This is a genomic window from Embleya sp. NPDC008237 (genome assembly GCF_042956465.1).
In the GTDB taxonomy this organism is placed as follows: domain Bacteria; phylum Actinomycetota; class Actinomycetes; order Streptomycetales; family Streptomycetaceae; genus Embleya.
Map to the genome: position 1 here is coordinate 1 of NZ_JBIBGL010000004.1, position 228,101 is coordinate 228,101.

Sequence of the window (228,101 nt, forward strand, 5' to 3'; positions counted from 1 at the left end):
CCGTCCACCGCGACTCGAACCGCCGGCACCGCGGAACAACGCGGGGGTGAACCGGTGGGCAAGCCCCCGCGCAACCGGTCCTGCCTCGGTCGTCGGCGCGCACCTGAAGGAATAGCCGGGCATGGTCTTCCTGCCGGTCGTCTTCGGGACGATGTCCCAGGGGAACGCCCTCGCCGTGTCGGCCACCCCGTCGGCCCCCGGCCCCGCTCACGGCGGTCGGCGGAGCGCGGCCCGCGGTCGCGCCCGCCGGTCGCCGGTCGCCGGTCGCCGGTCGCCGGTCGCCGGTGAGCGTCGACGTCGAACTCGACGGAACCGTCGCCCCGGACCGCCGCCGATCACCGCCGCCGACTGGGCCTCCGCCGACCGACTGGCGGCATCGCGCCCGGACCTGTCCCTCCTCGCCGTCGCCCCGGACGCGCACGACGACGAACACGTCGACGGCTTCGCCTTCGTCGACGTGGAACGCGACGAATGGCCGCCGCGCGACGGCCCATTCGGCTACATCACCACCGTCGGCACACGACGGCAGGCACGCGGACGGGGACTTGCCCGCACCCTGCTCACCCACGTCCTGCGGGCGATGCGAGCCGACGGCCTGCGCCACGCCGTACTCGAAGTCGACGCCGACAGCCCCACCGGCGCCCTCGGCCTCCACCGGAGCTTCGGCTTCACCGTCACCGACCGCTCCATGAGTTTCGTCAAACACCTCTGATCCCTCCCGGGAAAGGGCCCTTCGGTCCCCACCCGGCCAGGGCCGGGCGCCGTCCGCGCCGCCGCCGACAACGCCTCACCGGGCGACCGGCGCCACACCGCGGCACGGCGCCCGTCCAGCCGACCACGCCAACCGGACGGCACAAGGGCCGTACTCGCCGATCGGCCGCGCCACCCGCACCGGCGTCACGGGCAGGAGATGCGCACCTCGTCCCCCTTCGCGTCCGCCGCGGCGCTCGGCGCGCCCTCCAACGTGGCGCTCGCGACTTCGTAGCTGCCGTCCTGCCATTCACTGGAGGCCTTGCTCATCGCCTCGGCGTTGGCTTGGTACAGGTCCCGCCATTCCCGCAGCGGGCGCGCCTCGTTCGGGTCGGTCGGCAAGGCGACGCCCTTGATGCGCGTCGTCAACGCGGCAAGTTCCGTACTCGCCTGGGACAGGCTCAGACCGACCGCGTTCAGGTCCTGATCGGCGACGGCCTGGTTGAGTTCGGTGACCCGTCGCGTGATGTCGTCGATCTTGTCGCCACAGATCCTGTTCACCGTCTCGACGTACGCCGCACCCGTCTGCGCCGGCCTGCCGTCGTCCCTGGGACCCGAATCCCCGCCGGCACGCGGGTGGTCGGCCCCTCCCCCGCTCCCGCCGTCGCCCGTCACGTCGAGCGGGCCGATGCCCAGCGCGACCAGCACGCTGAGCACGGTCGCGACCGTACCCACCAGTGTGAGGACCAGCATGAGCCTGCCGTGTCCCTCCTCGCGTCTGCGCTCACCACCGGGCGGCGGCATCTGCTGCGGATACGACTGATAGGGCTGTTCCTGTCGATAACGCATTCTGTCTCCGGATCCCCGCGTTTCCCAAAGCTTCGATGCCCGGCGCACGCGCACCGGGCGGACTTCAGGCCGTGCCGGATCCCGCCCAGTCGTCCGCAGGACCCCCCTCGCGGAAACCGCCGACTGGACCGGGCCCCCCGCCCCGACCGCTGTGTGACTTGTGTGGGGTATTCGCGTCGACCCGGGCCGAAGCCGCATCGACGTCGATGTCCGGATGGACGGCACCGCACCGGCGGCGGTTCCCGGAGCGGGCCCTCGGAGATCACGACGAGGGATGACCATCGGCGAAAGCCCCGCCGCAGACGCCCGAACCAAGACATGGCGCCCATATCCCCTGCTCACACGCCCCGGCCGAGCAACGCCCACCCCGATCGCCGGCCAAGACCGCCACCCACGTCCACGTCCCCGCCGGGGACCCGCATGCACGTGACCGCCGGGCCCTTCGCCCCGATCTCCTGGGGATCGAGCATGTCCAAGGCCCGGAAGCTTGAAGTACGGTCGCGGGCCCGGCCGACGCGACACCAGACGGTGCCATTCACGCAACGGCTCCGGCTGCCACCGGCACCGAGCAGGCAGGACGCGCGGCGGTGCCTGCGGCGGCCCGCCAATCGATCAGAAGCCTGTCCACATCGATGGTCAACGGATCGATCACGCACTCGTTGTTGCCGGACCGACCCGGAAAGCCACCCGCCCGCGGACGCTCGAATTGCCAACGAGCTCAGGCATCGACCCTGGACACGACCGCGTCGCCGGCTCGCGCCGCTTCGTCGTAGAAGTCCCTCAGCCGGTCCAGCCCGGCCACGATGCGATCGGCATCGCGCGGCTCCCAGGTACAGCTCCCCTTGCCGACGAAGGCCGCGACGGGTGTCGGCCTTTCTTCCTGCCTTCCTGGGAGTGGTGATCACGAGTCGGGAGGCGATGTCGCGCAGGCTCATCTCCTGGTTGCGCAGGCGCACGGCCATGGACACCATGTGGTCGTCGGCGACCCCGGCCCCGCCGATGGTCTTGCCGCGTTTGCGGGCGGATTCGTGCCCTTCGAGGGTGCGGTCGCGGATGTACTCGCGCTCCATCCCCGACAGCGCCGCCAACACCGTGAACACCACGCCGGACGGGTCGTGCGAGCCCTGGAGTTCACCGGTCAGGAACTCCAGCCCGATGTCGCTCGCCTTCAAGTCCTCGGCCAGGGCCGCGAGATCGAGGCCGCGGCCGAGCCGTTGGTGCTCGTGGACCACCAGGATGACGCAGGCCCCGGAGGCCCGCACCTGGCGGGCGAGGCCGACGGCCTTCTCCAACTCCGGCCGTCTGGTGGCGCGGGTGCAGATCTTCTCCGAGAACACCAGGGAGACGCCCACCTCGGCGAGCGCGTCGAGCTGGGAGTCCAGCGACTGGCGCGCGGTGGACGCTCGCGCGTACCCCAGGCGGATGTGTCCGATCGGTTCGGTGTCCGCGCCCGCCGGACGGGGCAGTTCGGTCCAGGCGGACCCGGGCCGGCGCACGGCGAGCCGGCAGGCGCTGCGCAGGTGGACATCGGGCAGTCATGCGCTTCCACGCGCTTGAAGTCGTCGCTCACACCCCGAACCGTTTCATGGGTGCGTTTCGGACGTCGCCTCGTTTGCAACGACTCATGAAACGAAGGACGTGCAGGTCGAGCACGAGCCGTCGGCGTGTTTCACAGGCGGCCGCCTGTGAAACAGCACCGTCAGCGGCGTGCGCGCCGGTGTTGCCGCAGTTCGGGGACGTCTGACGCCGGGTTGAGGCCCGTACCAGGAACGCGGCAACGCGCGTTGAGCTGGGCTCGGGAACGTGACGGGCGCACCGCCGATCGGTCGGCGGCACGCCCGTGCGTGCGTGCGTGGGACTGTGGCGCGGCTACGACGACGCCGCCCGCGGTTGCGGGCGTGTGGTCGCCGTGCCCGCCGCGGGGCAGCGGGTCAGGCCGCCTTGGCCGGGCGGTAGTCGAGGACGATCGCGCCCGAGCTGAAGGACTGGGTGCCCGCGAGCGTCCAGGTCTTCGGGGCGAGGCCGTCCACGAACAGGCGCTTGCCGGTGCCGACGGTCACCGGGTGGAGGAACAACTTGAGTTCGTCGACCATGTCGTGCTCGATCAGCGTGTTGACGAGCGTGGCGCTGCCGTAGACCAGGAGGTCGCCGCCCGGCTCGGCCTTGAGCTTGGCGACCTCTTCGACGACGTCGCCGTCGAGGATCGCGGCGTTCCAGGTCGCCGTCTGCAGCGTGGTGGTGGCGACGTACTTGGGGATGTGGTTCATCCGCGCGGTGAACTCGTCCGACTCGTCGCGCGGGGCCCACGCCTTCGCGAAGCTCTCGTACGTCGCGCGCCCCAGCAGCAGGGCGCGGCTCGCGCGCAGTTGGCCGTTCTGGTACTTGGCGTGCTCGTCGTTCCAGAACGGGCCGGTCCAGGCGGGGTCCTCGACCACGCCGTCCATCGTGATGTACATGACCGCAACGACCTTGCTCATGCGGAAGTCTCCGTTTCGCAGCATGGGGGATCCGCTCCGAGGCCCCGGGGCCTTCGGACGCGACCCCTTCAGCGTGCAAGATCAGCGCGCGGCGCAGCAAGACACGACCGAGCCACGCTAGGTTGAGCACGATTAAACGATCAAGGGGTGGGCATGCTGGAACGGCTGGAGCTCGAAGCGTTTCTCACACTCGCCGAGGAGCTGCACTTCGGGCGCACCGCGGAACGCCTGCACGTCACGACCGGCCGGATCAGCCAGACCATCCGCAAGCTCGAACGCCGCGTCGGCGGCCCGCTGTTCGAACGCAACAGCCGCAAGGTGACGCTGACCGCGCTTGGTGAGCAGCTGCGCGACGACCTGCGCCCCGCGTACGACCGGATCGCCGCCGGGCTCGCACAGGCGGTCACCACGACCCGCGGCGTGCGCATCAAGGGTGTGGTACGCGTCGGCTTCTCCGGGGCGTGGTGCGGCAACCTGCTCGTCAAGGCCGCCGACCTGTTCCGCGTGCGCCATCCGGACAGCGTGGTGGAGATCCAGGAGATCCAGCTCCTCGACCCGCTCGGCCGCATGCGGGCCGGCGAAGTGGACCTGCAGCTCACCGAGTTCCCCATCGACGAGCCCGACATCGTGCAGGGTCCGCTGATGTTCGCCGAGCCGCGCGGACTGCTGGTGCCCGCAGGCCACCCCTTCGCCGGCAAGGACTCCGTCTCGATGGAAGACCTCGCCGACACGACGCTGGTCACGATCGCCTCGGAACACATCCCCGAATACTGGATGGACTACTACTTCCCCCGAAGAACCCCGTCCGGCCGGCCGATCCCGCAGGGGCCGGCCACCCGCTTCTGGCCCGAGGTCCTGGTCCACGTCAGCATGGGCGTCGGCGTCAGCACGGTGGCGATGCGCGCCCAGGACTTCCACTCCCGCCCGGGCCTGGCCTTCGTCCCGCTGCACGACGCCCCACCGATCGACTACGGCTTCCTGTGGCCCCGCACCGGCCTGAACCCGGTCGCCTCGACCTACCTCGACATCGTCCACGAGCTCGCCACGCCCATCCGCTGACAGCTCCGTCGGCGGGCTCCGGGCCGACGGCAACCCCGAATTCGGCCTCGACACCCCGGAACACCGGGCACGTACGCGAGTGTCGGCTTTCCCTTTCCCAACGAATCTATCCGCCGGGTCGTCTCTGAACAGGGCGAATGCGATTGGTTGAGAAACGACAGGGGCGGGGTGGATTCGCCGTAGCTGAACCAGCGTCAGGCCGAATACTGGTCATCGGCGCAGGCATCGGCAGCCTCGCGGCGCCACGGGTCCTGGGTGCGAACGGGCACGACGTCACGGTGTACGAACGCGCGTCCGCACTGCGCACCTTCGGCTCCGCGCTCACCCTGGCCCGGCCGGCGTCGACGCCTCGTCCACACAGCGCCCGGCACCCCACCGCTCGAACCCATGCCCCCACCCTCCATCCCCACCCTCATTCCCTCACCCTCGCCAGCGCCCCGCCCCACCACCCACGACACCGCAACTCGCGCCGCAGGGGTCGTCGTGGCCACGCATGGGTGTCCCACAGGGATGGTGATCGTTAAGGACGCGTCAGGGTGAACCGAGGCACACGCGTGCCGGCGAGGTTGGGGTGGTGCATGGCGACCTTGTGTCGGCCGGCCGTGTCGGTTCCGGAGTACGTGATCACCATGGAGGAGACACTCGAACTCGCCCGCTCGCTCCATGCCGGGCATCCCCAACTGGGCCTGGCGTTGCGTCTGATCGCGAACACCGGAGTACGGACCCGGCATCTCGTGCAGCCGATCGGTGACACGCTCGCGCATCCGGGGTTCGAGGAACGCAACAGGCGGTACGCGGCCGAGGCGAAGGCCCGAGTCCCGCTGGTCGTGCGACGGGCGCTGGAGGACGGCGAGCTGCGGGCCGCGGATATCGACGTGATCATCTATGTGTCCTGCACCGGGTTCATGATGCCTTCGCTCACCGCCTGGCTGATCAACACGATGGGATTCGGCTCCGATACACGACAGTTGCCGATCGCCCAGCTGGGTTGCGCGGCCGGTGGGGCGGCGATCAACCGGGCGCACGACTTCTGCACGGCCTACCCGGGGGCGAACGCGCTGATCGTGTCGTGCGAGTTCTGCTCACTGTGCTACCAGCCCACCGACATCGGCATCGGATCACTGCTGTCCAACGGCCTGTTCGGCGACGGCGTCGCCGCCGCGGTCGTCCGCGGGACGGGTGGCCACGGCATCCGTCTGGAGCGCAACGGCTCGTACCTCGTCCCGGGGACGGAGGACTGGATCGCCTACGACGTACGGGCCACCGGCTTCCACTTCCTGCTGGACAAGCGTGTGCCCGGCACGATGGAACCCCTCGCGCCCGCGCTGCGCGGCCTCGCCGACAGGCACGGCTGGGACGTCTCGGACCTCGACTTCTACGTCGTGCATGCCGGCGGACCGCGAATCCTCGACGACCTGAGCATGTTCCTCCAGGTCAAGCCGGAGGCGTTCGACCACAGCCGGGCCACGCTCACCGAATACGGGAACATCGCGAGCGCCGTCGTACTGGACGCGCTGCGCCGGCTGTTCGACGCCGGTGGCGCCGCCGACCGGGGACGCGGCCTGCTGGCCGGGTTCGGCCCGGGCATCACCGCCGAGATGGCACTGGGCCGATGGAACCGTACGCCCTGACCCGCACGGAAGGAACCCCGATGACCGGACACCCCCACACCACCGCCCCCGCAGCGACCGGCGGCCTGATCGTGCCCCCTGGCGAGGGCCGCACCCTACGTGCCGCGGCCCAGCACGTGACCTTCAAGGTGACCGGCGCGCAGTCGCGCCTGGCATCGAGCTTCGAGGTGCTCGTGCCACCGGGCTTCGACGTCGGCGCGCACGTGCACGCGCGCAGCGAGGAACTCTTCTACGTCCTCGAAGGCGAGGTCGACATCTTCGCGTTCGAACCACGCGTGCGCACCCCGCACGGCTGGCGCGGATGGCGGTCGCCCGAGGGTGAGCGGGTGACCCGCGCCACGCCCGGCACGGTCGTCGCGGTCCCGCCCGGCTGTCCCCACGCCTTCGCCAATCCCACCGACGTCCCGGCCCGAATGTTCTTCCAGTCGTCCCCGCCCCCGGACCACGAGCGCTACTTCGAGGAACTCCTGGAAATCCTGTCCTCCGACGGGCCCGTGGATCACGACGCCATCGCCGCACTGCGCGGCCGCTACGACATCGAACAACTCACACCGCTGCGCCACGACCAGCCGGCGAGGAGCGAATGATGCCGGACGCAAACGCCCCCCTGTACGAAGTGGCGGACCTTGCCGCGCTCGACTTCGACCCCTTTCTCCGCGAGGCGCTGCAGGGCGAACCGGTCATGCGGATCCGGCTGCCGCACGGAGCGCCCGGCGAGTGCTGGCTGGTGACCGGGCACGACGCCGTACGGTTCGTCACCTCCGATCCCCGGTTCAGTCGCGACATCGTCGGCCGTCCGCTGCCCACCATGAACCGATACCTGGTTCCGCTCGACCGCGCCGTCAGCTTCGTCGACCCGCCCGACCACACACGCGTGCGTTCCGTGGTCTCCTCGACGTTCAACCGCCTCGGCATGGCAGCCCTGCGTCCCCGCGTCCAGGCCGTACTCGACGAACTCCTCGACGCCATGGTCGCGGTCGGACCGCCCGCCGACCTGGTCCGACACGTGACCTCCCCCTTCCCCATGCACGTCATCGGAGGCCTGTTGGGTGTGCCTCGGGCCGACCGGCCGCGCCTGTGCTCGTGGGCGGACGACATCCTGACCCGGGCAAAGGACGAGGCGGGAGTCGAGCGCGCCCGGCAGGCCAAGGAGGAGGCCCGCGACTTCTTCCGCGAACTGGCCCGCGAACGCGGCCTCCGACCGCGGGACGACCTCATCAGCGACCTGGCGGCCGCCGTCGCGAGCGGCAGGATCGAGGAGGAGGAACTCCTGGCCCTGGCGGTGCTGATGGGCATCAACGGCTGGCACGCGGTCCGCAACCACACCTCCAACATGGTCCACGTCCTGCTCACCGACGACACCCTGCTGAACCGGCTGCGGTCCGATCCCCGCGCGGTACCGGCGGCCGTGGAGGAACTGCTGCGCTGGATCCCGCACAAGCACGGTGTGGGACAGGCCCGCATCGCCACCGAGGACGTCGAGGTGGCAGGCGTCCTGATCCGCCGCGGCGAGGCCGCCTACGTTTCCTACGTGGCGGCGAACTGGGACGAACGGCACTACCCCGAGCCGTCCAGGATCGACATCGACCGCCAGGGACCACCCCATCTGGCCTTCGGCCACGGCCCCCACCACTGCCTGGCGCCCCTGTTGGCCCGCATGGAAGCCGAACTGCTGCTGACCGCCCTCCTCACACGCTTCCCCGGCCTGCGGTCGGCCGTCGATCCCGACGACGTGGCCTGGCAGAAGGACGTACTCATCCGAGGCCCCGTGGCACTACCGATCACCTGGTAACGCAACCGGCGGACCGGCCGACCCGGCAAACCCGGCAAACCCGCAACAGGCAGACACCACCGGTCCCCAGCACGCGAAACCCGAACCTCGGCGAGCAACCCGGGCGGGACGAAGGCGGAATGGGTGCGGGACCGGCTTGACGGGCTGCGCTGCGACGAGGACTTCGCCGGCCGGTACCCGCGCGACGGCCGTCCCGTTCCTTCGCCCTCCCGGTGCCGGCAAGCGACAGAAGCGGTCCGCCGCCACATCGATTTCGAATACGCCCTGGCCATGGAGCCGAACGACCCCGGCTCCGGACCCGGGCCCGCCGCGCTCGCGAGGGCGGCGGGCCCGGTCGGGGTCACGAGTCGAGAGTCTCGACCTTGGCGTCGGCCGCGTTGGTCTGCACCGATTCGACGCCCTTGAGACAGGCGGCCTTGCTCTCGTAGGCCTCGCCGGTGGCGATGATCTCGCCGTTGCCCGCCTTGAGTCGGAACCTGAACTTGCCGTTCTTGTCGGTGTACACCTCGAACTTGCCTGCCATGGAGTTCACCCAACCTCTCGATTCGTGCGGGTGCCGGACCGATGGGTCCCGGGTACCCGCGGATGTGATTCATGGGTGCGAGGCCGCCGCGCCGACCGCGATCGTGGGGCGAAATACCGGTCCACGCCGCCGTCGGGGGCAGCCTCGCGGAGTCGGCGTCGAAGCCGGATCCGGATCCGCCCGCCGGTTACGGCGTGCCGAGGGGGCCGGTGCCCGGGGTGCCCGGGGTGCCCGGCGCCGGGTTGCCGTAGTAGTCGCCGGTACGGGTGCGGTGGTCGTGGTTGTCGAGGTGCTTGTCCTTGTCGAACTCGGGCGCGTTCTTGATCTCTTCCTTGGTGCGCGAGACGTGCACGACCTTGTTCTCGAGGTCGATGCTGGCGATCGTGCCCGCCGGGAGCAGTACGTGCTTGCCGAAGATCCACACACCGGTGTCCACCACCAGGTAGGACGCGTCGACGTCGTCGTTGTGCTTGTCGACCTTGCCGATATGACCGTCGGTGGCTTCGACCTTGTAGCCGACCAGGCTCGTACCCACGATGTAGCCGGACTCGGGACGGTGACCCCACACGTTGTCGCCGGTGCTCACAGGAACCTCCTCGGATATCGACGACTATCGACGGCCCCGCGGCCGGCGGCGAACTGCCGCCCTGCGCCCGGGATTCGTCGTTGCCATGGTTCTGCGCACGCCTGCCCCACCACTCCCCCTCCACACCCGTGGTCCGAGGAAACGACGGTATTCGGCGGCTTGGTCGCCTCCGCTTTCCTGGTCTGGTAGAAGCGTTGGCTGGACCACATTGCCGCCGGCAAGGACAACAGGGCCCGGGAACTCACCTCGCCTGCCCTCCGAACCCACCCGGGCCGACACCGGTCGGGCATCGTCGGGGGACGTCGACGGCGCCGCGTGAACGCCCCCCGGCTCGTCAGGGCTTGGACTGGATCCCCATGGCTGAGGCGACAGCACCCTGGAACGGCAGTTGCGCCACGATCGGATGGTCCCGTGCGATTGGACCGACCCTCGAACTGCCGCCGGGAGCACCGAGGTCGGAGAAGACCTCGGCATTCACGGTGTTGAAGTCGCGCCATTCGTGCGGGGTGTCGTCTTCGAAGAAGATCGCTTCGACGGGGCACACCGGCTCGCAGGCGCCGCAGTCGATGCACTCGTCCGGGTGGATGTAGAGCATGCGCTCCCCCTCGTAGATGCACTCGACGGGGCACGCCTCGATGCATGCCTTGTCCTTGACGTCCACACAGGGCGCAGCGATCACAAACGTCATCGAATGCCGTCCTCTCCGGGGTGTTCCTGCTTGCCGTTCCGACGCGGCCGACCGTAGAGCCTCAAGTAATGTTGAGGTCAAGAGGAGGCTGCGCATGACGAGTTACCGTTCAGGTGAGGTTCGAGCAGGCCCGGACGACTGGCTGAGCATCGGCGAGGTGAGCGCCCGGACCGGGGCAGCCGTCTCAGCGCTGCGGTTCTACGAGGAGTTCGGCCTGATCGCGTCCGAACGCGACGATCGCAACCAACGCCGCTATCCGCGGCACATGCTTCGCCGAGTCGCATTGATCTCGGTGGCGAAACGCATCGGCATCCCGTTGCTCGACCTCCGAGAGGCGTTCGCCGACGTGCCGCTCGACCGTCCGCCCAGTCACCAGGAGTGGCAGCGCGCCTCGCGCGGCTGGAGGCGTCGGCTGGAGGAGCGTCGGCAGACCATCGAACGACTCGAGGCCGAGCTCACCGGGTGTATCGGCTGCGGATGTCTCTCGATGAAGGCATGCGCTCTGCTGAACCCCGGCGACGCGCTCGCCGGGGATGGTGTCGGGCCCCGACGACTGTGAGAGACGAACTTCCGTAACAGAGGCGGCCGTTGCCACCCCGGACGGGGTCGGGCGCCGACACGCGGTACGCCTCGGGCAATCGAGATCCCGACCCGATCGGTACACCTGGACGAAGAAGCGGCCGCCATCCGCCGAGTGGGAGCTCAGCCGTGGTCGGCTCCCTCGCCCGCGTCCGTGAAGATCGCGGGTACTTCGTTGTCCGCGACCACTCGGCCGAGCAGGTCCGCCAGTCGGGCGCGGTCCGCCTCGTCGAGGCCGGCGCCGAGAAGGTCGATGCGTCGGCAGGTCTCGGTGTAGAACTCGTCCGCGAGGCGAGCGCCCGCCTCGGTCAAGGCGATCACGACCGCCCGGCCGTCGTCCGGGGCCGGCCGGCGCTCCACCAGCCCGAGCCGGGAGGAGCGATCGACCAGTCCGGTCAGGCTGGACTTCGCCAGCCGGAGCATGCCACCCAGTTCGCTCATCCCGTACGGCTGCGCCATCAGCACGCACAGCAATTGTCCCTGCTGCGGCGTGATGCCGTACTCCCGGCCGGCCTTCGCGTAGACGGCGTCCACCAGAAACGACGACCGCACGAGCGCGGTCACCATGCTCATCTGCCCATCCACATCCTTGGCCATGTCTCCATACTACATTCGCGCCACGAACTAAACACCCGAACCCGGGCTCGGAGCTGCTCGGATCAGGCGATCCACGACACCCACACTTGCAGTTCGTTCCACGAACTATTAGCGTTCTGTTCGCAACACGAACCAATGCCATTCGCAGCACGAACCAAGGCGGTTCGTGGCACGAATCAATATGATTCGCGGCACGAACTCAACCAACCCACAGGGAGCGTCGCATCATGAGTCGTACGGTTGCCGTCATCGGCGGAGGCTACGGAGGCGCCGCCGTCGCCAAGGCGCTGGAGTCCGAGGCCGACATCGTCCTGATCGATCCGCGGGACGCGTTCGTCAACGTGGCCGGGTCGCTGCGGGGTCTGGCCCGGCCCGACTGGGCGCCCAACATGTTCTTCCCCTTCGAGACCCTGCTCCCGCGGGGCACCGTGATACGCGACCGTGCGGTCTCGGTCGACCCCAGCGGCGTCACCCTGGCCTCGGGTGACCACGTCCCGGCGGACTACATCGTCCTGGCCACCGGCTCCGGCTACGCCTACCCGGCCCATCCCGGCTCCGACTCCATCGCCGAGGCCATCGAGGATCTGCGCCGAACGCACGAGGAAGTACGCCGGTCGGAGTCGGTGCTGATCCTCGGCGCCGGTCCGGTCGGCCTGGAACTGGCCGGGGAGATCAAGGAGGTCTGGCCGGACAAGCACGTCACGATCGTGGACCCGGCCGCGGAACTGCTGCCCGGCTTCCGGCCGGAGGTGGTCGCCGACCTGCACGCCCAACTCGACGCGCGGGGCATCGAGGTGCGGCTGAACACTCGCCTGGCGGCGCCGCCGACCACCGAGCCGGGACGGGCGGGCGGCTTCACCGTCACCACCGCCGACGGCGATGAACTCGCCGGCGACATCTGGTTCCGCGCGTACGGCACCCGCACCAACAGCGACTACCTCGCCGACGGCAAGCTCACCACACTCACCCCGCAGGGCCGGGTACCCGTGACCGAATTCCTCAACGTCGAGGGGTACGAGCACGTCTACGCGGTCGGCGACATCACCGACGTCGCGGAGGCCAAGATGGCCGGCTACGCGATGCAGCACGCCGAGGTGGTCGCCCGGAACATCGCCGCCCGACTCGACGGCAGGGAGCCGGCGGACACCTACCGGCCGCTGCCCTTCCCGATGATCCTGCTCCCGCTCGGCCCGACCGGCGGCGTCGGTCAACTGCCCTCCCCCGAAGGCCCGTTCGTCGCGCCGGCGGAGACGGTCGCCGAGTACAAGGGCGCGGACCTGTTCACCGCCCGGTTCGTCGACCGGTTCGGCCCCACAGCCGCCTGAAAGGAACAGCACCATGGAGTACACCCACCTCGGCCGCAGCGGTCTCTCCGTCTCCCGACTCGTGCTGGGCACGATGAACTTCGGGACGGTGACCTCCGAGGCCGACAGTCACACGATCATGGACCGTGCGCACGAGCACGGCATCAACTTCTTCGACACGGCCGACGTCTACGGCACCAGGCCCGGCGAGGAGTCCACCGAGGAGATCATCGGCCGGTGGTTCGCCGCGGGAGGCGGCCGGCGCGAGAAGACCGTGTTGGCCACCAAGGTCTACCTCCCGACCGGCGACGGGCCCAACGAGGGATTCCTGTCCGCGTTGCACATTCGGCGCGCCGTCGAGGCGTCGCTCAGGCGACTTCGGACCGAACACATCGACCTGTACCAGATGCACCACATCGACCGAAGCACGCCGTGGGAGGAGATCTGGGAGGCGTTCACCGTCCTGCGCCAACAGGGCAAGGTGATCTACTTCGGCTCGGCCAACTTCGCCGGCTGGCACATCGCGCAGGCGCAGGAGGCCGCGCGCTCCCGGCACTTCCTCGGGCTGATCTCCGAACAGTCGAGGTACAACCTGATGAACCGCTGGGCCGAGTTGGAGGTGCTGCCCGCGGCGCGCGCGTACGGGCTGGGCGTGATCCCGTGGGGGCCACTCAACGGCGGCGTGCTCGGCGGCGTCCTGCGCAAACAGCGCGAGAACGGCGCGGCCCGCGGCAGCTCGGGACACTCGGCCGCCGCACTGGCAGAACACCACGACACCATCGAGGCATACGAGCAGCTGAGCGCCGACATCGGCGAGGACCCCGCGCACGTCGGACTGGCCTGGCTGCTCGCCCAGGAGGGCGTGACCGGGCCGATCATCGGCCCCCGAACCGCCGAGCAACTCGACGGCTCGCTGCGTGCGCTCCGGATCAGACTCGACGACACCACCCTGGCCGCGCTGGACGAACTGTTCCCGCCGCCCGGCCCGCACGGAGCCAAGCCCGCACCCGAGGCGTACGCCTGGTGACCCGCCCTCGCCCTGGCTGCGACCGCCCACGCCGTCGGCGCCGCCCCGTAGCTCGACATCGACGACTCCCAGTCCGGTGCCCGCACCATCCCCGGGCACGACCTCGCGGACGCACGATCCATCATGTGGGACGGGAGCGCCACCGCGTCCTTCACCGCAGGCGGCCGAGGCTGACCGAGCGGTCAAGCGCCCCGAGAGGATCGTCGAACAGGACCGAGCCCGACCCCGACGAGATATGCCGCATGTCGCCGCCGTGGCGGCGGCCCCATCGGTGCTGACGCCGGGGCGTCGGTTGGCGAAGTCGGTCTGTTCGAACTATTGTCCGAATGAGAGGCAGTTTTCGGACTTGGGGGTGGACGCCGACGGAGGTGCGCGGTGGACGGTTTTGCGCACCTGCATGTCGCGTCGGGCTACTCGGCCCGGTACGGCGCCTCGCACCCCGAGGACCTGGTGACGCGGGCCGCCGAGCGTGGCATGACCACGCTGGCGCTGACGGACCGCGACACCGTCGGCGGCGCGGTGCGCTTCGCCGAGGCGTGCACGGCCCACCGCGTGCGCCCGATCTTCGGCGTCGACCTCGCCGTCGCCCCCGCCGCCCCCGCCGCGCCCGACACGCCCCGCGCGCAGCGGCGCCGAACACCGGTCCGCGGCGGAGCCCACGTCGAACAACCCCCGCTGCGCGTGACCCTCCTCGCCCGAAACCGGGAGGGCTGGGCGCGGCTGTGCCGCCTGGTCTCGGCCGCACACGCCGTCGAAGGGCCCCCGGAGGTGCCGTGGTCGGCCCTGCGCGAGCACGCGGGCCCCGGGCTGACCGTGCTGCTCGGCCCGACCTCGGAACCGGTCAGGGCGCTGTCCGACGGCCGCCCCGACACCGCCGAGCACCTGCTGACCCCGTGGCGTGAAATGTTCGGCGACGCACTGCGCCTGGAGTGTCTGTACTACGGGTCGTCCTACGCGTCGTCGGGAACCGGGCCGGGTTCGCCGCGTCTGGCCGCCCGCACCGTGCACCTGGCCGACCGGGTCAAGGTGGCGGCGGTGTTGACCAACGCCGTGCGCTACGCCGACCCCGACCAGCACAGGATCGCCGACGTCCTGGACGCGGCCCGCCTGCTGCGCCCGATCCGTTTCCATCGCCCGGACTATCTCGATCCGCGCGAGCGCTGGTTGAAGGACCCGGCGGCGATGGCCGCGACCGCGGCACGCATCGCGGACGCCGCCGGGGCCGGGCCCGACCGCGCCCGAACACTGCTCGCGCAGACCGCGGCCACCGCCGACGAGTGCCGGGTGGATCCGGTGGCGGACCTGGGTCTGGGCGGCACGTTCTTCCCCGAGCCGGCTGTGGTCGGTGCCACGGCCGAGTCGGCGGCGCGGGTGTTGCGCGAGCGTTGCCGAGCCGGGATGGTCCGCCGCGGTCTGGACCGCGACGAGGCCGCGATGGGGCGGTTGGCGCGGGAGCTGGAGGTGATCGGCCGGCTGCGGGTGGACACGTACTTCCTCACGGTCGGCCAAGTGGTCGCGGACGTGCGGGAGATGGGGGTGCGAGTGGCGGCGCGCGGGTCCGGGGCCGGGTCGATGGTGTGCCACGCGCTGGACATCGCCACCGCCAATCCGCTGGACCACGACCTGCTGTTCGAACGGTTCCTGTCCGAGCGCCGGTCGTCGCTGCCGGACGTGGACATCGACGTGGAGTCCGCCCGGCGCCTGGACGTCTACCGCAGGATCTTCGAACGGTTCGGCAGCGAGCGCGTCGCGGTGACGTCGATGCCCGAGACCTACCGGGCCCGCCACGCGCTGCGCGACGTAGGCCTCGCCCTGGGCCTGGCCGCACCCGACATCGACCGCGTCGCCAAATCCTTCCCCCACATCCGCGCCCGCGGGATCACCACCGCGCTGGCCGAGTTGCCCGAATTGCGGTCGCTGGCGGCCGAGGCGGGGCGATTTGGGCCGCTGTTCGAACTGGCCGAGAAATTGGACGCGTTGCCGCGCGGGATGGCGATGCACCCCTGCGGGGTGATCATCACCGACGCCACCCTGCTGGACCGACTGCCGGTGCAGCCCACGCCCGGCGACGCCTTCCCCATGGTCCAGGCCGCGAAGGAGGAGGTCGAAGCCCTCGGCCTGATCAAGTTGGACGTGCTGGGGGTGCGGATGCAGTCCGCGATGACGCACGCGGTCGCCGAGGTCGAGCGCACCACCGGCGAACACATCGACCTCGACGACCCGCGTCAGGTGCCGCTCGACGACTTCTTCGCGTTCAAGCTGATCCAGGCCTCCGACACCATCGGCATGTTCCAGCTCGAGAGCCCCGGACAACAGGACCTGCTCAGCCGCCTGCAACCGCGCGGCGTCCAGGACGTCATCGCCGACATCTCCCTGTTCCGACCCGGACCGGTCGCGGGCGGCATGCCCGAGCGATACATCGCCGCCCGCCACGGCGCCGCCCCCACCTACCCCCACCCCGACCTGGAACCCGTTCTCGCCGACACCTACGGCGTCACCATCTGGCACGAGCAGATCATGGGCCTGCTGTCCGTCATGACCGGTTGCGACCTGGCGCTGGCCGACGTCGCCCGCCGCGCGCTCGGCGACCGCAACCGCCTGCCCTCGCTCCGGACCTGGTTCCACGCGCACGCCGCCGCCCGCGGCTACACCCCCGAAGTACGCGAGGAGGTGTGGCGCATCGTCGAGAGCTTCGGCGCGTACGGCTTCTGCCGCGCGCACGCGGTCGCGTTCGCGGTGCCCGCGTTGCAGAGCGCGTGGCTCAAGGCCCACCACCCCGCCGCGCTGTACGCCGGGCTCCTCGAACACGATCCGGGCATGTGGCCGCGTCGGGTGATCGTCGCCGACGCCCGCCGCCACCGGGTCCCGATCCTGCCCGTCGACGTCAACCACTCCCGCCCCGGCCACACCATCGAACAGACCGACGACGGCACGTGGGGGGTGCGGTTGGCGCTGTCCGCGGTGCGCGGCATCACCGACGAGGAATGCGCCCGCATCGACGCCGGCCGCCCCTACACCTCCCTGTCCGACCTGTGGCAACGCGCCCGCCCCGCCCTGCCCACCGCCGAACACCTCGCCCGCATCGGCGCCCTCGACGGCCTCCACGACGGACGCCTCACCCGCCGGGACCTGCTCCTGCAACTGCCCGAACTCCACCGCCGCACCCGCAGAGTCGGCGACGGCCAACTGCCCCTCGCCGACAGCCGACTCGACGCCACCGCCCCCAGCGGCCTACCGGAGATGACCACCCGCGAAGCCGTCGGCGCGGAACTCCACGTCCTGGGCATCGACCTCTCCCGGCACCTGATGGAACACCACCACCGACTGCTCCGCGAGATCGGCGCCGTCGACGCCGCACACCTCGCCGAACAACCAGCCGGCCGACAGGTCCTGGTCGCCGGCGTCCGCGCCTCCACCCAGACCCCGCCCATCGCCTCCGGCAAACGCGTCATCTTCGTCACCCTCGAGGACGGCTCCGGCCTCGTAGACCTCGCCTTCTTCGAGGACTCCCACCCCGCCTGCGCGCACACCGTCTTCCACTCCGGACTGCTCCTGGTACGGGGCAAGATCCAGGTCCGCGGACGGCGGCGCACCGTCGTCGGCACCATGGCCTGGGACCTCGACGAGATCGCCACCCTGCGCCGCGACCACGGCCCCCAGGCCGCCCTCGACCTCCTCGGCGCCCCCACCGCACACCCCACCCCCGCCCAACCACGGCGCATCCTCGTCCACGGCACCGGAGCACTCCAACACCCCTACGCCGACCTCCAACCCCCCGGCCAACGCTCCGCCGACCTCACCCGCTACGGCCACCGCAGCCCCGGAAGCCCCGGCTGACGACACGGTGTGGCATTCCTCCTCGTCCCGGAACACCTCCCGACCCGACGTAGGCCCCGCACCAACGTCGAGCGGTGCCGAGCGGTGACGCATCGTCTGCCGGTCGCCGCCTCCCGTCGAAGACGGTGCGCAGGATGTCGGGGCGGAGTCCTCGACAGAGGGAGCCGGTGGCGGTGACGGCGGCGCCGACGGAGCCGACGGCCGTGCCGTGCCACAGCCATTCCATGGCGGGGACGCGGTCCGACGACCGGACGGGGGTAGCCGGGCGCCGGACCGCGCGAATGCCGGCCACACGGGGAAACAGCCGACTCCCCCATGCCACCACCTGTTCACGCCGAGTGAATGCGATGCGACCGTAGGTGCTCGACATCTTCACGTCGACGTACACGCCCGTTCACCTTCGCGAGCGTCGTCGCGTGGTGGCGATCGCGCGATCCGCCTCACCGAGAATCCGGCGCAGGAAACCGGAACCGGTACCCGCGGGCCCCGCGCCCGGCCGCGCCGTTGCTGCCGGACGGCTCCTCCCCCGCCGGATCGCAGCCGCAGAGTCAGGCATCCACGGTCGGATCGCCGGAAGGCACGACGACGAGCAGGGGTCGGGCGGACGAGGCCGGGCAGGGCGCGCAGAAGATAGCCGAGCCGAAAACGCGCGAAGCACAGGGTGGGGTCGACGAGGACGAGTCGCTCCACACGCTCCGGCGCCCACAGGGCGTAGTGCAGGACGATCCACCCACCGTAGGAGTGACCCCCCAGGGCGGACCGCGCCACGCCGAGGCCGTCGAGTACCGCATCGAGCCAACGGCACAGGTCCTGCGTCGTACGCGGGGGCCGGCCCCGTCACCCGGCTGGACTGAACGGCCACACCATCACGCAACCGCCATCGGGGGCGCCCTACCCGTTCACGCAGGTGCGCAGGAATCGCGCCTCGCTCAGGTGCGACGTGCTCGGTATCGCACCCCACATGCGAGCACACCGATCGGTGGTGGGCTGGATGCCGGACCCGGTCAGCGCCGCACGCGACTGGCGGGCGTATTGGTCGGTCACGCGATTGCGTTCGTCGTCCTCACCTCCACATCCGGCCACGCCCACGAACGCCAGCGCGATCACCAGGGCGCGAACACGCCACCCCACACGCGTGATTGCCACGGCCGCGACAGGCAACCGGCCGATATGCAGTCCCGGCAGCCCCACCACGAGCCGCCGCACACTCCGCGAAAGGCTGCGTTCCTCCTTCACGAGGGCACAACTCTCGTACGCCCGAACAACATCGAGCCTGTCCATGCCCTGACGCATGACATTTCGCCTCATACTTCCCGGAACTCATGGGCAACCGCGGAAGCGGTGGCGCCCGTCCCCTCTGAGCGCCGCCGCCCGAACGACGTTAGGGCGAGGCCGGGCATACCACCAGCGACCGGATCTCATGGAACCCATGCGTCCCAGGAATGTATCGAGGAAGATGGCGACGACCCCGAAGACGATCACCCAGGCGGGACGGACATGTTCGAGATCGACGCGCTGCGGTTGCTCGTGACCGTGGCCGAGAGCGGGTCGTTCACGAAGGCGGCAGCCCGACTCAACTACACGCAGTCCGCGGTGTCCCGCCGGATCGCCACCCTGGAACAGCGGGCCGGTGGACCACTGTTCGAACGACTCCCTCGGGGCGTCCGGCTCAACCCCGCCGGCCGTACACTGCACCGCCACGCCGTCGAGGTGCTCGACCGCCTGTCGCGGGCGGAGCGGGAACTGGCCGCGCTGCACGCCGGACACGGCGGCTTCCTGCACGTGGGCGCGTTCGCCACCGCCAACATCTCGCTCGTCCCCACCGCCCTGCGGGCACTACAGGACGCCGAGCCGAGTGTCGAGATCGTCGCCGTCGAAGGGCCGACCGACACGCTGATCGAGCGCCTCGCGGACGGGACTCTGGACCTCGCCGTCGTCAGCGACTACCCGTCCGGTCTGCCCTCGGCCGACGGCGTCACAACGACGGTGCTGTGCGAGGACGAGCTGTTCGTCGCCCTCCCGCGCGGGCACCGCCTGGCCGGAGCCGAGACGGTCGACCTGCGTGAACTGCACGACGCGGCATGGCTCCAGAACGCGTACGGGGACCGTCCCACCATGCTCGCCGACGCCTGCGGCCGGGCGGGCTTCACCCCCAGGAAGATCATCCGGGTCGCGGAGTGGGCCGGGAAGTTCGGCTACGCGGCCGCCGGGCTGGGGGTGGCACTGGTCCCCTCGCTGGCCGCCCGGGCCGTCCCCGACGAACTCGTCCTGCGCCGCCTCACCGACCCGACCCTGCGCCGGACCGTACACGTGGCGCTGCCCACCGCGCCCCTACCGACAGCACTGAAACTGCGGGACCTGCTCCGCGAAGCCGTGACCCGACCCGTTGTCGACAGCGTTCGCCGAGCGCCGAGCCCGATCCGCCCGTAAGCGACCTTGAGTGCCTTACCGGCGCCTCCGGCTGCGGCGCAGCAGCACGAAGGCGGCGGACACGGCCACAGCCGCGATCAGAGCGGTGCGGTTGGCCTTTGCCATGGTCGCGGCCGTTTCGGCCTTCTCCCGGACCGGCTCGGGAGTCTTCTCGGCGGCGACGTGTCCGACGCGGGCCACACTGCTGCGAACGTGGGTGGCGGCGTGTGCCGCCTTGTCGAGGACCGGATCGGGGGTCTTGTCCTTGACCAGTTCGGTGGCCTGTGCCGCCTTCTCCCGGAGCCGGTCGGTGACGTGTGTGGCCTTCTCGGCGGTTTGTTCCTTGATATCGACCGCCTTCGTCTTGGCCTGCGCCTCCACCGTCCGGCCGAGCTCCTCGCGGGTGTGCTCGACCTGCTCGCGCAGGCGTTCGGGTGTGGGCGCGGAGTTCTCGTCCTGGGGCTGGTGAGTCATCGGTGTGCCTTCTCCTTGATCTCGGCGACGTCGGCCTTGACGCTGTCGATGGCCCGTTCGGGTACGGGGGTGCCGGCCTTGGCGATCTGCTTCTTCCCGGCGGCGGCCATTGCCCCGGCGACGGCCGCCAAGAGGGCGGCGGTGATCAGGGCCGAAGCCCACACCGGCAGGAGCAGGGCGAGGGCTGCGATCACGGTGACGACGAGAGCCTGCGCGGCCAGGATGCCGACCAAACCGGCGCCGCCGAACAGGCCGCCGCCCACTCCGAAGCGTTTGCCCTTCTGGGTCATCTCCGCCCGGGCCAGCTGCATCTCTTCGCGGACCAACTCGGAGATTTGCTGCGACGCTCGTGAGACGAGACTGCCCACCGACTCGTCGGTGCCGCTGCGGCCCGGCTGTCCAACGGTGCTCATGGCATCCTCACCTTCTTCCTCGTGCCTGGTGGAAATCAGCGCGATGGCGACCAACGGCCTCGCCCCCGGATCACCGCGCCGGCCGGCGGCCCGGGTGAGTACCGGTCGTACCTCCAATGGGCGCCTCGCGTTACGTTTCGCGGAGTCGATGCCGTTCAAGCACGGCAGCTACCCCGCAACCCGCCGGTCACTCACCGGCCGGCCGTCTCATCGCCGAGCCACGGATGGGGGCGGGGTCCCGGTCCACGGTCGTCGGGCAGCACTCCGCCTTGGCCACGCCACCGGTGGGAAGTCGAGGCGAGTAGGTCGTTTCGGTGGGCAGCCACCGGATGGCCACCTTGTAGGGATTCGTCACCGCGGGCGTTCAGCGCTCAGCCCCACCACACCGCCCCCGGGACCCATCGGCGCGGCAGCATGCGCGGGGTGTGGCGAACGAGCCAGGCGCCGGCGAGGCCGATGACGGCACCGGCGGCAACGTCGCTGGGATAGTGGGCGCCGGATTGCACTCGTTCGACGGCGACCATGGCGGCCGGCAGCGAGCACACCGCGGCCGCGCGCGGCCATGACGGGGCGACGGCGGCGGTGAACGCGACGGCGGCGGCCGTATGCCCCGAGGGGAACGAAGAGGAATCGGGACGGTCCTCGACCTCGTCGTGGGGAATCCACTCCTTCGGAGGGCGCGGACGGTCGACCACACGCTTGCCCACGCCGTTCGCCAGCACCTGCGCCACCACCAGCGCGGACAACCCCGCCGCCGCCGAGACACGCCCTCGCGACCCGCCCACCGCCGCCATCACCACCGCGGCGGCGCACCACAACTTCGAACTCTCCGCCGCCTCCTCCACCCCGGACAGAATCCGGCCCACCTTCGCAGGCACCCGCGACGCCACCCGCCGGGTCCAGACGCGATCGGCACCACCCAACCCACACGGCATCCTCATGACCGTGCGCATGTCCCCGACACGCCGCCCTACTCCTTCTTGCGGCAGTCCTCCTTCCTCCTTGCGGCCACGCCTCGCTCCCCGCCCGCGAATGCCTCTCCTCGCCGGTCGTCCCCATCGCGAGCCGTGTGGCCGATTCTCCCGAGTCGAAGCCCTGCCTCGAAACACCTTGCCCCCGGAAGCCGGCCCGGGAGTACCGCCTCGCCGGTTCCGGGGAGTTCCGGGGAGGAAGTGCTTCCTGCGGGCCCTCGCGGGTCCGGCCCGTCGAGGATGGCGGAAACAGCCCCAAGCGGCGTGTCGCGCTCCGCCGGCCAGCTCAGGTGTGTTGGGGGCGACCGAAGAGCAGGTCGTAGCCCGGCGGGAGTTGAAGCAGGATCCGGCGGGTGAGTTCCTCGCCCGCGGCGTCGGCGGCCACGCTCAGGACGGCACTGACGTCCCAGGCCGCGGTGCGTTCGGTGGCTCCCTCGATCCAGGCCGCGGTGGCCCGTACGAAGCGCTCGGGCGGGAGTGGTTCCGCGGCCTGAAGCGGGTTGAGAAGAACCAGGGCGAAGGTTTCCGGGAGCCGGGCGGCCAACTCGGCCCGCACCCCGCCCACCAGGTGCGCGCCGAGCAACGCCAGCACGGTCCGCGCGGCTCGCTCGGCTTCGCGCGGTGTGGCGTACTCGCCGCGTTCCTGTACCCGGTCGATGAACGCATCCCATCGCATGGCCACTGTGGTCCTTCCATGTCGTGGCACGAAGAACGGGGCATGATCAAGCGGGGGACGGAACCCGAGGGGCGGTGGATACCGTCCCCCGCCGTTCGCGCGGCCGGGGAGCCGACTCCTCAGCCCTCGATCCGACGACGCTCGGATTCCCCGCCGATCGCGATCCTGCGAGGCTTCGCGCGCTCGGCGATCGGGATGCGCAGCGTCAGCACCCCGGCCTCGTAGTCGGCCGTGATGCGCTCGGTGTCCAGGGTGTCGGCCAGGACCAGTTGGCGGGAGAAGACGCCCAGGGGCCGCTCGGACAGCTCCATCTGCGCGTCGTCCGCCTTGGCCACCGGCCGGCGCTCGGCCCTGACGGTGAGCATGTTCCGCTCCACGTCGATATCGATCGCGTCCTTCGCGACGCCGGGCAGATCGAGGGCGATCACGTACTCCCCGCCCTCGCGATAGGCATCCATCGGCATCGCCGAGGGCGTGGACCAGGTACCGGACATCCCGGTCAACTGCTGGGCGAGCCGATCGAGTTCACGGAAAGGATCGGTACGCATCAACATCTCGGAACACCTCCACGGGTCCGGCGGGAACCGCCGATCCGTTTCGTACGACACCTTTGTAACACGTCATCCAAACGATGACAAGCAGGATGTCATCGAAGGGATGACGACATGCGCGCCGCCGACGAGCCGCGCCCGACGGCCGGTTGTCCGCTTCGCTCGGACACCGTGTGGGCGCCGATCGCACATCCCCATCCGGAAACGAGCCCGGCGGTCCCGAACGTCGGCCCCGGGGGTGTGCGCCCGAACGGGCCAGTCGCCCGTTGGCACGCCGGAAAGCGGGTACCGCACCGCCCATGGCTGGTATCGCGCTCGGAAGCGCCGCTTTCACGGACCACACCCGCATCGCGCGCAGGTACGCGAAGGACGGCGAGAACGTATCGCCGCCGCTGACCTGGTCGGGAGTACCGGACGGCACTGCGGAGTTGGTGCTCCTGTGCGAGGACCCGGACGCCCCCGGCGGGACGTTCGTCCACTGGCTCGTCACCGGGATCGCACCCACGGACGGCTCCGTGGACGCCGGCGAGACACCGTCCGGTGGCACACCGCACAGGAACGGCTACGGCGACGCCGGCTGGGGTGGCCCACAACCCCCGATCGGCGACCCCGAACACCGTTACTTCTTCCGGTTGTACGCCCTTCCCGAGCCGGTTTCCCTGCCCGATGATCCGTCGGCCGACGACATCCACCAGGCCGTCGACGAACGGCAACTGGCGAGCGGCACCATCGTCGGCCTGTACCAGCGCTGACCGCGCACACCACGCGGAGCGGCTCCCACCCACCCGGAGCCGGCGGCCACAGCCGCGACGAGTTGACCGGTGTACCGCTACCGGGGCTGTCGGCGTCCGCACTGGACTTCGGCCTGTCCGGGCCGGTCGGCAGCCGGAAGAAGCCGGGCGCAAGGAGCACTGACGACGCGTGCGCGGCTGCCGGCGGCCGGCGTGAGCGGCCACCTGCGCCGCACGCACCCACCGTGGCGACACCTGGCTCGGGGGCCTGCTGCGGCGACGCCGAGGCGCGATCAAAATTTTTCGAAGTCGGCGGTCTGCGGATGTCGAGAACGTGCCACCGGCTCCGTCCCAGGGACATCAGCGGCCACCACCGGCCGCACGAAGAAGGAGAAACGGACATGGGGATTCAGCGGATGGACAACGTCGGCATCGTCGTCGAGGACTTGGATGCCGCCATCGCGTTCTTCGTGGAACTCGGTATGGAACTGGAGGGCAGGGCCGAGGTCCAGGGCCTGGTCGCCGACCAGTGCACCGGACTCGACGGCGTCCACTGTGACATCGCAATGGTCCGGACCCCGGACGGTCACAGCCGGCTCGAACTCGCGAAGTACCGCAGCCCCGCGGCGATCAGCGCGGGGCCGCGCAACCAGCCGCACAACATCCTGGGCACGCACCGCGTCATGTTCGCCGTGGACGACATCGAGGACACCGTCGCCCGCCTGCGCCCGCACGGCGCCGAACTCGTCGGTGAGATCGCCCGGTTCGAGGACAGCTATCTGCTCTGCTACCTCCGCGGCCCGGAGGGCATCATCGTCGGACTGGCCCAGCAACTGCACTGAGACGGAGAAACCCGAACGAACCATCCGGCCGACCGAGATCACCGCGGTGCACGAGACGTCTTGGGTACTGGCGGGAGGATGCGCCCCCGGCCGGCGGTTCGCTCCGTGGGTGCGGCCGCCGGGTCGGTGACGGTCGTCCCGGTGGTGGCGACGCAACCCGGCACCCTCTCCCGTCCCGGCCGCGCTCTCCGGGGCGTGCCGATCTCAGGACCGCGGCGGGTAGGTCAGGTGTCCGTCCCGGACGACGGCGTGCTGGTTCAGTACGGCCGGCCTCGCCGTCGTGGGCGACATGATGTCCACCACTTGCACGCCCTCGACAAGCAGCGCATCGGTGATCAGCCTGCGATGGCAGCGCCACGGCACCGCCTCGCTGCACATGATCGCCGGCCGTTCGTGTCCGGCGAGGTCGAGTAGTTCGTTGAGCCCTTCCCTGAAGTCGTCGCCCGCCATGTAGTCGGCGTAGTCACGGAAGGCCTTGACGCGCCAGGCACCGTTCACGCTCGGGACGCCCTTGGGGGTGTTCCGCCGGCCGCCCAGCTTCGGAATCCACCGGTATCCGATATCGGGAGGAAGAGCCTTGACGATCGCCTCTCGGCTCCATTGCGGGAATCTTTTCGAGGACGGGAACGAGCGCACGTCGACCAGGCAGGTGATCTCGTAATTGCGCAACATGTCCAGCACCTCGCCGAAGTCACGCGTCGAATGCCCCACCGTGCAGATGCGGTTCCTCATCCTGCCTCCTCACACCTTTCACTCGGTTGGCCTGCCCCTTCGAGCCGTCCCCGAAGACCTTTCGGACCCTTGCCCGAAGCACGACCGCACATCCTCGGCGAACCCGCCCCCGGGCGGCCGATCGAGGCGCCGAGGGGGCGATCCTCTCCGGCCCCCACCGTCCCGGGCGGCCACCGGACCGGGACCACCTACCACGCCCTCCGGAAATCCCGGCGTCGCACCGCACACCTTGTGCGGGACTCGACGGTCCCGGCCGCGCCCCGCCCGCCCGAGCGACCCGTTGCGCCGGCGTTCGTCCGCGCCGTCGACGGTGATCGATGCACTGTGCTGTACGGTCTCGCGTCCCGGTCCTGGACACGGACGCCACTACTGCGCGCGGGCCCGGTGCGGTGGACCCCCGAATGAGCGGCCGAATGAGCGGCGCGGACGCGACACCACGTGTAGGCAGCAGAGTGGCGTGCGCGATGCCCGGCGCTTCAGGACTTCATGTACGGCCTGCCGGCGAAAACGGGCACATGATCGCGTGGCCGCCGGGGCGGTGCATTGTCCGGTCGCCGAATAGCCGACACGTGTCACCGCGATCTGCCATGATCGAATTCTTGACTTCGATTGTCGGGAGCTCGAAGATCGCCGACGCCCGGTGATATCGGCACCGTTCGATCGGAAGAACAGAAACATCGAATCGGCATTGACTATCACCGAGAGACTTGGTTCACTCTGGCTCCGGCGACAGCGGAACGCGTAACCGCTATTCGGTGCATCGAACCTTCAATGGCGAAGCCTGTCCGATGTCATGGCGAGCAGTACCGCGACGCGTCGACCGATACTCACGATCAACCCCGTGTCGGGGGTATCCCCATCCACCTCGGCCGTGACCCACACACGGGGCATCGCACCGACCCGCGGGAGGTACGTTATGTTCGCGACCAGACTTCGAGCCCTCGGCGCGCTCGGCGCGGCGGCGGCGACCACCGCTGTTCTCGCCTTCGCCGGCACCGCCTCTGCGGGCGGACCCGTGGCCACGACCTACACCTGCCTCGACACGACCATGGGCGTCTCGTATCCCGGTATCACCGGCGTCCTGACGACCTCCCCGACCCACAAACTCCGGATCCAGACCACTTGGAACGTCCCCGCCTACGTTCAGAACCAGCTCTACACCACCGCGAGGCTGGAATCGGCGGGCGGGCCCGTGGTATTCGCAGGGGGTCTGAACACCGATTCACCCGTCGAGATGGGGCCGCTGCCCAAGACCTCCGGCACGATCTCCCCCGGGGCGATCCTCAGCACCCCGTTCGCGACAGGCCCGACGCCGACGATCCCCGGGCCGACCAATTGGAGCCTGCGGGTCGACTTCTCGGCGGTCTCCGGCATACCGGGGCACTATGTCTACTGCGTTCTGACGGGCCCGATGGTCTCGCTCGCGTATTGATCCGGCCCCGACGCCCCCGCGATGGGTACACCGAGGACCTCGTGTGCGCGGTGTTGCGCCGACCGGGCCTCGCGCAGGCCGTCCCGGCCCCAACCCAGCAGGCCGGGTGCGTAGGGCGAGTTTCGGCTTCGGCGCAGCAGCAGCAGTCTCGGTCCGCGGTGCAGCAGTACGTGCACGTCGACCGGACATCCGGTTCCGGGGCGGGCGACGGGTTTCAGGTGACGACCCTTCGTGATTCGGTTCGTTGTCTCGCCCGGGACGCGATCCTTGCCGCCCCGGGTGGGTTCGCCGTGGACCGACCGGACGTCCCGTCAAGGAAACGATCCACTCTGCGAACACCCGCCTTTCGCAGGCGACTTCGTCACACACGAAGCGACGAGGGCGGACGGTGGGGGTGGCGGCGAGCGTTGCTGCCGCCACCCCCACGCGCCTTCGGGTGCGTTGGAACACCCTCGCTTGGTTCATGCCCTTCCGGGCCTCATCGCCGGCGAGGTCGCCGCGTGACGACGACCGACCCGGTGGGTCGCTCCGGCCGTCGCGCTCGGTGTTGCCGGCTCGGGGCGGACGTGTCGTTTCCTAGTACGACAGGTCCGTCTGGTCCGTGAACACCTTGCCGCGGATGTGCAGGTTTCCCTCGGAGTCGAGGACCGCGATGATCTTCTTCGCGGAACCGTGGTGGGTGGTGAAGTAGATCTTGTCCGCCTCCTGGGAGGAGGAGTAGTTCGTGTTCACCGACAGTTCGATGCTCACCGGCGAGCTGATGAGCACGTCCTTCTTGTCCGTACCGGGGTAGACCTGGTTCTCCCGCAGCTTGATCCGGGCGTGGGTGTCGCCCTCGTCCCAGTCCGATGCCTGTCCGAGATCGATGTCCGTCATGAGGCTTCCTCTCATGTCCCCGGCGGCCGTGTCCCCTCTCGCGGGCTGCGATCGTTCCACATGCGAAGCCCGACGGGACGCGCCCGCCCTCCAGTGAAGAGCCTTGCCCGGCCCGGGTGGAGCCGTTGCGTCCCGGGCCGAGCACGAACGTACCCATGCGGGTCCCCGCGCGGTACCGGACTGCACATGTTTGGCTCAATTGCTTGATATCAGCTGCTTTTTGGTCAACTCGACGTGTATTGACACGTGTCGCATACGGACGCAGGCCGTACCGCGCACCCCGCGTCGCCACGACGCCCGCCCCGGCGGCTCACGCCCACGGGCGGCGGCACCTCGCGCGGCGTTCCTCGTCGGGTCGAGCCGCGGCCGGCTCGATCGCCATGGCCCGGCAGGCACCCGTTACTCCGTTGGAGTGGTCCGCCGGGAAGCGGAAGCCCGTAGGCGGGTCGGGCCGGGTGGAGGCGGCGAAGATTGCGCGAGGAACGCGCGTGGGCGCAGACGACGGGAGGGGGCGACCGTGCCGGAAGGTGACCAGCGGCCCGGGAAGGGCGAGGTGGACCGCTCGGAAGGATTCGGGGAACGGCTGCTGGGCAAGCTGCTCGACCGGGCGCACGAGATGCCGCCGCAGTTGATCGCTCCTTTGATCGCGGAGGAGGTCGCCGGTGTCGGTGGCCGCGACGTCTCGATCCTGTTGCAGGATTACGCGCGGGAGCTGCTGGTGCCGCTGCCGGGTCGCGGACTGCTGATCGGCGATCCGGAGGAGATCGGTGACTCGCCTGCCGGTACGGCTTTCCTGCGTGCCTCGGCGCTGGAGGTCGAGCAGAGCGACGGCGTACGGATGTACCTTCCGCTCCTCGACGGCAGCGACGAGGTGGGAGTGATGGCGCTGACCCTGGACACCGTCGACGAAGACGACCGGCGGCTGCTGCGGCGGCTCGCCGGTCTGGTCGCCGACATGCTGGTCACCAAGCATGCCTACACCGATCAGTTCTTCCAGGCCCGGCGCCGCGAGGCGATGAGTGTGGCCGCGGAGATGCAGTGGTCCCTGTTGCCGCCGCTGACGATGTCCGTGCCCCAGGTCGCGGTGGGCGCGGCCGTCGAGCCCGCGTACGGAATCGCCGGCGACAGCTTCGACTACGCCCTCAACGACAACATCCTGCACGCGGCCGTGATCGACGCGATGGGCCACGGTTTGGACGCCGCCACCATGGCAACGGTCGCCATCGGCGCCTACCGGCACGCCCGACGCGCCGACATCGGGCTGGACCGGATGTACGCGTTCATGGACCGGGCCATCACCGAACAGTTCGGGATCGACCACTTCGTCACCGCGCAGATGGTGACCCTGGATGTCACCACCGGCTTGCTGCGCTGGGTCAACGCCGGTCATCCCCCTCCCCTGTTGATTCGTGGAAACCGGGTGATCGAGCATTTGGAGGGCCCGACCACCCTGCCGGTCGGCCTCGGCGGCGAGCCGCCTGCGGTCAGCGAGATCCGGCTCCGACGCGGCGATCGGGTGCTGTGCTACACCGACGGCGTGGTCGAGGAAAGGGACGCCGAGGGAGAGCCGTTCGGCGAGGAACGGCTCATCGACTGCGTCAACCGGTGCGCGGACGTCGAAGGCGGATTGCGCGCCGGCGCACTCCGGCTCTCCGCCGCCCTGAAACAACAACGCGGTGGACGCACCAGCGACGACGCGACGCTCTTCATGATCGAATGGCGCGGCGGCACGGCCGGCCATCTCGCCTTCTCCCCCGAGTGACCCGGCCGACGCCGACCAAGGTGGGCAACGAGTCGGATGCGTCTTGTGAACGGACGTCCGCGACCGACCCCGCGCGTCCTTCGGTGCGACGCCCACCCTCTCGGCCGTGCCACCGAGAAGTACCGATCCATGTGTGTTTCCCTGAGATCGTCCCTGTGACCACGAGGCCGGCGGGAACGCGACACGGCGGCGTCCGAGGGCTGCCGTGTAAAGGGCCGCGTCCCCGCCGACCCTCGTGTGACCGGCGAGCGCCCACCCCGGCACGGGTGGTGTGGGCGGGCCGGGCCGTGGAAGGCATCGAGGGTGGCCCCGCCCCGGGCCACCCCCGTGTCCGACCCCGTCCGCACCCCGGGCACCCGGCGCACACAATCCCCGGAGGCCAGCCCAGCCATGACCGGTCCTCGCACCGACACCGAGCCCGACGTCACCCACCTGCGCGCGGCCACCGACCGAGACCTCACCCGCCTCGCCACCCTGCAAGCGGGCACGTTCGCGCACGCGCGACTGCGCAACGAGATCATCGAGAACAACCTCAATCTCGTCACCCACGCCTGCAACCGCTACACCCACCGCGCCGACCTGCGCGAAGACCTGCGCCAGGTCGCCGCGATCGGCCTGATCAAGGCCGTCGACGGCTACCGCCCCGGCCACGGCGCCGGGTTCCTCGCCTACGCGATGCCCACCATCTCCGGCGAGTTGAAGCGCTACTTCCGCGACCACACCTGGGCCGTCCACGCCCGCCGCGGCGAACAGGAGTTGTACCTGCGCCTCGTGCGCGCCCGCGACGACCTCTCCATCCGACTCGGGCGCGAACCCGACCACACCGAACTCGCCGCCCACCTCGACATGGACACCACCGAGGTACGCATGGGCCTGAATCTGGGGGCGGCCCTGCGCGCCGACTCCCTGGACGCGCCCCCGCCCGGCGGCAACCCCGGCGACCGCCCGGGATCCGGATACGACCTGTGCGGGGAGTCCGACCCCGCCTTGGACCTCGTCGACAACCTCCATTCACTGCGTCCCCTGATCGCGGCGTTGGACGAACGCGACCGGCGCATCCTCAAACTCCGCTTCTGGGACGACCTCACCCAAGCCGAGATCGGCAAGGCCCTCGGCCTCTCCCAGATGCACGTATCCCGTTTGCTCACCCAGGCCTTCGCCGCCCTGCGCGCGGGCATGCTCGCCCCGACCTGAACCCCCGTGCCCGCGGCCCCCGGACAGGGCGAAGGCGCCTCCGAGGGCAAACCGGCGGCCACACCCGTCACGGCGACACCGGTACTCACCCGGTTTCCGGCACCGGATGCGGCGCTCGCCCGCGCGCGGGATTCGGTCGGGAGGCGGTAGGGAAAAAAAGAGGTCATCGTCGGATCTGCCGGTACGAGAGGTCGGATGATCATGACCGGACAAGCCCGCGCGCCCGAGTCCGCGCGACGATCGCATGGGTCGGTACAGGTTCGAGGCCTCGCAGGGGCAGCGCCTCCGGTCGGGGCGGTGTTGTGCGCTTTGAGGGGCGTCTCGTATCCGGCCCGTCCCGGGCAACTGGCCGAGCACGCCGCACACAACCGGGCCGGACGAGAGATCGTCGACGCCCTGCGGACCCTGCCGCCGCGCGCCTATGAGGGACCCAACCAGGTCTGCATGGCACTGTATGGCCGATTCTGCCAAGTCGAAGCCGTCCTGTGAACGTTTTGTCCCGATACCCGGCGCAACGGGGGAGGGCCGTTCGCGCGAACGGTTCCCGGCCGGGGCCAACCGCCCCGGAGGACCTCGCCTCCGGTTCGACCGACCTCGCCGACCGTCGACCGGAGTTCGCGCCGGAGCCGGCTTCGCCGTGCCAAAGCGGGTACACACCCTCGGTTCCCGCGAAGGAGGCACGTGTGCAGACGTTCTTGCCGGTCCCCGGCTTCGAGGCGACGGCGCGGTCACTCGACGACCGCAGGCTCGGCAAGCAGCGGGTGGAGACCTTCCAGATCCTGCGGGCGCTGGTGTGGCCGACCTATGGCTGGAAGCACCATCCGGCGGTCGCGATGTGGCGGGGATTCGTTCCGGCGCTGGTCTGCTACGGACTGTCGATGTGCGCCGAATGGACCCGTCGCGGGTTCCGGGACACGGTGTCCGCACAACTGCTCGAATTCACCGGCGGACGCGTCCCGTACCGACCCGATCTGTATCGCGACGGCCTGCTTCCGCCGTGGCTGGGCGAGGAGGCCCTCCACGCGAGCCACCGCTCCGTGCTGGTGGCCAAGGACGAGGAGTACTACCGGGGACGATACGAACCGGATCCGCCCGCCGACCTCCCGTACGTCTGGCCCCTCCCGCGTTACCCCCGGTGGCCGATGCCGGTCGGGACCGCACGCGCGCACGAGTTCACCCCCGCCCTGCACGCCCTGGGCCGGGACCGGGCAACCGCACCGGAACGGGAGGCGTTCCAGGCGATCGCCGCAGGCCACGACTTCGAGGCGGACGCCTCCGGCGCACAGGGGCGCGACCTCGCGCTACTCGCCGGCCTGTCCCGGCCCGGGCCGACGATCTGGTTCACGGGCGCGCCCCTTCCGGACGCGGACCGGGCCACGGACACCGACGCGGTCACAGCCGCGCCGGGCGCGTCCGTCCCCGATGACGACGACACCGCAGCGGGCCGAAAATCGATCGCCCGCACCCCGGATGCCGCCGCCCGCCGGGCCATGCGCGCCCAGGCACGCTCACCGGTACGCGTTCGCTTCCTACGGCCGGACCAGCCGATCGTCGACCGGTGGGGTCGACCGGGCCTGCTCGTCGTGGACCACGTCGACATTCCGGATCGGGTCGCCCGACCCGAGGGCGTACCGATCCTGCGCCTGCGGCCGACGTGATGCGGACGCCACGGACGGCGCCCACCGGCGGGCGCACGCGGGCCGAACGTTGCGTCGGCGTCCGCGGGCGCTCACCTCTACGACCCTCACCGCCGACCCACACGCCGATCACCGGAGGCGATGTCGAGGCGTGATTGGAGAACCCATTTCCCGGGTAGCGCGAGCGAACGATGGGTGCGGGCGTGTCTTGGCCGGCAGTCGACCTTCCGCGGATCGAACCCACTGCGAACGTCCACACCGCACGAAGGGGATCGGCGACACCATGACAGACGTCTCGAGCAAAGGGTCCACGGGCAACGACCCTCGCGAGGTACTGACCAACCGGCAAGGGCACCCGGTATACGACAACCAGAATCAGCGGACCGTCGGAGCGCGCGGGCCGGCGACACTGGAGAATTACCAGTTCCTGGAGAAAATCAGCCACTTCGATCGCGAGCGTATCCCCGAGCGGGTGGTGCACGCGCGGGGCACCACCGCGTACGGCTACTTCGAGGCCTACGGCGCGTGGGGTGACGAGCCGATCTCGCGTTTCACCCGCGCAAAGCTGTTCCGGGAACGGGGCAAGCGCACCGACGTGGCGGTGCGCTTCTCGACGGTCATCGGTGGGCGGGACTCCTCGGAGGCGGCGCGCGACCCGCGCGGGTTCGCGGTGAAGTTCTACACCGAGGACGGCAACTGGGACCTCGTCGGCAACAACCTCGCGGTGTTCTTCATCCGTGACGCGATCAAGTTCCCCGACGTCATTCACGCGCTCAAGCCGGACCCGGTGACTTTCCGCCAGGAACCGAACCGCATCTTCGACTTCATGTCGCAGACACCCGAGAGCATGCACATGCTCGTCAACCTCTTCAGCCCCCGCGGAATCCCGGCGGACTACCGGCACATGCAGGGGTTCGGCGTGAACACCTACAAATGGGTGAACACGGCGGGCGAAACGGTTCTGGTGAAGTACCACTGGATGCCCAAGGTCGGCGTCGGCAGCATGACCGGGGCCGACGCCGCGAACGTACAGGCCGATGAACTGGGACACGCCACCAAGGACCTTCGGGACGCGATCGAGCGCGGTGACCACCCCGAGTGGGAACTGCTCGTGCAGATGATGTCCGACGACGAGCACCCGGAGCTCGACTTCGATCCGCTCGACGACACGAAGGTCTGGCCGGAAGAGGACTTCCCGCCCCGGCCGGTCGGCCGCATGGTGCTCGATCGCAACGTGCGGAACGTCTTCGCCGAGAACGAGCAGATCTCCTTCGGCACCGGCGTCCTCGTCGACGGCCTCGACTTCTCCGACGACAAGATGTTGGTGGGACGCACCTTCTCGTACAGCGACACCCAGCGCCACCGGGTCGGCCCGAACTACCTCCAACTGCCCGTCAACCAGGCGAAGAACGCCGCGGTACGAACGAATCAGCGCGACGGGATGATGACGTACCACGTGGATGGTGGCCAGGAGAACCCACACATCAACTTCGAGCCGTCCATCCACGGTGGTCTACGCGAAGCCGAGTACCCCACGACGGACGAACAGGGGCCGACGATCACGGGGAGGGTAACGCGCCGGCGGATCCCCCGCACCAACGACTACAAGCAGGCAGGACAACGTTTCCGGATGCTGGAGCAGTGGGAGCGCGACGACCTCGTGCTCAACCTGTCCACACAGCTCGCCCAGTGTGAACGCGACGTCCAGGAGCGGATGGTCTGGCACCTTCTGCTGGTGGAGGACGAACTGGGTCGACGTGTCGGCGAGGCGTTGGGCATCGGCGCGGACGATGTCACGCACCTGGAACCGCTGGCGAGTCAAGACTTGACCGAAGAGGATCGCAACCGCCTCGAGAAGCTCGGTCGCAACGGTCCGCGCGACATCGAGGGCCTGTCGATGACACATTGCGTGCCGAACAAGCGCGCGACGGTGAATCGCTGAGCCGAACGCCTGAAACAGCGGCGTCGCAGGAGTGTCCCGGCAGCTCCGCAGCCCCTGGCACCCGGAACCGCTCGGCCGGACTACAGCACGTGGACAGGAGCATGGCACATGTCGGACGAAGCGCGCGGCGACGACGTCTACCAGCCGGACAACGCCGACATCGACAACGGACCCGACGACGAGCTCGACTTGGCGAACGCGCTCGACGAACCGGACCTCGACGACATCATGGACACGAGCTATTCGCCGCCGGAACGCCCCTTCGGGGCCGAAGAGTTCGGTACGACAGCAGAAGAGCAGTCGACGGGCGAGCCGTTGGACCGGCGTTTGGCCCGCGAACGGCCGGACGTCGAACCGGAGGCCGGTGACGGCATCGGCGACTTGCCGGACGCCGCCGGAGAGGTGCGGGACGACCAAGCTGCCGGAGAGCGCCGAACCGGGCGCCTCCTCCAGGACGACGAACCCACCGGTTCGGCTCACGACGTCGGAATCGACGGCGGCGCGGCTTCCGCCGAGGAGGCGGCCGTGCACACCCTCCCGGACGAGTGGGATGAGGAATAGAGATCGACGGAACTCGTCCATCTCCCGGGCGGCCACACGGGCGCCACCGCACGCGCTGTCCGCCGCACCCACGGCGTACGTACACGGAGTTTCGGCGAGTGGACGAACGTCGCGGCGCGGGCGCATGTCGGAATCGGGCTCGGGTGGACGGTCGGCGGTCTGCGCATCATCGTGCGCAGACCGGTCGCGCCTACCGTGACCGGTCTGCGCCGTCCAGCATGCGCAGCACCGCGCGTTCCATCGGCCCGCGGGTGGCCAGGTCACCGAAAACCGTCCCGTCGCCGAGTCGGCCGAGGGCGCCGGCAACGGTGATGCCGCGTTCGTGGCAGTCGAATACGCGGGGGTCGATGTACGAGGCGCGCGCCACGGCGGGGGTGTTGCCCAGGTAGTCGGCCACTTCGCGAATCACCCTCGTGCGTGCGCGGCGTCGTGCGGTGGGCGAGTCGGCGACCGCGCCGGAGACCGCCAAGCCCACGGCGGCGAGCACGGTGGCGTGGCGCATACCCGGGCGCCGCGCCGGCAAAGATCGGCTGCCCTCCCCCGCCGCGCTCATGCACATCCCGCGGTCACCGGCGTCAATCGGCATTTCGGATGGACCGCAGGGACGGGTGGCCGAGTGAACGAGAAGGGCCGACGCTGCCGGTGGAAGGGCTCGGTCGCAGACGGGCGAGGGCGACATCGCGCCACCCACTTCGGCCCCGCCAGACCCGCGAACGGGGTACAAAAGACGAACACGACGGCGCCGACGCTTCCCGACGGCGGAGCCGTCCCGTTCCGGTGCGGGGAGGGTGATGGAGTCAGACCACGGCATATCGGTGCCCGAGGTACCCATGGTCCCGCCGTCACCTCCGACCACGTCCAGCGGCCGGATCGCCTTGGACGGCGGCCCCGGGACCGCCGCCCGTGCGCGTCGGGCGGTGCGCGCGTTCATGGATCCGCGGGCGGGCGCGATCCGCGCATCGGCCGGCACGGTGGAATTGATCGTCAGCGAACTCGTCACCAACGCGGTACGGCACGCCCCCGGTCCGTGCGTCCTGGAAATCGAGGACGTCGACGGCGAGGTGCGCGTGACGGTCCACGACACCAGCCCCGAACATCCCGTGCGACGAGCCGGCGACGCGTACCGACCCAGTGGGCACGGCCTGGAACTCGTCCGATCCCTCAGCACCCATCTGCTCGTCGTGGACCACCATGACGGCAAAGCCGTCACCGCCCGCATCCGTTACGCCGACGGACCCCGGTGAGCGACCGGAGGAAGAAGCCGTAACCATGCGGCCGGCCGGTCGGCCGGCCGGTCGGTCGGATTCGGGCGGGACCCGACCGCTGCGGTTGTCGGAACGCTGGGGAAAGTGGTTCTCCGTGCGGATTCAAGCTCCTCATTTTGGACATTTTGCCTTGCATGATTGAGCTGCCGTTCGATGACGAGACCGATTTCCGGAACGCCGACCGCGGGTTTCTCGCGGCCCTGACACCCGGAGTCGTCAAGACCGCCGAGGGCCGGGTGGTGTGGGACAACGATGTGTTCGCGTTCCTGGACGAGGACTGTCCCGACACGGCGAACCCTTCGCTGTGGCGACAGTCCCGGCTGTGCGCGAAGCAGGGCCTGTACGAGGTGACCGAGGGCATCTATCAGGTCCGGGGCCTGGATCTGTCGAACATGACACTGGTCGAGGGCGACCGCGGGGTGATCGTCATCGACCCGTTGGTCTCCGCCGAACCCGCGGCGGCGGCGCTGGCGTTGTACCGCGAACACCGCGGCGAGCGCCCGGTGACCGCGATGATCTACACGCACTCGCATGTCGACCACTTCGGCGGGGCCACCGGAATCATCCCGCCGGACAACCCGGACGGCATCACGATCCTCGCGCCGGCCGGATTCCTCGAACACGCGGTGGCGGAGAACGTGTACGCGGGCACCGCGATGGCCCGCCGCGGCGTCTACCACACCGGTGCGGTGCTGCCGAAATCCCCGACCGGGATGATCGGCACCGGGCTCGGCCAGACCGCGTCGACGGGAACGACCGCGCTGATCCCACCCAATCGGGACATCACCCGTACCGGACAGGAAGAGACCCTCGACGGGGTACGGATCGTCTTCCAACTCACCCCGGGCACCGAAGCGCCCGCGGAGATGAACTTCCACTTCCCCCAGCGTCGCGCACTGTGCCTGGCGGAGAACGCCACCCACAACCTGCACAACGTCCTGACCCTGCGCGGCGCCGTGGTGCGCGACGCCCGGGTGTGGGCCCGCTACCTCGCCGAGGCCGTCGAACTGTTCGCCGACACCACCGACGTGGCCTTCGCCTCGCACCACTGGCCGACCTGGGGCCGCGAGCACATCGTGGCGTTCATCGAGGAACAACGGGACCTGTACGCCTACCTGCACGACCAGACCTTGCGCATGCTCAACCAGGGTCTGACCGGCATCGAGATCGCCGAACGGTTCGAGGTGCCGCCCGGGCTCGCGAGGAGGTGGCACACGCGCGGCTACTACGGCTCGGTCTCGCACAACGTCAAGGCGATCTACCAGCGGTACATGGGCTGGTTCGACGGCAACCCCGCCCACCTGTGGCAGCATCCCCCCGTCGAGGAGGCCACCCGTTACGTCGCCTGCATGGGCGGCATCGACGCGGTTCTCGGCCTGGCCGAGCACTACGCGCAGACCGACGACCTGCGGTTCGCCGCGACGCTGCTGAGTCACGCGGTATTCGCCGACCCAGACCACACCACCGCGAAGACGGCGTTGGCCGACGTACTGGAGAAGTTGGGCTTCGGCGCGGAGTGCGGCACCTGGCGCAACTTCTACCTGACCGGCGCGAGGGAACTGCGCGAGGGCGTCACCCCGACGCCCTTCGGGATCACCGCCGGCATGGTCGCAGGCCTGTCGAACGAGCAGGTCTTCGACTCCCTCGCCATCCGCGTCGACGGCCCCAAGGCGTGGGACGTTCGCCTGACCATCGACTGGGACTTCACCGACACCGGCGACCGCCACCGCACCACCCTGTCCAACGGCGCCCTCGTCCACCACGCGCGGACCGATCGCACGACCGGCTCGGCGGACGCCACCCTCACCCTGACCCGGCCGCAGTTGTTCACACTCGTGACGAGCGGCGTCGCCGAGGGAATCGCCACCGACGGCGACGCCGGAATCCTCGCGCGCCTGCTGGACGTACTGGACCAACCCGACCCCGGCTTCACCGTCGTCACACCCTGACCGCACGACGAGTCGCGACCCGGGCGACCCACTCCCCGGTCTCGGCGTAGCGGGCGTAGCAGAAAGCCGGGCGCCCACAACGGATCCGGTACGAAGGACCGGAACGTCACTGCTGAGGCGGCCCGTTCCACAACCGGACCACCGTAGCGGCCAGTTCCTTCAGAAGGCCGGCGCGCGCGGCCGCCTTCGTTGCCCGGAACTCGAACTCCGACTTCCCGTCCTTGCGTTTGATCCGCACATCGATCTTCGTCTGCAGCCACCCCACCACTCCGGCCAGAACCACCACTGCGGGCACGGCCAGGTCGGTACCGAGCCGGGTATCCGACGGCGGCTCCGCCACCACGGCCCGCACCACGTCGGCGGTCGCGGGGTCCTCTACCAGGAGGACGAGGAGCCTGCGTGCGGCCGCGTACTGGTCGACCCCGTTCAGGTCCGCGGCCTCCGTGCCGTTGTGCCCGCCGGCTTCCAGCAGGGCGGCCAACAGGGCCTCGGCCTCGTCCCTGTCCATGGGTCGGGCCTCGGGTGCCACATCGGCGGCGAGATCCTCGGTCACCTCCTGTAGGGCCAGGATCAGCGAGCGCTCATCGAGTTCGGCAATCACAGCTGCGGTCACGTGTGCCTCCAGACACCGAACAGAGCCAGTGCGGCCCAGTGATAGGGGTGGGTCTCCCAGTGGCCGCCGGGCTGCCGCATCATGGCGCGCTGGGCCTGCCACAACGCCCGCCATGGCGGCTGCCCCGGCGTGACCGGGTCGTCGCTGAGCAGAAGGCGGTAGAAGTCCGCGAAGAGTCGGCGCGAGCTCGTGTCGTCGACGTCCCACAACGTGGCGACGACCGTGCGCACTCCGGAGTGCAGGAGTGCTTGGACGACGGCCTCCAGATAGCCCGTGCTCTGTGCGTCCCAACGCGCGGTCGAACATGCCCGCAGCGTCAGCAGGTCGAGCCGCAGGCCCTCCCGCGCCAGCCGGCGGGCCGTCAGCAAGTGGTCCAGCCTGGTCTGCACGTCGACGGTGTACGGGTGCCGGGTCGGGCGCTGCCCGTCGTACGAGAAGAGTAGTCCCGAGTCCAGTGGCTCGGTCGGATCGAACCAGCCGTGCCCGGCCAGATGTGCGATCGAGGCGCCTCGGAGCCCGATGGCCACCACGTCCGGTGTCGCCCGGATTCCCGTGTCGCCGACCACAGACCGGCCGCAGCTCGTGACAAGTTCGGCGTCGTGCTCGAGCCGGCCGGGCTCGGGGTCGTCACGGTCCGCCGTCCCCGCGACGTACACCGTGGAGCTGCCCCTCGCCGGCGGTAGATCGGCGAGTCTGAGCAGTATCGTGGCGCTGGTGACCTGCACGACGGCGTGTCGCTCCGCCAGCGGTCGGTCCTCGCCGGGTAGCGGCAGCGCGTGAAGCGGCAGATTGTGCAATGTGCCGCAGGCGGCAACACACAGCAGTTGCCTGCCTGTCACATGTGGCAGGAAGGCAAGGAGACCGTCGGCCAATTCCTCGAAAAAGGCCAGACTGCGTTTCCACGGCCGACGGGCCGGCAGCGGTGCCTGCGGCGGGAACGCCTCCGGATCGCCGTCGAAGGCACGGCGCAGCCGCTCCGCTGCCTGGCGCAGTGTCTGCTCGGTCAATGGGGTCCGTACGGCGGTGAGTCGGTCCGTCGCCGGTACGTACGTGAAGATCGTGACGACATGGTGGCCGCAGAAGTACGACACGAAGGCGCACTCGGCGGCGTCCGGGTGGTTTCGGAGATATCTGCGCAGCGCATGAAACCTCGCTGGAACGGGCGACTCGCGGCCGGTGCCCCCCGTCCAAGTCTTGTATTCCTCGTGCAGGTCGAAAGCCAGTTCCAGTGGGGATTCGGCAGTGCCGGGAAGGCGGAGTTCGTCTCCGTGGTCGAGAAGCAGGTCGAGGAGTGATTCGTACACACCTCGGTGCAGCGCCACCCGAGCGGGCCAATCCTGTGTGCTCCGACGTTGCGACGGCACCCGTACCAGCCGCTCGCGGGCCTCCCATAGTGCATCGAAGGCGTCCTGACGGGCCGGGGCGTGCTCGGTCCACCGCATCAGAGTGCGGGCCAGGCGCTCCGTCGCCAGAAGCCCCATCTGCACGGATGGTGACTGCTGCGAGCCCTGGGCGGTGAGTTCGCGCAGTATCGCGACTGCGTCCGCGTGCCGTCCGGCTTGCTCGTGCCGAGACGCGTGCGCCAGCCCGAACAGCAGCCGTGAGGTCCCGGAGGCGAAAAGGTCGGGGCGGGTGTCCCGAAAGGCGTCGGCGGTGGTCAGCAGTAGGTCCCCGGCCGCGCCCATGTGCTCGGCGCGGGTCACCACCAGGGACATGCCCTCCTCCATGACATACGTCACGGCGCTCATGGACTTCACCAGCGCTTGGAAGTAGGCCTTGGCGGCCTCGTTCTCGTTTCCCGCGTCGCGGGCCAGGTCTCCGATGCCGATCAGGGCGTAAACCGCGCTCAGCCCTTCGTTACCCTCGTCTTCGAGAAGTCGCAGCGCCCGCTCGTAGCAACTTCGTGCGGCCTTCGGTTCGCCCGCCCCCCCGTAGGCATGGCCGAGGTTGTTCAGCGCACCGACCAACCGACCTCCGTTCACCTCGACATGGGACAGTGCCCGGCGGGCCTCGCGCACACTTTCCCGAATCAGGCCCGCCTTCTGGTACGAGGCGGCGAGAGCGGTGCGTGCCTGGTATTCGGCCTCCGAGTCGCCGCAGGCCCGCGCCGCCTCGATCGCCTGCCCGAAGGAGAATCTGGCCTGCTCGTACGCAGCGTTGTCGTCACACAGCAGACCACGCAAAAAGTGGCGGTTGGTCTGCAGTTGCATGACCAGCGCGTCGTCCCCGGACGCGATCGCGGTCCCCGGACCGAAAGCGACCTTGTCGAGCAGCGCCAATGCTTCCTGGGCCCGCCCCGCCGACCGAAGGGCGCCGGCCAGGTGCATCCGCAGTGCCGCGATCCTCGGTACGCCACCCGGACCGGATGGCGGCATCGCGTCGGCCCGTCGCAGCACCGCGAGCGCGGCGTCCAGTGCGCCGAGTTCGCTCAACTCCCTGGACTCCCGCTCCAGTTGCTCGCGGGGGTCATCGCTTGGATCCCGGTATCCCGACGGTCGGGGTCCGTCACCCCGCCGCGCCATGGTGGTGATCCGCTCAAAGGCGTACGTCAGGGCGGCGTGCAGGCCCTCGACCGTACCTTTGTGGAATTCTGCGAGGGCGGCTTCCTCCGGGCGGCCCGCGGCCTTCAACCCGATGCACAGACGGTCCAGTTCACGCAGCAGCACATCGGGGTCGAAACGTCCGGCGGCCCTGGTCAGCAGGCCTTCCGCGTGCCGGACCGACATCGCGGACAACAGTGCCCGGGCCAAGTCGCGCTCGCCCCGGTCCTCGCCACTCTCGGACCTCGGCAGCTCATCCACGGTCGAGATCCGCCGGATCGCCGGCGCCGACCGTGCGCATGGCGAGCCGCACGTCTTCGCGGTCCGTCTCGTCGGCCGCGGTGGCATAGGCGCGCCCGAAGTGGTGCCGGCTGAGGTCCTGCGCGCCCAGGATCCAGTAGAACTGGGCCACATGGAAGTGGACGAGGTGATCTGCCGATGGATCTGTGGCCCACTCGTCGGTCAATCTGCGTGCCTCGGCGTAGTCGCCCATGTGGTAGACGGCGGAGACAAGATCGAAACGGTAGTCGTGATTGGTGGGAGATCTTTGTACTTCCAGACGAAGTTCCTCCACGGCATTCCGGTCACCGGCGAACGCCCGCCGTCCGACCTCACGCAGCCGCTGCGCCCGTGACTCCGCGTGCTGCGCTTGCATGGGATCGGTGTGCCACTCCCGGACGGTGGCCAGCAGTGTCGAATGGGGGGCCACCCTCTCCAGTTCCAGGAGGACATCGTTGAATTCGGGCGAGAAACCTTCGGCCGCGATCAGCGCAGCCGCCAGGATCTCGAGCGCGTCCGGGTCGTCGGCGGCCGCACGGCGCACTTGTCGTGCCGCCTCGAGGAAGTCCCTGCTGGTGACACCGCTGCCGGGAACCTGCACCAGGCTGCTGAGCAGTCGTGCCAACTCCTTGAGTTCTTCCGCGGACGCCAGACCCCGCTCGAACCGCTCCCGGATCGCGGCAACCCGTAGTTCCAGATATCGCACCTGCCTGGCCGTGTCTTGTCGAGCATCTTCCAGTTCGGCGATCCGCCGCTCGACCAGTTGCCGTCCCTGGGGGTCGATGCCGGACCGGCCGCGGCACGCCTCCAGTGTGCGGGCGCACTCGTCGGCACGGCCTGCCATCAGATGACTGGTGGCGAGATTCAGATACGCATACGCAAAGTCGGGTCGGCGCTCGATCAACGTGCGCCACACGCGCTCCGCGTCGTCTTTGCGTCCGAAAGCCAAGAGCGCGGCCGCGTATTGATTCACGGCCGACGAATCGCCCGGCGCGGCTGCGTCGGCCAGCTGCCGCAATGCTTCCGCCTGTTCCGCTTCGGGACGGTGGCCCTGTAACGCCGCGATCGGATCTCCGGGCAGCTTCGGCCCGTCAAGTAACAGCGACCAGTTGAGTCCGTCGTGCATGAGCCCTCCCCCGTAGGCCGAGGCCGGACTGCGCCTCGTATGACAACGCAAGCGACACCAACCGATGGCGACTTGTTCAGGTTATGCCGATACGAGAGTCGGCGAGGGCGAAATGGGAGGCATTCCGCCGGGCGGGCGGTTCCGATCCGGGCTCCCGGGTACCACGGCCGGACCCTGCCGTCCCGCAACGCCGCAGCCTGCCGGCGTACCGCCGTCGGGGCTGTGCCGAGCCGCTACTCCCTCGCCGCGCCGCTGTCCGCACGGCTGCCTCCCCCATACGCGAGCACCGCCCGGGGCGGACAGGTTCGATCAGCCGATCGGTGGGGCGAGGTAGTCCAGCGCATAACCGTTGCCGGAGCGGGTGACGCGGGCGATGCCGGGTGAGTCGAGGTGGGCGCCGGCGACGAAGTGGTGTGGTTGGGTCAGTTGTTCGAGGAGGGCCGCTCGCGCGGCGCGGGCCTGGGACTGGTTGCCGTCGAGCTCCCAGGACACGTTCGGCTGCTCGAATTGGAGCGTGGGGACGTGAACGGTGTCGCCCCAGGCGAGAAGCCGGCCGGTGCCGCTCTCGATGTGGTAGACGGTGTGACCGGGCGTGTGACCCGGTGTCGGGATCGCGGTGGTCCAGTCGTTGATCGCGACCTTCTCCGACACGGGTACGACCCGGTCGCGGATCGGCTCGAGCCGCCCCGTGAACACCGAGGCGTCGCCCGCGCCGATCCACACGCGCTCGAGTTCGGGGAACGCCTGTGAACCGTCCGGCGCGATCAGGCCGCTCACGTGGTCTTCGTGCTTGTGGGTGATCGCCACATCGGTGACCTGCGCGCGGTCGATTCCCGCTTCGTCGAGCGCTTCGTGGATCAATCCCATGGTGGGGTCGTGCCAGACGTCGGACGCGCCGGTGTCGATGAGAACCGACCGCGTGCCGTCGGTGACGAAGAAGGCGTTGACCGACAGCCGCAGGTTGTCGCCGACCAACGGAACGGCGGCCGGCAGCTCGTCGAGCGTGCACCCGTCCTCGTTGCGCAGCCGTGTCGGCGGCATGTCGATGTACCCGTCTCGCAACGAGATCACCTGCAGGTCACCGAATTCGAACGTGGCATGGTGCCGGCCACTCGAGATCAAACGCATGGAACCCCTCCGTCGTGTCGGGCGCACATCGCATGTTCTCCGATAGAAGAGCAAATCTTCTTTAGAAGAACCCTACCCTACCTACACTGTGGGCAGCGAGGTACCCGTCGATCGAGGAGCACGGTGGTCGAGCAAGACGCAAACGCGGCCGAACCGGAACACGGTGACGACCTGGCCGGCGCGTTCGGCGGCAACGTGCGGCGACGCCGCGAGGAGGCGGGCCTGACGCTGGAGCAGTTGTCCACCCGGTCGTCGGTCAGCCGGGCGATGTTGTCCAAGGTCGAACGCGGCGAGAAGAGCCCGACGATCGGCGTCGCGTCCAGGATCGCCCACGCGCTCGATGTGTCGCTCTCGGACCTGATCGGTGCGCCGGCTGCTGCCGCGTCCGGTGTGGCCGTTGTCATGCGCAAGAACGATCGCCCCGTTTTCCGTGACCCGGAAACCGGCTTCGAGCGGCACATCGTGTCGGCGGCCCCGGGCGCGGGACGAGCCGAGATGGTCGTCCACCACCTTCCCGCGCAGGTCTCCACCGGGCTGCTGCCCGCGTATCCGCCGGGTACGGAGAAACAACTCGTGGTGCTCGAAGGCGCCCTCACCGTCGCGGTCGGCGGAATCAGCGAGACCCTGAACTCGGGCGACTCCCTGTTCTTTCAAGCCGACGCGGACCACGGCTTCGCCAACCGAACGAACGCTCCCTGCGAATACATCATGATCATCTCGCGCAGAACCTGATCGGCCGCCTGTTCCCGAACCCGGGGCGGTGGGGCGGCATCACCCACGCAAGTGAACGTACGTGGTGCACCGCTCCAAATCTGCCGGCCGCCCGCCGCGTGGAGCGGCGGCAGGCAGCCGAACACGTGAGGTGGGCCGAGGGGTTCAGGGCACGAAGACCAGGCGCTCGCCGGTCTTCTCGGACCATGCCTGCGCGATCCGGGCCGGCGGCACGGCACGGGCCCGCACGTCGATGGCGCCCTCGGTCACTGCTTTCGCCAGCTCGGGCAGTTCGGCGATGAAGTCACGGGCGGAGACCGAGCCGATGCCGCTGCCCACGATCTTCAGCCGGGCCGCACGCAGCGCCGCGGAAGGGATCGGGGCGGACTCGCCCGCCATGGAGCCGATCTGGACCCAGGTCAGCGGAGCAGAGCGGTCGGCACGGGCGGTAAGCATCGCAAGCATGGCGCCGGCGGCGGGAGCCCCCCAGACGAAGTCGAGGACGACGTCGACGTCGGCTGCGGCGGCGATTTCGTCGAAGGTGAGCGCCCGGTCCGCGCCGAGGTCGGGCAGCACTCCGAGGCGGGTGGCGTCGCGGCCGACGGCGAAGACCTGGGCGGCGCCGAACCGCTTGGCGATCTGGACGGCCATGCGTCCGGCGCTGCCGGTGGCGCCGAGGATGAGAACGCGCTGCCCCTCGCGGAAGGTGATGCGGCGGCGCAGGGCGACCCAGGAGGACATGCCCGGGTTCATCGCGGCGGCGATCCGGACCGGATCCACGTCGTCGGGCAGGACGACGCTTCGGCGAGCGTCGATCACGGTGCGCTCGGCGAAGGTGCCGAGGTTCGTGTCGTCCAGGACCGCGTAACGCAGGCGGCCCGAAGAGTCGCGCACGACGCCGTCGACGCCGGGCACCAGCGGGAAGACGCCGGTGGCGGAGTAATGGGTGCCGTTCGCCTTGGCCCGGGTCAGGTGGTGCAGGCCCGCCGCGAGGACGTCCACCACCAGCTCGTGCTCGCCCCGGGCCACCGGCTCGGGGTGCTCACCGTAGACGGGCGGCGCGTCGTACGCGGTGATGACCGCAGCATGCATGAGGAACTCCCGCAGGTTGGTTTGCATTACCAATCATCGCCAGAGTTGTTGGTAATGCAAACAATGTCAAGTAGGGTGGCGCTCATGGATCCCGACGACTCCACGGACGCCTTGGTCGACGGCCTGGTCCGCAGCGCCTTCCAGGTCATGGGCGTTCTCACCCGCATCGGCGCCGAGCACGACCTGTCCCTCACCCAGCTGCGCGTACTCGGCATCGTGCGCGACCGACGCCCCCGCATGAGCGACCTCGCGGCCTTCCTGGGCCTGGACAAGTCGACCCTGTCCGGCCTCGTCGCCCGCGCCGAACGGCGCGGGTTGCTGACCCGCGGCACCGGCCCGGACGACAAGCGCGCCGTCGTCGTCGTGATCACCGACGCCGGACGCGACCTCACCCAGCGCATGTACGAGGAAGTCCTGGACGCCCTCGCACCGGCAACCGATCGACTCGATCCGAAACAGCGCGAGCAGCTCGCTCAGCTGCTCGAGCCCCTTCTCACCCCACCCCTGCCGGCAACGCCGCGTCCCGAGCGCCCGGCGCGCGGCACGCCCTGAGTCCTGGCCGTTGCCGCGCCGGCCCGACGCATCGACGCCGACGTGAGCCGGTTGATGCCAGGCACCGTGCAAGGATGATCACGTCGGTCATGCCCGCGGGCTACTCCGGGCCAACCGACCCCGCTCGCCTCCGTGTTACCCGGCCGCGGCGCCCGGACTGCAGCTGCGCACCGGGACAACCAAGGACGCCGATCGTCCCTGTCCCCGCGCCTGAGTGGGGCGGCACCGACCCGATGCAACTCCGCACGTACACACTCGAACTGACGATGTGTCAGGCTCGGTGCGGGCTGGGTAGGTCGGCTGCGGAGACGGCGCATCCGAGCGGAAGGGGACGCAGTGTCGGTCCGGGGGAACATCTCGAGTTGCTCGACCCCGGCCTGGTGAACCTGCCGCGGTGGCGCCCCGATTCCCGGGAGGCGGGCGAGTACGATCCCGACTTGGTCTGGTTGTAAGGCGGCGTGGCCCGCAAGCTCTGACGACTCCGCGGTCGGCCCCACCCCGACGAGCATTTCGTACTCGTCGGCGCCGGTCGCGGCCCGAGCCGGAACCGCGCCCGCGGACCCGGCACAGTGCGGCTGCGTCGCCATAGGCATTTACGGGTACTGCCCTTGGGGGAGCGGCCAGGCACGATCCGCTCGCCCTGTGCGTGATGCCGCAGCCGGGCATGGACACGGCGGTAGCCGTAAGTGTTGTCCGGCGTAGGCGGGTTCGGCTCGCGGCGGGCACGGGAACAGTCGTCTTGTCACTCTCCGGGAGGATCCATGGGCGTGCGCAAGGACGCGAAGGCGGTCGGAGCCGCGCACGGGCTCGGCCGATACGAGTGCCTGGCACGGCCCGGCCTCGACGGTCGAATGCTGCCCCTGGCCTTCGGCGCCCTGACCGCCGTTCCCGTCGCGACGGAACACGACGGGTCGGCCGTCGTCTGGATCTGTTCCGCCGTGGCGGCCGGCTGGATCGGCTTATACGGGTTCCTCCGGTACAAAGGTCGTGCCGGGGCGAACGTGCCCCACCTGTACTGCTTCACCCACGGCGTCGTCCACACCCACAACGGCACGTCGACCCCGTACCGCTGGACCGAGGTCGGCACCGGAAGTTCGACGACGGTGACCGAGGAGACGGCACAAACCACCACCCACATCTTCCTGACCTCGGACGACGACTACCGGTGCCTGGCCACCTTCACCGGTGAGCCCCGCCGCGCCCACCTGGCGCGCCTCATGGACCTGCACACCGCAGCCCTCGACGCCCTCGGCCGGGACGCCACTCCCCCGAAATCCGGACCGCCCTGAACACTCTTCGACCCGACACGCGCCACCGACCCGACGGGGACCGGCGAGGCGCGCCGGACGGATTGGGCGCGGAAGGTGGCTCCCGGTCGGTTCGGGAACCCGGCCGCCCGGGCTTTGCGCGGGGTGTGGCACCCGGCTCATCGTCGTCACCGTCGAACGGACGCACACAGTGCGGAAGTTCTCGCGTCGGTACAGCCACCGCCGGCCGGACACGCCTCCTCGGCGAAGGCCCGGGACCGTAGCCGTGGTGACTACGCGCAGTCCGGTGCGGGTTGTCGTGGCCTGGAGCGCGCAGACATCCGATTTCGTGCCCTTGTACCCCGGTGCACCGGCGAACGTTCGACCGGTGCGAATGAGGCTGCTCAGTCTTCGTCGTCGAGGTCCCGCACGTCGCGCCTGCGCGCCAGACCGGCCACCGCTTCCAGGAAATCGTCGTGCAGCAGGCCGTTCGTGGCCAGGATCGTCATGTCGCCGGTCAGCACCGGGTCCCCGCCGAGGTCGGTCACCCGCCCACCGGCCTCGGAGACGATGACCGGCAGGGTGGCGACGTCCTCGTAGCCCATCGGAGGACCGGCCACCACCATCGCGTCGATCCGGCCGGTCACCAGGTCGGCGACGCCGCTCGCGGCGGGGGTCAGGAAGACCCGGCGATGCAAGGCCGTCAGGAGTTCCTCCGGCCACCCCGCCGGATTGTGCATCTGTGTCCTGGCCCCACCGAACCTCGACCGCTCACCGACCCGAACGCGCCGACCCCGCGCCATGCCGGGGTCTTCGCCGAGCAGCAGCCAACAGCCCCGGCCCCGGCCGGCAACGACCAACTGCCGGCTCATCGGCCAATTGATCACAGCCACGGCCGGCCCGTACTCGTCCTCGTACGCGAGGTCGTTCGTAAACAGTGGCGCCCGCCGCGTGAACAACGAGGTCCCGTTGATCGGATCGATCACCCACCGCCGCCCGGACGAGCCGGTAGTCGCTCCGCCCTCCTCACCGTAGATGCCGTCGTCGGGCGCCCGGAGTGCCAACTCGGCCCGGATCAGGTCCTCCACGGCGATGTCCACGTCCGTGACATCGGTGCCGTCCGCCTTGCGCCGACCATGCCACTCGCCGAAGAATCCCCGGACCGACATCTGCCCGGCCCGGTCGATCACGTGCACGGCGAAGTCGAGCAGTTCGTGGTCGACAGGCGGAGCATCGGGCGAGTAGTCCATCCGACGATCCTGGCACGCGCCGCCCATCGACCGAGCTTCCACCGGCCTCGACTGCGCCCGCGCCGGGGGTGCCCAGCGGGGAGTAGAGAACGGTTGGCGCGCGGGCCTCGCCCCGCTGCCCGGACCTCGCCCGCCGCGCGCTCCCGGCGAGCACGTCCGGTGCCCGGCATCCCACCGCCGGGCGGACGGTGGCGCCGCGCGCGCGGCGGGCACGTCCTGCTCGGGAATGCGGCAGTGGTGGCTCTTCGGGCTACTTGTCGTGCTTTCGGCGCACCATCTCGGTGATCCAGGTGGGTGCGAATGGGGACGTGCAGTTCGGTGGCGTCGGGTAGTCCTTGAGAACTTCCAGACGCTCGCCGATGTCGATGGCTCGGGCGCGATGCTCGGCGTGTTCGATCCCGATGTGGCCCAGGCATTCGTTCATCGCCCATTGGAGGCGATCCGGAGCGTGCTTCATCCGTGCCTCGATGACGTCGAGCAGCGCGGCCAGGTCGAGCCCCTCGGGCTTCTTCACCACGCGCTCGGTGGTCAAGGCCCATCCGGCACTCGCCACCTCGGGGTCCGGATCGGCGAACCAGGCCGAGCGCAGTTCTTCGGAATGCGGGTTCTTCTTCACCACGTAACCGATGAGCCAGTCGCACACCTTGGGGGTTCGCGCCTGACGCAGCATGGTGTCCAGCTCGTCTGCCCCGAACGCCTTCGGGCGGCAGATCAGGATCGCCAGGAGCCTTGCCGCGGAATCGTCCGTCTCCCAGAGCCGAAGGGCGAGTTCGTGCCGAGTCTTCAACTCCTTCGCGAGCGCGCGCAGCTTGCCGAGGTTCACGCCGTGATCGTCACCGTGCCTCCGGTTGACCTCGCGCACCTTCGGCTCGTCGAGCGCGGCCAACTCGGTCATCACCTCGGCCAGTGTCGTCTCGGCCATCTCGGTCTCCTTGCTCACCACGCGCGTTCCAGCGCATGTCGACGGGCGCGGTCGACGGGCGCACCGGCCATACCGATGCAGGGGCCTGCGGGGCGCCCGGATCCGGCCGACCCCCTCCCCGTGATTCATGCTTGACTTATATAAGTGTAGACGCAAATATGGACCCCATGCACGCGTTCGAGGTCCTGAGCGACCCGGTTCGTCGACGGATCCTTGAGCTTCTCGTGGACGGGGAAGAGCCGGCGGGTCACATATCAGCCGCCATCGGCGAGGAGTTCGGCATCAGCCAACCCGCCGTCTCGCAACATCTGCGGGTGCTGCGAGAGCAGGGCTTCGCGACCGTCCGTCCCGAGGGCACTCGAAGGTTGTACGCCGTCGCCCCGGAGGGGCTCCGGCAGGTGAGCGAATGGCTGAGTCCGTTCGAGCGGTTCTGGCGCGGCCCGTTGGCCGCTCTCGGTACGGAACTCGCGCGTGGTCAACGTGCGCGCAGGTCGGCCGCCGAGCAGGCGAGTTCCGGCGAAACCGTCGGTTCCGACGGTCCCACACCGCAAGGCGAGGAGTGAGCATGGTCGACGTGCCTTCGCAGATCGACGCCGTGGCCCGCGCGCTGCACACCGGCGAGATCGATGGGGAACCAGCGCGCATCCAGACGATCGCCCAGGAGTATCCCGCCGGCATCGACGACGTGTGGGACGCCACGACGAGCCCCGAGCGCATCGCGCGCTGGTTCCTGCCCGTCTCGGGAGACCTCCGCATCGGCGGGCGGTACCGACTCACAGGCAATGCGAGCGGTGAGATCCTCTCCTGCACGCCGCCGTCCGACGGAACTGCGGGCTACCGTGTGACGTGGGAGTTCGCGGGCGGTGTCTCATGGGTCCGCGTTCGGCTCACTTCGTTGGGGCCGGAACGCACGCGGTTCGAGCTCGAGCACACTTCCCGAGTCGCCGACATGCCCGCCGAGATGTGGGACACCTTCGGGCCGGGCGCCACCGGCGTCGGATGGGATCAGGGCCTCCTGGGTCTCGCCCTGCACCTCGGCGTACAGGACGGCAGGATCGCGCCCGAAGAAGCCGAGGAATGGGCACTCTCCGACGAAGGCAAGGCATTCGCACGTGCGGCCGCCGATCGCTGGGCCGACGCCTACATCGCGGCAGGCGCCGACCGAGAAGTCGCGGCCCGCACCGCCGAGGCAACCTTCGGTTTCTACACGGGCCGACCGCCTGGCGCCTGACAGCGGCGAATCTCGACGCGTGCGTGCTCCGCCCTCCCCGCTCCCACTTCATGTCGCGCGATGTCTCCGATCCGCTGCCCCGAAACGGGCGCCGATCACACCGGGTCGACCCCGGCACAGAAACGCCGACACAAGAACGCCGACACGAGAACCCCGGCACAAGAACCCCGCCCCCGGTGCAAGAAACCCGGCACGAGAACGGAAACGGCACCCCGCCCCGCTCACTCGCACCGAGCCGGACCGGTGCCCTCCGGAACGGGTGCCGCGTGCGTCGGCTGGGTGAATCGCAGGATGTTGCCGGAGGGATCGAGGAAGGCGCAGTCGCGGGCGCCGTCGGGCTGGTTGATCGGTTCCTGCATGACTTCGACGCCCGCGGCCTCGATGCGGTGGAAGGTGGCGTCGCAATCGTCGGTCGTGAAGACGAGACGGCTCAGGAGGCCCGTGGCCACGAGCTGCTCGATCGCCTGTCGGTCGGCCGGCGGGACGCACGGGTCCGTGCCGGGAGCCTCGAGAAGGATCCGCATGTCCGGTTGTGACGGCGGGCCGACGCTCACTCGCCGCATCCCTTCGGGCCCGACGTTGTCGCGTGCCGCGAAGCCGAGTACGTCCCGGTAGAAGTGCAGCGCCTCGTCGACGTCGTGGACGACGAGGGCGCAGGACGAGAGTTCGAGTTTCGTGCCGGTCAACGCCGCTCCTTGTCGCCGGTGGGAAGGAGGACGATGTCGAGGCCGCGAAGCCGGTCCGGGTCGGTGTCGACGGCGATGCGGGTGATCTTCGCGCCGTTGATGGTGAACGTGAAGACGGCCTGCGGTCGGCCTCGGTGCCACCACACGGCCGCCGGGACGCCGTCGACCAGGGCGATGCGGGCGGCCTGAGCCCGTCCGGCGAAGAAGGCCGCCACCGCGTGGGCGCCGCGGATCTCGAGGGCCACGGCATCCGGATCGAGCAACTCCAGCAGGCCCGTGAAGTCTCCGTCCCGGGCCGCGGTGAGGAAGGCGGCGACCATTTCGCGCTTGGGGGATCTCGCGGCATCGGAGACGTCTGCTGTTCCTTGGACCCGCCGCCGGGCGCGGCTGGCGAGTTGCCGGGTCGCAGCCGGTGAACGGTCGATGATGGCGCCGATCTCGGTGAACGACACGGCGAAGACGTCGTGCAGGACGAATGCCAGCCGCTCGGCGGGAGTGAGCGTGTCCAGCACCACCGTGAGCGCGACGCCGACCGAATCCGCCATCAGTGCCTCGTCCTCGGGGGTGGCCGGAGTGTTCGGATGGGAGCTCCGGTGCGATGCGTCCGGCTCGGGCGGCAGCGCCCCGGCCGAGTCCTCGCGCCGGGCCCGGCGCGCCTCGAGCATGTTCAGGCAGACCCGGGCAACGATGGTGGTCAGCCACCCCGCCGGGTTCTCCACCTGGCCCGTATCGGCACGGCCGACGCGCAGCCAGGCCTCCTGGACCGCGTCCTCGGCCTCGGCCGGCGAGCCGAGCATCCGGTAGGCCACCGCCCGCAAGCGGTCCTGGTGCTCGGCGAACCGTGCGCTCAGCCAATCCTGCTCAGTCATCGGTCACATTCTTCCGTCGGCGCCTGTCATACCAATTGACCGGCGAACTCACGCCGATGTGACATCCGGCGGTTCGCCTGCCGGTTCAGGTAGCGCTTACACCGCGAACAGAAGGAGAAGCGCCATGACAGCGCACGAGATCCCGACCCTGCTCGGTGTCCGGGACATGGAGGCCGCCAAGCGGTTCTACACCGACGGGCTCGGCTGGAAGATCAAGAACGACCACGGCATCTCGGTGTTCTTCGAGTCCGACGGCGCCTCGCCCATCGGTCTTTACGGCCGCGAAGGTCTGGCCGAACTGGTGGGCACGAGCCCGGAAGGCAACGGCTTCAGCGGGCTGGTCCTCACCTCCGAACTCGGCAGTGAGGCGCGAGTGGACGAGATGATGGCGCAGGCCGCGAAGGCCGGCGCCACCGTCCTCAAGCCCGCCGACGCCCTGCCGTGGGGCGGCTACGGCGGCACCTTCGCCGACCTGGACGGCTACATCTGGCGCGTCGGCCACACCGCCCAGGGCAACGGCTAGACCGCTGTCCGGTGGATCCTGGTGTACCTCGGGGGACCTCGGGGGACCTCGGGGGACCTCGGGGGACCTCGGGGGACCTCGGGGGACCTCGGTGAACCTCGGTGATCGAGTCGCGTCTCCGGAGCCGTCTGCTCGGCGTGCCGGAGAAGCGGCCGCGCAGTGGTTCCATCCGGCGGTTTCTCCGGTGCGGCAAGCGGCAAGACGCACGCGGCGAGGGCCCGAAGCGCGGATGTCGGGCGGCGCGACCCCACCAGGATCCGCCGGATACGGCCCGGCCCTCCGAAAATGGCCGCGGTGCGTCCGCCGGCGACCGAGAACGCCAAACAAGGAGCGATCGTGAAGTTTCACGCCGTCGTCGAACCGCCCGAGCCCATGCGGGGGCTGGAAGTCCCGCCCGAGGTGGTGGAGGCGCTCGGCGGGGGCGCGCGGCCACCGGTGACGATCACCGTCAACGGGCATTCCTGGAAGAGTCGCGTCGCGATCATGCGCGGCCGCCACCTGCTCGGCCTCGCCAACGCCAACCGGCAGGCCGCAGGTGTCACGATCGGCGAAGAGGTCGAGGTGGAGGTGGAGTTGGACACCGAGCCGCGGGTCGTCGTCGAGCCTGCGGACTTCGCCCGCGCTCTGGACGACGACCCCCTCGCCCGCACCGCGTACGACAACCTTCCGCACGGTCGCAAACGCGAGCACGTGCGCGCCATCGAGAGCGCGAAGAAACCCGAGACACGCCGGCGACGCATCGAAAAGGCCGTCGCCCACCTACGGGGCTGAGACTCGAACGCACGACTCCGCCGGTCGAGCAACGCCGCGCGCAGGACCGAACGTTCAGGTTGCGGCCAGGCGGGTGCTGGCGTACCGGCCGGGTGGGCAGCCGTACTCCTTGGCGAACGCGAGGACGAAGGCGGAGACGCTGGCGTAGCCGACCCGGCGGGCCACCACGGAGACCGGTTCGCCGGCGAGCAGGGCGCGGGCGACGCCGAGCCGCAGCAGTGTGCGGCGGCGGGTGAAGGACATGCCGAACTCGCGTACGAAGTCCCGCTGGAGGGTCTTGGGGCTGATGTGCAGGCGCGCCGCCCACTCGTCGAGGCGGGTCGGGTCCGCGGGGTTGTGGGACATCGCACGGGCGACCGCGCGGGCGAAGCCCCGGCCGTCCGCGCACTGGTCGGCGATGTCCGCGGGAAGCGGGGCCAGGTCGCGCATGATGCCCGCGCGGGCCTCCAGCGCTCGGCGTTCGTCGTATCCGGGGGTGGCGATCTCCTGGACGAGGCGCTTCGCCTCCGGGCCGATCGTCACATGGCCGGAGCGCAACCCGGCCAGGGACTCCGGCACTTCGCGCAGGCAGATCCGGAAGACGGTCTGCCGATCGGCGGCGCGCACCTCGTGGCTCACCGCCTGCTCGACCCAGAAGCCCTCGCCGGGCGCCGTGAAGCAGGACCGGCCGCCGTGCACGGCCGAGAGCATTCCGTCGGGCGACCAGTAGAGCTGGTGGAGCAGGTCCTGTCGGACGGCGCCGAATCCCAGGGGACCGGCCGTGCGGTAGTGGAGAAGAAGGATGCCCGCGGGCTGCCCGAGCCCATATCCGAACGAGTCGCAGGCGATCGGGTCCTCGCGCACATCCTGTCCTCTGATCGACATCGGATGACCTTTCCGCACAACCAACGAGACTCAGGTGAGGCTAGCCTAAGTTCCCCGCGCCGACCGATTGGGGGCGCATGGACCTGTTCGACCCGAAGGAATCCCCATGTCCGTTCATCCGCTGATCCGCCTCGCCTGCGCCGGGGTGGCCACCGTGACCGCGACCGCCCTCCTGGCGGGCTGCGGCTCCGATTCCGACGGCGGCAAGGGCGGGAAGAGCGGCGCCACGCGGGTGATCACCGGCGACAACGGACAGATCACCGTCCCGGTCGACCCCAAGCGCGTGATCGCGACCGGCTACGCGGTACCGGTGCTGATCGAGGCGAACGCTCCCCTGGTCGGCATATCCACCTGGCCGCGCGGCCTGGGACTGATGACCGGTCCCGAGCGCGCGACCTACGACAAACTGCACAAGATCGGCGGCGCGACCACCAAGGAGACCAACTACGAGGCCATCGCCGCCGCGAAGCCCGACCTCATCATCATCGGCGTGCCCAAGCCCGTTCTCGGCGAGATGGATCTCAAGCGACTCGCATCGATCGCGCCCGTGGTCGCCATCGGCCCGAGCCTGCCGTCCGCGTGGCGCGAGTTGTCGGCCCGCCAGGCCGACGCCGCCGGTCGCGCCGGCCACACCGAGGAGACCCGCAAGGCGTACCAGAAGCGGGCCGACGAGCTGAAGGCCAAGTATGCCGGTGCCGTCGGCGGCCTCGATTTCGGCCACCTCGGCGCCTACACCGAGAACTCCCAGGGCACCTTCCAGCGCGAATTCGGCGGGTCGTGGGGCACGAACATCACGCAGGACATCGGCGTCCACTACTACGGCCAGGTCAAGAAGAAGAGCGGCGGCTCCTCCGACGTCTCGGAGACGCCCTCCATCGAAGAGTTGCCGGCGAGCCTGGGCGAGGCCGACGCGATCACCTACACCGTCCAGGACGACGGCACCCCGAGCGCGAGCGTGCAGTACGTCCTCGACTCGCCGCTGTGGAAGAACCTGCCCGCGGTCAAGGCCGGCAAGGCCTTCCCGATCCGCTACACGGCGGCGGCGACCTACGCCCAGGCGCAACGGACGCTCGACGTCGTCGACCAGGCGCTCGCCCCCCTCCTGGCCAAGTGATCGGAAACGCCGTGCACATCTCACGAGACAACCCCGGCGCCCGCGTCGCGGCCCACCACGCGGGCGGCGAAGGAATCGCCAGGATCGGCTACCCGATCCGCATCCGTACCGTCACCCTGCTGCGCAAGCGGTACGTGACCCCGTCGGTGCTGCGCCTGACGGTCGGCGGCCGGGGTCTGGACGGCTTCCACAGCCACCAGTTCGACGACCACTTCAAGATCGTCTTCCCGGACGCCGACGGCACCCTCCGCCTCCCCGTGCCCGACGACGAGCAGTCGCTGACCTGGCCGCGTCCGATGGTGACCAGCCGCAGGTACACGGCACGACGCTACGACGCCCGGGCGGGCGAACTCGACATCGACTTCGTCATCCACCCGGGTGGCGTGGCCTCGGACTGGGCGGTCGCCGCCGCACCCGGCGCGGACGTGGCCATCGCCGGGCCGCCCGGGGCGAAGGCGTTCCCGCAGACCTACGACCACTACGTCTTCGCGGTCGACACCACCGCGCTGCCGGCTGCGGCGCGGTGGCTGGAGGAGTCGCCGCAGGACGTCTCGGCGCACCTCGTCGTCGAGACGGAGCACGCCGACGAGCACCACTACCCGCTGGCCGAGCGCGCCGGCGTACGGGTGACCTGGCTGGCGCGCGGAGACGGCGCGTCCCGGCTCGCCGAGACCGTGCGCGCCCTGCCGCTTCCCGCCGACCGGAGTTTCCTGTTCGCCGCCGGCGAGACCGACGACATCAAGCCGCTTCGTGCGTGGGCCAAAGGCCGCCTCGATTCCCTGTTCACCGGCTACTGGAGGCGCGGTGTCGCCGGTCTCGAGGACTGACGCGCCCAAGGTCCTCCTGCTCGTCGGGGCGGTCGCCCTGCTCGTCCTGGTCGGCGGCCTGAGCCTCGCCCTCGGGGCGCGGGCGATTCCACCGGCCGACGTCTGGCGGGCACTGACCGATCCCTCCGGCGCCGATACCGACCTGACGATCCGTGAAATCCGGGTACCACGCACGATCCTGGGAATCTGCGTGGGCGCGGCCCTGGCGACAGCCGGTGCCCTGACCCAGACTCTGACCCGCAACCCCCTGGCCGAACCGGGCCTCCTGGGGATCACGTCGGGTGCCGGCTTCGCCGTCACCGTCGGGGCCACGACAGGGCTCGCGGGAGGTCAGGGCGCGCAGGTGGCCCTCGCCCTCACGGGCGCGCTGGTCGCCGGCATCCTGGTGTACGCGGTCGGTCGTACCGCGCCGCTGCGCCTGGTGTTGGCCGGTGTCGCGCTCGCCTCGGTGCTCTCGGGTGTGTCGATGTCCCTGCGCATCCTGGACCCGGACGCCTTCGACCACTACCGGTTCTGGAGCGTCGGTTCCCTCGCGGGCCGGGAACAGACCCACCTGCTGCTGCCGGTACTCCTGATCCTCTTCGCCCTGGTCGGCGCGTCGACGCTCACCGGCGCGCTGAACACACTCTCCCTGGGCGAGGACGTCGCCCACGGCCTCGGCGCCCACGTGGTCCGCACACGCGTGGCGGTGTTGGCCGTCGTGACCCTGCTGGCCGGCACCGCGACCGCCGTCGCGGGGCCGATCGCCTTCCTGGGCCTGATGGTTCCGCACATCGTGCGTCACGCGGCGGGCGGTTCGGTGCCGTGGCTCCTGATCTACAGCGCGCTCCTGGGGCCGATCCTGCTGCTGGCCTCCGACATCACGGGTCGACTGCTGCTGCCCACCGGCGAGGTCCCGGTGGCCGTCGTCACCGCCTTCTTCGGCGCGCCGGTGCTCATCTGGGCCGTGCGCCGCTATGAAGGGACCACCCTGTGACCGGGCCCACGGACACCCTCCCGCCGACCGACAGCCTCGGGTCGGCCTCGAAGACGGATCCGCCCTCCCGTGCGAGTGCGTTCGCCCGCGCCCGTCGCGCCCTCGGCCTGGAACCGCGTGCGGTGGTGGGCAACGCCGTGCTGCTGGTGCTGCTCCTGGTGTGTGCGGGGACGGGGCTGTGCCGGGGCGACACCTGGAGCAGCCCGCTGGAGGTTGCCGACGGTCTCGCCGGGCACGGCGATCTCTCCGTCGTCGTCCGCGAGTGGCGCCTTCCGCGCGTGGTCGCGGCGTGCCTGTTCGGTGCGCTGCTGGGCTGCGCGGGCGCGGTGTTCCAGAACCTGACCCGCAACGAACTGGGCAGCCCGGACGTGATCGGCCTCGATGTCGGTTCGTACACCGGAGCGCTGATCGTGATGGTCGTGGTCGGCGGATCGACCACGCCGACGGCCCTCGGGTCGGTCGTGGGAGGTCTGCTGACCGCCGGAGTGGTCCTCACTCTCTCCACTCGATCCGGCTTCGGCGGCCACCGGCTCATCGTCATCGGCATCGCCGTGAACGCCATGCTCACCGCGGTCAATTCGTGGATCATCCTGCGTGCCGAACTGGACGTGGCGATCGCCGCCGAGATGTGGAACGTCGGTTCACTCAACGGCGTGGGCTGGTCCGACCTGAACGTGGCTTTCGTCGCCGCCGCGATACTGGCGGTGCTGCTCGTGCCGAACGCGCGGGCGACTCAGCAGGCCGCACTCGGCGACGCGATCGCCGTGACCTCGGGCGTACGCCTGAACCGACACCGCGTGTCGGCGGTGGTGGCCGGCGCCGGCTGCACGGCCACGGTCACCGCGATCACCGGGCCGATCGCCTTCGTCGCGCTCGCCGCTCCGCACCTCGGCCGCGCGGTCACCCGGTCCCCGGGCATCCACTTCGTCCCGGCGGCGCTCACCGGGGCCGTACTGCTGACGAGCGCCGATCTGGTCGCACAGAGCCTGCTCGCCCCCGTGACGCTTCCGGTCGGCGTGGTGACCACGGCCATCGGCGGCACGTACCTCCTGCTGTTGCTCCTCAAGGAAGTCAAACGACCGTGACCGCACGCCTGACCGCGCAGGACATCACCCTCACGTACGGCGATCGCACGGTGTCGGCGAACCTCAGCCTCGACATACCGGACGGTGCCTTCACCGCGATCATCGGTGCCAACGCGTCGGGGAAGTCGACCCTGTTGCGGGCGTTCGTACGCCTGTTGCGGCCGTCCGCAGGGGCGGTGTTGCTCGACGGTCGCGACGTCCACGGGTACCGCCCCAAGGACATCGCGCAGGAAATGGCCTTCCTGCCACAGGACTTGGCGGCACCGGAAAACATCCTGGTACGTCAACTCGTGGACCGCGGGCGCTTCCCGCACCGCTCGCTGCTCTCGGTGCGCACCGCGGCCGACGTCCGGGCGGTCGACGAGGCGATGGCCGCCGCGGGAGTGTCCGACCTCGCGGATCGGCAGGTCGCCCGGCTCTCCGGCGGCCAGCGCCAGCGCGTGTGGATCGCCATGGTGCTCGCGCAACAGACCCCGTACGTGCTCCTGGACGAGCCGACGACCTTCCTCGACCTGGCCCACCAGTACCAGTTGCTCCGCCTGCTCGCCGCGCTGCGCGACGACGGGCGGACCATCGTCGCGGTGCTCCACGACATCAACCAGGCGTGCCGATTCGCGGATCACATCGTGGCGATGAAGGACGGCCGAGTCCACGCCGACGGGTCGCCCGAGGACATCGTGGACGCCACCCTGATGGAGGACGTCTTCGGCCTGCCCAGCATCGTCGTTCCCGACCCGGTGACCGGAACACCCCTGGTGGTGCCGACGGTCTGACCCACCTCCCCGACGGGGCCCGCGCGCGGCCGGCCGAGTTTTCGCTTGACCGGCAATTAAATTCAATATGTAATCAGCTCCATGGAAAGTAGGGACAGGCGCTCGTACCGCATGGGCGCCAGGGCCGCGGCTCTGGAGGTCACCCGGGCGCGCGTGATCGACGCGGCGGCCGGGCTGTGGTCGCGGCGTTGGCACGACGAGGTCACTTTGCAACACATCGCCGAGGCGGCCGGCGTCTCGGTGCAGACGATCGTCAACCACTTCGGCGGCAAGGACGGGCTCGCCGACGCCGTCGCCGACGCGGTGGCGGCACAGACCGAACTCGCTCGCCAGGCTCCGACGGGAGACGTGCCGGCCATCGTCGCCGTGCTCTTCGCGGACTACGAGCAGCAGGGCGACGCCAACGTGCTCTGGATCGCACAGATGGACCGGATCCCCTCGGCCGCCCGAGCCGCCACGCACGCCCGCGGTCTCCACCGGGCGTGGCTGGAACGGGTCTTCGCCGACCGGCTCCCCGCCGACGGCCCGGCCCGCGAGCACGCGCTGAACCTGCACTACGCCGCCACCGACGTCTATCTGTGGAAGCTGTGGCGCCGAGATCTCGGCCTGTCCCGCGAGGACGCCGAGCGGGCCATGCGCGACCTGTTGACCGCGATCGACCCCCGGAGGGAACACCATGCCCAGTAACTTCCTGTTCGCCACCTGGGCCGGCGGCGGAGCCGTGCCGCCCGTGTTGTCGGTCGCCCGCGCGCTCGCCGAACGCGGCCACCACGTAAGAGTGTTGGGCGACGCTTCCCTACGCGACGAGATCGTGGCCGCGGGTCTGGAGGCGGTCGCCTGGACCACCGCGCCGCAAGGCGACCCCGCCGACCCGGCCAAGGACGTCATCAGGGACTTCGAGGCCCGCACGCCGCTCGGCGCGGTCGCCCGGCTGCGGGACCGCATCGTCTGCGGACCGGCTGCCGACTACGCCCGCGACACCCTCGCCGAGTTGCGCGCCCGCCCGGCGCACGTGCTGGTCACGGAGCACATGTTGCTGGGCGCGGTCACCGCGGGCGAGGCGGCCGGCGTCCCCGTGGCCTCGCTGGCGACGACCATCTATCCGTTCCCCACTCCGGGGGCGCCGCCGCCCGGTCCGGGCTTCGCCCCGGCCGAGGGCGCGCCCGGCAGGCTGCGCGACCGGCTGGTGACCCGGTTGTCCGGCACACCATGGGTCAAGGGCCTGCCCGCCCTCAACGCCGCCCGCGTCGCGAACGGCCTGAGGCCGCTCGGTTCCGTCGTCGAGGCGTTCGAACGCGCCGACCGGGTGCTCGTGCTCTCGCCGCGAGCCCTCGACCACGCCGGGCGCCGGTTCCCCGACCACATACGCCACGTCGGCCCGCGTCTCGAAGACCCCGCCTGGGCCGGCGACCTGACGCTCCCGGACGGCGACGCCCCGCTGGTGCTGGTCGGCCTGAGCTCCTCCTTCATGAAGCAGCGCAACCTGCTGGAGCGCATCGCGGACGCCCTCGGCACCCTGCCGGTGCGCGGGCTGCTGACCACCGGTCCCGCCGTGGACCCGGCGAGCGTGCGCGCGCCCGCCAACGTCCGGGTCGTCGCGGCCGCGCCGCACCGCCTCGCCCTGCGCCACGCCGCCGTGACCGTCACGCACGCCGGCCACGGGACGACCGTCAAGTCGCTGGCCGCCGGGGTCCCCATGGTCTGCGTGCCGCTCGGCCGCGACCAGATCGAGGTGGCGGCGCACGTGCGACTGGCGGGCGCCGGCGTCACGGTGGGCAAGGGCAGTTCGGCGCGGACGATCGCCCGCGCTGTCGAGCGGGTGCTGAACGACCCGTCCTACCGTTCCGCTGCCCGGCGAATGGCGAGCGCGATCAGCGCCGAGACCGCCACCGACCGGGCGGTCGTCGAACTCGAAGCCTTGGCCTCGCCCAACCGCGAGACGACCGAGCCGGCAGGGCGAACCGGGTTCGCGGGCTGATCGCCGTCACCGACGCCGGCTCCCCCGGCGGTTCGGATCGAACTCGGAAGCCCGACTGGAGTTCCGGCCCGGCAGCAGGCCGAGGCCGACCCGGAGCATGCCGTGCGGCGTCGGATGTGCAGACGGCTCACGGAGGTTCGTGCGACGGAGCAGGGCTGGTGCTCGGCCCCGTACCCCGGGGGAGGAACACCGCGGCGGCGAGGCCGGCGAGCCCGAGAATCGCCAGTGCGATCATCGCGGCGCCGTAGGCGTGGGCAGAGAGGCCGGCGACGAGGATGGTGCCGGCGACCGCGGTGCCGAGCGAGGAACCGAGGTTGGACACACAGCGCGACAGGCCGGAGATCTCGCCCTGCTGGTCGTCGGGGAAGCTCGACTGCACGACGTTGACCGACGGGGTCAGTCCCAGGCCGAGTCCCAGGCCGATCAGCAGCAGTCCGGGGGCGAAGGCCCAGGCGCTCGGAGAGCCGCTCGCCAGGGCAAGCAGGACGCCGATTCCGGCGATCGTCACGACGAAGCCCGTCACGACGAGGGTGCGCTGTGCCCGTCGCTTCGCCAGCCGTGCGGCGGCCAGTGACGACACGAGCAGGCCGAGCGTCGCGGCCGTGAAGATCACGCCGGTCTGGATCGCGTCGTATCCGCGGACGACCTGGAGATAGGTCGCAACGACGAACGACGTCCCCATGAGCACGAGCCACTGGATGTTCTGCGTGACGAGACCGAGATTGGAGGTGCGGCTGCGGAACAGGTTCGTCGACAGAAGCGGCTCCTGGCCGGCCCGTTCCTTGGCACGTGCCGATCGGAAGAACCACAGCAGCACGAGTGCGCCGAGGACGATCAGGCCGATCATCAGCCAGATGTTGTTGTCGGCTGCGAGGATCCCCGTGACGACGAGGATGAGGCCGACGCCCGAGAGGACCGCCCCGGTGGTGTCGAAGGGGCGCGTGGGATCCGCCGGCAGGGGGTCCTTGATCCGGCGACTCAGGAAGAGGATCAACGCGATCACCAGGGCCTGGAACACGAAGGCGGCCCGCCAGCTGATGGCGGAGGTGATGAGTCCCCCGATCAGCGGCCCCGCGGCGGCGCCGATGCCTCCCAGCGCCATGACGGTCCCGAACGCGCGGGCGCGTGAGGTCGTTTCCGTGTAGAGGAGCGTCGTGAGGATGTAGACGGGCGGGATGAGCAGCGCCGTGCCGACACCTTCCAGGATCGAGTTGCCGAGGATGAGGACGCCCAGGCCCGGGGCGGCCGCGCTCAGCAAAGCGCCGACGCCGTAGATGGCGAGACCGGCCAGGAAGCACCGCTTGCGGCCGTAGCGGTCGGTCAGCTTGCCGCCGGGGATCATCAGCGCCGCCATGACCAGGAGGAAGATCGTGATCGCGAGCTGCACTCCCTGCACGGTCGTGTCCAGGTCCTCGCTGATGTCGTTGATCATCACATTCATGTTCGAACCGGCGAAGCTGCAGATGAACTGAGCCAGCGCGAGCGGGGCCAGAACGCCACGCATGGCACCGGCGGTGCGTCCCGAGGCATCCACTTCAGCCACCGGTACCACTCCCTTCCGCCTCGTCGAGCCTCTCGTCGAGGGCGCCGGCCGCGGCGATCGACGCGAGGTGGGTGAACGCCCGGGGGAAGTTGCCCGGTTGCTCACCCGACGGGCCGATCTGCTCGGCGAACAGGCCGACATGCTTTGCGTGGGTCGGCATCTCGTCGAAGACGTGTCCCGCCGCGATGGGGCGCGGCCCGGTCGGCTTTTCCCCGCCCCGTCTCCCGGTCCCGCGTCGGCCCGTGAGCACCCGAGTACCCACCGCCCCCGAGGCAGCACCCGGCGCCCTGCCTCAAGCCTGCGCCATACCTGGGCTCACCGCACTCCGCCGGATGGGGAGGCAGCTCGAGACGAGTCGGGCCGTCCCGGCTCGGCGTTTCGGGCGTCCGGGAAGAACACCAAGCGCAAGCCGATCAAGGCGGGCCCGGCCGCCGGCGGCCGAGGTTCGACCGTGAGCCGTCGGATGTCCCGGCAACGGGCCTGCTGCACCGGGGTGGCGGCCGGGCAGGCTAGTTTGCTCGGATGAGTCTCCTTGATGATGTGGCCGAGCGCGACGGCTGGCGATGCTGGGTGTGCGACGAACCGGTCGACCCCGACGAGTCGGTGAACGACCCGCGGGGGCCCAGTGTCGACAGCCGGACCACCGACCGGAAGGCCAAGGTCACCGAGCGGCTCGCGCACCGCGGGTGCAACACCCGTAAGGGTGCGGTCAAGGTGGTCATCGCCTGGCCGGACCACCTGTACGTGGTCGAACCCGCGCCGCTGATCACCGTTGCCGGGAGGCTGGAGCGCAAGGGCGGCCGCGAGATGGTGGGCCGTTGTCCGACCAGGAAGGACGCCCAGGCGGCGGCGGATTGGTTGGTGGACCGGTTCTCCCGGCTGGTACCGGGGCTGCCGGTGACCGCCGACATCGAGGCGGGCGGCGGTCAGTTCCTCGTCGTCCTGGCCACCGGCCGCCGCTGACCGCGTGCCGCCCCGGGGCCCGGGCGGCTTCGAGGTGGCGCGTGCGGACGAGCCTGTCGGCCCGAAGGCGTCCAGCCGGGGATCATCCGGCGGGACGCCTCCCGGCCGAGGGCGGTGTCGCCGTCAACGGCTGTTCACGGATGCCTTGTTCGAGGTGGTGACCGCATCCGGGGCGGCGGAACGTTGCGGCGCCGCGGAGGCTGCCGCGGGCTCGGACCTCGCCAGCCACAGGCCGGTGAACACGGCAGTGACCAATGTGACGGCGCCGGCGGCGAGGAAGGCGCTGTCGAGGCCGGTCTCGAAGGAGGCGCCGCCGGATTGCCGGGTGCGGACGATGGCGCCGAGCACCGCCACGCCGAGCACCGCGCCGATCTGCCGGGTGGTGCTGCTGATACCTGATGCGAGGCCGCCTTCCTGCGGGTCGACTGCCTGGATGGCGGCTCCCGTCAGGGGGGACATGGTCAGGGCGAAACCGATGCCGACGACTCCCAGTCGCCACCACACGTTCCCGTAGCCGGTGTCGGCGTGCACCATGCCGAGCGCCAGCAGTCCCAGGCCGGCCAGGGTCAGGCCGACGGTGACCACGATTCGGAAGCCGTACCGGGCGGCGAGCCGGCCCGCGTACGGGCTGACGATCACCATGGCGAGGGATACCGGCAGGGTCTGCAGGCCGGCGCGCAGGATCGAGCTGCCCTGGACGTACACGAAGAATTGGGAGAAGAGGAACGACGAACCCATGAGCGCGAACCCCACCACGACCATGGCGGTGTTGGACACGGTGAACAGGCGCTGCCGGAACAGCCGCAGCGGCAACATCGGAGCGGAACGACGGGCTTCGACGGCGACGAAGGCGGCGAGGAGGATCACCGCGACGGTGAAGCTGCCCAGGATCACCGGCGACGTCCAGCCGCGGGCACCACCCTCGATCAGCCCGTAGGTCAGCACCCCCACTCCCAGAACGGACAACACCGTCCCCGGGATGTCGATCGCGGGTGCGTTCGGATTGCGGGCCTCTTCCAGGCTGCGCAGACCGACCAGCAGCAGAACCACGCCGATGGGCAGATTGACCAGGAAGATGGCGGGCCAGCCGAAGGCCTCCGTCAGCACGCCGCCGGCCACGGGGCCTGCGGCCAGGCCGATTCCGCTGAACCCGGCCCACAGCCCGATCGCCTTCATGCGTTCCTGCGGCACGGGATAGGCGGCGGCGAGCAGGGCCAGCGAGGCAGGGCTCAGCGCCGCGGCCCCGATGCCCTGTAGCACCCGACCGGCGACCAGCCAGCCGACCGAGGGCGCGAGGCTGCACACCACCGACGCGGCGGTGAACACCGCCACGCCGGTCAGGTACACCCGCTTGCGGCCGAACCGGTCGGCGAAGACACCGCCGGACAGCAGCAGCATGGCGACCAGCAGTACGTAGGCGTCAACGATCCATTGCAGACCGGTCAGCCGAGTGTGCAGCCGGTGCTGCATGTCGGGCAGCGCCGCTCCGACAATCGTGTTGTCGAGCAGGACCATGAACTGGCCCAGGCAGGTCACCGTGAGCAGCACGGCCCGGTTCGACCGATTGCCTACGGCCACAGGCGATGCAGCCATGGGGATTCCTCTCAATCGTCGGTTGCGCCTCTCCACGGCCGACGCGGTCGACCTCCGGACGCTTTAACGCAGTCGATGGCTGCGTTAGGAGACTGTAAAGAGGGTTGCCGCACAAACGCAAGTCCTGACTGCGTTAAGGTGGGAACATGAACGAGCGACAGCGAGCCCGACGGCCCGGCGGGCGCAGCGCCCGCATCGGCGCGGAGGTACACCAGGCCGTCACCGACCTGATCAGCGAGCGCGGCTACGGCAACTTCACCGTCGGCGAGGTCGCGGCCCGCGCGGGCGTGGCCGACAGCAGCATCTACCGCCGGTGGGGAAACCTGGAAACCCTGCTCACCGACGTGGCGCTCACCCGCCTCAACGCGCGGTCGCCGATGCCCGACACCGGGAGCCTGGACGGCGACCTGCGCACCTACGCGGCCAACGTGGCCCGCGAGATCACCGGACCCGACGGCCCGGCGCTGCTGCACCTGGCCGTCGCCCTGTCAGCCAACGGCGGGCAGGGCCTGCAGGCGCGTGACGACCTGCGCGCCGAACGCACCCGGCAGTTGCAATCCATGCTCGATCGCGCCCGCGAACGCGGCGAGCCCGCACCCGACGCGTTCGCCGTGCTGGACCACATCCTGGCTCCGATGTATATCCGCGTCCTGTTCGGCGTGGGCCCGCTCACCCCGGAATACATCGACGGGCTGGTCGACCGATTGTTGTGACCTCGCCCCGGCCGGCCCCCGGGATCGGCCCTCGGACGCGGTACCGGGGCTCCGCGACGCCGGCGCTCCCGTACCTGTCGGAGCCATGCCGTCGCCGAATCCGGAGACGCCCGGGCGCGCCGCGTAGGGGGTCGGGGCCATCCCAACGCAGACAGGCCCCATCCCGCGGGGGCGACCAGGCCTCGAACCGGGGCCGGGGGCCGCACCCGACCCTGCGGTTCCGGCGGGCACATACCTGCCCTGCGAAGGGGACAGGACCCTGTCGATCATCCCGAGCAAGGCGATGCTGCCGGCGCGGGACGACGTCATCACCGATCCGACCATCCCGCGGCGGTTCGGGTGAGGCTCCTCGTCGTGAGAGCCGGCGCACGGGCGGCGGATCAGCCGATGGTTGCCGGGAGTCGGAACCGGTGTGGCAGGTCGTCGCCGAGGAACCACGTGACGGCGTGGATGCGCTCGTCGCCCACGGTGAGAACGATCAGCCCGGCCGGGTGCGCGGTCGACTCGTCGGGTTCGGTGAGATAGCAACCCAGGGCCGGTTGGGTGTTGGCGCGGGTCGGGATCAGCCGCAGGCGACGGCGTCCGCGCCAGCTGTGGAACGTGCCGAGGAAGGCTGCGATCGCCGCCGGGCCGTGGTACTCGTGTGGCGCCGGCGGCATGGCCAGCCACGCGTCGTCGGTCAACAGCGTCACGAGGCCGTCGATGTCGCCGGCCGTGAACGCGTCGGCGAAGCGTCGGGACAACTCGCGCTCGCCCGGCGCGCCCGGAAGCGCCATGCGCTCGGGGTCGACGGCGTGTCGGCGCAGTTGGGCGCGGGCACGCTGCAAGGCGCCCTTGACGGCGGTCGTGCCGGTCCCGAGCATGTTCGCGACCTCGTCGGCGGGGTAGCCCAGGACGTCACGCAGTACCAGGATGGCGGCTTGGCGTGGTGGAAGGTGCTGTAGCCCTGCGACGAAGGCCAGTTCGACCGCTTCCCTGGAGTCGTATCGGGCCTCGGGACCCGGCGCCTCGTCGGGGACGCGTTCCAGGAGCGTGTCCGGACAGGGTTGCAGCCAGGTCACGTCGCTGCGGCGGGTGGGCTCGGGCGGATCGAACGGCGGCGTCGGCTCGGGCGGTCGGCGCCGCCCGGCGTCGCGGAGGGCGTTGAGGCAGCGGTTGGTGGCGATGCGATACAGCCACGTCCGGAGCGATGCCCGGCCCGCGAAACCGTCCAGGCCGCGCCAGGCCGCGAGCAGGGTCTCCTGCAGCATGTCCTCGGCATCGGCGAGCGACCCCAGGATCCGGTAGCAGTGCACCTGGAGCTCGTGCCGATACGGCTCGGTGAGCTCGCGGAACGCCTGCTCGTCCCCGGTCCGCGCGCGGTCCAACGTGTCCTGACTCACCGCGGCATCCTCGCATGCCGGCCGAACTCACCGGGATTCGTCCGACCGGGACCGTTCCGTTCGCGGCGCCGGTGGTGTCTCGACAAGAGAACGACCGCAGACGCCCGCACCGCCTACCTGACGGCGGCGCGGGACTTCGTGGCCGGCCTCGACGACCGACGACACGAAACACCGAACACACGAGGAGAAGAACAGTGACCAACACACCCGAACCCGCGCCGACGGATGCGGCGAACCTCGACGCCCGCACGGATCTCACCGACCTCGCCGTGGTTCTCGAAGTCGTCGGCGACCTGGTCGCCGACGTCCGGGAGGACCAATGGGGCGCACCCACCCCGTGCCCGGAGTGGGACGTACGCGCGCTGGTCGATCACCTGGTCCTCGGCAGCCGGCTGTTCACCGCCGTTCTGCGCGGCGCGTCGGGCGCCGCGCCCGACGCCCTGGACCCCACGGCGGCCCGGAACACGCTCGGCGACCCACCCGCGACCGCCTATCGGGACGCCGCCGAGCACCTCCTCTCCGCATTCGGGCAGCCGGACGTGCCGACACGGCTCTTCCACGTCCCCGCCGGGGTGGTCCCCGGCATCGCCGCCGTACACCTGCGCACCGTCGAGGAACTCGTCCACGGGTGGGACCTCGCCCGGGCGACCGGGCGGCAACTCCGGTTCCCCGACGACATCGTCGAGCGGGAACTGGCGTTCACCCGCGACAGACTCGCCGACCTCCCGCCCGGCCGCGCACCGTTCGCGCCGCCACAACCGTCCCCCGACGACGCCCCACCTCTCGATCGACTCGCCGCCCTCCTGGGCCGCCCGGTCGACCCGCCCCGCTGAAGCAGGCGTTCTCGGCCCGGGCATGAGAACCCGGATCACGCCCGGGTCGGAAAGGGGCATCACCGCGTTCATGAGTTCGCTTGCCACATCACCATCGGCCTCCCGCCGTCACGGCCTTCCTTCACGAAGGCAACTCCCGGGCACTCCTTCATCGGGGCTGCTTGTTCGGCACATCCGTCGAGCAGTCACAGGTGCCGCCGGAAATGATCTCGCCCACGGGGAACTCGTCCCCGCTGCACGTCCCGTTGCCGCCCTGGTGATCGGAGCGCTGGTGCTTGCACGTGCGGCACCATTCCTTGGGCGTTTCGATGAAGAGCATCGGCAGGAGGGACATGAGCCCGATCACGGCGAAGGCGCCGACGAGGCAGAGAAGATTCGTCAGCGCGGTCATCGCCACCTCCGGACCACGCGGACACACTTCTTCGCGGCGCGAGCCCGGCAGGGGCCTGCGGGGGAGATGCGCATTCCTCGATCTCCGCTTCGGGTAACGGAGTTGCCCCGACGACAGCACTCGCGACAACTCGGCTCGTCCGCCGTGGGTGCTACCAGCCGATCGTCGGGTGGAAGCCTATGCAGTCGGGGTCTTGGAGCGGGCAGAGCGGATGCGGTACTCCCATCTGCGACGATAGCGCCATCTCGGCCTGTGAGTTCGTCCCCACGACCCCGCTCCCGCGGTGCCCGTTCGGTGCCGCGAACATGTGAACATCGTGAGTACCCAATGTTGTTGGAGTATCGCCCTACGTAATCGGGGTAGTCGTACGGATGTACCGGCTCCCCCCGTGGCCGGTACCCGCGCGGCCCGACGTCGGTTCACCCCCGCCGACCGTCGGGCCGCGTCTTCGCATCGCGTGCCGCGAGGAGGTCGCGTGCTCGGCAACGGGCTCACGGAGGCGCCTTCGTGGGGCGGCGGGCAGGTGACGGGACGCGCGAGTGCGGCCGCGCCGGACCGCGGTCGACCGCACACGACGCGACGCCGCCCCTGTCCGAACACCCGGACAGGGGCGGCGCGCCTGGTGTGTGGTCACACCGCCAGTCGGTGCACGCTCCCGTACGTCGTCCCCGCGAACAGCCAGCGGCCGTCCGTCGACACGGTCAGCGAGGACACCGACGGCTCCGGCAGGTTCCGGGTGATCGAGCCCCAGGTCCGGCCGCCGTCGGTGCTGCGCAACACCCCGAGCGCCGGGGTGAGGTAGTAGTGCGAGCCCGCGAACACCGTCGAGCCGTCCGGAGTGAACGCCAGCGAACTCAGCGAGCCGGTCAGGTCGCCGGCCACCTTCGTCAGGTGCTTGCCGTCGTCGGTGGTCACGTAGAGCGCGTCCTTGGCGGCGACGACCGCGTGGCCCGGGGTGCGCGGGTTCAGCGCGATCGCGCTCACCCAGCCGTCGAGGACCTTGTTCAGGGTGACGCCGCCGTCGGTGGTGCGGAACAGCCCGTCCGGGCCGCCGAGCCAGGCGCTGTCGGGATCGGCCCGGTCGACGGCGACGCTGGTGAAGCCCTCGAGGTCGTCGTGCCCGTTCTGGGTGAGGGACTCGCCGCCGTCGTTGCTGGTGTACACGGCCGACGGCGAGTGGGTGGCGATGTACAGCCGCTTCGGGTCGGCGGGGCTGACCGTGATGCCCAGTGCCTTGCCCGGCACGGCGGTCTGGACGATGGTCCACCGCACGCCCGCGTCGGTCGACTTCTCCAGGTAGAAGCAGGGTTGATCGAAGGTGCAGGTGTTGCGTACCCGGTACACCGTCGAGGGGTTCGACGGATCGGTGGCCAGGCCGTCGATCCGGTTGCCGAAGGTGTGCGGCGCGGTGCCGGAGAATCCCCATTCCTGGTACCCGCGCGGCAGCCGGCTCTTCAGCGGTGCGGACGACTGGTAGCTGCCGGTCATGGTGCCCGCGACGATCGCCGGGCCGGACCTGCCCTGGGCGACGGTCAGCGACAACACTTCGGAGCCGGGCACCCCGATCCGGCGGAAGGACTGGTGGTCGTCGGTGGTGTAGATGCCCGCGCCGGCCGAGATCACGTCCGTGCCGGGCCGTCCGGGGAAGGTGCCGGTGGTCTCGTACAGGTCGATGCGGGCCAGGCCCGCCTCGGCGTGCCAGGTGCGGCCGTCGTCGCGGCTGCCCCATTGCTGCATCTCGCCGGTGGACTGGTTGACCTGGATGTGCAGCCGGCCCGAACCGTCCACGATCGCGGCCAGGACGACCACGTCGGTGCCCCACGGCCCGCGCAGCGCCCGCCAGTGCGCGCCCCGGTCGGTGGAGACCTGCGCGACCTGCAGGTCACCCCTGGCGACCAGGGTGCGACCGGTGCCGGTGAACTGATCGACACCCGCGCCGGTCGAGCCGGGACGAGGCAGCTTCACCGAGGTCCGCGCGCCCTGACGGAGCACCCAGACGTCGGCGCCGGACGTGAAATACAGGTCGCCGCCGGTGAACTTCGGGTTCCGGGCGTCGGCGGGGGAACCGGGCAGCAGCCGCCAGGTGTTGCCGTGATCGGTGGTGACGTGCACACCGTCGGAGGCCGTGGCGTACAGCCGCGCGCCGGTCGGGTCGAACACGACGCCGGTGACCCGGCTCGGGGTGTCCAGCACTTGGGTGAACGTCTTGCCGGCGTCGGTGCTGCGCAGCACGTATCCGTGCCAGTTGTCCTTCTCCACGCCGCCGGCGAACACCACGTCGGGTCGGAGCGGGCTGGCCGCGATACCGCCGGCGTCCGTCGCGTTCACGGGCAGTTCGTTGCTCTGCTGCCAGGTGGTGCCCCGGTCGTCGGATCGGAAGACGACGTTGCCGATCGGGGTCTGCACGTAGGCCCGTTCGGGCCGGGCGGGGGTGAAGGCCAGTTTGCCGCCGCTGCCGTTCGGGCCGACCTGCCGCCACTCGTTGTCCCGGGTGGCCAGGGACGTCGGCGGGTCGTCGGGGGCCACTGGTTGCGCTTCGGCGGGGGCCGCGCCGAACGCGCCGAACACGGTGCCGAAGGCCACCGCGGCGATCAGGAGTAGTCGGCGCCGGGACAGCTTCGCTGAACCCGACCGTGAATGCTGTGCGTTGAACATGCCGTCTCCCATGGGGCCGGTGGTGTGCTCTTTGTAGTCGCGGCTCCCGACGGTCGGCCAGGTGTGCCCGGTGTCCGATTGCGGCCGGCGCCGGAATCGGCCATGCTCGCTCGCCATGGAAAACGACGAGCTCGTGTTCGGCGCCGTCGGGGTCGCACCCTTCGACGAGCGGGTCTACCGCACCGTTCTGGCCGGACCGCCGGTCACCGTGCGCGACTTGGCGGAGCGCACCGGCTCGGGCGCCGAGCGGCTGCATTCGGCCCTTGCCCGGCTGCGCGGCCACGGCCTGGTCAGCCGACTCTCGGGCCGCCCCACCCGGTGGGCGGCCGTCAGCCCCACCGCCGCCCTCGCCGCCCTGGTCCGCAACGCCCACGCCGACCTCGGCAGGGTCACCGAGACGGCCGCCGAACTCGAGGCCGTCTACCGCGCGCTCGGCGAGGCCGCCCGCCCCGGCGAGGGCGTCGAATTGCTGACCAGCGCCGACGAACTCGGCCGGTGGTTCGCCCGGCTCCAGCACGAGGCCACCGAGGAGATCATGAGCCTGGACCGGCCGCCGTACGTCCTCGCCCACGGCAACCCGCTCCAGCACACCCTCCTGGGCCGTGGGGTCCGGTACCGCACGATCTACGCCCCCGAGTCCTTCGAGATACCCGGCAACCTCGACGACGTGACCGGCCTGTCGCAGGCCGGCGAAGAGGCCCGGGTCCTCGCCGGCATCCCGCTGAAGATGTCCGTCGCCGATCGCCGGATCGCCCTGCTCCCCCTGCACCTCGACTCGCCCATCACCCGCAGCGTCGTCATCCGGGGCACCACCCTCGTCGACGCCCTGGTCACCCTGTTCGAACAGCTTTGGACCCAGGCCGTCCCGCTCACCGCCACCGGCCCCGAGGAGTGCGACCCACTCGACGCGGAGGACCGGCGGATCCTCAACCTGCTGCTGTCCGGGCTCAAGGACGAGACGATCGCCCGGCAGTTGGGCACCAGCACCCGGAGCCTGCGGCGACGAATGCGGGTGCTCCTCGACGAGTTGGGCGCGGAGAACCGGTTCCAGGCCGGCGTGCAGGCGGTGCGGCGCGGCTGGGTCTAGGGCGGGTCGGACGCGCCGGGAGCGGGAGCACGACGACGCATGGGTCATCTCGATCCGCGGCGACCGTGCGCACCGACCAGGCGACCGTTCACACCGACCATCCGTGCGAAATCACCGAGCAGGAAGGCCGATCGGTGAATCCGGCGTCCGAGATCGGACAGCCGGCGAGGTCGGCCGCACCACCGCGTGTCGCTGGTGGGCATCGAGTTGCTCACCATCGACGCCAGGATCGTGATCGCCAGCGTCGACACGTACCTGCGCTTCGCCGAAGCCGTGAACCGGCTCGAGCTCAGCCGAAAGGAACCTCAGGGGCTGCCGGACCTGATGCACGGCCTGACGGAGGGCGGCGCGAAACACAAGACACGCGGCGCGTTGGAAGGGGCGAAGGACACCCTGAGTGAGGCCTTCCACGGCGAGGACGAGGACGAGCCCGAAGCGGAACCGGAGGAGCGCCCTCGGCGACGCCGCTCGTCCAGGCATAGGGGGGAGGAGTGATGACGACCTTCCCGGGCTCCGCGTTCCCATCGCCCGATGCGTCGTTCGAGGGCGTCGATTCCGCGTGCTACGTGTACGGGCTCGTGCCCGCGGGCACCGCGTTGCCTCCCGACGCCGTGGGTGTGGGCCACCCCGCGAGCGCAATCACCCTGGTGGAGCACGATGCCGTCGCGGCCGTGGTCGGCGAGGTGTCCGTGGAACAGCCGTTGGGGACGCCGGAGGACCTGCGGACACATGCGCGAGTCCTGGACGGCCTGGCCGCTTCGACGACGGTGCTCCCCTTCCGGTTCGGCACCGTCCTACGGGATGTGCGCTGTGGTCGAGGAACTCCTCGTCGGACACCACAAGGAGTTCTCCGCCGGGCTCGCGGAACTCGAAGGGAAGGCGCAGTTCACTCTCCGGGCTCGATACGAGGAGGAGGCCATCCTGCGTGAACTCCTGGAGGAGCGCCCGGACATCGTCCGACTTCGCGAGGAACTGGCGGGCCTGTCCGAGGAAACCGCCTATCACCGGCGGATTCGGCTCGGCGAACTCGTCGCCGACGGCATCGCGGGCAAACGCGAAGCCGACGGCAACCTGATCCTGGAACGGTTGATACCCGTGGCCGAGGCCCTGGGTTCGGTCGAGGTGGGCGCCGGTGACATGGTGGCGGACGCGTCCTTCCTGGTCGCCCGCGAGCGGCAGCAGGATTTCGAGAAGGCGGCCGAGCATCTGGCGCGCGACCTGCACGGTCGGGTACGCCTGCGCCTACTGGGGCCGCCGGCACCGTACGACTTCGTGGCCGAGGTGATGGACAACCTCGATTGGGGACGATCGTAATGGGTTTGATCACCGGATTGCTCACCCTTCCCCTCGCGCCCGTGCACGGCGTGGTGTGGCTCGCCGAACAGATCTATGACGAGGCGTACGACGAATGGGCCAGTCCTCAGGCGATCCGTCGCCGCCTCGAGGAGGTCGACCACGACCGTTCCGAGGGTGTGATCACCGACGAACAGGCCGATGCCATGGAGCAGGAACTCGTGAGTCGGCTGTTGGAGTCGCGGCGTGCGATCGGCGGCTTGGAGGTGTGAGCCGTGCGCAGCGCGGACCGCGAACCCGGCGACGCGGAGTCCGAGCGTCGCCGACCCACGCGTGACAAGCCCGCACCGAAGCGGGCGACCTCCAGGAAACGGGTCGCCGGTGACATCCGCGTCGATCTCCGGACATCGAACTCTTGACGATCAGGATCCGGCTCATCGTCGCCTCCGTCGATCGAGCCCGGGAAATGGGCATCGACTGGTGGGAACACGACCCCACCCTGTCCTCGGGGAAGCGTGACCTCCTCGCGGAGAACGAGCGGCTCCGCAAGCGACCGGGCGACCTCGAAGCCGAACGCGTCGAGTCGGGACGCGATGCCGCCGCCACGCCCCGGGAAAATCGCGTCGCGAGCGAACGAGTCCGACGAAGGCGAACACGGCGGTTCGGTCTCACGCGAGACGCCACGCGAAACGTCACGCGGAACGTCACGCGGAACGTCACGCGGAACGTCTCGCGGCACCTCTCGCGAGACGAGGCGGCGATCATGAACAACGTTTGCGTCGACTGGGTGTACGCCATCCTTCCCGACTCGACCGCTGCCGTCTCCGCCGACGTGCCGGGAGTCGCCGGAGAGGTTCCGCACGTGGTCCGCAGTGGCAGCCTGGCCGCCATCGTGGGTTCCGTGCCCGCCGGAGAATTCTCCGAGGACAGCCTGCAGGAGCGCCTGGGCGATCTTTCCTGGCTGGAGTCGTCGGTTCGGGCGCACCACGGCGTCGTCGAGGCCGCGGCGCTCACCGGCACCGTGCTCCCGCTGCGCTTCGCCACGATCTACCGGGACGACGAGCGCGTGCGGGAGATGCTCCGCCGGCGCGAGAGCGCCTTCACCGCGGCGCTGTCCCGGTTGTCCGACCGGGCGGAATGGGGGTCAAGGCCTACGCGGATCCCGAGGTGCTCGCCGCCGTGTCCGACGAGCGATCTCCGGAGGCGGACACGGCCTTGTCCGGCGGCCGACCGCCCGAGTCGGACAGCCCCGGCACGAGCTACCTTCTGCGCAAACGCGCCCGGCAAAGACAACGCGAGAACGCGGGCGACCGGGCGGCCGCCTACGCCGACCGCATCCATGCCACCCTCACGGGGTGCGCCGTGCGCGCCGTTATGGCGGAACTGCGCGAGTACTTCGACCTCTCTCCCGAAGACCTGAACATCGACCTCGGGCCCTTGGGACCACTCCTTCCTCGCGACTGAGCGCGGAAGGGGCCGACGCTCTCCTCGACGGTGCGCAACTGCCCGAAGGCGAGGGGGGACGAGTCCGGGGGTGGAAAGTCGCGCCGACGGATGGCAAGCTTTCACGTAACGGCAACACAAAATCGATGGCCCGGAAACCGGCCGCTCCACCTGCATGAATTCGGTCACCCGGTCGCTCCCGGTGACCTCGTCCTCCCGTCCTCCTGATGTGCCGGGAACCACTGCCCGCAACGGGCCGCTCCCGGAGACTCGCCGGCTCTCGAATCCCTGTCCCGGTGGACGCCTTCACTCGTGGCGAGGCTTCCACGCCGTCGGCGTCCTGCCACGGTCGAGGTGCCGCCCACCTCCGCGATCTTCCGCCTTCGAGGCCGACCCACCGCCTCGGAGCCTGATCACCGGCCCGAACGATTTTGCGTATGGGCTACGCACGTGGCCGACCGCGGCCGAAAGTCGGACCGTCCGGAAAGGAAAGAAGACCATGAGCCAGACCCTCGCCCAGCTCAACGACATCCTGCGCCCCGTCGCACCGCCCAGAGTGCTGGAGGGCCTGTACACCGACGACCAGCACGCCCGGATCCTCGACGTCCTCAAGCAGCGCGGCCCGTGGCCGACGATCGTCGCCCAGACCTTCGACTCGATCGAGGAACTGGTGGCCACCTCCAGCGGACCGGACAACGACCAGGTCCTGGACCTCACGCTCGACGACGTCGCCGGCGCTCACTTTCGCGGCTTCTTCGCCCGGAACTCCGCCGTGCTGTATCCCGAATTGGAGGACTGCTTCTACAACTCCCGTTTCCTGGAGCTGGCACGTGACTACTGGGGTGGGCGGTTCGCCCGGCCGACGATGATGCTGTTCAACCTGTGCGGTCCGCACCGGAGCGGGCTCACCTCGCACCTGGACGCGGTCACGTTCCGCGGCATCCGCTACGAGAATTCGCCCACCTGGCTGATGAACGTCATGGGCCGCTCGGGTCTGTTCACCGATCACCTGGTGAAGATGGCCCAGGTGATCACGTGGTGGTACCTCGGCGAGAACGGCACGTTCACCTACTGGCCGGACGGGCCGCACGGCGAGCCCAAGCGCCTGGAACACCCGTTGTGGAACAAGGGCGTTCTGGTGCAGAACGAGATGATGTTCCACCGCGGCGATCCGGTGGGCCGCCTCGACGAGCGCGAAACCCCCGGCCTGAGGAACCGCTCGCTCCTGGGCTGGGACGCCTCGCGCGACGACTGGGCGATCACCACCGACAACGAGGTGATCCGCCGCTACCGGCCGAATGAGATGCGGTTGCTGGTCCACTGGAACGCCGAGGTCTACGCGGACCGGGACGAGTTGCAGAAGAGCATGGACCACAGCGACGACCTCACCCACGACATCGTCTTCGAGCGCCTGTCGGCGGACCTGCGCGCCCGGGGAGTCGAGGTCGCCGAACCCTCGGATCCCATGCACGACAAGGCCTTCATCCGCGCCCTCATCGCGACTTACGCGATCGCTCCCACCACCGACTGGGCCATACCCGGCACCGTCTGACGCCTCCCCGACCACGCGCCCGTCCCGGCCCCCGTACCCGGCCGGGGCGGGCGATCGGCGCCGGGCCACCGAGTGCCCTCTCGCCGGCCCCGGCGCGACCCACGCTTCGGCATGCGACTCCGGGTCCTCCCCTTCACCACGGTCGGAACGCGCGCACATGCCCTCGTGCCCGCAGCCCCGCTCGCATGTCGTTCGGCGAATTGCGATAGGCACGTACACGAATTCGAGCCCTCGACGGCCCGGGGAACGGTGACGGCCCTGGACAGTCGCCACCGGGGTGGGCATCATGTGCTCACTGGACACGATGTCTATTGAGAAGCCTCTTTGCCCAGCCACCGGGGTACTGCCCCGGTTCCGGCAGGCCACATCGAGACGCCACGATCCCGGAGGCCCCATGCCCACACCCACCGCAGCAGGCGCGTACCCGCGCCCCCGCGCCGCGGACCTACCCCTGCCCGGGTCCGATCGGGCCGAGATTCGGCGGCAGTTGGAACAGGCCGATCCGCGCATCGTGCTGATGTCGTTGATCCACCTCACCCGCGACGCGGGGCTCCTGGAGGAACTCGCCCCCGCCGTCGCCCCGACGACGGGCGAGGCCGACAAGGCGGACCTCGCCGCCCGGGCCCGCGACCTGCTCGCCGAGGCGCTGACCCGTCCCGCGTCGCCGGACGCCGACCAGCCCCTGCCCGACCCGCTGTTCCAGCGCATGGCCTCCGTCTGTGTCGGCGAGACGGTCGACCCGGAGTTCCTGCCGCTGCTGCGCGAGCAGGGCGGTTTCAGCGCCCGCGAGGCCGTCCCCGCCGAGGTCCGCGCGACCCCGCCGAACGGCTTCCACGTGGTGATCATCGGCGCTGGGCTCAGCGGCATGTGCGCGGCCATCAAGCTCGCCGAGGCCGGTTACGGCTACCGCGTCTACGACCGCAACGCGGACGTCGGCGGAACGTGGCTGGCCAACCGCTACCCCGGGGTCGGGGTGGACACGCCCAGCCACTTCTACTCCTTCTCCTTCGAGATCAACCCCGACTGGCCGGAGTACTACTCGAACGGCCGGGTGGTGTGGGACTACCTGCGCACCTGCGCCGACGCCCACGGCCTGCGCGAGAACACCACCTTCGACACCGAGGTCACCGGCGCCCGCTACGACGAGGCCACCCGCCGGTGGACCGTGACCAGCCGGGGACCGGACGGTGTCGAACACACCGAACAGGCCGACGCCGTCATCAGTGCCATCGGCTTCTTCCAGGCCCCGATGCACCCCACTTTCCCCGGCCTGGACAAGTTCGCCGGACCGGTCGTGCACATCGCCGCCTGGGATCCCGACGTCGACCTCACCGGCAAGCGCGTCGCCCTGATCGGCACCGGCGCCGGCGCCATGCAGGTCGGCCCCGCGATCGTCGACCAGGTCCGGGAACTGACCGTGTTCCAGCGCCAACCTTCATGGATCATGCCGCGCCGGGCCGACAGCCTCGTCGTCCCCGCCGGCGCCCGCTGGGCCATGCGGCACGTGCCCTTCCACGCCGAGTGGTTCCGCACCCTCACCTACTGGATCACCGCCGACGGCAACTACCCCCGCGTCGTCGTGGACCCCGACTGGACCATGACCGAATCGGTCTCCAAGGCCAATGAGGACGCCCGTCAGTGGCTTCTCGGCTACGCCCGCGAGGAACTCGACGGACGCCCCGACCTGCTCGAGAAGGCCGTCCCGACCTACCCGCCGTTCGGCAAGCGCATCCTGCGCGACTGCGACTGGTACCGCATGCTGCGCCGCGACCACGTCCGCCTGGAGACCGCCCCGATCACCCACGCCACCGCCGAGGGTCTGGCCACCGCCGACGGCGAGTCCGTCGAGGTCGACGTCGTCGTCCTGGCCACCGGATACCACCTCCTGCCCATGCTCGACGGCATCGACATCACCGGACGCGACGGCATCACCCTGCGCGACGTCTGGGGCGAGGAGGACCCACGGGCCCTGCGCGGGGTCACCGTGCCGGGGTTCCCGAACTTCTTCGTCATCGGCGGCCCCAACTCCGGTGCCAACCACGGCGCCGGCGTCAACATCATCACCGAGACACAGGTCAACTACATCCTCGGCTGCCTGGGACTCATGCACACCCGCGGCGCCACCGCCATCGAGCCCACCGAACACGCCCACGACACCTACAACGAGACCGTGGACCGAGCCCTGGACGGCCTGGTCTGGAGCCACCCCACCGTCCGCGGCTACTACCGCAACAGCTCCGGACGCGTGATCGTCTCCAACCCCTGGCGCCTGGTCGACTACTGGTGGATGACCCGCGCGCCGCAGGAGGACGAATACCTCCTGACCTGACCGCGCCCCGGCCCTGGCCCGACCCGGCCGACCCCGCCCCGCCCGACCCCGAGCCTGGACACCGTCCCGCTCCCGTCGCCGACTCGCGGCCGTGCGCCCCGGTGACGACGCCGGCCGTCGCCTTGCGCATCGACCGGGCCGATCACTGCTCACCAGCCGTGCCGTCGCCTGCCACAAGCGGTGGCGCGCCTCCGCTCGCTACTCCCCGAGGTGGGTCATGACTTTCGATCCGAACGAATATCCCCTGCTTCCCCCGGAGTTGGCGGCCATCATGGTCGACGTTCCGCCCATGCCGCCCGTCACCGCGGACAACGTCCGGGCGATCCGCGAACACGCGCGGGTCGCATCCGCCCGCCAACCGAGGTCCGAGGTCCATCGGGTCGAGGACCGCACCCTGCCCGGCCCGGACGGGGCGATCCCCGTGCGCGTGTACGCCCCTTCCCCCGCGCCGTCGTTGCCCGTGCTCGTGTTCGGCCACGGCGGGGGGTGGTCCATCTGCGACATCGACACCCACGACGCGCTGTGTCGGGAGATCGCCAGGCGCGCGGAGGTGCTCGTCGTCTCCGTCGACTACCGTCTGGCGCCGGAAAACCCGTACCCCGCCGGGCTGGAGGACTTCTACGCGGCCGCGTCGTGGGTCGTCGAGCACGCGGCCGACATCGGCGCCGATCCGGCACGCGTGGCCGTCGGCGGGGACAGCGCCGGCGCGAACCTGGCCACCGTCACCTGTCTGCTGGCCCGCGACCGCGGCGGACCGACGTTCCGCCACCAGATGCTTGCCTACCCCGGCCTGGACGCGGTGTCCGAGCGCGCCGGTTGGACCGAGATGGCACACGCGCCCATGGTGAGCGCGCGGACCGGACGTTCGATGTGGGCCGCCTACGCGGCCGGACACGACCCGCGCGACCCGTACCTCTCACCCCTGCACGCGAGCGACCTGTCCGGCCTGCCCCCGGCGATCATCGTCGCGCCCGGCTACGACCACGGACGCGACGACTTCGCTGCCTACGCCACCGCACTGGAAAACGCCGGCGTCGACGTGGACTTCCGCCCCTACCCCGGCATGGTGCACGGCTTCCTGTCGTACTTCGCCGCCGTCCCGGCCTGCTCCCGGGCACTCGACGAGGTGTGCGCAGCCTTGCGCAAGGGGCTCGCCGACGCTTGAGACCGGCCCGCCCGGCGCGCCGCCGAGAGCCGGCAGCGGTCCGCATACCGGCATCGCGCCGGCGTCGTCACCCACACCCGCCGTCCGGTCCCACCGCCGCGTGCGGACCGGACGGCGGGCTCCGCGGGCGCGAGCCGCGCGTTCCCCGGACCGGCCTCGGATCGTTGCCGCCTCAGCGGCTCAGCTCGGTCTCCTGCTCCAGGCGTGACAGCTTCTCGGGGTTGCGCACCGTGTAGAGGCCGGTGATGAGGCCGGCCTCGACGCGCATTGCCATGACGCCGTGGATCTCTCCGGCGCGGCGCATGACGAGTCCGGGCCGGCCGTTGATCTGGACCGGCTCGATCGATGTGCCGGCGGTGAATCTGGTCAAGCCGAAGGCCAGGTAGCGGGCCACTTCGTCGGCTCCCACGATCGGGTGCACCGCGGCGTGCCTGATTCCGCCGCCGTCGCTGAGGGCCACGACGTTCGGCGCGAGGATGTCGACGAGGCTTTGCAGGTCGCCGGTCTCGACCGCTCGTTGGAAGGCCTGGAGTGCGGCTCGGGTCTCCGCCGCGGAGACGGCGTCGCGCGGACGGCGGGCCGCGACGTGCGCCCGGGCCCGGTGGGCGATCTGGCGGACTGCGGCGGGGCTCTTGCCGACCGCCTCGGCGATTTCGTCGTAGGCGACGTCGAACACCTCCCGCAGGACGAACACCGCTCGCTCGGTCGGCGCGAGCGTCTCCATCACCAGCAGCATCGCCATGGAGAGGCTGTCGGCCAGTTCGATGTCCTCGGCCACGTCGGGCGTGGTCAGCAGCGGCTCGGGGAGCCAGGGGCCGACGTAGGTTTCCTTGCGGCGGTCGAGCGCACGCAGCCGGTCCAGCGCCAGCCGGGTCACGATCCGCACCAGGAACGCGCGCGGCTCGCGCACCACGGCCAGGTCGACCCCCGCCCACCGCAACCAGGCCTCCTGTAGAACGTCCTCCGCGTCGACGGCCGAGCCGAGCATCTCGTACGCGACGGTGAAAAGGAGGTTGCGGTGGGTTACGAACGCCTCGGTGGCCGCTGCCGAGTCCGTGCGCCCCTCGCCGACGTGGGGCGGCTCCGTCGTACCCTCCGCGCCCGCCTCCGGTTCCTCGCTCCCTGCGCTCATGCCCGACTCTCCTACCCGTTCGTTCCCATGGCCGGTACCCGTACCCGTACGCACAAGACGACGGTGCCCACCGCTCTGTGACACCCACGGCCGGTGACGTACGGCACATCACGCCGCTGTCACAGGGGTCGAATCGCCCACGTCTCGTGAACGTCAGGACGTCGCGCGAAGAGTCGGCGCGGCACGTACCACCACGAGTGAGGACCACGTCATGGCAACCACGAAGGCGCAGGCCCCGGCCGGCCCGTCGCGCCGCTGGGTCGCGCTGTTCTTCATCGGGTTGGCCCAGCTCATGCTCGTACTGGACGCCACCGTCGTGAACATCGCGCTTCCGTCCATCCAGGGAGACCTCGGGGTCTCCGATGCCGACCGGCAGTGGATCATCACCGCGTACACGCTGGCGTTCGGCAGCCTGCTGCTGCTCGGCGGCCGGATCGCCGACTACGTCGGGCGCAAGCGGACCTTCCTGATCGCGTTGCTCGGTTTCACCGCCGCGTCGGCGCTCGGCGGTGCGGCGGGAAACTTCGAGATGTTGTTGCTCGCCCGCGCGGTGCAGGGGGCGTTCGGTGCGCTGCTCCAGCCGTCCGCGTTGTCGCTGCTGACGGTGACGTTCACCCAACCGAAGGACCGCACCAAGGCGTTCGGGATCTGGGGCGGAATCAGCGCCGCAGGCGGCACGATCGGGCTGCTGGCCGGCGGGGCGCTGACCGACTACCTGGACTGGCGCTGGTGCCTGTACGTCAACATCCCGATCGCCCTGGTCGCGGCGATCGGCGGGTACATGATGCTGGCCGAGTCGCGGCGCGAGGGCAGGGCGCGCATGGACATCCCGGGCGTGCTGCTGGTGACCGGTGGGCTGGTCGCGATCGTGTACGCCACCACCCGGGCCGAGGCGGACGGTTGGGGCTCGGCGACGGTACTCGGCCTGCTGGGCGCCGGCGCGGTGCTGCTCGCGGTGTTCGTATTCGTCGAGAGCCGGGTGGCGCAGCCGCTGCTGCCGCTGCGCGTGGTCGCCGACCGCACCCGCGGCGGCGCGTACCTGGCCGTGGGTCTGGCCGTCATCGGAATGTTCGGGGCATTCCTGTTCATGACCTACTACATGCAGGTGGTCAAGGGGTACTCGCCGACCAAGACGGGGGCGGCCTTCCTGCCCATGGCCATCGCGGTCCTGGTGTCGGCGGCCGGGCTCAGCACCCGGCTGATGCCCAGGTTCGCGCCGCGGGCGCTGATCGTGCCCGGCATGCTCGTCAACGCCGTCGGCATGTTGTGGATGATCACCGTGGACCCGGACACCTCGTACGCCGGCGGCGTGCTGATCTCGCAACTCCTGCTCGGCTTCGGAGCGGGCATGGTCATGCCGGTCGCCATCAACTACGCCACCCACGGCGTCGACCACGGTGACCTGGGGGTGGCCTCGGCCACCGTCAACACCGCGCAGCAGATCGGCGGTTCGCTCGGTACCGCGCTGCTCAACACCATCGCCACGAGCGCGACCGTGGACTACCTGGCCTCGCACGACAACAGCCCGGCGACCGCGAAGCAGGCACTGGTGGAAGGCTTCGCGGAGGCGGGGGCGTGGGCCGCGGGGATCATCGTGGTGGGCGCGCTGATCGTTGCCGCACTGATGAATACGGCGCGTCCCGAGCATCTCGGCGCCGGGGCGAGCGCCGGGGCAGGCACCGAAGGCTCCGACGCAGTCGAAGGGGCCGGGAGCAGCGACAGGACAGCCGCAAGCACGGGCGACCGCGCCGCCGGCCCTCTGCCGGCACACACCTGATCCCAACGGTCCGAGGCGGTCCCCCGGCGGGCAGGATCCGTGCCCGGCCGCCGGGTGGGCCGCCCAGGAAGCGAACGCGTCCCGCTTCGGCTCGGCGCGTTTCGCGCCCGGCACCACCGTGGCGATGCCCCTCGTCTGCCGCCTGACGCGGGCATGGCCCGACAGAGGTCGTATCCCGAGCGAAGGGGGCCGGCACCGGGTGCCACCGCAGCCGCCGACCCAGCCGAAGGCTTCGGAGGCCAATCGGCATGTCACCGTGGCTCGCCGCAGCGCGCACCGAACCCGTCGCTCGGACGGTGCGACGGTTAGACTTGTTGCGCCCTCGTCCGCTTGGGCGGGGTCTCGGGGACGATGCCGGTGGTACACCATGACAGCGCACGAAAACCGTACCGAAAAGCCCCGCAACGAAAGCGCCGCAGGCCGTGTCGACGCCGACAACCGCGGTTGGTCCCCCTCCGTGAACGCCACGCGCCAAGGCGACAACGACAGCGCGCACCGATCGTTCCATCCGGACGAATTCGCCCCTCCGGCGGGACCCGGACGGATCGAGTCGAAGGAGGAGACCGAGGAGGTCCCCGGCGACACGGTGGAAAGCACGGGGCGCCGAGGCGAGGAACAGGGTCAGGGGTCCGGCGGGAAGGGCACGCACGATCGGGGCCCCAAGGGACCTTCCCGTCGTCCCAGTGGAGGCGAGGACGCCACGGCGAAAACCGGCGTCGACCCCCAGGACGCGGACTCCTCCGACCCACGCGCTCCGCGCCGCGCCTGAGGTCCCGCCACACCCCGCCGGACGCCCGCGGATGAGCCGGCCCGAGCGACTGCCGTTCCGGCCACACGCACCATTCACACTCGGCGCCCCCCGAAGGGGCCGTCGGCCGGGACTGCGGCCGACGGCCCCGGGGCGACCCACGGGGCGCGGAACGGTATTCGTCCCGCCCCCGGGGCCGCGTGGTGCTACCTGAACATGCGGTCGCTGCCGTTGGCCATGCGGTGGGTGCCGCTGTGTGCGTTCACCCAGTCACGGATCATCTTGACGGCGTTGCCGCATTGCCAGTTGTTGTCGTAGTCGCGCACTCCCGTGTAGGCCCCGTAGCCGGCGATGATGCCGTCCACGCGTGCGTCACCCAGGAGTTTGTCGACGTACCACGGATCGTTGTAGGTGGTTGTCCAGGACAGTGTGGCCGCGAGTCGTCCGGCGGCGCGGTCCCGGGCGCCCTTCTTGAGTTCGGCGCACGTGTTCCAGGTGGCCTCGGTGCAGTTGCCGAACCCGTTGGTGATGTCGCTGTCGCCGTAGTCCATCACCCGCCGGCCCGTCGGGAATCCGGAACCGGATCGGTCGAACGCGTTCACGACCTGGTCGCGGGTCCCGGTTGTGGTGATGCCCTCCAGCGGGCCGAGCCTGCCCTCCAGGCTCTTCCAACCCCTGCCCCCGACGTCCGGGGTGTTGCCGCCGTGGTACTCGTAGAAGCCGTAGAGCACCTGGATCCCGGCCCCCGTCAGGCGCTGTGCCTTGTCCCGCAGTCCGGCGACGCTGCACGTGCGGTTCGGCGCTTCCCCGCAGTAGTTCGGGTCCTTGATGTCCAGCCAGACCAGCGCCAGCCGGCGGCCCGCCCTGGCGTTGGACAGGATGCGGTCGATCATGGCGTCGAAGCTGGGGCCCAGGCGGTTCTCACCGGCCGAGGAACAGTCGTGCCAGGCACGCCACTCGTTCGGATTCCACCAGGCACAGACGTCGACCTCGATGGCGTTGGCACCGTGGTTGATCGCGGCGTCCACGCCGTCCAGCGTGTCGACCCGATGCGCGATGTCGTAGATCGCCTGCCGCTGATCGGCCGCCGCCGCGGGAGTCGAACCGAGCACGGTGGTGGCGACGAGCCCGCACAGGGCCGCCATCAGCGCCGGTAACATCCGTGGGCGCGTGACCCGCCGAAAGTGAGTGGTCAAGAAGCTACTCCTTCATATCGGTGTCCCGAAGCGCGCGACCACCGATCGCCGACGCCCGGGTCGGCATCGGCGGGCGAGTGCGCGTCGGATCGGCTGCCGCAACTTTCGGCGATGGCGCTCGCTCGGTGAGCCGACCGGGTGGCCGACCCAGCGATCGTCGCAACGCCGTGGGCAGTTGACGTGTCGGCTGCCCTCGCCGGGTTCTCGACGCGGGCATCCACACACGTCACGCCGCAGCCACGCTTCGGGTTGCATGAGGGTTGCGTACGACCGCCGTGGCGTCCCCGGACCGGCTCCGCGGCATGGATCCGCCGCGCGACGTGCCCGTCGTCCACGCGATCCGCTCACCCGACCGTCGTGCTCGGCCGCGTCACCCACACCCCCCGGCGCTCGGCGTGCATCGCCCGCTCGACCCGATCCGGTGCCGGCCCCGCCACAGCCACCGCATCGAAGACGTCGGCATGCGAACCGAACGCGTCATGCGGCGCAGGTGTGTGGCGGGGCCGGCTTCAGGCGTCTCCGAGACCGGAGTTCACCTGGTCGGTGCCCGTGCCCCGGACGCCTGCGCCGCGTCCTGTCGCGCGACGTCGGCTCGACGGACGTGCGTCGTCGTGGTGAATATCTGCGGCCGTGCGGGTGAGTTCGGCCCGTCACATCGTCGGCGGGTGTGCGGCGGCCGGTAGAACGCGGACATTGTTCCGTCGTGCCGGAGGGTGTTCGTGATGAGCCGAGGGTTGATCGTGGTGGATGTGCAGAACGACTTCTGCGAGGGGGGCAGTGTTCCCGTCCCAGGCGGTGCGCGGATCGCGGCGGCGATCGCCGATCTGGTCGAGCGGAGCGCGGGTGGCGACTACCGGTACATCGTTGCCACCCGGGACCACCACATCGACCCGGGAGGTCACTTCTCCGCGACCCCCGACTTCGAAAACAGCTTTCCCGTCCACTGCGTGGCGGGAGGCGAGGGCAGCGAATTCCACCCCGGTTTCGCCCCGACCGTCGCCGGCGGCAAGGTCGACGCCGTCTTCTTCAAGGGCGCCCACAGTGCCTCGAAGAGCGGCTTCGAGGGAGCCGACGCCGACGGCACTTCCCTGGCGGACTGGCTGCGGGATCGCGGAGTGGAGGACGTCGACGTGGTGGGCATCGCCACGGACCACTGCGTGCGGGCCACGGCGCTGGACGCCGTGAAGGCCGGCTTCCGCACACGGGTGCGCCTGGACTACGCGGTCGGGGTCGCCCCGGACACGACAGCCGCGGCCGTGGACGACTTCCACCAGGCAGGAATCGCCGTATCCGGTACGGCACCCGACCCGAGGTAGTTCCCGACACCGGTCCCGGCCCCTATGCGCCACCAGGGCCGAACAACGGGTGCGCGCCCTGTCCCGGGAAAACCGGCGACGAAGCGCACCCGTGCACGCCGAGGAACGCTTGGCCTTTTCGACCCGGCCGGAGATGCCGGTTGTCACCTTCGAGCCAGTCCCGCCGAACCGGCCCGGCGCCCTGCTCCCGGCGCTGTGGCGGGGGGGGTGGGCGGGTTTGCCTGGGTCGGGCTGTTCCCCCGCCGGGTCAGGCCTTTTGGCGGGCCGTGTCGTAGAGCTTGGCGATCAACGCGGCGACCTCGTCCTGCGAGGCTCCCTCGCCGCCCTTCGTCATTTGTGCCAGGCCGACGACGTTGGCGCCGCCGAGGGTGGAGTAGTCGGCCCAGGCGCAGACCGGGAACCGGAAATCCGCGACGCCCTTCGGGGCTCCGTCGCCCTTGCTGCGGGTGACCTGCATGTCCTGGCACTTCACCAGCGCGCCCTCGAAGCCGGCGGGCTTGACGGTCCTGGCGCTTGCGACGGGCTGTATCTCCATTCCCTGCGCCTTCCCGGTGCCCTTCAGGCCCTTGTTGCCGACGTTGGCCAGGTATGTGTCGAGTGCCTTGGCGGGGTCGGCGATCTCGCCGGAGAAGCCTCCGAAGGTCAGCCGCGTACCGCCGAACATCGCCGGGTCGTCGGGGTCGGCGGCGGGCGCGTTGTAGACGCCGGACACCGTCCGGGCGCCGCCCACCCCGAGGCTCTCGGCCTCCTGCGTGCCGGGCGTGCTGCCCGGGCTCGACTTGGTGTAGGCGTCGACCGACTCCGGGACGACGAGCTTGTAGCCCTTGGTGCCGGCGTCGACGGCACCGCTGCCCACGGGGCCGCCGCCCGAGGTACCGGTGGTCGCGTCCGCGGTGCCGCCGACGCCCGGCGCCTTCGCGTCGTCCTTCCCGTCCTCCGACCCGCCGCACGCGGCGGTCGCCACGAGGAGGGGTATGGCGGCAGCGGCGAGGCGGGCGCGAAAACGCATGAGGAATGGGTCCTTTCCGAGTTCTTTCGTAGCCGACCGGAGCGTCCGCCCATCGACGTGACGGGTCGTCAGACTGCCGTGGCGCCGGGCCCTGTGTCCTGGGGATCCCCCTCTGACCGCCGACGACGCAGTCAGCGCGTGGGGCCGGCCTCCGGCCCGCGGGGCGGGGGACGTGCATGCCGGGCACCCCAGGCTCGGCAGCGCGGGTTCGAGAGCCGGTGCGGCGGCGCCGTGCCGGTGAGGTTGGCGACCGGGGAGGGTCTCAGGTCCACGAGGGGGTGCCATACCGCGTTCGCCACATGGGCGGGAGTGCGCGGTGGGGTGGCCGCTTGCCGGGTGTCAGCCTCGGTGCCCGGTCCTGCCGTAGTCGAGGTGGGTGATCCGGAAAACGCGGGGTCGGGCCCCGATGCGCCGGACGGCTTGACCTGCCCGGGACGGTTCACCGACTGTGTGTCGTCGGTGAACCGTCCCACGACCTTTGGCCCCGACGCACCCGCGCGGCCCTGTCCGCCGGCGGGTCGGCTGCTTCGGGTCCGAGGGCGGGTCAGAGCATCGGAGTTGCATGACCTCGTCGTTCCCGCGGCTCCTGTGGGAGTACGCCTTCGCCACGCAGCCGCACCCGCCTTCGGGGCTGGTCCTCGTCGCCGGGGGCGTGGCCCTGACCTGTGTGGTGCATCGGTTGGCATGGTCCACCGTGCGCTGCTACTCGGTGATGGCACACGAGGCGGGCCACGTCCTGGCCGCGCTCCTGTGCGGGCATCGCGTCGTCGCCGTCCGCCTGGAGGTCGACAACTCGGGAACCACGTCGCATCGAGGCAAGGGCCGCCTTCGCCGACTCCTGATCGCTGCGGCGGGCTATCCGGCGCCCTCCTTGGCAGGCGTCGGTGGCGCGGCTCTTCTGCGCGCGGGGCACGTCACGGCGTCGCTGTGGGCCGTGACCGCTCTGATGCTCCTGCTGTTGACGACGGTTCGCAACGTGTTCGGCGTGGTGATCATCCTCCTCGCGTCCGGTGTCCTGGCCGCGGTGTCGTGGCGGGGCCGGGTGGAAGTACAGGCCTTCGCCGCGTACGTGGTCGTCTGGTTCCTGCTGATCGCCGCCGTGCGGCACGTTGTCGAACTGCTACGACGCCATCTGAGGGGCAACTCCTCGTCCGACGCGGCGACACTGGCGACCTCGACCGGAATACCGTGGCCTGTGTGGGTGGCGGCCTTCGGCCTGATTTCGATTGCCATGGCCTGGCTGGGCGCCGGCTGGCTGCTCGATGACGGGGACGTGTCCACGACCTGGAATCCGCCCCCGTTGCCCCGCTGGTGAACGCGGGCGGCGGCCGGCGGCCGATCCCGTCGAGCCCCCACACCCCGTCGGGATCACGCGCCGGCCGCCCCCGTTCCCGCACCATCCCGAAGTGCGCCCCTATGCGCCCCACACCCGCCGGGCGCCCACCCACGTCGACAGGATCGGGATGTCCGCGATCCGTTCGGGTGCGACGGACAGCAGGTCCTCGCCCAGGACGGTGAAGTCCGCGAGCATTCCCGGGGCGAGGCGGCCCTTCAGGTGGCCTTCGCCCGTGGCGTGAGCGGAGCCGGTCGTGTAGACGGCCAGGGCTTCGCGGGCGCCGATGCGCTGGTCCGGGCCGAGGACTTCGCCGTCGCGGGTCTGCCGGGTGACCATGGTGCGGATCGCCAGCAGCGGCGGGAGGGGGCCGGCCGGGTGGTCGGAGGAGCCGCCCACGGTGATGCCCGCGTCCAGGAAGCGGCGGTGGCCGCAGGCTGCGGCCGCGCGTTCGTCGCCGTAGTAGCCGCGCAACTTGCCGCCGTGGTCGTGGACGAACGAGCCGAACGGCACGGGGGTGATCCCGGCCGCGACGATGCGCTCCACCAGGCTGTCGTCGACGAGGCTGCAGTGCTCGATGCGGTGGTTGATCCCCGCGTACGCCGGGACTTCGGCGCGGGCGGCCTCGATGGCGTCCAGGACCTTGCCGACGGCCAGGTCCCCGTTCGCGTGCACGGCGACACGGCTGCCGGTCCGGTGGACGGCGAGGACCGTGTCGGCGAACTCCCGGTCGGTCATGAGCTGGATGCCGTTGTCGCTGCCGGTCTGGCTGGGGTACGGGACGCGGCACAGGCAGGTGCCGCCCGCGAGCGCGCCGTCGATCATCAGCTTGACGCCCACCAGCCGCAGGTGCTCGTCGCCGAAACCGGTGCGCAGTCCGGTCCGCGCCAGGTCCGCGAAGTAGCGGTGCCAGACGAGCATGCCGACGCGGGCGGTGAGCACCCCGCGGTGCGCGGCCTCCTGGTACAGCCGCAGTTCGCGCGGCGAGACCAACGCGTCGCACCAGGAGGTGATGCCCGCCGCGTGGAACTCACGGACCACTTCGGCGAACGACGGGATCAGGTCGTCGAGGGTGAATTCGCCCAGCAGTTCGGGGGCGCCGCTCGGGCGGAACCACTGGTCGAACCACGCGCCCTCGTACATCCACCCGTCGAGCCGACCGTCCGCCTCGCGGCCGAGCGTGCCACCGTCGGAATCGGGGTCGGTGTCGCGGTGGCCGGCGAGTTCCAGGGCGCGCGAGTTGGCGACGGCCATGTGGCACGAGAAGTGCACGACCAGGACCGGGTGTTCGGTGGATATCGCGTCGAGGGCCGCCCGGTCGAGGCGGCCTTGCGGGTCGGCGTTGGGGTCGTACCCCTCGGCCACCACCCAGCCTCCGGGCGGGGTCGCCCGGACGCGCTCCGCGAGCGGGTTGCCCGATCCGCCGGCGGCCCGCAGCGCCTGCGGTGTCAGCGGCACCCGCATGCGGGTGTCCGCCAACCCGGCGGGGTGGCAATGCGCGTCATTGAGGCCCGGGACCACGACGGCGTCGCCGAGGTCGACCAGCTCGGCTCCGGGCAGGCGCCGCCGCAGGTCGGCGACGTCTCCGACGGCGACGATGCGATCCCCGAAGGTGGCGATGGCTTCCGGTTCGGCGGTCGCGACACCGCCCGGGTCGGCGAGGGTGATGATGCGGCGGGACCGGAAGATCCTCGCGGTGGGTTCGTCCGGGTGGGACAGGGCGTGCGCCGGAGCGGGTGCCGTGCTGCCGTGGATGCCTCGGGTCGTCATTGTGTGTGCCATTCGTCGGTGTGTTCCGTGTGGTGTCGCCCGGTCCGGGTTCGGATCTCGGACCCGGACTCGGACTCGGTCTCGGCTGCGGTCTCGGCCTCTGATCCGATCTCGGCCTCGGCCTCGGCCTCGACCGGTGCCGGGCTCACGCGGCCGTCTTCTCCGTCGGGCGCGGCAGCGTGCCGAGCGTCGGCCGTGTGCCCGCGGCCAGGCGCCGAGCGCTTTCGACGAGGAGGCCGACGGCGAGATTGACGCCCAGGCCGATCAGCCCGGCGCTGACGTGGTTGGTGTCCACGGCGTGGCCGTTGTCGCCGAACGTCAGCCAGATGACCACCGCCTCGCCCGAGAGGATCCCGGCCGCCACCGACCACGCGCCGACGAGCGGGCGGCGGCCGGTCAGCGCGTACAGCAGTCCGGGCGCCATCTGCGCGAGGCCGGAGTACGTGAGCAGCAGCAGGTTCGTCAGCGCGTCCGGCCGCTTGATGGCCAGGACCAGCGCCACACCGACGGCGCCGACGACGGTGGTGTGGTTGACCAGGAGACCCGAGCGTTCGGTGCGGGTACGGACGATGTTCCGGGCGACCAGCGACGACATGCCGAGCACGATCGCCGCGGACGGCACCATGGCGCACGCGGCCGCCGCGGTGACCACGACGCCGACGAGCCAGTCGGGCATGGCGCCATTGGTCAGGTGCAGCAGTACGCCGCTGGGCCCGCCGGATGCCGCGCCCGCGACCACGATGCCGGTGAACCCGATCAGCATCGGGATCGCCTGGCTGGCGCTGTAGAACGGGATCCAGATGCTGTTCTGGCGCAGGGCCTTCTCGTCCTTGGCGGACAGGACCGCGGGCCAGCCGTGCGGCATGGTCATGAACATCACGCTGACCAGGCTGGTCACCATGCTGGTGAAGAACCAGGTGCGGTCGAACGGCCCGTCGTGCACGGTGAGTTTGGCCGCGTGCGCGTCGGCGAGCCGATGCGTGACCTCGCCGATGCCGCCCACGTAGTGCGCGGGAATGGCGATGGCCAGCACGATGAGTACCAGGACCATGAGCGCGTCCTTCAGGTACGCCGCACGCGCCACGCCGCCGATGCCCGACCACAGTACGAAGCCGGTGATCAGCACGGATGCGGCGATCATGCTCGCCGTCCCGGAGCCGCTGTTGCCGGTGGCCAACTCGACGACCAGGCCGAGGCCGGTGATCTGGAGTTGGAGGTAGGGCAGCAGGAAGACCACACCGAGCACGGCGGTCAGCGTGCCCAGGGCGCGGCTGCCGTAGCGGTCGGCGAAGAAATCGCCTTGGGTGAGGTAGCCGCGCTCCTTGCCGACCCGCCACACCAGCGGCGCGACGACGTACATGCCGACGTACGCGAGTGGAAGGTACGGCAGCGCGTAGACGACGCCGACGCCCGACGCGTACGCCAGGCCGGCGAGGCCGAGGAACGTGAAGGTTGTGTAGACCTCGCCCGCCTGGAGGAACCAGGTCGTCACCGCACCGAAGCGGCGCCCGCCGACCGTCCATTCCTCGAGGTTGGCGGCCGGCTTGCGGCGGCCGAGCACGCCGAGCCCGGCGATCAGCAGCATGCCCACGACGGACACGGCCAGGGTCGTGCTCATCGCTCGCCCCCGTTCCGGCGGCGCGTGCGCTGGTACTCGACGTACCCGAGCGCGGGAGTCAGGGCGATCACCCAGCCCACGCTCCAGGTCATTATCGACGGCATGCCGAGCCAGATATGCGGAGCGTTGACGAACGGTAGCCACACCGTCGCCAGCAGTGCCGTCACGGGCACCATCAGCAGAAGCACTGCGACACGCATGGGTCGCTCCCGGGGTCGTCGTATTTCGCGAACCCCTGGAGCATGAAACTTCCGGATAGGATCCCGGGAAATTTGTAGATAAGAGTCACTCGGAGGCTTGTGGTGAAGTATTCCGCCGATCTTGCGCCAACCGCCGAGCTGCCACCCACCCTTCTGGACGAGACCGACTTGGCACTGGTCAACGCCCTGCAGGCGGCACCGCGCGCATCGTGGACGCTGGTCGGCCAGGCCCTGGGCATGAGCGCCGTCACCGTCGCGCGCCGCTGGGAACGCCTGCGCTCACGCGGCCTGGCGTGGGTGACCGCCTACGGCGGGCCGTTCGTGCTGCAGGTCAACTGCTCGGCGTACGTCGAGGTCGACTGCCATCCCGCGAAGGTGCGCGCGGTCACCGAGCGCCTGCGGCTCGACCCGCGCATCACGGGCATCGAGCATGTGTCCGGCGGGACCGACCTCCTGCTGACCGTGATGGTCGCCGACCTCACCGCGCTGTCCAGACTGGCGATCGAGGTCATCGGCGCTCAGGAAGGCGTCACCGCCATCCGCAGCATGATCGCCACCCACCTGTTCACCGAAGGCAGCCGCTGGGACCTGCGCTCGCTCGACCTCCACCAGCGCAGCCTGCTTCGCCCGGGCGACGACACGCCGCCTGCGGGTATCGGGACCGTCGCCCCCGAGGACCGCCCGTTGCTCGTCGCGCTCGGCGCGGACGGGCGCCTCGGTTACGGCGAATTGGCCGAGGTCACGGGCATGAGCGAGTCGACCGTACGCCGCCGGGTGACCCGCATGCTTCGCGAGGGCAGCGTCGTGCCGCGCTGCGAAATCGCGCACAGCGTCTCGGGGTTCCCGGTGTTCGTGCACTACCTGGCGAACGTCCCCAGTGCGGATCTGGCCCGCGTGGGCGCGTCGATCGCCGCGGTGGCGGAGGTCCGGATGTGCGCCGCGATCGCGGCACGGCACAGCCTGCTGATCACCGCCTGGGTGCGCTCGATTCCCGACACCCGCCGCCTGGAGGCGCACCTCGCCGAGCGATTCCCCGAACTCACCGTCGAGGACCGATGGTTGACACTTGCCAATGCCAAACGCATGGGCCACTTGCTGGATCCCGAGGGCCGCAGCACGGGCTTCGTGCCGATGGATATCTGGGCGTGACGGCGAGCGGACGGGACGGAGGATGCGGGCCCCGCTCGCGCCCGGGCCTGGACTCCTTATCCAGATTGGACGTACAGTCCAAGCCATGGACGTGGAAGAGAACCCAGACCCTCGGGTGCGAACCTGGGCGCCCGTGTGCCGGGCCGTCGCGCTCCTGCTCGGCCCGTACGCCGAGGTCGTCCTGCACGACCCGGAGACCGACCGGGTCCTGGAGATCTGGAATCCGATGACCTCCCGCCGCGCCGGCGATCCCTCGCTGCTCGGCGAGTTGGACGCGCTCGACCCGGCGACGCGGGACGTGTACGGGCCGTACGAGAAACTGCTCGCGGACGGCCGCCGGCTTTCCTCGGTCAGCGCGGTCCTGCGGGACGAGCAGGACCGGGCGTCCGCGGTGCTGTGCATCAATCTCGACCGCACGCCGCTGGAGCGGGCCGCCGCGGTCCTGTCCGCCTTCGGCGCCCCGACCGTAGGGCGTCCCGAGCCCTTGTTCGAGCAGGACTGGTCCGAGCGCATCCGGCACATCGTCGGCGGCCACGTTCGCGAAACGGGTCGCCCCGTCGACCGGATGACCCGCCAGGACCGCCTGGTGGTCCTCGGTCGGCTGGACGAGGCCCGGGTGTTCGCGGTGCGCCGGGCCACCCCGGTCGTCGCCGAGGCGTTGCGGGTGTCCCGCTCCACCGTCTACGGCCTGCTGGCCGAGCTCCGAGCCCAGAGCACGAAGGACTGACGCACATGACCCGGCTGCCCGACTTCCGCCTGGAAACGTACTTCTCCCGCTGGGAGTTCACCGCCCGCCACCACCTGACCGCCTCCGACGCCCAGACGATGACACTCGGCGAGTTGCTCGCACTGGCCGACGACGAGGACCGCGACGCCTTCGACAACCTGTCCCTGGGCTACACGGAGACCTTCGGCGACCCGGCCCTGCGCGAGGTGATCGCCCGGACGCACGAGCACGTCGACGCGGACGACGTCATCTGCTTCGCGGGCGCCGAGGAGGCCCTCTACCTGGCGATGAACGTGCTGCTCGACGCGGGTGACCACGCCGTCGTGGTGACCCCGAACTACCAGGCCGCCGAGACCGTGCCGCTGGCGCTGTGCGAGGTCACCGGCGTGGCTCTCGACGCGGACCGGGACTGGGCTCTGGACCTGGACGAGGTGGCGGCGGCCCTCCGGCCGAACACCCGGGTCGTCTCGGTGAACTTCCCCAACAACCCCACCGGCAAGGTCGTCGACGCCGCCGACTTCGCCGCGCTGGTCCGCCTGTGCGACGAGCGCGACGTCCGCCTGTTCAGCGACGAGGTCTACCGCGGCCTCGAACGCGACCCCGCCCGGACCCTGCCGCAGGCCGCCGACCTGTCCGAGCGGGCACTGTCCTTGAACGTGACCTCGAAGTCCCTGGGGCTGCCCGGGCTGCGGATCGGCTGGATCACCTGCCGCGACCGCGCGTTGCGCTCGCGCCTGGAGCGGGCCAAGCACTACACCACCATCTGCAACTCCGCGCCCGGCGAGGTGCTGGCCCGCATCGCGCTGAAGGCCCGCGAGACGATCCTGGATCGCAACCGGGCCCTGATCGCAGCCAATCTGCCGGCTTTCGCGGCTTTCTTCGCCGAGTTCGCGGACGACTTCGAGTGGCGGGCGCCGGACGGCGGATGCGTCGCCTACCCCCGATACCTGGGCGCAGACGGGGTGGAGGAATTCTGCACCCGCCTGGTGGAGGAGGCCGGCGTCCTGCTGCTGCCCGCGAGCATCTACCGCTCCGAACTCACCGCCACCCCCACCGACCGGTTCCGCATCGGCATCGGCCGCCGCGCCCCGGAGGAAGGACTGGCTGCCTTCGCCCGGTGGATGCGAGCGCGCCGATGACCCTCCCCGTCTTCGACACGGCCGTCATCGAGAAGGCCGCCACCGGGCAGCTGGTGGACACCGCCTCGGCCGTCCCGGCCCGGCTCCCGCTCCGAACGCCGAAGCCGTTCGGGTCGGGCCGCCCGGACGCGTGCCCCGCGGGCTGTGCTCGCCGCCGGTGAGGAAGCGGGGAGCGGCGACGCCGAGGACCGCGGCACCCTCGAAGAACGCCGCCCCGGCGCGCCTCGCCGGACCCGGCCGTCCTCGCCGCCGAGGCGCGCGAGTCGCCCCCGTAACCGGTTCCGGCGCCGGCGGGACCGGGCCGGCCGACGCACACTCGGAGGATGGAGATCATGTCGGCACACGGCCACGTCACGGTCCCCGGTCTGGGGGACGTCGAGGTCACGGCCGATCTGTTCGACTGGCCCATCGACGGCGACACCCTCCCCCGCACCTGGAGCGCCATCATCGACGGCGGGCCCGTCCTGGAGACCGGCACCGAGGGTGTCCTGCACCTCGACACCGAGCCCACCGCGCTCGGGCATCGATTCGTCGTCGTCGCGAGCGGGGAGCACGTCACCCGGATCAGCGGACACCGGACATGACCGGGGCCTCCCGCGCCCGGGACCACTACGACGGGCCCGCGATCGTCGCCGCCGACGGCACGAGCATCCCCGTCGAGGCCCACCTGCGCCTGGAGACCGCCGGAAGCTGGCACGGACGCGTGTGGACCGACGATCCCACCGTCGACATGAACCGCGTCGCCTCCGCCACGACCCGCCTCCTGCGCGTCGGCCAACGCGCCGCCTCGTTCACCGTCGACCGCATCCTGGACCACCACGCCCACATCACCGGCACCGGCATCGCACCGTTTTGACCACGCAGGCTCGTTCAGGGCCTGCGGCCGTGGAAGGTGCGGCGCAGGTCGCTCACCCAGGCGTCGGGGTTCTCCCAGGGAATGAAGTGGCCGCCGTGGTCGTGGGCGTTGACATTGACGTGGTTGAACCAATCGGCCTGCGGGCCGGTCTCGAATGCCCGGACGCGCTCGTCGGCGGTGTGGATGCCGGGCGGGTTCTCGTAGGTGACGAAGGTGAGCCCGACCGGGGCCTGCACGGCCGGGGTGCGGTCGTGGGCGGGGGTCCAGGGGTAACGGTTGGCGTTGGCGTAGTAACGCATCGAGGTGGCGATGGAGTTGTTCACCCAGTAGATCGTGGCGTGGGTGAGCAGGTCGTCCCTGGTGAAGACGGACTCGACGTCGCCGCCGTTGTCGCTCCAGGCGTTCCACCGCTCCAGTAGCCAGGCGAGCAGTCCGGCGGGGGAATCGCTCAGCCCGTGGGCCAGGGTCGCGCCGTCGAGCATGTGCACGGCGAGGTGGGGCGCCCAGCGGTGGTCCAGCTCGACGATGCGGGCGCGGACGTCGGCGGGCTGGTCGTCGGTGAGGGGCCGGTTCCGGGCGAAGTCCCAGGCGCGGTGGCCGGTGAAGAAGTCGAGCGGCAGCCCGGAGCCGATGTGGATGCCGTACAGCTCGTCGGCGTACTTGTGGCCGAGCTGGCTGGAGACGATCCCCCCGATGTCGCAGCCCCCGGCGGCGTACTTGCGGTATCCCAGGGTCTCGGTCATCAGGGTGTGCCAGAGGTCGGCGACCTTCCAGAAGTTGACGTCCGCAAAGCCGGTGAGCGGGCCGGGGAAACCGAAGCCGGGCAGGGACGGCACGATGACGTCGAACGCGTCGGCGGGGTCACCGCCGAACGCGGCCGGGTCGGCGAGCGGGTCGATCACCTTCGACCAGTGCCAGAACGTCCACGGCCAACCGTGGGTGAGGATCAACGGGATCGGGCGAGGGCCGCGGCCGGGCTTGCGCATGAAGTGCACCGGGACACCGGCGACGTCCGCCCGGTAGTGCTCGTGGGCGTTGATGGCGGCCTCGGCCTTGCGCCAGTCGTAGCCGTCCCGCCAGTACGCGACCAGCTCACGGAGGTAGCTGTCCGGGACGCCGTAGGACCAGTCCTCGTTCCCCTCGTCCAGCGGCGGACGGGTCGAGGCGAGACGGGCGCGCAGGTCGTCGAGGACCTCGTCGGACACATGGATCGGGGCGGGCTCCAGGGGGAAGCCGTGCGTCGTGGTCATGGCGTGGTTCCTTACCGGGTGGCGAAGGCGATGTCGTCGCTTCTGTCGGGTGGTGGGGTGGTGGGGTGGTGGGGTGGTGGGGTGGTGGGCTTGTGGGGTTGTGGGCCGGGCCGGTTCGAGGAGTGCGGGCACCGGCGCGGCGAGTGCCTGCCGGTGCTGCGAGTGGAGCCGGCCGGCCAGGGCAACCGGGCGACCGATGCGCTCCCTTCGCCGCGATCTCGACCACCTTGGCATCGACGCGGACGCTCGACGGCTTCGGTCCGAAGATTCTCGAAAAATATCGGCGGAGGGTGTCGAGAACGGCCGGCCGGCTCCGTTCCCAGGGCAGGACGCGGCCACGGTGGCCGCACCCGCACCGAGGAGGCCGGCATGACGATCGAACGGCCGGCCCACGTCCGGCGTCGCCGCCGCCGACGACGACCTCGAGGCGATCGCGCTCGGGTCTCCCCGACCCCGTCGCCTCGACACCACCCCGGACCACCGCGCACACCCCACACGTCACACACCCGGAAGGAACCGCCGACATGGCCGTCGCCGAAGACCTCGACCGCGCCACCGACTCGCAGTGGGACTGGGTCGCCGAGCAGACCCGCGCCTACCTGGCCTCGGGCGGCACCGAGGGACACGAGAACAACGGCGTGCACGTGCTCGTGCTCGCCACGACCGGACGCAGGACCGGCCTGCCGCGCCGCAACTGCCTGATCTACGGCAGGTCGGGCGACGACTTCGTCGTCGTCGCCTCCAAAGGCGGTGCCGACGAAAACCCGGCATGGTTCGGGAATCTCCTCGCCGACCCGAGCGTCGGGGTGCAGGCCGGCATCCACCGATTCACCGCCCGGGCCCGGGTCGCGTCCCCGGCCGAGCGCGAGCACCTGTGGACCCGGATGGCGCAGATCTTCCCCCTCTACGACGACTATGCGCACAAGACCGACCGCACGATCCCGATCGTCCTGCTCACCCCCCGGTCCGAACCGCAGGCATGACGCCTCCGGCACGTGCGCACCCCCGACCCGAACGGCGGCATCGGCGACTTCGGCCCGCCCCCTCGGTGTCCGGGGCCGTCGCACCGACCCCTCGTGTCACGGGGTGTGCGGGCCGGTGGTCCTGGAGGTGGCTTCGGCGATGAGAAGGGCGACGTCGTCGTGGTCGTCGGGGTGTCGCAGGGAGTGCAGGAGCCAGTTACAGGTGTCTTCCAGTGGCTTGCGGGGTCCGTCCAGGGTGTGCAGCAGTGTGTTCAGGCGGTCGTCGATGGAGTGGTGGCGGGTTTCGACGAGGCCGTCCGTGTAGAGGACGAGCCGGTCGCCCGGATGCAGGTCGAAGGCGGTGGTGTGGAAGGTGACGCCGCCGACGCCCAGGGGCACCCCGGTGGGCAGGTCGAGCAGTTCGGGTGTGTGTCCGGTCGCGGCGAGGACGGGCGGCAGGTGTCCGGCGTTTGCTATGCGGCAGCGGTGGTCGTGGGGGTCGTAAACCACGTAGATGCAGGTCGCGATGTAGTGCTCGAGTCCCTGCGTGATCTTGTCGAGGTGGCGCAGGATCTCGTCGGGGGCGAGGTCGAGATCGGCGAAGGCGCATGTGGCGGTGCGCAGCCGGCCCATCGTGGCGGCGGCGTCGATGCCGTTGCCCATGACGTCGCCGACCACCAGGGCGGTCTTGTCGCCGGTCAGGGGGATGATGTCGTACCAGTCGCCGCCGACCTCGCTGGTTGCCTGCGCGGGTTGGTAGCGGGAGGCGACGTCCAGGCCGGTGAGCCGGGGCGGGCGGCCCGGCAGGAGGCTGCGTTGCAGGGTCTCGGCGGCGTTGCGGACGCTCTGGTGCCAGCGGGCGTTGTCGATGGCCACGGCGGCGCGGGCCGCCAGTTCCCCGGCCAGGAGCACGTCGTCCTCGTCGAACGGCAACGGGTTGCGCGCGCGCAGCAGGTCGAAGGCGCCGAGGACCTCGTTGTGGGCGATCAGGGGCACGGCCAGGTAGGAGTGCACGCCGGCGAGGGCGAACGCCGTCGCGCCGTCGGCGTCGGGGGCGATCCGCCGCAGGTCCTCGGCGCCGACATGGGCGAGGACGACGGGTTGCCCGGTGTGGACGCACCGGGTGATCAGCCGGTCCGCGCCGTAGGCGGCGAGGTCCCCGGCCTTGACGGCGGCGGTGGCGGGCGTGGGGTACGCCGCCGCCACGGCGAGCGCCCGAAACAGCTCCGGGCCCCGATCGGGCGAGGCGGTGGTGCGGCGGAAGGCCAGGACGGCGTCGAGCAGGTCGACCGCGGCCACGTCGGCCAGGCCGGGCACCGCGACGTCGGCCAGTTCCTGGGCGGTCCGGTCCACCTCCAACGTGGTGCCGACCCGGACGGAGGCATCGGCGATCACCGCCAGCCGGCGCCGGGCCCGGTCCGCCTCGGTCGTCGCCCGGTGGCGTTCGCTGACGTCGACGACCGATACGGCCACGCCGATCACCCGCCCCCTGGTGCCTTCGAGTCGGTAGTAGGACACCGACCACGCGTGATCGTGCTCCGGATCCGCCGCGGTACGGCCGACGATGTGCTGGTCGATCAAAGGCGTGCCCGTGAGCCGTACCTGGAGCAGCGCGGACTCGACGGTGTCGATGTCGAGCCCGGGCAGGATGTCACCGGGACGGCGGCCGATGTGGTCGGCCGCCGCGATGCCGTTGATGCGTTCCAGGGCCGGGTTGACCAGCAGGTATCGCAGGTCGTTGTCCAGCAGGGCGATGCCGATGGGAGCCTGCGACACCAGCCGCTCGGTCAGCGCGAGATCGGTCTCCACCCGCCGCAACATCGTCTGATCGGCGGCGATACCCAGCGCGTAGACGTCACCGACATCGTCCAGCAGCCGCATATTACGGAACTCGACCAGGCGCGTACTGCCGTCCTTGTGCCGGATGGGGAAGGCACCGGCCCAACTCGCGCCGGTGCTCATCACCTCGGCGAACAGCTTGACCACCAGGTCCGTGTGCTCCTTGTGGACCAGCACGTGGGCCGCGTACCGCCCCAGGGCCTCCTGGGCCGTATAGCCGAACACCTCCCCGGCCTGCGGGCTCCAGAACACGATCCTGCCCTGGCCGTCCAACACGATCGCGGCCACGTTGAGCAGGTCGAGCAATCCACCCGGCGGCGACGGCACCGCCCGCTCCCGCCCTTCGTCCCCCCGGGGCGGCTCGTGTGCGTCCATCCTCGAAGCTCCCTACTTCCACGGAACCCTCTCGGTCCACGCACCGGTAGGGCACCTGCCTTCCATGCTGCGCCTCCAACCCGCGCCCCACGATCGGGGCCGCGATCGCCGAGAGGAACGCAGGGGGCATCGACACCCGACCGGCCGCGCGTCACACCGGCGCACGACTCGGCCCGGTGTCGGTCGGTCGCCCCGGCCGGATCGGCGTGCGTTTGCTCCCGGCCACGCGTTCCCGGCGAAGTGCGCGGAGGTGGTCCGCCACGTCGACGCGCACCGAGTCCTCGGCCGCCGTGCCGTGGCGGCGGGTCACGGCGAGGTGTGCGGCGATCTCGGCGGCCATCTCCCCCGCGGCGGGCAGCACGGCCGCGCCGTCGACGAGGTCGGCGATCCACTCGGCCTGGGCCTCGAACAGCCGGGTCAGCGCCCGAACCGGCCGGATCACGCCCCGGACCAGGCCGGCGAAGTACAGGCCGGCGTAGGACGGCGAGACCACACGGCGGTAGAGCGCCACCTCCCCCGCGTCCGAGAACAGCGCGTCACGCGGCACGAACGGGAGCGACATCCGATAGCCCGTGCAGTACACCACCGCGTCGACGCGCACGTGCGTGCCGTCCGCGAAGTGCGCAGTGTCGGCGGTGAATCTCTCGATCATGGGCTTCACCACGATCGCGCCATGGCTCAGGCGCGGCAGCAGGTCGTCCGAGATCGTCAGGGGCCCGGCAAAGACGCGATGGTCCGGCTCGGGAAGGCCGTACGCGGCGAGCGGCCCCCGGACGATCCGCAGCGTCAGGTCGGCCAGGCCCTGCTGGACGCGCAGTGGCAACCGCGTCCACCACGCGCTTCCGGCGATCTCGTCGACCGGCACACCCATGATCGTCTTCGGCGCGACATGGATCCCGCGCCGCATCGCCAGGATCGTCAGCGCCGCCGTGTGGGACAGGTTCACCGCGATGTCGCACGCGGAGTTCCCGGCGCCCAACACCACCACGCGTCGCCCGGCGAACCTGCCCGCGTCCGCGTAGTCCACGGCATGCACGATCTCGCCGGAGAACGTCTCGCTGCCGGCGATCCCCGGCTCGGGCAGCCGGGGCGTCCAGTGGTTCCCGGCCGCCACCACGAGGTGGCGAAACCGTCGACACGCAACGACGCCGAGATGGTTCCGACTGATCACCTCCCACGCGTTCCCCTCCCTCGCGCGCTCCCCGCGCGCGCTCCCCTTCCGCCCGTCGCGGCGACCCCCGGCGGGAACCGGCACCGGGCCGGGCGCGGCGCCCGTGCGCGAGCCGCCCGCACAGGGTCGAACGGCGAGCACCTCGGTCCGCAGTTCGATGTCGCGCCGGAAATCGTGGGCTCGCGCGAAGTCGTCCAAGTACGCGGCCACCTCGGTGTGTCGCGGGAATCGCGGAAACGACCTCGGCATCGGGAATCCGGCGAAGCCGGTGGCGTCCCGCGACGTGTTCAGGTGCAGCGACCGGTATCCGGGCGTCGGCCCGGCCCGCTCCCCCGCCGGAACGTGCCACACGCCACCCACCCCCTCACCCCGATCGACGAGGGTGAACGGGATGCCGCGCCCACGCAGCGCCCGGCCGACGGCCAGGCCGCTGAACCCGGCCCCGATCACACACACGTCGCCGATGCCGGAACCCGCCCCCGCGCCGACGTCCTCCCGGCCCGCCGCGTCCTCGCCACGCCCGGCAGCGCCCCTGTGCACGGCGTCGCTCCTTCCGCTTCGCCGCGCGGATCAGGAGCGCGCCCCGGGTGTCGCCGCCCCCTGGCGGTGGCCGTTCGCACTCCGCCGGCCGTCGGCCGCGTCGCCGTCCTCGTGTGCCGAGTCGTCGAGCACGGCGGAGAGTTCGCTGAACTTCTCCCCCAGCGGCCGGATCACGTTCTTCTCCACCTCGTAATAGCTGGTGAGCTCCGCCAGCGGTACCCGGCGCAGATACCAGCGGCCGGTGAGGTTGCAACCGACCTCGGGATGGGGATCGAAACGGCCGGTCAGCCACCCCTCGGCCTCGCCGTCGAGGGTGTGTTCCAGGCGGAAGTGGTTGAACAGATTCTGCGCGGTCGTACGCACACACTCCCCCAAATCCTGCGGCCTGGGGTCGGCGACGCCGAACCAACACTCGGGGCTTTCCGCGTCTTGGACATAGGCGTCGTTGAAGCCCAGCCAGGGCCACACGAATGCGATCAAGCGGGCCCGTGCGGTGCCGAGTTCGTCGACCGGCCTGCCCTCGGGCACCCGATCCGCGTCGACGTAGAACCGCCCCAGCCAACTCGGCAGCCACAGGTAGTAGGGGTACGAGCTGTCGTCGGACAACAGGTAGCTGTTGGCATTGGAGAACAGTTCGTTTCCGGCCACCGGGCGCAGCCGCACCCCGTATTCGGGCAGCGCGAACCGCACGTTGAGGACTTCGAAGAACGACCGAATGTCCTGGAAGTATCCCGACAAGTGCCCATAGGCTGCGGTAGTTTCGGCGAGGACGTCCTTGCGAAAGATCATCGATTCCCCTCGGCCACGCAGGCCCCCGCTTTCCGGGGGACGGCAGAATTCACTCAGTGTGCTGATCCGATTACCCGAATACAAGACATTCGCCGAAGGTCGTATTCATCCGTCCAAGGTCGTATTCATCCACCCATCCCACCGAGAGCACGCCTGGTCGCGGCCCCGCGATCGTGGACCGACGCACAAGGAGGCGACGACACATGCTCGACGTGGCCGTGGTCGGAGCCGGCGTGGGTGGCTGTTACGCGGCCTATCGACTCGGCCGGGAGCGGCCCGGCGCCGCTGCCGGCCGGGTGGCACTCTTCGAGCGCACGCACCGGATCGGCGGCCGACTGTGGTCGGTGCGGATGTCCCGATCCCCGGACCTGTACGCGGAGTTGGGCGCCATGCGGCTGCATCGCGGCCTCACCGAGGTATTGGATCTCGTCGAACATCTGGGCCTGACCCCGGACTTGGCCCCGTTCGCGTTCGGCCGACCGGAGAACCCGGTGCACGTGCGCGGGGTTCGGCTGCGCGGACGCGACCTCGCCGACGGCACCGCCGTGCCCTACCGCCTCGGTGATCGCCGGCGCGGCCGGGGCCCCGACGACCTGCTCCTGGACGCGGCCGAAGCCGTGCTCCCCGGCTTCGGCGCACTGCGGCGGGACCACCACGAGGCCCGCCGGCGGGGCGCCTTCGACGAGGCCGCGCGGACCGCCGCACTGTTCGCGACCCTGCGCGACCGGGGTGCCCTCGGGTCGTCCCCGTTGCGGCAGCTCGCCTGGGCCGACGTCCTGCTGACGGTGCTCGGCCCGGAGGCGACGGCCCTCGTCCACGACGCAGGCGGCTACGACATCGGGTCCGGTTCGGACTCCGGGCCGGGGACCCGCTCCGACGTCGCCGCCGGCTCCGGCTTCCGCGCCGGCTCCGGTTCCGGTTCCGGTTCCGGTTCCGGCCGGCAGAACGCGGCCGAGCACCTCGACGTCGTCTTCCGCACCCCGCCCGCCGCCGAATACCTGACCCTGCGCAGCGGCATGCAGGGCCTCCCGCGCACCCTGTACACCCGCTTCACGGCCGCCGGCGGACACACCCACCTCGGGCACCGCCTCCTGCGCGTGGACCGCGCGCCCGCCCGGGATCGGCGCACGCGCACCGCCGGGCCGCGCTACCGGCTGACCTTCGCCCTCGACGACGATCGGGGCCGCGCCACGGGCGTCCACGTCCGGGTCCACGCACGCGCCGTGATCCTCGCCCTCCCTCAGGGCCCGCTACGTGAACTCGACGCAACCGCACTGCCGTTCACCCCCACGATGCTCCGCGACCTGGACGCGGTCGAATCGGTACCCGCGCACAAACTCTTCCTCCTGTATCCGAACGCGTGGTGGCGACGGCTGGGCATCACCGCCGGCCGAGGCACCACGGACGGCCCGCTGCGGCAGGTCTGGTACGGCGGGACCTGCCCCCGGCCCGACGACGGCGACACCGAGGGCCCCACGCTGCTCCTCGCCGCCTACCCCAACGGACACTCCGCGCACGCCTGGTGCACGGCGGACCCGGAGCCCGGCCGGCAGGCCCGCGACACCGACCCCGCGGGCGCCGACGCGGCCGTGGTCGAACGCGCCCACCGGCTGCTGGGCGACATGCACGGCCTATCCGACCTGCCCACCCCGCTGGCCTCCTGTCGGCAGGACTGGAACCGGCCACCGTACGGCGGAGCCTGGCACGTGTGGCGCCCGGGACACGACTCCCGGATCGTCGGGCCACGCATGCGCCGGCCCGTCCCCGGGGAGGCGATCCACATCGTCGGTGACTGCTGGACGACCGATCCGGGGTCGATCGAAGGCACGATCGACTGTGCCGAGACCGTACTGCGCGAGCACTTCGGCCTGGCCCCGCCGCCGTGGCGCCGGCCGCCGGAAACGTAGCCGCGGCACGCCGACCACCCGGGCGCCGTGCCGAACTTCCGCCGCCTCGGTCCCGCTACCGCCCGCGGATTCCCTCACCGTCCCGAACCACTCGCGTCACGGAGGAACTTCGTGCCCACTCCCGATCGCCCCGACCACCGCATCCCCGACGAGCGCTCGATCGCCCGGTACGTGGCGACCGTGCCCGAACTGGCCGCCCGGCTCGGGGGCGGGCCCGCCGCCTGGGACGTGCGCGAGATCGGCGACGGCAACGTCAACTACGTCTTCGCCGTGCGTGGTCCCGCCGGCGCGCTGTGCGTCAAGCAGGCGCCGCCGTACGTCCGCGCGGTCGGCGAGTCCTGGCCGCTGTCCCCCACCCGGTCCGGCTTCGAATTCCGGGCCCTCCGCGAACACGCCCGGTGCGCACCGGCGTACCTGCCCGCGCCGCTGCATTACGCCCCCGAACTGCACCTGCTGGCCGTGGAGTTCCTCGACGACCACTGCGTCGTACGTCACCTGCTCAATGCGGGCGGCAGCCGCGCCGGCTTCGGCGCCGACATGGGCGACTACCTCGCCCGCACCCTGTTCGGCACCTCCGATCTGGCCCTGCCCGCCGCCGACAAGCGGCGCCTCGTCGGCGAGTTCGAGGCGAACATCGAGATGTGCCGCATCATGGAGGAGATGATCTTCACCGAGATCTACCGGCCCTTCCACCGCAACCGGTGGACGAGTCCCGAACTCGACCCGGACGTGCGCCGGCTCCGCTCCGACACGGCGCTCGTGATCGCCGCCGCGCGACTGAAGAACCGCTACCTCACCCGCCGGGAAGCGCTTTTGCACGGCGATCTGCACACCGGATCGATCATGGTCGGCCCGGGCAGCACCCGCGTCATCGACCAGGAGTTCGCCTGCTTCGGCCCGATGGGCTTCGACATCGGCAGCCTGCTCGCGCACCTGCTCGTCAACTACCTCGCCCAGGACGGACGGCACGCCGACGGCCACGCCGAAGCAGGCACCGAGGAGACGCCACAACAACACTGGCTCCTGGAGACCGTCGCGGAACTCTGGCACACCTTCGTCCGACGCTTCCTCGAACTGTGGCGCACATCCGCGCACGGCGACGCGTATCCGGCGACCCTCTTCCCGGCCGGCGCCGACGACGAGGACGACGTGCTGTACGCGGAACGCTCCGCCTACCTCGACCGGATCTTCCGGGACACCGTGGGCTTCTGCGGCGCCGAGACGATCCGTCGCGTCGTCGGGTTCGCCCGTCCGGCCGACTTCACCGACATCGAGGACGCCGGGCGCCGCGCCGACGCGGAGCGCAGGGCCCTGCGCCTGGGTCGTGCGCTGCTCGTGGACACCGCCGCCCACACCTGCGTCGAGGACATCGTCAAAACCACCCGACGCATCCGCGACGAGACGCCACCCGACTGAGGGCAGGGGATCACACCCGGCACGCACGCGTCGGCTCGGCCCGCGCAGTCCTCGGCCGCGTACGGTTGCGAGCCCGGCCCCGGGTGGGGTCTGTGTTCGATCGCGTGCCGAACTCCCGGTCGGCGTCGCCGCCTACGGACTGCGCCAGGCGGCCACGCGACGTGCCTGACGTCCGGTCGGGCCGAACGTCGCGTGATGTCGGTCGGCGAAATCGTCAGCGGGATGCTTCGGGCGGGATGGTGGGCTCGGGTCGGGGGAGCGTTTCCGGCTGTGGTGCCGTCCAGTTCGTGAGGAGTTGGAGGGAGCGGGCGGTTTCGGAGCCGGGTTCGACGTTGTAGACGCACAGGGTCTGGTCGCTTTCGCCGGGCGCCAGGAAGGACTCGTAGGAGAAGTGCAGGTCTCCGACGAGGGGATGGTGGTAGGACTTGGCGCCGTGGGTGCGGCGCAGGACCCGGTGATCGTTCCACCAGGTGGAGAACTCGGGTGACTTCAGGGTGAGTTCGCCGACAAGGTCGGCGAGTTGGCGGTCGTGGGGGTGGCGGCCGGCTTCGAGGCGCAGCATCGCGACGGTTTCCGCGGCGATCCGCTCCCATTCGACGACGCGTTCGCGGGCCTCGGGGTCCAGGAGGTAGTAGCGGGCCATGTTGCGGCGGGGTGCGGGCAGCGCGTCGAAGTCGGTCAGGACCTGGCGGGCGAGCCGGTTGGAGGCCAGGACGTCGGTGCGGCGGCCGAGGATGAAGGCGGGCACGTGCTCCAGCGTGTGCAGCATCAGGTGCAGGCCCGGCCGGACCCGCTGCGGGCTGGTGGGGGCGCGGCGGGTGGCGGGGGGACTCGCCAGCAGGTCGGTGAGGTGCTCGCGCTCGGAGGGGTCGAGTTGCAGGGCCCGGGCGAGGGCTTCGAGGACTTCCGGGGAGGGGTTCTGTGCGCGGCCCTGCTCGAGGCGGGTGTAGTACTCGATGCTGACGCCGGCCAGGCGGGCGACCTCGTCGCGGCGCAGTCCGGGCACACGGCGAGTGCGCCCGTCGTCGGGCAGTCCGGCCCGGTCCGGGGTGAGTGCGGCGCGCCGGGAGCGCAGGAAATCGGCGATCTCGCGTGTGCGGTCCATGGTCCCCAGTGTGGGCACCCCACGGCCGGCGAGCCTGCGCGGGGGTGGCCCTGCCAGTACCTGCCTCGCGGATACCTGCCTGGTCAGGGCCTATTCCGGCGGCCCACGAGGGCGCTCCGGATGGTGTTCTGGTTGAGGCGATGGCGCCGGCCCGTCGTCCCGTACCAGTCACTTCACCCACCTTGAAAGGTGAGCGCGATGACCACGCAGACTTCCTCCAAGCCCCTGACCGGCCGCATCGCAGTCGTCACCGGCGCCTCCAGCGGCATCGGTGCCGCGTCCGCCGAGCACCTGGCCGCCCTGGGCGCCCGTGTCGCCGTCCTGGCGCGGCGTGCGGAACGGCTCGACGACCTGGTCGCCCGGATCGGGAAGAGCGGTGGCGAGGCCCTGGCGATCGTCGCCGACGTCACCGACGCGGCGGCGGTGCGGACGGCCGCCGACCGGGTGGCGGCCGAACTGGGCGACGCCGACCTGCTGTTCAACAACGCGGGCATCATGCTCCCCGCCCCCGTCGAGGAGCGGGCCACCGACCAGTGGCAGCGCCAGATCGACCTCAACATCACCGGGCTGATGAACGTCATCGGCGCGTTCACGCCCCAGTTGGTCAAGGCCGCCGGTGAGCGCGGGGTGGCCGACCTGATCAACACCTCGTCGATCGCGGCGCAGAACATCTTCCCGACCTTCGCGGTCTACTCCGGCACGAAGGCGTACGTCACGCACCTGTCCCGGCACCTGCGGGCCGAACTCGGTGCGAAGAAGGTGCGGGTGTCGGCGATCGAGCCGGGTATCGTCGGCACCGAACTGCAGAGCCACGTCACCGATGAAGGCGCGCTGGAGTGGCTGGCCGGCTCCAAGGAGACGACGGAGTGGCTCACGCCCCAGGACGTCGCCCGGACCGTCGGCTTCATCGCCACCCTGCCGCCCCGGGTCAACCTGCAGCAGGTCACACTCATGCCCACCGGTCAGCCCGCCTGACCGTGCCGTGCCACAGGCCGCCGCCCTCGCCCGAGGGCGGCGCCGCCCGGCTCGGGCCGGGGATCGCGGCCGCCACGTCGACGGCGCGGCAGCGCAGGCGGGTTCGTACGGGAGCGTTCACCGTGTCTCCGCTCGGGGCAAGCCGCGGCGTCCGTCGGCGTACCGGGCGCCGTCCGGGTCGCTCACTCTCTCGGCAGGCCCAGCCCGTACAGGTTCAGCATGCAGTCGCTCCTGTTCAGCCACGCCCTGTGGCGCAGATCGTCCAGGCGTACGTCGTGCGCGCGCAAGGTGTCCACCAGCATCCGGGCCGCGGGTTCGGCGTCCCGGCGTTGGGGGTGCGGGACGTCGAATTCCAGGAAACCGTCCTCGGGGCCGACCTGCCAGCCCAGTCCCGCGAGCGTTTGCGGGTCGAGCGTGCCGATGCTCGCCTCCATGTGCAACAGCCGAGCGTTACAGATCAACTGCACCACCCGTGGGTTGTCCTCGTCCGCGGCCGGCCGCATCACCAGGACCAGCTCGTCGTCCAGTCGGCCCATGTCCGTCACCATCTCCGCGAGCGTCTGCCTCGACCACTCGCCGAACTCCTCCCAGGTCCGAGCTTGATGACCACCGGGTATGAACGCGCCTTCCATCCCCGCGTGGCCGTTCCCGAAGGCCTGCCACACCCCCAATTCCGCGACGGAGTCGTCGCGTTCGCTCCACTTCGAGAGCTGGTACTCGTGGTTCTCGACCACTGCCGCCGGCAGCAGCTGCAACTGCACCGCGTCTTTCGTCCACTCGATCTCCAGGAGAGTGTCATCGCGGCGCCAGCGCAGGACCGGTCCGGGCCCGCGCCGGATCGGAGCGGGCCCGTTCCAGGTCTCGGCCGCCTCCCTGGCCGCCTTGAAGACCGCTCCCAGAACTGCCTCGTCCTCGGTGTTCGCCAGCTCGCACTCCAGCGAGGTGAAGCAGCCTTCGCGCGGCGACCCGTGGACATGCCCTCGGTTGGCGAAATTCCACCCGTCCGGCAGCGGCCCGTCGAACCTCAGTCCCCCGCCCTCGTCGGAACGAAGCACCCACCCCAGTCCGGCGGTCGCGCGCTCGACCGCGCTCCGGTCCCACTCGCCCATGTCCAAGGCGTGGAACCGGGAGACCAGATCCTTGATCTCGGCGTCAGTCAGTCTGATCGTCATGGACGCAGATGCTACCGACGGACACCGACGCCCATCCGGGTCCTCGCGCAGGCCTCCGCGGCGAGACTCCACCGGTCCGGCCCGTGGATGCCACGGCCGGGACCACGTACTTCGTGGAAGGTCCGGTTACAGGACGGGCGTCTCTTCGGGGGCGAACGATGCCACCGCGAACTCGACCCGCCGGTTCTCCGGGCGCTCGTCCGGTGTGGGCACCGGGAAGAGCAGATGGGCCGCGCCGCATGCGACCCGGAAGACGTTGACGGACTGCATGTCGTCGACGCTTGCCGGTACGGTCGCTCCGGCGTCCTGGACAACTTGCTGGATCTGGTCGAACAGCCATAGGAGCGCGTTGTCGCCTCGCTCGACGCTCACCTGGAGCTCGTCTGCCCGCGCCTGCTCCGATGTGGGGGCGTCGTCCACTCTGTCCGAGTGCGCGATGACCGTGACGGAGCAGAACTTGCCTTCCTCCGGAATCATTTCCGCGCGGGCGGCCTCGTTGACCACCTGCTGCCGGATGCGCTCCTGCGCTTCCTCCGAACTGTTGTCGAACGCTGCCTCGAAGTCCGTGTCGTGGTCTCCGAAGCCGGAGATGATCAGGTTGTGCAAGTCGGGGGGCGTCGTCACAGGCATGGTGCTCACTCCTCGCCCCGTCGCGACGTGAACCGATATCAGCGGCACTCCGAGGCTCAGCCTTGGGTCCCACCCCTCCTGCCACGGTAGGACCGCTGCACCTTCGTCGCACGTCGGAAGCGCGTCGATCCGGACCGCCATGCCGCACGAGGCGCGCGAGGCGGGGAAGGGGTGAGGCCGCGGCGCGCCTGGACGTTCGTCAGGCCGGCCACCTCAAATCGGTGCTCGACGTGCCGGGCAACGGTGCGGCCGTATCACCCGCCGGGGCGGTCTCCTTGTCGTCCTTCGAGTCGTCACCACATTCCTCCGTGACGACGTCGGCGGCCCGGCCCTCCGCTCGCCTGCGGAGGGCCGGGCCGTTCGGGAGTTCAGGTCGGACGAGTCGTCAACGCTTGTGCTCGTGCACCGTGTTGGTCTCCTGGATCTTCTTCCAGGACCTCGGCTCCGGCAACACGTTCGCCGTGGCATTCCGCGCCGGACCCTGCTTCGCCGGGCTGGGCGTGGCCACACCGGCCGACCCCGCCGCGGGCTTCGCCGCCGTGAACAGCCAGGTGTCGAACAGCTCGCCCAGCGGCTTGCCGGAGATCCGCTCCGCGTACGCCCGGAACTGCTCGATGGTGGCGTTGCCGTACTTGCGCTCGGTCGGCCACCCCTTCAGGATCCGGAAGAACTTCTCGTCCCCGACGGCGTTGCGCAGCGCCTGCACGGCCACCGCGCCGCGGTCGTAGACCGCACCGGCGAATTGATGGTCCGCGCCCGGGTCGCCCGGCTTGATGGTCCAGAACGCATGGTCGGCCGGGTAGAGGTTGTAGACGTAGTCGGCCAGCTCCTGGGCCGTGCCCTCGTTCTCGTGCTCGGACCACAGCCACTGCGAGTACCGGGCGAAGCCCTCGTTCAGCCAGATTTCGCTCCAGCGCTGCACGGACACGCTGTCCCCGTACCACTGGTGGGCCAACTCGTGCACCACGACGGAGGTGTTGGAGCCTCGGGCGAACTGCGCGGGGCTGTAGAAGATCTGCCCCTGGGTCTCCAGCGCGTACCCGGTGGGCACGTTGGGCACGTAGCCGCCGACCGTGCCGAACGGGTACGCGCCGAAGTAGCCGCTCAGCCAGTCGACCAGTTCGCCGGTCCGCTCCACACTGGCCTGCGCCGCGCCGGCGTTGTCGCCCAGGTCCTTGCTGTACGCGGTGATGACCGGCAGCCCGCCCGGGGTGGTGTCGGTACGGATGTCGAACCTGCCGATCGCCAGCGTGGCCAGGTAGGTGGCCTGCAGCTTGGTCTGCCGGTAGTTGTAGCGGGTCCAGCCGGCCCGCGAGCTCTGGGTCGAGGTGCCGTTGCTGATCACCTGGGTGCCGTCGGGCACCTGTACGGAGACGTCGAAGGTGGCCTTGTCGGTCGGGTGGTCGTTGCTCGGGTACCACCAGGCCGCACTTTCCGGCTCGTTGGCGGCGACGCCGCCGTCGGGGGTGCGCAGCCAGGCGGACTGGCCGCCGCGCTCGACCTCGCCGGGCTTGTCGGCGTAACGGACGACGACGGTGATCCGGCTGCCCTTGGTGATCTCCCGGGCGGGGGTGATCTCCAGCTCGTGCTCACCGGTGCCGGCGAACTCGGCGGTGCGTCCGTTGACCAGCACCTCCTTCACCTTGAGCACGAAGTCGAGGTTGAAGCGGGTGAGGTCCTGGGTGGCGGTGGCCAGGATCGTGGTGGTGCCCTCTAACTCGTCGGTGGTGGGCTGGTACTTGAGCCGGATGTCGTAGTGCGAGACGTCATAGCCGCCGTTGCCGGCGGTCGGGTAATAGGGGTCGCCGATGCCCGGCGCTCCCGGGCCGACCGGGGCGGCGGAAGCGGGGACGGACAGGAGCAGGGCGAGCGCGCCGGCAGAGACGATCAGCCTCTTGCGCACAGTGGTCCTCCACAGGGTCACTGGGACAACGGTCGGATCGATCCTTGTCCCAACGGAGCCCGTCCTACGCCCGAACGACCGGATGTTCGCAAGAAGAAGGCGAGCCGACATGGCGGTGACGGCACGGCGCGCGGCGGTCGGCCTTCGGCCGCTCAGGCCGACGGTCGCAGGTCCAGGTCCAGGTCCGGGTCGAGTTGCAGCAGGCCGGGCACCAGGTCGTCGAGCCCGACGAGGTGGCGGCGGGTGCGGGGGACCGAACGGAGTGCCGGGGTGAACGCGCCGACGCCGGTGGGCTCGGCGCGGTCGGTCACGGCCGGTTCGGGCCCGGTGACGTGATCGAGGATGTGGCGGTGGCGTTCCCGGAGTTCGGCGTCCGACCGCGCGGCCCGGAGCGGGTCCAGTACCACCTTGACTCTGTGACCGTCGCCGTCGCGCCATTCACGGATGACCCACATGGGGTTCACCTCCGAGATCATCGGCCCTGCACCGTACTGCGCGCCGGTGACACCGGGAAGATCTTTTCCGACTTCCGAGCACCGCCCCCGTCCCGTGCCGGACGCGTCACCCTCGGCGGATCGGACTCGCCCGGTCGGGCCGGGCCGAGTCGGGCCCGGCCGGGTCGGGTCGGCGTCCGAGGGCTCGGCCTCAGGACATGAAGCCCACCACCCCTCGCCCCTCGCTCGCTCGCGCCGCGTGCAGCCAGCCCGCGCACTCCTCGACCGCTTCGCGTACGTCGTCGTCCAGAGTCGCCAGTTGCGCCTCGGTCACCGCTTCGAACTGCGTGAGCGCGGTGGCGCAGTCCGCCGGGGACCAGACTCCGTGGCCCGGCAGGTCGGTGCGTGGCAGCGGGGCGGGCAGCCCGTAGCCGAACTCCGAGACCTGCACCGCGGTGATCCCGAGGGACCGGAGTGCCTCGTCCACGTGTCCCAGCCACGCGAACTTGAACGGCGAGTAGCTGTTGCCCCATTGCCTCCGCCCGTGAAAGGCGCAGATCATCCGGTAGGCGTAGCCGTACTGGAACGTGTGCGTCTCGTTGAACGGTCCGCCGTCGACCACTGCGGTCAGCGCCTCGTACCGCGTCGGCGCCCCGGCCTCGATCTCGCTCGCGAAGTAGTCGTCGTCCTGCGCCATCTCCTGCTTGAACCGCCCGCCGATGGCCCGCCGCACACGTACGTCCCGCGATCCCACCACCGCACGCGTGACCTCGGGATCGACGACAAAAATGCTCAGGGAAAGACTCATACCGCCAAACCTAACCACCCCGAACGACACGTTCGGCCCCGTCTCGTCCCGTCCCCGGACCCACCCCGTCGCCGGCCCGGCTCGGAACGGGACCGCACGGGCGAGCGCACACCACGGTGGGTGCCCGCGTCACCGCGCCGCCGCGCCACCACGACAACGCAAGGGCCGGCGGCTCCACATGCGTACCGACCGGCGCGGCCGGTCTCGCGCTGCTCGAAGCGGACGACTCCTGAGCCGAGTTCGGGCGCGGCCGGTCTCGCGCTGCTCGAAGTGGCCGATTCGGGAGCGGAGTTCGGCGCGAACGATCCCCTATCGGTCCCGGTCCGACAGCGCCTCGCGGAAGCTCGTGGTGATCCACGCCGGTACCGTGATCGCGGTGCCGACCACCACCGCGTGCGCGCCGGCCGCGATCGCCGCCGCCGCGTCGGCCGGGCGGTGGTAGCGCCCCTCGGCGATCACCGGGACCTCCACCCGTGCGGCCAACGTCTCCACCAGGGCCAGATCGGGGCCGGGCGTTCGGGCCCTGCCCCCGGTGTAGCCGGCCAGTGTCGTCGCCACAGCGTCCGCGCCGGCCGCCTCCGCGGCCGACGCCTCGTCCTCGGTGGACACGTCCGCGAGCACCAGCGCCCCGACGGCGTGCACCGCGCGCACCGCGTCGGCGAAGGTACTGCCGTCGGGCCGGGCACGGCTGGTGCCGTCGATCGCGACGATCCGCGCCCCCGCCACTGTCACCGCCACGGCATGGGCGGCGCTCGGCGTGATGTACACGTCCGCGTCGCCGTCCTTCCACAACCCGATCACCGGCACGTCCACGGCCGCACACACCGCTTCGACGTCGGGGATTCCGCCGATGCCACCGCAGCGGATCGCGGCCGCGCCGCCCTCCACGGCGGCGCGTGCGATCGCCGCCATGATCGCCGGGTCGCGCAGCGGGTCGTCCGCGCGGTGGACCTGGACCGACACGATCAGGCCGCCGCGCAACGGTTCGAGTAGGTGATGCATGGTCACATCCGTTTCGCTGCAAAGGAGTTGTCGGTTTCGTCGGGATCCACGAGAGCCGTCGACTGGCCCGAACCCGCAGAAAAGGTCGAGTCGTTCCCGTCCACGGCGATCGTCAGGTCCTCGGGCAGCAGGGCCGCACCCACCAGGGGCGCGTCCAGCCCCAGTGCCGCCGTCAGCACCGGGATCGTGCGCAAAGGCGGCAGGACCTCGGCGCGCAGCGCGTCGGCCAGCGGATCGGTGAAGCGCGGTCCGATGCCCGCCACCCCGCCGCCCACGACCAGCGCCTGGGGGTCCAGCGCGCTCACGAGTCCGGCGAGGGTGCGTCCGAGGGCCACCGCGGCCTCCTCGATCACCGCGCCGGCGCGGGACTCCCCCGCGTGCGCGCGGCGGGCGATCTCGCGCAGGTCCACACCGGGCGCGCCGTACGCCGCCTCGATCGCGGGCCCGGACGCGGCCGCCTCCAGATGCCCGGTGCGTCCGCATGCGCACGGCCGTGCCCGCACCGGCCCGGCCACGCTCAGGTGGCCCAGTTCGCCCGCGACTCCGCGTGCGCCGCGCACGATCCGGCCGCCGAGGGCGAGCGCGCCGCCCACGCCGGTACCGACCGACACGTACAACACCGCGTCGTTGCCGATCGCCGCACCGCGGCGCAGTTCGCCCAGGGCCAGCACGTTGACGTCGTTGTCCACCAGGGTCCGCAGACCGGACGCGGACTCGACCGCGTCGCCCACGGGGGTGCCCGCCCAGCCGGGGAGCAGGTCGGTCGCGAAGCACACGTTCCCGGTTCGGGTGTCCACGGCACCGGGCGCTCCGATGCCCACGCAGGCCGCGTCCGGGGCGAGTTCGCGGACCAGGTCGATCACCGCCGCCAGCACCCGATCCGCGCCCGCCGCGGCCGGGGTCGCCCGCACGCGGCGGCCGGTGACGCTCCCGTCGCGCCACACCAGCCCGACGGCAATCTTCGTTCCGCCGATGTCGACCCCGATCCGGGGCCATCCCGGGATGGTCATGCCGCGAGCAGGCCGGCCCGGACCAGGTGGGCGCGCACGTCGGCGACCTCGGCCGCGTTCAGCGGGATCTGCGGCGCGGCGGTCGCGGGGCAGTCGATCACGCCGAGCAGGTGCAGCGCGGCCTTGAACGCGCCCAGTGCCGACGATCCTCGCCCCATGCGCGCCGGCGCGCCGGCGTCGACCAGGCCGAACAGCGCGATCAGACGCTCCTGTTCGGCCTTGGCGGCATCCCACTCGCCCGCCGCGGCCAGGTCCCGCAGCCGGACGTAGCCGTGCGGGTCGACGTTGCCCAGCCCCGGGACCACGCCGTGCGCGCCCATCCGGAAGGCGGTGTCCACGGTCAGCTCCGAGCCGGTGAGCACCGCGAAGTCCGCGACGTCGGCGGTCTCCAGGAGCAATCGGCGGAATCCGCCCTCGTCGCCGCTGGAGTCCTTGACCGCCTGGATCACCCCATCGCGGGCCATGGTCGCCAGTTGCGCGACGCCGAGCTTGGTGTGCACCGATACCGGCAGGTCGTAGGCGATCACGGGCAGGTCGGTGACGGCACGCAACATGCGAAAGTGCGCGTCGATCTCGGCCGGGTGGGTGCGGGTGTAGAAGGGGGCGGTGGCCACCACTCCGTCCGCGCCGTACTTCTCGGCGGTGCGGATGTGCTCGGCCACCCGCAGTGTGGCGGTGTCGATCACGCCGGCGACCACGGGCACCCGGCCGGCGACGGCACTCACCGCGATCTCCAGGACCCGGGCCCGATGCGCATCCGGCAGGAACGCGACCTCGCTGGTGGAGCCGAGGACGAACAGGCCGTCCACGCCGGCGTCGAGCAGGTGCGCGATCAGTCGCTCCAGCGAGGGGGCGTCGACCTCCGACTCGGGGGTCAGCGGGGTGCAGACGGGGGGTACGACGCCGCGAAGTGCGGTCGGCGACGGGGTCATGCGGTTCAGAGCTCCTGGCGGTGAAGGAAAGTGGCGGAAAAGCGGAAGGGGGACGGAAAACCGAGCGGGCCGAGAGGTCGCACGGACGACGGGGGACCGCGGAAACGAACGACGATGGTTGGCGGAAGGGCGCCGCGAGGGTCACATGGGGTGGTGACAGCGGAAGAGGTGACCCGATTCCGCCTCGCGCGGCTCGGGCAACTCCTCGGCGCAGGTGTCCGTCGCCTTGTGGCACCGGGTCCGAAACGGGCATCCGCTGGGCGGATCGACGGCGGAGGGCAGGGGTCCGGTCAGGGTGATCCGCTCCGCGGAGTCGAGCAGGCTGGGCGTGGCCGAGAACAGGGCGACCGTGTAGGGGTGCCGCGGGGCGGCGGTGACCTGCGCGGTCGGGCCCTCCTCGACGACCCGGCCCAGATACATGACGGCGATCCGGTCGGCCAGGTAACGCACGGTCTGGATGTCGTGGGAGATGAACACCAGGCCCAGGCCGAGCCGGTCCTTGAGGTCGCGGAGCAGGTTGAGGATCTGCGCGCGCACGGACACGTCGAGCGCCGAGGTGGGTTCGTCGGCGACGATCACCTCGGGTTCCAGGACCAGTGCGCGGGCGATCGCCACGCGCTGGCGTTGTCCGCCGGACAACTGTCCGGGCAGTGCCTCGGCCGCGCTCGGCGGCAGGCCGACCAGGTCCATCACCTCGCGCACGCGCGCCTCGCGTCCCTCCCTGGTGCCGCGTCCGTGCACGTCGAGGGGGTCGCGCAGGACGCGGCGTACGGTCAGGCGTCGGTTCAAGGCGGTGGAGGCGTCCTGGAAGACCATGCCCAGGGCGCTGCCGAATTCTCGCTCGCGGCGCTTGGCGGGCATCTGCCACAGGTCCTGGTCGTGAAAGCGCACGACGCCCGCGGTGGGCTTTTGCAGTCCCACCAGTACCCGGGCCAGGGTGGACTTGCCGCAGCCCGATTCGCCGACGATGCCCAGCACTTCGCCGCGGCGGACGGCGATCCGCGCGCCGGTGAGGGCGTGCAGGTGTGCCCTGGCGAAGAGTCCGGCGCCGGCCACGGTGTGTGTGACGTCCACGTCGTGCACCGAGAGCACGGTGGGTCCGGCCGACCTCCCGGGTTCGGGCCCGGTAGCGGGTGTGGACGCGGTCCGGGTCCGGTTCATCGAACGCCTCCGGTCAGGGTCTGGGCCGGGTGGTGGCAGGCGGCGGCGTGCGCGCGCACGTCACCGGTCAGGGCCGGTCGGACGTCGAGGCACCGCTCGCTCGCCGCGGGACAACGTTCGGCGAACCGGCAGCCGGGGCCGAAGTCGGCCGGCGGCGGCACCACGCCCGGGATCTGGTGCAGGCGCTCCTCGCCGGCTTCCAGGGACAACACCGAGCCCAGCAGGCCGCGGGCGTAGTGGTGCCGGGGAGCGCGCAGGAGCTGCGCGGTGCGGCCGGTCTCGATCACATGGCCGCCGTACATGACCACGATCCGGTCGGCGAGCGAGGACACCAGGGCCAGGTCGTGCGAGACCAGGACCAGGGCGAAGCCCAGTTCGTCGCGCAGCCGGGTCAGCAGGTCCACGACCTGGGCCTGCACGGTCACGTCCAGCGCGGTGGTGGGTTCGTCGGCCAGGATCAGCCGGGGGCCGCGCGAGAGGGCCATCGCGATCAGCACGCGCTGGCGCTGACCGCCGGAGAGCTGGTGCGGGTGGCTGCGCAGGGTACGGGCGGCGTCCAGGCCGACCAGTTCGAGCAGTTCGGCGGGCGTGCGGGTGCCGCCGCGCCTGGTGAGCTGGCGCATTTGGGTCTCGATGAGCAGGCCGGGATTGAGCGAGCTGAGCGCGTCCTGGTAGATCATCGCGATCTCGTGTCCCAGGAGCGGGCGACGTTCGCGCGGGGTCATCGCGAGCAGATCGCGGCCGGCGAAGTGCACCTCGCCCGCGGTCTCGGCACCCTTGGGCAGCAGGCCCATCACGGCCAGGCTGGTCAGGCTCTTGCCGCAGCCGCTCTCCCCGACCAGGCCCACGGTCTCCCCCGGGCGTACGTCGAAGGAGACGTCGTCGACGATGCGTACGCCGCCGTGCCGGTCGGGAAAGCGTACGGACAGCCCGCGCACGGACAGCAGCGCCGGCGCGTCGGGGACCTCGCGGATCGGCAGCCGGTCGGCGGCCTCGGCCAGGCGTGCGTCCAGGGCGGCGTGCGCGGCCGCATCGAGCGGCGCGACGCGGGCGGCTTCGCGCTCGGCCTTGATCGGGTCCTTGGCGGTGTGTCCGGCGGGCGCGGCCCACGCGTCGGAGATGCCTTCGGCGAGTACGTTCAGCGCGAGCACGGTGAGCAGGATCATCAGGCCCGGGAAGAAGGTGGCCCACCAGCCGCCGGTGAGCACGAGGGTGCGGCCGTAGGCGATCACCGACCCCCAGGAGGGGTCGGGGTCGGGCACGCCCGCGCCGATGAAGGACAGGCTCGCCTCGAAGACGATGGCATCGGCGACCAGGACGGTGGCGAAGACCAGGATCGGCGCGGCGCAGTTGACCGCGACGTGTCGGATGAGGATGTGCGGGCGCCGGGCGCCGATCACGCGTTCGGCCGCGACGTAGTCCTCGCCGTACTGCGCGAGCACGTTGGCGCGCACGACGCGGGCCAACGAGGGGGTGTACAGGAACGCGATGGAGCAGACCAGCACGCTCAGCGAGCTGCCGAAGACGGCGACGAACACGGCGGCCAGGGCCACGTTGGGAAAGGCCATGACCACGTCGAGCACACGCATGACGCCCTCGTCGACCAGGCGCCGCGAGGTGGCGGCGAGGGCACCGAGCAGACCTCCGAGCACGAGCGCCAGGACGGTGGCGCCCAGTCCGATGGCGAGCGACCAGCGTGCGCCGACCAGGAGCCGGGAGAACACGTCGCGCCCGGCCCGGTCGGTACCGAACCAGTGTTCGCCGGAGGGGCTTTGGGCGGGTATACCGGTGGCGAGCGGGTCGTGCGGGGCGATCCACGGCCCCAGCAGCGCCGCCAGGCACAGCAGGGCGAGCGCGCTCACGCACACGCGGGCAGGCACCGACAGCCGGCTCCACCGGATGCCGGGGCGCGAGAGTCGGGCGACCAGTTCGGGGCGCATCATCTTCAGGCCTCCCTGGTGCGGGGGTTGGCGAACAGGCAGGCGAGGTCGACGACCAGGTTGACGAGCACGAACACGACGGCGATCACGAGGACGGTGCCCTGTACGACGGCCACGTCGCCGGAGGTGACGCCGTTGAGGATGAGCGTGCCCAGGCCCGGGAGGCCGAAGATGGTCTCGATCACCACCGCGCCGCCGAGCGCGTATCCGGCGCGCAGGCCGAGCACCGTCAGCGGGGTCACCAGGGCGTTGCGCAATACGTTGTGACCCACGATCACCAGGGGCGGCAGACCGTTTCCGGCAGCGGTGCGCACGTAGTCGCGGTCGAGTTCCTCGACCATCGAGGTGCGCACGATGCGGGTCAGGGAGGCGCCGACCGGCACGGCGATCGCGACGGCGGGCAGGAACAGGCTCTGCAGCCAGGCGCCCACGCCGTCGACCGGGTTGACGTAGCCGCCGGTGGGAAACCAGCCCAGGCGCAGCGCGAACTGCTGGATGAGCAGGATGCCGAGCCAGAACGAGGGCGTGGCCACGCCGGCCATCGACAACACGCGGATGACCTGATCGGGCCGGCGATCCCGGAAGATCGCCGCGGTCACGCCGAGCAGCAACGCGCCCAGTGACGCGAGCAGCATGCCCAGGAAGGTCAGTTGCAGGGTCAGTGGCAGGGCGGTGAAGATCGCGTCCGAGACCGGCTTGCTGGGCGGGGTGGTGACGCCGAGGTCGCCGTGCAGCAGGTCGCTCAGGAAGGCGAGGTAGCGCACCACGATCGGGTCATCCAGCCCGTGGTCGGCGGAGTACGCGTCGCGCGCGGCCTCGGACGCGCCTTCGCCGAGCGCGTTGTACGCGGGGTCGGTGGGCGAGAAACGCAGGACCACGAAGACGAACAACGTGATCCCCAGGAGGAGGGGTGGGAGCGTGAGCAGCCGTCTGCCGGCCATGCGCAGGATCGTGGTCATGGGGCTCTCGGAGGGCGGGAGGCGGGCCGCCCGCACGGGCGGGTGCGGGCGGGCTCCGGGTGAACGGGCGGGGGCGGCGGGCCGGGTGGCCTACGCGGGGCCGGCGTCCAGGAAGGACAGGCCGGTGGTGGGCAGCGGCCGAAAGCCGGTGAGCGCCTTGTCGTTCCAGGCGGTGGCGAGCTTGCGGTGGAAGACCGGGTAGAGCGGGACCTGTGCGGCGGCCAGGTCGATCGCCTGCCCCCACAACTCCTTGCGCTTGACCGTGTCGGCCTCGGCGGCCGCGGCGTCCAGGAGCGTCCGCGCCTGCTTGCCCTCGGGAGTCTGTGACCACATGTGGCGCTTGTCGGCCCACAGGCCCACGTACCACCAGCGCATCAGCAGGTCGACGTCGTTGCCGAACACCGACGGGTCGCCGGGGGCGGCCATCACCTGGTACTCGCCGTTGTCGACCTTGTTCTTGTACTGGCCGCCGGACTGGCCGATGTCGAGCGTGGTGCGCACGCCGATCCCGTCCCAGCTCTCCTTGATCAGCGGCGCGATGTCCTTGACCCATGCGGTGTCGGTGAGCACCAGGGTGACGTCGAGCCCGCTCACGCCCGCCTCGGCCAGCAGGCTCTTGGCCCTGGCCGGGTCGTAGCCGTAGACGGTGGCCGCGCGGCGGTAGTCGGGGTGGGTCTCCTGGAGGAAGCTGCTCGCCGGCACGGCGTTGCCGAGCAGGCCGGTGGCGATCAGCTTTTCCTTGTCCAGGCCCCAGTGCAGCGCCTGGCGCACCCGCACGTCGTCGAAGGGCTTGTGGCGCAGGTTGAACATCAGGAACAGCAGGCCGAAGCTCTGCACGGAGTCGGCCCGATGCGCCTTCTTGACCTGGGCGTAGTTGATGTACGGAACGTCCTCGACCACCTGGACCCGGTCGGAGTCGAGCGCGGTGACCCGGGCGGATGCGTCGGCGAGCAGGAGCCAGTTCATCGTCGCGGCGCGCGCCGGTTTGGGGCCGTTGTAGGCGGCGTGCTCGGCGAAGACGATCCGGTCGTCCTTGGTCGCGGACACCATCCGGTACGGACCCGATCCCACCGGCAGCGCGTCGAACTGCTGCTGACCCTTGGTCACCACGGCCTTGGGGACGATCTTGACCACGGATATCCGCTCGCCGAACAGTGCGAACGCGAAGGTGAGGCCGAACTCGACGGTGTTCGCGTCGATTGCCCGCACCTCGCGCAGGAACGGCAGGAACTGGCTGATCAGCGAGTTGTTCGCCGGATCCAGGACCCGCTGGAAACTGAAGGCGACGTCCTCGGCGGTGACCGGTGAGCCGTCGTGGAAGGTGGCGCCCTGGCGCACCTTGGCCCGCCACGTGGTGGCGTCCACCTGTTGGGGCATCGCCGCCGCCAGCGCGGCGTAGGGGCTTCGGGTGACCGGATCGAGGTCGACCAGACCCTCGAAGACGTGCAGGTTGGCCGCGACGGGAAGCGCGCCGGAGGCGGTCATCGGGTCGAAGCCGGTGCTCAGCGTGTAGGAGAGACCGGCGTTGATGGTCTTCTTGCCACTGCTCTTGCCGCCCGAGTCCCCGTTGCCGGTGTTCGTCGACGCGGGGCCGCACGCGGCGAGGGAGCCACCGATGGCGGTGGCGGCGCCGAGCGCGCCGATGAATCCGAGGAACTGTCGGCGGCCCAGCGCCTGGGCGGGCGAACGCGACTCGAACACGACGCCTCCTGTCTTGTCCGGTAATGCGAGGACTGCGAGGAAAAACCTACGGGGACAATTGCTGAACATCAGACATCGGATGTGGAACGAGGGACGTCCTACGTCTAGACTCGGGTGAGATTAGGAGGCCATCCGTGACCCGGTCAAGAGGGCGAGGCGAACCGATGCGACGACCACGCTGTGCGACGGGCGTGGACGCGTCGATGAGTAGGGTGACGTCCGGAGACATTCGGCGAGGGGGCACGCGATGACGGTGCGCGACCGGCGCAAGTACGGCGTACAGGAGCGGATCAAGGAGTTGATCCTGGAGCGCGGCCTGGGCGCGGGCGATCCGATGCCCACCGAGACCGATCTCATGGAACTCCTCGGCGTCAGCCGAAACTCCGTACGTGAGGCGCTCAAGGCGCTCCAAGCCGTGGGCATCGTGGAGATCCGGCACGGCTTCGGCACCTACGTGGGTCGTATGTCCCTCGGCGCCCTCGTCGACGAACTGTCCTTCCACGGCCGCCTCTCCCAGGCCTCGGGCGCGCGCAGCATCACCGAACTGGTCGCGGTGCGCGAGGCCCTGGAGGCGGGCCTGATCGGACAGGTCGTCGAGATCGCCGACGACGCCCACCTGGCGGATCTGCGCGCGATGGCCGATCGTATGGCCGCCGAGGCAGCCGACGGCGAGGTGTCACCGCTGACCGACCGGCAGTTCCACGAGACGCTGTATCGCCCGTTGGGCAACGACCTGATGCTGCGCCTGCTCGCCGCGTTCTGGGACGCCTACGATCGACTCGCCGCCGACCTGCCGCCGATCGGCGAGTCCGCCCGGGATGTCGCCGCCCAGCACCGCGAGGTCTACGACGCGGTCGCCGCCCGCGACGCCGAACGCGCGCGCCGCGCGATCACGGTTCACTTCACCGGCATCCGGGGCCGCACCCCGGGCCCCGTCCCGGCTCCCTGACGGCGGAGCCGCGACGACGGCCCGAGCACGGCACGCCGGGACATGGATCGCATGCGTCGGTCACCGCCATTCGTCGACGCTTGCGACGAGACCCGGCGAGGCCGAACGGCGCCATGCGCCATGCGCCATCGACGCGGACCCTCGTCGCGACGTGGCCCGGGGACGTGGAACCCCCGCGACGACTACCGCGGTTGCGCGATCCGATGGGCGAGCCACGCGAGTGCGGGCGGCATCCGGTATTCCACGGCGTGGTGTCCTCCGTCGAACAACTCGAAGCGGACGACACCCTCATCCACTCCGGCCTCGACGAGGGCATCGCGGAAGGCCTGTGCCCCCAGGTCGAGGAACCATTCGTCGCGGGTGCCCGCGTCGATCCAGATCGCCCGCTGGGATCGCAGTGCCTCGGCGTGCAGTGGCGCCATCCTGACCGGATCCCGGTCCAGCCAGCGCTGCCAGATCTCCGGCCGGAGCGCGCCCGTGCGCGGGTCGAAGGGCAACTGTGGCGTGCCGTCCGGAGCGGGCGAGAAGCAGGCCGAGACGCCGAGCAGTTCGAGCAGCCGAAGGTCCTCGTCCCTGGTGAAGGCCACTCGGGAGCGGAAGTCGTCCCACCAGCGGAAGATGTCGCCGTCGTAGGCCCGCAAGTGGCGTGCCGCCATGAGGAAATGAGGGATGTACTGGGCCTCCGACAACGAATCACCCGAGTGCGTCGCGAACGCGCCGAACAGGTCGGGACGGAGCATCGGTGTGATCATCGCGCCGAGCCCGCCGCTCGACTTGCCTGCCAGCGCCCGGTGATCGCGGTCGGCGAGCGACCGGTAGTGGGCGTCGACCCACGGCACGATCTCCTCGCAGAGATACGAGTGGTAGCGGCCGGTCCCCGGCGAGTCGACGTATTGGCTGCCGCCGTACGTGGTCCACGCGTCCACGAACACCAGAATCATCGGCGGTGCCTCGCCGCGGGCGAAGATCCCGTCGACGAGTTCGGGCACCGGCCGGCGGTAGGGGGTGTGGTTGCGCCAGACCGGGAGGGTCCCGGCGTAGCCGAGCAGCATATAGGTGACCGGATAGCGGCGCCCGGGATCGGTGTCGTAGCCGGGCGGGGTGTAGACCCACAACGGCCTCTTCGCCGCGTCTCCCAGGGGATTGTCGCGCAACAGGACGCTGTCGATGACGTGCTCGTCGATGCGGCCTGCGAGCACGGTGGGCCATGGGGCCATCGGAACCTCCTCGGAAGGGAAGCCTCGACGTTACTACGATTTCAAATTATATGAATCGGTAATACCTGCCGGTATGCTGGCGCGATGGACACGACGCACGACCAGGGCCCGTCTGCCGACTCGGTCGACCGGCACATCGCTCATTGGAAGCACGAGGTTCCCGATCTGGACCCGATGGTCGAGGGTGTCGTCACCCGGATGCAGATGCTGGTGCGCCATCTCCAGCGTCGCAAGGAAGCAGGGCTCGGCCGACGCAGGTTGAAGATGTGGGAATACGAGATCCTCTGGCGGCTGCGCTCCGCCGGCGAGCCGTACCGGATGACGCCGACACGGCTCGCCGAGGGCTTGGACATCCATCCGGCGACCCTCACGAGCCGGCTGGACCGCATGGCGAAGTCCGGCTACGTGACCCGGGAGCACACCCCGGAAGACCGCCGGAGCCTGCTCGTAACGCTGACCGAGAAGGGCCACGAGGCGTGGTCGTCCACGATCGGCGATCAGATGGCGACCGAACAGGCGCTCCTGGCCCCGCTGTGCGAAGCGGAACGGGAGCAACTCGTGGCCCTGCTGCGAAAGATCACCCTGAACGCGGAGTCGGGCGGCCCACCACTGATGCCGACTCTCGACTGAACACACCCACGGGCCCGCCCGCACCATCGTTCGTCTGCGCCGCGCCCCCGGCACTGTTTCCGCCTGCCGCGCCAAGGGGCCGCCCGTCGTCGCGGGGCCGTCGCGGGGGCGTCGGTGGCGGTATCGGTGGTGGCGCCGGTGCCGAGGGCGCGTGGGCCCGATCCCACGGGGCGCGATTCGGGGCCCTCACCGCTGGGGTGGGTGGGACACGAAGCCGCGTTCGGCCGGGGCGGGGAGGCGGAGGCGGTGGCGGGTGCTCTCGTCGAAGTCGTCGAGGAAGGCGTGGAGGAGGTCGGCGAGGTGGGTCGGGGATTCGACGGTGAACAGGACCGGTTGATAGCCGGCGACCTGGTACGGCATGCGGGCCATTTCGGTGAGATCGAACGGCCGCAGATCGGCGCGGGTGAAGCGGGCGAGTTCGCCGTAGGACGACAGCAGGGCCGCCCCGTACGCCCGGGGTTGTCCGCGGTGTTCGAGGACGACGCCGTATTCGAGGGTGAACCAGTACACGCGGCTGATCAGATCGAGCGCGTCGGCGCTGTCCACGCGGGACGCGGCCCGGCCCACCGTGCGGTACAGGTCGGCGAAGAACGGGTCGGCGAGATGGATGCCGTGCCCGAACACGTCGTGCAGGACGTCCGGCTCGGGCGTGTACAGCGGCATCGCGGGATGCCGCACGTACTGCACGGCGTGAAAGTACCCCTCGGCCATCGCCCCGAGGAAACGCTTGTTCGGCACGATCCCACCCGCCAGGGTGAACCGGAACCCGGTCAGGGCCTGGAGCCTGTCGGAGACCTCCTCGTGCTGCGGGACACCGTCGGCGGGAATCGGCGCCACCGCGCGGGCACGCAGCAGTTCCGGACAGACCCGGCCGTCCTGGGTCCGCCACAACGCGCCGTGCACGCGACGCCAGGTGGCGTGCTCGGCCTCGGTGTAGCGCACCCGGGGCGACGGTTCGCCCACCCGATGGCCTCGGGCCCGGTCGGCGATCAGATTCCTGCGACGGACGTAGTCCGGGTCCGCGAAACCGGGATGCGCCTCGGCGCGGCCCACGGTGACCCCGCCCGCGTCGAGCGGAGTCAGCCTCGTCCAATCGATCATGAACAGCATCGTGGCCCGACACGGGGCCGACCACACCTCCCCCGCACCCACACGGACGACACGCGGCGAGGGCCGACCGGGCATTCCGGACAGCCTCTCGGCGCCCACCGTCCGCGCTGCGAAACCGACCCGGCGACCCGGCGGCCCAACGAATTCACGGCTTTCACGGCGTCACGGCCCGGACCGGAGCAGGCCCCCCGCGCCTCCCTCGATGACGACCGTCGCGAGCGAACCGGCCCCTCCGACGTACGGGGGAGTCGTCGTCGGCGTTGCGGGCGCGGGGGGCGGCACCGCGATCGCCGTCACCCCGGGCTCGTGGCCCCACGACCGCTTGTTCCGTCCTGGACGGTTTTCCGGTCGACATCGGTCCGCTCGGCGTCGGCGGCGCGATGTCCGTGGACGAAGCCGGTGACCTCAGCGGTGCCCCCCACCTGGATCGACGGGCCCGACCGGCTGTTTCGTGCGGTGGCGGTGATCGTGGCGGGCGCGCCGACGGAGTCGCCCATGTCGACGGTGATGTCGGTGATGCCCCGACCGGCCAGGTGCCCGGCAAGGCAGGCCGTGCTGTTGGCGTTCGCGATGTCCTCCGCCACGCCGATCGAAGGGGCGAACATGCGGGCGGCGACGCGACCCTCGGGCGTCGGCACGGTGTACACGTAGCAGCCGAGGAAACCGAGACGGTCGCATACGGCGCGCAGTCGTTCGAAGTCCGGGGCCAGGGCGGCGAGCGCCGAGCGCGATCCCACGGGGACCAGCAACCTGGGTCGTCCCACCGAGGCGACCCGGGCATCCGGAGCGAGCGCGCCCGGGGCGAGGCCCAGGGCGGCCAGGGCGAGGCCGATTTCGCTCTCGGTGGGCTCGCGCAGTTCGACGGGACCCGGGTCGAAGGCGGCGTGAACACCCGTCTTCTCCCGTACGGACCGGCCGGTGAATACCCGGCCCCCGGCATGGAGGGTGGCCCGATACTCGTCGCGCCCGGCCCGCCCGGCCAAGAAGGCCAGCGCGGCAACCGTCCCGTGGCCGCAGGCGGGCAGTTCCCCTTCGCTGGTGAAGAAGCGAAGGGAGGCCACGGGATCGCCGGATGGGCCCTCGTGCGTGGAGACGAACACGGCATGCGAGGTCCCCGCCGAGGCGGGCACACCACGACGCTCGTCGTCGTTCGACGACGCGTCGTCCACGACCGCGGTGGGGCTGCCGCCCCTACCGTCGCGCAGACACGCGCGAACGATCGCGACCGGCAACTCGCGCCCGCTCATCCGCAATCCGAGAAACGACAACCCGACATCACGCGAAGTACGGTACCAACGCCGGGTTCTCCTCGGCCCGCCGATCCGCGTCTCCTGCCACTCGCCCACCGACCCGTCCGGATCGCCGCCGGGAGCGATTCGCTTCCCCCGACGCCCTTCCACCCCCGGGTCGGGCCCAACTCACAGCAGCCGCCCGACACACGGAGCCGCCATAGCGGTCACGGACGCCCCGTCCGGTCGCGTGCGATGACCCCCTCCGACCACGTCGGCGAAGCACCGAAGAGACGACGCGTCGGAATCGGTCTCGCCTCTCTCACCGTCCCCTGAGATGAGAACGAGAGCGAGACCGCAAGCCGCCGCCGGCACGCCGCACCCCCGGTCTCGGGTGCGGCGTTTGCGCACCGGATGTCGCACACCCTGTCCGGGCACGAGGTGAAGCCGGATCAGTGGGTGTCGAGTGGGGGGCGGCTGCGGGAGAGGAAGGCGCCGTTGTCGGACAGGAGGAACTGTCCGGTGGTGTGGGCGGAGAGATCGCAGGCGAGGAACAGGACGAGGTCGGCGAGGTCCTCCGGGGCGGACAGTTCGCCGCCCAGCGGGATCGAGGCGCGCAGTGCCCGGACGTAGTCGGCGGTGAGCGCGGCCTCCACCTCGCGGGTGAGGGTGGTTCCCGGGGCGACGGCATTGACGCGGATGCGGTGCGGCGCGAGTTCCACCGCGAGGGTCCGGGTGAGGTGGTTGACCGCTGCCTTGGCGGCCCCGTAGGGGGCCAACCGGGGTGCGGGGCGGGTGGTTTCGCCCGAGCTGACGTTGATGATCACGCCGTCGACGCGGTCGCGGATCATGGCTGCCGCCTCGGCGCGGCACGAGTACATCGCGGTGAGCAGGTTGCCGGCGACCACGTCCGACATGGCTCGGGGTGTCCACTCGACGAACGGGGCGGCGGAGTGCTCCCCCATCATGCCGACGTTGTTGACGGCGATGCGCAGTGGGCCGAGGGTTCGCGTGGCCTCGTCGACGAGGTCGTCCACCCGGTGCGGGTCGCGCATGTCGCCGATCAGCGCGAGGGCCGACTGCCCGGTGGCACGCACGAGTTCGCAGGTCGCGTGCGCGGCCTCGGGGACGATGTCGGTGACGGCGACGTCCGCCCCCGCCCGCGCGAGCGTGAGGGCGATCGCCCGTCCCAGTCCGGCGCCACCGCCCGTGACCAGGGCGGCGCGGCCGGTGAGGTTCGTCGGGTCCGTCACAGTGGGTTTCTCCGCTTCGTGTGGTGCGGGCGTTCGTGTCGTCGTCCCGGACCGGGCGGGCGTTCGTGTCGGAGTCCCGGACCGGCAGGTGCTCGGGGTGCGCGGGCAGGCCGGGGTCAGGGGGCGTCGTGGGCCGACGGGGTGGTCGTCGCGAGGACGAGGGCATCCTCGAGGGCTTCGAGTGCCATGGCGTCGAGTTCGGTGTCGGACGAGCCGCCGAGCGGGCCGCGCACGGTGAGGACGCGCGCCTGGGGCATGCCGTACAGCGAGGAGACCTGGCGGGCGATCTCGGTGAAGCCGGCGGTGGCCAGGAGCAGGGTGGGAATGCCCGCCTGTTCCAGGGCGACGGTGTCGTGGCAGCTCCACGAGGTGCACGAACCACAGTCCGCCGAGCCGGTGATGATCAGATCCGCCGATGCGCGCAGCCGCTCGATCACGTCGGGTTCGGCGGGCGCGGCCGCGCTGAACTTGGGGATCTCCAGCGAGACCACCGCGCCGGTGCGTTCGGCGAGCAGCCGGGCGACGGCTCCTTGGATGTAGCCCGCGTGGGGCTTGAGATTGTCCAGGACGGCGATGCGCGCTCCGGTCAACACCGCCAGTCCGGGCGCGAGTTGCTTGGCCGGCTCGCCGACCCGTCCGCACGGGTCGAGCAGGTGGACGGTCATGACGTTCTCCTCAACGTGTTCGGGTGGGACAACAGGCAGCAGGCAACAGGGCGGCACCGCGGCACCGGCGGCATTGCGGCCTAGTCGACGGGGACGGTGACGCTGCGCGTGAGTCCCCAACTCGGAACCACCAGAGAGTGCTTGCCCGGGCCGCCCGCGACCAGGATCCGGATGTTGTCCGCGCTGTCGGTCATCGGTTGCAGGTCGTCGTCGGCCAGCGCGCGCATCCACGGACGCCACAACGCGGCCCGGAAGTTGTCGCGGAAGTCGCCCGCCCGGCGTCGCGCCTTCTCGAACAGGTACGCCCGGACGTCCTGCCGCGCCCACCCGGCCGCGGCGATCGTGGCCGCGTGCTCCGGCCCCAGGACGATGAAGTACTCGGCGCTGGAGACGACCGCGTTGTTCGTCCCGAACGTGGCCATCACCGTCGCCATCTTGTCCAGGATCGGCCCCGGCTCACCCCGGGTCTCCATGTCGTGGATGTTGTGCGGATTCTCCATCCCGGCCACGGTGACCGCGCTGCGGCTCTCCAGCCCCAGCGAACGCGGATAGGCCGCCCAGGGGCTGGCCTCGGCGTTCTCCGCGAAGCAGAACGTGTACTTCGAGGGCTGTCCGTGCGTCGCCGCGTCCGCCAGGCCCCCGTCCCCGGTGCCCTTGGCCGTCCCACCGCCGATGTGCAGCAGCGCCAGCCGCACCGCGCGTCCCAGCGTGGCGTTCGCGCGATTGCCCGGACCCAGCGTCCCGGTACCGGAGTTGAACCCGTGGGCGGAGACCGCGTGTCCGTGCACGACGACCATCACGGACACCGGGTGGGTCGTGGAGTTCACGCCGCGGAGATTGAACTCGGGTGCGCACATCCCTCGGGTCGCGGCGACGAGCAGGGGCAACATCCCGGGCGTGCATCCGGCCATCACCGCGTTGACGGCGAGCACCCTGGGCGTGGCCTCGCCCAGACGCGGCGGCAGCACGCCGACGACCTCGTCGGGATCACCGGCGTAGCCGGCCAACATCGCGGCCACCCGTTCCTCGGTGGGGGCCACGATCGGCAGGCCGTCCCCCCACCCGCGTTCCTCCAGCCACGCGTACACGGTCTCGGGCAGATCGTCGGGGAGGGCATGCGTGTCGGTGCCCCCGGCGGGGGCGGATCCGACCGTTGCGGAGTCGACCATGAGCATTCCTTCGACTGAGGGGTCGGGGAGGCGAGTGGGTGTGAGGTTATGGCTGCACGGTCGCGATCACAAGAGGTTCCGTTCGAAATAGCAGGCTGTGGTTTCGAATATTCGAATCACAGCATCCCAGACGCCCGCCGGTCGTTCGCGGCTCGTGGGAGATGCGCAGCAGGGCCGACGAGGTCGCCACCGCTGGGCCGGGTCACCGCTCCCCGAACGGCACGGCCTCCATGGTGTCGAGCACGACATGGACTTCCGCAAGCCGGTACACGCCGCCTTCGCGCCGTGCGGTCGCCCGGACGATGCCACTGGCGACGGGTGAGGGTACGCGGTTCTCCACCGACGTCACGTGGATGTACGACGACAACGACACCTCGGTGTCCGTGTGGCCGGTCACGTGGATGTTCGTGCCGTTGTGCCGCAGCGGGTAGGGGCAGGCGAGCCGGTGCCGCCGCTGCCAGTCGAGCACGTCGGCACGGCCTCGGCTGTCCGACGCGATGAACTCCTCGAACGGGTGGTCACCGGTGTCCGTGCGCGAGGTGAACCACACGTCCTCGGTGAACATCTCCTCCCACGCGTCGAATTCCCCCTCGTCGTAGGCGAACCACCAGCGGTGCAGCAGTTCGTGGACGGCGATCGTCTCGTGCATGTCGTTCTCCTCGATGGTGGTCCGTCGGGCCGGCGGGGTTCGCGTACCCGGGTCGAATGCGGCACCGGCCAGGCCGACGGGCGAACGGCGAACGCGCCCAAGCCCTCGACCGCCGACCACAACCGGTCGTGGCCCGGAGAAACGCGGTGCCGCGTCGTACCCGAGGTGTGCGCGCGTGCGCCTACCCGGCGCAACGCAACATGCGGCGCTTCCTCGGAGCGCCCACGACCCGACCTCCGCAAATAAAATACGCGTTACACAAAAATGGCAAGAGCGGCGGCACGGCAGTCGAGCGTCAGGATTCGACCGAGTCGGCCGTACGGCGACAGGCCGTACGACGGTAGGCCGTACGACGACAGGCCGTACGACGACAGGCCGTACGACGACATACCGTCGTGGCGGCATGCCAGATCGCTGCGCCCGCACCCGAGCGCCATCCGAACGGTGCGTCCCGACCCCGGACGGACCGCTTCGGTACGTCCACCTCCCCCGGTCGTGCCACCACCCCGCACAACCGGTTCCGTGCGCCCCGGCCCGGAGTCACCAGGGCGAGGGGTTGCTGAACAGCGGCGCCGTCGGGACGGCCCGCTTTCGCGGCGGCGTCGCGGGGGCGGCCGGCTCGGCGCCCTCGCCCATCGACGCCAGTGCGGCGAGCGTGGCATCGATCACCCGGTCGTACAGCCGCTCGAACGCCCCGGGCAGTTGTTCCAGCACCGGGCCCACCCTGGCCCGATCCGCCGGATCCGCCGCCTCCAACGCGTCCCGCATCGCCGAGACCATTTCCGGAGCCGGAACGCGCCGGGCCGCCAACGTGGCCTGACCGACGATGGTCGTACTCACCAACGCGACGGCCAACGCCAAGTCCTCGTCTCCCAGTTCCAGCGGCTCCAGGATCTCGGTCAGCAGGACGAACGCCGGCAACCACGCGGGCTGCCGCGTCGACGCGATGTACGGCAGCAGCTGGGTGTAGGGCCGCAGATACTCCAGGCTCATCCACATCCAGTTCCGCAGTTCCTCCTGCCACGTCGAACCGGCGGGGCGATCGAACTCCATGTCGCTCGCCACCCGGTCCGCGACCGCGAACAGAAGGTCGTCGCGATCGGGAAAATAGCGGTACAGGGCCATCGGCGCCGACCCTGCGGCCTCCGCCACGCGCTTGACGGTCAACGGCTCACTCGGGTCCTGATACACCAGACTCACCGCGGCGTCCACGATCTGCCCACGCGAGAGCCGCGCCGGCCGACCCCGGCCCCGCGAGGGTGCGTCCGTCGACGACTGAACCATGCGTTTCCCTTTCGCCGCGCCCCGCCGGCGCCGACCGTCTGCGAAGTCCAGGGTACGCACCCGCAGGGGGCGACGACGGCGCCCGGCGTCGGCGGAACGTCACCGGCGTCCCGGGCCGCGGCGCCAAACGGCGGACCGGCCGTGAAACCGCCATCGACGGGAAAGTCCGCGCCGGTGAGGTACGACGCGGCGCGCCGCGAGGCGCGGCCCCTCATGGGCCTCGGTCGCCCGCGCGACTCCTCGGAGGGTCTTCCGGCTTGTGACGGCGGGCGGGGAGGTCGACAGTGGACGTGGGACACGGACGATGCGAAGAGGGAGGACCCGTGGTCGTCTTCGCGTACGAGGAACGCCGTGCGGTCGAGTCGTACCGCCGGCGCGTCGAGGGCCTGCACGCGCAACTGGACCGTGACGCGGGGTTCTTCGACGGAATGCCGCTCCGGGTGAGTGCGCACGAGTGGCACGCGCCGTCGGCGTGGAAGGAGTCCGAGGTCTTCTCGGTGATCGGGATCGGCCTCTCCGGCAACCTGGACCGGGTTCGGACGTCCGCCGAGACACACGCCGAATGGCTTGCCGCCGGGCACGCGTACGTGGAGGCGATCAACGCCGCGATCGTGGCGGCGATCCCCGTGCGCGCACAGGTACTCGCCGACCTCGACAAGCCGACCACGCGAGTACTGCGCCGGCGGCGCCGGGCCGCGTTGCGCACGTGGGAGCAGGCGCTGGAGACCTACCGGACGGCTGTCGCCGCGGCCGAGGCGGCGTACCGGCCCACGCGCGAGGCGGTGGCCGAAGCCGTGGGCGCCACGCGTGCCAACGACGAGCGCAGGGAGGCAGCGCGGCGTGCGGCCGACGAGGAACGGCGGCACAGGGCCCGGGCGTCGGCGGAACGACCGATGTGGGGGCTGGTCCTGGTCGGCGAGCAAGCCGACCCGCCCGTTGCCGCCGCGGGAGCGGACTCCGGCGCGGGAGCAGACTCCGGCCCCGCTGCCGGCGACGTGCTCGTGTACCGGTACGACGTCGCGCCCGACCATCCGCTCCCGGCGGTCGCCCGACCGCACGCCCGCACGCCCGACGAGCCGCTCACCGCCCACGCCCTGGAAGCCGCGCTGCGCGAACTGCGCGACGAGGGCGTGTCGGTCACCTGGGAGAGCGCCGCCCGGGCGGCGCTGGAGCAGGAATGCGACCTGGTCCTGAGCTCGTGGTGGAATTGCCTCTTCCCGCACTCGGACCTGTTCCGCCCACCCCCGAGGGGACCGGACACCACCCGCCACACCGGGACGTCGCACCACTCCGGCTACGGCGCGGGCGGCCACGGTTGCGGTGGAAGCTTCTGATCGAACGTCCCGTCGCCCGGTGCTTCCTCGGGCCTGTTCAGCGTTTGCGCGCCAGCATCCCGTAGCAGCCGATGGTGACCGGATCGGGGAGTTCGGTCCCGGGGTCCGGACGCCAATGGGAAACCGGATCGACGCCGGGATCGAGGAGTTCCCATCCGTCGGGCACGAGTGCGGCCACCTCGGCGCGGCTGCGCACCTGCATCGGGATGCCCGCGTTGCGGTACGCCGCGACCCCGCCGGTCGTCGAGACCGGGTCGAAGTCGCCGGTGAGGTGCGAGATGACCAGGTAACTGCCGGACGGGAGCCGGTCGGTCAGCCGGCGCAGGATGTCGGTGGGCTTGTCCTCGTCCGGGAGGAAGTGCAGGATCGCGATCAGCAGGAGAGCGAGCGGCCGTTCGAGATCCAGGGTCTCGGTGAGCGCGGCGTCGGCGAGGATCGCGTCGGGGTCGTGCACGTCCGCGTCGATGTAGGCGGTCGCGCCGTCCGGGTGGCTGGACAGCAGCGCACGGGCGTGGGCAAGGACGATGGGGTCGTTGTCGACGTAGACCACTCGTGAGTCGGGCGCGATCCGCTGGGCCGCGTCGTGAGTGTTGCGCCCCTCGACCGGGATGCCGGTGCCGATGTCGAGGAACTGCCGTATCCCGAGCCGGCCGAGGTGCTCGACCGCCCGCAGCAGGAACGCCCGATTGGCCTGCGCGGCCGTGCGCGCCTTGGGAACCGCCGCCAGGGTCTTTTCGGCGGCTTCCCGATCGACCGGGAAGTTGGACTTGCCGCCCAGGAAGTAGTTGTAGATGCGCGCCGAGTGCGGCCTACCGGTGTCGACCTCCGGCGGAGCCCATTCGGCGATCAATGCCTCCTGCTCCGGCGACCGCTCGAACGCGGAATCCATCTGCACCTGCCCCCGCCCTGAAACCGAAGGAGAAATCGCGCCTGCGGCACTCGTCCCACGTTCACGTTGTGTAGGCGCGATGCTATCGCCCCCCACGCTCCTGCCGGCAGCCGGCCGGGCCCGGCGCAACGGGCGAACTCCTCACCCGCACAGCCCTGATGGCGAGGCATCCCGGCGCCGGCCCTCCGTCACTGCACGACTCCCCGCATCCGATATGGGCGCTATGCGATGACTCATGTGCGGAAATCGTCGGGGACGGTCACAATCGAGCCCCTGGGCAGACGCCCGCGAGGGAAAGGTGCCAATCAGTGACAGCCTCGACGATACAGGCCAACGAGACAACCGTGCCGATGATGCCCTGCGTGGCGGTGGAGGAGACGGCCGAATTCTTCCAGGCGCTCGGTTTCAAGGTCACCTACAAACAGACCAAGCCCTACATCTATCTCTCGCTCGAATGGAGCGGCTTCGAGTTGCACTTCCGCAAGCCGCCCAAGGATCTGGACCCCGCGGAGGAGAACAGCGGAGGATGCCTGGTCTGGGTCGACGCCGTGGCGCCCTACCATGCCGCTTTCACACAGGCCATGCGCGAGACCTACGGCAAGGTACTGGCGACGGGTCGACCGCGCATCACGCGCTTCAGGGCGGGGGCGAGTCGTTTCACGCTGATCGATCCCTCCGGCAACCAGATCGCGTTCATCCAGCGCGACGAGCCGAAGGAATTGGAGTACGGCGGTTCGCAGAAACTCCAAGGGTTGGCCCGGGTTCTTGACAACGCGCGTATCTACCGCGATTTCAAGTACGACGATCGTGCGGCATTCCGGGCCGTCAAATCCGGCCTGCGCAAGCACGGCGCAACCGCACCGGCCGTCGAGCGGGCGCTGGCATTGGCGACCCTCGTCGAACTCGCGATCGGCATGGATGAACGCGAAGGCATCGAGGGATGGACCACTGAACTGAGCGCGATTCGCCTCACCGCGGACGAGCGGCAGCGAGTCGAGGGCGAGCTGCGCAACGCCGCGGATCTACGACGGTGGCTCACCGAAGACACCCGGTAACCGTGACAGCGCAGCCGTCCGGAGGGCGCGGGGCGGTGGTGTGGCGCATGTGGCGCCCTTCGGTGTGCGTGAAGGTGCGGTCAAAGGTGCGAGCGAAGATGCGCGGTGCGCGGTGCGAGGTGGAGCCGGGCGAAGAAGGATTCGGCATCACGACGGTTCGGGTCCGCTCTCACCGACGCCGCGCCGACCCGACCGCGCCGGGCCCGATGGGCCGACCGCTGGGACGGGGACGCGGTCGTGGTCGCGTTGCGGGGCGAGATCGACATCGTGTCCGCGCCCGACATCGAATTCCATCCGGATCGGCTCACCCGCGTTCGGCGAGTGTCCCTGTTGATCGACCTGACCGCGGTCACCTTCATCGGGGCCTGCGGCATCGGGCTGCTGGTGCGCGCACGCGAACGAGCCCTCGCCCGCGGTGGCACACTGTCCCTGATCTGCGTAAGTCCGTTCGTCCTCCGGCTGTTGTCCCTGCCCGGACTGTGCAGTCCACGCTTCGTAGTTCCGGCCCGACCTCCCGCCCCCGCCTCCGCCGCCTGACCACACCCGGGGGCGCGGGCAAAATGGTGTCCGTCGCCTGCGCGTACCGCCGAATCGCCTTCCCTCGCCCACGAATTGCCTCTCCCCGCCCCTTCTCGGGAAGAACCGCGGAGGTACGAGCCTGCCGGCTACGGCCGGAGGATCCGGGGTGATCAGGGCCGGGTGGTCCCCGTCCACGTCGACACACGCGGGAGTTCGGCGACACCGGCACCGTGCGGCGCGCCGAATCGGGCCGAAGCCGGGTCCACGAAGCGGCAGTCGATCGTGTGGTGCAGCCGCACCAGGCGGATGACGCGGGCCGGTTGCCCGCGCACACCGGTCAGGACGAGTGCCGCGTGCGACCGGGCACAGATGCGATGCAGGCGCAGGAACAGGTTGATGCCCGAGGTGTCGCAGAAGGCGAGCGCGCCCAGGTCCAGTCGTAGTTCACCGAGTCCGGCTCGGGCCAAGGCGGCGAGGGTCGGCTCGATGGTCGCCGTGCTGTCGATGTCCAGTTCGCCGCGCACGTTCACGGTGACCCGCTCGGCGGGTGCCATACCGGGGCGGGAGCCGGCCGGAGTCGTCGCGATGGTGATCACGAAGTGCCTCGCCTTCGAGAGTGTGCGGTCCGCCGGGGCGGCTGTGCGGCCAGTCCATCGGGATCCGTCGCCCGCGCCCAGGGCCGAGCGGCTCCCGGGCGGGGCCGAAGGTCCCGCCCGGGTCCATGAGTGATGGGCGGCTTCGCCGCGGCGACGAGTCAGGCGGCCCGTCCCGGCGGCATCGGTGCGGCCCCGGACGGACCGATGATGCTCCCCACCACCAACGCGGTGGCAGGCCCGGTCGGTGGCAGCGATCGTCGGGGACACCGACGACGCCCGGCACTGGGCGTCCATCCGGATCCTGATCGAAGTCGATGCCGTGGCGCGGCGGCACGGCGGTTTCGCGAGCGGGGGCACCAACGGCAACTGCGAGAGCATGCTCCGCGGGTTCGACCGCGACGGGTTGGTGTACGAGGCACCGGCCGGCAGCCGAACGTCGACCGTGATGGTGGCGCCGTCCTCGGAGGTACCGGTGCCCGGGTGGACGTGCGGCGGATTCGACACCGGGTCGAATCTCGTCGATGCCGTTCGCGAGGTGGCGCAAAGGCTGTACGGCGACGTCTCCGGTCTGCCGGAAAACGTGGATCGCCTGTTCGACGACGACGTTTTCGCCTCTCCGTCCGACCACGACGCGGAGTTCATGGGCCGTCTCTGCGAAGCCGTGTCGTCCGACGGAGAGGCGTGTGACGTCGAGTCGGGCTCATCCAGGCCATGCTCCACGACGACCACGTCGCCGACGCGCTCGACGCCGTGGCGCGCTGGGAGGGCGAAACGGCCATCCGCGCCGCGTCGGAGGCCGATCGCCGCATGGTCGCCTTGGCCATGCTCGCCGACCTGGTCGTCGAGGAGACCGGCCCGACCACCCATCGCGACGAGGTCCACCACCCCGACTACCCGGCCCCGAAGCAGAGTTCGCCCAGCAGAAAATGGCACGCGAGGGCGGAGCCGAACAGCGGATGTCGCCATCGCGCCACGGAGGGGCACCGAGTGTGCGACAGGGAAGCACCGACGTGCCAGGGCCGCCCGACGAGGCAGCTGTGCATCGGGGCGGCGTCAGCCCACCGCCGCCCGGGTGCTTCGACCGCTCCGCCCGGTGCCACCGGGAGCTTCGACCGCTCCGCCCGCCGCCGTCGTGGCCGGACGCCCGTCGTAAGTCTCGCCGGCGCAAAGGCCGTTGCCCAACCTCTCGCTGCGCACGGCCGCGGCCGGCCCCAGCGGCGGTACGACGACGAAGGCCCAGCACGCATACGCCCCCTCCGCCAGCACGGATCGGGTGATCCGGATGTCGCCGAGGTCGCGGCGGATGTGCCACTGCCCTCCCGCGTCCAGCGCGGTGATCTCGGCGTCGGTCAACGAGCCGTCCGCGGCGGCCGTGCCAATCGCCCGAGTGATCTTCTCGACCTCGTTCGCCTGTGCGGACCGCTGCAACCTCTTGCGGCCGGCGGGCCGCTCCACCTCGAGCCACCACACCATCGCCCCGATCGCGACGGCCACGGCGAGAACCACACCGACGGCGACGCACCCCGCCGCCCGCATCACGCGGCGGGCGGTCGGGGAGCGTCGGTCGTCCCGTTCGTCGGAACGGTTCACATCACGTCCCGGGATAGCCGATGGCGTCGAGTTTCGCGCGCATCACCGCAGCATATCCCGTGGTGCCGGCCGACTTCGGGTGGAACGATTCCCGACTGATGCACGCTTCGGGAAGCCAGTCGGTGGTGCATTGTTCGGCGTCCTTGGTGACCGGATCACCCTGGTGGAAGTCGCCGTCGCCGTTGGGGCCGATGACCACCTTGTTGATCCACTCGGGGTCGTCGCAGCCGGAATGCCCGACGAACGCGTCGACCGGATTCGCGTAGGCGATCTTCATCGGCCAATTGATCTTCAGGTCGTCGACGAGCGCCTGCTGCTTTCCGTTCGCGTAGTTGACGAGTTCGGCCAGCGCGTGCACCTCCGGCATCATGTAATAGAACGACCCCGCGCACTTCTCCGTCCGGCTCAGCAGTTCCGGATATCCCATGAGCACGATCTGGGCGTTGGGTGCCGCGGTCTTGATCTGCGTCAGGATGCCTCTGAGGCTCGGGATCATCTGATTGTCGATGATCCCTTTGTACGTCGGCATGAAGGACGAGTCCTCATTGCAGTTCTGGCCCAGCCCGGCGCAAGCCCGCATCGCCTCGGCGAAACCACCCCCGTTGTTGCCGCCGAGGGTGAGCATGACCAGGGTCGTATCCTGGGTGAGCACCCCGGATCGGATCTGGTTCATCTCCTTGAACTGCCCCTCGCCGAAAGCCTGTTTCGTCGGGTCGAAGGCCGCGTCCTCGACGTTCCCGGTCCTCGCCCCGGAACAGGCGACGAAGCCGAGTTCGGCCGTCGGGCTCCAACTGTCCGACAGGGAACCGAGCGAGGCCGTACTGCCGGGCAGCGTCACCTTTCGGCTCCAGGCGTTCTTGCTGCGCCGGCAGGCGTTCCACCCGCTCTCGCCGTGGTCGGCGTTGGACTCGGGCAGGTAGTCACCGGCACCCTCGCCGGAGGTGTACGAGTCGCCCAGCACCGCCACGATGTGCTGGGGCTTCGCGCCGAGCGGTTGGAAGGCCACCGCGTCCCAAGCGACGTCCTCGCTGCCCGAGCCGTCCTCGGTCTGGCTGCCGAGCTTCACCCGGGGCGTACCGGTCATCTCGTAGACGCCGAGGGAGACCCAGGTGTTGGCCTTGATCTTCTGATTGAGGTAGCGGGTCCGGGTGTAGGAACCCGTTCCGGTGTCCACCTCGTACTTGGCCTGCTGGGTCTGCGCGCCGTGGTTGGGGATGTGCACCATCACCCGGGTCCAGGTGTTCAGCGGTTGGCCGAGTTCCCACGTACCGGTGGTGTCGAGGCGATTCGCGTTGGCATCGCCGATCTTTCGGGTGTGGGTGAACCAGAAGTGGTTCCCGTAGCCGGCACCGATCTGATGGGTGTCGATCTTGCCCGGGTACGTACCGTTCGACTGAGCGAAGGTGAACCGGAAGGTGCCCGCCGAGGCCACCGGCCCACAGCTGCGTGTATCGGTGCCGGCCGGGCGGGTGCCGTTGGGCAGATCGTCGACGACGAGCGCCCCGGCGGGCAGTCCGCCCGTGCACCGCGGCGGGTAGGAGTTCTCGTCCGGCTGCTCGGGATAGGTGTCGTTGAACCGGTGGACGGCGTTGCCGCACACGCCGATGCTGCAGTCCTTCCAGGCGTTCGCGCTGATCGGCTGGTTCCACCAGCAGTACAGGTCGGTGCGGGTGCACGCGCCCTGGCCCGGCTGGTTGGAGTCGTTCGGGCCGATCTTGCTCGGGTCGCACTCGTTGGCACTGGTACAGAACAGGCTCTCCGGCGGCTTCATCGCCGTACGGTTCGCCGGCGTCGTCCACCACGCGGCACGGTAGCCGGGCTGCATGTCACCCGGCTTGAACAGCCCCGAGATGGGATGCGCGGCCCAGCCGAGGACCTTTTCCTGGTACGGCCAGTCCTGCGGATGCGCGGCGTGCGAGTAGTCGTCGCCGCCGGAGCTGTTCTCCAGGAAGGGGGTGCGGTTCGCCTTCCACAACGGGTTGGCCGGGTTGTTGGTGAAACCGACGCCCCACTTGCCGTGGTTCGCGCCCGCGGTGGACTCCGGGTGGAAACCGGAGTTGTACGCCCACAGCGCGAAGAACCAGCTCTCCAGATACTTGGGGTCGCCGCCGCCGATCTTGAGACCGCCGCCGCGCGTCTGGTTCCACTTCTCCACCAGGATGTTCACCCCGGCCGCGATGTTCGCGGTGTAGTCGACCGCGATCGCCTTCTGCATCTGCTCGGAATACTTGGGCTGTCCCCTGCGCATGCCGTCCGTGACCTGGGTGATGCCGTAGCCGCAGTCGGCCGTGGCCCAGTTCACCGCCCACGGGTCCGGTATCTGGCCGTTGGGGTTGTAGGCCGTGCCGTAGTAGTTGCCGATCAGCGGGTTCGCCGTGACACCCGGCACCGCGTATCGGGTGGCCTGCCACATGTTGGACTCCTGGGCCGTGATGCCGAGCATCACCTGCGCCGGGATCCGGCCGCCGCCGTCGAGCGAGTCCAGGGGGAAGAGCGTCTGCGGCTGGTAGGCCCCGATCGCGGTGCCCTTCCAGTCGGCCGGGCGCGTAACGTGCTTGTTCAGGTTCTCGCTGACCACTTGGTCCACCGCCCACTCGACCTGTCGGGGAGTGGGCTGGAACGCCTGCAACTTGGGGTCCCCGCGCGGGACCGCACAGGTCCGCTCCTCCTCCACGGGGTTGTTCGGGTCCGGAACGGTGAGCCGCGCGGCGGTCTGCGGCGCGGGCAGGGCCGGGGACTGATCATTCCCCTGGGCCGCCGCCGGCGGTGGACCCGGCGCCACGTCGACGGTGCCGCCCTGCCCCGACGTCAGGTCCTGCACGGCGACGCGTGCCGTGTGCTCACCCGGCACCTGGTCGGGCGCGACGCGCGGGTCGCCGGCACCGACCCAGCCGGCACCGGTGACGAGCGCCTTGCCGTCGATGGAGGCGAGTGCGCCCTTCGGCGCGTTCGCCGGTCGGCGAACGGACGCCGGCAGCCGCCCCGGACCGGCTTCGGTCTCGCCGGTGACGACGACCGTGCCGTCGGCGGACGCGGTGAGGTCCATCCGCGACAACGTGCCCCGTGCCACCAACTGCGGGCGGTCCGTGCCCTTGCGCACGCCCTCGGCCGCCACGCGCATCACGGTTCCCTGCGGTGCCGAGGCGGCGGGCCCGGCCTTGTCGGCGGCGGCCGCGCGGTCCAGATAGACGATCCCGCCGTCGCGGTCCGCCTTGAGTTGAAAGGGAATGCTCGTGGTGACGGCGATCGGGGTCCGCTTCCCGAGTGCCGCACCCTTGCGGCCGATCCGGATCAACCGGTTGCCGTCCGCGGCCACGACCTCGTCGCCGTACGGCACCGCCGAGGTGACCTGACCGGTCAGTTCCAACGGCGCGGTGAGCTTCGCCGTCACCGTGTCGACCGACGTGATCCGGGTTGCGTTCACGGCCATGGTTTCGTCCGTGAACTGGGACAGCACTGCCTCCTCGCCGGTGCCGCAGCCCGGCGAGAAGTAGGCGAGCGACGCCTGCACCGGCAGCTTGGTGACCTTGCCGGTGGCCAACTCGACCACGGCGGTGAACGCCCCGCGCGCCAGCAGGTTCGGCTTGTTGGTGAACGTGCGAGGCGCGTACGCGACCACCGCCCGCTTGCCGGAGCCGGTCACGCAGGCGTTGCCGATCCAGGAGTCCGTGTCGAACCCCGGTTCGGACAGGCTCGCCGCAGTACGCCAGCCGTTGCCGTTGCCCGCGTTCGCGACCAGGATGTGGAACCCCTCCGCGTCACCGAGCGTCGTCCACGCGCCGGCCTCGGTCGCTTTCGCGGGCGCGGTGGAGGTGGTCGGGTCGGCGGTGGCCGCGCCGGCGTGCCAGGCGCCGCTCGCGAGGGATGTGCACGCCAGGAGGGCGGCCGTCCCGAGTGCGGTGCGGCGATCGATTCGTTTTCGGCTTCGTCGGATCCCGGTGGGTGCGCGCATGAATTCCTCTCGCGTCCGCGCCGGGCTCACCGGCGACGTCGTCACGTGGGCCACGTCGACAGGGCGCCGATCCGAACGGCCTGCGGACGTGGGTGGATCCGTCCCGTGTCGGGGCGGCCGCTCGGAGTCGGGGCGCGCCCGAGCCGCGTCGAGACCACGCGCGAGCCGCCCCGGTCCTGCTCCGATGGCCGAGAACTCAGTCGCAGTTCGTCGCGTTGCGGATCGCGTCGACGAGCGCCGAGCCGGAACCGGCGGAGTTCTTCATGATCGCGTAGACCTTTCCGCAACCACCCCGCGCGCGATATACCGGCCCCGCGTACGAGGTGAAATTACCCACGTCCTCGGCGCACCCGTCGGCAATCCAGTTCGAACACAACTTGAGCTTCATCCACTTGGTGCTTGCGGTGTTGTTGTCGAGGATGGCGCACGTGGGTTCGTCGTTGGGAATATTTCCCGGGATACGGTAGGTGAAGAGCGTCGCCAGGCGATTGTCGGAGCTCGGGAGCCGTTCGGCGTTCTCGAGGACGTAGTTCGCACCGCAGACCACGAGCGCGGCCCGCACGGCTCCCGGATGGGCTGCGGCAAACGCCCGGGTGTCCGCGTCGGCCCGGTCGGAGAGCTTGACCGCGGGCGTGGGGGCGGCCTGGGCCTGCGGTACGGCAATACCTACCGCGGCGATGGTCGCGGTGGCGAGAAAGGATCGTGCGGCGAACTTGGCAATGGACATGCGAATATTCCCCTCTGCATGGGAGGTGCCCGATTTCGCAAAATCCCCGTAGCCCATGGCTCGAGGCCGTTTCGCGTCGCAGGCGAGCCTAAGTCGGTCAAACGAGAAGCAACAGTGTCCGATTTGAAGCGGAATGGTGAATGTACATTTTCGACACACCGAGTGACAATGGCGAACCATCTGATTGGTCGTCATGCAGCCATCAATCGGACACCGAAGAAACCCGAAGACGACCGGCCGCACACAGTCGGTCGAATATGTGACGTCGGTCACGTACGAGGCCGCGGCTTGCAGCGGCCTGACCGGGGCCGCGCGTCGGGGTGTGGGTGACGACGCACCCCCGGCGGCATGCGCGCGTAAGGTCGCGCAAAGGGCGTTGCCTTGGGGAAGGGCCGGAATCCTCGACGGGCACTGCGAGTTGCCGACCGGCCGCCGTTGCAAGCCCAGGCACATGTTTCGAGCAGGAAGGCTGTGCTGGTGGCTGCCGCGGATGCGCGGAACTACGCGCAGAGGATGGGCATCGTTCGATCCATGGTGGTTCAGGAGCTGGGCTGGGACAACGACACCGATGACGAAATCCGCGCCGACGTCGAGGACTCGATCGGCAGCGGGATGGTGGACGACGAAACCGACCGCGTCGTGGACGTCGTCCTGTTGTGGTGGCGGCTGGGGGATGGCGACCTGGCAAGCGACCTCACGGATGTGGTGGCGCCCCTGTCCGACACGGGTGTGGTCTGGGTCCTCACTCCGCGGACGGGCAAGCCCGGCCACGTCGATCCGAGCGAGATCGCCGAGGAAGCGAACGCGGCCGGCCTGGCATCCATCGCCGTCGTCAACCTCGGGGCATGGTCCGGCAACCGCCTCGTCCGGCCCGAGAATTCGCGCGAACAGCGGTAGCCACAGCCCGACATCACACCGAGGGGCCACCGCAGGACCTCGGCCGCGCCGGCCCGGAGCATATCGCCGGCATATCGAAAACCACATACGTGCCGGCAACACCACGCTGCCTTGACTGGGGGCATGTCCCGCAGCGAACCGGCAAGAACAACAGCCCGGCCTCCGACGTCCTCGTCCCCCTCGGCCGCCGGGCGCGCCCTCGGGCAGGGCGATGTGCACCGCTGTACTCGTGGTGTCGGTCGCGAACAGTCCAGTGACCCGATGCCACCGGCACTGGGAGCGCGTCGGCGCCCTGTCCGAGAAGGTTGTCGTCAGGATGGGGACCGGTGCGCCGAGCCGCGCACCGCCCAGGGGTCGAGGTCGTGGACGTGGGTCTGACCGTCGGGCCGATCGGCCCCGCCGAGCACTCGGCATTCGTGCAGGCACGGCGGTCGGTCAGCTTCCTGCAGACCCCGGCATGGGGTCGCGTCAAGACCGAGTGGCGCAGCGAGTCCCTCGGCTGGTACGACGGCCGGCAACCGGTCGGCGCCGGGCTCGTCCTGCACCGGCCGGTCCCGCGGCTCGAGCGCTTCACGCTGGCCTACCTGCCCCAGGGCCCGGCCATCGACTGGACCGGCGACATCGACGCGTGGCTCGATCCGCTGGCGGCCTACCTCAGGGCACACGGCGCGTTCGCGATCCGACTCGGCCCGCCGGTGCGCACGAACACCTGGAGCGCGGCCCGGGTCAAGGAGGGCATCGCCGACCCGGCCATCAGGCGGCTCACCGAGATGTCCGACCCGCAGTCCGACCCGGTCGGTACCCGCGTGGCCCGCCGACTCGCGGACGCAGGCTGGCTGCCGCAGAGCCCGGAGGACGGCTTCGGGGTCGGCCAACCGCAGTTCACCTATGAGATTCCACTGACCGGCAGGACCGAGGACGACCTGCTGGGGGGCATGAATCAGCTCTGGCGCCGCAACATCAAGAAGGCGGCCAAGGAGGGCGTCGAGGTCACGATCGGTGCGGACCTGAAGGCGTTCCACGACCTCTACGTCCACACCGCCGCGCGCGACCGCTTCACGCCCCGGCCGCTGCGCTACTTCGAGACCATGTTCGCGGCGATGGGCGCCGAGGACCCCGAGCGGATCCGGCTCTATCTGGCCCGCCACCGGGGCGATCCGGTCGCCGCCACCATCCTGGTCCGCGTCGGCGGCCACGCCTGGTACTGCTACGGCGCCTCCTCCACCGAAAAGCGCGAGGTGCGCGGCTCCAACGCCTGCCAGTGGGCGATGATCCGCGACGCGCTGGCGGCCGGCTGCGACGTCTACGACCTGCGCGGCATCACCCCCACCCTCGACGCGGACGATCCGCACGTCGGGTTGGTCCAGTTCAAGGTCGGCATCGGCGGGCAGGCGGTGCGGTATGTCGGCGAGTGGGACCTGCCGCTGCGACCGGTGGTCTATCGGGCCTTCGACCTCTACATGAGGCGTCGCGGCCGCTGAGCCCGAATCCCATGGTCGGCGACCGCCGGCGAACGCCGCGGCGACCTCGTCGAAGCGTGCCCTGCGGGAGGCCTGGACGAGCACCACGTCGCCGGCGGCGAGGTGGCCGCGCAGCCGGTCGACAGCCGCGTCGTCGTCGACCGGTGCCACCACCTACTCCCCCGCCGCGTCGGCGATCGACCGAGCGGCCTCGCCGACCAGGCGGGCCCGGCCACCACGTCGGCCGGGCCCGCCTGGTCGGCGTATTCGTGGCCGTCCGACGTACTCGTGGCCGTCCGACGTATTCGCCGGCCGAGGCGACGAAGAGGCCGCCCGGCGCGGCTCGCTGTGGATGACACCTCCAGTCAACTCAGCGTGGTGTTGCGGGCGCGTATGCGGCTTTCGACTTGCCGACGAGATGCCATCGACCTGTGACGTCGAGCACCTATGTGCGTGAACCGTCGAGGACCAATCGCCCGCCCACGACGATCAAGAAAACGCACCCCCCTGCAATACCGGCCGGTAACATAGCGTCGGCATATCGAAAACCACATACGCGCCGGCAACACCACGCTCTCTTGACTGAGGGCATGACGCACAGCGAACCGGCACGAACAGCCGCCCGCCGCACCCGATCGCAGGAATCCTCGTCCTCCTCGACGGTGCCGGCATCGGTGGGAATCACGATTTATGGATGCGAGCCGGACGAGGCCGTTCTGTTCCGAGAGATGACGCCTCGCCTCGGCGTGGTGCCCACCATCACGGAGGCAGCGGTATCCGAAGCCAATATCGAACTGGCCTTCGGCAATCGATGCATCAGCGTCGGTCACAAGACTCGGGTCACGGATTCCACTCTTCGTGCGCTCCGCCGAGCCGGGGTAACTTACGTCTCCACGAGAAGCATCGGATACAACCATATCGATGTGAACTACGCGGAGAGTGTCGGCATCTGCGTCGAAAACGTGACCTATTCACCCGACAGCGTGGCCGACTACACCCTCATGCTGATGCTGATGACGGTGCGGAATGCAAAAGCCATCATCCGCCGCACGGATATCCACGACTACACGTTGGACGATGTGCGCGGGAAAGAGCTACGCGACCTGACCGTCGGGGTGATCGGAACGGGACGCATCGGCTCGGCCGTCATGGACAGGCTGCGGGGTTTCGGCTGCCGAATACTGGCCCATGACAATCGTCCCGCCGCGTCCGCTGTCGATTACGTCTCCCTCGACGAATTGCTACGGCTGAGCGACATCGTAACGCTTCATACACCGCTCGACGCGAACACACACCATCTCCTGAACCGTAGACGCATCGAGCAGATGAAGCACGGTGCACTCATTGTCAATACCGGACGCGGTTCGCTTCTCGACACCGAGGCCCTGGTTTCCGCGTTGGAAAGCGGCAGGTTGGGCGGCGCGGCTTTGGATGTCCTCGAAGGAGAGGAGGGAATATTCTACGCCGACCACCGAGACAAGGCCTTCGAAAGCAAATCGTTGATGCGACTGCAAGGACTACCGAATGCAATCATCAGTCCGCACACCGCGTACTACACGGACCACGCCCTGCGTGACACCGTCGAAAATTCCATCACCAACTGCCTGGACTTCGAAAGCAGGAATCAGCATGGATAAGCTGAGGGTCGGAATCATATTCGGAGGCTGTTCCGAAGAACATCCCATCTCCATCAAATCCGCACAGCGGGTCGCCGGAAGCCTCGATACCGAAAAATACGTGCCGTTCTTCATCGGAATCACGAAGAGCGGCACGTGGAAGCTCTGCGACGGACCCGGCGAGGATTGGGAGGCAGGAAATTGCCGTCCGGTCGTGCTGTCACCGGACAGAGGCGTCCACGGATTGCTCGTCCTGGAGCAGGGCGGGCAGGGACGATACGACACCATCGGCTTGGACGTCGTGTTGCCCGTTCTGCACGGCACACTCGGCGAGGATGGTGCGATACAGGGCCTGCTGGAGCTCTCCGGAATCCCGTACGTCGGCTGCGATGTCCAAAGCTCCGCTCTGTGCATGGACAAATCCCTCGCCTACGCCGTCGCCGGAAGCGCGGGAATTGCCACGCCGAGTTTCCGGACCGTCATGGCGAACGAGAACATCGATGCCAACAGGCTCGACTACCCCGTCTTTGTGAAGCCGGCCCGTTCGGGGTCGTCCTTCGGGGTCGGCAAGGTATCTCGGAAAGAAGAACTCCCGAGTGCGTTGGAAGCCGCAAGAAGGTACGACTCGAAGGTGTTGATCGAAGAGGCCGTCGTCGGCAGCGAGGTCGGGTGCGCCATATTGGGGAACCACCCGGATGTGATCACCGGCGAGGTGGACCGAATCGCCCTCTCCCACGGTTTCTTCAAAATCCATCAGGAGCGGGATCCCGAGGGCGGTTCCGACAATTCGACACCCATCGTCCCGGCCGACATTTCGACGGAGGCGCGCTCGCTCGTCCAGGAGACGGCAAAGGCCGTATATCGAGCCTTCGGATGCAGTGGACTGGCGCGCGTGGACATGTTCCTCAAGGAAAATGGAGAGGTGGTCCTCAACGAGGTCAACACCCTGCCCGGCATGACCTCGTACAGCCGCTATCCGAGAATGATGGCGGCCGCCGGGTTGCCGCTTTCCGAAGTGATCGACCGGCTGGTGTCCTCGGCCATGGGCAGGAAAAGCCGATGAAAGACGGCTTCGTCTTCGTGGACGAGTTCGTGTCCGGAGTGCTTTGGGATGCCAAGTACGCCACCTGGGACAATTTCACCGGCAAACCGGTGGACGGCTATCTGGCAAATCGCATCGTCGGCACACGGGCATTGTGCACGGCCCTGGAAGGAGCGCGAGAAGAGGCCGCGTCCCGTGGCTTCGGCCTGCTTCTCTGGGACGGCTATCGTCCTCAACGCGCCGTGGATAGCTTTCTGCGCTGGTCCGAACAGCCGGAGGACGGCCGGACGAAGGCACGGCATTATCCGAATATCGACAGGGCCGAGATGTTCGAACAAGGATACGTGGCCGCCAAATCGGGTCACAGTCGAGGCGGCACCGTCGACCTGACGCTCTATCACTCGGCCACCGGTGAACTTGCTCCCATGGGGGGCGACCACGACCTGATGGATTCGATCTCACATCACGGGGCCGAAGGAATCACGCACGTCGAAGCGAGGAACCGCGAATACCTTCGTTCCATCATGGAGGACTGCGGTTTCAGCTCCTACGACTGCGAGTGGTGGCACTACACGCTGAAGGACGAACCTTATCCGGACACCTACTTCGATTTTCCCATAGCGTAGTCGAGCCGGGGATGAATCGAAGTCGTCGTGATGTCGCAGGCGTCCTGCCCGGCAGCCGATCGAGGTAGGCGGCGAGCGCGTCGAGGCTCCGGCAGTCCGGGGCGACCTTGCCAAGTCGCCCTCGACCACCGGAGCTTCGACGCGGGTCTCCGGCGGTCGGTGGGCACGGGAGGCACCGCAGGACGTCCCGGCCCGGCGGCCGACGACAACGGCGTGGACGCCGGGTATCCGCCGGAACGCCATGCCCCCCATGGTTCGTTCCGCCGACCGGTCAAGGCAGCGTGGTGCCGTAATGCCGGGCGCGGATGTGGTTTTCGATACGCCGACGATAAGCGCCGGCTCGTAGCATCGGCACATGCGCGTGTTGATCGTGGAGGATGAACCCTATATGGCGGAAGCCATCCGCGATGGCCTACGCCTGGAAGCGATCGCGGCCGACATCGCAGGTGACGGTGACACCGCTCTGGAACTGCTGAGCATCAACGCCTACCACATCGCCATCCTCGACCGGGACATTCCCGGACCCTCCGGTGACGAGATCGCCAAGCGCATCATCGCCTCCGGCTGCGGCATGCCGATCCTCATGCTCACCGCCGCCGACCGTCTCGACGACAAGGCCACCGGGTTCGAGCTCGGCGCGGACGACTACCTCACGAAACCGTTCGAGCTCCGAGAACTCGTGCTCAGGCTCAGGGCACTCGACCGCAGGCGTGCGCACAACAGGCCGCCCGTGCGGGAGATCGCAGGTCTGCGGCTGGATCCGTTCCGCCGAGAGGTCTACCGCGACGGGCGCTACGTCGCGCTGACCAGAAAGCAGTTCGCGGTGCTCGAAGTCCTCGTCGCCGCCGAAGGCGGTGTGGTCAGCGCCGAAGAACTCCTGGGGCAGGCATGGGACGAGAACGCAGACCCGTTCACCAACGCCGTGCGCATCACGGTCTCGGCACTGCGCAAACGGCTCGGCGAACCCTGGATCATCGCCACGGTAGCCGGCGTCGGGTACCACATCGACACCCAAGCGCTCCCCGGACCCGAGGATGGGGACCGGCGCTAGTCCGCCGGGTCGAGCGCCCGTTTCGAACTCCGCCCCGCCCCGCGTAAGCCGGGGGTGGGCGGCAGTCCGACCATGGTCCCAATTCTAATACCGGTATAGTTTGGCCGGTATAATTATTGGATGCATGAGAAGGGCGCCACATGATCGAGATCCTGAACCCCACCGAACTGGCCCGAGCAAGGGACACGGGCGCCCTGGTCGCCGGCATCCTGCAGACCCTGAAGAGCCGTAGCACGGTCGGCACGAACCTCCTGGACATCGATCGGTGGGCCGCGGCGATGATCGTCGAGGCCGGAGCGGAGTCCTGCTACGTCGACTACGCGCCGTCCTTCGGACGCGGGCCGTTCGGCCACTACATCTGCACGGCCGTCAACGACGCCGTGCTGCACGGACTGCCGTACGACTACGCCCTCGCCGACGGCGATCTGCTGACCCTCGACCTCGCCGTCTCCAAGCGCGGAGTCGCCGCGGACTCCGCCATCAGCTTCATCGTGGGCGACTCGAAGCCCCCGGAGAGCGTCGCGATGATCAGCGCAACCGAACGCGCCTTGAGCGCAGGGATAGCCGCTGCCGGACCCGGGGCCCGCATCGGCGACATCTCCCATGCCATCGGCTCGGTCCTCGGTGCGGCGGGGTACCCGATCAACACCGAGTTCGGCGGTCACGGCATCGGATCGACGATGCACCAGGACCCGCACATCTCGAACACCGGGCGGCCCGGCCGTGGGTACAAGCTGCGCCCCGGGCTTCTGCTGGCACTGGAGCCGTGGGTCATGGCGGACACCGCCGAGCTCGTCACCGATGCCGACGGCTGGACGCTCCGAAGCGCAACGGGCTGCCGCACGGCCCACAGCGAGCACACGATCGCCATCACCGACGACGGGGCCGAGATCCTCACCTTGCCGACCCGGTGAACTCGTGACATCGAAGCCACGCCGGCGTGACCGAGCGCCCAGTCGGCGGATCGAGCAGACGAGTCGGCTGCTGCCGGAACGCCGACCGGGCTTCCGGCCATCACAGCGAACCTCGCCTACGCCCGGGCGACCGCGCCCCGCGGCGCCGACCGAACCGACGCAGTCGGCGGGTGCGGCCGCTCCGCCCGGAGTTCGCGTCGTCACGATGACGGCGCGCGCACGTCGGGGACAACGCGCCTGAAACGACCGGCCGAACGCACGGCCCTCGCCATGCGACAGGTTCGGCAGGCCGGCCGGGACGCCGCTCGGCACCCCGGCCCGCCCACCTCGTCCCTCGCCCACCCCACCCCAGCCCATCTCGCCCCACCCCATTCCGCCCCACCCCATGCCGTCACGACATCCCTCTTCATGTGATGTTCAAATGTCTGATGTTTGTATAGGCTGCCTCCATGAAGCGCATCAGTACACCGCGCAGGACGGCAAGCCTGTCCGCGCAGCTCGTGGACAGCCTCCGCTCGCACATCGAGACAGGTGGGTGGCCGGTGGGAACGCGAATCCCGCCGGAGCAGGTCCTCATCGAGGAGCTCGGGGTCGGACGCAGCACGCTGCGGGAGGCACTCGGCGCGCTCGTGCACCTGGGCCTGCTGGAGGCCCGGGTCGGGGACGGCACCTACGTCCGCGCGTCGAGTGAGCTCCAGTCGGTCATGGTGCGGCGGGCGAGTTCCGCGCAGCGGGACAACGTTCTCGAACTGCGCACCGTCCTGGAGGAGTACGCCTCGGGCGCCGCCGCCCTGCGTCGCAGCGAGGACCAACTGCACCAACTGAGAGAGCTGTTGGCCGATGCCGACGCGGCCTGCGCCGGTGGGGACCTGCCCGCGGCCAGGGGTATCGACGCACTGTTCCACCGGGCCGTCGTCCGGGCGAGCGGAAACGACCTACTGATCGAGGTGTACGACTACCTCGGTACGGCTCTCACCTCCGCCCTGGGCGGCCTGCCTCCGGACTCCGACGGCGCCGAGGAGCATGCCGACCTGCACAGGCGACTCGTCGACGCGATCGAGGCCCGGGACGAGAGCGGCGCCCGCGACGCGGCGGCTGCGATCGTCCGGCTCACCCGCGACCTGGAGGCCCTGGCACCACGGGCGGCGGAGGAACAGTGAATCCGCAGACGTCTTCGATACCCCGTCGGCACCCCACCCCCGAGGTGCCGGCCGCGGACAACACCCGGCCTGCCGTGTCGATCGGCCTCGTCGTCGCGATCTGCCTCGTGGCGGTGAACCTGCGTACCGGTCTCACCGGTGTCGGTACGCTCCTGCCGGAGATCGAGCACGGCAGCGGCCTGTCGTCGAGCTGGGGCGGCCTCCTGACCACCCTCCCGCTGCTGACGTTCGCCGCGACGTCGCCTCTGGTGGCCCGGGCCTCTCACCGCTTCGGCAGCGCACGCCTGCTGGTGGCGGCCCTCGGCGCGCTGGCCGTCGGAACCGTCGTCCGGTCGATCCCCTCGGTGATCTGCCTGTTCACCGGGACGGTGATCCTTTCCGCCGCCATCGCGTTCGGCAATGTGCTGCTGCCCGCACTGATCAGGCGGAGCGTGCCCGCACACCGCATTCAGGGCATCAGCGCTCTCTACGTCACCGTCATGGGCGCCACCGCCGCGGTCTCCTCCGGGATCTCCGCGCCGCTTTCCCACACCCTTCCGGGTTCCTGGCACACCGCTCTCGCCTGGGGCCTCGCCTTCGTCATCGCGGCGTTCCTCGCCTGGCTGCCCCGGATGCGGGGCGACAGGCCTCATGCCTCCACCGGCGTGACCCGCAGTCCGGTCCCCTGGCGATCGCGACTGGCGTGGCAGGTCAGCATGTTCATGGGTTTGCAGTCCCTGGCCTTCTACACCGCCGTCGCGTGGCTGCCCAGCATTCTGATCCACCATGGCGCGACCAGCACCGCAGCCGGTTGGATGCTTTTCTACTACCAGCTGATCGCCCTGGCAGCCGGCAGTCTCCTGCCCCTGCTCACCCGGGGCCGTCACGACCAACGATGGACCGCGGCCGGGGCCTCGGTCGTCGTGGCCGGCGGCTTCGCCGTGCTGGTGTCCGCCCCCGCGTTGTCCGTGTTGGCGTGCACCCTGCTCGGACTCGGTGGCGGCGTGTGCCTCGTCCTCGCGCTGACGTTTCAGAGCCAACGCGCCGGCAGCTCCGGCGAAGCAGCCGCGCTGGCGGGCATGGCGCAGTCGATCGGCTACCTCGTGGCGGCGGCGGGCCCCCTGCTCCTCGGCATCCTGCACGACACCACGGGCAGCTGGACACTCCCGCTCGTGGTCCTGGTCGTCCTCGGTGTTGCCATGGCAGGCGCCGGATACTGCGCCGGCCAAGACCGCCAAGTGCGCTGTTCCGCCGGTCGATAGGCGCGCACCACCGGGCGGCTACCGGGGCGGACATCGGCCCCGTCGGCAGCCCGCATGTTCGGCGCTTCATGCCCCCGGTGGTCATCGCTCCTGCGGCGGGGACTCGCCACCGGCGCCGCCCATGGCCACCCGGTGGAAGGCCGCGAGCGCATCGTCGATGGGATGGGGCTGCGGCCTGCCCGAGGGGTCGAGTCGGTTCCACCTCTGCAGGTTCACCGCGACCGACATCTGTCGCCCGCCGTCGGCGTCGATCATCGACATCGTTCCACCACCCCAGACCGTACCGCCGTGGCCCCAAACGACACCGCCGCCGGGGATCCGCATCGGGTACAGACCGAGGCCGTAGTCGATCGGCTTGCCCTCCTGGGAAATGATCGGGACGGTGCTCTGCATCTGCGCCAGCGACGACCGGTCGACGATCTCGCCGGCAAACAGCATGCCGAAAAAGCGATTGAGATCCGCGACGGTCGAGATCAGCGAAGCCGAGGGGCCCACCCACGACATGTCGTAGACGCTGTAGTCGCGCGGCGGGTCGATCATGCCGAACCACGCCTCGTAGAGCAGCGAGTGCGGCCCGTGGACGTGCGGTCCGTCGGGAAAGGCGGTGTCCTGGAGCCCGGCCCGCTCGATGACGTTCCGGGTGATGCAGTCCTCGGCCGTCGTTCCGGTCACCTCTTCCAGGAGTTGCCCTAGAAGCAGGTAGTTGGTGTTGGAGTACACCCCGGGGGTGCCGCCCACTGCGCCGACGGCGGGTGCGGAGACCCCCATCCCGATCAGCTCGGTGGCGTGGAATGGCGTGAACCGGTGGTCGTCCAGGCTCTGCGGTCCGGTGTCCGCGAGGACGGGGAACGCCCTGAGGGAAGGGTAGGCGTACGGGAGGTACTCGGCGAGGCCGCTCGTGTGGTTGATCAGCATCCGTACCGTGATCGCGTCACCGCGTTCCCCGGGTACCAGCTTCGGAAGGTACCGGCCGATCGGTGCGTCGAGCCCGATCCGACCGTTCTCGACCTGTTGCAGGACCGCCGCGGCGGTGAAGGTCTTGGTGCAACTGCCCACGCGGTGCCGCATGTCGACGACAACGGGCCGGCCGGTGGCGACGTCGGCGACCCCGGCGGCACCGCGCCAGACCCGGTCACCGTCGCGTACCTCGGCGAACAGGCCCGGAACGCCGGCGCGGTGGACGTTCTCGATGGCTGCGTTCAACGCCGCGGAATCCAGTGGGTTGTTCACGTCATGCGTCCTTTCGTATCCCCCCGGGTGGGCGCCGCGTCGGTCGCCTGACCCACACCACAGGGCACGAGTGGCATGCCGACCGCCCGGCATGCTCATGTCCTCATTATGCACGCGGTGCGTGCAACACCAAGTGCATAAGCTAGGCTGAGATCCGGCGAAAGGAACGAGATGGCAGGCCGAAGGCGTTGGTCGACCGAAGAAATCCTGGACACGGCGGCGGATTTGCTGCGCACGAACGACGCGGATTCGTTCAGCGTGCGCAAGTTGGCCGCAGTCCTCGGGACCGATTCCTCCAGCCTGTACCGGCACTTCCGCAGCAAGACCGAACTGCTGCGCGCAGTCGCCGACCGGGTCCTCCTCGCCGCCATGGACGGCCACCGCCCCGAGGGCGACTGGAAGCAGCGCATCACGTCGCTGGCTCTACGCCTGAAAGACGCCTTCGGACAGCAGCCCCAGCTCGCCGCGGTCTGGGGACGCTACGCGTCGAGCGGCACCGGCTCCCGGCTGGTCATGGAAGAGGTGCTCCAGGCCCTGCGCGCGTCGGGACTGCCCGACGCGGAAATCCCGGTGCGCTACCACCGGATCGCGGTCCTCATCGCCGCGTTGATCACCGCCGAAGCCGGAATCGACACGATCACCCCCGAAGAATACGAACAGGGCGTGGAGCTGTTCCGCGTAGCGGTACTGGGCGCCGACCCCGAACGCTTCCCGGCCCTGACCCACTTCGCCCGCGACGTCCGCCCCCTCGGGGAGGACCGCCGCGCCGCATTCGAAGAAATCCTCGCCGCTCAACTCGCCCACATCGAGGCCACAATCCGCCCGAGCTAGTGCCGCGCCCGGCAACGTTTGCCCCGTCGCGGTGTTCGGTGCGGTGCATCGGCGTGCCGCCGGAACGTTCTCGTACTGGAGTACTCGGACGTTTCGGCGGGGCGGCGAGGTGCCGTGCCGGGCGCCGCGACGGGGTGAACGTTGCCGGGCGCGGCACTGGTGTCCTGAGTCGCAATTTCGCAAGCGACCGCCCCTCCTGCCCGGCCCGCCTGTGTGCGGCGCGCGTGGAGTTCGCGGTTCGGGGCACGCAAGAGACATGAGGGTGTTGACGGACCTGGGCGGGTCGAACCGCCCGCGCTCGATGGACCGGTATCTCGACGGGCTCGGCGCGTCGCGGCGACGCCGGCTGTGGCCGTCGTCGAAAGCCCTTTGGCGCCTGATGTCGATCCCCCGGTCGGCACGCGCGAGACTCGGGGGCCCAACAGCACTGTGAGCGGGAAGAGTTGCCCCGTCGTTCGAGCGCACCGGCAGCCACCGCTCACGACGACGCGCCCTTGTACCGCCCGGTCCCTGTCGCAACACGGTCGGCAAGCCGAGGCAACAGGTCGCCGCGCGACGCAACCATGATCGAATCGTAGTTCCCCGGGTCGAAACCGATCGTCAGGTCGACGAAAACACCGTCGTCCCCGAGGACTTCCGCCAGGCTCGGACGCACGGGGCCTTGCGGTGCCGCGGTCGGACGCCCGAGGCGTGCGGCACCCGGGGCGACGGCGCACACCGGCCGGGATCGCGGGAGGTCAGGAAGTGGGTTCCGGTTGCTGCGGTGGCTTCGGTGCCCGCCAGGCGGGGTTCTTTCGGATGCCGACCTGTTCCAGTTCGAGGATGTCGCCGGTTTCGCTGCGGAGTTCGACGTGGACCGGGACGCCGGTCTCGTGGTCGATGTAGTGCAGCGGTGCCGTGCCGTCCTGCAGGTGCTTGTCACCCCATTGCATCAGGGCCATGATCACCGGGAACAGGTCGCGGCTCATCTCGGTGAGCACGTATTCGTCGCGGGTGCGGCCGCCGTCCTCCCGGTAGGGGCGCTTGGCGAGCAGGCCGGCCTCGGTCAGGCGCCGCAATTGCTGGGCGGCGGCGCGGTCGGTGATGCCGATTCGGCCGGCGAAGCCGCTGAACCGGGTCGTGCCGTAGCACGCCTCGCGCAGGATCAGCAGCGCGGAGCGGGTTCCGACCACCTCCAGTGCCTTGACCAGTGAGCAGTGATCCGTCTTCCACGCGCCGAGGTCGGCAAGCGCGCCCTCCATGACAACCGGCATGGCCCCATGATATCCACTCCGACTTGATCCTTGTATAGCCAGACCCCCCTACCTATACTCCGGGATAGTTAGAGTCCTGCCTCCCACTCCCGCAACGGGTGGAAGAGCGCTGCCCTTGACCGGATATCCGGGAAGCCGGCACAGCCGGGACACCCGAGATGGCCGGGACACCGGGTCGGCCAGGACATCCGGCACGAATCGCGAGGGGATTCCCATGACCACGCAGACCGCACCACCCCCCGAGGGCGTGCGACAGGACCCCGGTAGGCCGTCGGCGATCACGTTCGTCGTGTGCTCCGCAGCGTTCATGGCGATGCTCGACGTGTTCGTGGTCAACGTCGCCTTCACCGACATCGGCAAAGAATTCGGCGCCCCGCTCGCGGACCTGAGCTGGGTCCTCAACGCCTATGCCATCGTCTACGCGGCGCTGCTGGTCCCCGCCGGGCGCCTCGCCGACCGGTACGGACGCAAACCGGCGTTCCTGGCCGGACTGGCGTTGTTCACCGCGGCGAGCGCCGCCTGCGCCTTGGCACCCGAGTTGTGGTCGCTGGTGTTCTTCCGCGGGGTGCAGGCGGTCGGCGCGGCCGTGCTCACCCCGGCCGGTCTCGGGCTGCTGCTCACCGCGTTGCCGGCGGCGCGCCGGACCGGAGCGGTCCGGATCTGGGCCACCACCAGCTCGTTCGCGGCCGCGGTCGGCCCGGTGGTCGGTGGCGGTCTGGTGGAACTGTCCTGGCGCTGGGTGTTCCTGATCAACATCCCGGTCGGCGTGGCGGCCTTCCTGGCGGCCCGCCGTGTGCTCCCCGACCTGCGGGACACCTCGGCCGTACGCATGCCGGACCCGCTCGGCACGGCGGCACTGATCGTCGCCTTCGGCGCGGTCTCACTGGCCCTGGTCAAGGGCCAGGAGTGGGCGTGGACCGGAGCGGCGACCGTCGGCACCTTCGCGCTCGCCGCCGTCGGTATCGCGGTGTTCGTCGTTCGCATCCTGCGTCACCCGGCACCGGTCGTGGATCCGGCCCTGTTCCGGACACCGGCCTTCGTCTGGGCCAACATCACGGTATTGCTGTTCTGCACCGCCTTCGGCGCGGTCTTTCCGTCCGTGGTGCTGTGGCTGCAGGGTCCCGCCGGCTACTCCACCCTGGTCGCCGGCCTGGCCATCGCACCGGGCCCGCTGATGGTGCCGCCATTCGCGGCCGTCGGCCGTCGTCTGGCCACGCGCGTTCCGGCCGGAGCCCTGGTCGCGGCGGGGAATCTGCTGTTCGCCGGCGGTGCCCTGCTGCTGGCCGCAGGTGCGTCCTCCGATACCCGGTACGCGACGCAGATCCTGCCGGGATGGCTCGTCATCGGTGTGGGCATCGGCCTGGCCCTGCCCGTCATGCTCTCCCAGGCCACCGCGCAGTTGCCCGGCGCCCAGGCCGCCACCGGCAGCGCCGTGGTCAACACCAGCCGCCAACTGGGGTACGTCCTCGGCGTCGCCCTCCTGGTCGCCGTCCTCGGGACGGCCGGTACCGCACCCGATCCGGCGCACGCCTTTCGACACGCCTGGTGGTTCATCGCCGCCACCGCCGCCGGGTCCGCCGCCACCGCCTTCGGCATCACCGGCCGCACCCGGAGCCGATCATCGTGACCACCGTGACCGCGTCCGACACCGTGCACCTGCGCTCGTGGCACGCGGACGACATCGACAGGCTCGACCGGGCCGCCGCCGGCATCTCACGACACGCGCTCGCCCTGCGGTTCGGCGTGCCGTGCACCACGATCCCCGACTGGTACCGGGCCCGGATCATCGAAGGCCTGGCGCAGCGCACGTGGAACGCGTACGTGGCCGAGACCGGAGGCCGCATCGTGGGCTGGGCCGAGTACGGACTGAACAACGATCCCCGCCACGCCGACATCGCCGCCCTGGTCTGCGACCGGTACCAGGGAATCGGCCTCGGCACGCGTTTGGTCCGGGAAGTCGCGTCGCTGGCCCGGGCGGCCGCGGTGTGCGTGTTGCACGCCCAGATCCAGGTCGGGAACCAGGCCGCGCGCAAGGCCCTGTACGCGGCGTTGCCGGACCTGCGGTACACGGAACTGCAGGACGGACAGTGGCACTTCGTCGTGCACCTGCCGGAGGACTCGAACCGGACGACACCCGGGTCGCGCACCACCGGGTCGGGCTCTTCGACGGCGTTGTGCCGCGCCGGCTGACCCGCCGGGTCGGGGCGGCCGGTTCGGGCCCACCGCCGACGCGCGGGCCCGGGTCGTCGGCTCGACCCGGGCGCCGGCGTCTTCCCGAGATCCGGTCGCTACTCGAACCGCGCGGTGTCGCCCGCTCCTCGGCGTACGATCTCGACCTCGTCGCCGGAGAAGTCGATGACCGTGGTCGGCCGGGTGCCGCAATCGCCCGAGTCCACCACGGCGTCCACCACGTGGTCGAGCCGTTCCTTGATCTCCCAGCCCTGGGTCATCGGCTCCTCCTCGCCGGGCAGGAGCAGCGTGCTGGACAGGATCGGCTCACCGAGTTCGGCGAGCAGGGCCCGGGTGACGACGTGATCCGGGATCCGGACGCCGACCGTCTTCTTCTTCTGGTGCAACAGTTGCTTCGGCACCTCGGACGTCGCGCGGAGGATGAAGGTGTAGGGTCCCGGCGTCGATGCCTTGATGGCACGGAAGACGTCGTTGTCCAGGTACACGAACCGGCCCAGTTGAGCGAAGCTCTCGCACACCAGGGTGAAGTGATGCCGGTCGTCGAGGTTGCGGATCGTCCGGATCCGGCCGATGCCGTCACGGTTGCCCAATCCGCATCCCAATGCGAAACAGGAATCCGTCGGGTACGCGACGAGCGATCCGGAGCGGATCAGGTCGACCACGCTGCCGATGGTGCGCTGCTGGGGGTTCTCGGGGTGCACATCGAAATACTTCGCCATCCGCCGACCCTATGGGGACGACCGCTCGTTCCCGGCCGACGGATGCCATCCCGACCCCTGTCGAGGGAGGCAATCCTCGTCTCGAACCATGTCACGCGCTGCCGCGGGCGCGAGCATCGCCACCTCCGAGTCGGGCGTGCGCCGCCCCGCCCCGCGCCCGTGATCGGCGAGCCGCACGGTTCCTCGGCACCGTAGTGCGACCTGCCGGCGGTCACGCGCCGGGTGGCGGAGTGAGGTCGTAGCGGGCGATGACGTCCGGCAGCCAGTCGGGGCGGCCGAACTCGAGGCCGTACCCGGCGCCGAGCGCGAAGACGGCGTCCGGGGCGGGCGGACCGTCGGCGACCAGATCGGCGAGTTCGCGGAAGAAGTGCTCGAACCCGGCCGGGCTGATGACCTCGATCATCCGGGCGGGGGTCCGGCCGGCGTTCCACATGGTGTGCAGTTCGCCGCGCGGCTTGGTGATGTAGCCGCCCGCGCCGAGGACGGCCTCGCGGTCGCCGGAACGGAAGCCGATCTCGCCCTCGGTCACGATGGAGTACTCGTCCTCGCGGGTGTGCAGGTGCGGCGGGACGAGCGCGCCGACCGGGAACGGGTGCTCGACGATCGAGACGCTGCCGTTGGTGTCCCGGCCCCACAGTTTGAAGGCCACGCCGATGCTGCCCAGGTCTGCCTCGGCGCCTTCGCCGGGTCGGACGACGGTCAGGTGCGGTGCCTGCGTGATGCCGCTCATGGTGCGGCCTCCTTCAGAGATTTACCGATACACTGGTGTTCTCTCGAATTCGAGTCTGCGCCGGTGGGCGGGGGGTGTCAACAGTTGAGTGAACAGGACCGTTCTCCGAAATTGCGGTCGTACACCATGACCCGCCGCGCCGAACAGATCGGCGAGACCCGGCAGCGGATCATCGACGCCGCCGTCCACCTGCACGGCACCGTCGGGCCCGCCGCGACCAGCATCGCCGCGATCGCCGAACGGGCGGGCGTCACCCGGCTCACCGTCTACCGGCACTTCCCCGACGACACGGCACTGTTCGCCGCCTGCTCGCAGGACTGGCTCGCGCGCCGGCCCCTGCCGCGCCCCGACCAATGGGCGCTGATCCCCGCCCCCACCGAGCGACTGCGGACGGGCCTGACGGACCTGTACCGGTTCTACCGCTCCGGCGCGCAGATGCTCGCACTGGTCCACCGCGATCTCGACGCGATACCGGCGCCGATCCGCGAGGCACGGCAGGCCGGCGAGCGGCAGCAGGTCGAGGTACTGGCGTCGGCCTTCGCCGACCGGGGCCGCCGGGAGCGGCGGCTGCGCCGGGCACTGGCGGCCCACGCGGCGGCCTTCCCGACGTGGCGGTCGTTGTGCGAGGGGCAAGGGCTCACGGACGTGGAGGCGGTCGCGGCAATGACCGCCCTGGTCAGCAGACTTCCCGGCCGCTGAGGCTCGACCACCGCACCGGCTCGGCCCGTTCCGCCCGCTTCCCGCTCCCGCATCGACCGAGCACGGGGCGTTCCCCGGTCGGAATTCCACGAGGCCCAGTCCGTGCAGCTTCGTCGCGTAGTCGCTTCCTCGCCACGGACGCTCGGGCGCCCCGCACAAGACCTCCGGCGCGAGCGACCTTCCGCGCAAGTGAGCGCGAGTGGCCTTCCGCGCAAGTGACCTTTCGGCGCCAGCGACCTTCCGGCGCGAGCAACCTTCCGCGCGTCAAGCACCGACCGGCGGCGGCGCGAGTTCGGCCACGACCTCGACGGCGATCTCGATCGCCCGGGCGGCGAGTGGCGAGTGGGTACGCCCGGCCCGCCAGTGCAGGTGGATCTCCCGTGCGGGCAGGGATGGGCGTAGCTCGTGCACGCGGAACCTGTCGTCGGTGGGGACGCCGGGACCGGTGATGGCCAGCCAGGGCAGCACCGCCGATCCCATGCCCGCTCGCACCATCGACAACAGGGCGTCGTTGACCGCGGTGCGGAACACCACCTGCGGGCGGGCGCCGCTGCGGGCGATCGCCTGTTCCATCGAGGGCTGGTCGCAGGTCAGCGGCCAGGCCACCATCGGTGCCCCGTCGAGTCGTTCCAGCGGCACCGGACCGTCGGGGAAGGCGCCGGCGCCTGCCACCAACAGGTACGGATCGTCGAGCAGCTTGAGGTGCTCGACGTCGCCGTCGTCGATGCGGCCGTCGTAGAACAGCAGGTCGAGGTCACCGATCCGCGGCTGCTCCGGCTCCTCCTCGAACAACCTGATGTCGCAGCCGGGGTGCTCGGCTCGCAGGCGGCTCACGACCGACGGCAGGATCACGGTGGACACGCTCTGGAACGTGCCGATGTCGATCCGGCCGTCTCCGGCCTTGAACCGATCCACGGCGTGGGCCAACGCCTCCGCCTTCGCCAGCAGTTCGCGGCCCTGGCCCAGGACCACGGAGCCGAGCGGGGTCAGCCGTACCGGCTTGGGACCGCCCGGCCGTTCGAACACCGGACCGCCGACGGCCCTCTCCAACGCGGCGATCCGTTGGCTCACCGTCGACTGGGTGTACCCGAGACGGACGGCCGCCCGACCGAACGAGCCCTCTTCGGCAATGGCGACCATCGCCGCCAGGTGGCGCAACTCGACGTCGATCACGCATGCCAGCGTAACGACGACCATTGGCACAGGCAATCGAATCGATCGGAATTCATCGCTTTTCACGATGGAGTCATGGGCTCTAGCGTTTCGGACATGACTTCTTCGCAAGCACACGACGAGCAACTTCTCCGGGTGAACGGCGTCGAGCTCTGCGCCCAGACCTTCGGCGACCCGGCCGCCCCCGCCCTGCTGCTCATCGGCGGCGCCGAGGCGTCGATGGACTGGTGGGACGACGAGTTCTGCGCGGGCCTCGCCGCCGGCGGGCGGCACGTCGTCCGGTACGACACCCGGGACACCGGCCGCTCCACGACCTTCCCGCCCGGCGAGCCGCCCTACGGAAGCGACGCCCTGCTCGACGACGCCGTCGGCCTGCTCGACGCGCTCGGCATCGCGGCCGCCCACATTGTCGGTGTCTCCATGGGCGGCGACATCGCCCAGCACCTGGCCGTGCACCGCCCCGAGCGGGTCGCGTCCCTGACGCTCGTCGCCACCAGCCCGGGCGGGCCCGGCGGGCCCGCCCACCCCGACCTGCCGCCGATGAGCAAGGAGTTGGCGGAGCAGTTCGCCGAGGGTGGCGACGAGGCGCCCGACTGGTCCGACCGCGAGGCGGTCATCGCGTACTACACCGCCGGCGAGCGCACCTTCGCGGGCACCATCCCCGTCGACGAGGAGCGGGTACGCCGCGTCGTCGGCCGCGCCTGGGACCGCAGCCCGGCCCTGGCGTCGGCACAGAACCACTGGCGGCTCGACGGCGGCGAGCCCGTCCGCGACCGCCTCGGCGAGATCACGGCGCCCACGCTGGTGTTGCACGGCACCGCGGACCCGCTGTTCCCGTACGGGCACGGCGAGGCACTGGCCCGGGAAATCCCGGGAGCACGGCTCGTCCCGCTCAGTGGCATGGGGCACCAGATGCCGTCGCCGGAGCTCTGGGACATCGCGATTCCGGCAATCCTCTCGATCTCCGAAGCCCGGCCGACGACGTGACGCCGCCGGCGGAACTCACGGGAATCGACCTGCCGAGCCGGAGGTACGACGACCGCACGTCGTCGCGGATGCCGATGGGGAACGACTTCACGTCGGTCCTGGTGCCGATGTGGGACGACTTCGCATCGGTCCCGGTCCCGGTCCCGGTGTGCCACGACTTCACATCCGTCCGAACGCCGCGCACGGAAGGAGACCGCCGGTGAACCGGCTACGGTCCGCACTCTGGCTGCCGCTCTTCGACGACCTCGCCGATCCGCGCGTGGTCGCGCGCCTCGCCGCCGAAGCGGAGGAAGCCGGGTGGGACGGCTGCTTCGTGTGGGATCACCTGTGCCTGCAGGCGCCGCCGGTCCGCCAGGTCGCCGACCCGTGGATCGCGCTGACGGCGATCGCGACCGCGACCGAGCGCCTGCGGCTCGGTCCGATGGTGTCGCCGCTTGCCCGTCGACGGCCGGCCAAGGTCGCGCGGGAGACGGCGACTCTGGATCGGCTCAGCAACGGCCGCCTCACCCTCGGCGTCGGCCTCGGCAGCGACCGGTTCGGCGGTGAGCTGTCCAAGACCGGCGAGCAGATCGACGACCGGCGGCGCGGGCAGATGCTCGACGAGTCTTTGGCGATCCTGGCCGCCGCCTGGTCCGGCGAGCCGGTGCGCCATCGCGGTGAGCACTACACGGTCGACGACATCACGTTCCTGCCGCGGCCGACTCAGCGGCCCGGTGTGCCGGTGTGGGCCGCCGGGTTCCCGGGCAACCTCAAGCCGATCCGCCGGGCCGCCCGGCTCGACGGCTTCTTCCCGGTCGGTCTCGAGCACCCGGATCGACTCGCCGAGGTCGTCGCCACCCTCGCCGAGCTCCGACCGGGCGCGAGCGGACCGTACGAGATCGCCGTCGGCCTGCCCTTCGACGTCGACCCACTGCCGTACGCCGCGGCCGGCGCGACCTGGTGGATGCCGGAGTTCGATCCGGGCGTACCGCTCGACACGGTGCGCGGCGTACTCCGCGACGGGCCGGCGAGTCCGGGCGGCGACTGAGGACGGGCCGGCCGCCTACCGGTCGACGCGGGCGTCCGATGGCGCCGGGCCCCGCGCCGGCCACCCGGCACTCGGGCCGGTTCGCCACCGACCTTTTCAGAGGAAAACGCGTGCGTTCTCCAGCCACGTCCGCGCGTCCGCACCGACCGCCGTGAGGTCGGTCTCGGCTCGGGATCTGCGTTGGGTGACTCGAAGGCAGAAGTCGAGGGCGCTGCCCTGTACGCGTTGTGTCGCATGCTCTGGGCCCCAGGCCCAGGTCCCGCCGTCGGGGGCGGTCAACTCGACGCGGAACGGCTCTGCGGGAAGAGGCAGTTGGGCGGCATGGAAGGACAGCTCTCGTCCGATCACTCCCAAGGAGGCCACATGCCGGAGTCGAGCCGTCGGACGACGTGCGACACCCAGGGCATCGAAAACGTCCTGCCCGTGGGCCCACACCTCCATGAGTCGAAGCGGCGCCACGAGCGTTGCGCTCACCTGCGAGCCGTACCAGGGAAACCCGTCGTCCAGAGGTGCGTTCCGCAGTGCCGCCGCCACCTCGGCCCGACCGGCCCGCCATTGTTCCAGCAGTACCGATCGCGGTTTGGCTGCTCCCGCCGCGGCATCGAGATCGGCGTATCGGCTGCCCGCGGCGTCCGCCTGCTTCAGTACGTCGTCGAACGCCTCCGGGGTCCGTATGGCGATGAGAACGTTCGCATCGGCGGAAGCAAGATGGGCGATCTGGTGCGCGATCGTCCATCCCGCCGCCGGGGTGGGCCTGGTCCAGTCGGTCTGCGCCGACACCAGGGCGTCGAGTTCATCCCCCTCGGCCACCAAGTCGGGCAGAACAACGTCGCGTTCCAGGCCGGACACGTCAAGACCGTAGTTCAGCATCCGATTTCACCTTCCGGTTCGGCTACGCGATGTGACCGCGGTTGACGGTTTGTGGCGACTGCGCCCACCAGGACGGCACCACGGCAGGGTGTTGCTCGTGCGCGTCGACCGCGGCCGAACCCTTCGCGACGAGCAGCCGCGCGTACTCGGCAAAGCGCACACCGATGTCCCCGTCACCTGGACACGAAAGCCGGTGCCGCTTCGAGAGAGCGGCACCGACTTCGTCGTCCTGGGCGCACGGTGCCCGGCGTTCGGCTGTCACGCCGGGAGGAGTAGTTGGGGTTCGGGGCGCTTTGCCGGTGCGGTGTTCGGGTTCCACAGTCTGGTGGTTCGTATGTAGCAGTGGATGACCGAGGTCATGGCCAGGATGAGCAGCGGCCCGAACACCCACGGATGTTCGGCCATCTCCACCGGCAGATAGCGGTACGACACCAGGAGCACGGCGAAGACCGCCGCGCCGTAGGTGACCAGCAGGACTCCGCGCCGGTCCCAGCCGCGGTCGAACGCGCGCATGGCCGCCTCGATCGTGAGCGCGAACACCACGCCGGCCACGAGGTCCACGCCGTAGTGGTAGCCGAATCCCAGCGTGGCCGCGAGCGTGCCGATCAGCCAGAACGTTCCGGCGAAGCGGAAGAACCACGAGCCGCTGCGGGAGTGGACGAAGAGCGTCGTGGCCCACGCCGTGTGCAGGCTGGGCATGCAGTTCCGGGGGGTGATCTCGTCGAACCGGATCGGGCGCGGGGTGCCGATCGGCGGTGCGGTGTCCGGCCACAGGTTGGCCATGGCCCAGTGCCCGCCGTCCGCGCCGTAGGCGAAGACCGGTCCGACCACCGGGAAGATCATGTAGATGCTCGGTCCGAGCAGGCCGATGACCAGGAAGGTGCGCACCAGGTGATGGCCCGGGAAGCGGCGCTGGACCGCCACGTGGCGTAGTTGGTAAAGCGCGACGATGGCCGCCGCCAGCGGGAGTTGGCCATAGATGCCGCCGAGTAGGTGGGCGCCGACCGGGCCGGTGGCCTCGACCGCTCGGCCCACCAGCCACGACGGGTCACCCAGTGCGTGATCGGCGGTCGCCACGTACTGGTCGAGCACGTTCGGGCGGGTCATCGACGTGATGTGCAGCCAGGTGTCGCCCGTCTTGTGGCCTGCCACCAGCAGCAGTCCCAGCCCGACGCCCTTCAGCAGCAGGACGCGTTCCCGGCCGGTGCGGCGCGTGACGGCGATGACGGCGCAGCCCAGGATCACCCACAACGCGCCGTTGCCGAAGTTCATCCTGGCGTCGAGCAGCCACCGCACCGGCCAGAAAACAAGGTCGATGCCGATCGCGACACCGGCCGCGATGAACCGTTGTCGCCAGGTGAGCACCACCATCGTCAACGCCAGGCCGGCATACAGCAGCGGTCCCGAACTGGGGGCGAAGATCACCTCTCGCGCCTGATTGGTGATCGGCCCGGGTTGGCCGTGGTGACGCGCGACGATCTCCAGGGTGACCAGAAACGCGAGGGCTGCCACACCTCCTGCGGCCCACAGAATCGCCCGCGACCGACGCCGCACGGCGGTCATGGTGCTGCGACTTATTCGCGAAAGGGTTCGCACTGTTATGGATATCAATTGCTTGGCCGCTTTGTTGGATTTTAGTAAATGATCACCTTTTGCGCCGGTTTGCATGGATTTCCGGTGAGGGGAGGCGCTCGGTGTGACCGTCGTGAGTCGGATGATGTTACCGGAGCGGCGCGGACGGGCTTCGCCGGTCCGTCGATCCGGGGACCACGATCCCGAGCCTCCGGCCCGGCCACCGGTCGCTGTGGCCCACCCCGGGTCCGCAGGTACCGCCGCGGCGACCCCGACAACGCCGGCCACGTGTTCCGGTGGCCCGGTCCCATAGGGCCGTTCGGCCCTTCACCGTGCGCGTGAAGGACGTGAGTGTGGGAACGAGCGGAGTTCCGGCGACCCACGAGAGGAAGACCGATGACGATGGCGATTCCCGAAGGTCCCGACCTGACGACGGTGGATGCCTGGTGGCGGGCGGCGAATTATCTCGCGGTGGGACAGATCTACCTGAGCGGCAATCCGCTCCTGACCGAACCGCTGCGCCCCGAGCACATCAAACCGCGCCTGCTCGGACACTGGGGCACCTCCCCCGGCCTGAACCTGATCTACGCGCACCTGAACCGGGTGATCCGCGAACGCGGTACGCACGCCCTGCACGTCACCGGCCCCGGACACGGCGGCCCCTCCGCCCTCGCCGCGTCGTGGCTGGACGGCACCTACAGCGAGCGCTACCCGAACGTCTCCCGTGACGCCGCGGGCATGGTCGCGCTGTTCCGCCAGTTCTCCTATCCGGGCGGCGTGCCCAGCCACATCGCGCCCGGCGTGCCGGGCTCGATCCACGAGGGCGGCGAACTCGGCTACAGCCTCTCGCACGCGTTCGGCGCCGCGTTCGACAATCCGGACCTGGTCGTCGCGTGTGTGATCGGCGACGGCGAGGCCGAGACCGGGCCGCTCGCCGCGTCCTGGCACGGCAACAAGTTCCTCAGCCCGCGCACCGACGGCGCGGTGTTGCCGATCCTGCACCTGAACGGCTGGAAGATCGCCAACCCGACGCTGCTCGCCCGGATGCCGCGCGAGGAACTCGACGCGCTGCTCACCGGGTACGGATGGCGCCCCATCCACGTCGAAGGCGACGAACCCGCGCGCGTACACGCGGCGTTCGCCGCCGCGCTGGAGGAATCGCTGGAGGAGATCGCCGAGTTCAAGGCGACCGCGCAGGGGCGCCCGAGGTGGCCGATGATCGTGCTGCGCACCCCCAAGGGCTGGACCGGCCCACGCACCGTGGACGACGTGCCCGTCGAGGGCACCTGGCGCTCGCATCAGGTCCCGCTCGCCGGCGTGCGCGAGAACCCGGAGCACTTGGCCCTGCTGGAGACGTGGATGCGCTCCTACCGCCCGGACGAACTCTTCGACCAGGGCGGCCGGCCCACCCCGATCGTGCTCGCCAACGTGCCCACCGGCGACACCCGCCTGGGAGCCGTTCCCGAGGCCAACGGGGGCACCGTACTGCGGGATCTGCCGCTGCCCGACCCGCATTCCTTCGCGGTCAAGGTCACCGAGCCCGGCGCATCCTCGTCCGAACCCACCCGCGCGCTCGGCGAATACCTGCGCGAGGTCTTCGCCCGCACCGCGTCCCGCCGCGACTTCCGGCTGTTCGGCCCCGACGAGACCGAGTCGAACCGGCTCGGCGCGGTCTACGGCGCGACCACGAAGGCATGGCAGGAGCCGATCACCGATCTGGACACCCATCTGGCACCGGACGGCCGGGTCGTGGAGATCCTCTCCGAACACACCTGCCAGGGCATGCTGGAGGGCTACCTGCTGACCGGGCGCCACGGCGTCTTCTCGTGCTACGAGGCGTTCACGCACATCGTGTCCTCGATGTTCAACCAGCACGCCAAGTGGCTGCACGCCTCGCGCGAGATCGACTGGCGGCCGCCGATCGCGTCGCTGAACTACCTGCTCACCTCCCACGTGTGGCGCCAGGACCAGAACGGCTTCTCGCACCAGGACCCCGGCTTCGTCGACCACGTGATCAACAAACGCCCCGAGGTCGTCCGCGTCTACCTGCCGCCGGACACCAACACCCTGTTGTCGGTGGGCGATCACGCACTGCGCAGTCGCGGCCTGGTGAACGTCATCGTCGCCGGCAAGACGCCCAACCCCGACTGGCTCACCATGGACGAGGCGGTCCTGCACTGCACCCGCGGCGCCGGCGTGTGGGAGTGGGCCTCCAACGACGACGGCCGCCCCCAGGTGGTGCTGGCCTGCGCCGGCGACGTCCCCACCCTGGAGACGCTCGCCGCGGTCGACCTGATCCGCCGACACCTGCCCGAGTTGCGGGTGCGCGTGGTCAACGTGGTCGACCTGATGCGGCTGCTCCCCGAGAGCGAGCACCCGCACGGCATGCCCGACACCGAGTACGACGCGCTGTTCGGCACCGACGTCCCGGTGATCTTCGCCTACCACGGCTACCCGTGGCTGATCCACCGTCTCGCCTACCGCCGGCACAACCACGACCACCTGCACGTGCGCGGATACAAGGAGTACGGCACCACGACGACCCCCTTCGACATGGTCGTGCTCAACGACATGGACCGCTACCAGCGCGTGATCGACGTGATCGACCGCGTCCCCGGTCTGGGTACGCGCGCCGCGACGGTGCGCCAGAACATGCTCGACGCCCGGACCCGGCACCGCGCCTGGATCCTCGAACACGGCGAGGACATGCCAGAAGTACGCGACTGGATCTGGTCGCCCGGCCCGCACGGCAACTGATCACGGACGACGCGGGTCACGGCCGGCGGTGCGGCAGGCGCGGACCTGCATGACGATTTCGGCCGGTCGTCGTGCGTCGTGGCCGAGCATCGTGGCCCGCGTCGACGCGGAGGTTTCGGCTCCGCGCTCGAGGTGCCCCCGGGCCGGGCGTACGCCCTCGCCGCCCGGCCGTCGTTCACGCGCTTCCTCCGCCGTCTGCGCACTTGCCAAAGCGGAACCGCGTTCCGTATCGTTCTCGGAACGGGGTTCCGTTTTGCTCGTGATGCCGAGCGCGGGCCCGATACTCGAGCCGCGCATCGTCGGCACGTTCCACCCGCAACGAGGAGACACGTCATGCAGTACCGCACCTTGGGCCGTACCGGTGTGCAGGTCAGCGCCCTCGCGCTCGGCGCGATGAACTTCGGCAGGATCGGGCGCACCACCCAGGACGAGGTCACCACCATCGTCGATGCCGCCCTCGAGGCCGGGATCAATCTGATCGACACCGCCGACGTGTACAGCGGCGGCGAGTCGGAAGAGATGGTCGGCAAGGCCATCGCAGGCCGCCGCGACGACCTCGTGCTCGCCACGAAGGCGGGCCTGCCCATGGGCGACGAGCGCAACCACCAGGGCGCCTCGCGCCGCCGACTGGTCGCCGCCCTGGACGACAGCCTGCGCCGGCTCGGTGTCGACCACATCGATCTCTACCAGATCCACCGATGGGACCCCCGTACCGGCGACGAGGAGACCCTGTCGGCCCTGACCGACCTACAGCGCGCGGGCAAGATCCGCTACTTCGGCTCCTCGACCTTCCCCGCCTACCGCATCGTGCAGGCCCAGTGGGCGGCCCGCGAGCACCACCTGAGCCGCTACGTCACCGAACAGCCCAGCTACTCGATCCTGCAGCGCGGCATCGAGACCCACGTCCTGCCGGTGACCGAACAGTACGGACTCGGTGTGCTGGTGTGGAGCCCGCTCGCCTCGGGCTGGCTGTCCGGAGCCATCCGCGAGGGCCGGGAACTCTCGGGCAACCGTGCCGCGTTCATGCCGCAGCGGTTCGACACCACCATCCCCGCCAACCGCGCCAGGCTCGACGCCGTCGAGCGACTGGCCAAGGTCGCCGACGAGGCCGGGCTCACCATGATCCAGCTCGCACTAGGGTTCGTGACCGCGCACCCGGCCGTGACCGGCGCGCTCATCGGCCCCCGCACGCCGGAACACCTGCACTCGCAACTCGCCGCCGCCGACACCGTGTTGTCCGCCGACGTACTCGACGCGATCGACGAGATCGTCGCCCCCGGCACCGACCTGGCCGCGCACGAGAAGAACGACACCCCGCCCGCGCTGCTCGACCCGTCGCTGCGACGTCGCTGACCACGCAGGCTCCGGACCCGCCCTTCGGCATCCGGAGCCTGCGTGCTGCTCGGTGTACTCGGCCTCGCTCCGGCGGTCCGTGCCGTACCGGGCCGCACGCCGGTTCTCGGTGTCACGCGCCGAATTCTCGGTGTCACGCGCCGACAGGTGGCACGCGCCGATGGTTGCCACTCGACGGGTGCGCCGTGCCGACAGCTGCCCCGGGGCCCGGCCCACTCCGGCGCACCGCGGCGAAGCGGGTTCATCCCACCGTCGCGCGGGTTTCGCGCGCGATGCAGACATCCTCCCCGGCGGTGACGACCACGGTTCGCACCCGCGCACCCGCCTCGCCGATCTCGCCGTCGGCGCGCGTCGCGGCGTTGGCCTCGGCATGCAACCGCACTCCCAGGAATCCCAGCTCGGCGACCGCCTCGGTGCGCAGCGTTTCGTCGTGTTCGCCCACCCCACCGGTGAAGGCCAGGACGTCCAGGCCACCCATCGCGGCGGCCATCGCGGCGATCCTGGTACGCACCCGGTACGCGTAGATCCCGCGCGCCAGTCGCGCGCGCGGATCCCCCGCGTCGGCGTCGGCCCGGATCGCGCGCATGTCGCCGCCGTGCCCGGCCAACGCGCTCAGCCCCGCGCCATGCTCCAACACCTGCTCCAAGTCGTCGAGTTCGACCCCGTTGCGGAGCAGCCACACGAGCATGCCGGGGTCCAGGTCACCGGCGCGGGTGGCCATCACCAGGCCCTCCGTGGGGGTGAAGCCCATCGTGGTGTCGACACAACTCCCGCCCCGGATCGCGGCCAACGAGGCCCCGGCACCGAGGTGGCAGGTCACCACGCGCGCCGATGCCGGGTCCGTACCGGTCAGTTCACAGGCCCGCGCCGACGCGTAGGCGTGGGACAGGCCGTGGAAGCCGTAGCGGCGCAGGCCCCACTCGGCGCGCCACGCCTCGGGGAGCGCGTAGGTGCTCGCCTCGGCGGGGAGGGTGTGGTGGAAGGCGGTGTCGAAGCAGGCGACCGCGGGCAGTTCGGGACACAGTTCGTGAAGCGCGTCGATGCCGGCGATCGCCCGGTCCTGGTGCAGCGGCGCGAGCGGGCGCAGCGCGGCGATGCGCGCGTACACCTGCGGATCGAGTCGGGCCGGCCCGGTGAAGTCGGCGCCGCCGTGCACGATGCGGTGCCCGACGGCCTCGACGGATCCCGCCGAGCGCACGAACTCGGCGATCGCCGCGGACGGGATCGTGTCGGTGAAGCTCACGTTCGAGGTATGGACGATCGTGTCGTCCGGGTCGACCACCGACAACTTCAGGCTGGAGGAGCCCGCGTTGACGACCAGGACGCGTCCGCCGGCGCCGGCATTCGTACTGCGGGTGGCCTCAGCGGACATCGCGCACCCCCGTCTCGGCCGAAGCGCGCAGCGGCCCGCCGGCGGCGACTCGGGCGTCGATCGCCTGCCTGCGCCGCCGCCCGTCGGGTCGCCACGACGGTGGCCGTAGGACAGGCGAGTCGCTCTCGCGTACGCGCCATTCGGGATCGGCCGGACCGGGCCCGCGCGAACGAACGCCCCGACACGGAATCCGCGGCATCGGCGCCGGGCAGGCGGTGACCACTCCCGGTGCCGCTGCGATGTCCGTCGAACACGGATACGACGCACACGTCTTCGCGCGGCGACCGGCGAAGCGCCGGTGTGCGGACGCGGGAGCCGTCCGATGATGGGCGATGAGGGACACGACGACCGCCTCCTGGTGGTGCATGCGTCGATGACGCTTCCCAGGACAGCGCACTTCACGCGTACGCACCCGGGCCGAACGGCCCTGTCGGTCCGCCGAAGGGCGCACACGGCCGGACATCGACGCACCCCGGACCCGCTGTCGGTCGGGGTGCGTCGGTGGGTGTCGGTGTGCGTCGGTGTGCGTCGGGATCCGCGCGGACCGCCCGCCGGCCTCAGGTCCGGCGCCGCTCCTTGCCCTGGTGCAACTCCGTCGCGTACACCGCCGCCTGGACACGGCGTTCCAGGCCGAGCTTGTTGAGCACCGCGGAGACGTAGTTCTTGACGGTCTTCTCCGCCAGGCCCAGGTTCTCGGCGATCTCCCGGTTCGTCTGGCCCTGGGCGATGTGCTCCAGGACCTGCTTCTCCCGCTCGCTGAGCCCGGTGGGGCCCGGTTCGGCGGCGGGTCCCTTGCGTACTCGTTCCAGAACACGCGTGGTCACCGCCGGATCCAGCAGGGACTGCCCGGCGGCGACCGCGCGTACCGCCGCGATCAGGTCCTGCCCGCGAACCTGCTTGAGCACGTAGCCCGCCGCTCCCGCCATGATCGCCGCGAACAGCGCGTCCTCGTCGTCGTACGAGGTCAGGATCAACGCGTTGATCTCCGGGAAGCGCGAGCGCACCTCGCGGCACACGTCGATGCCGCTGCCGTCCGGCAGGCGCCCGTCCAGGATCGCCACGTCGGGGCGCAGTGCGGGGATGCGCCGGGTGGCCTCGGCGGCCGAACCCGACTCGCCGACGATCTCGATGTCGGGTTCACCGCCGAGCAGGTCGGCCAGGCCCCTGCGGACCACCTCGTGGTCGTCCAGCAGGAACACGCGAATGGGCGGTGTCGACACGGCCCTCCTCCGGAGGTCAGTCGTGGCTCTATGGTCGCTGTTGTCATCGTCGGACGCCGAAGGCTCCCGTATCCGTCACCGTAGCGGGCGGCGCGGCCTCGGGGCCACGGTCGGCGGGATCACGGTCGATCGACGACGGTGCGTTCGAGGGGGAGAGGACGCGCGAGGCGTGGTTTGACACGATGGGCTCACGAAGAGTTTCGCCGGATGTACCAACCGTGGGAGGGGCTGTGGCGTCGGACGAGCGACCGGCATTGCCGCGTATGCGCTTGGACGAGTTGCTGGACGAGCTCCAGGCCCATGTGGAGGTGGTGCGCGCGACTCGGGACCGGGTGAGCGGGCTGCTGGAGGCCGTGCTCTCGGTGGGCAGCGACCTGGACCTGGAGACCGTGCTCCGGCGGATCGTGGAATCGGCGGTGACCCTGGTCGACGCCGAGTACGGCGCCCTCGGGGTGATCGGCGACGAGCGGCTCGCCCGCTTCCTCCCGGTGGGCATGGACCCGGAAACCATCCTGCGGATCGGGCCCTTCCCCACCGGGCGCGGCATCCTGGGGCTGATCATCCGGGATCCGCATCCGCTGCGCCTGCACGACCTCTCCGAACACCCGGAGTCGTTCGGATTCCCGCCCGGCCACCCGCCGATGAACACCTTCGTGGGCGTGCCGATCCGGATCCGCGACACCGTCTTCGGCAACCTCTACCTCACCGAGAAGCGCGGCGGCGCGGACTTCGACGAGGACGACGAGGCGGTCCTGCGCACCCTCGCGGCGGCGGCCGGCGTCGCCATCGACAACGCGCGCCTGTACGACGACGTCCGCCGCCGCGAACGCTGGCTCGCCGCGACCTCCGACCTGACCCGCAGCCTGCTTTCCGGCGACAGCCCCGCCGACGTGCTGCGCACGTTCACCGAGACCATCCGGGACATGACCGACGCCGACCTGGTCACCCTCGCGGTACCCGTGCCCGGCACCGACGACCTGGTCGTCGAGGCCGCCGCGGGCCCCCTCGCCGACCGCGTCCGCGGACTGGTCCTGTCCGGCGAAAGCACGCTGATGGGCAAGGTGTTCGGCTCGGGTGAGACGATCACCAGCAGCGATCTCAGCCACGACCCGGGGGCGGTGGTGGCAACCGCCGTCGGGTCCGAACTCGGCTCCGCTTTTCTGCTGCCGCTCGGCACCCCCGAGCGCATCCGCGGCGTGCTCCAGGTCGCGAACCGGACGGAGCGTCCGCAGCTGACGGAAGCGGTGCTGCGCATGGTCACCGGCTTCGCCGACCACGCCGCGCTGGCCCTGGAGATCGCGGAACGACGCCGCGACGCGGAGCTGTTGACCGTACTCCAGGACCGCGACCGGATCGCCCGGGACCTGCACGACCTGGCCATCCAACGCCTGTTCGCCACCGGCATGACACTCCAGAGCGCGACGCGCTTCATCGAGCACCCCGAGGCCCTGGAGCGGGTCGAATCGGCGGTGGACGCGCTGGACGACACGATCAAGGTCATCCGGTCGACGATCTTCTCCCTCAAGTCCCGAGGGCGCGACGCCGGCCCGGGACTGCGCTCGCGCTGTCTGCGCGAGGTGGACGCGGTCACCGAAATGCTGGGCTTCGCCCCGACGTTGCGCGTCGACGGCCTGCTGGACACGCGGGTGCCGGAGTCGATTGCGGCCCAGGTGATCGCGGTGTTGCGCGAAGCACTCGCGAACGCCGCCCGTCATGCCCACGCAAGCCGCGTGGAGGTACACGTCGAGGCGGACGACACGCACGTGCGGGTACGAGTACGCGACGACGGCGTGGGTCCGCCACCGGCCCCGACCCGCGACAGCGGACTCGGCAACATGCGGGAGCGGGCCGAAAACCTCGGCGGAGCCTGCACGTTCGGACCGTCCCCGGACGGCGGCGCCGTCCTGGAATGGCACGTCCCCCTGGACTGACCACGCGAAAGCCGCTCGGCCCGACAACTCCCGACACCGGGCAGCGGACGACGAACCACCCGACGGGCGGACCGTGACGATCCACGCCCCGCTCGGCGTCCTGCATGGTGTCCGGGACCGCTGCACCGGTGTCCCGACCGGCCCGGGCTTCCGGGTTCCGGGTTCAGCGCAGTCGCCGCAGGTACGGGTCCCGTCCGTGGCGCGGGGCCAGGCGGATACGGGCGTCGACGACGGTGACGCCGTCGGGACGGGCGACCAGCGGATTCAGGTCGGCTTCCACGAGCTGGGGCACGTCGTCCGCGAGCCTGGACAGTCGGTGCAGGATGTCCTCGACCCCGGCGGTGTCGGTGGCCGGCGCGCCCCGGTGGCCGTACAGCAGCGGTGCCCCGCGTGAATCGGCCAACAACGAGTGGGCATCCAGGTCGGTCAGCGGGGTCAGCCGCGTACCGTGGTCGGCGAGTACGTCGGTGGTCACTCCGCCGAGTCCGAACACCACCAGTGGGCCCAGCACTTCGTCCTGGGTCACCCCGGCGATCAGTTCGACACCCGGCGCGGCCATGGGCTGCACGACCACGCTCTCCATCAGGGCCCCGATCCGGTGGGCGAGATCGGTGAACGCGGCGCGCACCGCGTCGTCGCCGACCAGCCGCAACCGGACCCCGCCCACGTCGCTCTTGTGCACGATGTGCGGTCCGTACGCCTTGAGCACGACCACGCCGTCGACGCCCGACGGAGCCAGTTCACGCGCCATCGCCACCGCCTCCTCGGCGTCGAAGGCCTGCCGCCACGGACTCACCCGGATGCCGTACGTGCCCAGCATGCGCGCGCACTCGCGAGGCGGCAGCCAGCCACCGTCGGGCTCGCGCAGCAGGAACTCGGCGGCGAGCGAGCGGGCCGCGCCGCGATCGACGTCGTTCAGCGCCGGCACCGTGCCGCGGGGCCGGGTCGACCACATCGCCCGTTCGTAGGCGTGCGCGAGCGCCACGGCGGCCGTGCGTGCGTCCCCGTACACCGGCACCGTGCCGCCCACGGCGGGCAACAGGTCCACGGCGGCGGCGCGTTCGGGGGCGATCACCAGCACGGGCCGCGCACGGACGGCGGGACCCTCCAGGATGTCGCCGAGCGGATCGCCGAGCGCGGTCGGGGCCAGGGCCAGGACGACGGCGTCCACGTGGCCCGCCGCCAACACCCGGTCCACGCACCGGCGCAGCGTCTCGCCGTCCACGGTGGCGGTGGTGTCCACCGGGTTGGCGCACGCGGCGCCGGCGGGCAGGAGCGCGCCGAGCTCGGCCTCGACATCGGGGCCGAAGCGCGGCACGGCCAGGCCCGCGTCCACGCAGGCGTCCGCGGCCAGTACCCCGGCGCCGCCCGCGTTGCCGATCACCGCCACCGAGGCGCCGTCGGGCAATGGCTGGGAGTGCAGCAAGGCGGCCACCGCCACCAGGTCCCCGAGGGTCTGCACGGCGGTCACTCCCGCCTGGCGGAACAACGCCCCACGCGCCACGGTCGGGGTCACCGCGGCGGCCGTGTGCGACCCGGCGGCGCGACGGCCGGCCGCGGAACGCCCCGCGTCCACGGTCAGCACCGGCTTGGTGCGGCCCACGGCGCGCGCGATCCGGGAGAACTTGCGCGGATTGCCGAAGGACTCCAGGTGCAGGATCGCCATCGTGGTCCGGGTGTCGGCCTGCCACCACTGGAGCATGTCGTTGCCGCTGACGTCGTACTTGTCACCGAGCGACGCGAAGGTCGACACCCCGATCCCCAGCCGGTTCAGCTGCTCCGTCAACGCGATCCCCACTCCGCCGGACTGCACCGCCACCCCGGCGCTGCCGGCAGCGGGCACGACCCAGCCGAAGGTCGCGTTCAGCGCGGTGGCGGGATCGGTCTGCGCGATGCCCAGACAATTCGGGCCGACCATCCGCATGCCGTGCCGGCGGACCGAGTCGTGCACCCGCGCGGCCTGCTCCGGCGTTGCGCCCGAGGTGATCACGACCAGGGCGCGCACGCCGGCGCGTCCGCAGTCCTCGACCAGATCGGGAACCCGGTCCGCCGGCACGGCCACCACCACCAGGTCCGGCACCTCGGGAAGCAGGTCCGGCGTCGGGAACGCGGGCACCCCGTCCACCTCGGTCGCGGTGGGGTGCAACACCGCCAGGGTCCCGGTGAAGTGCGCCGCCTTCAGGTTCCGCAGCAGGGCCCGGCCGACGGAGTCCGCCCGACGGCCCGCGCCCGCCACCGCGACCGATCGCGGTGCGAACAGCGGCACCAGACTGGCCACGTCCGCGAGGGCCTCCCGCCGCGCCAGGGCGGTCAGGTATCGCTCGGTCGAGGGAATGTCGCCGTCCAGCGGGATCACGCAGTTCATCACCCCCGCCACGAGGCGGTTGCGCACCGGCAACCCCATGTCCTCCAGGACCCGCAACATCGGCCGATTCCACGGCAACGTGTCCGCGACCAGCGTGTGCACCTTGTCCGCGCGGGCCATCGTGACCACGTGCTCGATCAGCAGCGTGCCGATCCCCCTGCCGTGCCAGGCGTCGGCCACCGCCAGAGCGAGTTCGGCCTCGCCCGAGTCGGGGTCCCCGTTGTACTCGACGACCCCGACCACCTCGCCCCCGTCGTGGGTGAGCGCGATCAGCGCACCGCACCCGGCCCGGTCGGGTGTGGTCACCCGATCGGCGGTTTCCCGCACCGACGTCTGCGAAGCGCCGAAGAACCGCAGGTACAGACTTTCCGGCGACATCGTGTGGTGCATCGCCAGTACCCCATCCCGGTCCTCGGGTCCCGGCGGCCGCAGCAGAACCGTCTCGCCGTCCGCGGCCAACGCCCAGACCTCGTGCGGAGTGCCGAACTCGTTCATGGACCCGTCCCTTCGGCCGAGGCGCGTACGCGCCGCTCCCCCTCACCCTCGCGCCGATCCCCGACCCGGGGCAGGGCCGACCGGTCCCCCCGCCCGGGCCGAACGACCCTGCCCGCCCCCATCCGACAGCGGAGGCGACCGCGCCGGCCGCAGCCGGCGCGCGTTCGGGTGAATGAGTGCACCGTCCAGTTGCCTCGCGGGGGTGGCGTCGTTGGAGGTCTTGTGCGTCGCACTCGCGGCGCGGACGGGCGAAAAACGGAGAGTGCAGTGAACACGTACAAGAAGGCCACGATCATGGCGGCCGGCACCGCCGCTCTGGTGATGGCCGGCGCCGGAGCCGCCAGCGCCCAGGCCGACGCCGACGGTGCCGCCGTCGACTCCCCCGGCGTGCTCTCCGGCAACAACATCCAGATCCCGGTGCACATCCCGATCAACCTGTGCGGCAACACCGTCGACATCATCGCCGCCCTCAACCCGACGTTCGGCAACACCTGCCTGAACATCGACGGCGACGACGACCACGACGAGCACCACGAGGGCCACGAGGGCCACAAGGGCGGGGACTCCGGCGGCCACCACGGCTGATCCCCCGCCGACACCCATCTCGGACGTTCCTCCACGTCCGGCACACCGCGACCCCCGCGCTGCATCCCGCGGGGGTCGCGGCATGTCCGGCCCCACTACGACGAGCGACCCCGACATGCACACCATTCGTGGTCGCCCGCCCACACACCGTCACCGATCCTGCCGACAGGACCGCCGCATCGGAGCAAGAGATGCAAAGCGGTCGATTCGTGCTGCACTGGATTCATGGACGTGCGGCCGTCGGCGTGCCGTGGACGGACATCGCGCCCCATGCCGTCGAGCGCGCGTTCAAGCCCATCGCCGGCGCCTCGAAACCCACCCCGACCCGACTCGCGAACGCCTACCGGGTGGGCCGGCAACTCCCGGCCCCGACCGAGGCGCCCGCCGCCGACGAGGAACGACACACCACGCCGAACCGGCCGGGACGATGCGAAAGGCAGCACCATGGACACCCTCGACGAGCGAGTCGAAATCGCCCGCGCCCTGCTGTCCGCCGGGATCACCCCGGCAGACCTCGAACTCTCGCCCGACCTGGCCGCCGCGCCGGAAGGCCCCGTCCTGGCCGCCGACCTCGGGATCGTCTTCCCCGATGGGCTCGCCCCCGTGCCCCAGCCCTTCGACGTCGATCCGTCCCCCGACGCCGCGCTGCCTCGCGCCGACGTCGTCGTGATCACCTGGACCGTCGCCGAACAGGACGCCCTCGCCGACGTGTTCACCCAGGGCTTCGGTCGGCTGCGCTGGTATCGGTACACCCGCCGCTTCGAGGAGCACTACCGGCCGCTGATCAGGGGCGGAGCCCCCTCGCTCGCCGCCCGCCCACCACGCCTGGGCTCGTACTTCCCGGTCAGGCTCGGCAATCTGAACGTGCTGTGCGTGAAGTCCGAACTCCACCTCAACCAGGACGGTCGCAAGACCGGCGAAGGCACCGCCACCCTGCCCGTCCGGGACTTCTTCGAGCAGATCATCGAGGAGGTCCGGCCGCGCGTGATCGCCACCATCGGCACCTCGGGCAGCGTCTTCGGCGACTTCCCCCTGGGCGACGTGGTGGTCACGCGCGCGGCGAAGTTCCGCTGTCAAAAGGAGTTTCGCAACGAGGCGTTCAACGGCCGCACGTTCCGGTGCGACCGCGCCTTCCCGCTCGGCCGGATCGAGGACGCGCAACGGCTCATGCGCGGCTTCGCCGCCCGGCTCACCGAACCGCCGCTGGGCCCGCCCTCCACCCGTTTCCCCTTCGCCGGGCCGCTGGTGCGGCCCCCCGACAACATCCCTACGGTCCGCATCGAGCAGGACGCGCGGGACATGCCCGAATTCCACCCGATCCTGACCACCGACTACTTCGAGTACGGCACGTCCACCAACGGCCTGGAAAACGAGGGTGCGGCGGTCGAGATGGGCGACGCCGCGCTCGGCCTGGCCTGCGCCGGTCTCACCGACGCGGGCTCGGATCACGTGCCCGACTGGGTGGTCGTCCGCAACATGTCCGATCCGCAGATCAACGGCGAACTCCCCACCCGCGAATTCCGCCTCAATCCGCAGACCATGTGGGCGGTGTCCTACTACGAGGCGTACGGCTACTGGACCAGCGTCTGCGGTGCGCTCACCACATGGGGCCTGCTCGCGGGGCTCTCCGAGGCGGGCATCGACGATGCCTGACCCGCCGGCCGTCACCCGGCTCCCGATCGAGGTCGAGCTGCTGTTCGAGCTGATGCCGTGCAATGCGTTGCGCACCTCGCAGTTCGCCGGCCCCGGAGCCCATCCGTGCGCCTACTTCCGCTCGTGGGGTACCTACCACGCCTACGACTACGATGCCGACGAGCCGCCGCCGGACGCCTCGATCGTGCGGCCCTCGCACTACACCGGCCGCATGACCCCGCTGCCGGAGCCGTTGTCCGGTTGCCGCAAGGCCCCGATCCTCGCCGTCGGCATCAATCCCAACCTCCCGGGCTGGTGGCCGGACAGCCACGGCTCGCTCACTCCCGACTTCGACTCCGTGCGCCAATACGCGCACTACTTCCGCCACCGAGGGGTGTTCAAGCCCGAGTTGCCCGACGACGCGTATCGCGCCTTCGGCGGCGGACCCGACGACGATCCCCTGGCCGGGATCCCGCTCACCGTTCCCGAGAACGCCCACGGCCGCCGGGAGATCGCGGTCCGCGAGCAGCCGCAGCGCATGTATCTCGTCTACCAGGAGCTGCTGGACGCCCTCGGCGCGGAACTGGGCCTGGACCGGGGCACGCTCACCGTCGGCGAGGACCTGTCGTACGGCAACATGGTCGCCTGCGCGTCGGCCAAGTGGACCACCCGACCCGACCCGCAGAACCCCGCCCTGCCGCCGATGACCGACGAGCAGCGGGTCGGGATCGTCGGCGAGTGTTTCCGTACCCGCCGCCATCTGCTGCGGCAGATGTTCCAGTCGCTGCCGGCCGTGATCCTGGTGCTCGGGCAGAGCACCGCCAACGCCTTCACCGGCGAACTCGGCGACCGCCTGGCACCGATACCCGCCCCGGAGACCCCCATGGCGCAGCTGATGGCGAGCGAGATCCGGCTCGCCTACGGCACTCTCGACGACGGCGAGGAGCTCGACGCCCGGGTGTTGTTCGCCCCGCATCCCACCGGGCATCCCGACGACTACGCGCGGGCCCGGCCGCTGCTCGTCGAACAACTCCTGCACGAGGCCCGCTCCGGCCGGCTGGGTCAGGACGAACGTATCGGGCATCTGACGCGTCCCCGCGGCTCGTGCTCCTTCTGCCCGCTGCTGGACATCGGCCCGTGCCCCTACGCCGACGTGCTCACGCCGCTCCCCGGGGGCGGCCCCACCCTGCTCGCCGACGGATCGACGCCGGTGGCGGCGGAGAAGCGCACCCAACTGCGGCTGCTCGACGGCATCACCGAACGGGCCGCGCCCGTCGCCGAGGTCTGGGCCCACACCGACGACCGGGAGGACTGACGCCGTAGAAGTCCCACCGGCGCCGGCGCCCTCCGAAAGCGAGACCACGATGGCCGGGACAACCGACCCCGAGGGGGCAGTCGACCCGCGGTACCGCATCGCCGTCTACTTCGACGGCGACCGTGAGGCCGAGCGCATCGAGGCGATCCTCGGGGAGCGCACGCACCGCTATCGGGGGGTCGTGCTCGCCGAGACCTCCGCGGAGCGGATCGGCCGACTTCGCGCGGCCGGCTGCATCGTCGACGTCCGCGCCGATCTCACCGCCGAACACGCGGCCCGGAGCGAAGGCACCGCAACCGACGCGGTACCCGGCAGCGCCGGCCCGCAGAGCATGTTGCCGCCGCGCGGCGCCGGCGCGGCCGGCACCACCGACCGAGTCGCGCCCGACCCGGAGTTCGTGGCCGACCTCACCGAACGTGCGATGGGCGCGGGCGAACAGGCCGCCGCCGACCCGGAGACCGCGGTGCCTCTTCCCGCGCCGTCGGGCGAGCCGCAGTACAACACCTACCTGGTGCGCATACCCGGTCCGCTGGACCGGGACCGCCGTGCCGCCTTCGCCGAGATCGGGGCCCGCATCGTCGAGTTCCAACCGCCCGGCACCTACCGGCTCCGTCTCACCCGCGAGCAACGCGACCGGGTCGCCGACCTGTCGTGGGTGATCGCGGTGCGCCCCTGGGACCTCGCCGACACGGTCACGTACGCGCTCGGCGACGCGCTCGCCCTGGACGCCCGGCGGGCCGCCGGTCCACAACTGGCCGGCGACGAGGGCGCCGCCGTACCGGACCCGTACCTCGACACCTTCGACGTGCTCGTGCACGACCCCCTCGACCTCGCCACGCTCCGCCCCGCCCTCGACGCCACGCCCGGCGTCGAGGTGCTCGCCGCCGTCGATGTCATGCTGCGCTTTCGCACCGACCTGACCGGGGACCGGCGGCGCGACCTGCTCGCCGTCGTTGCCGCCCGGGAGGAAACCCGTCGGGTCGCCCCCTATCGGCCGCCTCTGCTCTATGCCGACCATGCCCGCCGGCTCGTCGGCGTGGACCGCATCGGACCCCGAGCCGACGGCGACGGGCCGGCGGCTCCGGTGCCCTGGACCGGGGCGGGCGAGATCGTCGGCGTGTTCGACAGCGGCGTCGACGGCACCCACCCCGACCTCGTCGACCGCGTCGCCGTGAGCGAATCCCTGGTCGGCGGCGACGCGTTCGACCTCTGCGGCCACGGCACCCACGTGGCCGGCATCATCGTCGGCTCCGGCGCGGCGAGCGGTGGCCGAATCACCGGTGTCGCCCCTGGTGCCCGGCTGGCCGTCTTCCGCGTCTTCGACGAGGACAACCGCCTCCACGTGGGCCCCAGCCTGGGCCCGCTGCTCGCCCGTGCCGTCGACGCGGGAGCGCACATCATCAACCTCAGCTGGGGCAACCCGCTGTCCGGCAGCTACGACCAATACTCGCTCGCCGTGGACAAGTTCGTCGCCGAGCATCCCGACGTGCTCGTGATCGTCGCGGCCGGCAACAGCGGCGTCGCCCCCAGGGGAACCCACGAGTTCAACACCTGTGGCACCCCCGCCACCGCCAAGAACGTGCTCACCGTCGGCGCGTGCGACACCGACCGCGACAACGACGGCCTCGCGGAGCTGACCTGGGATCGTTTCCGTCAGCCCCAGTTCCCGTTGCCGCCGGCCGGCGGCGAACACGTGTGCGGCAACCCCGACCTGCCTGCCGCGATCAGCAGTCGAGGCCCCAGCGACTACGGCAGCGTGGTGCCGCATCTGCTGGCCCCGGGCACCTTCGTGCTCTCGGCCCGCAGCAGCAGCGCACAGATGGACCCGCGGCTGCCCTGGCGCGAAAACCCCGACCACGACGGGCGCTACGTGTACATCGGCGGCACCAGCATGGCCGCTCCCGTCGTCGCCGGCGCCGCCGCCGTGGTCCGGCAGTACCTGCGCGAGGTGCACCTGCTCGCATCGCCCTCCGCCGCGCTCATGAAAGCCGTCCTGATCGCCGCGACCCGCCGCCTGCCTTCGCTGCGCACGCCGAACAGCGCGCAGTATCTCGGCTACCCCGACTTCGACCAGGGCTTCGGGCGGTTGGACCTGAGCATCGTCCTGCCCACCCCCGACGCGCCGGCGGATCGCCGGCTCGTGTGGGCCGACCTGCCCGACGCCGATCCCGACGCGCTCGAAGCGTTCGCCGACCCGGAGGGCACCCGGCGCGGCAGTCGCGCCTACCGCCTCACCGTGCCGGCCGGCCCGCACCCCGACGACCTGCGCGTGGTCCTGGCCTGGACCGACCGGCCGGGCAGCGCCGTGCAGAACAACCTCGACCTCGCGGTGACCACACCCGACGGCACCATGCTCGTGGGCAATCAGGAGCACACCTACAACAAGGTCCCCGGCTTCGACCGCAGCGCCGTGCTGCGACTCACCGGCCTCCCGCTCGACCGCGCCAACACGGTCGAGTCCGTCCGCATCGGCAACCCGCCGCCCGGCACCTACACGATCAAGGTGTTCGCGCAGAACACGCCCTTCCCTGCCCAGGGTTACGCGCTGTGCGTCGCCGGTCCGATCGACGAGGCGGGGCTGACGACGCCCTGAGGACGGAGTGCCTCGATCGGCGGTGGGACCCGTGCGGCCCGGCGCTCGGATACGGTCGCTCGGGCGGCCGCGCACCGCCCGAGCGGGTCGCCGCACTCCGCCGGCGGCTCGGGAGCCGGACCGCTCCCGGGTGTTTCGCCACCCGAACGTCGGGCAGTCCCATCCCGATCCCGGCCTTGCCGACCACGGCCGGGTGTCGGACCGTCTCGACCGGAGGCCTCGTGTCGCAAGGTGCGGAAACCATGCGGATCGCCGTCACCACCCCGACCGGCAACGTCGGCCGCCATGTCGTCGCCACGCTGATCCGTGCCGGGATCCGGCCGCGCCTTCTGCTGCGCGCGCCCGACCGGCTGGCTTGCGACATCCGGGAGGAGGTGGACGCGGTGCGGGTCGACCAATACGACGCCGACGCGGTGGTGGCCGCCACGGCCGGTGTCGATGCGCTGTTCTGGGTGGATCCGACCACCGGCAGCGAGGATCCGCTCGCCGACTATGCCCGCGCCACCGAGAGCGTGGTCCGCGCCGTCACCGAGAACGGGATCGGCCGGGTCGTCTTCCAAAGCAGCGTCGGCGCCGAGAAGAGGCACGGCGCCGGCGAGATCGACGGACTCGCGCACACCGAAACCGCGTTGGACGACACCGGCGTCGACGTCGTGCACCTTCGCTGCGGCTACTTCTTCACCAACCTGGAACTCCAACTCGACGCTCTGCGAGCCGGTGTCCTGGAGGTGATCCTTCCGCTCGACCAGCCCATGGCCTGGGTCGCACCTCGCGACATCGCCGAGGTGGCCGCGACCCGCCTGCTCTCACTCGCCTGGTCCGGACGCTGCGTGCAAGCGGTGCACGGACCCGCCGACCTCACCTGGCGACAAGTCGCCGAGATCCTGACCGCCGCCACCGGTCGGCGGATCGACGTGCGACGCATCGACGACGACGCCATGCGCGCCCGCCTCCGCCAGGCCGGGATGACGGACGGATTGGTCGAGGCCGTACTCGGAATGTCGACCGGTCTGCGGGAGGACTTCGTCCCCGAACAACGCCGCACCATCCACACCACCACGCCGACCACCCTCACCGCATGGGCCCACGACCACCTCCGACACCGGATCCTCGACGCCGCGGATGCCACGGACGACGCCACCGGTGAGTCGGCCGCCGCGGGGGAGCACGCGTCCGGGCGGTGACCCGGTCGTGGTCCCGCCGGCCGATGTCGGCTCGGCGGGACCAATCCATCAACAGCGCCCGTCGATCAGCAGGACCCGCCGTACCCGGCCGGGCCCGATTCGGACCGTCAGGCGGCGTGGTTGCCCCGACGCCGGCGCAGCAGGATGCCGCCACCGACCAGGACCGCGGCGACGGCGAGGAGCCCGCCCACCGCGACCGAGCCGGTCTGCGCGAGCGACTTGCCGCCACCGGTCGACGCGGGCTTCGAGGGGGTCGGGACGACCGTGTCCGAGGCGCTCGGCGACGCGGACGACGAAGGCGTCCCGGTACCGGCCGACGAGGTGACGGGCGCGGGGGTCTTCGTGCCGTCGGTCGGCGGCTTGCTGGTCGAGGGAGCCGCGGTGGTCGGCGGCGCGGTGGTCGTCGGGGGCTTGGTGGTCGGCGGCTGGGTCGTCGGCGGCTGAGTGGTCGGCGGCTTGGCCGGGCAGGCGTGCGACAGGTTGAACCAGTCCACCTTGCCGCCCTTGACCTCGGCGACCGCGGAAGTCAGCGTGGCTCCGGCCGGCGATGCCACGTACGCGTGCTTGCCGGTGGGGGGACCGAAGTTGGTGATCACCTGCAGGCCGCCCGGCTCGAACGTCACGGTCAGCTTGACGAAGACCGTTCCGTTCGTGGGGAGAACGAAGTGCCAGCCGTCCTTGTCGGTGGGGATCGTCGGGCACTCGCCCCGCTCCACCCCGTTGCCGGTGGCGGTCAGGGGAAGTTTCTGGTGCACGTTCACGGTGTACGTATCGCCGGTGGCGAAGGCCGGCGCCGCGCCGGCGGCCAGAACGAGCGGCACGGCGAACGCGGTGGCCCACCGTACGGCCTTGGAAGGCGAAGACATGGTGATACCTCTTGGGCAGAAGTGAGTTGCAGCCCAGGGATCCTTCGTGTCGCCCGGCACGAGAATCACAGCCGAGACCCCTCGACGCGCCCGCCCGAAAGACCGCTTCGTCCCCCCGGGACCGAAAAGACCCTCGATGAGGGCAGCCGAGATTCCCATCACGGAGAGTTCCGCGTCAAGACAAAATTGTCCGAATCGCAGTACATATCCGCTTCATCCGCCTTGCCGGCATATAACGATTTCCTACAACACGGTATTTTTCACTCCCGCCCGACGCCGCGATGCGCGCTCCGGTCCGATTTCGAGTCCATATGCCCTACTTCGGCTTTTTCGCGCAGCTCGATCGTGCCGAACCCACCACATCGACCGAATGTTTCCGGCCGGCGGACGGCGCGGCCCGCCTCCCTCGACACCCCTGACCGCCGCACCTTTGAGCGACGACGCCCACCGCCGCACGGGACGAGGTCGTAGCCGTACTCACGGAATGAGGTCGTAGACGTACTTGGAGGTGAAGTCGAGGCTCAGCCTCGGTGTTCCGCCCGGTGCGCCCGGGCCGAGCGGGGTCACGATCGGGTCGTCGATCCGGTGGCCCAGCAGGTCGGCCGAGGCCGTCATGGGCGGAAGGTAGTTCCGGCCGTTGTGCTGCATCCAACCTTCCCAGATCCGGTCCACGTTGCAGTGGTGGAGGTAGAAGATCGGATCGTTCGGGGACGACGCCGGGCCCATGTCGCCGCCCACCCAGCGGTGCACCTGGTTGTGCAGCCCGGTCCCGATGAAGCCTTCCAGCCGGTTGCGGAATCCGCTCGACGACGCGTCCCACGGGGCGAAGTCGTATGTGGCGAGGCTGGGATCGCCACCGAAGAGCGGCACCGTGTTGAAGGCGGCACCCACGTCACCGACGTTCGGAAGCGTGGACGACGACGCCGATCCCAGCGGAGGAAGCGCCCCCAGGCCCCGGCGCAGGCCCCGGTTCGCCTGAACGAGCTGTAGCGAGCTGTCGGTTTCGATGCGGACCCGGAAACTGTTCGGGTCGGCGGGATCGAAGACGAACGGCCCCGTGGAGATCGGATTGCCCCCGCCGCCCATCCATTCCTTCGTCCAGATCAGCCGGCCCGCCGGATCGGGCAGCGACCCGTCCAGGGACCAGTCCCAGTACGGGAGGGCGAAGCCGGAGTCGTTGACGACCCGCTGGATGTTGGCCTCCAGATAGGCCAACATGACGCGGTGCCACGGCAGGAAGACCGGTCCGCGGTGGGCCCCGTTGCGGACCATCCAGTTCCCGGTCGGCGGCACCGGAGTGGTCATGGCCCGGTGATGCCAGATCACGAACAGGTCGTACGTGTGGATCGGTGTGTCGGGGCCGGGAATCCCGAAGGCGCTCGTCCGCAGTGTCGTCGGCTCCTGCTTGAGGAGGTTGATGCCGCGGATGTACGCGTCCCGGTCGGCGAGGCTGGTGATGACGTTCTTGCGTACGATCGCCATTTCAGCCACCTCCCGGGTGATTCGACCCGTGCGCATGGCCCTCGTGGCCGTCGTGGCCGCCGTGACCTTCGCCTTCGTGTCCCCCGTGTCCCGCGTGCCCGCCGGGTCCGGTGGCCGGGTCGCCATGACCTCCCCCGGCGGGCGGGAATTCGTCCGGGAAGTACTGGATGAGCGCCTTCACGGTGTCCACGGCGGAGAGGAACTGATACGCGGGCAGGGCATGACAGTGCACCTCCCCGTTGTTCGACACCATCAGATGGGCGGCAACCGACCGATCGTCCACGGTGATCTCGTACGTGGTCTTCACGACTATCCGGTGACCGTCGAATTCCTCCTCGCGAACGCTGTCCATGGAGCCGTGCATCAGCTCGGGCACGGGCAGATCCGCGATATATCGTGCGAGAGCGGCCGGCTCGGCGGCCGCGGCCATGTCCTGGTCGTCCATGAGATTCTCTCCCGAAGCGCGGAGTTGCCTCCGGCGGAGCAACCTCATGGCTCACCGACCCGGCGGAATCCGTGGACATCGACCGCAACAACCGCCCCGCATCGGGGTCTCCCGGCAGAGCCGACAACGCACGGTCCCACGGCTCCGGGCCGAAATCCCGCAGAGCCGAAATCCCGCGGCTTCTCGTGACCGTGGGTCGCTCGATCCGGAGCGTCTGGCTATACATCCAGGAGACGCTCCCCCGGCATGCGCTGCAACTCCTGTCGCACCGGCCGCATTGGGCGTACCGCCCACGGAGGTTGGCAACGGCGAGAAGGGCACGGCGTCGGCCTGTGCCCGGCGTCAACGGGTGAACTTCGCGATGGCCGCCGGGGTTACGGGGGTGAAGAAGTTGACGAGGTTGCCGTCGGGGTCGCGGAACAGCAGCGACCGGTTGCCCCAGGGCATCGTGGTGGGCTCGTTGACGAAGTCGGTGACGAAGCCGGTCAGGTTCCGGTGAACGCGGTCCACGTCATCGACGCGGAACTCGGTGATCACGCTGTGGTTGTCCGCCGGGCGGGCAGAGCCGGGGGCGAACAGCGGGACGGTGCGGGTGCCGGCGATCGCGAGGGTGGCGTTGGGGGTCTCGAGTTCGGCGAAGTCCTCGGTGGCCCACACCGCCCGCACTCCCGTGACTCGCTCGTAGAACTCGACGAGGCGCGCGACGTCGCCGGTGATGATGCGGATCGAGACGAAGTCCATGGGTGATCTCCTTGGCTGATGGGGTCGCTGCACGTCACAGGCTAGGAGAAATAGTGGACAGAATCGGTCCTGTATTCGCAGTAGGCTGTGCACATGCCTCGACCCACCGGCCGCGTGCTGACACTCCTGGAGTTGCTGCAGTCGGGCGGCACCCGGACGGCGGCCGAACTCGCCGACCGGCTCGGCGTTGATGGGCGCACCGTGCGGCGGTATGTGGATCATCTGATCGACCTGGACGTGCCGGTGCAGTCGGTGCGCGGCCGCTACGGCGGGTACCGCCTCGCCCCCGGCTACCGTTTGCCTCCGCTCATGCTCAGCGATGACGAGGCGCTGGCCGTGCTGCTCGGCTTGGTCGCCGGTCGCCGAGCAGGATTGATGACGGCGGAGCGCACGGCGAGCGAGACGGTATCGGCCAAGATCCGGCGGGTGCTGCCCAAGCACCTCGCCCGCCGGCTCGACACACTCCTGGAATCTCTCGCCTTCACGGATCGGCCCGGTGAGTTCGCCACCCCGGACGCCGGAGTCCTGCTCACCATCGCCGATGCGGTACGCCACCGCCGACCGGTCTCGATCGTTTACACCGACCGCGACGGCCGGCGCAGCGAACGCACGCTGCACGCGTACGGGATCGTCGCCCATTCGGGCCGGTGGTACGCCACGGGCACGGACCCCGACATCGGCGAGGCCCGAACCTTCCGGCTCGATCGCATCGCGGACGCCAGGACCCTGCCCGGCTCATTCGAGGTGCCCGTGGGTCCCGACCCGGCACAGCGCGTGTTGTCGGGGTTCGCCACGGCCGAGTACCGGCATGAGGTGACCTTGCGGATCCACGGGACCGTGGAACAGATCCGCGCCCACCTTCCCGCGGGCGTCGCGAGCCTGGAGGAGCACGCGCCCACGGCGGGCGAGGACCGGGCGACCGAGCGCTGGCTGCGCGTCGAACTACGGGCGGAGCGGCTCGACTGGTTGCCCCCGGCACTCGCCTCACTCGACCGGCCGTTCGTCATCGAGCGGCCCGATGAACTGCGCGACCTCGTCATCGCGCTCGCCGATCGCCTCGCGTCCTGTGCCCGCCGAGCCTGACGGCGAGGAACCAAGGTCACGAGACGGCCAACCAGGCCGTGTCCGGCGGAACTTGGGGGCGACCGCGCGTCCGACGCCCGCCGGAGATCATCGGTCCGCGCGGGTGTCGGCAAGCCGTTGCCGCGTTGCGACACGGGCGTGCGGCCCGAGCCGATCGGCGATGGGCGTGGGTGTGGTCAGCCGCCGATGACCTGTAGCGAGATCCACAGCGCCGACACCGCCGGGAGCAGGGCGGCGGGCGTGGTGAGCAGGCCCAGTCGGGTGAATTCGCCGATGTCCACGTCGGTGTCGTGCGCGTGGAGCACGCGTCGCCACAGCAGCGTGGCCAGCGATCCGACATAGGTGAGGTTGGGGCCGATGTTCACGCCGAGGAGGACGGCGAGCACGGCACCCGGCCCCGTGGGCGCGGTGAGTGGCAGCAGAACGAGGATGGCGGGCAAATTGTTGATGAGGTTCGCCAGAACCGCCGCCAGTGCGGCCACGCCGAGCAGGGCGGGCAGGCTCGTGCCGTGGGGTATGAGGTGGCCCAGACCGGCGGCGAGGCCGTTGTCGACCACGGCGCGGACCACGATCGCCAGCGCCAGGACGAAGGCGAGGAAGGGCAGCGAGGCGGAGCGGACGATGACGCGGACGGTGGTGCGCCGTCGGGCGAGTGCGTGGGCGGCGAGCACGAGTGCCCCGGTCATCGCCGCCCAGGCGGGGTCGATTCCGACCGCGGAGGCGACGACGAACCCGATCAGAGTCGAGGCGACGGTGGCCACGGCGAACACCGGCATCTTCGAGGGCGCGCGGACGGGCCGGGCTTGGGCGCGGGCGTCCAGGTCGGCGGCGAAGAATCGGCGGAAGACGGCGTACTCGATACCGATGGCCACGAGCCAGGGCAGGGTCATCACCGCGGCGAAGCGGGTGAAACTCAGGCCGCAGGCCGTGAACGCCAGCAGATTGGTCAGGTTGGACACGGGCAGGAGCAGCGACGCCGTGTTCGACAGGTGCGCGCAGGCGTACACGTGTGGTTTCGGCCGTATACCCAGGCGGGTGGTGGTGGCGAAGACGACCGGAGTGAGAAGCACGACGGTGGCGTCCAGGCTCAGCACCGCGGTGGTCACGGACGCCAGGGCGAAGGTGCGCACCAGCAGCCGTCGCGGCCGCCCCGCGGCGGTCCGGGCCATCCATGCCCCGCAGGCGAGGAACAGACCCTCGTCGTCGCACAGTCGGGCCAGGACCAGTACACCCGCCAGGAAGCCGATCACCGGGCCCAGCCGCAGCGCTTCCTCGTGGGCGTGATCCGGCGAGATCGCCCCCGCGACGAGGACCAGGCCGGCCGCCGGGAGCGCGACGACCGCCTCCGGCCATCCGCGCGGACGGACGACCGCACAGACCAGCACCGTCACCAGCAGGCCGATCGAACCGACCTCCGCGAACGACGTGCTCAAAACCCACCCCATCGGACGACCGCACGACGGTTCGTCGAGACGGACGGCCCACCCGCGCCCCCGCGATGTCGACCTTCGCCGACGACCCTATCGAAGTCGACGCGTACAGCTGCGAGGGGCGCGGCGGTCGTGGCGGTCGCACACCGGGCGGTCGGCGTCGGGCGCGTTCGCTCGAAGCCGGGCGCGGCCGATCGGCCGCGCCCGGCTTCGGCCGTCCGGGTCAGGCCGAGCCCAGAACCTCCCGCGCGGCGCGCTCGCCCTCGGTCGCGCCGCCTTCCATGAAGCCCTGGAAGTCGTAGGACGTGTGCTCGCCGGAGATGTGCACGTTGCCCTGCCGGGTCCCCTCGTAACCGGCGTAGCGGTGCAGGTAGCCGACCGGCCAGTACGAGTAGGCGCCCCACGAGTACGGGTTGTTGGTCCACGACGACAGCTGGGCCCTACCGGTCCACTGGGCCTTCGTGCCGGGGAAGAGGTTGTCGATCTGCCCCAGGTAGGTGCGCGCCAGGTTCGCGACGTAGGCGTCCTGCTCGGCGGTATTGAACGGGCCGGCCGGGGTGAGACCGGAGGCCTTGGTGCCGCCGCCGTACTGGATCAGCACGCCCTTGGTGCCCGGCTGGCCCTTGGTGGTGTCCCAGGTCTGCTGGAACGGCAGGTCGGTGAAGGAGTCCCCGGCCGCCACGCCCGGCCAGGGTCCGAGGCCGTTGCCGCCGACGCCCAGCCAGGTGCGCTTGGTGAACTGCATGTTGAGTTTGGAGACGTGGCCCATGCGGGAGTCGCGGAGCAGGTTCGTCATCATCGGGTCGAAGCCGGCCCGGGTCAGGTCCAGGCCTTTCAGGATCGGCAGCGGCACGGCCAGGATCGTATGGTCGGCCGTCACCGTCGTCGTCGTGCCGTCGGTGTCGAAGGTGAGGGTCTGGGTGCCGTCGCTGTTCGCCCGCACGGCGACCAGCCTGTGTCCCATCCGCACCGTGCCGGACGGCAGCGCCGCCGCGATGGCGAGCGGGACCTGGTCGTTGCCGCCGACCACGTGGTAGCGCTCGTTGGAGCCGCCCCAGATGTTGAAGTGCCCCGGGTTGGACTGCCAGCCGAGCATGCAGACGGCGGCGTAGGCGGACTGGTCGACGGTCTCCGCGCCGTACTCGACGTTGTAGGCCACGTCGAGGAATTGGCCGAGCGTGGACGAGGAGCCGCCCGGGGTCCGGGAGTCGATCCAGTCCCGCAGGTTCATGTTCGAGATCGCGGTGCCGGTGGCGGTGGTCCGATTCCACGTGACGTCGCCGCATTCCTGGTAGTCCCGGCGGACGGCCTGGTACATCGCCTTGAAGTCCTCGTCGGCCTGCGCACGCGGATAGTAGGCGTTGTCGAACCACAGGGTCTCGGTGGCGCCGTTCGGCCCGGAGCCGGCGAAGTCCACGGTGGCCAGCCCGAATCGGCGGCACAGTTCGAGCATCTTCTTGTGCCCGGTGTCGATCAGCTCGCCACCGATCTCCGAGGTCTGGCCGCCGCCCCAGTAGGTCTTCTGCGAGTACATCCGGCCGCCCACCCGGGTGGGATTCGCCTCGTACACGGTGGACTTCACCCCGGCGTCGGCCAGGGTCAGCGCCGCCGTCAGCCCGGCGATGCCCGCGCCGACGATGACCACCCGGCCCGGGTTCACCGGAGGTCTCGGCGCGGTCTCGGCGGCGAACGCCGACCGGGACAACCCGGCGCCGGCCAGGCCCAGGCCGATGCCCACGACTCCGGCGCGCTTGATCAACGTACGCCGGCTCGGCCCGGTGGGGTCGGCGGTGGCCTCGTCACGGATGTCCCGGTACTCCCCGACCGGCATACGCAGGACCGCGGCGGCTCGGTGGTCGGCGGCCGTGCGCTGCAGCGCGGCCATGGCAGGGGTACGGCTCATTGTGGCGCTCCTTGGAAAGCGGTCGATTCCGTGCCGGGAGGAGAGGGGGAAGGGATATGCACACGACGAAGCCCCGGGAAGTACGCAGAGCCGGAAGGAGTACGCGGTGCCCGGGGCCTGGGGTGGGGAGGGATCCGACGGGCCGTCAGCTTCCCGCCGAATCGAGACCTCCCACAACCGACAATGAGTCAGGACATCGGCCGAGGGAGCGACACTGTGTCCGTTGCCTCGGGGGGCCGGGAAGCGGGACCGGATCGTCGGGTGGTCGATGTCGGCGCTTGCTGTCGGCGGGTCGATCGTCGTGCGGCCGGCGATCCGGTCGTCGGACCGGCCCTGTGCGGCCGCGGCGACGTCCTCGCGTTCGCTGTCGGTGAGTTCGTCCGACTCCGTGGCGGGACCCGGCTGGAGCGGCCCGGTGAGGTACCGGTCGATCGGCTGGGGGACGCGGCGTCGACGCGTGATGGTGGACGATTTCGGGCAGCGGTGTCCTGCGCGCGGCCGGCTGGTGCCCGGTCGGCGGGGAGGAGGTGGCGACGATGGCACGCCGCGCCGGGTCCGGCTCCGATGACCGCGCCGACGCGGAGGGCTTCGACGAGATCGCCGACGCGCTGTATACGCTGCCGCCGTCCGAGTTCACCGCCGCACGCGACACCCGGGCCGCCCGGGCCCGCCGAGACGGGGACCGCAGCCTCGCCACCCGGATCAAGGCCCTGCGCCGCCCCACCCTCGCCGCCTGGGCGAGCAACGCGCTGGTACGCGCTCGGCCGGACGACGTACGCGACCTGCTCGGGCTCGGCGAGGAACTGCGCCGGGCGCACCGGGACCTCGACGGGACACGGTTGCGGGCGCTGTCCGCTCGGCATCGCACGCTGACGACGGACCTTGCCCGGCAGGCCGCCGCGCTGGCGGGGAAGACCGGGCAGCCGCTGAGCGAGCAGGCCATGCAGGAGGTCCGCAGCACTCTCCAGGCCGCCTTCGCCGACCCGGAGGCCGCTGCGACATGGGCGTCCGGTCGGCTCGCCCACCCCCTCAGCCCACCCGCGTTCCCTTCCGCCGCGACCGGCACGGCGGCCCCCGCCGCCGAATCCGGCTCCGGCACACGGCGGCGGGCCGGTTCGGCTCCGAAACCGACGCCGGCCCAACCGACCCAACCGGCCCAACCGGCCGAATCAACCGACGCGGAGCAGGCGCGGGCTCGTCGTGAAGCCCGCGACCGGGCCGCCGCGGCCCGTCGGGGCGCCGAGGAAGCCGCAGCGGCCGTCGCCGCCGCGGAAGCGGCTCTCGAACAGACCCGCTCCCACTCCCACGACGCGCGGACGCGAAAGCAGCAGGCCCACGAGCACCTCGCGGAGCTGCGCCGCGAGGTCGCGGAGGCGGAACAGGCCGAACACGCCGCCGCCGAGGACGAACAACGCGCCCGCGACCGGGCCGAGGAAGCCGAACGCGGCCTGGCCGACGCCCGCCGCCACGCCCGGAAGGCCGCCGCGCACGCCGACCGCCTCGCCGACCGAGCCGACGGCGGCCGCACCGGAACCGCCGGCACCGCCGGCCGAGCGCCGACCGAAGACCGAACCCGGGGTCGTCGTTCCCGCGGCCGACGGTAGCGATCGGCCACACGGCACGGCCGCTGCTCCACCCGCTCAACCCCCACCGATCCCAACGGGCCTGCGCAGCACCGCTGTTCGCGGCGGTCCAGGTGTGTGTCCACCACGCCGGATGCCTGACCACGCCGGCCGAGTGCGCGGCCGACAGCACCGGGCCCACGGATCGGACCCGCCTGACCGATGTCCTCCTCCGCATCGAACACACCGCATCGCATCGTGCACTCCACCCGGACCCCGGGCGCCACTTCCCCACCGCACGGCCTCCGAGCACTCCCACCACGGCCGCACTGTCGCGGCTCGCCGACGAGCCGGTCCTCGCCGAGGACCGCCCCACCCCGGCCCACCGCCTCCTCCTGCATGCGGAACGCCTCGACAGCGCACTGCGCGAGCTGATCGTCTCGGCCACCTGAACGGCAGCACTTCCGGTAGGGAGGCCGGCGCGGCGCTCGCGGGCGCGGCGCCGGGTCCTCCTTCGGGTTGATCACGGGTCGGCTTGTCGGCGTAGTCGTCACCGTCCACGGACCGACGACTCGTCCCGTCCGGATCCGCGAGTCTGGGCCGCATGAACCACACGATCAACAACCCCGGCCCGCAGGCGACTTCCCCGGGCACCGCGCGACCCGTGCCGGGCTGGGCGGAGAACCTCGCGCACCTGATCCCGCTGCTTGCGCTGCCCGTGTGCCTGTGGCGTCTGCCGATCGCCTTCGGCTACCGGATGGGGATGGACGAGCCGGGCTCGCAGTGGTCGCTGTGGCTCACCATCCCCTACGTCTTCGGGCTCAGCGTGCTCACCGAGGGGGTCGCGCTGCTGTACTTCGGCCTGGTCCGCGGATGGGGCGAGGTGGTGCCCGACCGGGTTCCGGTGCTGGGCGGTAGGCGAATCCCGCCGTTCGCGGTGATCGTGCCCGCTTCGCTCGGCGCGCTCGTCTTCACCGCGCTGCTGGTCGACTGGGTGGTCACCACGTTCGGTGTCGCGGGCGCGTCGAACGTCGACTTCACCAACGGGTGGTGGGAGGGGCTCGCGACGGTGGTCAGCGGCCTGTTCGTGTTGTGGGGTCCGTTGATGTTCGTGCAGATTCGCGGCTACCACGTGCGCCGCTGCCGGCCTGCCGCGCCGGCGCGGGGCTGACGACGGCGACGCCCGGGCGCCCGCGGCCCCGTCAGGTCGCGGTCGCCGCGACGAGCGCGAGGGTGAGTTCCCGGTCTTGTTCTTCGAGATTCCAATCACCTTCCCGCACAACGCTGTTGGTGACCCAGAAGACCATGACGCGGTCGGCCGGGCGGATCAGGAAGCGGGCGTAGGACCAGTCGTTCCCGCCGTCGTGCGTGACGATCGTGCCGGGCGTGCCGGGCGTGCCGGGCGTGCCGGGCGTGCCGGGCGTGCCGGGCGTGCCGGGCGTGCCGGGCAGGATGCTCCAGCCGTAGCCGTAGAACTGTTCCCCGTCGGGGCTTTCGGGCACATGCGGAGTGAACATCTTCGCCTTGGCGGCGGCGGGCAGGATCGATTCGCCGTCGAGTGCGCGGTACCAGCGGTACATGTCGCGCGCGGTGGAGAGCAGGCCGCCGTTGCCGCGCAGGTTCCAGTACGGGCCGTCCGGTGCCCAGGGGTGGTCCGGCGGAGTGCCGTGCCCACGACCGGCGGAGTCGTACTCGACGGCCACGTCGTCGCGGCGCGTGTCGGCCAAGCGGTAGCCGGTGCGGGTCATCCCGGCCGGGGCGAACAGGTTCCGGGTGAGGAACTCGGAGTAGGTCGTCCCGGATGCCTTCTCGACGATGGCGGCCAACAGCGAGTAGCCGACGTTGGAGTACGCGAAGGTGCCGCCCGGCGCCGACTCCAACGGCGCCGCGAGCGCGCGGGCGAGCATGTCGTCGCGGCTCAGCGGTTCGTAGTCGTCGCCGAGGCCCTCGGGCAGGCCCGAGGTGTGGGTGAGCAGGTGGTGCACGGTGATGCCGCGCTTGTCGTCGGGCACCGGTCCCAGGTGGGTGCCGATCGGATCCGTCACCCGCAGCACACCGGTCGTCTCCAACTTCAGGATCGCCGCGGCGGTGAAGGACTTGGTGATCGAACCGATGTCGAAGACGGTGTCACAGCCGGCGTCGACGCCCGATTCCCGGTTCGCCCGGCCGCGGCCCTGGCAGCCGACGAGTTCGCCGTCTCGCGCGGTGGTGATCGCCCCTCCCGCGCCGGACGGCCAGTGTTCGTCCAGGTACGCGGCGACGGCGGCCGCCCGTGCGGACATCGGTGCGCCGGCCGTGACGGTGACCGGCCCCGTCGGCGTTGCGCCCACCCCGGCTGCGGCCGTTCCGGCCGGCCTGCTCGCACTCGCGGATGCCGCGGGCGGCCCGTCGTCGTCCTTGCCACCCGAGCAGCCCGCCAGCACCAGCGCCGCGGCCGAAGCCCCGGCCAGGAACGCGAACCGACGTCGACGCACACGTGAGATCCGTGCCATGGCGTTTCCCCCGAAGTCCGGACGCGGACGTCCCGCGTCGTCTCCGCAACGCTAGGAGTCCGCGCACCGAGCGTCGTCCCACGCCGGAGCCAACTTCCGTTCCCCGCCCGGGGGGAGAGAACCCCGTACGAATCCCCCGGACGAGGGGTCGAAGCCGGACCACGACATCCGACGTCGGCGGTTACCGGTTCAAGGCCGCGTCGGTCCCGCCTCGGCGGGCCTCGCGCCGGCCCGCGTAGCGTTCCTTGCGGTTGGCCGCCCTGGCCATCTGCTGCCGTTCCTTGACGCAGGCGCGTACGGTGCACCCCGAACAGCACGTGCGGCCGGACAGCAGCATGCCGGGGTCTTCCCATCGGCAGCGGGTGTCCGAGTTCTCCCCCGTGGGGTGGGGCGGCAGGTCACAGGCGCCGTAGCGGTGGTCGTGGACCGGCCGGGGGTGGTGTTCCGCGTGGCGCACCCACAGCGGCTTCGTCCTGTCCGTGCGGGACATCTCGTTCCTTTCGGAACCGCCGCCCGGGCTCCCGGACCTTCCGGGCGGGCGGCCGGATTCGCCATTTCACGGCGACGCCCTCCTTCCTTCGTTCTCGGTCCACGGCGGCCGGTCGGGGGTTTCCCCGCGCACGCACCGCGGCAACCACGGTTCCGCCGGCCCGGACGGCCGACGGCGCGCCGCCCGGGGTCCCGTGGCGAACCGCCATCGACTGTAGACCGGGCCGAGCGCGCGGCGGAATCGCTTATCGGGTGCCCGACCGCCCCGACCGCCACCGACATCCCGCAGCCGGGACCGGAAGCGGCCGGGGCCTGCCGGGCCGTTCCCGGTCGGGCCGCCGTCCCGTGTGCTCAGCCGGCCGCGACCGGCCGACGCACCTGGGCATCGACCACGTCGGCCGGCACCCCCGGCGGGCGTCGCGTGCCGGCCAGGATCGGGTCGAAGGTGGTCTCACCGCGGAGGTAGCGACGGAAGAACGCCGAGGCGTACGCGGACGTGAGGTTGCGTTGGGTGGGCTCGGTCAGCCGGACCTGGTCGAGATTGCGGCCGTCCTGGGACAGGCAGGTACCGGGCTTGCTGCCGGGTGTCGCGTCGTCTTCCGCGCTGACCTGGCCGCTGCTCGGCGACCACTGGGTGTTGAAGAAGGCGTGGTTGGCGCCGCTCACGGTGAACTTGTGGATCGGGACGGTGTTGCGCCCGCTGTTCCATTCGAAGTACCCGCCGCCCCTCACCGCGTCGCAGGTGCCCCACATCACCGCGAACGGGGTGCGGGTGACCGGCTCCTCGTCCCAGTTGGCGGTCGGCGCCAGGGCGAACACGCCCTTCACCGTCACACCCGCCGGCCAGTCGCCCCGGCGGAGGTCGGCGGCCTGCTGCATGGCCCCGCCGCCGCCCATCGAGTGGCCCACCGTACCGACGTTGGTCAGGTCCACCCGGCCGCGGAAGTCGACCCGGCTGGGCCGACCGTCGCGCGGATCGGTGAAGCGGTGCGCGAGTTCGCCGCCACCGGTCGCGGACAGCTGCTGCCACATGGCCAGATGCCGATTGAGCAGGGCGGCTCGCGCGTGGTACACCGTCGGGGCCTGTCCGAACGACGTCGCGTTGATGCCGTTGGCACCGATCGACACCACCACGAAGCCTTGCGCGGCCAAGTCCCGTGCGAGGTAGTCGTATCCGTTCTTGCTGGAGATCTGCTCGACCCCGGGCGCACACGGCCAGCCACGCAGCCTGTCGCCGGCGACGTCGGCCAGCTTCTGCTGCCGTTCGGCCTCTACGGTGTCACCGGCGGCAACGGCGGCATCCCGGGCCTTGATCGCCGCCGCGAAGGCAACGGAGGCCGGGCGATCGGCGCAGGTGTCCCACAGGCCGTGCTGGATCATCACCAGCGGGAAGCGGCCGCGCGCCAGGTCGGTCGGGTAATGCACCACCCCGGCCAGCTCGTTCGCCCCCTCGTACTGGCCGGCCTCGACCGGCGGCGGCACGAACACCCGGTCGCCGAGGTTGTACTGCACCGACGCGACCCGGTGCGAACCGGCCGGCACCCCACCCGACGCCTCCGCCGCATCGGCGGGCGCCGGCACCACGAGCAGCGCGGCAACGCCCGCTGCGGCCAGGCACGTTCGGGCCCAACCACTCCCGATCGATGCCCGCCGGAAGTCCCGAATCCTCATGCATGCCTCCATGTCTCCCGTGCACCGGCGATCTCGACAACCCCGGTGATCTCAAAGACATACGGAGCGGGGAAACGAAGGGTTGCACCGAACGTCGAACACCCCGTGGGCAGCTCTCACGGCGGACACGGGCGCCGAGGCCGGGCTCGTTCGCCCCGCCGATCGCAGCGCCGGCGATCGCCGACCCCAGGCCCCTCCCCCTTCCGTATCGGCCTCCGCCCGGGTGCGGCCACCGGCAGGGATGCCTATGGTCGATAGGAGGGACGTGGAGCCCGTGGGCGGCACGGACGGACACGACGTCGATGCGCGTGCGTGGCCGAGGTGGGTGCGGAGCGCCCCGTCCGCGCATCCCCGAGAATCCGGGCGTTCTCGATCGCCGCGGCAGGGACGACCCCGGAGGCCGGGAAACCGCACGCTGTGCTCGTGGCCCGTTCGGGCGGCGCGGCGCGGCCCGGCCCCGAGCGCAGACCCGAATATCGCGCGGCGCAGACCCGAAGACCGGGAGGCGATAGCCGATGTGCCGTTGGCTTGCTTACGTGGGAACACCCGTCCTGCTCGACACCATCCTCTACAAACCGGCGCACTCCCTGATCGATCAGAGCCTGCACTCGCGGTTGGGCGTCGAGACGACCAACGGCGACGGGTTCGGTGTCGGCTGGTACACGCCCGACGTCGACGCCCCGGCACTCGTTCGGGACATCGGGCCGGCCTGGAGCAATCGCAACCTCCGGGAGATTGCCGACCACGTCCGTTCCGGCCTGTTCTTCGCGCACATCCGCGCTTCGACGGGCACCGCGGTGCAACAGAGCAACTGTCACCCGTTCCGGCACGGGAATTGGATGTGGATGCACAACGGCGCCATCGCCGACTTCCACCGCATCAAGCGAGATCTGACCCTGGCCGTCGACCCGGGGCTCTTCCCCGACATCGAGGGTGCGACGGACTCCGAACTCATGTTCTTCCTGGCGCTGACCCTCGGCCTGGAGCAGGACCCCCCGGGCGCCGTCGCACGGATGGCCGGCCTGGTGGAGGACACCGGTCGGCGGCACGGTGTGGAGTTCCCGCTGCAGATGACGATCGCGTTGACCGACGGAGCACGATTGTGGGCATTCCGCTACTCCAGCCGGAAGGACTCCCGCTCGCTCTTCTACAGCACCAGGGTGGACACACTGCGAGCGCTCCACCCCGATGTGGCATTCCTGCGCGACGTCTCCGACGAGACCCGCCTCGTCGTGTCGGAGCCCCTCGGTGACCTTCCCGGCGCCTGGAACGAGGTCCCCGAAAGCAGCTACGGCGTCGTGCAACCCGGAGGCGACGAGATGCACCCCTTCGCCCCGCTGCCCGGGTAGCGTCCACCGCCGGGCCGGCTCATGCCTTCCGCGGAATACGTTCGGGAGGCATGCCGGGCCCGATCGTCGCTCGGATCTCGGCCGGATCGTCCACGCGACCGCAGTTCGCGCACACCGTCTGCACGCTGATCCCGCCGTCGCACGCCGAGTGGGTGTACAGGATCGGCGGCTCCCCCTCGGTCACCCACTGATCGCCCCACTCGGAGAGCGCGATCAGTGCGGGCTCGAGTGCGCGTCCCTTGTCGGTCAGCAGGTACTCGTACAGTTCGGGCTGCTCGGAGTACCTGTGGCGGCGCATGATCCCCGCCTCGACGAAGCCGTCGAGGCGAGCCTTGAGGATGTTGGTCGCAATGCCCAGGCTGCGCTGGAAGTCGCTGTAGCGGGTCGCCCCCGCGAACAGGGCGTCACGGACGATGAGCGGGCTCCAGCGTTCGCCGATCACCTCCAGGGCACGCGCAATCGAACATACCTGCGAGTCATACGTCTTCCCCAGCATGCGCCCCAGTCTACCGGGGTGCTTGCATCATGAAAGCGCGCGGGACTAGAGTGACTTGCATGATGCAAGTTGATTCGGAACGGGACTTCGTCACCACATTTTCGCGCTGAGGCGACTTTCTCGGCCGGGCGCCACAGCCCTTCCATCCGACGACACAGGAGATCCGGAATGACAACTTCGAAGCCCGGCAGCATCCTTCTCGGCACCACGCGTCCCGCGGAGCTGCGCGACTGGTACCGCAGGGCGCTCGCACCCGGATACGAGGGAGAAGGGCCCATCGACCTCGGCGGCTTCCTGTTGGTCATCGAGCAGCGCGAGGACGTCGAACCGAGGAACGGTGAACCGGGGCGAATGATCCTCAACTTCCATGTCGACGACTTCGACGCCGTCGAGGCCCAGTTGCGAGCGGCCGGGGCGGACTGGCTCGTTCCCGTCGAGGATCGCCCGTCCGGCCGCTTCGGGACCTTCGCAGACCCTGACGGGAACTACCTCCAGATCATTCAGTTCAAGCAGCACGGCTGAGCCCGGGCGTCGGGCCGGCCGTGGGCCGGACTCGGTCGGCCCACGGCATCGGCGGGTGCCCGCGTTCGGTGCCGTGACTCGTGTCCGGGGGCCCTCGGTGTGCCGACCCTCGACCCCGTGCATGAAGGCAGTGCTTCGCGGAAACGGGAGGTCGACATGTCCCGTCGATCGTTCCGGAGGGAACATCGTGAACGTCACGAAGAGGTTCGCCGTACTGGCCACCGCCGTTGCGCTCCTGGCTGCGCCCGCGGCGGCCGTTGCCCAGGCGTCGGTCGCGGCCGGGCCCGCGACCGGCTCCACCACCCGGCCTGCGGTCGGCCCGGGTTGGCACCATGTGCAGGACTTCGCGCCCGACGACCTCGGCGGCTGCCACGCGCGTGGTCAGTGGTACCTGGACAACGGCGCCAATCGGTACGAGTGCCGGCCTGCGGGCGTCTGGCAGTTGTGGGTGCTCACGGACTCCTGAGCCCATCACCGCGGGGCGAACACGCGAGCCACCTCGCGGAGACGGCCTGCGGCGAACCCCGGCTTCACCACCGCACGCCCGTGCCCGCCGGCGCAATCGCGCAGGCGGGCACGGGCGTGGGTGCGGACGCCGGGCGCCGCTCCCCCGTCGGTCACTCGGTCGAGGCAACCCGATCGACCCGGGCATCCGGCCGGGCATCCGTCCCGCCGTCGATGTCCTGCGGTTGGCCGAGTGACGACGCCCGATGCGCCTCGCCCGAGGCGGCCACGGGTTCCGCGACGATCTTCGGGCCTCGACTCGCACCCGCCCCGGTGAGGCGTGGGCCGTACGTCCGGCGTATCCCGTACGCGGCGAGCACGACCGCGAGGCTGCCCAGGCTGGTGAACAGCTGGGTGCGCTGGTCGTCGATGACCGCCATGGCCACGAGCACGGCGCCGAAGCCCGCCATGACGATCCAGGTCAGGTAGGGGAACAGCCACATCTTCAGGGTCAGTCGCTCCGGCGCCTCGCGCTCCAGTCGGCGACGCATGCGCAGTTGCGAGGCGCCGATCATGACGTACATGAAGATGGCGATCGCACCGGAGGAGTTGACCAGGTAGGTGAACACGGTGTCCGGCGACAGGTAGGCGAGCAGGACCGAGACCCAGCCGACGACCGTGCCGGCCAGGATCGCCCGGACCGGGACGTTGCGCTTGCTGGTCTTGACCGACCACTTGGGCGCGTCGCCGTGCGCGGCCAACGCGAAGAGCATCCGCGAGGACACGTACACCGAGGAGTTGAGCACGCTGAGCACCGCGGTGAGGATCACCACGTCCATCACGGTGCCGGCACCCGGCAGGCCGATGATGTCCCACGCGGCGACGTACGGGCTCGCCAGCACCTCGGCGCCGTCCCACGGGACGATCGTGACGACGAGGAAGATCGAGCCGACGTAGAACAGGATGATCCGCCAGATGATGCCGGTGGTGGCGCGCGCCACCGAGCGCTCGGGTTCCCTGCTCTCCGCGGCCGCGATCGTGACGATCTCGGCGCCGCCGAAGGCGAAGATGACCACGACGATGGCGGAGAAGATCGAGGTGAAGCCGTTCGGCGCGAAGCCCCCGTGCGAGGTGAGGTTGGAGAAGTCGAACGAACTGCCGGGCCACGCGCCGAACACGTGCAGAGAGCCGACCACCAGGAAGGCGATGATCGCGGCGACCTTGACGGAGGAGAACCAGAACTCGAACTCGCCGAAGGACTTCACCGACAGCAGGTTCGTCGCGGTCATCACCGCCATCAGGGCCATCGCCAACACCCACAGGGGCAGGTCGAGCCAGGCGTGCAGGATCGCGGCGCCCGCGACCGCCTCGACGGCCACGATGATCACGTAGTAGTACCAGTACAGCCAGCCGATCGTGAAGCCCGCCCAGGGCCCGATCGCACTGCGCGCGTAGTCGGAGAACGATCCCGAGGACGGTCTCGCGACGACCATCTCGCCGAGCATGCGCATGGTGCACAACACCAGCGCGCCGGCGAGACAGTAGGACACGATCGCCGCCGGGCCGGCCGTCTTGATGACGCTGCCGCTGCCGACGAAGAGACCGGCCCCGATCGCCCCGCCGATCGCGATCATGGCCATGTGCCGGTTGCGGAGCGAACGACTGAGTCGGGGTTGCTCGGTCGGAGATGTGTGCTGCGGCATGGGGACTCCTGCAAGGCGGGAACGGGGGAAGCAGCGGGTGGCGGAGGGGACGGCGCGGGCCGGCGGGTCGGTCCGGGAGGTCGCGGCGGGGAGGGGACCGTCTCAGGTCCAGTCGCCCTCGCGGCCCGCGCCGATCACCCAGGTCAGTGCCCGGAACCGGCGCAGCGCCTCGCGCGCGTCGGGGGCCTCCAGGCGGACGGTGCGTGCGCCGACGACGTCGATACCGGCCGTCGCGCTCGCGCGTTCGGCGAGGTACGGGCTGTCCACGTCGACCTCGACCACGTGCGGGGCGGGCATCGCGGTGGGCCGCTCCGGCGGGCCCGCCAGCGCGGCGGCGGCCTCGCGGCGGATGTCGGTCGAGGTCGCGGCGGGGGTACGGCAGATCGCCGCGTGGCGCGAGATCGCCGTCTTGACCGTGACCGTGCGGCAGCCCGGCGCGTACCGGCCCGCCTCGGCGCAGGTCGCGTCGTCGCCGGTGACCAGGACCACCGGGACGCCGGCCTCGGCGGCGACGAGCGCGTTGAAGCCTCCCTCGTCGACCGGTCGTCCGTCGATGCGCACGGCGAGGATGCTGTGCGAGAGGTAGGTGTGGGCGAGTACGCCGGCCTCGCCCGCACCGGTGTGGTAGCCGACGAACGCCAGTGCGTCCACGTCGAGTTCGAGCCCCTGGAGCATGCCGAGGGGCTTGTTGCGGCCGACGATGAGCAGCGCGCGCGGGTCGAGTTCCTCCAACAGCACGTTGTCCATGCCGCAGTGGGCGTCGTTGACGATCACCTCGTCGGCGCCGGCGTCCAGGAATCCGGCCACGGCCGCGTTCACGTCGCCGGTGAGCAGGCGTCGAAAGCGTTCGTAGCGCGGGTTGCCTGCGGTCACGTCGGCCGGCAGCACGGTGCCGGTGGCGCCCTCCATGTCGGCGGAGATCAGGACGCGGGTCACATCGCCACCTCCTCGGGATCGGGACAGTCGTCGTGGGACCGGTTCCCCGCGGAGTCCGCGGGCGTCGGGTCCACCAGGGCGTGCACGTGGGCCGCACCGCTTTCCCGGACCACTTCGCGGATGGTCTGCGCCTCGCGGACGACGGCCAGGTGCACCGTGTCGTGCACGACGCGGTAGCCGTAGACGGCCGGGCGCGGCAGCGAGTTGTAGGCGAAGTGGGACGAGAAGTAGTAGGCACCGGTGTCGTACAGCGCGACGACGTCGCCCGGTTCGAGCAGGGGCAGGGCGCGCCCGACGGCGGTCAGGTCGCCGGCGAAGCAGCACGGGCCGGCGACGTCCTGGATCTCCTCCGCTGCGTTCTTGGGCCGGCCGTGCGCGTCGAACGCGCCCACGCGCAGCGGCCACGCCTGGGGCATGAACACCGTGCGGGTGGCGACCTGCGCACCCGCGTGGGTGATCGCGATCCGTCGGCCGCCGGAGGACTTGGTGTACTCCACGCGCGAGGCGATCGTGCCGTTCTTGGCGAGCAGCGAGCGGCCGAACTCGGTGACCAGCCGGTAGCGGCCGTTGAGGAGTTCGGGCACGGTGCCGCGCAGTTCGGCGACGTAGTCGGCGAAGGTCGGGTCGTCCTCGTCGCCGGCGAAGTTCACCGGCAGGCCGCCGCCGATGTCCAGGTCGGTGATCTGTCGGCGGCCCAGGACGGTGTTGATGTGCTCGGCGAGTTCGTACGTGGCGCGCAGGCCGGCGGCGATCAGCCGCAGCGGGCAGCCCTGGGAGCCGACGTGCGCGTGCAGGCGGTTGAGCCACGGCCTGCGGGCGAAGGCCTCGACCACGGCCTCGACGGCTCCCGGGTCGCGCAGCGCGATGCCGAACTTGGACGTGGTGGTCGCGGTGCTCATCGCGCCGATCGTGCCGGCGCCGACCTGCGGGTTGACTCGGATCCCGATCGGTCCCGCGGCCGGGCGGTCGGCGACGATCGCGTCGATGCGGGCGAGTTCCTGGAAGTTGTCGACGTTGACGGCGATGCCGTGGGCGAGGGCGTGGCGAAGTTCCTCGACGGTCTTGGCCGGGCTGTCCAGGACGAGCCGGTCGGGGCTGAATCCGGCCGCCAGGGCCTGTTCGAGTTCACCGGGCGAGGCGACCTCGCAGCCCATGCCCGCGTCGGCGAGCAGGTGCAGGACCGGGACCAGGCCGCATGCCTTGGCGGCGAACGTGTGCAGTACGGGTGTCTCGCCGAAGGCCGCGGTCAGCGCGTCGACCGAGGCTCGGATGCCGTCCACGTCCAGTAGGCCCAGCAGGGGCTGCTCGGGGCCGAGCAGGCCCTGCTCCACGACGTGGGCCAGGGCCGCGTCTCGGGCCGATCGACGCCGTAGGGCCGCTGCGGAAGTCACGCGCACCACACCTCGAATCTCTCCGGTGTTCGCGGCTCGTTCGAGTCGCATGCACAGCTTGGAGCCGGGCGTGTGCGGGAGTCAGCGTGGGGCGCGACCAAAGGGGCGGGCTTCGATTGTCTGTCCCGACAGGAAAATGATCATGGAATCCGGCCGTCGGGCCGGCTCATTCGTGCACGGGCCCGGGCTCCGGCCTCGAAACCCACCCGGGCGCGCCGGGGACCCGAGGGCTCACCAGGGCGCGCCGGGGGTCGTGGCGGCCGCTCTCCGGGGACTCACCCCCGCGCCCGATGCGCCAGGCGCAGCCCGATGTCGGCGAGCAGCCGGCCCGTCGGGTCGTCCAGGTCCACGCCGAAGAGCTCCCTGGCCCGGCGCAGCCGGTAGCGCAGGGTGTTCGGGTGCACGCTCAGCCCGTGCGCGGCGGCCACGGTGTCGCCGAAGGCGCTCAGGTAGGCGCCGACCGAGGCGGAGTACTCCGATCCGTGCGCACGATCGTGCTCGACCATCGCGTGCACCGGCCCGGCCATCGGCCACAGCGGCTCGACGCGGTCCAGCAGGCGCACCAGGGCCGCTTCCGAGACCACGTCGGAGGACAGCGCCGACGCCGACGCGGGCACGCCCGTGGCCACCGCCCGCTCGCGCAGCACGCGCACCACGATCTCGGCGTCCTCGCGCGCACCGGGCAGCTCGGCCGGCCGCTGCGCCATGGGACCGACGCCGGCGAAGACCACCGTGCCGGGAACCGAGCGCGCGGTGGCGACCAGGTCGCGCGCGGGGTCGGTGTGCGTCTCGCCCGCCGGCATCAGCACGTACAGGCGTCGACCGGCCCGTGCCGTCACACACCCCGGCCGAAGCGCCGCCGCCTGCAACGCGAGCACGTCGAGCACGCGCTGCTCCGCGGGAGTGGGCGCATCGGAGGCGAACTCCGTCGCCGGGTGCTCGTACGCCTCGACCACGGTCACGGTGTGCGGCCGATCCGGGCGCACCCCCACCGTCCGGGCCGCCTGCTCCGCGCCCGCGCCGCCGGTCAGCAAGGTGTGCACCGCCGCCTCGCGACGGCGTGCCGCCTCGCGGCCGCGGGTCTCGTGGTGGACCAGGTGCGGCACGGCCGCCCGGGCGGCGGTGCGCAGGGCGGCCGTCGCGTCCGGCGCGAGCGGGTGGCCGTCGGCCGCGGCCCAGAGCGACCCGAGCACCTCGCCGCCGTCGCGCACCGCGATCGCCAGCCGTTCCGCGTAGCGGTCGTCGGCGGGCAGCCGGACCACGTCGTCGGTGCTCCACAGGGTGCGAAAGAAGCCGCTTTCGCGCAGTTCGGCGACGCGCCAGCGCGGCACCTGCTGGTTCAGGATGGTCACCCGGCGCATGGGGTCCGGCTCGTGGTCCATCCGGGAGTAGGCCAGCACCCGCGACTGCGGATCCTCGATCGTGATCGCGCCGCCCACCAGGTCGGCGACCGTGTTGGCCAGGCCCGACAGGTCGCCCGGGCGCAGGCTGTCGACCGTGGCGAGTTCGGAGGGGCTGCTCTGGGCGCAGGCGTTGCGCAGCAGGCCCAGCACGTCGGTCCACCCGCGTCCGGGATGGCGGGTGAGTACGGCGGTGTCGCCGTGCTCGGCCGCCTCGACCACGGCCGCGTCCACGGGGTCCGCGCCGCGCCGGATCACCAGCGCGCTCGCCCCCGCGCGGCGGGCCGCCCGGACGGCCTCGACCGCGCCGTGCCCGCGCGGGTCCACTCCGACCGCGAGGAGGATCATCCCGGCGAGCGTCGTGCCGTCCGCGTCCTCGTCGCCGAGGTCGTACAGGGTGACCCCGCGCACCGGCACCTCGGTCCCGCGCGGCGCGACCACGACGTCGAGGATCCCGGGATCGATCAGGTCCAGGACCCGGGAAAGCGTCGCCGCGGCGGGACGGCGGGAGGGTTCACGCTCGTTCATACGTCCATGATCGCGCGCGGCGAGGGTCGTCCCCCGCACGCGGCGACGGCCTCGCGTCGCCCGGGCGAGCACGTGCTCGCGCGGCACCGGAGGTACGCCGGCCCTTCCGATCGGTTCCGGGGTTCCGTCGAGGTTCGGGTCCTTCATCCAATTTCCCGCCCTTTGCCGAAATTTCCGCCGAGAAGATGTAAATGATCTCGTCCCGGTTCGCCGACGGCCCGTCAATTCGTTGATATCCGGGACAGGAATCCGGAAACGGACGCCCTTTCCCGGGTGATCATTTGCGTCTCCGGCATGCGGCGGACCCCGGATCCTCAAATTCAGCACAGATCCAACGGACTTGTAGCTTGGCGTAGTTAGTGTTCGCGATCCGAGCCGACACATCGGGGGAAGTGAGGGGCCAAGGCCGTGACGTCCTTCTGTACCCATGATCACGACACCGGTAATCAGGCACGTTCGACATATGAGGCCAAACTCGCGGAACTCGCCGAACTGGTTTACCGGCGCTATTCCATGCCATTGCTGTCCTTCTGTCTCAAGCTCACCGACGGGGACCGGCCCTGGGCCGAGGACGTCGTGCAGGAGACCATGCTGCGGGCGTGGCGTCATGCGGGCACGATTGCGGACAACACGTCCGATCTGATGCCGTGGCTGGCGACGGTGGCGCGCCGGATCGTCATGGACGACCGTCGTGCGCGTCGCGCCCGGCCGCAGGAGTGCAGCCCCGAACCGCTCGAGTACCTGCCGGCCGACGATCCATGGGAGCCCCTGCTCTGGAAGATGGCCGTGGCCGACGCACTGCCCTCGCTGACCGCGGCACATCGCGAAATCCTCGCCGAGACGGTGCTGCGCGATCGCGATCTCAAGCAGGCCGCCGAACTCCTGGGCATACCGGTCGGAACGGCGAAGTCCCGTACCCACTACGCGATCCGCGCCCTGCGCCAGGCCCTGGAGGAGCGCAGTGCAGGATAAGCACCCGAAATCCGGTTTCCGGTCGGTCGCGTCGAGAGCGCGGCACCGCGAGCGGATGGTCTTGGTGGGCGTTCGACGGAGAGGGTTGCCGGGCACATGAGGAACACCGATCCGCTCGACTTCATCCGAGATCATCGCGAGGCGATCCTGCGCTGGGGCGGCATCGCGGCCGCCGCCCTGGTGATCTTCCTGATCATCCGCTTCATTGCGATGCGACTCGGCGGCTGGAAAGCGGCCGGGCGTCGTTTGTGGCGGGAAGTCGCCCTGACGGCATACGCGTTCACCGCCCCGGCGCGGGCCTGGCTGCGGTACCGGCGTTCGCTGCGGGTGCTCGCGGAGCGGTTGGGCGCGAGCGCGACCTGGCGGGATGCGGAACGTGCGCTGGTGGCGGCGAAGTTCGCCGCCGCGCCCGGTCGGCCGTACGCCGCCGTCGTCGGCGACACCACGGTGACGGTGTTGTTCGCCGCCGCCGACATGCCGCCGCCCAGGGGCCTTTGGCAGGCGGTCCCGGACGATCCGTGGGCCTGGACGGCCGCCAGGGCGGAGTTGCCCTCGGTCACGCCGGACGCCGAGGGAACCAGACCGGTTGTGGTCGCCCTCGGTGAGCGCGACCTGGACTGCGTGTTCCTCGACCTCGTTGTCGGTCCGCCCATGGTGTGCGTGCAGGGCGATCCGCGTTCGGGGCCGGCCCTGTTCCAGGCCGTCGCCGCGCAGTTGGACGCCCGGTTGCCGGGCGGTCAGGTCGTGGTCGCCGACGGCGTGCACCGCGACGTGCCCGGACCGCCGGTACGGGACGCGTACCGGACCGCCGGCGCCAAACCGGCTCGGCTGGGCCTGCCCGCGTTCCTGGTGACCCCGGAACTGCCCGACCCGCTCCCGCCCGAACTCGCCGAGCCGCAGGGTGCCGCGCCCTCGTTGCGGGTGCTGCTCGGCGGACCGGGTCGGGGCCACGTACGGGCGTTGCTGACCGATGTGCACGGTCGAGTCGCGGTACCGGGCACCCCCTTGGTAGTCGCGAGCAACGCACTCGGTGCGGCGCTCGCCCGTGTGCTGCCGACGATTCCGCCGGTGCTCCCGCCCGCTCCCGCGCCGGTCTCCCGGCCGGGCACGGGTCGTGCCGAGTGGTTCGCGGAGGAGGAGCGCGCGACGGCCGCTTCGGAGCCGCGAGCGGCGCGCACCGGTACGGAGGCCGCGGAGCCGGTGGCAAACGCGGAGCCGGCCGGAACGACGGCGCCGGCCGTCTCGGCTCGTACCGCGGTCGCCCAGCCTCCCGCGCGCTCGTCGAGCGGGTCGGCCGCTGCGAACACGTCCCGACCGTCGGCACGGACGACCCCGACCGGGGCGCCTGCCGTCGAGGCGACACGCGAGCCGGCCCCTTCCGTGGATGCGAACCGGGAGCCGGTCACTGAGGCGACGCGCGAGCCGACCCCTTCCCTGGATGTGAACCGCGAGCCGGTCCCTTCCGTGGACATGCCCCGCGAACCCGTTCTCCCCGTGGATGCGAACCGCGAACCCGTCCCTCCCGTCGACACGAACCGCGAACCCGTTCCCCCCGTCGGCGAACCCGGGCTCGGGCTCCCCCCACGGACGTCGAGTGCGGCGGTGCCCTCGGAGCACGAAGGGAGTTTCGTACCCGCCGTGTCGGCACGCCGGGAGCCGACTCCGGGCCGGGAGCCGGTCGGCGGCCCGGGACCGGCTCCCGTCGCCGAACCGACCACCGCGCGGACCACCGCGCCGACCACCGCGCCCGATTCGGCGCGCGACTCGGAACCCGCGCACGACGCCCACCCCACACGCGACCCTCACCCGACCCCCGACACGCAACCCACCCAGGAACCCCACCCCACCCGCGACGCCGAACCCCCGCACGGCCCCGCCTCCGGGCCCCGCCCGCCCCGCGACCCCGAACCGTCGCCTCCCGGTTCGCCGTCGTAGCTCGCAACCCCCGGCCCTCGGCCCGCGTGTCCAGACCGCCCCCTCGAACCTTCGACCCCGTTCCCCCGCCCCCGTCGTCTCGCTGCCTCCCCTCCCCGCGAGAGAGTTGGATGCCCGTGAATCTCGCCGTCACCACCACCGATCCACAGGGCCGCCGCGCGGATCACCTGCTGGACGTCCCGGATTCGGCGACCGTCGCCGATCTCGGCTCGGTGCTCGGCGCCGCCGACCTGTTCCTGGGGACTCGACGGCTCAACCCCGATGTGCGGGTGGGCGCGAGCGGCATCCGCACCGGGGCGTTGATCGGGCTCGGCGGCCCCGTGTCGACCGAGACGGCGACGCGCGCATGGCAACCGCCCGGATCCGATCCGGTGCTCGTGACCGTGCGGCATGTGTCCGGCCCCGGAGCGGGCCGGGTATGGCGACTCGGCCCGGGTCGGCACGAGGTCGGCACGGATCGCGCGTGTGCGCTGCGGCTGGACGGTGGCCAGGCACCCCCGCAGGGAACGTGGATCACCGTCGGCACGGACGGATCCGTCACGGTCGGCCTGCCCGACGACGTGGACGAGGAGCGGTGCGGCCTGCGCAGCCTCACGCCGCCACCGCCCGTGGATCCGGTCACGGGCACGCCGCTCACCGCCGAGGAGCCGGCCGGGACGCAGGAGGGCGGCCCCGGGGGGCATTCCACCGAACCCGCGCCGCCGGGGCCGGACGGGATGCCCGTTCGGCCGCCGCTGCCGCCGGTCGGCCACCTTCCGCCGCCCGACGACGGATCGCAGCCCTGGCCGACGTACGCCGACCTGTCGCTCGGCGAGCATCTCCTGCGCCTGGGCCCGCCGGACGAGCCCGAGGCGGCGGTGCGCGCATCGGCGGACGGCTTGGGAGTCGAGTACAACCGGCCGCCGCGCATCGCGCCGCACCTGGACGCCGAGACGATCCGCATGGCGGGTCCGCCCGCCGACAACACCAAGCGCCCGTTCCCCTTCCTGATGATGATGGCCCCGCTGGTGATGGGCCTGGCCATGATGTTCCTGTTCCGAAGCCTCTTCTTCGTCGTCTTCCTGGTCTTCACGCCGATCATGGCGGTCGGCAACTGGGTTTCGAGCCGGCGCACCGGCCGCAAGCAGTACGAAGAGGCCAAGCGGGTCTACCGCATCCGCCGCTCGGCGTTGGAACTGGAGATGCGGCGCGCGACCGTGGACGAACGCGGCCTGCGCAACAGCACGTTCCCCGACCCGGCCGCGATCCTGCTCACCGCGACCGGCCCGGGCCTGGGGTTGTGGCAGCGCCGCCGGCGGGACGGCGACCACCTCACCATCCGGCTGGGCACGCTCACCCGCGCGTCGCTCAAGCAGATCGACGACCAGGCCCGGGAAACGCACTATCGGCAGGTCAACTGGCGGCTCGCCGACGTGCCGTTCGGCGTCGAACTGGCCGACTTCGGCGTGGTGGGTATCAGCGCGCCCGGTGCCACGCCGCGCCGGATCGCGAGTTGGGCGGTGATCCAGACCGCCGTGCTGCACAGCCCGCGTGATGTTCGTATCGTCGTGCTCACCGAGGACGAGCACGCCGACGCGTGGCAGTGGGTCCGCTGGTTGCCGCACCTGCGGCCGGGCCGGGCGGGCTCGGCGGTGGTGGCCCTGGGCACGGATCCGGAGAGCACCGCGCACCGGGTCAACGAGTTGATCGCCGATGTCCAGACCCGCCTCGACGCCGCGCAGTCGGCGCTGGGCCCGACCCTGCAACGCGAACCGGACGTCCTGGTGATTCTGGACGGAGCCCGTCGGCTGCGCGATGTGCCGGGCGTGATCGAGGTGTTGACGACCGGTCCGGCCGTTCGCGTGTTCAGCCTGTGCCTGGAGGAACGCGAGCACCTGCTGCCGGAGGAGTGCACGGCGGTGGTGACCGCGAACGGCGGTCGCCTCGACGTCAAGGCGCCGCACGTGCCGCAGGTCAAGGGCATCAGGGCCGATCTGGTCGATCCCGCCTGGTGCGAGGAGGTCGCCCGGGCGGTCGCCCCGCTGCGCGACGTCACCGTGGAAAGCGACTCGGGACTGCCGTCCGAGGTCGCGCTGTTGCCGCTGATCGGCCAGGAGCCGCCGGACGCGGATCTCGTGCTCCACGCATGGGAGCGCCGTCCGGCATCCACCTCCTTCGTGCTGGGCAGCGGCTACGAGGGCACCCTGCGCCTGGACCTGGTCCGCGACGGACCGCACGGCCTGATCGGCGGCACCACCGGCTCGGGCAAGTCCGAGCTGCTCCAGACGATCATCGCGTCGCTGGCCGCGGCCAACCGGCCGGACGAACTGACCTTCGTCCTGGTCGACTACAAGGGCGGCAGCGCCTTTCGCGAATGCGCCGAACTGCCGCACACCCTGGGCATGATCACCGACCTCGACGGCCACCTCGTGCAACGCGCCCTGGCCTCGCTGGACGCCGAACTGCGGCGCCGCGAGACGGTGTTGAACGAGGTCGAGGCCAAGGACCACACCGAGTACCGGATCAAGCGCGCCCGCGATCCGCGGCTGCCCGCACTGCCCCGACTGATTCTGGTGATCGACGAGTTCGCCACCCTGGTCCGCGAACTGCCGGACTTCGTCCCCGGTTTGATCAGCCTCGCGCAGCGCGGCCGATCGCTGGGTCTGCACCTGCTGCTGGCCACCCAGCGCCCCGGCGGCTCGGTCAGCAACGAGATCAAGGCCAACACCAACCTGCGCATCGCCCTGCGGGTGACCGACCGCTCGGAGAGCCAGGACATCATCAACAGCGGCGAGGCGGCCGGGATCTCGCCGCACAACCCCGGTCGGGCGCTGGTCCGCCGGGGCGAGGGGGCGCCCACGCCGTTCCAGACCGCGTTCGTCGGCGCGGAGCGCGCCGGTGCGATCCCGAGCGCGGTCGCCGAAGCGGCCGCGTCCAGGCCGGTACGCGGAGTCCGACTCGGCTGGCAGCGGCTCGGCCGCCCGCTGGACCTCTCGGAGGCCGGTCTCGAAGGTCTCGAATCGCCCGCCGATCCACACGAGGGCGGTAGTCCCCCGTTCGAGGAGCAGCCGACGGACCTGCGCGCCCTGGTGGACGTGCTGCGCACGGCGGCGGATCGACTGACCGACTTCCGGGCGTTGCCGAGCCCGTGGCTGCCGCCGATGGACGAGCGCATGCGGCTGGACGACCTGCCGCCCATTCCCGAGCCGGCACCCGGCGCCTTGCCGATGGTCCCCTACGCTCTGCTCGACCTTCCGCAGCTCCAGGCCCGGCGGCTGGCCACGATCGACTTCGCGACCTTCGGCCACCTGTACGTCATCGGCGCACCCCGCTCGGGCCGCACCCAGGTCCTGCGCACCATCGCCGGCGCCGCGGCGCTCACCATCGCCTGCTCCGACCTGCACATCTACGCCATCGACTCGGCCGGTGGCGGGCTGAGCGTGCTGGAGGCGCTCCCGCATTGCGGGGCGGTCGTCTCGCGGCACGACGCGGAGCGCATGGAACGGCTGATCACCCGCCTGATCGGCGAACTGACGGTCCGGCAGCGGCTCATCGCCCACCACGACTGCGCGGACGTCACCGAACTGCGCGGCAAACTGACCAAGGACCGCCGACCCGCCCACCTGTTGCTCATGGTGGACGGCTGGGACGCGTTGAGCAACATGCTCGACGACTACGACGGCGGGCGGCTGTACGCCGACTTCGTCCGGTTGCTTCGCGAGGGCCAGGGTGCCGGAATCCATGTGATCGCCACGTCCGAGCGGCTGCTGCTCGGCGGGCGTCTCGCGGCCCACAACGACCGGCGATTGTTGCTGCGGCAGTCCGACCCGAGCGACTACACGCTCATCGGCATGGCCCGCAACAACCTTCCGTCGTACGTCCCGCCGGGCCGCGGCTGGCTCGCCCCGGGGGCGATCGAGGCGCAGATCGCGTTGTTGCCGTCGGTCGCCGACCCCTCGAAGGCCCCTGCCGCCGGCGCCGTGGAGCCGGGCGACACCTCGATCGTCGATCAGAGCGACCAGGCCGAGGCGATGCGGGACCTGGGTCGGCGCGCGACCATTCGCGACGCCCGGGTGCCCGCCGTGCGGCGGCCGTTCCGGATCAACGAGATGCCGACGCTGATCGGCTTCCAGGAGGCGCACGCCGGGGTGCCGCAGCCACTGCGCAAGCCGTTCTGGGCACTGCTGGGCGTGGGCGGGGACGCGGTCGAGCCGCTGGGTCACGACTTCGCGGACGGCGGCGGGTCGTTCATGGTCGCGGGACCGCCGCGCAGCGGGCGCAGCACGGCGCTGGCCGCGATGTGCGTGTCGCTGCTGATGGGCGGCACCCACCTGATCGTCCTGACGCCGCGCGACTCGCAGTTGCGCAAGCTGGCCGCGCACGGGCTGGCCCGGGTGCTCGACGACCCCGATCCGTCGCCCGACACACTGGTCGAGGCGTTGGCCGAGGTGCGGGACAAGCCCGTGGTGGTCGTGGTGGACGACGCCGATCTGATGCTCGCCTGCTCGGCCGACTCGGTGCTGCGCCAGATCGCGGCGTCGGGCCGCGACCACGGGCAGGGGCTGTTGTTGGCGGGCCTGGCCGAGTCGATGAGTTCGCTGGGCTGGGTCGGCATGGCGCGCCGTTCGCGGCGCGGCCTGCTGTTGGGACCGAAGACCCTCGGCGAGGGGGATCTGATCGGCGCGAGGTTGTCGGCCGAGCAGGTGCGCACACCGCTGGGCCCGGGTCGGGGCTGGACCGCGGGCGACGCGGGGGCGGCGATCGCGGTGCAGGTGCCGCTCACCGTCCTGGACGGCTGACCGGGACGGGAGCGGCACCCGCACGGGACGGGCGGGAGCGGCGGGCTACTTGTGGTTCGCCGCCTCGTGCTTCATCTTCTCGATGGCGGTGCGGATGTTGGTCATCAGATCCGCGTCCGACTTGCCGAGCGAGTCCGCGATGTCGGTGAAGTTCTTGGCGTAGGACTTGATGTTGGCCGCCGAGGACTTCATCTGCGTGCTGAAGGTCTGGTATGCCTCCTGCAGCGCGGGGCTGGCCTTTTCGAACACCAGGCCGTCGTGGAGCAGGTTGCTGACATGGGTCTCCAATTCGCCCAGTTCCTTGGAGATGTCGGCCAGTTTGGCGCCCATTCTCGTGGCGCCGCGGGCGATTTCGTCGAAATCGACGTGGATGTCGGCCATGTGGTCCTCCGATGGGGTCGGCTGCCGGTGCGGGGGGTGGGCAGGCTGCTACTGGGCGGAGTTGACCTTGTCGGCGATGTCCTTGTCCATGTCCTGGACCGACTGCATGATCTGCCGGAACTGCGTCGCGTAACCCTTGATGCTCTCGGTGGCGGCGGTGAGCGCGGTGCTGAACTTCTCGTATTGGGCCTGCAGCGCGGGACTGGCCTGGACCAGCACGAGGTCCGTGGTGAGCAGGTTGTCGACCTCGGCCTTGGCCTCCTTCATCCGGGGCACGAGCGTGTGGTCGACGCTGTTGTCCAGCAGGTTGGACACCCGGGTGATCTCGGCGTAGGTGAGCTTGATGTTGGCGGGCATGGCAGGTCTCCTCGGGAACGGATGAGCGGGTGGGAGCGGGTGGGCGCGATGGGGGCGGGCGTCAGATGATGCGCCCCTGACCCTTGCCGAGATTGCCGCCCCGGTCCTGGTTGTGGTCCTTGCCGGCGTCGGCGTCGGCGAACGCGGGATCGGGCTTCCACTTGGCGCGCGGACCGTCGCGGATGTAGTGCTCGGTCTTCTCGCCGGCGGTGGAGATCATCGTGCCGCTGCCGTCCTTGTTGATGGTGTACTCGGACGTGCCCTTGCTGCCGTCGCCGTACGTGGTGGTGATGGTGTAGTCGCGGGCGTCGAACCTGTCCGGCTCCTTGTCCTTGTCGTCGCCGTCGGGCAGATCGACCCATTCGGGCGGGCCCTTGTACGTCACGGTCGACTCGTAGGTCAGGCCCTGCGGGTTGGTGATCTTCGAGGTCTCCTTGATGACGTTGTTGTCCTTGTCCAGTTCGACGCTGACGTCGATGCTGCCGTTCTTGTCCTGGTAGTGGTGCGAAGTCGGCGGCTTGTCCGGGGGTTTGGGCGGTTCCTCGCCGGGTTTGGGCGGCACTTCCCGGTCGCCCCTGGCCATCCAGGAGACACACCACGCGGGCGCCTCCGGGTCGTGGCACACGGAGCGGATGCTGTTCTTGTCCGGGTGGTCGCGGAAGTAGTCGGTGGCGCCGATGCCGGCCAGGTACGCGTCCCACTTGGCCTTGTCCGCAAGCCACTTGTCGTGCGTCGCCTTCGTGTTGCGCCATTGGTCGATGCCCAGGACCGTGGTCACCAGCCCGGCCGCGCCGGAGATCTGCGCGTCGGCGTCGAAGAACACGTCGGACACCGACTTGATGGTGTCGGCGAGTTGGGTGAGGCCCTCCTTGGCCTTGCCGGTGCGCGACTTCGAGTGGTGGTAGAAGTTGTTGAAGGCGTACGAGAGGCCGGCCGTGCCCAGGCACGCCTTGCGTTCTCCGGCGCCCGCCTCGCCGAGTTCCCGAAACGCCCCGCTCGTGCCCGAGTCGGCTTGCCGGGCAAGGTCTCTCAGCTTGCTCTGGATCGTGTGCAGGTTGGTGTAGTCGACCGCGAAATCGGCCATGCGGACCTCCTGTTCCTCACCCGCTTCGTGCGCCGCACCCGGAACCGGCTCCACTTCTGTACGCGTCGCGACCGTGGGAGGTTCAATTTCCGGTCGCGACCGTGGGAGGTTCGCCTGGGGTCCCTTCGAGAAGGATTGAACCCGACCCACGAACGGCGCGTACAGAAAAGGGCCGTGGGAGCACGATCGAGCGAGAGGGGCGCCGGCGATGGCTCGTCCGGGAGACTGGAGTGCGCTCGGCCTCGACGGCGACCCGACTCCCGGCGACGCCGACCGGATCTACCGGGTGATCGCCGCGGAGAAGGAATTCGTCGATCTCGCAAGGGACATCGACAACGGCCTCACCGAGATCAAGAACACGTCGAGCCAGATCTTCATCGGCAAGACGGCGGATGCCATGCGCGGCGTCATCGACGGCAACCTGCGCAACTACATCTCCACGTTCAAGAAGGCCCACGAGGACGTCCGCACCGCGCTGACCGTCTACGTCGGCGTGATGCGCACGGAACAGCGGCGCGCGGACGCCGCGTTGACCGCCGCCGCAGCGCTGTCCGAGGACGACGACGCGGGCCGGGCCACGCACAAGGCCACCGCCGAGGACGCCCGGAAGATTCTGGCGGGCGCCGCGGACACCGCGGCCCGGGCGCTGAACGCCGCGGCCGAGTCCATCGCCTCCCCCGTGGACGAGTGCGAGGAGTTCTGGAAGGCGCTCGGCTGGATCGCGATGATCCTGGTCCTGCCCGCGATGATCTTCGGCGGTGCGCTCGCGCTGCTCACCATCGCACTGGGCGTCGCGCTCCTGATCAAGACCGCGATCGACTTCGCGCACGGCAAGGCCGGTGTCACCGAGCTCATCCTGGGCGTCCTGGGGGTGATCGCCCCCACCACCAAGGGGCTGCACCTCGGCAACCTGTGGAAGGTCATCAAGGTCACCGGCAATCGCGGCATCGCGGGCAGCAAGAACCTGTTCCTGGGCGGGCCCAACTCGTTCGGCCTGTTCGGCCGAGTGGGGCTGGGCATCGACTCGGCCGTGGGCGCGGCCGGGTCGTGGATCAGGGGCGGGCTCCAGGGACTGAAGTTGGGCCCCGCCATCACTCGCGTACCCGAAATCGTGGCGTTCGGCGGCAATTTCGGACGCGGTGTGCGTGTGTTCCCGATCGCCGCGGAGCTCACCGTGATCAACCTGGCCGGCGCGAAGACGTTCTTCGGCCTGCGCAGCGTGATAACCACCGTCAATGCCTTCAAGGGGATGGCGACTTCGATCGCGAGCGGGCTGAGCGGCTTCAAGAGCCTGCGGCTGTTCCTGCCGGTGGCGGCCGACGAGATGGGGGAGGGCCTGGGGCTCGCCTTCCGGATCGGCTTCATCGACCGCGGCATGTTCAACATGTACCGCTACGGGGCGTTCATCGACGGCAAGTTCATCGGCGCGGGCGCCAAGATCTCCGGCGGCGTCAACGCGGGGTTCACCGCCTTCGCGCCGGGTGGCGACGTGGTGAAGCTGCCGCATGTGGGCGTCGGCGGGATCGGCTCGGTGCACGTCGGTCCGATCGGGCACACCTTCGACATGCCGCCGCTGTCCGGCCGATTCACCGGCGGATTGGGCAACTTGCCCATGGTGCACGTACCCGGTCTGGGCGTCGTCGGCGGTGGGTTCCACGCCGGCACCTTTCCCGGCCTGAACACCTTCACGGGCACCACGGGCAACCTGGGCGACCTGGGCGCGATCGCCCCGCTCACCGGGTTCGGAGGCAAGATCGCCGACATTCCGTCGTTCTCCTTCACCGGACTGAGCACGGCCAATCTCGGGAACCATCTCGCGGTCCCGCCCGGGATCACCGGGCTCGGCACCACCGCGCCGACCGCACTGCCGGGCGCGCTCGGGCACGTCAGCATCCCGAACCTGGGCACCGTCACCCACGCGCTGCCCAGGGTCGAACTCGGCCTGCCGGGCTCGGGCGCCCTCGTGCACGACCTGCCCACGGCCGGCTCGGTCGCCCTCCCGCATGTCGACGGCGTCGGCACCGTCGCCCTCCCCCACGTCGACGGCATCGGCACCGTCGCCCTCCCCCAGTTGGGCCACGTGGCCGTCCCCCAGACGGGCAGCGTCGCGATGCCGAACGCGACCGTGTCGGCGCTGCCGCAGGCCCACCTGCCGTCCGTGTCGACCACGCCGGTCCCCGGCGTGTCCGGTTCCCCGACCCCCGGGCTCGGCCACACCGCCGGCGCGATGCCGACGCCCGCGGTCGGCGACCTCAAACTGCCGACCGTCGGCGCGCAGTTGGCGGACCTGCCGGGCCTGACTCCGACCAACCTCGCCGGCCCGCGGACCGTGGGGGGCGCCGACGGGACCCTGGCCCACGTCCCGGAGGTCGGTTCGGTCCCCATCACCTCGCAGATCCAGGCGCCGACCGTCGGTGCGGCCGGGACGACGCACATCGGTGTCAACGGCAGCCAGGTGACACTCGGCAACCTGACGTCGGGCCACGGGCTCGGCCACGTGACACCGGTCGGCGTACCGGGCGGCGCAACGGTGGGTGGCATGCCGGAGGGCGGAGTCGTGGGCGTACCGGGCACCGGAGCCGTGGGCGGCCTACCGGGCACCGGAGCCGTGGGCGGCCTACCGGGCACCGGAGCCGTGGGCGGCCTACCGGGCACCGGAGCCGTGGGCGGCCCACCGGGCACCGGAGCCGTGGGCGGCGTCCGTACCGGCGGAGCCCACGTCGTGCCGTCGAGCCCGGCCGGCAACGACATCACCGTGTTCATGGTGAACAACGTGCGGTACGACTTCGCGCACACATTCGGCGGCATCCCGGGGCTGAACGGCGTCGAGGTTCGGGTCCTGCCGAGCGCCCGGGCCGGCCACACCGTCGACATCGACGTCCGCGCGGGCGGCCGCACCGACATCGACGCGTTCCACCTGACCGTGGGCGAGCAGCAGGTGTTGCGGATCGAACAGACCCTCCCGGGCGGTGGCGTGCACCGCTGGGACTACGAACTGAACGCCTCGAACAATCACCGGCTCCTCGACGACCAGGTCATCGACGCGGAGGTCACCGGCGCCGTTCCCGGGCAGTCCGTGGAGCTGACCGCCATCACCTCGCCGGCTCCGGCCGGCGGGCTCACCGGCTCGACCACCCTCGGCAACGGCACCGGCGTGCCGCCGGTCCACGGTACGGGCGGCACGGCCTCCCCCGGCGCGCACCTCGTCGAGATCCCGGGGTTGCCGAACACACGGCTGGAGGTTCGCCTCGTCGACGGCGGCGTCGACGGCGTCCGCGTGGTGGGAGCCGCGGACGGGCCCGGTCTGCGCACCACGCCCGGCACCGGTGCGGGCGGGAACAACATCGTGCGGGTCGAGCAGGACGTCGTGCCGAACGTGGAGACCCGCCGGTGGGACTTCGAGGTGTCCGCGGACGGCGGCCGACTCGTCGGCATCGAGCGGCGCTTCACTCTCAGCGGCGGCGCGGACGACGGCACCCTCGTCGTGGTCCGGGTCGACGTGGCGGACGAGCCCCTCGGCGTCACCCACATCAATGCCGACGGGAGCGTCCGCAATCCGGGCGGGCCGCCCGTGCGGTTCGACGCGGCGGGCATCAACATCCCCACGACCGGCGGCTTCCGGCTCCACGACCCGGCGACCGGCGCGCTGTCGCACACCGGCCTGCGGCTGTTCGGATCCGACGGCAACCCGCTGCCGCTGCACGTGCTGACCCCGAACGGCGGCGGACCCCGCACCCTGGTCGACGCCCGGGCGACCGCGACGCTCGGCGCCGTGACCACACCGGCGCACGCGGACGGCATGCTCCACGTCGTCCCGACCGGCACCGGACCGGTCGTGCGCGTCTTCGGTGCGGACGGCCGGTTCTCGCACGACTCCCTGCCCCTGACCCGCATCGACGGACTGGGCCTGCCAGGCGGCCACATCCGCTCGCCGCACGGCGACACCCCGCACGTGGCCGGCCCCGACGGCAGGCCCGTCCCGGGCACCGAGGTGATCCCGCAGCTGGGCAACGAGTTCCGCGTCGTGCACGCGGACGGGCAGTTCCACGTCGACGCCGGCGGCGCACGCGGCCACGACGTCGTCCCGCTGGCCACCGCCGACGGCGCCGGGACGGGGCTGCACGTCTTCACCCCCGTCGCCGGTGTCAACCCGCTGCCCCACCCGCGCGGCATCGACGGCACACCGTCCACGACCGCGACCGTCACCAGGGTCGACGACACCTTCCACGTCACCGGCACCGACGGCCGACCGCATGTGGTGGCCGTGCACACCCCGCAGGGCGTGTTCTCGCACACCGCGCTTCCGCTCACCGGCGGCGGCGCACCCGGCGGGTTCATCCGACTGCCCGACCACGCCGGTGGGCCGCCGCAGCTCACCCGCGGCGACGGCACGATCGTGCCGCACGGCGACGTCACTCCACAGCACGGCGGCGGATACCTGGTCGGCTACCCCGGCGGCGCGATCCGCGTCGACGACGTGGGCACGCACACGCACGACGTCGTGGAGCTGACGGCGAACGGCGCACGGCTCGGGCAATACGTGCACGCGCCGGTCGCCACCCCCAGCGCACCGGTGCCACACCCGCACACCCGGGGCGGCGTACCCGATGCCGACCGCACGATCACCCGGATCGGCGGCGAACTGCGGCTCACCGATCCCGACGGGTCGTTCGCCGTGCACGGTCTCGACGGCGAGCGCCGGTACGAGGCGATCCACCTGCCCGACGGCGGCCCGTTCGGCGGCCGGTTCGTGCAATTCGACAACCATGCCGCCACCCTGGTCGACACACACCTGGTCCCCGTCCCGGACACACACGTCGTCCGCCAGACGGAGTTGCTGGACGACGGCTTCCGAATCGTCCACGGCACCGACCACGTCGTCGTCGGCATGCGGGGCGCACACCGCTTCGACGCCGTTGCGCTGCGCGGCCCCGACGGAGCCCCCACGGGCGAGTTCGTCTTCCGCCACCCGGCCCCGACGGCCGGTGGACCCGCGCCCGGTCCGCTGCCGCTGGCCAAGAACGCGGCGGGCCACAACATCAGGGTCGAGGTGGCCGGCCGCCCGGACGGCACGCTCCGCGTCGGCGACGACACCTCGATCCGGGTCTTCTCCGGCACCGGCGCGTTCGACTTCCGGGTACTGCGGCTGACCGACGCCGCAGGCACCCACCTGCCGCAGAACATCCGCGTGCACCCCGGCGGAGCACGAACCGTGGTCGACGACGATCTGGCCGCCGTCCCCGACGTCACCGTGCACACCCGCGACGGCGGCGGCTTCCATCTGCGCGGCACCGACGGCGGGTTCCGCCTGTTCGACCGAACCGGCAGGCTCGACCTCGTCGCGGCCCCGCAGCAAGTGGCGCACGGCGAGGGCCACATCAGCGTGCTGACCGTGGCCGACGGCGCCGGCGCGCACCGGTTCGACGTGATCAAGCTGTCGGACGGGCAACTCACCGACCCGGCGCGGGTGCAGCTGCTGCGAACCACCGGGGGAGACCTCCGGGTCCTGGACGGCAATCTCGAAGCGCTCCCGAACCTGCGGGCGACCCCGCAGCCGGGCGGCGGATACCGGGTGGACGGCATCGGCGTGCACACGAACGAGTTCCGGCGTTTCGACGCGGGCGGGCGGCTGGAGTTCCAGCGGGTCGACATCGTCGGTGGCCGGGGGGCGATCGATCCGAACCGGCACTTCGAGATCACCTACCCGGCGGGCGGCGATCCCACCTGGTCGCTGGTCAAGACGGACGCCCGCGGCGTACCGGTGCCCGGACCGGCGACACGCACGTGGTTCGAGGGCGGCACGGTCGACGTGCAGGGCGCGGAGGTGGGCCGGGTCCATCTGGTCAGCCACCTCAAGGTCACCGTGTTCGAGCGCAGGCCGCTGCCCGACGGCAACATGCTCGACGCGCACCACACCCCCGCCACCCAGGGCAACTTCGGCCTGTTCAATCAGCGCGGTACGTGGGCGGAGTTCGGCCCGAACGGCGACCTGATCCAGCACGGCACCCGGCACTGGGGCGAGAGCACCCGCAGTTGGTTCGACGTCAAGAGCGTGTTCGGCTTCGACGTCCGCGTACGGCACTTCCAGATGAGCGCGGACGGCGGACACGTCCTGGCCAAGCTGGACAACGTGCCGGCCACCCAGGGCTTCGCCGACACCACGTGGGTGCGGTTCGACGCCGACTTCCGACCGATCGCGTCGGGCACCCGGCACTGGGGCCCCGGACGGGGCTGGACGGACCGGACGAACCACCCGATCACCGGCGAACCCATCACCGTCCAGGAGAAGTTCGGCCGCTTCCAGTTCGGTCTGCACGACGTCCGCCGCTTCCACCAGATCGAGCTGGGGCCCGACGGCGTCCCCAAGCGCGACTTCGTCTCCCGACACCCGGACGGCAACGTCAACGGCTTCGGAAAGACGCTGCACAACGGCGACTTCCTCCAGGTCGTCCGTTTCGCCGAGCAGCGGCCGCCGGTGTTCTTCCGCAACCTGTTCAGCGCCGAGATCCGCGCGACCGACCTGACCCGCCACCCGTGGCTGGCCAAGGACAACCGCCTGCGGGTGGCGACGTGGACCCAGGAGCCGGCGGGCGGCGGAGCGGGCGGCAGCCGCGGCGTGCAGTTCACCACCAACAACAAGACGGTGATCGACGTCGCGAGCAACGGCGACATCGTCCGCGAGACCCGCACGCTGCCGAACGGCGACACCCTCACCGTGGGCAACGTACAACTGCCCGCCGTACACGCCGGCCCGAACGTGGGAACGCCGGTGCCGCACCGGCCCGGCTACCTCCCGTGGTCCGAGGGCGTCGGCGGCCTCCGAGGGCATCGCACGCACGTGCCGACCGACTTCGTGCCCACCCCGGGCGCGGGCGAGAAGCAGATCACCTGGCAGGACCGGGTCACCACCGACCTGGAGGACGGCGACTGGTACACCCCCGGCGCCAAGGACTGGACGGTGGTGCGGACCGGCTTCGCCGACGGCACGTTCATCGACTACCGGCCCAGGCCGAACGACGGCGCCGGGGGCGCCGGGCCGAACACCCGCACCACCATCGACGCCGGCACCGGCAACTGGACCATGTACGACCACCACGGCGTCGTCCTCGGCCGCTCGGACTCCTTCCCCGATCCCAACGGGGCGGGCCGTCTCGACATAGTCGGCACCATCGGGGCCAACACGCGCGTGTTCCGGTGGCACGACGCGGCCCACCCGGAGATCGGCGGCGTGCGGATCACCTCGTTCGAGCGGCAGATCTCGGCCTGGCAGTGGGACCGCGAGTCGTTCCAGGACTTCGACGCGGACGGCCGTCTCATCCGCGACCACCGACTGCTCGGCGAGGGCCTGACCGTCGACGCGTGGCGCGGCGTGGACGCGCGGGGCAACGAGGTGTGGCACTGGAACAAGATGGACGCGAACAACAACGTGCTGACCTTCGGCACCGGCGTCAACGACCGGATCCGGCACTGGTTCGACGCGGACGGCAACGCGCTGCCCGGCTGGGAGCGGGGGGCCCGGTGGTCCGACCGGATCACCGGTCTCGACGACCGGGTCGTCCAGGAGATTCCGGCCCCCAAGACGACCAACATGGTGCGCGACTACTTCACCGACTCCCCGTTCCGGGTTCGCGACTACACCCCCACCCCCACCACCGAGTTCGACCGGCACATCTGGCAGGAGTCCGACCACGGCATCCTCGCGCAGGTCAAGGTCCGGCTCTCGGACGGCACGTTCCTGGAGACGAACGCCTTCAACAAGCACGGCCGGCGCTACGACACCGACGGCGTCACGCTCGTCAACGACCGCTCGATCCCGGGGTACATCACCGAATTCGACGCCCACGGCGTGGGCACCATCGTCGGACGCGAAACGCACTTCACCGGCTGGTTCAACGAATACCGCGGCCTGAACCGCACGTTCCGCGAGGCGAACCGCTGGAACTTCGGTCCGTCCGTGGACGGCGAGGCGGTCCCGGCACCGTTCGCGCTCCGGGCGATCCAGTCCATCGGCATCGACATGACGCACGAGTTCCTGCTCGACTTCACCGTGAACCTCGTCGTGTTGTCGATCGTCCGGGTCATGTCCGGCAGCGGTTTGAGCGCCGTGGACGTCGGGCGCGCCGCGTTCGGCGCCGCGCTCAGCTCGATGACCAAGGGCACCGTCGCGGCGGCGCACATGTCCGCCAACCGCGGTGGCTGGAAGGTGTATTGGTCGAACATCGACTACGGAATGTCGGGCAGCTGGCGTCCCAACGACGACAGTTGGAACACCGAATTCGGTGCCAACGAGCGCCCGGTGCGCTGGCGCGGCGGCACGTACGAGTTCGCCCTCGGGCTCGGCACCGGCGCGGTGGGCGGATTCGTCAGCGGCGCATCGCAGGCCGCACTCTTCGGGGTTCGCGGTGCGGACGGCGCGATCATCAAGCTCACCGGCCAAGATGCCGTGCTGTCCGGCCTCGCGTCGGTCGTCGGCGGCCTCCTCGACACCGTCTCGGTCGGCGCGCTCCGCACCCTGGTGCAGCACACGATCGGCAGCCGGTGGATCCACCGGCAAGGTCCCATGGACATCTTCGTCATCGGGGCGATCGGCAAGCTCGTGGACAAGCTCTTCTCGCTCACGGTGCTCGGTCCCGCGACCATCCGTTGGATCGGCGACCGGCCCGACGTGCACTCGGGCGACAACCTGCTGCCCGGAACAGGAACAGGTGGCGGATGAGCACACCGGAGATCCGCGTCGGCCCCAGGGGCCGCGGGACCCACCGCGACATCGGGTCCGCGCTCGCCGCCGCGCCCGCGGGCGCCGAGATCCTGATCGCTCCCGGCGAGTACGAGGAGAGCCTGCGCCTGGAGCGGCGCGTGGTCCTGCGGCCGGAGAACGGAGCCGGGACGGTGGTGATCCGCGCGCGGGCCGGAGCCGCCCTGACCGTCGCCGCCCCCGGCTGTCTGCTCCGCGGGCTCGTCCTGCGCGGCGCGGACCCGGCGGAGCCGGTCGTGCGGGTGGAGGACGCGGCCGGCCTGACGCTGGACGCGTGCGAACTGGAGCGGGGCCGGGTGGACGTAGCCGGCTCGGCGAAGGCGAGCGGCAACGCGCGCAACGCCCTGCTCACGCTCGCCGACCCGCTCGACGTCGACCTCGCCGACCCGACCTGCGGCGGTGTCCTGCTGCTCTCCCGGACCCGGTTGCGCGGCGCGCGGCATGCCGCGCTGGTCCTGGACGGCGACGCCCGGGCCCGCGCCGAGGACACGGTCGTGGAAACGATCGACGGCGTCGGCGTGTTGCTGACCGGCCACGCGGTGCTGGTCGCCGACCGGTTGCGGGTACGCGAGACCTCGGGCTCCGCGTTGCGGGTGTGCGCGGACGCGCGGCTGCTGGCCCGGGACACCACACTCGACGGCGCCGGACGCAACGGCGTGCTGGTCGAGGAACGCGGCGAGGTCCATCTCGACGACTGCCGGCTGCGCAAGGTCGGACGCAGCGGCGTCCAGGCCGAACACGAGGCGCGCGTGCACCTGACCGACTGCCGGATCACCGACGCCGGCGGCAGCGCGGTCGCCGTCGCCGGCGCGGCGCAACTCCTCGCGCACGGCTGCCGGATCGTCGCTCCTGCCGCCAACGGCATCGTCGCGCTCGGCGAGGCCGAGGTGACGGTCACCGCGTCGCTGGTGGCGGGCACCGGATTCACCGCGGTGCACCTCGGCGAGAACGCGCGGGCCCGGTTCGGTGATTGCCGGCTCGACGGCAGCGACGAGCACGGCTTCGCGGTCGTGGGGTCCGCGTACGCGGAGATCGTGGACACCACGGTCGCCGGGGCGACCATGTGCGGGGTGCATGTGGTCGACGAGGCGCGGGTCGCGATGCGCGCCACCCGGGTCGAGGGCGGCGAGACGGGGGTTCGGCTGCGCTCGTCCGCGGAATCGGAACTGCGCGAATGCGTGGTGAGCGGGCAGCGCAGGACCGGTGTCGAGGTCGGGTCCGACGCGATCGCCACGCTGTCCGCGACCCGGATCGCCGAGACGGGCAGCGCGGGTGTCAGCGTCGATTCCGGTGCCCGGCTGCGCATGGACGGCGGCGGCGTCTTCGCCGTCGGCGGCAGCGGGCTGGTGGTGGGACGGGGTGCCGAACCGACGGTGCGCGGCATCCGGGTGGACGGGACCGGGAAGAACGGCATCCTGTTCGGCGAGGGTGCACGTGGGGTGATCGAACACAGCGATCTGTCGGGGTGCGCGTACCCCGCCCTGCACATCGGCCGGGACGCCGAACCGCGGTTCGTCGGTTGCCGGGTCTTCGACTGCGCGCAGGACGTCGGCTTCGCCGAGGGCGCGCGGCCGGTGTTCGAGGAGTGCGTGTCCGTCCGGGTGGCCGCGCCGTCGCTGGCCTCGCTGTCGCAGGGGTCCAGCCGGGCGCCGCACGAGCCCGCCGCCCCGGCCGGGGCGGGCGTCGCCGCGGCGGGTGGCGCACCGCTTCCCGCCGTGCCCGCGTCGGTCGATCTGGCCGAACTGGGCGAGGCTCCGCCGCCGTCCGAGACGCTGGACGACCTGCTCGCCGAACTCGCCGAACTGGTGGGACTGGACGGCGTGAAGCGCGATGTCGGAGGCATGGTCAAGCTCATGCAGACGGTGCGTCGGCGTCAGGAGGCCGGACTGCCCG

194 protein-coding genes and 3 pseudogenes (1 of these 197 running past the window's edge) are annotated in these 228,101 nt (G+C 70.7%); 100 read left to right on the forward strand and 97 right to left on the reverse strand.

What is annotated here, in order from left to right; translation table 11 throughout:
* Positions 1 to 121: 121 nt before the first annotated feature.
* Positions 122 to 712, forward strand: coding sequence for a GNAT family N-acetyltransferase (locus tag ACFZBU_RS10445; RefSeq protein WP_391583090.1), 591 nt, complete (start codon positions 122 to 124; stop codon positions 710 to 712).
* A gap of 185 nt (positions 713 to 897) precedes the next feature.
* Here the strand turns inward: ACFZBU_RS10445 and ACFZBU_RS10450 are convergent, their stop codons facing one another.
* The 3 genes from ACFZBU_RS10450 to ACFZBU_RS10460 form a co-directional block, all read right to left on the reverse strand.
* On the reverse strand, positions 898 to 1,539 hold the full coding sequence (locus tag ACFZBU_RS10450; protein WP_391583091.1) for an iron-sulfur cluster assembly scaffold protein: 642 nt from the start codon (positions 1,537 to 1,539) through the stop codon (positions 898 to 900).
* Positions 1,540 to 1,877: 338 nt separating this feature from the next.
* A complete protein-coding gene (locus ACFZBU_RS10455) occupies positions 1,878 to 3,035 on the reverse strand; it encodes a recombinase family protein (protein ID WP_391583092.1) in 1,158 nt (385 codons plus the stop codon).
* Between the two features lie 435 nt (positions 3,036 to 3,470).
* A complete protein-coding gene (locus tag ACFZBU_RS10460; protein WP_391583093.1) occupies positions 3,471 to 4,016 on the reverse strand; it encodes a dihydrofolate reductase family protein in 546 nt (181 codons plus the stop codon).
* 153 nt (positions 4,017 to 4,169) lie between these two features.
* On the opposite strand from ACFZBU_RS10460, the gene ACFZBU_RS10465 reads away from it, so the two are divergent.
* The 4 genes from ACFZBU_RS10465 (at position 4,170) to ACFZBU_RS10480 (ending at position 8,498) form a co-directional block, all read left to right on the forward strand.
* On the forward strand, positions 4,170 to 5,075 hold the full coding sequence (locus ACFZBU_RS10465) for a LysR family transcriptional regulator (RefSeq protein ID WP_391583094.1): 906 nt from the start codon (positions 4,170 to 4,172) through the stop codon (positions 5,073 to 5,075).
* A gap of 578 nt (positions 5,076 to 5,653) precedes the next feature.
* Positions 5,654 to 6,706 (forward strand): type III polyketide synthase, encoded by a 1,053-nt coding sequence (locus ACFZBU_RS10470; protein WP_391583095.1) that lies wholly within the window; start codon positions 5,654 to 5,656, stop codon positions 6,704 to 6,706.
* A 20-nt stretch (positions 6,707 to 6,726) separates the two neighbouring features.
* Positions 6,727 to 7,293, forward strand: coding sequence for a cupin domain-containing protein (locus ACFZBU_RS10475; RefSeq protein WP_391583096.1), 567 nt, complete (start codon positions 6,727 to 6,729; stop codon positions 7,291 to 7,293).
* Complete coding sequence (locus ACFZBU_RS10480; RefSeq protein ID WP_391583097.1) at positions 7,293 to 8,498, forward strand: cytochrome P450; 1,206 nt, start codon at positions 7,293 to 7,295, stop codon at positions 8,496 to 8,498. The genes ACFZBU_RS10475 and ACFZBU_RS10480 overlap by 1 nt, the downstream gene beginning before the upstream one ends.
* Before the next feature lie 340 nt (positions 8,499 to 8,838).
* Here the strand turns inward: ACFZBU_RS10480 and ACFZBU_RS10485 are convergent, their stop codons facing one another.
* From ACFZBU_RS10485 to fdxA, 3 genes are all read right to left on the reverse strand, one after another.
* Positions 8,839 to 9,021 carry a YegP family protein gene (locus ACFZBU_RS10485; protein ID WP_391583098.1) on the reverse strand — a complete coding sequence of 61 codons (183 nt, stop codon included), beginning with the start codon at positions 9,019 to 9,021 and terminating at the stop codon, positions 8,839 to 8,841.
* A gap of 187 nt (positions 9,022 to 9,208) precedes the next feature.
* Complete coding sequence (locus ACFZBU_RS10490) at positions 9,209 to 9,607, reverse strand: PRC-barrel domain-containing protein (protein ID WP_391583099.1); 399 nt, start codon at positions 9,605 to 9,607, stop codon at positions 9,209 to 9,211.
* Between the two features lie 334 nt (positions 9,608 to 9,941).
* A complete protein-coding gene (gene fdxA / locus ACFZBU_RS10495) occupies positions 9,942 to 10,295 on the reverse strand; it encodes a ferredoxin (protein WP_391583100.1) in 354 nt (117 codons plus the stop codon).
* 94 nt (positions 10,296 to 10,389) lie between these two features.
* On the opposite strand from fdxA, the gene soxR reads away from it, so the two are divergent.
* On the forward strand, positions 10,390 to 10,854 hold the full coding sequence (gene soxR / locus ACFZBU_RS10500; RefSeq protein ID WP_391583101.1) for a redox-sensitive transcriptional activator SoxR: 465 nt from the start codon (positions 10,390 to 10,392) through the stop codon (positions 10,852 to 10,854).
* Between the two features lie 143 nt (positions 10,855 to 10,997).
* Here soxR and ACFZBU_RS10505 read toward each other — a convergent pair whose 3' ends face one another.
* Complete coding sequence (locus ACFZBU_RS10505; RefSeq protein WP_391583102.1) at positions 10,998 to 11,471, reverse strand: MarR family winged helix-turn-helix transcriptional regulator; 474 nt, start codon at positions 11,469 to 11,471, stop codon at positions 10,998 to 11,000.
* 227 nt (positions 11,472 to 11,698) lie between these two features.
* On the opposite strand from ACFZBU_RS10505, the gene ACFZBU_RS10510 reads away from it, so the two are divergent.
* From ACFZBU_RS10510 to ACFZBU_RS10520, 3 genes are all read left to right on the forward strand, one after another.
* The gene (locus ACFZBU_RS10510; protein ID WP_391583103.1) at positions 11,699 to 12,796 is read left to right on the forward strand and encodes an NAD(P)/FAD-dependent oxidoreductase; all 1,098 of its coding nucleotides are present in this window, start codon (positions 11,699 to 11,701) and stop codon (positions 12,794 to 12,796) included.
* 13 nt (positions 12,797 to 12,809) lie between these two features.
* Positions 12,810 to 13,802, forward strand: coding sequence for an aldo/keto reductase (locus tag ACFZBU_RS10515; protein WP_391583104.1), 993 nt, complete (start codon positions 12,810 to 12,812; stop codon positions 13,800 to 13,802).
* Positions 13,803 to 14,177: 375 nt separating this feature from the next.
* Entirely contained in the window at positions 14,178 to 17,639 is a 3,462-nt protein-coding gene (locus ACFZBU_RS10520; RefSeq protein ID WP_391583105.1) for a DNA polymerase III subunit alpha, read from the forward strand.
* Positions 17,640 to 18,011: 372 nt separating this feature from the next.
* Here ACFZBU_RS10520 and ACFZBU_RS10525 read toward each other — a convergent pair.
* A pseudogene (locus tag ACFZBU_RS10525) lies at positions 18,012 to 18,458 on the reverse strand (alpha/beta fold hydrolase); the annotation flags it as partial.
* A gap of 72 nt (positions 18,459 to 18,530) precedes the next feature.
* Positions 18,531 to 18,932 (reverse strand): hypothetical protein, encoded by a 402-nt coding sequence (locus tag ACFZBU_RS10530; RefSeq protein WP_391583106.1) that lies wholly within the window; start codon positions 18,930 to 18,932, stop codon positions 18,531 to 18,533.
* Between the two features lie 204 nt (positions 18,933 to 19,136).
* Here ACFZBU_RS10530 and ACFZBU_RS10535 point away from each other — a divergent pair, with 204 nt between their 5' ends.
* Entirely contained in the window at positions 19,137 to 20,069 is a 933-nt protein-coding gene (locus ACFZBU_RS10535; protein ID WP_391583107.1) for a LysR family transcriptional regulator, read from the forward strand.
* 15 nt (positions 20,070 to 20,084) lie between these two features.
* Here ACFZBU_RS10535 and ACFZBU_RS10540 read toward each other — a convergent pair whose 3' ends face one another.
* From ACFZBU_RS10540 to ACFZBU_RS10560, 5 genes are all read right to left on the reverse strand, one after another.
* On the reverse strand, positions 20,085 to 20,522 hold the full coding sequence (locus tag ACFZBU_RS10540) for a hypothetical protein (RefSeq protein ID WP_391583108.1): 438 nt from the start codon (positions 20,520 to 20,522) through the stop codon (positions 20,085 to 20,087).
* Positions 20,519 to 20,935 (reverse strand): phage holin family protein, encoded by a 417-nt coding sequence (locus tag ACFZBU_RS10545; RefSeq protein WP_391583109.1) that lies wholly within the window; start codon positions 20,933 to 20,935, stop codon positions 20,519 to 20,521. Before ACFZBU_RS10545 ends, ACFZBU_RS10540 begins: the two co-directional genes overlap by 4 nt.
* A 371-nt stretch (positions 20,936 to 21,306) precedes the next feature.
* The gene (locus ACFZBU_RS10550) at positions 21,307 to 21,813 is read right to left on the reverse strand and encodes a phosphatase PAP2 family protein (RefSeq protein WP_391583110.1); all 507 of its coding nucleotides are present in this window, start codon (positions 21,811 to 21,813) and stop codon (positions 21,307 to 21,309) included.
* A 379-nt stretch (positions 21,814 to 22,192) separates the two neighbouring features.
* Positions 22,193 to 22,588 (reverse strand): DUF2267 domain-containing protein, encoded by a 396-nt coding sequence (locus ACFZBU_RS10555; RefSeq protein WP_391583111.1) that lies wholly within the window; start codon positions 22,586 to 22,588, stop codon positions 22,193 to 22,195.
* Between the two features lie 113 nt (positions 22,589 to 22,701).
* Complete coding sequence (locus ACFZBU_RS10560; RefSeq protein ID WP_391583112.1) at positions 22,702 to 23,136, reverse strand: Hsp20/alpha crystallin family protein; 435 nt, start codon at positions 23,134 to 23,136, stop codon at positions 22,702 to 22,704.
* Between the two features lie 296 nt (positions 23,137 to 23,432).
* On the opposite strand from ACFZBU_RS10560, the gene ACFZBU_RS10565 reads away from it, so the two are divergent.
* Complete coding sequence (locus ACFZBU_RS10565) at positions 23,433 to 23,885, forward strand: YbhB/YbcL family Raf kinase inhibitor-like protein (RefSeq protein WP_391583113.1); 453 nt, start codon at positions 23,433 to 23,435, stop codon at positions 23,883 to 23,885.
* A 380-nt stretch (positions 23,886 to 24,265) separates the two neighbouring features.
* Positions 24,266 to 24,706 (forward strand): VOC family protein, encoded by a 441-nt coding sequence (locus tag ACFZBU_RS10570; protein WP_391583114.1) that lies wholly within the window; start codon positions 24,266 to 24,268, stop codon positions 24,704 to 24,706.
* Positions 24,707 to 24,910: 204 nt separating this feature from the next.
* Here ACFZBU_RS10570 and ACFZBU_RS10575 read toward each other — a convergent pair whose 3' ends face one another.
* Positions 24,911 to 25,438, reverse strand: a complete 528-nt coding sequence (locus ACFZBU_RS10575) for a DUF488 family protein (RefSeq protein ID WP_391583115.1) — start codon at positions 25,436 to 25,438, stop codon at positions 24,911 to 24,913.
* A 916-nt stretch (positions 25,439 to 26,354) separates the two neighbouring features.
* Between ACFZBU_RS10575 and ACFZBU_RS10580 the strand changes: the two genes are divergently transcribed.
* Positions 26,355 to 26,870, forward strand: a complete 516-nt coding sequence (locus tag ACFZBU_RS10580; protein WP_391583116.1) for a hypothetical protein — start codon at positions 26,355 to 26,357, stop codon at positions 26,868 to 26,870.
* 576 nt (positions 26,871 to 27,446) lie between these two features.
* Here ACFZBU_RS10580 and ACFZBU_RS10585 read toward each other — a convergent pair.
* Entirely contained in the window at positions 27,447 to 27,746 is a 300-nt protein-coding gene (locus tag ACFZBU_RS10585; RefSeq protein ID WP_331769545.1) for a DUF6342 family protein, read from the reverse strand.
* 517 nt (positions 27,747 to 28,263) lie between these two features.
* On the opposite strand from ACFZBU_RS10585, the gene ACFZBU_RS10590 reads away from it, so the two are divergent.
* The 6 genes from ACFZBU_RS10590 to ACFZBU_RS10615 all read left to right on the forward strand — a co-directional run bounded on the left by ACFZBU_RS10590 (position 28,264) and on the right by ACFZBU_RS10615 (position 34,842).
* The gene (locus ACFZBU_RS10590) at positions 28,264 to 29,508 is read left to right on the forward strand and encodes a PP2C family protein-serine/threonine phosphatase (RefSeq protein ID WP_391583117.1); all 1,245 of its coding nucleotides are present in this window, start codon (positions 28,264 to 28,266) and stop codon (positions 29,506 to 29,508) included.
* Positions 29,509 to 29,898: 390 nt separating this feature from the next.
* Positions 29,899 to 30,702, forward strand: coding sequence for a sigma-70 family RNA polymerase sigma factor (locus ACFZBU_RS10595; RefSeq protein ID WP_391583118.1), 804 nt, complete (start codon positions 29,899 to 29,901; stop codon positions 30,700 to 30,702).
* A gap of 309 nt (positions 30,703 to 31,011) precedes the next feature.
* Positions 31,012 to 31,191 carry a DUF2795 domain-containing protein gene (locus ACFZBU_RS10600; RefSeq protein WP_391583119.1) on the forward strand — a complete coding sequence of 60 codons (180 nt, stop codon included), beginning with the start codon at positions 31,012 to 31,014 and terminating at the stop codon, positions 31,189 to 31,191.
* Between the two features lie 194 nt (positions 31,192 to 31,385).
* Positions 31,386 to 32,360, forward strand: a complete 975-nt coding sequence (locus tag ACFZBU_RS10605) for an MSMEG_6728 family protein (protein WP_391583120.1) — start codon at positions 31,386 to 31,388, stop codon at positions 32,358 to 32,360.
* Positions 32,361 to 32,622: 262 nt separating this feature from the next.
* On the forward strand, positions 32,623 to 34,281 hold the full coding sequence (locus tag ACFZBU_RS10610; protein ID WP_391583121.1) for a catalase: 1,659 nt from the start codon (positions 32,623 to 32,625) through the stop codon (positions 34,279 to 34,281).
* A 108-nt stretch (positions 34,282 to 34,389) separates the two neighbouring features.
* A complete protein-coding gene (locus tag ACFZBU_RS10615) occupies positions 34,390 to 34,842 on the forward strand; it encodes a DUF5709 domain-containing protein (protein WP_391583122.1) in 453 nt (150 codons plus the stop codon).
* 190 nt (positions 34,843 to 35,032) lie between these two features.
* Here the strand turns inward: ACFZBU_RS10615 and ACFZBU_RS10620 are convergent, their stop codons facing one another.
* Positions 35,033 to 35,344, reverse strand: coding sequence for a hypothetical protein (locus ACFZBU_RS10620; protein WP_391583123.1), 312 nt, complete (start codon positions 35,342 to 35,344; stop codon positions 35,033 to 35,035).
* Positions 35,345 to 35,633: 289 nt separating this feature from the next.
* Here ACFZBU_RS10620 and ACFZBU_RS10625 point away from each other — a divergent pair, with 289 nt between their 5' ends.
* Both ACFZBU_RS10625 and ACFZBU_RS10630 read left to right on the forward strand, forming a co-directional pair.
* Positions 35,634 to 36,086 (forward strand): ATP-binding protein, encoded by a 453-nt coding sequence (locus ACFZBU_RS10625; RefSeq protein ID WP_391583124.1) that lies wholly within the window; start codon positions 35,634 to 35,636, stop codon positions 36,084 to 36,086.
* A gap of 155 nt (positions 36,087 to 36,241) precedes the next feature.
* The gene (locus ACFZBU_RS10630; RefSeq protein WP_391583125.1) at positions 36,242 to 38,056 is read left to right on the forward strand and encodes an alkyl/aryl-sulfatase; all 1,815 of its coding nucleotides are present in this window, start codon (positions 36,242 to 36,244) and stop codon (positions 38,054 to 38,056) included.
* A 106-nt stretch (positions 38,057 to 38,162) separates the two neighbouring features.
* On the opposite strand, the gene ACFZBU_RS10635 is transcribed toward ACFZBU_RS10630, so the two are convergent.
* The 4 genes from ACFZBU_RS10635 to ACFZBU_RS10650 all read right to left on the reverse strand — a co-directional run bounded on the left by ACFZBU_RS10635 (position 38,163) and on the right by ACFZBU_RS10650 (position 43,742).
* Positions 38,163 to 38,669, reverse strand: a complete 507-nt coding sequence (locus ACFZBU_RS10635) for a hypothetical protein (RefSeq protein ID WP_391583126.1) — start codon at positions 38,667 to 38,669, stop codon at positions 38,163 to 38,165.
* Positions 38,666 to 41,470 carry a CHAT domain-containing protein gene (locus ACFZBU_RS10640; protein ID WP_391583127.1) on the reverse strand — a complete coding sequence of 935 codons (2,805 nt, stop codon included), beginning with the start codon at positions 41,468 to 41,470 and terminating at the stop codon, positions 38,666 to 38,668. The genes ACFZBU_RS10635 and ACFZBU_RS10640 overlap by 4 nt, the downstream gene beginning before the upstream one ends.
* On the reverse strand, positions 41,463 to 42,614 hold the full coding sequence (locus ACFZBU_RS10645) for a hypothetical protein (RefSeq protein WP_391583128.1): 1,152 nt from the start codon (positions 42,612 to 42,614) through the stop codon (positions 41,463 to 41,465). Before ACFZBU_RS10645 ends, ACFZBU_RS10640 begins: the two co-directional genes overlap by 8 nt.
* 309 nt (positions 42,615 to 42,923) lie before the next feature.
* Entirely contained in the window at positions 42,924 to 43,742 is an 819-nt protein-coding gene (locus ACFZBU_RS10650; RefSeq protein ID WP_391583129.1) for an MBL fold metallo-hydrolase, read from the reverse strand.
* 123 nt (positions 43,743 to 43,865) lie between these two features.
* On the opposite strand from ACFZBU_RS10650, the gene ACFZBU_RS10655 reads away from it, so the two are divergent.
* Positions 43,866 to 44,474, forward strand: coding sequence for a helix-turn-helix domain-containing protein (locus ACFZBU_RS10655; protein WP_391583130.1), 609 nt, complete (start codon positions 43,866 to 43,868; stop codon positions 44,472 to 44,474).
* A gap of 144 nt (positions 44,475 to 44,618) precedes the next feature.
* On the opposite strand, the gene ACFZBU_RS10660 is transcribed toward ACFZBU_RS10655, so the two are convergent.
* Positions 44,619 to 45,545 carry a zinc-binding alcohol dehydrogenase family protein gene (locus ACFZBU_RS10660; RefSeq protein ID WP_391583728.1) on the reverse strand — a complete coding sequence of 309 codons (927 nt, stop codon included), beginning with the start codon at positions 45,543 to 45,545 and terminating at the stop codon, positions 44,619 to 44,621.
* An 84-nt stretch (positions 45,546 to 45,629) separates the two neighbouring features.
* Between ACFZBU_RS10660 and ACFZBU_RS10665 the strand changes: the two genes are divergently transcribed.
* Both ACFZBU_RS10665 and ACFZBU_RS10670 read left to right on the forward strand, forming a co-directional pair.
* The gene (locus ACFZBU_RS10665; RefSeq protein WP_391583131.1) at positions 45,630 to 46,097 is read left to right on the forward strand and encodes a MarR family winged helix-turn-helix transcriptional regulator; all 468 of its coding nucleotides are present in this window, start codon (positions 45,630 to 45,632) and stop codon (positions 46,095 to 46,097) included.
* 761 nt (positions 46,098 to 46,858) lie between these two features.
* Positions 46,859 to 47,386, forward strand: a complete 528-nt coding sequence (locus tag ACFZBU_RS10670) for a hypothetical protein (RefSeq protein WP_391583132.1) — start codon at positions 46,859 to 46,861, stop codon at positions 47,384 to 47,386.
* Positions 47,387 to 47,748: 362 nt separating this feature from the next.
* Here the strand turns inward: ACFZBU_RS10670 and ACFZBU_RS10675 are convergent, their stop codons facing one another.
* Together ACFZBU_RS10675 and ACFZBU_RS10680 are read right to left on the reverse strand one after the other, a co-directional pair.
* On the reverse strand, positions 47,749 to 48,594 hold the full coding sequence (locus tag ACFZBU_RS10675; protein ID WP_391583133.1) for an inositol monophosphatase family protein: 846 nt from the start codon (positions 48,592 to 48,594) through the stop codon (positions 47,749 to 47,751).
* A 250-nt stretch (positions 48,595 to 48,844) separates the two neighbouring features.
* On the reverse strand, positions 48,845 to 49,516 hold the full coding sequence (locus ACFZBU_RS10680) for a DNA alkylation repair protein (RefSeq protein ID WP_391583134.1): 672 nt from the start codon (positions 49,514 to 49,516) through the stop codon (positions 48,845 to 48,847).
* 167 nt (positions 49,517 to 49,683) lie between these two features.
* Between ACFZBU_RS10680 and ACFZBU_RS10685 the strand changes: the two genes are divergently transcribed.
* Positions 49,684 to 50,079, forward strand: a complete 396-nt coding sequence (locus ACFZBU_RS10685; RefSeq protein ID WP_391583135.1) for an ArsR/SmtB family transcription factor — start codon at positions 49,684 to 49,686, stop codon at positions 50,077 to 50,079.
* A gap of 32 nt (positions 50,080 to 50,111) precedes the next feature.
* On the forward strand, positions 50,112 to 50,747 hold the full coding sequence (locus tag ACFZBU_RS10690; protein WP_391583136.1) for an SRPBCC domain-containing protein: 636 nt from the start codon (positions 50,112 to 50,114) through the stop codon (positions 50,745 to 50,747).
* A gap of 221 nt (positions 50,748 to 50,968) precedes the next feature.
* On the opposite strand, the gene ACFZBU_RS10695 is transcribed toward ACFZBU_RS10690, so the two are convergent.
* Together ACFZBU_RS10695 and ACFZBU_RS10700 are read right to left on the reverse strand one after the other, a co-directional pair.
* The gene (locus ACFZBU_RS10695; protein ID WP_391583137.1) at positions 50,969 to 51,433 is read right to left on the reverse strand and encodes a VOC family protein; all 465 of its coding nucleotides are present in this window, start codon (positions 51,431 to 51,433) and stop codon (positions 50,969 to 50,971) included.
* Positions 51,430 to 52,302 (reverse strand): sigma-70 family RNA polymerase sigma factor, encoded by an 873-nt coding sequence (locus ACFZBU_RS10700; RefSeq protein WP_391583138.1) that lies wholly within the window; start codon positions 52,300 to 52,302, stop codon positions 51,430 to 51,432. The genes ACFZBU_RS10695 and ACFZBU_RS10700 overlap by 4 nt, the downstream gene beginning before the upstream one ends.
* A 124-nt stretch (positions 52,303 to 52,426) precedes the next feature.
* Here ACFZBU_RS10700 and ACFZBU_RS10705 point away from each other — a divergent pair, with 124 nt between their 5' ends.
* Both ACFZBU_RS10705 and ACFZBU_RS10710 read left to right on the forward strand, forming a co-directional pair.
* Positions 52,427 to 52,825 carry a VOC family protein gene (locus ACFZBU_RS10705; RefSeq protein ID WP_391583139.1) on the forward strand — a complete coding sequence of 133 codons (399 nt, stop codon included), beginning with the start codon at positions 52,427 to 52,429 and terminating at the stop codon, positions 52,823 to 52,825.
* 336 nt (positions 52,826 to 53,161) lie between these two features.
* The gene (locus ACFZBU_RS10710) at positions 53,162 to 53,596 is read left to right on the forward strand and encodes a YdeI/OmpD-associated family protein (RefSeq protein WP_391583140.1); all 435 of its coding nucleotides are present in this window, start codon (positions 53,162 to 53,164) and stop codon (positions 53,594 to 53,596) included.
* A gap of 54 nt (positions 53,597 to 53,650) precedes the next feature.
* Here ACFZBU_RS10710 and ACFZBU_RS10715 read toward each other — a convergent pair whose 3' ends face one another.
* Positions 53,651 to 54,460 carry a helix-turn-helix domain-containing protein gene (locus ACFZBU_RS10715; RefSeq protein WP_391583141.1) on the reverse strand — a complete coding sequence of 270 codons (810 nt, stop codon included), beginning with the start codon at positions 54,458 to 54,460 and terminating at the stop codon, positions 53,651 to 53,653.
* A 106-nt stretch (positions 54,461 to 54,566) separates the two neighbouring features.
* On the opposite strand from ACFZBU_RS10715, the gene ACFZBU_RS10720 reads away from it, so the two are divergent.
* From ACFZBU_RS10720 to ACFZBU_RS10750, 7 genes are all read left to right on the forward strand, one after another.
* On the forward strand, positions 54,567 to 55,574 hold the full coding sequence (locus ACFZBU_RS10720) for an ABC transporter substrate-binding protein (RefSeq protein ID WP_391583142.1): 1,008 nt from the start codon (positions 54,567 to 54,569) through the stop codon (positions 55,572 to 55,574).
* 11 nt (positions 55,575 to 55,585) lie between these two features.
* Positions 55,586 to 56,401 (forward strand): siderophore-interacting protein, encoded by an 816-nt coding sequence (locus tag ACFZBU_RS10725; RefSeq protein ID WP_391583143.1) that lies wholly within the window; start codon positions 55,586 to 55,588, stop codon positions 56,399 to 56,401.
* A complete protein-coding gene (locus tag ACFZBU_RS10730) occupies positions 56,379 to 57,377 on the forward strand; it encodes a FecCD family ABC transporter permease (protein ID WP_391583144.1) in 999 nt (332 codons plus the stop codon). The genes ACFZBU_RS10725 and ACFZBU_RS10730 overlap by 23 nt, the downstream gene beginning before the upstream one ends.
* A gap of 107 nt (positions 57,378 to 57,484) precedes the next feature.
* Positions 57,485 to 58,462 carry a FecCD family ABC transporter permease gene (locus ACFZBU_RS10735; RefSeq protein ID WP_391583729.1) on the forward strand — a complete coding sequence of 326 codons (978 nt, stop codon included), beginning with the start codon at positions 57,485 to 57,487 and terminating at the stop codon, positions 58,460 to 58,462.
* Positions 58,459 to 59,235 (forward strand): ABC transporter ATP-binding protein, encoded by a 777-nt coding sequence (locus ACFZBU_RS10740; RefSeq protein WP_391583145.1) that lies wholly within the window; start codon positions 58,459 to 58,461, stop codon positions 59,233 to 59,235. The genes ACFZBU_RS10735 and ACFZBU_RS10740 overlap by 4 nt, the downstream gene beginning before the upstream one ends.
* Before the next feature lie 81 nt (positions 59,236 to 59,316).
* On the forward strand, positions 59,317 to 59,922 hold the full coding sequence (locus ACFZBU_RS10745; RefSeq protein ID WP_391583146.1) for a TetR/AcrR family transcriptional regulator: 606 nt from the start codon (positions 59,317 to 59,319) through the stop codon (positions 59,920 to 59,922).
* Positions 59,912 to 61,213, forward strand: coding sequence for a glycosyltransferase (locus tag ACFZBU_RS10750; RefSeq protein ID WP_391583147.1), 1,302 nt, complete (start codon positions 59,912 to 59,914; stop codon positions 61,211 to 61,213). Before ACFZBU_RS10745 ends, ACFZBU_RS10750 begins: the two co-directional genes overlap by 11 nt.
* 127 nt (positions 61,214 to 61,340) lie before the next feature.
* Here the strand turns inward: ACFZBU_RS10750 and ACFZBU_RS10755 are convergent, their stop codons facing one another.
* Together ACFZBU_RS10755 and ACFZBU_RS10760 are read right to left on the reverse strand one after the other, a co-directional pair.
* Positions 61,341 to 62,717: an MFS transporter gene (locus tag ACFZBU_RS10755; RefSeq protein WP_391583730.1), complete on the reverse strand. Its 1,377-nt coding sequence runs from the start codon at positions 62,715 to 62,717 to the stop codon at positions 61,341 to 61,343.
* Positions 62,718 to 62,748: 31 nt separating this feature from the next.
* Positions 62,749 to 62,937 (reverse strand): annotated as a pseudogene (locus tag ACFZBU_RS10760) (hypothetical protein); the annotation flags it as partial.
* A gap of 341 nt (positions 62,938 to 63,278) precedes the next feature.
* Between ACFZBU_RS10760 and ACFZBU_RS10765 the strand changes: the two are divergent.
* Positions 63,279 to 63,719, forward strand: a complete 441-nt coding sequence (locus ACFZBU_RS10765; RefSeq protein WP_391583148.1) for a hypothetical protein — start codon at positions 63,279 to 63,281, stop codon at positions 63,717 to 63,719.
* 123 nt (positions 63,720 to 63,842) lie between these two features.
* On the opposite strand, the gene ACFZBU_RS10770 is transcribed toward ACFZBU_RS10765, so the two are convergent.
* Positions 63,843 to 65,312, reverse strand: a complete 1,470-nt coding sequence (locus ACFZBU_RS10770) for an MFS transporter (protein ID WP_391583149.1) — start codon at positions 65,310 to 65,312, stop codon at positions 63,843 to 63,845.
* A 146-nt stretch (positions 65,313 to 65,458) separates the two neighbouring features.
* On the opposite strand from ACFZBU_RS10770, the gene ACFZBU_RS10775 reads away from it, so the two are divergent.
* Positions 65,459 to 66,025: a TetR/AcrR family transcriptional regulator gene (locus ACFZBU_RS10775; protein ID WP_391583150.1), complete on the forward strand. Its 567-nt coding sequence runs from the start codon at positions 65,459 to 65,461 to the stop codon at positions 66,023 to 66,025.
* 380 nt (positions 66,026 to 66,405) lie between these two features.
* Here the strand turns inward: ACFZBU_RS10775 and ACFZBU_RS10780 are convergent, their stop codons facing one another.
* Complete coding sequence (locus tag ACFZBU_RS10780; protein WP_391583151.1) at positions 66,406 to 67,407, reverse strand: RNA polymerase subunit sigma-70; 1,002 nt, start codon at positions 67,405 to 67,407, stop codon at positions 66,406 to 66,408.
* 194 nt (positions 67,408 to 67,601) lie between these two features.
* Between ACFZBU_RS10780 and ACFZBU_RS10785 the strand changes: the two genes are divergently transcribed.
* Positions 67,602 to 68,240: a TIGR03086 family metal-binding protein gene (locus ACFZBU_RS10785; protein ID WP_391583152.1), complete on the forward strand. Its 639-nt coding sequence runs from the start codon at positions 67,602 to 67,604 to the stop codon at positions 68,238 to 68,240.
* A gap of 148 nt (positions 68,241 to 68,388) precedes the next feature.
* Here ACFZBU_RS10785 and ACFZBU_RS10790 read toward each other — a convergent pair whose 3' ends face one another.
* Both ACFZBU_RS10790 and ACFZBU_RS10795 read right to left on the reverse strand, forming a co-directional pair.
* The gene (locus ACFZBU_RS10790; protein ID WP_391583153.1) at positions 68,389 to 68,631 is read right to left on the reverse strand and encodes a hypothetical protein; all 243 of its coding nucleotides are present in this window, start codon (positions 68,629 to 68,631) and stop codon (positions 68,389 to 68,391) included.
* A gap of 630 nt (positions 68,632 to 69,261) precedes the next feature.
* Positions 69,262 to 71,286, reverse strand: coding sequence for a WD40/YVTN/BNR-like repeat-containing protein (locus ACFZBU_RS10795; RefSeq protein WP_391583154.1), 2,025 nt, complete (start codon positions 71,284 to 71,286; stop codon positions 69,262 to 69,264).
* 115 nt (positions 71,287 to 71,401) lie between these two features.
* Between ACFZBU_RS10795 and ACFZBU_RS10800 the strand changes: the two genes are divergently transcribed.
* From ACFZBU_RS10800 to ACFZBU_RS10845, 10 genes and pseudogenes are all read left to right on the forward strand, one after another.
* Positions 71,402 to 72,373, forward strand: a complete 972-nt coding sequence (locus ACFZBU_RS10800; protein ID WP_391583155.1) for a helix-turn-helix domain-containing protein — start codon at positions 71,402 to 71,404, stop codon at positions 72,371 to 72,373.
* A gap of 195 nt (positions 72,374 to 72,568) precedes the next feature.
* Positions 72,569 to 72,868 carry a hypothetical protein gene (locus ACFZBU_RS10805; RefSeq protein WP_391583156.1) on the forward strand — a complete coding sequence of 100 codons (300 nt, stop codon included), beginning with the start codon at positions 72,569 to 72,571 and terminating at the stop codon, positions 72,866 to 72,868.
* Positions 72,868 to 73,302: a GvpL/GvpF family gas vesicle protein gene (locus ACFZBU_RS10810; protein WP_391583157.1), complete on the forward strand. Its 435-nt coding sequence runs from the start codon at positions 72,868 to 72,870 to the stop codon at positions 73,300 to 73,302. Before ACFZBU_RS10805 ends, ACFZBU_RS10810 begins: the two co-directional genes overlap by 1 nt.
* Entirely contained in the window at positions 73,184 to 73,687 is a 504-nt protein-coding gene (locus tag ACFZBU_RS10815) for a GvpL/GvpF family gas vesicle protein (RefSeq protein WP_391583731.1), read from the forward strand. The genes ACFZBU_RS10810 and ACFZBU_RS10815 overlap by 119 nt, the downstream gene beginning before the upstream one ends.
* Positions 73,687 to 73,938: a gas vesicle protein GvpG gene (locus ACFZBU_RS10820; protein WP_391583158.1), complete on the forward strand. Its 252-nt coding sequence runs from the start codon at positions 73,687 to 73,689 to the stop codon at positions 73,936 to 73,938. The genes ACFZBU_RS10815 and ACFZBU_RS10820 overlap by 1 nt, the downstream gene beginning before the upstream one ends.
* A gap of 491 nt (positions 73,939 to 74,429) precedes the next feature.
* Positions 74,430 to 74,992: pseudogene (locus tag ACFZBU_RS10825) on the forward strand (GvpL/GvpF family gas vesicle protein); the annotation flags it as partial.
* 36 nt (positions 74,993 to 75,028) lie between these two features.
* The gene (gvpK, locus tag ACFZBU_RS10830; protein WP_391583732.1) at positions 75,029 to 75,130 is read left to right on the forward strand and encodes a gas vesicle protein GvpK; all 102 of its coding nucleotides are present in this window, start codon (positions 75,029 to 75,031) and stop codon (positions 75,128 to 75,130) included.
* 478 nt (positions 75,131 to 75,608) lie between these two features.
* Positions 75,609 to 76,661, forward strand: a complete 1,053-nt coding sequence (locus ACFZBU_RS10835; RefSeq protein ID WP_391583159.1) for a hypothetical protein — start codon at positions 75,609 to 75,611, stop codon at positions 76,659 to 76,661.
* A 394-nt stretch (positions 76,662 to 77,055) separates the two neighbouring features.
* Positions 77,056 to 78,990, forward strand: a complete 1,935-nt coding sequence (locus tag ACFZBU_RS10840; RefSeq protein ID WP_391583160.1) for a flavin-containing monooxygenase — start codon at positions 77,056 to 77,058, stop codon at positions 78,988 to 78,990.
* A 217-nt stretch (positions 78,991 to 79,207) separates the two neighbouring features.
* A complete protein-coding gene (locus ACFZBU_RS10845; protein ID WP_391583161.1) occupies positions 79,208 to 80,155 on the forward strand; it encodes an alpha/beta hydrolase in 948 nt (315 codons plus the stop codon).
* A gap of 172 nt (positions 80,156 to 80,327) precedes the next feature.
* On the opposite strand, the gene ACFZBU_RS10850 is transcribed toward ACFZBU_RS10845, so the two are convergent.
* Complete coding sequence (locus ACFZBU_RS10850; protein ID WP_391583162.1) at positions 80,328 to 81,287, reverse strand: RNA polymerase sigma-70 factor; 960 nt, start codon at positions 81,285 to 81,287, stop codon at positions 80,328 to 80,330.
* A gap of 211 nt (positions 81,288 to 81,498) precedes the next feature.
* Here ACFZBU_RS10850 and ACFZBU_RS10855 point away from each other — a divergent pair, with 211 nt between their 5' ends.
* On the forward strand, positions 81,499 to 83,064 hold the full coding sequence (locus ACFZBU_RS10855) for an MFS transporter (RefSeq protein WP_391583163.1): 1,566 nt from the start codon (positions 81,499 to 81,501) through the stop codon (positions 83,062 to 83,064).
* Between the two features lie 954 nt (positions 83,065 to 84,018).
* On the opposite strand, the gene ACFZBU_RS10860 is transcribed toward ACFZBU_RS10855, so the two are convergent.
* Complete coding sequence (locus tag ACFZBU_RS10860; protein ID WP_391583164.1) at positions 84,019 to 84,972, reverse strand: phospholipase; 954 nt, start codon at positions 84,970 to 84,972, stop codon at positions 84,019 to 84,021.
* A 758-nt stretch (positions 84,973 to 85,730) separates the two neighbouring features.
* Here ACFZBU_RS10860 and ACFZBU_RS10865 point away from each other — a divergent pair.
* Entirely contained in the window at positions 85,731 to 86,324 is a 594-nt protein-coding gene (locus tag ACFZBU_RS10865; protein WP_391583165.1) for an isochorismatase family protein, read from the forward strand.
* A 247-nt stretch (positions 86,325 to 86,571) separates the two neighbouring features.
* Here ACFZBU_RS10865 and ACFZBU_RS10870 read toward each other — a convergent pair whose 3' ends face one another.
* Complete coding sequence (locus ACFZBU_RS10870; protein ID WP_391583166.1) at positions 86,572 to 87,333, reverse strand: hypothetical protein; 762 nt, start codon at positions 87,331 to 87,333, stop codon at positions 86,572 to 86,574.
* Positions 87,334 to 87,895: 562 nt separating this feature from the next.
* On the opposite strand from ACFZBU_RS10870, the gene ACFZBU_RS10875 reads away from it, so the two are divergent.
* Complete coding sequence (locus tag ACFZBU_RS10875; RefSeq protein ID WP_391583167.1) at positions 87,896 to 88,648, forward strand: M50 family metallopeptidase; 753 nt, start codon at positions 87,896 to 87,898, stop codon at positions 88,646 to 88,648.
* A gap of 99 nt (positions 88,649 to 88,747) precedes the next feature.
* Here the strand turns inward: ACFZBU_RS10875 and ACFZBU_RS10880 are convergent, their stop codons facing one another.
* From ACFZBU_RS10880 to ACFZBU_RS10890, 3 genes are all read right to left on the reverse strand, one after another.
* On the reverse strand, positions 88,748 to 90,448 hold the full coding sequence (locus ACFZBU_RS10880; protein ID WP_391583168.1) for an amidohydrolase: 1,701 nt from the start codon (positions 90,446 to 90,448) through the stop codon (positions 88,748 to 88,750).
* Positions 90,449 to 90,581: 133 nt separating this feature from the next.
* Positions 90,582 to 92,054 carry a sodium:solute symporter gene (locus ACFZBU_RS10885; RefSeq protein WP_391583169.1) on the reverse strand — a complete coding sequence of 491 codons (1,473 nt, stop codon included), beginning with the start codon at positions 92,052 to 92,054 and terminating at the stop codon, positions 90,582 to 90,584.
* Positions 92,051 to 92,254 carry a hypothetical protein gene (locus ACFZBU_RS10890; protein ID WP_391583170.1) on the reverse strand — a complete coding sequence of 68 codons (204 nt, stop codon included), beginning with the start codon at positions 92,252 to 92,254 and terminating at the stop codon, positions 92,051 to 92,053. The genes ACFZBU_RS10885 and ACFZBU_RS10890 overlap by 4 nt, the downstream gene beginning before the upstream one ends.
* A gap of 102 nt (positions 92,255 to 92,356) precedes the next feature.
* Here ACFZBU_RS10890 and ACFZBU_RS10895 point away from each other — a divergent pair, with 102 nt between their 5' ends.
* The 5 genes from ACFZBU_RS10895 to ACFZBU_RS10915 all read left to right on the forward strand — a co-directional run bounded on the left by ACFZBU_RS10895 (position 92,357) and on the right by ACFZBU_RS10915 (position 96,125).
* Positions 92,357 to 93,403: an Lrp/AsnC family transcriptional regulator gene (locus ACFZBU_RS10895; protein ID WP_391583171.1), complete on the forward strand. Its 1,047-nt coding sequence runs from the start codon at positions 92,357 to 92,359 to the stop codon at positions 93,401 to 93,403.
* A gap of 85 nt (positions 93,404 to 93,488) precedes the next feature.
* A complete protein-coding gene (locus ACFZBU_RS10900) occupies positions 93,489 to 94,130 on the forward strand; it encodes a transcriptional regulator (protein ID WP_391583172.1) in 642 nt (213 codons plus the stop codon).
* 5 nt (positions 94,131 to 94,135) lie between these two features.
* Complete coding sequence (locus tag ACFZBU_RS10905) at positions 94,136 to 95,269, forward strand: aminotransferase class I/II-fold pyridoxal phosphate-dependent enzyme (RefSeq protein ID WP_391583173.1); 1,134 nt, start codon at positions 94,136 to 94,138, stop codon at positions 95,267 to 95,269.
* Between the two features lie 323 nt (positions 95,270 to 95,592).
* Positions 95,593 to 95,853, forward strand: coding sequence for a hypothetical protein (locus ACFZBU_RS10910; protein WP_391583174.1), 261 nt, complete (start codon positions 95,593 to 95,595; stop codon positions 95,851 to 95,853).
* On the forward strand, positions 95,850 to 96,125 hold the full coding sequence (locus ACFZBU_RS10915) for a DUF4873 domain-containing protein (RefSeq protein ID WP_391583175.1): 276 nt from the start codon (positions 95,850 to 95,852) through the stop codon (positions 96,123 to 96,125). Before ACFZBU_RS10910 ends, ACFZBU_RS10915 begins: the two co-directional genes overlap by 4 nt.
* Before the next feature lie 14 nt (positions 96,126 to 96,139).
* On the opposite strand, the gene ACFZBU_RS10920 is transcribed toward ACFZBU_RS10915, so the two are convergent.
* Positions 96,140 to 97,375 carry an epoxide hydrolase family protein gene (locus ACFZBU_RS10920; protein ID WP_391583176.1) on the reverse strand — a complete coding sequence of 412 codons (1,236 nt, stop codon included), beginning with the start codon at positions 97,373 to 97,375 and terminating at the stop codon, positions 96,140 to 96,142.
* 524 nt (positions 97,376 to 97,899) lie between these two features.
* Between ACFZBU_RS10920 and ACFZBU_RS10925 the strand changes: the two genes are divergently transcribed.
* Positions 97,900 to 98,358, forward strand: a complete 459-nt coding sequence (locus ACFZBU_RS10925; protein ID WP_391583177.1) for a nitroreductase family deazaflavin-dependent oxidoreductase — start codon at positions 97,900 to 97,902, stop codon at positions 98,356 to 98,358.
* A gap of 96 nt (positions 98,359 to 98,454) precedes the next feature.
* Here the strand turns inward: ACFZBU_RS10925 and ACFZBU_RS10930 are convergent, their stop codons facing one another.
* From ACFZBU_RS10930 to ACFZBU_RS10940, 3 genes are all read right to left on the reverse strand, one after another.
* Positions 98,455 to 100,551, reverse strand: coding sequence for a SpoIIE family protein phosphatase (locus ACFZBU_RS10930; protein WP_391583178.1), 2,097 nt, complete (start codon positions 100,549 to 100,551; stop codon positions 98,455 to 98,457).
* Positions 100,552 to 100,702: 151 nt separating this feature from the next.
* On the reverse strand, positions 100,703 to 102,262 hold the full coding sequence (locus tag ACFZBU_RS10935; RefSeq protein ID WP_391583179.1) for a flavin-containing monooxygenase: 1,560 nt from the start codon (positions 102,260 to 102,262) through the stop codon (positions 100,703 to 100,705).
* 30 nt (positions 102,263 to 102,292) lie between these two features.
* Positions 102,293 to 103,051 (reverse strand): hypothetical protein, encoded by a 759-nt coding sequence (locus ACFZBU_RS10940; protein WP_391583180.1) that lies wholly within the window; start codon positions 103,049 to 103,051, stop codon positions 102,293 to 102,295.
* A gap of 203 nt (positions 103,052 to 103,254) precedes the next feature.
* Between ACFZBU_RS10940 and ACFZBU_RS10945 the strand changes: the two genes are divergently transcribed.
* On the forward strand, positions 103,255 to 104,958 hold the full coding sequence (locus tag ACFZBU_RS10945) for a flavin monoamine oxidase family protein (RefSeq protein ID WP_391583181.1): 1,704 nt from the start codon (positions 103,255 to 103,257) through the stop codon (positions 104,956 to 104,958).
* Positions 104,959 to 105,069: 111 nt separating this feature from the next.
* Positions 105,070 to 106,374: an S-methyl-5-thioribose kinase gene (mtnK, locus tag ACFZBU_RS10950; protein WP_391583182.1), complete on the forward strand. Its 1,305-nt coding sequence runs from the start codon at positions 105,070 to 105,072 to the stop codon at positions 106,372 to 106,374.
* Positions 106,375 to 106,588: 214 nt separating this feature from the next.
* On the opposite strand, the gene ACFZBU_RS10955 is transcribed toward mtnK, so the two are convergent.
* On the reverse strand, positions 106,589 to 107,479 hold the full coding sequence (locus ACFZBU_RS10955; protein WP_391583183.1) for a helix-turn-helix transcriptional regulator: 891 nt from the start codon (positions 107,477 to 107,479) through the stop codon (positions 106,589 to 106,591).
* A gap of 198 nt (positions 107,480 to 107,677) precedes the next feature.
* Here ACFZBU_RS10955 and ACFZBU_RS10960 point away from each other — a divergent pair, with 198 nt between their 5' ends.
* Complete coding sequence (locus ACFZBU_RS10960) at positions 107,678 to 108,454, forward strand: SDR family oxidoreductase (protein ID WP_391583184.1); 777 nt, start codon at positions 107,678 to 107,680, stop codon at positions 108,452 to 108,454.
* A 182-nt stretch (positions 108,455 to 108,636) separates the two neighbouring features.
* On the opposite strand, the gene ACFZBU_RS10965 is transcribed toward ACFZBU_RS10960, so the two are convergent.
* The 12 genes from ACFZBU_RS10965 to ACFZBU_RS11020 all read right to left on the reverse strand — a co-directional run bounded on the left by ACFZBU_RS10965 (position 108,637) and on the right by ACFZBU_RS11020 (position 122,106).
* Positions 108,637 to 109,626, reverse strand: coding sequence for a DUF6301 family protein (locus ACFZBU_RS10965; protein ID WP_391583185.1), 990 nt, complete (start codon positions 109,624 to 109,626; stop codon positions 108,637 to 108,639).
* Positions 109,627 to 109,752: 126 nt separating this feature from the next.
* Positions 109,753 to 110,256: a hypothetical protein gene (locus ACFZBU_RS10970; protein WP_391583186.1), complete on the reverse strand. Its 504-nt coding sequence runs from the start codon at positions 110,254 to 110,256 to the stop codon at positions 109,753 to 109,755.
* Between the two features lie 385 nt (positions 110,257 to 110,641).
* Positions 110,642 to 112,159: a M1 family metallopeptidase gene (locus ACFZBU_RS10975; RefSeq protein WP_391583187.1), complete on the reverse strand. Its 1,518-nt coding sequence runs from the start codon at positions 112,157 to 112,159 to the stop codon at positions 110,642 to 110,644.
* Between the two features lie 152 nt (positions 112,160 to 112,311).
* On the reverse strand, positions 112,312 to 112,614 hold the full coding sequence (locus ACFZBU_RS10980; protein WP_391583188.1) for a hypothetical protein: 303 nt from the start codon (positions 112,612 to 112,614) through the stop codon (positions 112,312 to 112,314).
* A 190-nt stretch (positions 112,615 to 112,804) separates the two neighbouring features.
* Positions 112,805 to 113,401, reverse strand: a complete 597-nt coding sequence (locus ACFZBU_RS10985; RefSeq protein ID WP_391583189.1) for a hypothetical protein — start codon at positions 113,399 to 113,401, stop codon at positions 112,805 to 112,807.
* Between the two features lie 309 nt (positions 113,402 to 113,710).
* Positions 113,711 to 114,403: an N-acetylmannosamine-6-phosphate 2-epimerase gene (locus tag ACFZBU_RS10990; protein WP_391583190.1), complete on the reverse strand. Its 693-nt coding sequence runs from the start codon at positions 114,401 to 114,403 to the stop codon at positions 113,711 to 113,713.
* Between the two features lie 2 nt (positions 114,404 to 114,405).
* Positions 114,406 to 115,413, reverse strand: a complete 1,008-nt coding sequence (locus ACFZBU_RS10995) for an ROK family protein (protein WP_391583191.1) — start codon at positions 115,411 to 115,413, stop codon at positions 114,406 to 114,408.
* Positions 115,410 to 116,345: a dihydrodipicolinate synthase family protein gene (locus ACFZBU_RS11000; protein WP_391583192.1), complete on the reverse strand. Its 936-nt coding sequence runs from the start codon at positions 116,343 to 116,345 to the stop codon at positions 115,410 to 115,412. Before ACFZBU_RS11000 ends, ACFZBU_RS10995 begins: the two co-directional genes overlap by 4 nt.
* Positions 116,346 to 116,486: 141 nt before the next feature.
* Positions 116,487 to 117,506 carry an oligopeptide/dipeptide ABC transporter ATP-binding protein gene (locus ACFZBU_RS11005; protein ID WP_391583193.1) on the reverse strand — a complete coding sequence of 340 codons (1,020 nt, stop codon included), beginning with the start codon at positions 117,504 to 117,506 and terminating at the stop codon, positions 116,487 to 116,489.
* Positions 117,503 to 119,449 carry a dipeptide/oligopeptide/nickel ABC transporter permease/ATP-binding protein gene (locus ACFZBU_RS11010; RefSeq protein ID WP_391583194.1) on the reverse strand — a complete coding sequence of 649 codons (1,947 nt, stop codon included), beginning with the start codon at positions 119,447 to 119,449 and terminating at the stop codon, positions 117,503 to 117,505. The genes ACFZBU_RS11005 and ACFZBU_RS11010 overlap by 4 nt, the downstream gene beginning before the upstream one ends.
* Before the next feature lie 2 nt (positions 119,450 to 119,451).
* Positions 119,452 to 120,405 carry an ABC transporter permease gene (locus tag ACFZBU_RS11015; RefSeq protein WP_391583195.1) on the reverse strand — a complete coding sequence of 318 codons (954 nt, stop codon included), beginning with the start codon at positions 120,403 to 120,405 and terminating at the stop codon, positions 119,452 to 119,454.
* 90 nt (positions 120,406 to 120,495) lie between these two features.
* On the reverse strand, positions 120,496 to 122,106 hold the full coding sequence (locus ACFZBU_RS11020; protein ID WP_391583196.1) for an ABC transporter substrate-binding protein: 1,611 nt from the start codon (positions 122,104 to 122,106) through the stop codon (positions 120,496 to 120,498).
* A gap of 247 nt (positions 122,107 to 122,353) precedes the next feature.
* On the opposite strand from ACFZBU_RS11020, the gene ACFZBU_RS11025 reads away from it, so the two are divergent.
* Entirely contained in the window at positions 122,354 to 123,055 is a 702-nt protein-coding gene (locus ACFZBU_RS11025) for a FadR/GntR family transcriptional regulator (RefSeq protein WP_391583197.1), read from the forward strand.
* A 182-nt stretch (positions 123,056 to 123,237) separates the two neighbouring features.
* Here ACFZBU_RS11025 and ACFZBU_RS11030 read toward each other — a convergent pair whose 3' ends face one another.
* Entirely contained in the window at positions 123,238 to 124,272 is a 1,035-nt protein-coding gene (locus tag ACFZBU_RS11030) for an alpha/beta hydrolase (protein WP_391583198.1), read from the reverse strand.
* Between the two features lie 84 nt (positions 124,273 to 124,356).
* Between ACFZBU_RS11030 and ACFZBU_RS11035 the strand changes: the two genes are divergently transcribed.
* A complete protein-coding gene (locus tag ACFZBU_RS11035) occupies positions 124,357 to 124,902 on the forward strand; it encodes a MarR family winged helix-turn-helix transcriptional regulator (RefSeq protein ID WP_391583199.1) in 546 nt (181 codons plus the stop codon).
* Positions 124,903 to 125,088: 186 nt separating this feature from the next.
* Here ACFZBU_RS11035 and ACFZBU_RS11040 read toward each other — a convergent pair whose 3' ends face one another.
* The 7 genes from ACFZBU_RS11040 to ACFZBU_RS11070 form a co-directional block, all read right to left on the reverse strand.
* A complete protein-coding gene (locus ACFZBU_RS11040; protein WP_391583200.1) occupies positions 125,089 to 126,003 on the reverse strand; it encodes a phenylalanine 4-monooxygenase in 915 nt (304 codons plus the stop codon).
* Between the two features lie 302 nt (positions 126,004 to 126,305).
* Entirely contained in the window at positions 126,306 to 127,259 is a 954-nt protein-coding gene (locus ACFZBU_RS11045) for a PhzF family phenazine biosynthesis protein (RefSeq protein WP_391583201.1), read from the reverse strand.
* 434 nt (positions 127,260 to 127,693) lie between these two features.
* On the reverse strand, positions 127,694 to 128,494 hold the full coding sequence (locus ACFZBU_RS11050; RefSeq protein ID WP_391583202.1) for an SDR family NAD(P)-dependent oxidoreductase: 801 nt from the start codon (positions 128,492 to 128,494) through the stop codon (positions 127,694 to 127,696).
* 116 nt (positions 128,495 to 128,610) lie between these two features.
* Positions 128,611 to 129,159: a hypothetical protein gene (locus tag ACFZBU_RS11055; RefSeq protein WP_391583203.1), complete on the reverse strand. Its 549-nt coding sequence runs from the start codon at positions 129,157 to 129,159 to the stop codon at positions 128,611 to 128,613.
* Between the two features lie 80 nt (positions 129,160 to 129,239).
* The gene (locus tag ACFZBU_RS11060) at positions 129,240 to 130,328 is read right to left on the reverse strand and encodes a hypothetical protein (RefSeq protein ID WP_391583204.1); all 1,089 of its coding nucleotides are present in this window, start codon (positions 130,326 to 130,328) and stop codon (positions 129,240 to 129,242) included.
* Between the two features lie 202 nt (positions 130,329 to 130,530).
* A complete protein-coding gene (locus tag ACFZBU_RS11065) occupies positions 130,531 to 130,977 on the reverse strand; it encodes a nuclear transport factor 2 family protein (protein WP_391583205.1) in 447 nt (148 codons plus the stop codon).
* Between the two features lie 540 nt (positions 130,978 to 131,517).
* Complete coding sequence (locus ACFZBU_RS11070; RefSeq protein ID WP_391583206.1) at positions 131,518 to 132,261, reverse strand: TetR/AcrR family transcriptional regulator; 744 nt, start codon at positions 132,259 to 132,261, stop codon at positions 131,518 to 131,520.
* 323 nt (positions 132,262 to 132,584) lie between these two features.
* Between ACFZBU_RS11070 and ACFZBU_RS11075 the strand changes: the two genes are divergently transcribed.
* The gene (locus tag ACFZBU_RS11075) at positions 132,585 to 133,595 is read left to right on the forward strand and encodes a hypothetical protein (RefSeq protein WP_391583207.1); all 1,011 of its coding nucleotides are present in this window, start codon (positions 132,585 to 132,587) and stop codon (positions 133,593 to 133,595) included.
* Between the two features lie 37 nt (positions 133,596 to 133,632).
* Here ACFZBU_RS11075 and ACFZBU_RS11080 read toward each other — a convergent pair whose 3' ends face one another.
* Entirely contained in the window at positions 133,633 to 134,484 is an 852-nt protein-coding gene (locus ACFZBU_RS11080; protein ID WP_391583208.1) for an SAM-dependent methyltransferase, read from the reverse strand.
* 308 nt (positions 134,485 to 134,792) lie between these two features.
* Here ACFZBU_RS11080 and ACFZBU_RS11085 point away from each other — a divergent pair, with 308 nt between their 5' ends.
* Both ACFZBU_RS11085 and ACFZBU_RS11090 read left to right on the forward strand, forming a co-directional pair.
* Positions 134,793 to 135,539: a glyoxalase gene (locus tag ACFZBU_RS11085; protein WP_391583209.1), complete on the forward strand. Its 747-nt coding sequence runs from the start codon at positions 134,793 to 134,795 to the stop codon at positions 135,537 to 135,539.
* Between the two features lie 105 nt (positions 135,540 to 135,644).
* Complete coding sequence (locus ACFZBU_RS11090; RefSeq protein ID WP_391583210.1) at positions 135,645 to 136,076, forward strand: STAS domain-containing protein; 432 nt, start codon at positions 135,645 to 135,647, stop codon at positions 136,074 to 136,076.
* Between the two features lie 152 nt (positions 136,077 to 136,228).
* Here ACFZBU_RS11090 and ACFZBU_RS11095 read toward each other — a convergent pair whose 3' ends face one another.
* The 4 genes from ACFZBU_RS11095 to ACFZBU_RS11110 form a co-directional block, all read right to left on the reverse strand.
* Positions 136,229 to 136,654: an STAS domain-containing protein gene (locus ACFZBU_RS11095; RefSeq protein WP_391583211.1), complete on the reverse strand. Its 426-nt coding sequence runs from the start codon at positions 136,652 to 136,654 to the stop codon at positions 136,229 to 136,231.
* A 1,053-nt stretch (positions 136,655 to 137,707) separates the two neighbouring features.
* Complete coding sequence (locus ACFZBU_RS11100) at positions 137,708 to 138,244, reverse strand: hypothetical protein (RefSeq protein WP_391583212.1); 537 nt, start codon at positions 138,242 to 138,244, stop codon at positions 137,708 to 137,710.
* Between the two features lies 1 nt (position 138,245).
* A complete protein-coding gene (locus ACFZBU_RS11105; protein ID WP_391583213.1) occupies positions 138,246 to 142,196 on the reverse strand; it encodes a hypothetical protein in 3,951 nt (1,316 codons plus the stop codon).
* A 196-nt stretch (positions 142,197 to 142,392) separates the two neighbouring features.
* The gene (locus tag ACFZBU_RS11110; RefSeq protein ID WP_391583214.1) at positions 142,393 to 142,980 is read right to left on the reverse strand and encodes a hypothetical protein; all 588 of its coding nucleotides are present in this window, start codon (positions 142,978 to 142,980) and stop codon (positions 142,393 to 142,395) included.
* Between the two features lie 414 nt (positions 142,981 to 143,394).
* Here ACFZBU_RS11110 and ACFZBU_RS11115 point away from each other — a divergent pair, with 414 nt between their 5' ends.
* The 9 genes from ACFZBU_RS11115 to ACFZBU_RS11155 all read left to right on the forward strand — a co-directional run bounded on the left by ACFZBU_RS11115 (position 143,395) and on the right by ACFZBU_RS11155 (position 152,930).
* The gene (locus tag ACFZBU_RS11115) at positions 143,395 to 143,820 is read left to right on the forward strand and encodes a DUF3052 domain-containing protein (protein ID WP_391583215.1); all 426 of its coding nucleotides are present in this window, start codon (positions 143,395 to 143,397) and stop codon (positions 143,818 to 143,820) included.
* 326 nt (positions 143,821 to 144,146) lie between these two features.
* Entirely contained in the window at positions 144,147 to 145,301 is a 1,155-nt protein-coding gene (locus ACFZBU_RS11120) for a lipid II:glycine glycyltransferase FemX (RefSeq protein ID WP_391583216.1), read from the forward strand.
* A 569-nt stretch (positions 145,302 to 145,870) separates the two neighbouring features.
* Positions 145,871 to 146,917 carry a D-isomer specific 2-hydroxyacid dehydrogenase family protein gene (locus tag ACFZBU_RS11125; protein WP_391583217.1) on the forward strand — a complete coding sequence of 349 codons (1,047 nt, stop codon included), beginning with the start codon at positions 145,871 to 145,873 and terminating at the stop codon, positions 146,915 to 146,917.
* Entirely contained in the window at positions 146,910 to 147,959 is a 1,050-nt protein-coding gene (vanA, locus tag ACFZBU_RS11130) for a D-alanine--(R)-lactate ligase (RefSeq protein WP_391583218.1), read from the forward strand. Before ACFZBU_RS11125 ends, vanA begins: the two co-directional genes overlap by 8 nt.
* Entirely contained in the window at positions 147,956 to 148,564 is a 609-nt protein-coding gene (gene vanX / locus ACFZBU_RS11135; protein WP_391583219.1) for a D-Ala-D-Ala dipeptidase VanX, read from the forward strand. Before vanA ends, vanX begins: the two co-directional genes overlap by 4 nt.
* A 355-nt stretch (positions 148,565 to 148,919) precedes the next feature.
* Positions 148,920 to 149,615: a response regulator transcription factor gene (locus ACFZBU_RS11140; RefSeq protein WP_391583220.1), complete on the forward strand. Its 696-nt coding sequence runs from the start codon at positions 148,920 to 148,922 to the stop codon at positions 149,613 to 149,615.
* A gap of 140 nt (positions 149,616 to 149,755) precedes the next feature.
* Complete coding sequence (map, locus tag ACFZBU_RS11145; RefSeq protein WP_391583221.1) at positions 149,756 to 150,529, forward strand: type I methionyl aminopeptidase; 774 nt, start codon at positions 149,756 to 149,758, stop codon at positions 150,527 to 150,529.
* 449 nt (positions 150,530 to 150,978) lie between these two features.
* Positions 150,979 to 151,689 (forward strand): FadR/GntR family transcriptional regulator, encoded by a 711-nt coding sequence (locus tag ACFZBU_RS11150; RefSeq protein WP_391583222.1) that lies wholly within the window; start codon positions 150,979 to 150,981, stop codon positions 151,687 to 151,689.
* On the forward strand, positions 151,686 to 152,930 hold the full coding sequence (locus ACFZBU_RS11155) for a CynX/NimT family MFS transporter (protein ID WP_391583223.1): 1,245 nt from the start codon (positions 151,686 to 151,688) through the stop codon (positions 152,928 to 152,930). The genes ACFZBU_RS11150 and ACFZBU_RS11155 overlap by 4 nt, the downstream gene beginning before the upstream one ends.
* A gap of 81 nt (positions 152,931 to 153,011) precedes the next feature.
* Here ACFZBU_RS11155 and ACFZBU_RS11160 read toward each other — a convergent pair whose 3' ends face one another.
* Entirely contained in the window at positions 153,012 to 154,160 is a 1,149-nt protein-coding gene (locus tag ACFZBU_RS11160; RefSeq protein WP_391583224.1) for a serine hydrolase domain-containing protein, read from the reverse strand.
* 171 nt (positions 154,161 to 154,331) lie between these two features.
* On the opposite strand from ACFZBU_RS11160, the gene ACFZBU_RS11165 reads away from it, so the two are divergent.
* A complete protein-coding gene (locus ACFZBU_RS11165) occupies positions 154,332 to 154,991 on the forward strand; it encodes a TetR/AcrR family transcriptional regulator (protein ID WP_391583225.1) in 660 nt (219 codons plus the stop codon).
* A 737-nt stretch (positions 154,992 to 155,728) separates the two neighbouring features.
* Here ACFZBU_RS11165 and ACFZBU_RS11170 read toward each other — a convergent pair.
* Positions 155,729 to 156,244 (reverse strand): winged helix-turn-helix transcriptional regulator, encoded by a 516-nt coding sequence (locus tag ACFZBU_RS11170; RefSeq protein ID WP_391583226.1) that lies wholly within the window; start codon positions 156,242 to 156,244, stop codon positions 155,729 to 155,731.
* Positions 156,245 to 156,458: 214 nt separating this feature from the next.
* On the opposite strand from ACFZBU_RS11170, the gene ACFZBU_RS11175 reads away from it, so the two are divergent.
* Entirely contained in the window at positions 156,459 to 157,871 is a 1,413-nt protein-coding gene (locus ACFZBU_RS11175; RefSeq protein WP_391583227.1) for an MFS transporter, read from the forward strand.
* Between the two features lie 5 nt (positions 157,872 to 157,876).
* On the forward strand, positions 157,877 to 158,434 hold the full coding sequence (locus ACFZBU_RS11180) for a GNAT family N-acetyltransferase (RefSeq protein WP_391583228.1): 558 nt from the start codon (positions 157,877 to 157,879) through the stop codon (positions 158,432 to 158,434).
* A 98-nt stretch (positions 158,435 to 158,532) separates the two neighbouring features.
* Here the strand turns inward: ACFZBU_RS11180 and ACFZBU_RS11185 are convergent, their stop codons facing one another.
* Positions 158,533 to 159,153 (reverse strand): L-threonylcarbamoyladenylate synthase, encoded by a 621-nt coding sequence (locus ACFZBU_RS11185; RefSeq protein ID WP_391583229.1) that lies wholly within the window; start codon positions 159,151 to 159,153, stop codon positions 158,533 to 158,535.
* Between the two features lie 211 nt (positions 159,154 to 159,364).
* On the reverse strand, positions 159,365 to 159,883 hold the full coding sequence (locus tag ACFZBU_RS11190) for a cupin domain-containing protein (RefSeq protein WP_391583230.1): 519 nt from the start codon (positions 159,881 to 159,883) through the stop codon (positions 159,365 to 159,367).
* Positions 159,884 to 160,009: 126 nt separating this feature from the next.
* Between ACFZBU_RS11190 and ACFZBU_RS11195 the strand changes: the two genes are divergently transcribed.
* Positions 160,010 to 160,582, forward strand: coding sequence for a TetR/AcrR family transcriptional regulator (locus ACFZBU_RS11195; RefSeq protein WP_391583231.1), 573 nt, complete (start codon positions 160,010 to 160,012; stop codon positions 160,580 to 160,582).
* Between the two features lie 264 nt (positions 160,583 to 160,846).
* Here ACFZBU_RS11195 and ACFZBU_RS11200 read toward each other — a convergent pair whose 3' ends face one another.
* A complete protein-coding gene (locus tag ACFZBU_RS11200; RefSeq protein WP_391583232.1) occupies positions 160,847 to 161,779 on the reverse strand; it encodes a LysR family transcriptional regulator in 933 nt (310 codons plus the stop codon).
* Positions 161,780 to 161,851: 72 nt separating this feature from the next.
* On the opposite strand from ACFZBU_RS11200, the gene ACFZBU_RS11205 reads away from it, so the two are divergent.
* Positions 161,852 to 162,742 (forward strand): alpha/beta fold hydrolase, encoded by an 891-nt coding sequence (locus ACFZBU_RS11205; protein ID WP_391583233.1) that lies wholly within the window; start codon positions 161,852 to 161,854, stop codon positions 162,740 to 162,742.
* Positions 162,743 to 162,941: 199 nt separating this feature from the next.
* Positions 162,942 to 163,769 (forward strand): LLM class flavin-dependent oxidoreductase, encoded by an 828-nt coding sequence (locus ACFZBU_RS11210; protein ID WP_391583234.1) that lies wholly within the window; start codon positions 162,942 to 162,944, stop codon positions 163,767 to 163,769.
* 96 nt (positions 163,770 to 163,865) lie between these two features.
* Here ACFZBU_RS11210 and ACFZBU_RS11215 read toward each other — a convergent pair whose 3' ends face one another.
* The 3 genes from ACFZBU_RS11215 to ACFZBU_RS11225 all read right to left on the reverse strand — a co-directional run bounded on the left by ACFZBU_RS11215 (position 163,866) and on the right by ACFZBU_RS11225 (position 166,202).
* On the reverse strand, positions 163,866 to 164,639 hold the full coding sequence (locus ACFZBU_RS11215) for a TIGR03084 family metal-binding protein (RefSeq protein WP_391583235.1): 774 nt from the start codon (positions 164,637 to 164,639) through the stop codon (positions 163,866 to 163,868).
* A 22-nt stretch (positions 164,640 to 164,661) separates the two neighbouring features.
* Positions 164,662 to 164,799: a hypothetical protein gene (locus ACFZBU_RS11220; protein WP_391583236.1), complete on the reverse strand. Its 138-nt coding sequence runs from the start codon at positions 164,797 to 164,799 to the stop codon at positions 164,662 to 164,664.
* A 98-nt stretch (positions 164,800 to 164,897) separates the two neighbouring features.
* On the reverse strand, positions 164,898 to 166,202 hold the full coding sequence (locus ACFZBU_RS11225) for a phosphatase PAP2 family protein (RefSeq protein WP_391583237.1): 1,305 nt from the start codon (positions 166,200 to 166,202) through the stop codon (positions 164,898 to 164,900).
* Between the two features lie 405 nt (positions 166,203 to 166,607).
* Between ACFZBU_RS11225 and ACFZBU_RS11230 the strand changes: the two genes are divergently transcribed.
* Both ACFZBU_RS11230 and ACFZBU_RS11235 read left to right on the forward strand, forming a co-directional pair.
* Positions 166,608 to 168,968 (forward strand): phosphoketolase, encoded by a 2,361-nt coding sequence (locus tag ACFZBU_RS11230; protein ID WP_391583238.1) that lies wholly within the window; start codon positions 166,608 to 166,610, stop codon positions 168,966 to 168,968.
* A gap of 333 nt (positions 168,969 to 169,301) precedes the next feature.
* Positions 169,302 to 170,321 carry an aldo/keto reductase gene (locus tag ACFZBU_RS11235; RefSeq protein ID WP_391583239.1) on the forward strand — a complete coding sequence of 340 codons (1,020 nt, stop codon included), beginning with the start codon at positions 169,302 to 169,304 and terminating at the stop codon, positions 170,319 to 170,321.
* A 241-nt stretch (positions 170,322 to 170,562) separates the two neighbouring features.
* Here ACFZBU_RS11235 and ACFZBU_RS11240 read toward each other — a convergent pair whose 3' ends face one another.
* Both ACFZBU_RS11240 and ACFZBU_RS11245 read right to left on the reverse strand, forming a co-directional pair.
* Positions 170,563 to 171,693 carry an acetate/propionate family kinase gene (locus ACFZBU_RS11240; protein ID WP_391583240.1) on the reverse strand — a complete coding sequence of 377 codons (1,131 nt, stop codon included), beginning with the start codon at positions 171,691 to 171,693 and terminating at the stop codon, positions 170,563 to 170,565.
* Between the two features lie 557 nt (positions 171,694 to 172,250).
* On the reverse strand, positions 172,251 to 172,913 hold the full coding sequence (locus ACFZBU_RS11245) for a response regulator (protein ID WP_391583241.1): 663 nt from the start codon (positions 172,911 to 172,913) through the stop codon (positions 172,251 to 172,253).
* Positions 172,914 to 173,176: 263 nt separating this feature from the next.
* Between ACFZBU_RS11245 and ACFZBU_RS11250 the strand changes: the two genes are divergently transcribed.
* Entirely contained in the window at positions 173,177 to 174,844 is a 1,668-nt protein-coding gene (locus tag ACFZBU_RS11250) for a GAF domain-containing protein (protein ID WP_391583733.1), read from the forward strand.
* A 163-nt stretch (positions 174,845 to 175,007) separates the two neighbouring features.
* Here ACFZBU_RS11250 and ACFZBU_RS11255 read toward each other — a convergent pair whose 3' ends face one another.
* A complete protein-coding gene (locus ACFZBU_RS11255) occupies positions 175,008 to 177,704 on the reverse strand; it encodes a GNAT family N-acetyltransferase (RefSeq protein WP_391583242.1) in 2,697 nt (898 codons plus the stop codon).
* Positions 177,705 to 177,971: 267 nt separating this feature from the next.
* Between ACFZBU_RS11255 and ACFZBU_RS11260 the strand changes: the two genes are divergently transcribed.
* From ACFZBU_RS11260 to ACFZBU_RS11280, 5 genes are all read left to right on the forward strand, one after another.
* Positions 177,972 to 178,289, forward strand: coding sequence for a chaplin (locus ACFZBU_RS11260; RefSeq protein ID WP_391583243.1), 318 nt, complete (start codon positions 177,972 to 177,974; stop codon positions 178,287 to 178,289).
* 444 nt (positions 178,290 to 178,733) lie between these two features.
* Positions 178,734 to 179,942 (forward strand): hypothetical protein, encoded by a 1,209-nt coding sequence (locus tag ACFZBU_RS11265; RefSeq protein WP_391583244.1) that lies wholly within the window; start codon positions 178,734 to 178,736, stop codon positions 179,940 to 179,942.
* Positions 179,935 to 181,236, forward strand: a complete 1,302-nt coding sequence (locus tag ACFZBU_RS11270; RefSeq protein ID WP_391583245.1) for a hypothetical protein — start codon at positions 179,935 to 179,937, stop codon at positions 181,234 to 181,236. The genes ACFZBU_RS11265 and ACFZBU_RS11270 overlap by 8 nt, the downstream gene beginning before the upstream one ends.
* Before the next feature lie 49 nt (positions 181,237 to 181,285).
* Positions 181,286 to 183,829: a S8 family serine peptidase gene (locus ACFZBU_RS11275; protein WP_391583246.1), complete on the forward strand. Its 2,544-nt coding sequence runs from the start codon at positions 181,286 to 181,288 to the stop codon at positions 183,827 to 183,829.
* A gap of 242 nt (positions 183,830 to 184,071) precedes the next feature.
* The gene (locus ACFZBU_RS11280; RefSeq protein ID WP_391583247.1) at positions 184,072 to 185,013 is read left to right on the forward strand and encodes an NAD(P)H-binding protein; all 942 of its coding nucleotides are present in this window, start codon (positions 184,072 to 184,074) and stop codon (positions 185,011 to 185,013) included.
* Between the two features lie 107 nt (positions 185,014 to 185,120).
* Here the strand turns inward: ACFZBU_RS11280 and ACFZBU_RS11285 are convergent, their stop codons facing one another.
* The 4 genes from ACFZBU_RS11285 to ACFZBU_RS11300 form a co-directional block, all read right to left on the reverse strand.
* Entirely contained in the window at positions 185,121 to 185,879 is a 759-nt protein-coding gene (locus tag ACFZBU_RS11285; protein WP_391583248.1) for an LPXTG cell wall anchor domain-containing protein, read from the reverse strand.
* Positions 185,880 to 186,356: 477 nt separating this feature from the next.
* On the reverse strand, positions 186,357 to 187,361 hold the full coding sequence (locus tag ACFZBU_RS11290) for a tyrosinase family protein (protein WP_391583249.1): 1,005 nt from the start codon (positions 187,359 to 187,361) through the stop codon (positions 186,357 to 186,359).
* Between the two features lies 1 nt (position 187,362).
* Positions 187,363 to 187,806, reverse strand: a complete 444-nt coding sequence (locus ACFZBU_RS11295; RefSeq protein ID WP_391583250.1) for a hypothetical protein — start codon at positions 187,804 to 187,806, stop codon at positions 187,363 to 187,365.
* 342 nt (positions 187,807 to 188,148) lie between these two features.
* Positions 188,149 to 188,547 carry a VOC family protein gene (locus tag ACFZBU_RS11300; RefSeq protein ID WP_391583251.1) on the reverse strand — a complete coding sequence of 133 codons (399 nt, stop codon included), beginning with the start codon at positions 188,545 to 188,547 and terminating at the stop codon, positions 188,149 to 188,151.
* A gap of 93 nt (positions 188,548 to 188,640) precedes the next feature.
* Here ACFZBU_RS11300 and ACFZBU_RS11305 point away from each other — a divergent pair, with 93 nt between their 5' ends.
* Entirely contained in the window at positions 188,641 to 189,630 is a 990-nt protein-coding gene (locus ACFZBU_RS11305; protein WP_391583252.1) for a helix-turn-helix transcriptional regulator, read from the forward strand.
* Positions 189,631 to 189,806: 176 nt separating this feature from the next.
* Here the strand turns inward: ACFZBU_RS11305 and ACFZBU_RS11310 are convergent, their stop codons facing one another.
* Both ACFZBU_RS11310 and ACFZBU_RS11315 read right to left on the reverse strand, forming a co-directional pair.
* Complete coding sequence (locus tag ACFZBU_RS11310; protein WP_391583253.1) at positions 189,807 to 191,063, reverse strand: arsenic transporter; 1,257 nt, start codon at positions 191,061 to 191,063, stop codon at positions 189,807 to 189,809.
* Between the two features lie 220 nt (positions 191,064 to 191,283).
* The gene (locus tag ACFZBU_RS11315; RefSeq protein WP_391583254.1) at positions 191,284 to 192,963 is read right to left on the reverse strand and encodes a flavin monoamine oxidase family protein; all 1,680 of its coding nucleotides are present in this window, start codon (positions 192,961 to 192,963) and stop codon (positions 191,284 to 191,286) included.
* A gap of 536 nt (positions 192,964 to 193,499) precedes the next feature.
* On the opposite strand from ACFZBU_RS11315, the gene ACFZBU_RS11320 reads away from it, so the two are divergent.
* From ACFZBU_RS11320 to ACFZBU_RS11330, 3 genes are all read left to right on the forward strand, one after another.
* The gene (locus tag ACFZBU_RS11320; protein WP_391583255.1) at positions 193,500 to 194,567 is read left to right on the forward strand and encodes a hypothetical protein; all 1,068 of its coding nucleotides are present in this window, start codon (positions 193,500 to 193,502) and stop codon (positions 194,565 to 194,567) included.
* Between the two features lie 92 nt (positions 194,568 to 194,659).
* Positions 194,660 to 194,977, forward strand: a complete 318-nt coding sequence (locus tag ACFZBU_RS11325; protein WP_391583256.1) for a hypothetical protein — start codon at positions 194,660 to 194,662, stop codon at positions 194,975 to 194,977.
* A 152-nt stretch (positions 194,978 to 195,129) separates the two neighbouring features.
* A complete protein-coding gene (locus ACFZBU_RS11330) occupies positions 195,130 to 195,696 on the forward strand; it encodes a hypothetical protein (protein WP_391583257.1) in 567 nt (188 codons plus the stop codon).
* A 31-nt stretch (positions 195,697 to 195,727) separates the two neighbouring features.
* Here the strand turns inward: ACFZBU_RS11330 and ACFZBU_RS11335 are convergent, their stop codons facing one another.
* From ACFZBU_RS11335 to ACFZBU_RS11345, 3 genes are all read right to left on the reverse strand, one after another.
* Positions 195,728 to 197,017: a serine hydrolase domain-containing protein gene (locus tag ACFZBU_RS11335; protein WP_391583258.1), complete on the reverse strand. Its 1,290-nt coding sequence runs from the start codon at positions 197,015 to 197,017 to the stop codon at positions 195,728 to 195,730.
* A gap of 181 nt (positions 197,018 to 197,198) precedes the next feature.
* On the reverse strand, positions 197,199 to 197,507 hold the full coding sequence (locus tag ACFZBU_RS11340; protein ID WP_391583259.1) for a hypothetical protein: 309 nt from the start codon (positions 197,505 to 197,507) through the stop codon (positions 197,199 to 197,201).
* Positions 197,508 to 197,857: 350 nt separating this feature from the next.
* A complete protein-coding gene (locus ACFZBU_RS11345) occupies positions 197,858 to 199,177 on the reverse strand; it encodes an alpha/beta hydrolase (protein WP_391583260.1) in 1,320 nt (439 codons plus the stop codon).
* A gap of 515 nt (positions 199,178 to 199,692) precedes the next feature.
* Here ACFZBU_RS11345 and ACFZBU_RS11350 point away from each other — a divergent pair.
* Complete coding sequence (locus ACFZBU_RS11350; RefSeq protein ID WP_391583261.1) at positions 199,693 to 200,526, forward strand: class II glutamine amidotransferase; 834 nt, start codon at positions 199,693 to 199,695, stop codon at positions 200,524 to 200,526.
* Between the two features lie 19 nt (positions 200,527 to 200,545).
* Here the strand turns inward: ACFZBU_RS11350 and ACFZBU_RS11355 are convergent, their stop codons facing one another.
* Positions 200,546 to 201,022, reverse strand: a complete 477-nt coding sequence (locus ACFZBU_RS11355; RefSeq protein WP_391583262.1) for a winged helix-turn-helix transcriptional regulator — start codon at positions 201,020 to 201,022, stop codon at positions 200,546 to 200,548.
* 168 nt (positions 201,023 to 201,190) lie between these two features.
* Between ACFZBU_RS11355 and ACFZBU_RS11360 the strand changes: the two genes are divergently transcribed.
* Both ACFZBU_RS11360 and ACFZBU_RS11365 read left to right on the forward strand, forming a co-directional pair.
* Positions 201,191 to 201,544: a VOC family protein gene (locus tag ACFZBU_RS11360; protein WP_391583263.1), complete on the forward strand. Its 354-nt coding sequence runs from the start codon at positions 201,191 to 201,193 to the stop codon at positions 201,542 to 201,544.
* 187 nt (positions 201,545 to 201,731) lie between these two features.
* Complete coding sequence (locus ACFZBU_RS11365; protein ID WP_391583264.1) at positions 201,732 to 202,010, forward strand: hypothetical protein; 279 nt, start codon at positions 201,732 to 201,734, stop codon at positions 202,008 to 202,010.
* A gap of 151 nt (positions 202,011 to 202,161) precedes the next feature.
* Here the strand turns inward: ACFZBU_RS11365 and ACFZBU_RS11370 are convergent, their stop codons facing one another.
* From ACFZBU_RS11370 to ACFZBU_RS11385, 4 genes are all read right to left on the reverse strand, one after another.
* Positions 202,162 to 203,691, reverse strand: coding sequence for an amino acid permease (locus ACFZBU_RS11370; protein WP_391583265.1), 1,530 nt, complete (start codon positions 203,689 to 203,691; stop codon positions 202,162 to 202,164).
* 102 nt (positions 203,692 to 203,793) lie between these two features.
* Complete coding sequence (locus tag ACFZBU_RS11375) at positions 203,794 to 204,627, reverse strand: M55 family metallopeptidase (protein ID WP_391583266.1); 834 nt, start codon at positions 204,625 to 204,627, stop codon at positions 203,794 to 203,796.
* Complete coding sequence (locus ACFZBU_RS11380) at positions 204,624 to 206,069, reverse strand: diaminopimelate decarboxylase (protein ID WP_391583267.1); 1,446 nt, start codon at positions 206,067 to 206,069, stop codon at positions 204,624 to 204,626. Before ACFZBU_RS11380 ends, ACFZBU_RS11375 begins: the two co-directional genes overlap by 4 nt.
* Before the next feature lie 224 nt (positions 206,070 to 206,293).
* A complete protein-coding gene (locus ACFZBU_RS11385) occupies positions 206,294 to 207,946 on the reverse strand; it encodes a PucR family transcriptional regulator (protein ID WP_391583268.1) in 1,653 nt (550 codons plus the stop codon).
* Positions 207,947 to 208,354: 408 nt separating this feature from the next.
* On the opposite strand from ACFZBU_RS11385, the gene ACFZBU_RS11390 reads away from it, so the two are divergent.
* The 3 genes from ACFZBU_RS11390 (at position 208,355) to ACFZBU_RS11400 (ending at position 215,631) form a co-directional block, all read left to right on the forward strand.
* Entirely contained in the window at positions 208,355 to 208,918 is a 564-nt protein-coding gene (locus ACFZBU_RS11390) for a sigma-70 family RNA polymerase sigma factor (protein ID WP_391583269.1), read from the forward strand.
* Between the two features lie 96 nt (positions 208,919 to 209,014).
* A complete protein-coding gene (locus ACFZBU_RS11395) occupies positions 209,015 to 210,853 on the forward strand; it encodes a hypothetical protein (protein ID WP_391583270.1) in 1,839 nt (612 codons plus the stop codon).
* A gap of 110 nt (positions 210,854 to 210,963) precedes the next feature.
* Positions 210,964 to 215,631 (forward strand): FtsK/SpoIIIE domain-containing protein, encoded by a 4,668-nt coding sequence (locus ACFZBU_RS11400; RefSeq protein WP_391583271.1) that lies wholly within the window; start codon positions 210,964 to 210,966, stop codon positions 215,629 to 215,631.
* A gap of 45 nt (positions 215,632 to 215,676) precedes the next feature.
* Here ACFZBU_RS11400 and ACFZBU_RS11405 read toward each other — a convergent pair whose 3' ends face one another.
* From ACFZBU_RS11405 to ACFZBU_RS11415, 3 genes are all read right to left on the reverse strand, one after another.
* On the reverse strand, positions 215,677 to 216,012 hold the full coding sequence (locus tag ACFZBU_RS11405; RefSeq protein ID WP_391583272.1) for a hypothetical protein: 336 nt from the start codon (positions 216,010 to 216,012) through the stop codon (positions 215,677 to 215,679).
* 48 nt (positions 216,013 to 216,060) lie between these two features.
* Entirely contained in the window at positions 216,061 to 216,369 is a 309-nt protein-coding gene (locus ACFZBU_RS11410; protein ID WP_391583273.1) for a hypothetical protein, read from the reverse strand.
* Between the two features lie 61 nt (positions 216,370 to 216,430).
* Entirely contained in the window at positions 216,431 to 217,453 is a 1,023-nt protein-coding gene (locus tag ACFZBU_RS11415) for a serine/arginine repetitive matrix protein 2 (RefSeq protein ID WP_391583274.1), read from the reverse strand.
* Between the two features lie 208 nt (positions 217,454 to 217,661).
* Between ACFZBU_RS11415 and ACFZBU_RS11420 the strand changes: the two genes are divergently transcribed.
* Both ACFZBU_RS11420 and ACFZBU_RS11425 read left to right on the forward strand, forming a co-directional pair.
* A complete protein-coding gene (locus ACFZBU_RS11420) occupies positions 217,662 to 226,169 on the forward strand; it encodes a hypothetical protein (protein ID WP_391583275.1) in 8,508 nt (2,835 codons plus the stop codon).
* Positions 226,166 to 228,101, forward strand: partial view of a right-handed parallel beta-helix repeat-containing protein gene (locus ACFZBU_RS11425; RefSeq protein ID WP_391583276.1) — the 5' portion only. The gene runs 692 nt beyond the window's last position; 1,936 of the gene's 2,628 nt are visible here — the first part of the coding sequence; it begins with the start codon at positions 226,166 to 226,168; the stop codon falls past the right edge of the window. The genes ACFZBU_RS11420 and ACFZBU_RS11425 overlap by 4 nt, the downstream gene beginning before the upstream one ends.

What these genes read in the sequence shown, in the direction of transcription:
- ACFZBU_RS10445 (WP_391583090.1), top strand. Translation starts at nt 122, where the DNA reads ATGGTCTTCCTGCCGGTCGTCTTCGGGACGATGTCCCAGGGGAACGCC.
- ACFZBU_RS10450 (WP_391583091.1), bottom strand. Translation starts at nt 1,539, where the DNA reads ATGCGTTATCGACAGGAACAGCCCTATCAGTCGTATCCGCAGCAGATG.
- ACFZBU_RS10460 (WP_391583093.1), bottom strand. Translation starts at nt 4,016, where the DNA reads ATGAGCAAGGTCGTTGCGGTCATGTACATCACGATGGACGGCGTGGTC.
- ACFZBU_RS10465 (WP_391583094.1), top strand. Translation starts at nt 4,170, where the DNA reads ATGCTGGAACGGCTGGAGCTCGAAGCGTTTCTCACACTCGCCGAGGAG.
- ACFZBU_RS10470 (WP_391583095.1), top strand. Translation starts at nt 5,654, where the DNA reads ATGGCGACCTTGTGTCGGCCGGCCGTGTCGGTTCCGGAGTACGTGATC.
- ACFZBU_RS10475 (WP_391583096.1), top strand. Translation starts at nt 6,727, where the DNA reads ATGACCGGACACCCCCACACCACCGCCCCCGCAGCGACCGGCGGCCTG.
- ACFZBU_RS10480 (WP_391583097.1), top strand. Translation starts at nt 7,293, where the DNA reads ATGCCGGACGCAAACGCCCCCCTGTACGAAGTGGCGGACCTTGCCGCG.
- ACFZBU_RS10485 (WP_391583098.1), bottom strand. Translation starts at nt 9,021, where the DNA reads ATGGCAGGCAAGTTCGAGGTGTACACCGACAAGAACGGCAAGTTCAGG.
- fdxA (WP_391583100.1), bottom strand. Translation starts at nt 10,295, where the DNA reads ATGACGTTTGTGATCGCTGCGCCCTGTGTGGACGTCAAGGACAAGGCA.
- soxR (WP_391583101.1), top strand. Translation starts at nt 10,390, where the DNA reads ATGACGAGTTACCGTTCAGGTGAGGTTCGAGCAGGCCCGGACGACTGG.
- ACFZBU_RS10505 (WP_391583102.1), bottom strand. Translation starts at nt 11,471, where the DNA reads ATGGCCAAGGATGTGGATGGGCAGATGAGCATGGTGACCGCGCTCGTG.
- ACFZBU_RS10510 (WP_391583103.1), top strand. Translation starts at nt 11,699, where the DNA reads ATGAGTCGTACGGTTGCCGTCATCGGCGGAGGCTACGGAGGCGCCGCC.
- ACFZBU_RS10515 (WP_391583104.1), top strand. Translation starts at nt 12,810, where the DNA reads ATGGAGTACACCCACCTCGGCCGCAGCGGTCTCTCCGTCTCCCGACTC.
- ACFZBU_RS10530 (WP_391583106.1), bottom strand. Translation starts at nt 18,932, where the DNA reads ATGCGTCAGGGCATGGACAGGCTCGATGTTGTTCGGGCGTACGAGAGT.
- ACFZBU_RS10535 (WP_391583107.1), top strand. Translation starts at nt 19,137, where the DNA reads ATGTTCGAGATCGACGCGCTGCGGTTGCTCGTGACCGTGGCCGAGAGC.
- ACFZBU_RS10540 (WP_391583108.1), bottom strand. Translation starts at nt 20,522, where the DNA reads ATGACTCACCAGCCCCAGGACGAGAACTCCGCGCCCACACCCGAACGC.
- ACFZBU_RS10545 (WP_391583109.1), bottom strand. Translation starts at nt 20,935, where the DNA reads ATGAGCACCGTTGGACAGCCGGGCCGCAGCGGCACCGACGAGTCGGTG.
- ACFZBU_RS10560 (WP_391583112.1), bottom strand. Translation starts at nt 23,136, where the DNA reads ATGTTGATGCGTACCGATCCTTTCCGTGAACTCGATCGGCTCGCCCAG.
- ACFZBU_RS10565 (WP_391583113.1), top strand. Translation starts at nt 23,433, where the DNA reads ATGGCTGGTATCGCGCTCGGAAGCGCCGCTTTCACGGACCACACCCGC.
- ACFZBU_RS10570 (WP_391583114.1), top strand. Translation starts at nt 24,266, where the DNA reads ATGGGGATTCAGCGGATGGACAACGTCGGCATCGTCGTCGAGGACTTG.
- ACFZBU_RS10575 (WP_391583115.1), bottom strand. Translation starts at nt 25,438, where the DNA reads ATGAGGAACCGCATCTGCACGGTGGGGCATTCGACGCGTGACTTCGGC.
- ACFZBU_RS10580 (WP_391583116.1), top strand. Translation starts at nt 26,355, where the DNA reads ATGTTCGCGACCAGACTTCGAGCCCTCGGCGCGCTCGGCGCGGCGGCG.
- ACFZBU_RS10585 (WP_331769545.1), bottom strand. Translation starts at nt 27,746, where the DNA reads ATGACGGACATCGATCTCGGACAGGCATCGGACTGGGACGAGGGCGAC.
- ACFZBU_RS10595 (WP_391583118.1), top strand. Translation starts at nt 29,899, where the DNA reads ATGACCGGTCCTCGCACCGACACCGAGCCCGACGTCACCCACCTGCGC.
- ACFZBU_RS10610 (WP_391583121.1), top strand. Translation starts at nt 32,623, where the DNA reads ATGACAGACGTCTCGAGCAAAGGGTCCACGGGCAACGACCCTCGCGAG.
- ACFZBU_RS10615 (WP_391583122.1), top strand. Translation starts at nt 34,390, where the DNA reads ATGTCGGACGAAGCGCGCGGCGACGACGTCTACCAGCCGGACAACGCC.
- ACFZBU_RS10620 (WP_391583123.1), bottom strand. Translation starts at nt 35,344, where the DNA reads ATGCGCCACGCCACCGTGCTCGCCGCCGTGGGCTTGGCGGTCTCCGGC.
- ACFZBU_RS10625 (WP_391583124.1), top strand. Translation starts at nt 35,634, where the DNA reads ATGGAGTCAGACCACGGCATATCGGTGCCCGAGGTACCCATGGTCCCG.
- ACFZBU_RS10630 (WP_391583125.1), top strand. Translation starts at nt 36,242, where the DNA reads ATGATTGAGCTGCCGTTCGATGACGAGACCGATTTCCGGAACGCCGAC.
- ACFZBU_RS10645 (WP_391583128.1), bottom strand. Translation starts at nt 42,614, where the DNA reads ATGCACGACGGACTCAACTGGTCGCTGTTACTTGACGGGCCGAAGCTG.
- ACFZBU_RS10650 (WP_391583129.1), bottom strand. Translation starts at nt 43,742, where the DNA reads ATGCGTTTGATCTCGAGTGGCCGGCACCATGCCACGTTCGAATTCGGT.
- ACFZBU_RS10660 (WP_391583728.1), bottom strand. Translation starts at nt 45,545, where the DNA reads ATGCATGCTGCGGTCATCACCGCGTACGACGCGCCGCCCGTCTACGGT.
- ACFZBU_RS10665 (WP_391583131.1), top strand. Translation starts at nt 45,630, where the DNA reads ATGGATCCCGACGACTCCACGGACGCCTTGGTCGACGGCCTGGTCCGC.
- ACFZBU_RS10670 (WP_391583132.1), top strand. Translation starts at nt 46,859, where the DNA reads ATGGGCGTGCGCAAGGACGCGAAGGCGGTCGGAGCCGCGCACGGGCTC.
- ACFZBU_RS10675 (WP_391583133.1), bottom strand. Translation starts at nt 48,594, where the DNA reads ATGGACTACTCGCCCGATGCTCCGCCTGTCGACCACGAACTGCTCGAC.
- ACFZBU_RS10680 (WP_391583134.1), bottom strand. Translation starts at nt 49,516, where the DNA reads ATGGCCGAGACGACACTGGCCGAGGTGATGACCGAGTTGGCCGCGCTC.
- ACFZBU_RS10685 (WP_391583135.1), top strand. Translation starts at nt 49,684, where the DNA reads ATGCACGCGTTCGAGGTCCTGAGCGACCCGGTTCGTCGACGGATCCTT.
- ACFZBU_RS10700 (WP_391583138.1), bottom strand. Translation starts at nt 52,302, where the DNA reads ATGACTGAGCAGGATTGGCTGAGCGCACGGTTCGCCGAGCACCAGGAC.
- ACFZBU_RS10705 (WP_391583139.1), top strand. Translation starts at nt 52,427, where the DNA reads ATGACAGCGCACGAGATCCCGACCCTGCTCGGTGTCCGGGACATGGAG.
- ACFZBU_RS10715 (WP_391583141.1), bottom strand. Translation starts at nt 54,460, where the DNA reads ATGTCGATCAGAGGACAGGATGTGCGCGAGGACCCGATCGCCTGCGAC.
- ACFZBU_RS10720 (WP_391583142.1), top strand. Translation starts at nt 54,567, where the DNA reads ATGTCCGTTCATCCGCTGATCCGCCTCGCCTGCGCCGGGGTGGCCACC.
- ACFZBU_RS10745 (WP_391583146.1), top strand. Translation starts at nt 59,317, where the DNA reads ATGGAAAGTAGGGACAGGCGCTCGTACCGCATGGGCGCCAGGGCCGCG.
- ACFZBU_RS10750 (WP_391583147.1), top strand. Translation starts at nt 59,912, where the DNA reads ATGCCCAGTAACTTCCTGTTCGCCACCTGGGCCGGCGGCGGAGCCGTG.
- ACFZBU_RS10755 (WP_391583730.1), bottom strand. Translation starts at nt 62,717, where the DNA reads ATGCGTGGCGTTCTGGCCCCGCTCGCGCTGGCTCAGTTCATCTGCAGC.
- ACFZBU_RS10765 (WP_391583148.1), top strand. Translation starts at nt 63,279, where the DNA reads ATGAGTCTCCTTGATGATGTGGCCGAGCGCGACGGCTGGCGATGCTGG.
- ACFZBU_RS10770 (WP_391583149.1), bottom strand. Translation starts at nt 65,312, where the DNA reads ATGGCTGCATCGCCTGTGGCCGTAGGCAATCGGTCGAACCGGGCCGTG.
- ACFZBU_RS10775 (WP_391583150.1), top strand. Translation starts at nt 65,459, where the DNA reads ATGAACGAGCGACAGCGAGCCCGACGGCCCGGCGGGCGCAGCGCCCGC.
- ACFZBU_RS10790 (WP_391583153.1), bottom strand. Translation starts at nt 68,631, where the DNA reads ATGACCGCGCTGACGAATCTTCTCTGCCTCGTCGGCGCCTTCGCCGTG.
- ACFZBU_RS10795 (WP_391583154.1), bottom strand. Translation starts at nt 71,286, where the DNA reads ATGTTCAACGCACAGCATTCACGGTCGGGTTCAGCGAAGCTGTCCCGG.
- ACFZBU_RS10800 (WP_391583155.1), top strand. Translation starts at nt 71,402, where the DNA reads ATGGAAAACGACGAGCTCGTGTTCGGCGCCGTCGGGGTCGCACCCTTC.
- ACFZBU_RS10810 (WP_391583157.1), top strand. Translation starts at nt 72,868, where the DNA reads ATGACGACCTTCCCGGGCTCCGCGTTCCCATCGCCCGATGCGTCGTTC.
- ACFZBU_RS10820 (WP_391583158.1), top strand. Translation starts at nt 73,687, where the DNA reads ATGGGTTTGATCACCGGATTGCTCACCCTTCCCCTCGCGCCCGTGCAC.
- ACFZBU_RS10835 (WP_391583159.1), top strand. Translation starts at nt 75,609, where the DNA reads ATGAGCCAGACCCTCGCCCAGCTCAACGACATCCTGCGCCCCGTCGCA.
- ACFZBU_RS10840 (WP_391583160.1), top strand. Translation starts at nt 77,056, where the DNA reads ATGCCCACACCCACCGCAGCAGGCGCGTACCCGCGCCCCCGCGCCGCG.
- ACFZBU_RS10845 (WP_391583161.1), top strand. Translation starts at nt 79,208, where the DNA reads ATGACTTTCGATCCGAACGAATATCCCCTGCTTCCCCCGGAGTTGGCG.
- ACFZBU_RS10850 (WP_391583162.1), bottom strand. Translation starts at nt 81,287, where the DNA reads ATGAGCGCAGGGAGCGAGGAACCGGAGGCGGGCGCGGAGGGTACGACG.
- ACFZBU_RS10855 (WP_391583163.1), top strand. Translation starts at nt 81,499, where the DNA reads ATGGCAACCACGAAGGCGCAGGCCCCGGCCGGCCCGTCGCGCCGCTGG.
- ACFZBU_RS10860 (WP_391583164.1), bottom strand. Translation starts at nt 84,972, where the DNA reads ATGTTACCGGCGCTGATGGCGGCCCTGTGCGGGCTCGTCGCCACCACC.
- ACFZBU_RS10865 (WP_391583165.1), top strand. Translation starts at nt 85,731, where the DNA reads ATGAGCCGAGGGTTGATCGTGGTGGATGTGCAGAACGACTTCTGCGAG.
- ACFZBU_RS10870 (WP_391583166.1), bottom strand. Translation starts at nt 87,333, where the DNA reads ATGCGTTTTCGCGCCCGCCTCGCCGCTGCCGCCATACCCCTCCTCGTG.
- ACFZBU_RS10875 (WP_391583167.1), top strand. Translation starts at nt 87,896, where the DNA reads ATGACCTCGTCGTTCCCGCGGCTCCTGTGGGAGTACGCCTTCGCCACG.
- ACFZBU_RS10880 (WP_391583168.1), bottom strand. Translation starts at nt 90,448, where the DNA reads ATGGCACACACAATGACGACCCGAGGCATCCACGGCAGCACGGCACCC.
- ACFZBU_RS10885 (WP_391583169.1), bottom strand. Translation starts at nt 92,054, where the DNA reads ATGAGCACGACCCTGGCCGTGTCCGTCGTGGGCATGCTGCTGATCGCC.
- ACFZBU_RS10890 (WP_391583170.1), bottom strand. Translation starts at nt 92,254, where the DNA reads ATGCGTGTCGCAGTGCTTCTGCTGATGGTGCCCGTGACGGCACTGCTG.
- ACFZBU_RS10900 (WP_391583172.1), top strand. Translation starts at nt 93,489, where the DNA reads ATGGACGTGGAAGAGAACCCAGACCCTCGGGTGCGAACCTGGGCGCCC.
- ACFZBU_RS10905 (WP_391583173.1), top strand. Translation starts at nt 94,136, where the DNA reads ATGACCCGGCTGCCCGACTTCCGCCTGGAAACGTACTTCTCCCGCTGG.
- ACFZBU_RS10910 (WP_391583174.1), top strand. Translation starts at nt 95,593, where the DNA reads ATGGAGATCATGTCGGCACACGGCCACGTCACGGTCCCCGGTCTGGGG.
- ACFZBU_RS10915 (WP_391583175.1), top strand. Translation starts at nt 95,850, where the DNA reads ATGACCGGGGCCTCCCGCGCCCGGGACCACTACGACGGGCCCGCGATC.
- ACFZBU_RS10920 (WP_391583176.1), bottom strand. Translation starts at nt 97,375, where the DNA reads ATGACCACGACGCACGGCTTCCCCCTGGAGCCCGCCCCGATCCATGTG.
- ACFZBU_RS10925 (WP_391583177.1), top strand. Translation starts at nt 97,900, where the DNA reads ATGGCCGTCGCCGAAGACCTCGACCGCGCCACCGACTCGCAGTGGGAC.
- ACFZBU_RS10930 (WP_391583178.1), bottom strand. Translation starts at nt 100,551, where the DNA reads ATGGACGCACACGAGCCGCCCCGGGGGGACGAAGGGCGGGAGCGGGCG.
- ACFZBU_RS10940 (WP_391583180.1), bottom strand. Translation starts at nt 103,051, where the DNA reads ATGATCTTTCGCAAGGACGTCCTCGCCGAAACTACCGCAGCCTATGGG.
- ACFZBU_RS10945 (WP_391583181.1), top strand. Translation starts at nt 103,255, where the DNA reads ATGCTCGACGTGGCCGTGGTCGGAGCCGGCGTGGGTGGCTGTTACGCG.
- ACFZBU_RS10955 (WP_391583183.1), bottom strand. Translation starts at nt 107,479, where the DNA reads ATGGACCGCACACGCGAGATCGCCGATTTCCTGCGCTCCCGGCGCGCC.
- ACFZBU_RS10960 (WP_391583184.1), top strand. Translation starts at nt 107,678, where the DNA reads ATGACCACGCAGACTTCCTCCAAGCCCCTGACCGGCCGCATCGCAGTC.
- ACFZBU_RS10965 (WP_391583185.1), bottom strand. Translation starts at nt 109,626, where the DNA reads ATGACGATCAGACTGACTGACGCCGAGATCAAGGATCTGGTCTCCCGG.
- ACFZBU_RS10970 (WP_391583186.1), bottom strand. Translation starts at nt 110,256, where the DNA reads ATGCCTGTGACGACGCCCCCCGACTTGCACAACCTGATCATCTCCGGC.
- ACFZBU_RS10980 (WP_391583188.1), bottom strand. Translation starts at nt 112,614, where the DNA reads ATGTGGGTCATCCGTGAATGGCGCGACGGCGACGGTCACAGAGTCAAG.
- ACFZBU_RS10985 (WP_391583189.1), bottom strand. Translation starts at nt 113,401, where the DNA reads ATGAGTCTTTCCCTGAGCATTTTTGTCGTCGATCCCGAGGTCACGCGT.
- ACFZBU_RS10990 (WP_391583190.1), bottom strand. Translation starts at nt 114,403, where the DNA reads ATGCATCACCTACTCGAACCGTTGCGCGGCGGCCTGATCGTGTCGGTC.
- ACFZBU_RS10995 (WP_391583191.1), bottom strand. Translation starts at nt 115,413, where the DNA reads ATGACCATCCCGGGATGGCCCCGGATCGGGGTCGACATCGGCGGAACG.
- ACFZBU_RS11000 (WP_391583192.1), bottom strand. Translation starts at nt 116,345, where the DNA reads ATGACCCCGTCGCCGACCGCACTTCGCGGCGTCGTACCCCCCGTCTGC.
- ACFZBU_RS11005 (WP_391583193.1), bottom strand. Translation starts at nt 117,506, where the DNA reads ATGAACCGGACCCGGACCGCGTCCACACCCGCTACCGGGCCCGAACCC.
- ACFZBU_RS11010 (WP_391583194.1), bottom strand. Translation starts at nt 119,449, where the DNA reads ATGATGCGCCCCGAACTGGTCGCCCGACTCTCGCGCCCCGGCATCCGG.
- ACFZBU_RS11015 (WP_391583195.1), bottom strand. Translation starts at nt 120,405, where the DNA reads ATGACCACGATCCTGCGCATGGCCGGCAGACGGCTGCTCACGCTCCCA.
- ACFZBU_RS11025 (WP_391583197.1), top strand. Translation starts at nt 122,354, where the DNA reads ATGACGGTGCGCGACCGGCGCAAGTACGGCGTACAGGAGCGGATCAAG.
- ACFZBU_RS11030 (WP_391583198.1), bottom strand. Translation starts at nt 124,272, where the DNA reads ATGGCCCCATGGCCCACCGTGCTCGCAGGCCGCATCGACGAGCACGTC.
- ACFZBU_RS11035 (WP_391583199.1), top strand. Translation starts at nt 124,357, where the DNA reads ATGGACACGACGCACGACCAGGGCCCGTCTGCCGACTCGGTCGACCGG.
- ACFZBU_RS11040 (WP_391583200.1), bottom strand. Translation starts at nt 126,003, where the DNA reads ATGATCGATTGGACGAGGCTGACTCCGCTCGACGCGGGCGGGGTCACC.
- ACFZBU_RS11045 (WP_391583201.1), bottom strand. Translation starts at nt 127,259, where the DNA reads ATGAGCGGGCGCGAGTTGCCGGTCGCGATCGTTCGCGCGTGTCTGCGC.
- ACFZBU_RS11055 (WP_391583203.1), bottom strand. Translation starts at nt 129,159, where the DNA reads ATGACCGTCCACCTGCTCGACCCGTGCGGACGGGTCGGCGAGCCGGCC.
- ACFZBU_RS11060 (WP_391583204.1), bottom strand. Translation starts at nt 130,328, where the DNA reads ATGGTCGACTCCGCAACGGTCGGATCCGCCCCCGCCGGGGGCACCGAC.
- ACFZBU_RS11065 (WP_391583205.1), bottom strand. Translation starts at nt 130,977, where the DNA reads ATGCACGAGACGATCGCCGTCCACGAACTGCTGCACCGCTGGTGGTTC.
- ACFZBU_RS11070 (WP_391583206.1), bottom strand. Translation starts at nt 132,261, where the DNA reads ATGGTTCAGTCGTCGACGGACGCACCCTCGCGGGGCCGGGGTCGGCCG.
- ACFZBU_RS11080 (WP_391583208.1), bottom strand. Translation starts at nt 134,484, where the DNA reads ATGGATTCCGCGTTCGAGCGGTCGCCGGAGCAGGAGGCATTGATCGCC.
- ACFZBU_RS11105 (WP_391583213.1), bottom strand. Translation starts at nt 142,196, where the DNA reads ATGCGCGCACCCACCGGGATCCGACGAAGCCGAAAACGAATCGATCGC.
- ACFZBU_RS11110 (WP_391583214.1), bottom strand. Translation starts at nt 142,980, where the DNA reads ATGGGCTACGGGGATTTTGCGAAATCGGGCACCTCCCATGCAGAGGGG.
- ACFZBU_RS11125 (WP_391583217.1), top strand. Translation starts at nt 145,871, where the DNA reads ATGACGCACAGCGAACCGGCACGAACAGCCGCCCGCCGCACCCGATCG.
- vanA (WP_391583218.1), top strand. Translation starts at nt 146,910, where the DNA reads ATGGATAAGCTGAGGGTCGGAATCATATTCGGAGGCTGTTCCGAAGAA.
- vanX (WP_391583219.1), top strand. Translation starts at nt 147,956, where the DNA reads ATGAAAGACGGCTTCGTCTTCGTGGACGAGTTCGTGTCCGGAGTGCTT.
- ACFZBU_RS11140 (WP_391583220.1), top strand. Translation starts at nt 148,920, where the DNA reads ATGCGCGTGTTGATCGTGGAGGATGAACCCTATATGGCGGAAGCCATC.
- map (WP_391583221.1), top strand. Translation starts at nt 149,756, where the DNA reads ATGATCGAGATCCTGAACCCCACCGAACTGGCCCGAGCAAGGGACACG.
- ACFZBU_RS11150 (WP_391583222.1), top strand. Translation starts at nt 150,979, where the DNA reads ATGAAGCGCATCAGTACACCGCGCAGGACGGCAAGCCTGTCCGCGCAG.
- ACFZBU_RS11165 (WP_391583225.1), top strand. Translation starts at nt 154,332, where the DNA reads ATGGCAGGCCGAAGGCGTTGGTCGACCGAAGAAATCCTGGACACGGCG.
- ACFZBU_RS11170 (WP_391583226.1), bottom strand. Translation starts at nt 156,244, where the DNA reads ATGCCGGTTGTCATGGAGGGCGCGCTTGCCGACCTCGGCGCGTGGAAG.
- ACFZBU_RS11175 (WP_391583227.1), top strand. Translation starts at nt 156,459, where the DNA reads ATGACCACGCAGACCGCACCACCCCCCGAGGGCGTGCGACAGGACCCC.
- ACFZBU_RS11185 (WP_391583229.1), bottom strand. Translation starts at nt 159,153, where the DNA reads ATGGCGAAGTATTTCGATGTGCACCCCGAGAACCCCCAGCAGCGCACC.
- ACFZBU_RS11190 (WP_391583230.1), bottom strand. Translation starts at nt 159,883, where the DNA reads ATGAGCGGCATCACGCAGGCACCGCACCTGACCGTCGTCCGACCCGGC.
- ACFZBU_RS11195 (WP_391583231.1), top strand. Translation starts at nt 160,010, where the DNA reads ATGACCCGCCGCGCCGAACAGATCGGCGAGACCCGGCAGCGGATCATC.
- ACFZBU_RS11200 (WP_391583232.1), bottom strand. Translation starts at nt 161,779, where the DNA reads ATGGTCGTCGTTACGCTGGCATGCGTGATCGACGTCGAGTTGCGCCAC.
- ACFZBU_RS11205 (WP_391583233.1), top strand. Translation starts at nt 161,852, where the DNA reads ATGACTTCTTCGCAAGCACACGACGAGCAACTTCTCCGGGTGAACGGC.
- ACFZBU_RS11215 (WP_391583235.1), bottom strand. Translation starts at nt 164,639, where the DNA reads ATGCTGAACTACGGTCTTGACGTGTCCGGCCTGGAACGCGACGTTGTT.
- ACFZBU_RS11225 (WP_391583237.1), bottom strand. Translation starts at nt 166,202, where the DNA reads ATGACCGCCGTGCGGCGTCGGTCGCGGGCGATTCTGTGGGCCGCAGGA.
- ACFZBU_RS11230 (WP_391583238.1), top strand. Translation starts at nt 166,608, where the DNA reads ATGACGATGGCGATTCCCGAAGGTCCCGACCTGACGACGGTGGATGCC.
- ACFZBU_RS11235 (WP_391583239.1), top strand. Translation starts at nt 169,302, where the DNA reads ATGCAGTACCGCACCTTGGGCCGTACCGGTGTGCAGGTCAGCGCCCTC.
- ACFZBU_RS11240 (WP_391583240.1), bottom strand. Translation starts at nt 171,693, where the DNA reads ATGTCCGCTGAGGCCACCCGCAGTACGAATGCCGGCGCCGGCGGACGC.
- ACFZBU_RS11250 (WP_391583733.1), top strand. Translation starts at nt 173,177, where the DNA reads ATGCGCTTGGACGAGTTGCTGGACGAGCTCCAGGCCCATGTGGAGGTG.
- ACFZBU_RS11255 (WP_391583242.1), bottom strand. Translation starts at nt 177,704, where the DNA reads ATGAACGAGTTCGGCACTCCGCACGAGGTCTGGGCGTTGGCCGCGGAC.
- ACFZBU_RS11265 (WP_391583244.1), top strand. Translation starts at nt 178,734, where the DNA reads ATGGACACCCTCGACGAGCGAGTCGAAATCGCCCGCGCCCTGCTGTCC.
- ACFZBU_RS11270 (WP_391583245.1), top strand. Translation starts at nt 179,935, where the DNA reads ATGCCTGACCCGCCGGCCGTCACCCGGCTCCCGATCGAGGTCGAGCTG.
- ACFZBU_RS11275 (WP_391583246.1), top strand. Translation starts at nt 181,286, where the DNA reads ATGGCCGGGACAACCGACCCCGAGGGGGCAGTCGACCCGCGGTACCGC.
- ACFZBU_RS11280 (WP_391583247.1), top strand. Translation starts at nt 184,072, where the DNA reads ATGCGGATCGCCGTCACCACCCCGACCGGCAACGTCGGCCGCCATGTC.
- ACFZBU_RS11285 (WP_391583248.1), bottom strand. Translation starts at nt 185,879, where the DNA reads ATGTCTTCGCCTTCCAAGGCCGTACGGTGGGCCACCGCGTTCGCCGTG.
- ACFZBU_RS11290 (WP_391583249.1), bottom strand. Translation starts at nt 187,361, where the DNA reads ATGGCGATCGTACGCAAGAACGTCATCACCAGCCTCGCCGACCGGGAC.
- ACFZBU_RS11295 (WP_391583250.1), bottom strand. Translation starts at nt 187,806, where the DNA reads ATGGACGACCAGGACATGGCCGCGGCCGCCGAGCCGGCCGCTCTCGCA.
- ACFZBU_RS11300 (WP_391583251.1), bottom strand. Translation starts at nt 188,547, where the DNA reads ATGGACTTCGTCTCGATCCGCATCATCACCGGCGACGTCGCGCGCCTC.
- ACFZBU_RS11305 (WP_391583252.1), top strand. Translation starts at nt 188,641, where the DNA reads ATGCCTCGACCCACCGGCCGCGTGCTGACACTCCTGGAGTTGCTGCAG.
- ACFZBU_RS11315 (WP_391583254.1), bottom strand. Translation starts at nt 192,963, where the DNA reads ATGAGCCGTACCCCTGCCATGGCCGCGCTGCAGCGCACGGCCGCCGAC.
- ACFZBU_RS11320 (WP_391583255.1), top strand. Translation starts at nt 193,500, where the DNA reads ATGGCACGCCGCGCCGGGTCCGGCTCCGATGACCGCGCCGACGCGGAG.
- ACFZBU_RS11330 (WP_391583257.1), top strand. Translation starts at nt 195,130, where the DNA reads ATGAACCACACGATCAACAACCCCGGCCCGCAGGCGACTTCCCCGGGC.
- ACFZBU_RS11335 (WP_391583258.1), bottom strand. Translation starts at nt 197,017, where the DNA reads ATGGCACGGATCTCACGTGTGCGTCGACGTCGGTTCGCGTTCCTGGCC.
- ACFZBU_RS11340 (WP_391583259.1), bottom strand. Translation starts at nt 197,507, where the DNA reads ATGTCCCGCACGGACAGGACGAAGCCGCTGTGGGTGCGCCACGCGGAA.
- ACFZBU_RS11345 (WP_391583260.1), bottom strand. Translation starts at nt 199,177, where the DNA reads ATGAGGATTCGGGACTTCCGGCGGGCATCGATCGGGAGTGGTTGGGCC.
- ACFZBU_RS11350 (WP_391583261.1), top strand. Translation starts at nt 199,693, where the DNA reads ATGTGCCGTTGGCTTGCTTACGTGGGAACACCCGTCCTGCTCGACACC.
- ACFZBU_RS11355 (WP_391583262.1), bottom strand. Translation starts at nt 201,022, where the DNA reads ATGCTGGGGAAGACGTATGACTCGCAGGTATGTTCGATTGCGCGTGCC.
- ACFZBU_RS11360 (WP_391583263.1), top strand. Translation starts at nt 201,191, where the DNA reads ATGACAACTTCGAAGCCCGGCAGCATCCTTCTCGGCACCACGCGTCCC.
- ACFZBU_RS11370 (WP_391583265.1), bottom strand. Translation starts at nt 203,691, where the DNA reads ATGCCGCAGCACACATCTCCGACCGAGCAACCCCGACTCAGTCGTTCG.
- ACFZBU_RS11380 (WP_391583267.1), bottom strand. Translation starts at nt 206,069, where the DNA reads ATGCGACTCGAACGAGCCGCGAACACCGGAGAGATTCGAGGTGTGGTG.
- ACFZBU_RS11385 (WP_391583268.1), bottom strand. Translation starts at nt 207,946, where the DNA reads ATGAACGAGCGTGAACCCTCCCGCCGTCCCGCCGCGGCGACGCTTTCC.
- ACFZBU_RS11395 (WP_391583270.1), top strand. Translation starts at nt 209,015, where the DNA reads ATGAGGAACACCGATCCGCTCGACTTCATCCGAGATCATCGCGAGGCG.
- ACFZBU_RS11400 (WP_391583271.1), top strand. Translation starts at nt 210,964, where the DNA reads ATGCCCGTGAATCTCGCCGTCACCACCACCGATCCACAGGGCCGCCGC.
- ACFZBU_RS11405 (WP_391583272.1), bottom strand. Translation starts at nt 216,012, where the DNA reads ATGGCCGACATCCACGTCGATTTCGACGAAATCGCCCGCGGCGCCACG.
- ACFZBU_RS11410 (WP_391583273.1), bottom strand. Translation starts at nt 216,369, where the DNA reads ATGCCCGCCAACATCAAGCTCACCTACGCCGAGATCACCCGGGTGTCC.
- ACFZBU_RS11415 (WP_391583274.1), bottom strand. Translation starts at nt 217,453, where the DNA reads ATGGCCGATTTCGCGGTCGACTACACCAACCTGCACACGATCCAGAGC.
- ACFZBU_RS11420 (WP_391583275.1), top strand. Translation starts at nt 217,662, where the DNA reads ATGGCTCGTCCGGGAGACTGGAGTGCGCTCGGCCTCGACGGCGACCCG.